Genomic DNA, 230686 nt, shown 5'->3' on the forward strand with positions numbered 1-230686 from the left:
TCCATTCCTGCCTGATCAAACCCCCAGCCATTCCTGTAGGCCTGAGGCGTCTGGGTCTGTGCGTGGCCAGCTGCCCCTGCGGCAAGCCCGGCCCCGATCACCATGAGCATGCTGCACTGTTTCAGGACGGTACGGAATGATGGAATTTTCATGAAAACATCCATTGTTGAAAAAAGGGTATGAAACAGCTCAGGCCTGCTGAAGCTGACGGGCGAACGACCTCTGCTTCCAAGAGATCAGGGCATGCATCCCCTTCGCAAGCCACCGCTGCATGCGGGAATGGGGTGTCAGGCCCGATGTCTTCAAAATCATGGCCGTGACACGGTCCAGATGCTTCTGCTGGTAGAAGGACAGGGCCCGGGCCATGTAGGCAGCAATACAGTTCTTGTGATCATAAAAACGGAATTTCTCACTGTTCGTGATGTAAAAGGCTGTTGCAAGTTCGTCATCCTCACTTTCCATCACACGGCTCAGGGCAATCCGCAGACGGAACCAGCGCCCCAGCTTCTCACGTTCCAGATAACGATGCATGTTGTCATAAAACAGTTTGAAATGACGGTATTCATCAGCAGCGATCTGCTTGCAGACTGCCTTCAGAACGGGCTCATCCGTAGCGTCAGCCAGTGCCGTATAGAAAGAGGATGTTCCCGTTTCCACCATGCAGCGGGCAATCAGCTCCCCCGTACGAGACCCCCTGATGGATGAGGACACGTCCGTATCTATCCTGTAAGCGTCCCGATATCGCTCAAAAGCTTTGGCGTAATCCCAGTCCGGGTCTGCCAGCATGGCCCATTTCCCAAGGGCATCTCCATGCTGGACCTCTTCTTCCGCCCAGTTCTGTGCGGCATCCCGGAAACCGGAATCGTCATGGAAAACATTCCTGAGGTAACAGGTATAGTCCCGTGCATTCCGCTCCACCACAGAAGCTGCCTTCACGAGGGCAAGGATATCAGGGTTCACCTTCGTCGCGTCAAAGGCGGCCCAGTCCATCTGATCAATCTGCCAATGTTTCATAAAGACACCCTGCATTTTCCGAAATGACGTTAACCCTTCATGCATCTATCATACTTTTCGGATGGCATAGCGTCCATCTTTTGGGTAGGTGTATGCAGCCAACTCTGGAGACAAAAGCTAGATGACTGAACAGACCTGCCCCTCGCCTCAGAAGGTCACGCTCCGGCACGACTGGGCTCGCGAAGAAGCAGAAGCCCTTCTTGCGCTGCCCTTCCCGGAGCTGATCTTTCAGGCACAGCTGGCACACCGGCAATTTTTTGACCCCACAAAGGTACAGATATCAACCCTGCTCTCCATAAAGAGCGGCGGTTGCCCGGAAGACTGCTCCTACTGTCCGCAGAGCGCCCACCACGACAAGCGCATGGCCGCTGAAAAGCTCATGCCGCTGGAGCGTGTCATCGCCGATGCCAGACGCTCGAAGGAAGCCGGTGCCGGGCGGTTCTGCATGGGCGCTGCATGGCGTGCCCCGAAGGACCGTGACCTGGATGCTGTCTGCCGCATGGTTGAGGAGGTCAAGGCTCTCGGACTGGAGACCTGCCTGACCATAGGGATGCTCACGCCCAGCCAGTCTGCCCGCCTGAAAGAGGCCGGTCTGGACTATTACAATCATAATCTTGATACGTCAGAAGATTTCTACGGCAAGATCATCACCACACGGACCTATCAGGAACGTCTGGATACTCTGGCCAATGTGCGTGATGCCGGCATCAAGGTCTGCTGCGGCGGGATCATCGGCATGGGTGAAGACACGCAGGACCGTGCCGGCCTGCTGACGACACTGGCCAATCTGCCGACCCACCCGGAAAGTGTTCCCATCAACCTGCTCGTCCGCGTGGAGGGCACTCCGCTGGCTGATGAAGAGGCCGTGGATCCGATCACCTTCGCCCGCGTGATCGCAACAGCCCGCATCATGATGCCAGCCAGTCACGTCCGTCTGGCAGCGGGACGTGAAAACATGTCTGAATCAACACATGCACTCTGTTTTCTGGCAGGAGCCAACTCCATTTTCTGGGGGGAAAAGCTGCTCACGACGCCCAATCCGGCACAGAACAGGGACACAGAGCTTCTGGCCATGCTGGGCATGAGCCCCATGATGCAGAAAACGGCAACAGCCTGATCTGACCCCACCATGGATGCGCTCCAGAACGGTTTCTGGCGCGCATCCACCTGACCAGACAGGCAGCGAGCTTACAGGCTGCTCTGCTGCTTCCGGGCACTATCCCTGAAACGCTGCATGACACGCCCAGCAGCCTGCTCCTTCCCCATGGCACGAAGAGCTTTGGCCTCCAGCAGCAGAGCCCGACGCATGGCTTCGTAATCCATGTCTTCCCTGCGTATTTTCACCAGCCCCTCGGCAGACTCTGCCGCTGGCTGCCAATCCCTGTTCAGGATCAGACGCAGGGTAAGAAGTTCTTTCAGGTTGGCCTGGTCCTTGTCATTCCTGCTGGGAGCAAGAGCGGTGATGGCCTCCTCCAGCCCAGCCCGATCAAACTGCGCAGCTGCTGCCAGACCACCCAACGCATAAGCGCTGAAACGTATCCGATCATCCGGACTGGTCCTGGCCAGCTTCGCCTCATCACCCGCATGCTGCCAATATGTCTGGGCATAAAAGACAGATGCCCGTACGAGATGCAGATCAGCCTGCCGTCCGCCAGTCCAGCCCCTCACCATCAATGCTTCAGACACCCGGCGTAATGTCTCCAGACTCGCCTGATAGTCTTTCAGACGCAGCTCGCTGGTAGCCAGGTTGAAACCGGCATCATGGATGGCCTGAACATCATCAATCAGAAACGCCCGCTCCAGAGCATCTGCGTAATGCTGCCTCGCCTGTTGGATATAGCCAAGACTGAACACACTGTCGGCAGCATCCATTCTTGTGGCGTAGTGCTGGTCTTCCCACTCACCGGGACCGCTGGAACAACCTGAGAGAAGCCCGGCGGAGAGGGAAAGAGAGATGATGACATTGCAAAATTTCATGGTCTCACCTCACGGGCCGGGAGCCTGCGGTCAGGCCGGTGCCTGTTTTTGCCGCCACCACCGCCCAGCAACCACAAACCCCGCAGCTGATCACTCAGCTTGCGCAGGCTGTCTGCCGTAGCCTCAGCTTCAGCCAGAACGGCGGGAAGCTGCTCCGTGGCATCAGCCACATTACGGACGCTCCGCTGCACTTCCGGGCCGGAATCTTTCAACCCCTTGGTCAGGCCGTGCACATTCTGCATCACGCCATTGGCTTCATTCAGCGTAATCTGCAACTTCTGTTCCAGTGGCTGCACAGCCTCAATGGCCTTGTTCAATGAAACCAGGATCGTATTTACACGCTGGGCCGTTTCCTCATTGGTCAGCAGGGCACCAGCTGTCCCCTTACCTGCATGAAGGTCCACCATGATGTCCTTGGCCTGCTTCGTGATCTCTTCCACATTATCCATGGCAGGAAGCAATCTGGCCCGCAGATCTATCAGGGTCTGGACAATCATGTCCGCAGGGTTGGGTTCCACGCTGGTATTCAACACGGCATAATCCCAGTTGAGCGGCTCTCCCTGCCCACGGGTGATTTCAATATACCCCGCACCCGCCACGACAAGGCGACGTTTGATGGTAGCAATGCTGTCACTGCGAATATAGCGCTCGAAATGGGGTTCGATCGTTCCTTCCGCATACATACGGCCTGATTCATTGAGGTCCAGCCGCCGGATTTCCCCTACACGGACCCCCATGACTTCAATGTCATTATTGACAGCCAACCCCGCCACACCACTTTCCGGCAGCACGAAATGGAGACGCCCTGCCGGTGTCAGCCACTGCTTGAGAAAACCGGCCTCGACCAGAACAGCTGTCAGGATGACAAGAGCCAGCAGAACAAGCAGCCCGACCCACTCATCCACGAAAGAGCTCCTGAACAGAGGAGCTGCCAGACCGGAACGCCGACGTAAACGTAAAGGACGCATCACATATCTCTCACTTTACGAGACCATTACTACCGAGGCGAAAACGCTGCATGCCGGGCCCGGCATAACCAGCCCAGGCGGAGCGCTCCGAACCGATCCACACGACCGCACAGCCCCGCTCCCGTGCAGCTGTCAGTTCTGTCAGAAAAGCATTGTACAGCTCGACCGGTCCCCCAAGACTGATAGGATTTTCCAACAGAAGCAAGGACGGCCTGTTCATGAAGGTTCGCACATATTCCGAGCGTTTCCTGTCCAGCGGGGAGAGTTTTTCAGGCAGCTGCGTTGGCAGGCCGGGCATGCCGAATGACTGGGCCAGCTGGACGGCCTCCACCACCAGTCTGTCATAAGAGGCACGACTGTGATGCAGGCTAGGCCAGAGAATGTTCATATGCATCTCGTACAGGTCAATCCAGCCACTGTCCTCGGTAATGCGACCGATACGCCCCCGCAGTGCCTGCGCCCGTCTTTCATCCAGCTCCGCCCAGTTCAGCCCCATGCAGCTGACCGTTCCCTGTCCCCTGCCTGTCCTCGCATCCTGCTTGACGGGCAGAAGCCCTGCGCAGAAATCCGTAAACTGCGACGCCCTGAAACTGTCACGACACTCCACGAACACACATTCACCGGGTGCCAGTGCCAGATTGTATTTTACTGAAGGCAACCCTGTGGAATCAGACACCGGAACAGCATCATCCAGCTTCAGGACAAAACCATAATCCCCTTCTGAAAGAGTTGTGCCTTCCACCGTCAGAAGCTCCCCAGAATGACGTCGATCACCACATTGATGACCAGAATGGACATGATGCCACGCGCAAAGCCCCGTGGCATGAAGGTTGTCAGATTGTCCTCTGCCGTCACATCCATGCCAGACAGACAGCAGCACAGACCGACACAGGCCCCGCTCAGAAGAAATTTCAGAGGAATCCCGATATAATCACCCGGCTGCATGCTGTTGATCACATCGAAAATGAAAGACCAGATGGATGACGTGACGATCCCTTTCATCCAGCAGGCCACATACCCCATGCCCAAAGCGATGACGCTGAAAAAGGTACCCAGCGTGACCCCGCCCACCGTCGTCGCAATGGTTCGTGGCACGACAAGTGCCAGAAACGGATCAATGCCCATGCCATTCAGGGTCTTGAGCCGCCCGCTGGTTGTCAGAGTGCCCATTTCCGTCAGCATCAACATGCCAGAACGTCCCAGAAGAATGACGCCGACGAGAATGGGCGCAATTTCCCGCAGCAGGACGCTGGAGAGAAGGCTTCCGGTCATCTGCGACATGCCAGCAAAACCTAGCCAGTAAACAGCCTGCGAAACCAGCCCCAACCCCGTGATGACGGCCACCACCACTACGCTGAAAAAACCGCTACCTACCAGCTGACGCAGATTGCGACGAAACTCGATGATGACCGTCCGACGCCATGAGCTGGGGTGCAGCATCTCATAGACGACCCCCCATGCAGCCCCGATCATGATGAGAAAGAACCGGGGCTGGGACCGGGCAAAACGGCCCAGCATGGCCAGGCCACTATTAATGACGGCAAAGCGCTCGGAGAAATTCATGATCCCCCTGCCGCCGTGTTCTCACTCCTGCCTGCCAGAATGTAGCTGTTGGAGATCCCATTGTTGGGCAGGAAAAACTCTCCCCTCAGACGGAACAGGAAAATGCCCTGCAGGGCCTGATAGGCTCGCTCTGAGACCTGTATCTGCCCCCCATCAGGAGCATTGTGGGCCAAGGCTTCTGCCATGGTGAGCCCCTCTCCCCACAGATTGAAGATGTCCCGTCTCTCCCCAAAATAGGCAACAAGGACAGGCCCGACGTCAATCCCGATACGGAACATGAGCTGCGTGTTCATCTGGGCAATGACCATCAGGCAGGCTTCCCTGATTCCGATGGCTGCCTCTGCAAGATGGACGGCCCCCTCCGCATCAACGTTCTGGGAACAACTGCCCAGGAAAATGAACCGATTCCCCGCCACTTGGGCCGAAAACAGACCACGCTCCCTGGCAATGCCTTCGATCTTCCCGCCAAGTTCGGCCACCAGTTCCAGCATGGCCTGGGCAGCATCGCGGTTGGAAGAATAAGCCTCGGAAAATTCCAGAACCATGATGGGCACCGTCGGATACAGGCCGGGCATGGGCGGTGTCCTGTCGGTTTCCTCTTCCGGATGAATGAGAAAGCCCTCGACAATACGCATCTGGGGTCTGGGGGACCGGCCAGCAGAATCGGCCATGGTGACAGGCCCGCCCTGAGCCTGCGCCGCCTTTTTCTCTTCCTCCTGAACATGACCGAAACGGACAGCCAGAATCGAAGCGATCAGACCAATAACACGGTCCGCCTCACCCAGCTGGTAGGGGTCCTCCAGCATGATGGCGCCCACCGGCCGGTGCTCTTCCATCACAGGCATGAAGAAGAGATGTCTGGCTCCGATCATCCGCATGACCACACGCTGAAGGCTCTGGAAACGCTGATCCTCCTCCGCATCTGGCAGATCAACGGCATGGCCGCTTTCCAGACATTCAAAGACGCCAGAGTGACCGTTTCTGGTCAGCTCCATGCCCGAACCGTGAGCATCCCTGCCACGGTCGAACATGTCCTCACACAGCAGCCTGTCCCCATCAGCCAGCAGCCGCCAGATGCTGGCCCGGCGTGCTACGGCACGTTCGGCCAGAGCCTCGCAGAAATAAGGCTGTTCCTGCTCTGGATCGAGCAGACCTTCCATGTTGGTGATCTTCAGAAGGACCGCATTGTCTTCCTTCTTTTTTTCATCAAGCACATTCAGGCCGGTCTGCAACCGTTCAACCCGCCGTCCCTGATAGATCAGCCCCATGGCGAGAATCAGCGCCAGCCCGACAATCACAACAGAAAAATAAACCGCCTGTTTCTGCACGGCATGTGTAAAACTGGCAAAGTCACTTTCAGGCGCATTCAGCAGCAGCACCCACGACCTCTTGGCCAGCGGCATGGCAGAGGCAATGGTAACATAGTTCTGTCCCCTGGCATGGACCATGCCCGTACCATCTCCCATGACACGAAACACATTGAGCGCCCGGACGAACACCGGCTGTGTCTTGGGGTCCAGATGGACATTCTCCGCATCGAAACCTGGCTTGCCGACATCCAGCATGTTATGGCCCGCAATCACATGACCACTCAGATCCACGATCACAGCCTGTCCGCTCTTGCCGACCTTGAGGCTGTTCACGAAGCGTGTCAGCTGATTCAATGAAATGCTGATGGCAAAAACGACGTGCCGTCCATCTAGTGTCCTGAAGGCCATGGAGGCCGTGACGATGAACTGATGCGTCGAGAGATAAGGATAAGGGTCGGTCCAGAACAGGCGCCGGTCCGGTGTCCTGTCCTCAAACCGGAGAGCCCCCTTGTACCAGGGACGCAGCCGTGGATCATACCCTTCGGCAGAAAGCCTGTCCGTAGAGATGAAGCGGCCATCCTTGTCGGTGACCCTATGGCGGTAATAAGGGGCCCCGTCTTCTTCCTGAAGAGTCGTTTCCTCGTACTGCCCTTCCCGCCGGGCAGACATCCAGAAATGCCCCTGATCATCAGCCAGATAGAAACTGTCCACATGCGGAATGCCCCGCAGGACAGAGCGCCCCAACGACATGAAGGCACTGGCATTCGCCTTCATGTCATCACTGGCCAGCATTCCACTGGCCATGAAGGAAATACCCGTCGCCGGAGAGAGATAATGGCTGACTTCTTCCGTAATATAACGCTGCTGGCTTTTGAGCAGATTCCGCGAAAGGGTGATCGCCCCCTCCCGCATGGTCCTGTACGTGTAGAGCGTGACAACTCCGATGGTCATGATGACCAGGATCACGCCAAGGATTGGCCCTATGAACTGAAAAAGCTGCCAGCGCCGCCCTGTCGTATCAATGGCGGGATCTATGATCTCATCTGTCGGCAAGGCTCTAGAATCCCCCTCGGTCATCCGGTATCCCGAAATGATACCTTTTATGCCATGCTGGAATAGGGCGAAGGTCCCTTTTCTTTTGCCACCACTATCATGCGGACACTGATGAAGCGCAACCATCTTTCACGCCGTTCTGTCATTTCACTCACAGGAAATGAACGGACCAGCTTTCTGAACGGCCTCATAACCAATGATGTACAGGCCCTTTCACAAAACGGGACCGCATGGGCCGCCATGCTCAATGCCCAGGGACGCATACAGACGCTCTTCTTCCTATGGAAAACTGAAGAGGCTCTCCTTCTCGACCTCCCGGAGACTGAAACGGACTCCCTCCTGAAAACCCTGCGTCGCTTCAGACTGAGAGCAGACGTACACATGGAACGGATGGACGCCACCATCCTGACAGGAGCGCCGGAAACCCCACGGCCGGACGGGGCACTCATCCATGCTGCAGACCCCCGGCATCCAGCACTGGGCTGGCGGGCCATCATTCCAGGCTCTCCCGCCAATGATGAAGCCGTCCAGCAGAGAGAAGCCGACGCCCTGCTTGCCCGGCGCCTTCAAACCGGTATTCCGGGAGATGAGGATATCGTCCCCGGCCAGACACTGGTGCTGGAGGCCAACATGGACCACCTCCATGGCGTATCATGGACCAAAGGCTGCTACCTGGGGCAGGAGGTCACCGCCCGGACCCATTATCGGGGGCTCATCAAGAAACGGCTGCTGCCGGTACGGTCTACCGATGGCCAGCCCCTACCCAATGAGGGCGCTGTGACACTGGACGGACAAGAGGTCGGTGAGCTCAGGTCACATGCCGGTCAGCACGGGCTCGCCCTGCTGCACCGTCGGGCCTGGAACACCAGCGGGCTACAGCTGGACGGTCACCCCATCACGCTGGACTGGCCTGACTGGCTCCCCAGAGATACGGAACAGACCCAAGAAAAGGACTCCTGACATGCCTTGGCAGCCTATCACCGATCCTACCCTGACAACCCTGCTGGATGAAGTTCATTTCAACAGCCGGGGCCTCATCAGCGCCATCGCACAGGATGAAAACGGCGAAGTTCTCATGCTGGCCTGGATGAACCGGGAAGCCCTGGCCGAAACATTGGCAACAGGGCGGGTCTGCTACTATTCCCGCAGCCGGAACACACTCTGGCGCAAAGGAGAAAGCTCCGGGCAGGAACAGCACCTTCTTGCCGCCGCTCTGGACTGTGATGCGGACTGTCTGCTCCTGACCGTCCAGCAGAAAGGCGTTGCCTGCCATACGGGTCGCCGCAGCTGCTTTTATCAGTCCCTCACCCCTGCCGGCTGTGTAGAGCTGACCAGCCCGGCCATTGCTCCTGAAGAACTTTACAGCACGAAAAAATCATCCTGATACAGAAAAGCCCTTTCCGACCCGAAGGTGGAAAGGGCTTCAGCCATGCCATAATCATGAATGATCAGAGCAGGCCTTCGGCATGATGTTTGAGATGGTCCTGTATGAAACTCTGCACGAACCAGTAAGAATGGTCATACCCCTCATGCCGCCGCAGTGTCAGGGACTGCCCAGCCGCCTTTGCCGCCTGTTCCAGCCGCTCCGGCTGCAAACGGGACAGGAATTCGTCATCCAGTCCCTGATCGACCAGCAGCGTGCCCGGATGGGTCATGCCGGCCTCCAGAAGAAGGCAAGGATCGTACTGCGCCCACTCGGCCTCGTGCCCGCCAAAATAGGCATCCGTCACCTTATGCCCCCAATCCACCTGCGAGGGTGAAGAAATGGGAGCAAAAGCTGACACAGTCTGCCACGCTCCAGCATCACCAAGCGCCACAGCCAGAGCCCCCATGCCTCCCATGGAATGACCCATGATTCCACGGCGTCCGGCCATGATGGGAAAATGCTCTTCCACCAGAGCAGGCAGCTCCCGGCGCACATAGGAGCCCATGCGATAATGGGCCGCCCATGGGTCTGTCGTGGCATCGACATAATAGCCGGCACCCGTGCCCAGATCATAGGCATCATCTTCCCCGGCCACGTCTGCACCCCGTGGGGATGTATCCGGCGCCACCAGGGCAAGGCCATGGTCCGCCGCATGACGGATGGCGTTGCTCTTGATGAGGAACGTCTCCTGCGTGCAGGTCAGGCCCGCCAGAACATGAATGGCAGGCACACGATCACCAGCAAGCGCCTTTGCCGGAAGGAAAATGCTGACACGGGCCGGTAACCCAAGTTCCTGCGACTGGTGGGAGAGGAAGTGTACCTCCCCTCCACAGCAGGGATGACGCTCAATCAGTGTGAATGGATTCCTGCCCATCATAGCCCGTAATTCACAATGTTGCGGATGCCTTCGCCACGCTCCATCATCTCGAAGCCCTGGTTGATGTCATCCAGTTTCATCTCATGGGTGATGAGATCATCAATGTTGATGCGCCCTTCCATGTACCAGTCCACGATCTTCGGAACGTCAGTCCGGCCACGGGCCCCCCCGAAGGCAGAGCCGATCCAGCGGCGACCTGTCACGAGCTGGAAAGGCCGCGTGCTGATTTCCTGCCCTGCACCGGCCACGCCAATCACGCAGGACACACCCCAGCCGCGATGGGCACTTTCCAGCGCCTGACGCATCAGGCTGACATTACCCACACACTCGAACGTATAGTCGGCGCCGCCCCCCGTCAGTTCGATGAGATGACCAACAAGATCACCATTCTCTCCCAGATCCTTGGGATTGACGAAATCCGTCATGCCGAATTTACGGGCAATGGCCTCACGCTCGGGGTTGATATCGATGCCGATGATGCGGTTTGCCCCGACCATTTTGGCTCCCTGAATGACATTCAGGCCGATTCCGCCCAGACCGAACACCGCCACGGTGGAGCCGGCCTCGACCTTGGCCGTGAACAGCACGGCACCAATGCCGGTCGTCACGCCGCAGCCGATGTAGCAGACCTTGTCGAACGGAGCATCAGAACGGATCTTTGCCAGGGCAATTTCCGGCATGACCGTGAAATTGGCGAATGTGGAACAGCCCATATAATGGTGGACCGGCTTTCCCTTGTAAGAGAACCGTGTCGTGCCATCCGGCATCAGGCCTCTGCCCTGCGTACTGCGGATGGACGTGCACAGGTTGGTCTTGCGGGAAAGGCATGACGGACACTCACGACATTCCGGGGTGTAAAGAGGAATGACATGATCACCAGGCTTGAGGTGCTTCACCCCGGCACCGACCTCACGGACAATCCCGGCTCCCTCATGCCCCAGAATGGACGGAAACAGACCTTCAGGATCCTTGCCGGAAAGCGTGTATTTATCCGTATGACACAGCCCCGTGGCCATGATCTCCACCAGCACTTCCCCATCCCGGGGCCCTTCCAGCTGGACGGTATCAACAACCAGCGGTTTGCCTGCTTCAAGAGCGATTGCGGCGCGAACGTCCATTTTCATTACCCCTTATTAATTCTGTCTGTCGCTGTTTCTGCAGCCCGAATTGTGCCACAGAATGAACGGGCTTCAAGCCCTGACATATTCACCACTCGCCATGTGAGGAATCTGCCACCTTGATCATCAAACGCCGCTACGGACTTTCCATACTCTTCCGGGAGATACTCCCCCCTCTGGTCATCCTCACAGGATGGGACTGCGTGGTGGTCATCCTGTTCCAGATATTCCATCAGGAATGGATGGAACAGCCCGCCCTTCCCTTTTCTCTCATGGGGTCAGCCCTGGCCATTTTTCTGGGAATCCGCAACAACGCCGCCTATGCCCGCTGGTGGGAAGCCCGCACCCTGTGGGGCGCCATCACCAACAACTGCCGCTCTTTCGGGCGAGAACTGGAGTCCCTGCTCGGAGGGCAGCCCAGCCTGGCCCGGGCCATGGCAGCCTATCCCTATATCCTGAAATCCTCACTGAGCGGCAACGAGCCGGACAGCACCATCCAGGGCCTGCTGGATGCGGACACCTACCGGTTTGTCTTCTCCTGCACAAATCCGGCCAATGCCCTGCTTTACAGAATCGGCCAGAAGGTCCGTACCCTGGTTGAGGAACGGCACATAGACGGAGCCGTACATGGTACGGTGGACCGTATCCTCTCCGACCTCGCCAATGCCCAGGGCGGACTGGAACGCATCCGCAACACGCCCCTGCCCGTGCAGTATTCACTTCTGCCAAAAGTCATCACGCATCTCTTCTGCATCCTGCTGCCCCTGTCCGCCGTGCAGACCCTGGGCTGGATCACCCCGCTGGGCTCCAGCATCATTGGCGTGCTCTTCCAGATGCTGGACCGGAGCGGGCAGAACCTTCAGGAGCCTTTCAAGGTCAGCCCCCATTCCCTGCCCATGCTGACAATGAGCCGCACGATCGAGCGGGACCTGCTCCAGCCACTGGGCATGGAATATCACCCATTGCCACAGCCCCGCTTCGGGCAGATGCCATGACAGACACCCATGGAAGACCAGTTTCAGGTTCTGCAAGACATATTCCCGTTTTTCTGCTATCCTCCCCGCCATGAACAACAGCTTCAGAATGTCCCAGAAGGGTGGTGTTACTGACGAGATGGCCCGCGCCGCCGCCGAGCACACTGCCCGTCAGAAAGACCCAGAGCAGGAAAAGAATCCTTTCCGCGAGGGTGATGCCATCGTTTACGCCGCCCACGGCGTAGGCCGGGTTGACCGTATCGGCGAAGAAGAGATCGCCGACACGAAGATCGAAATGATCCAGATTTCTTTCCCCGGCAACCAGATGACACTGCGTATCCCGCTTGCCAAGGCCCGCAAATCCGGCCTGCGCAAGATCGCCACGCGCGAGATCGTGGACAAGGCCATGTCCGTCATCAAGGGCAAGCCGCATGTCAGCCGTGGCATGTGGGCCCGCCGCGCCGTGGCCTACCAGGAAAAGATCAACTCCGGTGATCTTGTCCAGATTGCGGAGGTTCTGCGTGACCTGCGCCGCAATGTGGACAGCCTTGACGGCAGCTTTTCCGAACGTAAACTTTTCGAAGCCGCTCAGGAACGTTTCGTCGCCGAGCTGGCTGTACTTGAGAACAAGGATCCGGCCAAGGTTCTTGAAGATCTGACCCAGACCATGAAGAACGCCTGATCCCTCATCCCCTCCCTCAGACCTGTCTCTCCGGGAGGGGTGCTTCCTCCAGAACCCTGACGGGAAAGGTTAGAGGTTATGTCCACAACTTCATCAAAGCGTTTTGCAGGGCAGAAGGTCCTGATTACCGGCGCCTCCCAGGGAATCGGTGAGGCTGCTGCGCAGTATTTCGCCAGACACGGGGCACAGGTAGCCATTAACGGACGCAAGGAAGACAAGCTGCGGACCGTTCTGGAAACCCTCCCAAAAGTGGCTGGCGGCGAGCATGTCATCGCTGCCGGTGACATCTCCAGTGAAGAAGCTGTCGAAAGCGTTTTCCAAAAGAGCATTGAAGGCATGGGGGGCCTTGATATCCTCATCTGCAATGCAGGCTATCAGATTCCCTCTCCCTCCGAAGACGTAAAACTGGCCGATTTTGAAGGTGTCATGGCCGTGAACGTGACAGGCGTCATGCTCTGTTGCCGTGCGGCCCTGCGCTATTGGCTGAAAACCGGCGTGAAGGGGCGAACCGTTGTTAACTCCTCCGTCCACCAGCTGATCCCCAAGCCTCATTATCTGGGCTATTCAGCTTCCAAAGGTGCCGTGGGCAACATCGTCCGTACCCTGGCTCTGGAATATGCCTCCCGTGGAATACGGTTCAACATCGTCGCACCCGGCGCCATTGTTACGCCGATCAACGATGCCTGGGTGAACGATCCCAAGCAGTATGAAGCAGTTGCCAGCCACATCCCTATGAAACGTCCCGGCAACAGCGACGAAATCGCTACGGCCATGGGCTTCCTTGCCTCTGAGGAAAGCAGCTACATCACGGGCCAGACACTCTATGTCGATGGTGGCCTGACCCTTTATGGAGATTTTGAACACAACTGGTCATCATAAGACCAGAGACGGCTCCGGCGAAGATGTTCCGCCGGGGCCGTCTGCCTTTCACCTGTCATCCGATCCTGCTGGAACGGCCACGTCCTGCCGTTCAAAAGCGGCAGCGATCCTCAACTCAACTTCATCGCTGACATACGGAATGAACATCCTGACGCCAAAATCGCTGCGTCTGATGGTCGCTGTCGCATCAAAACCGACCGTATATTTCTTGTCGAGCATATTGACGCCCGCCCCAAGGAAATGAACACGCAGCGTCTCAGGATGCGTGATGCCGTGCAGTGTCAGGTTGCCCGATACGAGGGCGTCATTCGGTCCCGTCTGTTTGACACTGACAGAAACAAACTCAGCCTTGGGAAACTGGCCCGCCGCCAGCCATTCGCTCCCTTTCAGCTCCTCCATCAGTTTGCTGTTTGTCGTCAGGACAGAAGACACCGGCACGGAAACGGAAAGGCTGGAAGCTTCCGGCTGGCGGGGATCCAGCCGAAGCACACCAGAAGCCCCGGAGAAAAGCCCTTCAAACACGGAAAAACCGAAATGCAGCACGGTAAAGCTGACCTGCGTATGCTGGGGCTCGACCCTGTAATATCCCGGCTGGATCTGGGATGCATCCGTCACGACCTGTGCAGACGCCACTGCCGGAACCGAGCAGGAAAGAGCAATGGCCGTAAAAACAGACCGTAATGAGAAACGCATGGCAGGTCCTTCCCCTGTAAAAACGTGTGGCAGACTGAAGCCTCTGCCTCTTTTCTCTACAGGAGCAGGCTCTAATAATCTATCCCATAGGAGAGCCCGACGCTGGAGCCCGGATCATTCTCCGGAGTTGTAAAGCCTGTCACCTGTCCACCAGTGCCGACTGTCGTGTTCAGCTGCAACCGTTTCGTCAGATCAACCTTGACCTGCGCCTGCGCCCCCTTGCCGGACAGACCTTCCTTGGCACCGACATAGACACCCTTCATCACGTATTTGCCTGCCTCCACACTGGCAGCCCCCTTGCCCACGCTGTTGCCCCCACCAATGGCCAGATGGTCCAGCCCCAGCGTGCTGCGGACCTTGCCCATCGGGTCAAAAGCAGAGCCACCACCAATCTGCACGATCGCCAGCCCCAGAGATGCCAGCTGAGTTGAAGAAAGAGAGTTTCTGTCCGTCCCGAAAAGCAGGATGGAGAGGACCTCATCACGCGGACGGCTCGGATTGGAGACAAAATCAATCTTCGGATCACTCGCATAACCACGCACGAGCAGGCTTGCCAGAGTCCCATTGGCGTTGCGGTCCGCTCTGAAATCGATTGTCGGATCAAGCCGGTGGGCCGCACCACCGCCAGTAAAGCCAACCTGCCCATGTGTGAAATTGAGATTGATCCCCGCCAGGTTGAAATTGCCCCTCTTCAGATTGATCCCGCCTGTCAGCAGGGGTGCCGTACTCACACCACCTATGTGCAGCTTGCCCTGCATCTCGGCAAACAGGCCATGCCCCCTGACGAACAGTCTGCCAGGAGAGATGAAATCAATATTCAGCCCCACGACCAGTTTCGGCTCCGGTCGGGGAGCCTCCCTGGCCTCTTCCGGCGTGATGATCTCCAGTTGCGGCACCGAAGCCGGCATGGAATCAGGCAGGGTGATCGAAGCCTCCGGCACCGTGATGTCACCCTCGACATCAAGCCTGGTCGTAGCCTGACCATGAATATGCAGATGACTGTTGATAAGCTCCGTCAACATGTCACTCTGTATCGGCTGGGCCTTCTCCATGAGGAACTCCAGGTCAACCGGCAGACCAGGCCGCAGGACACCCACCTGCCCCTTCATCCCCAATGTTCCCCGCCCCGCCCGGGCCGTGACATGATCCAGAACCAGCGTATCCCCATGAGCCATGAGCACGGCATCAATGGCCTGAAGATGCACCCCCTGAGCATAATGGTCGAACGAACCGCCATGCAGCTGCACACTCCCATCGATGCTGGGCTGCTTCATGGGACCTCTGATGCCAAGGTCGAGGCTCATCTGCCCACCGGCCGCCATGCCATCCATCCCCAGAAACGCATTGGCAACCGACAGGACCAGCCGCCCTTTTGCAGCAAGGTCCATATCCCCTGCTGGCGACAGCGGCACACGGCCTGTCACCAGCAGGGCTATCGGCTCACCGGCACGCAGCTCCGTCCGCAGCTGGGCCTGTTTCCCATTCAGATCAGCCTGAACATGCAGTCGTCCCGCCGGGAAGGACGCCGTCGGCTCACTCATCAGGCGCAGGTCTGTCCCATCCAGCGTAATCCGGCCCGCTGGAGCTGCCAGACTGCCCTTCAATCTCGCTGAAGCAGCAAATTCACCTGCGGCATGAAGAGACGGAACAAATGGCTCTGCCAGGGCAGGTGTGACATGCTCCAGGCTGGCTTCAAGAGCCATCTCTGGCTTGAGACTACCATTCAGCATTAGCCGTGCGGCAACACCATGAGGAGGCTGGACTTCAAGAGTCAGGTGGTCAACCGCCATGGCTGGCCCGTAATGCACAGTCACCGGCCGCAGGAGACGAAGGGTTTCACCTTTCAGAACAGCAGACAGTCTGCCCAGCTTCACGGCCTGCCCCGGAATGTCAGCCTGCGCCAGAAGTCCAAAACGGGCCGGAGCTTGCATGACATGCTCAAAAAGACCATCAGCCTGAATCCCCAAGGCTGTCTGTGGTCCTTTCACCCGCATCTTCAGGCTACCCGTCATGTCATTGACCTGCAGACCAGAAAGCTGGAAAGACATGTCCGCCACCGGGTCTTCCTGAAGATGCTGAAGCTCACCCTTCAGGCTCGCCATTTTCACGGCATAGCCATTCGTATGAAACTGGCCATCCAGCGCCAGAGTCAGGCGGTCAGGCGCTGGAGCTCCCGCAAGCCCTTTCTCCACCCCCGGTACCGTATGCAGACCCAGCTGGAGATGCCCGGCCATTGGCCGCCCCAGAAGACGGCTGAAACCATCCAGCCGGGCGATCCTCAACTCCACATCACCCCACGGGATGCGCTGCCCGGTCGGCAGAGCCAGGGCGGCCCGCCCCTGAAGATCCTTCCACGCCAGAGTATCAAGGTCGGCCACGACCTCGCCATCATCCTTGCGGGCAAACGTCATGTGCAGCTTCAGGGGCGCACGGTCCAGCGTGCCCTGCATCTGCACTGTCCCCTGCGGCCGGGAGGGAAGATGGGCCAGGTCCAGATGGAGATCCACCGGCGCCATGGGCAGGGAAACACCAGGATGCACAACCCCCAGCATTCCTGCCAGATGGGCCTGTGTGGCAAGGTCCGTCACCGATCCTTCCACTCTGGTCTCCAGCGTGGCCTGCCCTCGCAGGGCCTCATGCAATGCGGACAGATCAGACAGGGCCAACCTGAGCGAGGCAGACACTACCTGCTGTGGGTCCAGCTGGCCTTTCCCTTCCAGCCGGAACGCTTTCCCCCCCAGAAAGAGCTGGTCCAGCTGAAGCAGACCCGCCCTGTCCCGCTTCGCCTGAAGGCGCAAGGCTCCCTGATCTCCGATCAGGGCCACTGCCTGTGCCGGGCCTTCCTTCAGGCCAAAATGCCCCTCCAGACGGGCCGTCATGTTGCCCGGTGCCCCCAGAGGAACGCTGAAGGCCCCACCAGCATGGAACGATCCGGTCATCTTCTGGCCGAGCAGAGCAGCAAGTTCCGGCAACCGACCCACATCCAGCTGCATGTGTCCGTCCAGAACCGAAGTCATCGTTCCCGTAACATTCAGCCGTACCGCATCATGTTCCAGATGCACCTCATAGGGCCTGTCCACCCGATAGGGCTGCACTGTTGCTGCAAGAACCAGCGGAGCCTCCGCCAGCATGGCCGGGGCTTTTCCAGGTACCCGGACACCATCAAAACGTGCGGACAGGGAAAGCCTGCTTTCCCTGTTCTGCCCTCTGATGACCTTCCTGAACGTCATGGCATCCCGTGCCAGAAGGGCCTGCAGGCCACCTCCCTGCCCATCAAGCTGGAGATGCAGATGCCCTGCCCCGGCCCCTGCTGCCATCAGATTCACGCCATCAAGCCGGATAGTGCCATGAGGGTCCAGCATGGCGCCATCCAGAGCGGCAGCCAGATCAAGCTTCTCCCACCCCATACCGGGCAGAACCGTCATGGGCGGCGCATGGACATCCAGTGTCAGGTCATTCTTCAGATGGACAAGGTCGAGACGACCTTTCAGCAGGGCCGTCAGGGGGCTGTCCTGCTGGGTAGCAGCCCGGACATCCAGCTTTACGGCCAGTGCCCTGTAAGGGCCATGCAGGGAGAGATCGACCGAAAGAGGATCAAACACGGCCAGCCCGCCCGGCGAGGCTGCAAATCCCTGAGCATCTTCATCATAATGCAGCTGGCCATGTGTCCTGTGCCGCCAGGTTTGCAGATCAACCAGAAGATGGGCCGGCCTGTCGAGACGCTCTGCCTTCACCCAGAGCCGTAGGGCCGGCATTTTCTTGAATGAGGGCATACGGGTCAGCGCACTGAGGCTTTCCAGCCGGGCCTTGCCTTCAATCTTCAGACTGGCCGCCTGCCCGAACACAGTCGGCCCGACTGTCAGCAGGGAAAGGCCCAGATGATCGACCCGCACCCCCCAGTCTGGCAGACCAGTTGAAGGTTTTTCCTGCGCCTTCGGGTCCGGTGGGAAAGCAGGATTGCGGACATAGGCCAGCTGCTCCGCAGAAAGGTGCCGCACATGGACCTGCTTGTGCAGCAGGGACAACAGGCCGAGCCGGAGGTCCGCATTCCGCCCTTCCAGCCATATGCCCTGCGGGTCCCGCAGAACCACATGAGACAGCGCCAGATGCCAGGGCAGAATCCCTTCCATCCCCTCGACCTGAACCATGCCGCCTGACCACTCTGGCAATTTCTGCTCCACGAACCGTTTTGCCGGTGGCAGATTGATACCCACCAGCAGCACGGCCACCAGCAGGCACACACATCCCAGAAAGACGACGGCGTAACGGAGAATCCTGCGTCCCAGCGCCAGCATCAGAAAGTCTCCCCAAGGCCCAGATAGAGTTCCCACTTGTCACCACGGTTCGGCCGGTTGATCGGCATGGCCACATCCACACGAACAGGGCCGATCGGCGTGAAGTACCGGACACCCCCGCCACAACCGACACGCAGTCTCCCATGACCAGGCATGGAATTGCCACTGACCTGGCCTGCATCCACAAAGGCCGCCAGACCGAAATTCTTTGGCAGACGCTGCCGGAACTCCACTGTCCCGGCATCCATGCTCGTCCCGCCTATGGCATATTTGGTCGTTCCATACTGAGGCCCGACCCCCTGATAGCGGAAACCACGGATGGACCCCGGCCCTCCAGCATACAGACGCTGATCCGGCGGAAGATTCCAGGTGGAAGCCCCCTGGATCGACCCTATCATGACACGCATGGCAATGACGCTGGAGCCGGGCCTGGTCAGCCCCAGACGGGCCAGATCGAAATAGGTGGAAGCCTGCATGTTCATGGGAATGAAGAACGAGGTCTTGTGCTCCAGGGAAACAGATGGCGTCACACCCAGCGAAACACGGAAACCATGCGTCGCCGGTTCAATGGGGCTTGAGCGATGCGTCCCGTCATAATCCAGCTTGATGGGAACAGAAGCAATGAAATACTCCGCCTTCCTACCAAACTGGCGGATATGTTCCTGCTCCAGCGTCATGCCCACACTGCCAGAAAAATCCTTCCACAAGGGGCGTTCCACACGCCCCTGAACCAGAAAAGCCGTCTGCCGGTAGGAATAAAGAAGCTGACGTATAGCTTCGATCCGGAGGTCAAGCGACTGGCTGCGCTGAAGGAAATCCGGCTTCATGAAATCCACATACCCGTCATAGCCAAGGCCCTGCTGGGCTGTTCCACCCAGCCCCGTGGCCATGGCAGCAACACGCAGCTGCTCACCACGGCCCAGCAGGTTCCTGTGCAGCCATGAAACGCCGGCACGCCCGCCAAGATCGGTCGAATAACCGACATCACCTGTCAGACGGTGTCGTTTGCCTTCGCTGAAATCAAAATCGATTGGCAGCGCCCCCTCCACTCCAGGAGGCAGAGGCTGTTCCGCCATTTTCTTCCCAGCCGACTTTTTCCCACCGGGGGCAGGTTTCTGACTGGGTAGGGGCAATACCTTGTCCCCATTCTTCTGTATGACCGAAGCAAACAGCCCCGTACTCCCCAGATCGAGACGTGCCTGCTCCAGCACGGACGGCTGATACAGCTGCCCCTCCCTGAGCAACATGCGGCGTCGGACATAATCCGGCTTCACACGCTCCAGCCCCTTCAGCGTCATGGGGCCAATGACCAGTTTGGGGCCCCGCTTCATCCTGATCTGCACATCGATCTGCTTCCGCTCCGGATGCAGGATGGCCTGAGGCGCCTGCACGTCGGAAAGCCCGTAGCCTTCTTCCTGAAGATATGTCAGCAGGCGGCCCTGTATGGCCAGCACATCCTCTGCAACAGCAGGGGCTCCCTCCTTCAGCCCCAGGCTGCTGCGCTCCCCCTCCGAGAGAGAAAGAACCTGCCGTACGGAAGGCTGGTCCGCCTTTTCCTGTTTCCCATCCACAGCCTTGCCAGCCGTCCCCTGGCCATCACCATCTTCCCCGACAATGATGATCCGCCCAACCGTGAACTGCTCCCCCAATACAGCTCCCAGATGGATCGTGACCGCCTCTCCCGGCTGCACGGACGCCAGAAAACCAGCCAGATCCGGCGCACGGCCATCCACGGTCCTGCCTCCTCCGGCCTCCACACTGATCCTCACATGCCCGCCATAATAACCACGCGACTGCAACGCCCCCTGCACCCGCTCATAATCAGCCCTTATCCGGCCAGCGAGAGCATATGGACCAACACTGCGTGTAGCCTGAAGACTGACCAGCTGGGACGCTGCCGCCATGCCATCCGTGACGGCCTTGTCATCAACCGGTTCAATCTTTGTCGTGTAAGGCAGGGCGTGCCGCACCAGTTCGTGCACGACAGGCAGGCTGTCCTCACCCCATACCGGCATGGTCTCCCATCCCAGCACCACCACACACAACAGTAGCGTTGCAATACGCTCCGACCGTTTCCCCATCCTGCCTGCCAAATGATGACTCGTCATTTTTCCCGCTGATTCAACCAGTTCCGGCATATATTCCAGAACACTGGCTGTTCCGGCCCCTTATGACAGACAGTTCTGTTCTAAAAAAGTTTCTGTTCTGTCATATGAAGCATTCTTCACTGTCACGACAGGAAGATCGCCCTATCCTGCTGATAAAGATTGTCTCTCTTCCATAAAATGCCTATCTAGACGACTATGTCTGTTGCAGAGCCTCACCCAACAAAAAAACGAAAGAGCCATCGGCCGGTTTTCGACCCGGACCGTCTTTTTGCCGAGCAGAACCGTGCCTTGCAGGATACATTCACGGACCGTCTGCGGGCCCGCCTGCGGGCTGGTGCCCTGCTGGCCTGGGCTGCTGCCGGGTGCGTCGGGCAGGGGTCGTGCCTGCTCATGCCCGGCAAAATGTTCCGCCGGTTCCCTCTCTTTTTCTGGAGCGTGGCCTGCCGCATCCTCAACCTGAAAGTCCGCACGATCGGAGAGCGGGCGGGGTCCCTCACGCCACGGGCTGATGGACGACGGGTCATCTACGTGGCCAACCACTGCTCATGGCTGGACGTGCTGGTGTTGGGGAAAGTTCTTCCGGCCTTCTTCATCGCCAAACAGGAAGTCCGCCACTGGCCCGTCATCGGCTACCTGACCTTCCTTGGCCGGACAATTTACATCAACCGCAACCGGCAGGAAGCCGGACAGGATGTCGAAAACGTCATCAACCAGCTGCGCAAAGGGTATGACATCGCCTTTTTCCCGGAGGGTACGACCTCCAAAGGCAATGGTCTGCTGCCTTTCATGTCGTCACTCTTTGCCATTGCGAAACCAGTCCGCCGCCCCAGTGACCCGGCCACTGACGATCACCCCTCCTGCATCATCCAGCCCGTCACGGTGGCTTATGACCAGCTGGAGGGCCTGCCCGTAGGGCGGCACAGACGGTCTTTCGTCTTTTCGTGGTTCGGAGACATGGATTTTGGCCCCCATCTGATGGGCCTTGGCAAGTGGCGCTCCATGCGGGCCACTGTCGTATTCCATCCTCCCATCAAGCCGGAGGATTACCCGTCCCGCAAGGCCCTCTCCAATGCTGCACGGGCCGCCATCGAACAGGGCAGCGAAGACCTGCGGCAGAACCGTCTGCAGGATATCACCCCTTCCACCCGCTCATGACCTGCTTCTTTCTTTCATAGCCCGCTGATTCACGGACAGACTGCGATCATCATGCAAGAACAGATTTCCACCTCCCCATCACGGGGCCTGCACATCATCACATGGGGCTGCCAGATGAACGTCTATGACAGCGCCCGTATGGCGGATGTTCTGCGTCCGTTGGGTTACAGCCCGGTGGACCTGCCCGACAATGCGGACATGATCATCCTCAATACCTGCCATATCCGTGAGCGGGCGGCCGAGAAGGTCTTCTCGGAACTGGGGCGGCTGCGCCAGATCCGTGAGGCCCGCAAGCTGGAGGGGAAAGAGACCCTCATCGCTGTCGCAGGATGCGTGGCACAGGCAGAAGGCAAGGAGCTTCTGGCCCGGGCCCCCTATGTGGACCTCGTGCTTGGCCCGCAGACATACCATCGCCTCCCGGAGATGGTCGCCCGCATCGCCCGTGCCGGTGGCAGCGTGATTGATACGGATTTCCCCGTTGAATCCAAATTCGACCTCCTTCCGGAGGAAGCCGCCCCGCAGAATGAAGGCAACCTGACCGCTTTTCTCACAATCCAGGAAGGCTGTGACAAATTCTGCTCCTTCTGCGTGGTCCCCTACACCCGCGGGGCCGAGACAAGCCGCCCTGTCGCCTCCATCCTGGCCGAAGCCGAACGGCTCGTCGCCAGTGGTGTCAAGGAAATCACCCTGCTGGGACAGAACGTGAATGCCTTCCATGGCGACTGGAACGGCGGCACGGCCTCCCTGCCGGAACTGGCCGCCCTCCTGCATGAAAAGATTCCAGCGCTCAAACGTCTGCGTTACATAACGTCCCATCCCAGGGATATGGAGCAGGCACTGATAGATGCCCACCGGAGCAATCCCATTTTCATGCCGTACCTCCACCTGCCAGTCCAGAGCGGGTCCGACAACGTGCTGAAAGCCATGAACCGTGGCCATACGGCTGATGAATACCGGGAGATCATCAGACGTCTGAGAGAGGCCCGTCCTGACATAGCCCTGACATCCGACTTCATCGTCGGTCACCCCGGCGAAACAGATGAGGATTTTGAAGCCACCATGCTGCTGGTGCGAGATGTACGATTCGCCAGTGCCTACAGCTTCAAATACTCCCAGCGCCCCGGCACGCCTGCTGCTGGACAGCCTTTCCAGGTAGCTGAAAATGTGAAGGAAAAACGGCTTGCAGCCCTTCAGGCTCTTCTGCGAGAACAGCAGGATGCATTCAATGCTTCCCTTGTCGGTACGGTTCAGGATGTTCTCGTCACAGGCCACGGTCGCAAGCCGGGGCAACTCAACGGACGATCACCCTATCTTCAGCCTGTCCATTTTGAGGGCTCCCCCTCCCTGATCGGCGAGATCGTCAAGGTTCGCATTACAACGCCCTTCACCAATTCCCTTGGTGGCCACCTTCATGAACAGGAAAGCACAGCCATTTGAGCCGCTCCGCCCCAGCGTCCTTTTCCTCCGGTCAGGAAGGACACCGCACGACGACACTCCGCTTCGAGGACAATCATCGCCTGCAGAAAGTCCTCGGGGACCATGACCGTCACCTCATCCGGCTGGAACAGGGAACCGGCACGAGACTGGTCTGCCGCGGCAACCGTGTGGCCATTTCCGGAGAGACGGATGCCGTCAATCGGGCGCAGGCCGTCCTCCAGGCGCTCTACCAGCAGGCTGGCAAAGGCGTGACACTGGATGGAGACCAGGTTGATGGCGTCATCAGACTGACAGCCCTGCCATCCCATCGCCGCAGCCCACGCCGCCCCACAGCTGAAGAAACTGCTCCACCCATGGATGCTTCCTCACTGGACAATCTCCCGCATATCCAGACAAAACGTGGAGCCATTGCTCCCCGCTCCCCCGGACAGAGCGCCTACATGAAGGCTCTGGCCAGCAAAGAGCTTGTCTTCGGCCTTGGGCCTGCGGGTACAGGCAAGACCTATCTGGCCGTGGCACAGGCCGTTGCCATGTTCCAGGCAGGACAGGTGGATCGCATCATCCTCTCCCGCCCTGCCGTTGAAGCCGGAGAAAGACTTGGGTTCCTGCCCGGCGACATGCGGGAAAAGATCGACCCCTATCTGCGCCCCCTTTACGATGCCCTCCACGACATGATGCCCGGTGACCAGGTCTCACGCCGCATGGCCAGTGGAGAAATCGAAGTGGCGCCACTGGCCTTCATGCGGGGACGGACACTGGCCCATGCCTATGTCATTCTTGACGAGGCCCAGAACACCACCCCTGCCCAGATGAAAATGTTCCTGACCCGCATGGGGGCTGGTACCCGCATGGCCATTACGGGCGACCTGAGCCAGATAGACCTGCCGCGTGGTGTGACATCCGGCCTGCGGGACGCCGTGGCCACGCTGGAAGGGGTCAAAGGCATTGCTGTCTGCCCGCTCACAGCAGCCGATGTTGTCCGCCACCCCCTTGTCGCCCGCATCGTCGAAGCCTACGATCAGAAGGGTGCCGATGCAGCGGCCAACCCCTACCACTCTTACCGGACAGATGATGAAACGCCCCGTTACTCCCCACGCTGAGGTTCTGGTTTCTGATCCACGCTGGCGGGCTGCATTGGGAGATGTGGAGCGGCTTGTCCGACAATCCTGCCAGATGGCCCAGCGCTATGGGAATGTCTTCCCTCAAGGCAGGCCGGGCCCTTCATTCGTCTTTACGGACGACCGCCACATCCAGCGGCTCAATGCGCAGTTCCGCAGCAAGAACAAGCCAACGAATGTCCTGACATTCGAGCCCCCTGCTCCCATGCTGGGTGGAGACATCATCCTTGCTTACCAGACCATGCACCGGGAGGCGTTACAGGCCCGCAAGAGCCTCCGGGCCCATACGGCACATCTGATCGTTCATGGCCTGCTCCATCTGGCCGGACATGACCATCATCATCCCGGTGAAGCCCGGCAGATGGAAGGACTGGAAACTTTCATTCTCTGCCGGATGGGGTTCGGCGACCCATGGAGGCCACGCCCTCACTCCCGCCGCTGATCCCTGAAAAACCGTCACATTTTTCTTCCGCCCGCAAACAGGAACGTTCCGCACCCGATGAAACTTTTCCACCGCAAGGCACGCACAAAGACCATAAGGCAGCATATTGCTGACCTCGTCCGGGAAGCCGCCAGTCTGGGGAAGACCAATCCTGACTCTCCCGAGCTGGACAGGCAGGAACGGGCGCTCATCATGAACGTACTACGCCTGCGTACCATCACCGCTGATGACGTCATGATCCCCCGGGCCGACATCATCGCCATGTCGGATGATCTCTCCTTTGATGAGGCTCTGGGGCTGATGCGGGAGGAAAACCACTCCCGAATGCCCGTCTACCATGATGAGCTGGATGACATCGTCGGGATGATCCACGTCAAGGACCTTGTCGCCCATATCGGTACGAAAGAACCTTTCAACCTGCGTTCCCTTCTCCGCCAGCCTCTACTCGTCGCACCCAGCATCCCGGTGCTGGACCTCCAGCTCCAGATGCGTCAGCGCCGTACCCACATGGCGCTTGTCATTGATGAATATGGCAGCATCGATGGCCTCGTGACTATTGAAGACCTCATCGAAACCATTGTTGGCGACATCTCTGATGAACATGACGAGCCGGTCACCACACCATGGTTCAACCGTCCCGATGGCACGATCGACCTTGATGCCCGGCTACCCGTCAAGGAGCTGGAAGAGCGCCTTGGCCCTGTTCTGACACGGGAGGAACGGGAGGCAGAAATCGAAACTGTCGGTGGTCTTGTCTTCCATCTGGCCGAGCATGTCCCGGCCCGTGATGAAGTGCTGGTTCATCCCAGCGGGCTGGAGTTCCGGGTGATCGATTCCGATGCCCGGCATATCCTGACCTTGCGGATGCGTGTCCCTGCCCACCTGCGGCGGCAGCCGGAAACGGCGGACGGGCAGACACCCTCCACCGGCCCATCCTCTTGACGGTACCACCTCTCTTGCCGTTCATGGCAGGATGAACCGTTGACCAATACCGCACCGTAGCCTTTCCCCCAGAACAAAGGAGCCGTCATGACCTCCCACCACCCATTTTCACGCCGTCATTTTCTGACCAGTGGTTCTGCCCTGCTGGCAACCGGGCTGACTGCCGGCACCCTCCTTGCCCAGAGTCCCGCTCTGGCACAGACACAGGCTGCCGCACCGAAAGACCCCCGCCTCTCTCCCCGCATCATCGGTGATGCCAAGGCTCCCGTGCTCGTTCAGGAATGGTTCTCCCTGACCTGCACCCACTGCGCCCATTTTGCGACGGACATCTTCCCCCAGGTCAAGGAACAGTTCATCGATACCGGGAAGATCCGTTATCAGTTCCACGATTTCCCACTGGATCAGGTTGCCATGATTGCTGCCATGGTGGCACGTTCCCTGCCTGAAGAACGTTACCTACCCTTCATCAGCTCCCTCTTCTCCCGCCAGATGCAGTGGGCCTTCTCTGGTGGAGACCCGGTTGCCCACCTCAAGCAGGAGGCTGCCCTGGCCGGAATTGCCCCGGATGAATTCGACAGGATCAGCAAGGACATGACCTTCGGGCAGGAACTGTATCAGCTGACCCAGCAGGACGGACAGACCTACGACATCAAGGGAACACCCTACTTCCGCTTCAACAGCACACCATTCGCTCAGGACCCTGAGACCGTGGAGAAATTTGCCGAGCTCGTCAGCAAGGCCTGATCCCCTCTTCCGCTTTCCTCCATCGCCACAGTCCACACGGGGTTCAATGACACAGCACAAGGCGATCACGACCCGCCTCGATATTGTCGGCTTCAAAAGCTTTGCTGATGAGGTCCATCTGGACATCCTGCCGGGCCTGACCGGCATTGTCGGCCCCAATGGCTGCGGCAAGTCCAACATTGTCGAGGCCCTGCGCTGGACGATGGGGGAAAGCTCCGCCCGTGCCCTACGTGGTGGAGAGAGCGATGACCTCATCTTTGCCGGGACAGGCAGCCGCCCGGCCCGCAATCTGGCCCGTGTCACCCTCCATCTTGGTGCGGCTGCCGGTCTTGCGCCGCCGCCCTTCCAGCAATCGGAAGAGCTGGAAGTCTCCCGTCAGGCAGAACGTGGTGCGGGCAGCACCTACCGCATCAACAATCGTGTCATGCGGGCCAAAGACGTACAGACCATCTTTGCGGACCTGTCCTCCGGTGCCCGCAGCTCATCCATCATCAGCCAGAACCGTGTCAGCCAGCTCATCGCTGCCAAACCGGAAGAGCGTCGCCTCCTGCTGGAGGAAGCCGCCGGGATCACCGGCCTGCATGTCCGCCGCCGGGACGCTGAGCTGAAACTGCGTCAGGCTGAAAGCAATCTGGAACGGGCCGAAGAGCATCGCAGAACGCTGGACCAGCAGCTCAGCAGCCTCTCCACCCAGTCCGAACAGGCCCGACGCTACCGGCAGGCATCAGAGGATATACGCCAGCATGAACGGTCCCTGCTCATCCTTCAACATGCCAGAGCCGAAGAACTCGTCCAGAGCCGCCGGACCGCTCTGGAAAAAGCCAAAGAAGCCCTGGCCAGAAATGAGCAGGCTCTTCTGGATGCCAAAAAGCATGTTGAACTACAGGCAGAAAAACGCCAGCAGGAAAGCGAAGCCCTGGCCACGCTCCGCCAGCGGCTGGAGCAGTACCGCATCCATGTCGGCGTAGCAGAAGCTGCCCTCCAGCACATGCAGCAGGCCTCGGCCGACCATGCCAGACAGCGGGCCCAGCTGGAAGATGATCTGGCCCGACAGAAAAAAGAGCTGAGCCAGCTGGAAGAACAGCAGGCTCAGACCCGGCTGGCACTGGAACAGATCATGGACCAGCAACGGGCCACCGCCACGAAGCTCCCTGCGCTGGAAGAGACGATCACGGCCCTGCAACAGACAGAAGCCACCCAGCGGGCCGACCATGCTGCGCTGTCATCCCGTTATCAGGATGGAACACTCCAGCATGAACGGCTCCAGAGCCGCCAGCAGGAGCTGGCACGTCAGATTGCTGATGACAGGGAAAACCTCAACCATCTGGAAATCGAACTTCAGGCCATCGAACAGGACTGCACCCGGGAAGCAATTGCTGATCAGCTGCGCCAGCAGGTCTCCGCCAGCATGGAGGAAGCCAGCAGCTGCGAACGCAACGCCCGGGAGGCCGAAGCTCATTTTCAGGAACAGAGACTTCTCACCGACCGCACACAGCGTGATCTGCATGAAGCCAGAACCCGGCTTGAACAGCTGCAACAGCGTGAAAAAGAACTGACCCAGGCAGTGACCAGGCAGCAGTCCCGTCTGGAAACGGAACGAACCCAGAAGCAGGAAATCAGACACGGCCTGCTTGACAAGACCGCAGAAGAGCGGTTTCAGGCAGCCTGTCAGACCACACGGACACTGGCAGAACAGACCGCCCTTGCTGAAAAAGGTCTGATACAGAAGCGTGAACAGGCAGAGCAGCTCTGGCTCAGCGAGCAGGCTGCGCTGGAAAAATGCCAGCAGCGCCGCGAATTTCTGCAACAGGACGTCAAACGCCTGACCGAACAGCTGGCAGACCAGCAGGCACGCTCCACAGCAGCGCAGGCCGCTCTGAAGGACGCCCTTGACCGTGCGATCAGCATCGAAGAGCTCGATGGCGCACGGACCCGTCTCAACATGCTGGCAAAGCAGATCAACTCCCGCCTCGAAGCCATCACCCAGACCGAAGAACAGCACAATGCTCTTCTGGAACAGGAAAAAGAGGCACGGCAGGCCCTGCAACAGATCGAAACGGACCGGCTGCGTTACCAGAGCGAGCATGAAGGGCTGCAAAGCACCCTGCAAGGCAGTCTCCTCGCCATCCCCCATCCCGTACTGGAACAGCTGGAAATCCCGGACGCCCTCATCAGGGCCGTTGCAAGCGCCCTGACAGATGGGCTGGAAGCGTCTCTCCCCCCTGAGGGAGAACCCCTGACTGATACGCCACGGCAATGGCGCTCTCTGCCCCCGCTTGGGAAACAGACACCCGCAGTCAAGGCACTGGCGGCCCTGCCCAGTCTGGCATCCCTTATCAATATACCGGCTCCACTTGAGCGGGCTTTCCGGGCCATTTTCCTGCTGGAAAAGACTGAAGACGGCCCTGCCCTCCACCACTATCTTCAGCCTGGTCAGGCCCTCGTCACAAAAGAAGGGGGCCTCTGGCGCTGGGATGGTTTCATCCGCCAGCCCAACACGCCCACGGCAGAAATGGTACGCCTCCAACAGGCACAGGCCCTCAAAAAGACCGCTGCCGCCATTCAGACACTCGACCAGCAGCACGCTGTCCAGAAAGCTGCCGCCGACACACTGCACACACAGTGTGAAACACTGGCACAGGCACTGGCAGAACAGCGCCAGTCTGCCCAAAACGAACGTGACGAACAGGCACGGCAGAAGCACCAGCTGGAAGGGCTTACGGAACGCCATGCCTTCCAGCAGGAGCAGATCTCCCTTCTCCAACAGGAAGCCTCCGTCCATGAGGCACAGCAGAACCGGACAAAGTCACAGCTTGCTGCGGTACAGTCAGAGCTGAAGGCCCTTCCCGTTTCAGACAAGGCCGTCTCCGACGCTGCGGCAGTACTCCAGACCATCCGGGATGAAGAACAGTCAGCCCGACTGGCCTCTGAAGAGGCCCGCTCCCAACACCAGAAAGCTGAAAACGAGCGACAACAGGCCCTGTTCAGGAACGATGCCCTGAAGAAACAGCTCGCTGAACGGACACAGACCATCGACCAGCTGGAGCAGGACATCAGGGAGCTGAGCGGACAGAAACAGACCGTACTGGACACACAGGCAAAGATCGACCTTCCAGCTCTTCAGTCGGCTCTGAAAACAGCAGAAGACGCACTCCATCATGCCCGACAGGCCGCAGCGGAGGCCATACAAAAGGCCGAAACAGTCCGCAAAGAGGCCACACGACAGGAACAGGCCCTTCAGGAGCGAAGCCGCCTTCTGGCTGGCCTGCAAGCCCGGCGGGAAAGCCTCCAGCAGCAGATCCAGACCCTGAAAACCACTCTAGAAAAACGCCTGACTGATGAGGCAGCCTGCCAGAAAAATCAGTCCGATCTGCCGGACATCGCCATTCTGAAAGAAGAACTCGACCGGACGAAGGCCGGGCTGACCAGCACCACGGATGCCCTTCAGCAGCACCGGGCAGACCATAACACCCTGTCGCAGACTCTTTCCCTGCTAAAAGAACGACACGGGCATCTGCTGACGGACAGCCAGAAACAGGCCGACCGGCATGCCCAGCTCCAGACCCTCATCAAGGACCTGACGGACCGCCACGCAGCCCTGATGACGGCCACCCCGGAGCAGGCGGAAGACTGCAGCCTTGCCCGCCATGAAGAGCAGCTCCAGCAGGATATGGAAACGCTCAGAACGCTGGAAGAAGAAGAGAAGGTCTTCACCAGCCACCTGGCCCAGACCGAAGCCACCCTGCATGACCAGCAGGCCCTGCTGGACCACCACAAGGATGGCAGCAGCCGCTACCGTGAAGACACCATCCGGCTTGGTGAACGGGCCGAACAGGCAGAAGAGGCTCTGGCTCTCCTGCGCCATGATTCCCCCCTGCCAGACAATGCCGAAGCCCCGGACACTGTTTCAGCCGATGCTGAACAGGCCCTGCGGCAGGCCCTGAAACGGGCCCTGAAGCGCCGTGATGATCTGGGCCCGGTCAATCTCTGTGCCGAAGACGAGTTCCAGACAGCCCAGAAAGAATCCGAACGAATCGCCCGGGAGCATCAGGACCTCTCAACCGCCATTGCCCGCCTGCGTGGCGGGGTCGGGGCGATCAACCGGGAAGGCCGACAGCGCCTCATGGCCGTCTTTGCGGACATCAATGAGCATTTCCAGAAGCTCTTCACCCGCATGTTTGGTGGAGGCAAGGCACATCTCCAGATGGTTGGCAGCGACGATCCGCTGGAGGCCGGGCTGGAAATATTTGCCCAGCCCCCCGGAAAGAAACTCTCAACCCTGTCTCTTCTCTCCGGCGGAGAACAGGCTCTCACAGCCCTCTCGCTCATTTTTGCAGCCTTTCACTGCACACCAGCTCCCATCTGCGTTCTGGATGAGGTTGATGCCCCCCTTGATGATGCCAATGTGGAGCGCTTCTGCACGCTCATCCGTGACATCACCAAAGAAACGGGCACCCGTTTTCTGGTCATCACCCATCACCAGCTGACCATGGCCCATATGGACCGTCTCTATGGGATCACCATGCAGGAACGGGGCGTGAGCCGCCTGCTCTCTGTCAATCTGGATGAAAGCATCCGCATGGTAAATGGTTGACCTTCTCCCATTATCATCAGACAATTAGTGCCCTTTAAGGCAACTGGAGGCTGAGTTTACAAAACCGTGAGCGATCGACCTATCTTTTCAGAACCACGGCTTGACGAATCGGTTTTATCCCGCATTCGTGAGCATGGTCTTCGCATTGTGGGAGACGTGCACGGTGATCTCAACGCTTTCCGCCATGCCATAGCCACAAAGCGCTTCATCATCCAGCTGGGAGATCTCGTCGATCACGGGCCGGACAGTGCTGGCGTGCTGGAAACCATGCTGGACCTGCTGGAGACGCACAGGGGCATGTTCGTTCTCGGCAATCACGACCGCAAGTTGGGCCGAGCGTTGGAGGGGCGGCGGCTGCGCCGTGACCTCCCGCTGGAAACCACCCTGAAACAGATTCAGACCTCCACAGCCGAAGACCTCGCTAACCGTTCCCTCAAAGCCGTCGCTCAGGCACCGGCATGGCAGAGGCTGGGCAACATGCTCTTCGTTCATGGTGGGTTCCACACGGCCATGCTCTCCGGCCCCCCGCCACAGACAGGGCTTGCCGACATGTCCGCCCCTCTTTCACGGGCACTCTTCGGAGAAACGACAAGCCGCCTCCAGCCGGACGGGTATCCAGAACGACGCCTGAGCTGGATCAACCGTATTCCAGAAGGTATAACCGTTTATGTCGGGCATGATAGACGGTCCCTTGATGGCCGCCCACTGCACCGGACTGGCCGGCTGGGAGGAAAAGCCATCTTCATGGATCTCGGCGCCGGCAAAGGCGGCCATCTCGCATGGATTGACCTCAATGACCTCTAAAAATGACACATTGCCTGATCCAACCCGTCAGCTGACCGCTCTCCGCCAGCGTATCGACAATATCGATGCTGCCCTCATCTATATGCTGGCAGAACGTTTCCGCTGCACAGCCGATGTGGGGGCTCTAAAAGCCTCCTCCCACCTCCCTGCCTGCGACCCGGCCCGGGAGAAAGAGCAGCTGACCCGCCTGCATGCTCTGGCCCAGGATGCCGGATTGGACATTGACTTCACAAAAAAGTTCTTTGCCTTTCTTGTTGGGGAGGTCATTGCCAATCATAAAGCTATTGCTGCACAGTTGCAGGATACGCCACAAAATCCCGTCCTGAATAAAGAATAGATTGATCCATTTTACCTATCATAAATATAAATTAACTTTATTTATCTATTTTTCTCCCATCCTAGATGGCCTCATAGTTACGACATGGTTTCTGCTATACTGGAGATAATGTCGTGTCACCATCATCGTCCTCCAGACCGAAGCAAGGATTGGCAAGCTTGGCGACTTACGCACTGGCGCTTCTGATCCTGCTTTTCGGCCTTTATTTTGTCATTTTCGGTTCATGGCTCATTCTGCTGGGTGGGTCCTGGTATTACACCCCCTGCGGACTCCTGCTCTGCATTTCCGGCATCTATCTCTTCCGCCAGAGCCCCACAGGAGCATGGAGTTATCTTCTCGCTTGGGCCCTGACAATTCCCTGGACGATCTATGAGGTCGGTTTCAATTTCTGGGGATGGTTGCCGCGCCTCTTCGGGCCCACCCTGCTGGCGGTTGCCGTTGTTGCCTGCCTGCCTCACCTTCTCCGCAACCAGAAGGAACACTACAATGCGTAACCAGGCTTACCTTCTCGGTATTCTTCTGGGTGGCACCATCCTTGGCACCTCGCTCCCGGTCCATGTGGCCCATGCCCAGATTCCTCCCTCGCTGGAAACCCCCGGCCCGGACAATGACAGCGAAGCGCAGACGAGCTCCAGCATCTACCACGACCCTGAGCCGGGTACCCCCCAGCCAACAGGCGTCAATGCCGCCAACCTGCCGGATATTGATGAGCTCCCCATCGACCAGCTCCCCCAGGCCGTCCCTCAGGAGAGTGCCAATCCCAAACCTGAGGACTGGCCTGCCTATGGGCGTGATGACCAGGCGACACGCTATTCTCCGCTGACACAGATCACGCCGGAAAATGTCAGCAGACTGCAACGGGCGTTCGTCTACCATACCGGCAGCCTCCCTCCCAAAGGGAAGGCCAACAAGTGGGCTGCAGAAACCACGCCGATCAAGGTGGGTGATTCCCTGTATCTCTGCTCCGCCACGAATGACATGATGCGTGTCGATGCCGCTACGGGGCAGGAGAAATGGCACTTCCATGCCCATGAAAGCTACGATGCCATTCCCTATACGGCGGCCTGCAAATCCGTCACCTACTACACGTCATCCACCGCAGCGGATGGGCAGCCCTGCCATCACCGCATCATTGAATCGACACTGGACAACAGGCTGATTGCTGTTGATGCCGAAGATGGCAAGCTCTGCGAGACTTTTGGCCATGGCGGGCAGGTCAATCTCATGCAGGGCATGGGCTGGTCCGTCCCCGGTTTCGTGGCCATGACAACAGCTCCGCCCATCGTCAATGGCGTGATCGTCGTCAATCATGAAGTGCTTGATGGCCAGCGCCGCTGGGCACCATCAGGCGTCATCCGGGGATATGATGCCGAAAGTGGGAAGTTCCTCTGGGCTTGGGATGTCAATAATCCGGACAACCACCACCAGCCGGACAAGGACCATTATTACAGCCGTGGAACACCCAATTCCTGGGCGGCCATGACGGGCGACAATGCCCTGGGGCTGGTCTATGTGCCCACAGGCAACTCTGCGGTTGACTATTACAGCGCCATGCGCAGCGATGCGGAAAACAAGGTGTCATCCGCCGTGGTGGCGCTTGATGTCCGCACGGGCGAACCCCGGTGGGTCTTCCAGACCGTCCACAAGGATGTCTGGGATTACGACATTGGTTCCCAGGCAACGCTGTTCGACTATCATGCCGATGACGGAAGCATCATCCCGGCCCTCATCATGCCTACAAAACGGGGCCAGACCTTCATCCTCGACCGTCGGACAGGCAAGCCGCTGCCAGACTTCCCCGTCGTGGAAAAACCGGCTCCCAGCCCGGGCTTCGTCCAGGGTGATCCACGGGCTCCAACGCAGCCGTGGTCTGTCGGGGTTCCCCGTCTTGGCTTCCCGGAGCTGACAGAAGCCGCCACATGGGGCATCTCGCCACTGGACCAGCTGGCCTGCCGCATCAAATTCCGTCGGGCCCATTATGTCGGCGAGTTCACACCGCCTACCATCAAGCAGCCGTGGCTGGAATACCCCGGCTATAATGGGGGCAGTGACTGGGGCAGCATCTCCTATAACCCGCAGACGGGCATCCTGCTGGCCAACTGGAGCAGCCTACCCATGTATGACCAGCTCGTCAGCCGCAAGAAAGCTGACAAAATGGGGCTGATTCCCATTGATTCACCCCAGTTCAAAGCTGGCGCTGGTGGGGCTGAAGGTAACGGGGCACAGGCGCAGACGCCCTATGGAATTGTCGTCACCCCGTACTGGAACAGCTTCACCCAGATGATGTGCAATGTGCCACCCTACGGGATGGTCACCGCCATTGACCTCAAAGCGCACAAGGTCCTGTGGCAGAAGCCACTTGGTTCGGCCCGTGCCAATGGCCCGTGGGGTATCGCCTCGCACCTGCCGCTGACAATCGGTACGCCCAACAATGGCGGTCCTGTCATGACCGCTGGCGGTGTCGCCTTCATCGGAGCATCGACCGATAACCAGATCCACGCCATTGACCTCAAGACAGGCAAGACGCTCTGGACTGACGTGCTGCCCGGTGGGGGACAGGCCAACGCCATGACCTATGCCGTCAATGGTCGGCAATATGTCGCCATCATGGCCGGGGGGCATCACTTCATGCGCAGCCCGGTGTCTGATGCGCTGGTTGTTTATGCTCTGCCAGAGGCAGACAGCAAGTAACCTTGGGATCGTGCCGGTTGCATGAAAAAATCATGTAACCGGCATGTGCAGTGTATCAACCTGAGTTCCCTGACCAAATATATGGGTTGATCTTGTCAATCCGTTTTTATCCGAAACGTGTATCCCCATGGTTTCCTGATATTTTCTGGTCAACTGGAGATGGAACTGTGTCTTTTCTCTCTTATCCCAATGAAAAACCCAAAGGCGCAGATATAGCCATCTGGGCATTTGCCCTGCTGATTCTGCTTTTCGGGCTTTATTTCGTCATTTTCGGCTCATGGCTCATTCTGCTGGGTGGGTCTTGGTATTACACCCTCTGCGGACTGCTCCTCTGCCTCTCAGGCATCTATCTTTTCCGCCAGAGCCCTGTGGGTGCCTGGACCTATCTTCTCGCCTGGGCCCTGACAATTCCCTGGACGATCTACGAGGTCGGTTTCAATTTCTGGGGATGGCTGCCGCGCCTCTTCGGGCCCACCCTGCTGGCCATCGTGGTCGCTGCTTTTCTTCCCCGTCTCCTCCGCAACCAGAAAGTCACTCCCGATGCGTAATCAAGTCCGTCTTCTTGGTCTCCTTCTGGGAGGTACCATCCTCGGCACATCACTATCCGCCGTAAAAGCCCAGGAGGCCGCCTCCCCCAGCACGTCTCACGAGACGGCACCTGCGGAGGAAACGGTTTCCACCATCTATCATCCCCCTGCTCCCAACACACCCCAGGCCACAGGCGTCAATGCCGCCAACCTGCCGGATATTGATGAGCTCCCCATCGACCAGCTCCCCCAGGCCGTCCCTCAGGAGAGTGCCAATCCCAAAGCTGAGGACTGGCCTGCCTATGGGCGGGACGACCGGGCCACACGCTATTCCCCGCTGACCCAGATCACACCGGAGAATGTCAGCAGGCTGCAACGGGCGTTCGTCTACCATACCGGAGTCCTGCAACCAAAAGGCAAACTGAATCGACTGGCGCCGGAAACGGCCCCCATCAAGGTGGGTGATTCCCTGTATCTCTGCTCCGCCACGAATGACATGATGCGTGTCGATGCCGCTACGGGGCAGGAAAAATGGCACTTCCATGCCCATGAAAGCTACGATGCCATTCCCTTCACCTCTGCCTGCAAATCCGTCACCTACTACACGTCATCCACCGCAGCGGATGGGCAGACCTGCCATAACCGCATCATTGAGGCCACGCTGGACAACCGGATGATCGCCGTTGATGCCGAAGATGGCAAACCGTGCGAGGCCTTTGGCCATGGCGGGCAGGTCAATCTCATGCAGGGCATGGGCTGGTCCGTGCCCCGTTTTGTTGGGGTGACCAGTCCGGTTCCCATCATCAATGGCGTGATCGTGGTCAATCATGAAGTGCTGGACGGTCAGCGCCGCTGGGCACCATCAGGCGTCATCCGGGGATATGATGCCGAAAGTGGGAAGTTCCTCTGGGCTTGGGATGTCAATAATCCGGACAACCACCACCAGCCGGACAAGGGCCATTATTACAGCCGTGGAACACCCAATTCATGGACGGCCATGACGGGCGACAATGCCCTAGGACTGGTCTATGTCCCCATGGGCAATTCCTCGGCTGACTATTACAGCGCCATGCGCAGCGATGCGGAAAACAAGGTGTCATCCGCCGTAGTGGCGCTTGATGTCCGCACGGGTGAACCCCGGTGGGTCTTCCAGACCGTCCACAAGGATGTCTGGGATTACGACATTGGTTCCCAGGCAACGCTGTTCGACTATCATGCCGATGACGGAAGCATCATCCCGGCCCTCATCATGCCTACAAAACGGGGCCAGACCTTCATCCTCGACCGTCGGACAGGCAAGCCGCTGCCAGACTTCCCCGTCGTGGAAAAACCGGCCCCCGCCGGTGTCATGAAGGATGATCCCCGTACGCCGACGCAGCCATGGTCTGTCGGGGTTCCCCGCCTCGGTTTTCCAGACCTGAAGGAATCGGACATGTGGGGCGTCTCGCCGCTGGACCAGCTGGCCTGCCGCATCAAGTTCCGTCGGGCCAGTTATGTTGGCGAGTTCACACCCCCTTCCCTCAAAAAGCCATGGATTGAATCCCCCGGCTATAATGGGGGCAGTGACTGGGGCAGCATCTCCTATAACCCGCAGACGGGCATCATGCTGGCCAACTGGAACAATGTTCCCATGTACAACCAGCTTGTGAACCGCAAAACGGCGGACCAGCTGCGACTGATCCCTGTGGATGTTCCCGAATACACGCCACGCCATGGCATGACAGCCGGCAATGCCGCCCAGGCTGAGACGCCGTATGGCACTCTGGTTGGTCCCTTCTGGAACGAATTCACGAGGGTAATGTGCAACGCACCTCCCTACGGCATGCTCACCGCCATTGATCTCAAGGCACACAAGGTTCTGTGGCAGCGGCCCTTCGGCTCGGCCCGTGCCAATGGTCCATGGGGGCTGCCGACAGGTCTGCCCATCGAAATCGGCACGCCAAACAATGGCGGGTCTGTCATGACGGCTGGCGGTGTGGCCTTCATCGGGGCGTCAACCGACAACCAGATTCACGCCGTCGACCTCAAGACAGGCAGGACACTCTGGACGGACGTGCTGCCCGGTGGAGGACAGGCCAACGCCATGACCTATGCCGTCAATGGTCGGCAATATGTCGCCATCATGGCCGGGGGGCACCACCTCATGGGGACACCTGTTTCCGATCAGCTGGTTGTCTATACCCTGCCAGAGCAGGCAACAAAATGATCTGCTCCCTCTGGCTGTCTGCTTCTCCGGACAGCCAGAGGGCCTGAGAGATTTGATCAAAACTGAAAATATCAAAAAAGCGGAGAGCCATCCGGCACCCCGCTTCATCATGTGTCTCTGGCCCAAAGAGCGAAGGACAGCATCAGGCCATGTTGTGGCTTCAATGTGGCCTGGTTGGAGGGCAGTTACAACCACGCGTAGGCGCAGCCGAACGCCGGACGATGTGATGATCTATCCACTCCGAGACGAGCAGCCGGGCTTCTGGCAGGGACGATTCTGGATGATGGATGCGATACAGGGTTGTGCAGGCAGCAAAAATACTCATCTCGCTTTGCCCCATATCATGCAGCTCCTGATAAGCTGTAATTACGGCGCGTTCGCATTTGCGACCAATGTGCCCGGTGTCGATTTTCATATCCCATAACCCCTACGATACCCTGTTTTCCCCAGGAAAAACCTCCATCAGGAAAGGCGGGCCACTATCATCAGCCCTACCAATAACAGAATAAAGCGTCACCAATAAGAGAATGGGCAAAAAAGACATCTTTGCCCTACCCCTCCTTCCTTCTAACGGGTAGATGTCTCCAAAGGAACCATTTTTCGAGATTACGGAGAGAATAATGCCTGCATCTGGCACAGCATCAAATCTGGGCATCCGCCCCACACAGTGGGACCGTGATGCTGCGCTGACAACGGCGCGCATTCTTCTGGAAATCAAAGCCATCAACTTCCGGCCCAGCGAGCCTTACACGCTGACATCCGGCTGGAAATCCCCCGTCTATATCGACTGCCGCAAGATCATCTTCTTCCCCCGCGCCCGCAAGAAACTGATGGAACTGGCCGTTGAAAAAATTGGCCGCCACATCGGCTATGAAAGCATTGATGCTGTCGTGGGCGGTGAGACGGCAGGTATTCCCTTCTCCGCCTGGATTGCTGACCGGCTGATGACACCAATGGCCTATGTGCGCAAGAAGCCTAAAGGCTTTGGCCGCAATGCACAGATTGAAGGTGACGTGCCAGAGGGCATGCGCACCCTGCTGGTAGAGGACCTGACAACAGACGGCGCCTCCAAGATCCGTTTTGCCAATGCCCTGCGTGAAGCAGGTGCCATCGTGGATCACACCTTTGTCGTCTTCTTCTACGGCGTCTTCCCCGGCGCCCAGAAAACCCTTCAGGACATGGGCATCAGCCTGCATGCACTCTGCACCTGGTGGGATGTACTGGAAGCCTGCGCCGATGGCCAATATTTCTCTGCCGAAGACAGCGCAGAAGTTCGCCGCTTCCTTGAGGACCCATGCAGCTGGTCCAAAGCCCATGGCGGTGTCGGCAGCGCAGAAGAAGCACTTGCCTTCAAACGGGGCTGACCGTTTCACACCCAGCCTGAAAAGGACGATGAACGGAGGGCAACCTTTCTCTCCTTTTCAGGCCCCACCATCACGTCTCAGCGGATACGCCCATGCCTGCACCATCCTCTCCCCGCATTCTGGTCTTTGATTCAGGCATCGGCGGGCTGGGTGTTGTTCAGGCGCTGCGCAGTCTGGCCCCTTCCCTGACAATAGACTACCTCGCCGATACGGCCCTGTTTCCCTATGGGGAACAGCCGGATGATATCCTGCGGGAGCGCATTGCCGACCTCGTCTGCAAGGCTTGCGATACACTGGAACCGGCTCTGGCCATCATTGCCTGCAACACGGCCAGCACCCTGGCACTGCCCATATTACGGGAGCGGCTCGATCTGCCTGTCGTAGGCTGTGTCCCGCCCATCCGCTGGGCCGGACGGGTCTCTGCCAGCCGCACCATCGGTCTGCTGGCTACAAGCGCCACGGCACGACGCCCCTATCTCAAACAGCTTCATGACGAATTTGCTGCCGATTGCCGACTGCTCATACATGGCTCCCGCCATCTGGCCAATCTGGCCGAGCGGGCTTTTCGGGGCGAGCAGCTGGATCCGGCTGAAGTGCAGCAGGAACTCGCATGCCTCTTTCAGCAGCCCGGTGGAAATGACATTGACGCTGTTGGGCTGGGCTGCACGCACTATACGTTTCTGCTACCCTACTTCCAGCGCCTCGGCCCTGCGGGCATCATGTGGCTGGACCCCGCCCCCGCCGTCGCCCAGCAGGCCCTCCGGCGGTTATGTGATGTAACGGAAGCCTCGCTTCCCGCCAGCCCGTCCAGCCCGGCGGACCGCTTCTTCCTGACAGCTCATCCACAGAACGGAGAGGAGCTTGCCAGAAACATCGCCTGGCTGGGATTCGCCAATGGCTGGGACGTTTTTTCTTAACGGGCCCGCTCGACCGTATAAAGCACCGTCTCACGCAGCAGATTTTTCAACCCGCTCTCCGGGAAACAGGACAACGCCTCCACGGCCTGCGCCGCATAATCCCGGGCCTTTTCAATCGTCTTACGGATGGCATCCCTCCGGGCAATGATCTCCAGAGCATGAGGCAGATCAGCCTCTGTCTGCTCATTATCCTCGATCACACGTTTCCAGAACTGGCGTTCTTCCTCCGTACCCTGCTCATATGCAGCCAGCACCGGGAGCGTGATCTTCCCTTCACGGAAATCATCCCCGACCGTCTTCCCCAGCACCTGCTGATCCGCTGCATAATCCAGCGCATCATCCACAAGCTGGAAGGCCATACCCAGGCTGGTTCCGTACTGCTCCAGCGCCAGCTCAGCCTCACGACCATGCCCGGCCACGACGGCGCCTACCCGACAGGCCGCCGCAAACAGGGCCGCCGTCTTGCCATGGATGACCTCCAGATAACGCTCTATCGGGGTAGAAAGATCATTCTGGGTGGACATCTGGAGAACTTCACCTTCAGCAATCGTTGCCGAAGCAGCTGAAAGAATGGCCATGACCTCCAGCGATCCATCCGCCGTCATGAGCTGAAACGAGCGGGCAAACAGGAAGTCCCCCACCAGCACGGAAGCCTTGTTGCCAAAAAGGGCATTAGCAGAGGCCATGCCACGCCGCAGCGTGCTTTCATCCACCACATCATCATGCAGCAGCGTTGCTGTATGGATGAACTCCACACAGGCCGCCAGGCCGATATGGCGTGTTTCCCCCTCCTTCTCCCCATAACCACAAAGACGGGCAGAAGCGAGCGTCAGCAATGGACGCAGCCTCTTTCCACCAGCCGCCACGAGATGCGCTCCCAGCTGGGGAATCAACGGAACAGAGCTCTGCATCCTGTCAATGATGGCCTGATTGCAGGCTGTCATGTCATCGGCCAGATAGGCGGAAAGGGCCTTCAGGGCATCTTCCCCTTTGACCTCTCTACCCGCAGCCTCACCGCCAGATACAGTGTTGGGCTCTGATGAGGAAGAAACCAAAACGCACAACTCCAGTTCTCCCTGCTCCAGCACGCTGGAGCAGACAGTCTCGGGCGGCTGCCTTTCCTCCGGGATACGTCTTCTCAGAACGTATGGCCGGGCAGAACGCAGCCCATACCCCTATTAGAAAATACTTCCGTCCATATGAGCAGCAAAGCAGGCCCGGTCAAGACAGCCCTGTCATAAACCATTCAGATAACGGGTAATTTCCCTGCTTTCCTCTCAGGAGAACACACCACTTTCGAAGGCATCTTCCCATGTCCCCTGCGTGGAAGCACGGGAATATTCAGTCGCACGATTCTCGAAGAAATTCGTATGTTCCACCGCATTGAGCATGTCATCCACCCATGGCAGCGGATTTTCCTCGATGCCATAGATCGGGTCCAGACCAAGCTGGATCAGCCGGCGATCAGCAATGAAGCGGATGTAGCGCTCCACCTGCCCGGCAGACAGGCCCTCCACAGGCCCCATTTCGAAGGCCAGTTCGATGAAGGCATCCTCGTGGGCGACTGTCTGACGGCAGATTTCCACCAGTTCAGCCCGGAATTCTTCCGTCCAGAGTTCCGGATTTTCCCGGATGAAGGTGCGGAAAAGCCGGATCATGGAGAGGCAGTGCAGCGTTTCATCACGCACGGACCATGAAACGATCTGTCCCATCCCCTTCAGCTTGTTGAAGCGGGGGAAATTCAGCAGGATGGCAAAAGACGCAAACAGCTGGAGACCCTCCATGAAGGCTCCGAAGGCTGCCATCGTCTTGGCAACATCCCGCTTGCTGTTGATGTTGAAGGACTGCATGAAATCATACTTGTCCTTCATTTCCTTGTATTTCAGGAAGGCGGAATACTCCGTCTCCGGCATCCCGATCGTATCCAGCAGGTGGGAATAGGCCGCAATATGGATGGTCTCGATGTTCGAGAAACAGGAGAGCATCATCAGGACCTCGGTCGGCTTGAAGACCTGACTGTAATACTTCATGTAGGCGGAGTTCACTTCCACGTCCGCCTGCGTGAAAAAGCGGAAAATCTGCGTGACGAGATTCTGCTCGGCCTCTGAAAGTTTACGGTGCCAGTCCTTCACATCCTCGGCCAGCGGAACTTCCTCCGGCAGCCAGTGCAGACGCTGCTGGGTCAACCAGGCATCATAGGCCCAAGGGTAGCGGAATGGCTTGTAAACCGGGTTTTCAACCAGAAGATTGGCCTGCTCGGCCGCTTCCGGGGCCGGCGGCAATGGAGTGCCATCTGTCATCTCGCGAAACCTTTTTCCCTTGAGACACAGCCCTTCCAGGCTGAATCCCTCCAATATCCAGAGATGAGGCCATGCCGGGCAGGCCCCACCTCACACCCTCCGCCTTACTGGCAGGAGAGACATTCCTCATAACTCCCGGCACCACTCTCCGCATGGCGTGGCGTAGCCTGCGGAAGATGATCGTCATCCCCCTCCATGATGTCACGCTTCACGGCAACATTGGACACCGTATCGGCCCTCTGGATGGAAAGGGAACGGCAATAATACAGCGATTTGACGCCCTTCTTCCATGCCTCGTAATGGATGCGGACAAGGTCACGCTTGTGCACATCCGCCGGCAGGAACAGATTGACCGACTGCGACTGGCAGATGAACGGAGCACGGTCGGCAGCATGCTCAATCACCCAGCGCTGGTCAATCTCGAAGGCCGTTCTGAAAACATCTTTCTCATCCTGTGTCAGGAAATCGAGATGCTGTACGGACCCCTTGCTCAATGTGATGGAAGACCAGACCTCATCCGTATCCCGCCCATACTTCTGGAGCAGCTTCGCCAGATGGCGGTTCCGCACCGTGAAGGAGCCGGACAGTGTCTTCTGGAGAAACACGTTGGCACTGATGGGATCAATCCCCGGGCTGGCATTGCCCGCAATGATGGAAATGGACGCTGTCGGCGCCACGGCCATCCTGTTGGAGAACCGTTCCTGAAAACCATATTCTTCAGCATCCGGACACGGGCCCCGTGTCTTTGCCAGCTCGCGGGATGCCTCAGCCGTCTGCTTCGAGATATGCTCAAAGAACTTCTTGTTCCACACCTTCGCCATGACACTACCAAAGGGCACCATCCTGGACTGAAGGAAGGAATGGAAACCCATCACACCCAACCCGACCGACCGCTCCCGCATGGCGGCATAACGGGCATGGGCCATGTCATCCGGCGCATTGTCGATGAAGTCCTGCAGCACATTGTCGAGGAACAGCATCACATCCTTGATGAAGTGCGGGTCATCTTTCCATTCATCCCAATATTCCAGATTCAGGGATGAAAGACAGCAGACAGCCGTACGGGTCTTGCCATGATGGTCAATCCCCGTCGGCAGGGTGATCTCGGCACAGAGGTTGGAGGTCTTCACCTCCAGTCCTGCCAGCCTGTGATGTTCCGGCCGGGCACGGTTCACCGTGTCCGAAAACACGATGTAGGGCTCGCCCTGTTCCATGCGTGCTGTCAGAAGGCGTATCCACAGGCCACGGGCCGACACCTTGCGAATGACGCTATGATCCTTGGGGGAAACGAGTGGCCATTCCTCATCACCCGCCACGGCCCGCATGAAATCGTCCGTCAGCAGCACACCATGATGCAGATTGAGGGCCTTGCGGTTGGGATCACCACCAGTGGGACGGCGCATCTCGATGAATTCTTCAATCTCGGGATGCCAGATAGGCAGATAAACTGCAGCGGAACCACGCCGCAGGCTGCCCTGGCTGATGGCGAGCGTCAGGCTGTCCATCACCCGAATGAAGGGAATCACACCGGATGTTTTACCATTCCGGCCGATATTCTCCCCGATAGACCGCAGATTGCCCCAATAGGAACCAATCCCCCCTCCTTTGGCAGCCAGCCAGACATTCTCATTCCAGAGCCCGACAATCCCCTCGAGACTGTCCTCCGATTCATTGAGAAAACAGGAAATCGGAAGACCACGATTCGTCCCGCCGTTGGAAAGAACAGGTGTGGCTGGCATAAACCAGTGCTGGGACATGTAATCGTAAATACGCTGTGCATGCCCCTCATCAGCTCCATACCGGGATGCCACGCGCGCAAACAGCCCCTGATATGTCTCACCTTCCAGCAGGTAGCGGTCATCCAGAGTGGCACGACCGAAGTCTGTCAGGCGCTCGTCACGTTCCGGCGTCGTCCGCACAGGCGGATGCCCCGGCAGCTGAACAACATTGGGGAAGAGCTCGGGTTCTTCTGTCCCACCCAACGGGTGAGCGAACGTCTGCGCATCATGCATGGTCATGAATCGAGCCCCTCATTTCGGCATCATTTTCGGCTTAAACAGTCCTCCCATCTCCCATGGATGAAGGGCATATTTCAAGGCTTGTTTTTCGTCAGGTTTTATGCATTTTCGCATATATAGGGTTAACCCGTTCACAATGAACACTATATATTGTAACGAGCTCTCACCCTTCCTGCTGAATAACAACAGTTTTCAGAGCCACCCACACTGGGCATGGTTACGCAGCAACTGGTCCGCCAGGATGCAGGCCATCATGGCCTCGGCCACCGGTACGGCCCGGATGCCGATGCAGGGGTCATGCCGCCCCTTTGTCCGGACATCCACCGCCTCACCATCCCGCGTGATACTCGGTACGGGCAGCAATATGGAGCTGGTTGGTTTGATCGCCATGCGGGCCACGATAGGCTGCCCCGTGGAGATACCCCCTAGAATACCCCCGGCGTGATTGCTGAGAAATACAGGCTCCATCGGATTATCGGAGGGACGGATGGGATCCGCATTTTCCTCGCCATGGAGGGCGGCAACCCCCATGCCATCACCAATCTCGACCGCTTTCACACCGTTGATACCCATGAGGCCGCCAGCCAGTTCGGAGTCCAGCTTGCCATAAACAGGCGCCCCCAGCCCGGCAGGAACGCCTTCCGCCACGACCTCCAGCGTCGCACCGATGGAGGATCCGGACTTTCTCACCTCTTCCAGCTGCTCGCTCCACGCCGGAACGATTCCCGCATCTGGAGAGAAGAACGGATTCCGTTCCACCTCATCCCAATCCCAGCGTTCCCTGTCCACGGACTGCCCACCAATACCCGTAAGGGCGCCACGGATGAGCAGCTGCGGCCCGACAAGCTCCCGCAGGATGACCCGTGCCACGGCTCCCGCTGCGACACGCATGGCCGTCTCCCGTGCGGAAGACCGCCCGCCACCACGATAGTCACGGATGCCGTACTTCAGATCATAGGCAATATCTGCATGGCCAGGCCGATACTGCCGGGCAATCTCCCCATAATCCCGGGACCGCTGATCCGTATTCTCAATCATCAGGGAAATGGGGGTGCCCGTCGTCTGCCCCTCAAACACCCCGGAGAGAATCCGCACCTCATCCGGTTCACGCCGCTGCGTCGTGTAACGGGACTGGCCCGGCCGCCTTTTCTCCAGCCAGGGCTGAATGTCATCCTCCGACAGTTTCAGGCGTGGCGGACAGCCATCAATCACGCAGCCAATCGCTGGACCGTGGCTCTCTCCCCATGTCGTAACACGTAGCAGACGCCCAAAACTGTTTTCAGACATTATTCTTATTCCCCAGAGGAGAGGCTCATGTCGGGAGCTTCCGGGTTCTTCATGCCAATGATGTTGTAACCGCAATCCACGTGATGCACCTCACCCGTCACACCGCTGGAAAGATCTGACAGCAGATACAGGCCGGAACCACCGACATCCTTCAGGGACACATTGCGCTCCATCGGAGCATTGACCTGATTCCAGCGCAGAATGTAGCGGAAGTCCCCGATGCCATTGGCTGCCAGTGTCATGATCGGTCCGGCAGAAATGCCGTTCACACGGATATCATCACGACCCAGATCCACCGCCATGTAACGGACGGAGGCTTCAAGTGCTGCCTTGGCAACACCCATCACATTATAATGCGGCATGACACGCTCTGCCCCCAGATAGGTCAGGGTCAGCAGGGAGCCACCGGCATTCATCATGGCCGCAGCCCGACGGGCCACTGCCGTGAAAGAGAAGCAGGAAATATCCAGCGCCTGGAGGAAAGCCTCACGGGGGGTATCCACATAGCGCCCGCGCAGATACTGCTTGTCAGCCCAGCCAATGGCATGAACGACAAAGTCGATCTTGCCCCAGGCCTTCTCGACCTCATCGAACGTGGCATTGATGGCAGCGTCATCACTCACATCACAGGGCAGGACCATGGTGGACCCCACACTTTCTGCCAGCGGACGTACACGCTTGCCCAGAGCCTCACCCTGATAGGTGAAGGCGATTTCAGCCCCCTGGTCCGCACAGGCCTTGGCAATGGCCCAGGCAATGGAGTTCTTGTTTGCCACACCCATGACAACACCACGCTTGCCAGCCATGAGTGTTCCCTTGGCTGTTTCCTGCTGCGTGTGCGCTTCCGTTTCTGACATGGTCAGCCCCCTTGAGGATAATCCTGGATATATAATAAGTGGGTCATCTCGTCGCACAAGGCTGGCCACTCGGCAAGGCCCTCCCGTCACGAGGAAAACGTTTTTACGCTTCCCTCTGCGTTGTGCTGGGGAGATGATGCGAAAATGCACCACCCGTGCCGCATGGAACACGCAATGGGCCGTTACCCTTCCTTCACGCCTCTGGCCGCCCCCCTTCTCACAATATGGTCGCTGATCGGCCATGCCGCCATGCCATGGCTCCGCCGTCATGCCCGCAAAAGGCTGCAGCAGGGCAGGGAAAACAGAACCCGCCTGCCAGAACGTTTCGCCCGGGCAGGAATGCCCCGCCCCTCCCATGACGGACCGCTCCTTTGGGTTCATGCTGCCAGTGTGGGAGAAAGCCGGTGCATCCTGCCTGTTGTCAGTCAGCTTCTGGCAGACAGCCCAAAGCTGACCATCCTCATGACAACAGCCACCCTGACCGGTGGAGAAACGGTCGCCGCCCATCCGGCCAGTCACACGGGGCGGCTGATCCATCAGCTCATCCCCTATGATGCCCCGCATCTCCTTGAGCGTTTCATGGCATACTGGCAACCGATCGGGCTGGTTCTTACGGAAAGTGAACTCTGGCCGGGCCTGCTCTGCCTGAGCCGACAAAAAAAACTGCCTGTCATGCTGCTCAATGCACGTCTCTCGCCCCGTTCTGCCGCACGCTGGCGGTGGGCATCACCCCTGCTGCGCCACCTCCTGGAAGCCTGCCACTGGATCATGCCCCGAAGCATGGATGATGCGCAGGCTTTTGCCCGATTCGGAATCGGGCCACTCCTGCCCCCGGCGGATCTGAAAGAAGATTCGCCCCCTCTGCCCTTTGATGCATCCGAGGCTGTCACCCTGCGCAGGCAACTTGGGGAACGCTCCATTTTTGTGGCGGCTTCCACGCATCCGGGCGAAGAAGAGATCATCATTGCAGCCGCCCGGCAGGCCAAAAAAGAACGCCCTGACCTGCTCACCGTCATCATCCCCCGTCATCCTGAAAGAGGCAAAGAACTGGCCCAGACCCATCAGGCTCCCTGCCGTTCCAAGGGACAGGTTCCTGGAGGTGGGGATGATGTATGGATCATCGACACGCTGGGAGAAGTCGGCCTCTTCTTTCAGCTTGCCGAGCGGGTCTTCATCGGCAATTCCCTTGTCCCACCCGGAGGAGGCCACAACCCTCTGGAATCCCTCCATTTCCGCCGCCCTACGGCCATCGGTCCATACATGCAGAACTGGACAGCACTCTGCGCCCGTCATGCAGGCTCACTCCATCCTGTTGAGCATCAGGAGGCACTCGCACGCTGGCTGAAAGCCCGCCATCTTCCCAGCCCCAGGCCCCCTCAGCAGAATCAGGCAGGCAGGCAGGCAATTCGCCTTATTAAGGACACAATTTTGACTAAAAAGGCATTTTGATGAAACTGACGGCCCCTTCTTTCTGGCAGACCCCTGCCCCGACCATGCTTTCCAATCTTCTTTTGCCTTTCAGTAAAGTGACGGGGTTCGTCGCCAGGCAACGTCAGACCCAGCCTTCACTCAGGCTGCCCGTTCCTGTTCTATGCTGTGGAAACATCACCGTAGGCGGAACTGGCAAAACGCCCATGAGCCTCCATCTGCTCCAAAAGCTGATCCAGAGAGGACGGACTCCCCATGCCCTAACCCGTGGTCACGGTGGCCGGTCCAAAAAGACAGGACTGATCTCCCCCACACTGGACAGGGCCGTTGATGTCGGCGATGAAACCATCCTGCTCGCCCGCCTTGCCCCCACATGGCGAGGACCGGACCGCAGAGCCAATGCCCTGCGGGCCATCGAAGCAGGGGCAGACTGCCTGGTCATGGATGACGGTCTACAGGACCCTTCCCTCCACAAAGACCTCTCCCTGCTGGTCATTGACGGTCCGGCGGGGCTGGGCAACCAGCGCCTGCTTCCTGCCGGGCCATTGCGGGAATCACTTCCTGATCTCCTGCCCCGGCTACACGCCACTGTCATCCTCGGTGACGACCGCCAGCATATCGCCGGGCAGCTGCCTCCGTCCCTTCCTGTCCTGAAAGGAACCCTCTCCCCTGGCACCGCCATCCAGAAGCTGCGGGGCTATCAGCTCATTGCCTTTGCCGGGATCGGTCGCCCCCAGAAATTCTTCTCCACCCTTCAGGATGCAGGCCTTACCCTGTTGCGGACTCTCACATTCCCTGACCATCACATCTACTCGGCCCGTGAACTGAAGAAACTGGCCCAGCTGGCCCATATGCCAGAGACCGTTCTGGTCACGACGGAAAAAGATTTTGTAAAACTGCCCCCACTCTTCCAGAATTTCGTGGTTAGCCTTGATGTTGAACCCCGATGGAGCAACCCTAGGCTGATGGATGAACTTCTTGACCACTTTCTGGCAGAGTAACTGCCCCTCTCATGTCCCGGCCCCGCACCCATGAAACATTATCTTGAGGCATGGGGCCTGAAGGGGCTTCTCTGGTTTGCCAGCAAGCTGCCTGCGGGTCTGTCTTCCCGTTTGGGAGGAACCGTGGCGGCTCTTGTCGGGCCGTGCCTTCCCTCATCCCGCATTGCCGACATCAACCTGCACCGTGCCTTTCCCACGATGGACCGAAAGACACGCCGGAGGCTCGTCAGAGGCTGCTGGTGGAACATTGGCAGCACATTGGGAGAACTCCCCCACCTTCCTGACCTGCCGGAAGGGGCTGCTACAGGTCCCGGCTGGCGTGTCCTGAATGATGAACTCCTGCACCAGGCCCGCAAAAGCGGGCGCCCTGTCATTTTCTTTTCAGGCCATCTCGGCAACTGGGAACTCATGCCCCTGATTGTTGCCCGTTATGACATGGCTTTTTCCCCTTTCTACCGTGCCCCCAACAACCCTCTGGTTGACCAGCTGCTCTGTCGGCTGCGACGCCACATTGTCGGCACACCCGTTTCATTCTTCCCAAAAGGGAAGCAGGGAGCACGGGATGCTGTCCGCCATCTCGCCAGAGGTGGATATCTTGGCGTGCTGGGGGACCAGAAAATGAACGATGGGATTGAGGTTTCCTTCTTCGGCCATCCTACCATGACAGCCCCGGCTGCTGCGGCCCTGGCCCTCAGATTCGATGCTCTGATCATTACAGGGCATGTCTGGCGGGAAGGCCCGGCCCGTCTGGTTCTGGAGGTGGGGTCCTGCCTTGACCCGAAAGATCATGCCAGCACAGCCCGTTCCCGCCATGACATGATTCGTCACCTGACCCAGCTCCTGAATGATGAGCTGGAACAATGGATTACGAAACGCCCGGAAAACTGGCTCTGGTTGCATCGGCGGTGGGCAAAATCCTGTTACCGGAATAAGAAAAAGTAAATTTTACCTAGCCATGCGTCCGAAACATGGTAGGATTGCAAAATGAGAACAAGATCATAGCAGCCAAGCCTTCCTGTTCAGTTTTCAGATAGCGCGCTTCGGCACCATGGGTTGTTCTGATTGTGATGCAGCAGGGGTTTCCCTGTTCCCATGAAGGAGATGCTGACATGGCTCAGAAAGCATTCCGCGTGGCAGAACGCGCCACGGCCCCCTCCTCCAGCGCCCGGGAACATGCGGGCGGTGTTGTCGTCCCGTTCCGCCAGAAGCTCCTTTCCCATCATCGCCACTACCTGGCCACATGGCTCATTGCCAGCGAGAAAATGGGCATTCTTGATGCCTCCATTGAATCATCTCCGGACCAGCAGACAGCCGATCCCAGCCTGGTGGTCATCTGGGTTCGGGAAAATGCCGACCCTGCCTACCTCATCAGCCTGCGTGGTCCCTACTGGGTTCTCACGGACTGCCTGAGAGACAACGAGCTTGGCCGTTACCGGACCTTCTCCGAAGCACTTCATACCATCCGTCCCGTTCTGCCCCTGCATGCATCAGCCTGACATGACGTCCTGCTGAAGCGATTTTTCGTCCTACAGAAAAACCCCGTCTGACATGCAGACGGGGTTTTTCCCATGGAAGCAGGCAAAAAGCCAAAACCTGTCAGGGTGTTGAGGACGTGCCGCTCCCAGCACCCGCATGACGGGATGGCGACCAGACCGCCACATCAGGAGCGGCCGGTTTCTTCCCAGCCTGAGCCTGTGCCGGTACTGCTCCAGCTGTCTGCTTTGCAGGTGACCATACGGCCATATCAGCCGATGCCGAGGCAGTCCCCCGCCCCGGCACGGCCGGCCCTATGGAAAGAGATGATGGCGATGTCAGATCACGGGAGGCTGGGACGATCAGCTGGCTGCCCCCACCCGGAGCAATCTGATAGATGCCCAGCGCCCGAATCATCCGGCCATCCGGACGCAGATGGAAGAGACCATTCACGCCCAGATAGCCTTCACGCTGGGTCAGTGTTGCCACATTCAGCTTGTTCTGGCGGATCAGGGCGCCAGCCAGGGCGGCCGCATCGTAGGCAAAATCTGCGACAGGAGAAGGCTTCTGCTGATAGGCATTCTGATAACTCTGCACATAGCCACTGCGCTGTTTCTCATCAAACGCCACATACCAGGCACCGCGCAGGTCCCCCAGTTTGGCGTCAAAGGAACGCCAGAGCATCGGACCAAGAATACGAACCTGAGGAACCAGAAGCTGGTTGTTCTTCAGCGCATCGATCACACGGGCCAGATCCAGCCCGGTATCACCCAGAAGCAGGGCATCAAATGGCGGCGGGCTGACCTCCGAAGGGGCCGAAGCGGTCTGATCCTTCTGGGCTGGCCGGGAGGAAGAAACCGTCATTTCATCACCCTCATTCAGAGGGTCAATGGCAGAAGGTCCGCTCTCCGCCGTGGCCGCCCCCTGTGCAGTACCGGCAGATGCAACCGGCCGACGGCTCAGCTGCGCCATTTTCTGCGTGATGTCATTGATGTCACTGCTGTGGAACGTAATCTGCGGGACATCCAGCCCAGCCTCCTGACAGGCCAGGGTCAGCCCTTCCCCCATGGCGTGCCCCAGCGCCGTATCTGGCAGAAACGCAGCAAAACGCTTCCGTCCTTCTACCCGGGCAGCGTCAACAAGACGACGAACCTGCTGCTCTGGCGTCAGTCCCATGACCCAGACACCCGGTCTGGCCTGAGCCACATCACTGGTGAAAGCCAGCTCCGGCACATTCGCTGGCTGCAGGACAGAGGACACGGCCTGCGTATCACCTGCCGTAAGCGGCCCCAGAACAATACTGTCTCCGGCCTCCAGAGCCTGCTGGGCGGCATGGGCAGGCCCTGCTGGCTGGGCACTGTCAAATACATCCATGGGAGGAGGCTGGTTGTCCGGCAGAGCCAGCCGGGCCGCATCCCTCAGGCGCAGGCCGATGGCAGCATGAGGGCCACTCAACGGTACGATCAGCCCGACACGGGCTGGTTTTTCCACTGGCTGCGGAGCGGCTGCCACCGGGGCCAGTTTCCTTTCATGACCATTTTCCCCGGAGCAGGCTCCCAGAAACATGAAAATACCAACGGCCAATGCTGCCTGGCCGTTTCCTCTCTTGCCGCGCCCCTGCCCACCACGGCTATAAAGGCCAGAGCGGCTCATTGAGGATAACGATGTCTGAGAAACCATATACTCCCCCCGATCACGGAACATTTCCTTCTTCTACCGGGCAGCTCGTGCTGGTGGCAACGCCTGTCGGCAACCTCGCCGACATAAGCCAGCGTGCCCTTGATGCTTTAAGGACCGCTGATGCCATCCTGTGTGAAGATACCCGCGTTACCACAAAACTGCTGCGGCATTATGGCATAAGCAACCAGCTCTTCCCTCTCCACGACCATAATGAACAGGACCGCATCCCCGCCCTCATTGAGCGCCTCCAGCAGGGAGAATGTCTGGCCCTGGTCTCTGATGCCGGTACACCCATTGTTTCGGACCCTGGATACCGCCTCGTCCGGGCCGCACAGGCAGAAAATATCGCCATCACGTCCCTGCCCGGTGCCAATGCTGCCGTCACGGCTCTGACACTCTCCGGCCTGCCCCCCATTCCCTTCATGTTTCTGGGCTTTCCTCCCCGGGGAGAGGCCCGCCGACACAGCTTTACCGCCCTGCGTGCTGCCGAACAGGCTGGTCTGGCTGCCACGCTCATCTGGTATGAATCACCGCACCGACTTCTGGAAACACTGAAAACACAGCAGCAGGTATTCGGCTCAGACCGCCCTGCGGCCGTAGGGCGTGAACTGACAAAACATTTTGAAGAAATGATCCGGGGCAGTCTTGCCGAACTCATTGCCCATTTTGAAGAAACAGCCCCACGGGGAGAGATCACCCTGCTTCTTGGTCCACCAGCCGCAGACGATACGGGAGCACAGGAGCTCGACCAGGCCTTGCAGGATGCCCTGAAAACCCACTCCGTCAAGGATGCCGCAGCGCTGATAGCAGGGATCGTCAACCTGCCCAAGCGCACCGTCTATAACCGGGCACTTGAGCTGGCCAGACAGAAAAAGGGCGGTTAGTCCTCATCCTTTGGCAGGACAAAACTTGAAGACGGAACGCTGATGCCGGTCTGCACGCTGGAAAAATGCACGACCGTCCTGTGCCCTTGGGCATCCAGCACTGTCCAGCCTTTCAGACTGAGCGGACGGGTGGAGAAAAAGAGCGTCATCTCGCCTTCACCCGGATTTTCCGTCCGTGTCACCCGCAACCGGATCTCGCTATTCTGCTGTTCGTACCCCAGAATGGATACATCCCCCGAGAAACGGGGATCCGGCCGCAGAAGAAGACCCAATGGCGTATGATCCAGAGGGATTGTCGTGATCTGACCGATGCTGCGATCCTGAAATACGACCTTGCCTTCATTGGCCACAAGCAGAAGCGGGCTGGGAGGATCGTAAGAAAACCGCATCTTTCCCGGCCGCTCCAGCAGAACTGTCCCGGTGGATGTCCCGTCATGCTCGGTCACCTGCTCAAACCGGGCCTGAAATGTCTTCGTCGCCGCAAGGCTGGACTCAATTCTGTGAACCCATCCCTGCTGGGCCTGGGTCAGGGGAACGCCTGCCGCCAGTGCCGGATTCCCCAGCAGACCCATCCCCCCCACAGCAAAAGCCACGCCGCAGGCCATGACAAGACGCCGCACCACCATCACCACGCTTCCTTTCCTCACAAGGAAATATCCGCTTCCCGGAAAATGTGCCGGACATCACCCTGCCAGACATCATGGTACCGCTCCAGCCACCGCTCCGCCTGTGTTTTGGCACCATCAGCAATCTCATAGAGCGGAGCAAGATAATACTCCTCCCCATGGCCCCGTTTCTGAAGTCCCTGCTCGGCCAGTGTCAGAATACGCTTTGCCAGATGACGCAGCCCGCCCGGGAAAGGAGCATCCATGGCCTGTTCGACAACAAGCTCCGCCAGAGACTGATAATGCAGCCAAGACTGCTCCTTCACCACCCGTTCGGCTTCAGCCAGCACGTCTTCGTCATATAGCAGCCCCACCCAGAACGCAGACTGGGCCACCATCATGTCTGGCCGTCCAGCATCGGCACCACGCATCTCAAGAAACTGCTTGAGCCGGACATCAGGGAACAGTGTCGTCAGATGGTCTTCAAAATCCCCGACCGTTGGGCGCAGGCCTGCCAACGGCTCCTGCTCGACACCATCGAGCCATTTACGGAACGAACAGCCTGCGGCATCAATATTCCGCCCTTCACGATTGACGAAATACATAGGGACATCCAGCGCCCAGTCCACGTAGCGCTCAAACCCGAAGCCTTCCTCAAAAAAGAACGTCGGCTGACCACTGCGCTGATTGTCCGTATCCAGCCAGATATAGGCCCGGTTGGACAGACGCCCCGTCGGCCTGCCATCAGCAAACGGCGAATTGGCCATCAGGGCCGTGATGAGAGGCTGGAGAGCGAGCGACACCCGCATTTTGCGGGCCATGTCTGCCTCGCTGGAAAAATCCAGATTCACCTGCACAGTGCAGGTCCGTGTCATCATGTCCAGCCCACGACGCCCGACCTCTGGCATGTAGCGGCGCATGATGGCATACCGGCTCTTGGGCATCCACGGCATGGCCTCCCGGGGCCAGAGAGGCTGAAAACCAAGAGGCGCAAAACCAAGGCCCAGCTCCTGCGCAGGCCCGGTGATCTGCCTGAAATGGGCAATCATCTCCTGTTCGGTTTCCTGCACCGTCCTGACAGGCGCACCGGAGAGCTCAAACTGTCCCGCAGGTTCCAGAGAGATGGACCGCCCCTTGTGCGGGCCCGCACCTTTCAGGCCTATCAAATGGCCATCATCACGGATGGCCTGCCAGTCCGGCCCTTCCAGAGCGCCAAGCAGGGCACCGATGCCATCCGGCTCATACGCTGGTGGCGCAAACGGCTTCAGCTCTCCTCTGGCCCGTTCTGGCAGACGGAACCCGAACTTTTCATGTTCTGTTCCAATACGCCATTCAGCCTTCGGCTTGCAGCCACGAGCCAGAACCTCGACAAGCTGCGCCCTGCTCTCGATCAGTGTCGTATTGCTTTCACCTGGATTGGACATGCACAAACCCTTATCGGCTAAAATTCACCACGCTATGCCGCAGGACGCTCAGACTGTCCGTAAGCCAGATACCCCCTATACTAGGGGGCATATTTACCTTCATTCAAGAGAACCGACACATATTCGAGCAGCCTCGGGCCGTTCATGCCTGCCGGTTGGCTGCTCCGATCTGGGCCAAGGCAGCACAGGCTGCCGTATCTGCCCGCAATATCCGGGGGCCGAGCGAAAAAGACTGTATGGCCTCATGCCGGGAAAGCCGTTGGACCTCTTCCTCCGCAAAGCCTCCTTCTGGCCCGATGAGCAATGCATCACAACCAGCGGGAGGCCCTCCCTGCCCATGGCGCTCCAGCGCCACGGCAAGCCTGCGCCGAACCGGCCAGCGGGCCAGAACAGCCGCCAGAGGCTCCAGCGGCATGAGGGTCGGGACATCCAGCCGCTCACACTGTTCGGCAGCTTCCTGTGCGATCAGCCCCAACCGCTCAAGATTCAGGCGATGTGTGTTTGTCCGGGCTGTCAGGACGGGGCGAAAGCGTGTCACACCCAGCTCTGTCCCCATGCGGATGAGCAGCTCCGTCGCATCCCTCTTGAGTGGCGCAAAAAGAAGCTCCACCCCTTCTGTATCCTGCTGGGGCCGCAGACAGGACGTAAGGCGCACCGTGCCCTGATTTTTTTTCAGCCCCTCGACAGTCGCCTGCCACTCGCCATCCCGGCCATTGAACAGCACCACACCATCGCCCGGCTGAAGACGCATGACCTTGCCCAGATAATGGGCCTGACCGGCAGACAGGGACACCGTCTCCCCTTCCTGCCAGGGAGACTCTGCATCAACAATAAAAAGGCGTGGATCAGTACGGCTCATGTTTCGGGCATACCGCTTTCCCCACTCACTTTCCAGCATCTGCGATAAAATATTGACCTCATCCTGTTTCTGGCCAATCACTCATCCCATGTCCCAGACCCATCTTCATACCGATATCCGCAGCAATGGCCTGATCGGCCGCCTGCCAGACCCTTGGCGATCCTATGCACTGCTTGCCCGGCTGGACCGTCCCGTTGGCACATGGCTGCTGCTGCTGCCCGGCGTGTTCGGCATCTTTCTTGCCCCACAAGGGCCCCCTCTGGAACGCCGGCTCTTCTATACGGCGCTCTTCGCCATCGGATCGCTGCTCATGCGTTCGGCGGGCTGTGTCATCAACGACATCTGGGATCGCAAAATTGATGCCCAGGTTTCACGCACGGCAGGCAGGCCCCTGGCCAGCGGCGCACTCAACCTGACACAGGGGCTGGCTCTGCTGGCAGTGTTGCTACTCGGAGGGCTGGCCGTATTGCTCGCCCTGCCGCCCATCTGCTGGATGCTGGCACCTCTGGCGCTGATCCTTGTCGCCTTCTACCCAGCCGCAAAAAGGCTGACATGGTGGCCCCAGCTTGTCATGGGATTCACCTTCGGCTTCGGCGCCCCCATGGGCTATGCGGCCAGCCAGAACACTCTGGACCTGCCGGGCCTGCTGCTCTACGGCGGCGTCATCATCTGGCAGCTGGGATTCGATACCATCTATGGTTTTCAGGATATGGAGGATGATGCCCGTATCGGGGTCAAATCCACCTCCCGCCTGATGCTGAACCATGCCCGCCTCTTCGTAGGCAGCTGTTACGCACTGGCCCTCTGCCTGTTTGCACTCTCGGCTCTACAGGCCGGGTTGCACCCACTCTTCTGGCTGCCTTTCCTGCTGGCCTGCCTCCTGCTGGGCCGTCAGACTGTCCAGCTTTCGCCCTATGATGCTCCTCTCTGTCTGCACTTCTTCCGGCAGAACGTCGCAATAGGCTTCGTCCTGGCAGCCGCCTTCATCCTGGGGGCCAGCCCGACATTCTGGCACTAAACCTGATCTGCTCCATGAGCGTGAGAGGGCCGACATGAAAAATCCCCGGGGCAGAACCAGCACCCCGGGGATTTTTCATACAACAGACTGACCTGTATCGAGCGACCTGCTCAGGTCGTACGCCTTCTGAAAAGCGTCCGCCCTGCACTCAATGCTGCTCCACAGAAAGCCACGGCAGCGGCGGCTCCGAGACAGATGAACGCAGGATGAGGAAACAGGGTGAACAGCCCGGCGACCAGCAATGCCCCTGTCGTCTGCCCTGAAAGACGGGCCACGGAAAGCATCCCGCTTGCACCGCCCTCCCGGCCGGGAGGGGCTGTCACCATGATGGCCCGGTTGTTCGGTGGCTGGAAAAAGCCAAACCCCATGCCAGCCAGAAGCGTCCGCCAGGCAATGGCCGTGTTATCGGCATCCAGCGGCAGGGTACAGAGAAGCACAAAGCCAAGACATGTCACCAGCAGCCCAATGGAAGACAGCAGAGCTGCCGGAAAACGGTCTGCAATCTTTCCGACAATAAAAGACATCACCGCCACGCCCACAGCCCACGGTGCAATCAACAGACCGACTGTGGCCGGATTTTTATGAAAAGCCACTGCCAGCGTGAAAGGCATGGCCACAATATACAGGTTCGAAGCCACAAACCCACAGAAACTGACCAGACAGGCCAGCAGAAAGGGCACACGCTTCAGCAGGTCCAGCGGCACAATAGGCTCCTGCCGCTTTTTCTGCCAGCGCAGGAGAAGCCACCAGCTGACAAGGCTCCAGCCCGTCAACCCGGCACCCCAGCCCAGATCACCATGCATGAGGCTGTCCAGCCCGATCCCCAGCAGCGCGAAAGAGGCCACTGTGAGCAAGGAACCAGGGATATCGACCTTCACGTCGCTCCGCGGCGTTTTGGGCAGAGCCTTGCTGGCTAGAAGGATGGCAATGCCACCCAGCGGCAGATTCACCCAGAAAATCCAGGGCCAGGAGGCAATGGAGAGGATGAAGGAGCCGATGGTCGGCCCCAGCGCCACACCCAAGCCGATGAACAGCCCGTTGAGCGCAATCCCCTTGCCTATGAGCTTGTGCGGATAAATGAAGCGCACAAGCGCAATATTCACACTCATGATGCAGGAGCTGCCAACACCCTGAAGAGCCCGGGCAAGCGTCAGCTCCAGCATGTTCTGCGACATGGCACAGGCCACAGACGCAATGAGAAACAGGACAATTCCCAGCTGGCTCATCCGCCCGAAACCAACCCTGGCCCCAATGGCGGCCAATGGCAGGAGACAGGCCAGATTGGCCAGCTGGTAGGCATTGATGACCCAGATCGCCTGCGAAGCAGAAGAGTGGAGATCCGTTGCGATGGTGGGCAGGGCCACATTCGCAACGGAATAATCCAGGATCGAAAGCATCAATGCCAGAATGACAGATGACATCGCCTTGAAGCGTTGCATCCCGTAAAGGCCTGCGTGCCTCTCCGGGTCGTATTCTCCCTCAAGGCTAGGATCTGCCATCTTACTGCCCATTACCCTCTGGTTCTCCCAATTTACGCAGGGGCACCCCTGCAAAAAGATTCGCTTCGATCCGCTCCAGCGAAGCACCCTTCGTCTCCGGGACAAAACCCAGAGTAATCAGCACGAACAGGCCATTGAACGCTGCAAACAGGATGAAGGTCCAAGACGCACCCATCGCCAGCATCATCAGCGGGAAAATGCTGGAAACAACCCAGTTGGCCACCCAGTTTGTCACCGTGGAACAGCCGATACCAAAGTCACGGCCACGTGTCGGCTGAACCTCGGAGCACAGGGCCCAGACAAGCGGTCCCTCACCAATGGCAAAACCGGCCACAAAGACAAGGATCAGAGCGCAGAGCAGGATGGAAGCGGCCAGGCTGCCACCACCAAAAGCCAGCACTGCACCGACACCAACCAGCGAAGCACCGACGATGACACAGCTCGTCAACAGCAGCGGACGACGGCCCCACCTGTCGGCGTATCGGATGGCCACACCTGTGAAAACCATGTTGGTCAGCCCGACCAGTGTCGTGGCCCACACGGCAGCATTGGTCCCGAAATGGGCAGCTTCGAACACGCGCGGTGCGTAGTAAAGCAGGGCGTTGATTCCGCTCAGCTGCTGCATGATCTGGAGGGTGATACCCAGAAACACGGAACGACGGAAGTTCGGATTGCTGCGAAACAGCCCATATCCGGCATCACTGCTCTTGGAGAGGCGGTCGTTGATATCGGCCAGCTCTGCTTCCGCCACTTCCTCGTCAGAACGCAGCATACGCAGCACCTTGCGGGCACGCTCCGTATCACCACGCATCATCAGCCAGCGAGGGCTGTGCGGCAGAATCAGCACTACACCGAGGAACAGGGCCGCCGGAACGCCCATGATCCCGAGCATCCAGCGCCAGTGCCCACCTTCGGACAGGATGCTATCGGACACGAATGCCAGAAAAATCCCGAGCGTGACCATCAGCTGATAGAAAGAAATCATGGCACCACGGGCCGATTCGACCGTGATCTCAGAAATGTAAAGCGGCGCTGCAAATGCTGCCACGCCAACAGCCAGACCAAGCAGGACACGCCCTGTGATGAGCAGGGCCACCCCGGGAGCAAACGCACAGAAAAGCGTACCAACCAGAAAAAGGATCCCAGCGCCCAGCATGGCACCCGGGCGACCAAAAGAAACGGAAATGCGACCAGCAAATGTAGCACCAACAGCAGCACCAGCCATCATGGACGACACGATCCACCCCTGCATGGCAGCACCAGCATGGAAATCAGTCGCAATGAACGGCAAAGCACCAGCGACAACGCCTGTATCCAACCCAAACATCAACCCGGAAAGGGCCGCAAGAATGCCAAGAAACGTAGCACGCCCTGTCGTCTTTTGAGACGAAGAGGCACCGCCCCCACTCCTGGCTGCCGGCGTTACTCCTACCATGATAACTCCTCATTCATAAAGGTCACACACCCCTCCGGCATCGGGGCGTGCGGCGATTATGGACGTTATTGCTCCAAATTCAATAAATTATCGCTCATCCTGCTTCACGAATGGATTACGGCTCCCCCGCAGCAGAAGCCGGATCGGCGTGCCGGGAAGATGGAAGGTCTCCCGCAACCCATTTATGAGGTATCTTTTGTAACTGTCCGGCAGCTGCTCCGCCCTTGTGCCAAACAGCACAAAGGTTGGCGGGCGGCTTTTGGCCTGTGTCATGTAGCGTAACTTCAGTCGGCGCCCATCCACCAGCGGCGGCTGATGACGTTCCACCGCCTCCTCAAACCAGCGGTTAAGATCGCTCGTGCCCACACGGGCGTTCCAGACCTCGCTGGCCCTTCGGACGGCCGGCAGAAGGCGGTGCAGCCCCTCGCCTGTCAGAGCCGAGAATGTCACAACCTCGATCCCACGCATCTGCGCCAGTGAAATTTCGATACGATCAGAAATCGCCTTGCGTGTTGCCTGACGCTCCTTGACGGCATCCCACTTGTTGAGAGCAAGAACACAGGCTCTCCCCTCCCGCTCAATCAGACGGGCAATCTGGAGGTCCTGCTCATCAACACCACGATCTGCATCCAGAACCAGTACAACCACTTCAGCCATTTTCATGGCCTCAATAGAGGCGGAAACAGAGACACGCTCCAGCCCTTCCTGAACACGGGCACGCTTCCGCATTCCAGCCGTGTCAACGATTTCGATCGGCCCGGCCTCGTCCTCGAGCATGACACTGACAGCATCACGTGTCAGGCCAGCTTCCGGCCCCGTGATCATCCTCTCCTCGCCCAGAAGGCTGTTCAGAAGCGTTGATTTTCCAGCATTCGGACGGCCAATGATGGCAAGGCGCAGCGGTTTTTCTCCATCCTGCTCGGCGAGTGTCTCCTCATCCGGCAGAAGGCTGACGATCTCGCTCATCAGGTCGGCCAGTCCCTCACCATGTTCAGCAGACATGGCAAGCGGGGTTCCCAGCCCAAGAGAGAAGGCCTCCATGGCTGCTTCTGCACCGGCCCGGCCTTCGGCCTTGTTGGCAACGAGGAGGACAGGCCGGTTCTGCCGCCGCAACCAGTTGGCAAAATGTGCATCAGCAGGTGTGATGCCAGACCGTGCATCCACGCAGAAAACAACCAGATCAGCCTGTGCGATCCCCTGCTCGGACGAAGCCCGCATACGGCCAAACAACGTCTCGGGAGCTGCTTCCTCCAACCCTGCCGTATCCACGAGCCGCACACGGCGACCACGCAGCATGGCCACGCCGTCCTTGCGATCCCGCGTCACACCGGGCTCGTCCGACACGATCGCCTGACGCCTCCCGACAAGCCGGTTGAAGATGGTGGACTTCCCCACATTGGGGCGCCCTGCGATAACGACGACAGGCAGCCTGCCTGTCCCAACGGGATCAACCATAAGCGCGCAGAACACCATCTTCGCTCAGAACGAGCAGCTGTCCATCACAGACAATCGGCTGTACCTGGCAGGATGACGGTGTTTCTATCTTTCCTTCTTCCTGGCCCGTCCTGGCATTCACGATCACCATGCCACCACGGTTCATGCTGGAAAGACAGACAAGCCTGTTGTTCAGCATGATCGGTCCCATCCACTGGATGGGACCCTTCTCATGCTCCGGTTTTTTGAAACGGGGCAACTGTTTGACCCACCGTACCTGTCCCGTCACACGGTCCAAGCAGGCCAGCTGCTGGTCCAGGGAGATGAGATACAGCCATTCGCCACAAACACAGAGCGGCGACTGACCACTGACCTCCCGCTCCCACAGACGACGCCCCGAGCGCATGTCGATGGCCACAAGCACACGAGACAAAGATATGGCATAGGCTGTCCCGCCAACAACAACAGGCCCCCCACGCACGCAGGCGAAATCCAACATGGCGCCCAGCCCGTTGCCTCCGCCAAGGCTGTCACTCCAGACAACCTCGCCAGAAGCTGCACGCAGGGCCACCAGATCACCACTGCCGAAACCAGCCACCACAATGTCATTGACAATGGCCGGAGCCCCAGCCCCGAAGAGGGTCGTGCTGACATCGGTCGCCTGATAGGTCCAGCGCTGCTGGCCCGTTGCCGCATCCAGAGCGTACAGGCGGGCATCAATGGTCGTGAAAACCATCAGACCACCGACAACAGTCGGGGCGGAGCGCCCCGGCGTCCCGATATCCACGGCCCATTTCTGTCGACCCGTGGCAGCATCCAGCGCCAGGGCCTGCGCCACACCATCAACGACATAAAGCGTATTCCCCACCAGGGCGAGGCCACCGCCAATATTGGTAGAACGGGTCTTGCGGGCTGGCTGGAGGTGCCAGAGCTGCCTGCGCTCCGGCCAGCTCCAGGCCCGGATGACGCCCTGGGCATCCACCGTGAACATGCGACCATCGCCAATCACGGGCGGGGACTGCAAGGCCCCTTTGCGATTGGGGACAAACGCCACCATGGAAAGCCAGCCAACCCGATTGACACCGGAGCCAACCGACTCACTCCATAGCTGTCGCGTACCATTCCAGACTGCATTGACCGCTTCATGCGACGCTGTCCGCCCTTCCTGCATCCATGCAGTGACGGGCTGTACGGCAGGCAGGGTGATGGGGGCTGTATCATGCGTGTCCACGGCCAGACCTGCCCCGGTTGACAGAACGTCAATCCGTCTGCCCGGCAGAACCGTTTTCTTCGGATCGTCCGAGAAGGCACCACAACCCGCCAGCCCCGTCATGGCAGCAAATGAACAGGCGCCCTTGAGAAGAGAACGACGGGAAGCCTTTACGCCCCCCATCCCCGGCAGTGAAGAAAAATGGCGGTTCATCCAGCCTCTCCCAAAGTCTGCAACAATAGTCCGGCCCGACGCCGTAAATCATCCGTGCTGTCCGCTGATGTCTGAACCTCCAGCAGCAGGCGGCGTGCCTCTGCCCGTTCCTCCGGTTTGGCATCGTCCCTCAGGTCCAGCACGGCCAACCCTTCCTTCGCCAGAGGGGCCCAGCTTCCCCCTGTCTGAACGAGCGCCTGATAACCACGCCTCAGCTCATCCCTGGGAGCGATACCCATCCGGGCATTCAGGAGGCGATACTGCGCCATCAACGCCAGAGACCTTTCGGAAGCTCGATCATCCACCACCTGCTGCCACAGCTTCAACGCTGTGGAACGGTCATGATCCTGCTCTTTCAGCTCGGCCAGATACATGGCGGCATAGCTGCGTACACCCTGCGGGGCGGACTGGGCCAGATCCGAGAAAATGCCTTCGGCCTTCTGTCGTGCATCACTTTCAGCAGACGGCAGAGCATTCAGATCACCAAGAAGCTTCATGGCCTCGAAATAGCGGTCCGACGCCACGGCCTGAGCCGTATGAAGCCGGTGCTGCTGCCATCCCCATACACCACCGGCAACACCAGCCAGCACCAGAAGAACCACCAGCACGCCGCCCACACGGAGGGCCATGGATCTGAGCCGCAGGAGACGCTGCTCTTCTTCCACTTCCTTAATCAAATCGTCTGACACGCCATATCCTTGCTGGACCAATCATGATAATTCTGACACTCCTATAGCATGACGGACCAGCGGCAAACATCCTCCCCGACAAAAATTACCGCTCCAGCCCGCCCCCCCATCGTCAAGGTCATGATGATGCAGAAGGATGAGGGGCCCCGCCTTGCCCGCTGGCTGACCCATTATGCCTGCCTCTTCGGCATGGAAAATCTTCTCATCTTTGATAACGGATCGGAAGAGGTCACCACTCTGGCCCTGCTGGATGAAGCCGAACGATGCGGCGCCCATGTCCGGCGGGATCTGGATACGGCGTTTGATTTCCAGAACAAGGGCGGGCATTTCACGAACGTCATACGCTCCCTGAATCAGGATGCAGAGTATGATTTCGCCCTGCCGGTAGATTGCGATGAACTGCTCTGCGTTTTTACGGAGACCGGGCTTTCTCTAGGAAAGGCAGACATTCTGGCCGAGTTTGCACGCCTGAAGCCTTGGGGCTGCCCCTTCCGCATCGAGCTGAGCCTGTTCAACCTGCCTGGGGACGGACATGAAGGCTGGTACGCCCCCAACCGTCATTTTCACAAAGGCTTCGTGCCCGCCTACCACGACGCCATCATCGACAATGGGCACCATGCCCCTGCTCTGGCCAACACCACGGATGTGAAAATGACACGTTTTGTCTATCTCCACAGCCACAACCGGCCCTATCAGGAAATGATCGACCTCTCCCGGGCGAAACTGATGCCCGAAATGGAGAGCCCTGACGATGTATTTGACCGGCAGAAGATTCTTGCTCACCTCTCCAGACCACACTGCCCGGGCAGTCATCTCTGCCACATGCTTCTCCGCTCCCATGACGAGTATGAGACTCTCTACCGGGATGAGGTTCACATCTATTTTCGTGAGGGCCTGCCCCTGATCCGTTCCCGGTCTGGCAGGCTTCATGTCTGGAACAGCCACGCCTATCTGGCCCGTCACCCTGATGTGGCAGGCTATGAATCAGGACCACTGGCCCATTATCTGATGTATGGCTTTCCCGAAGGACGCAGCCTCCACTAACCGGAAAGGGGCCCTCCCGCCGGAAGGGCCCCTCTTTTTCTCCCCTCAGGGCTGGAAGCTGATGGGACGCCCCACATTGCTGGTGACGATCTCATCATCCTGCATCACGACCTGCCCCCGGACGATGGTCCCCACGGGCCAGCCCGTGACGGTCTTTCCGTCATAAGGTGTCCAGCCTGCGGGAGAGGCGATCCAGTCATTGGTGATGGTCCGCTGCTTCTTCATGTCCACAAGGGTGATGTCACCATCGAACCCGACGGCCAGACGGCCCTTGTTCGGCAGCCCATAGACCCGGGCCGGACCAGCGGCCATAACGTCCACGAGCCGGGTCAGGCTCAGACGCCCTGCATTGACGTGATCCAGCATCAGCGGAACGATCGTCTGCACGCCCGTCAGGCCGGATGGACATTCCAGCCACGGCAGTTCCTTGGCCTCTTTGGGGTGCGGCGCATGGTCGGAAGACACCACATCCACCCGTCCATCCCGCAGGGCGGCCCAGCCTGCCTCAAAATGACGCCGCTCATTCCGCAGCGGAGGGTTCATCACGGCCTTGCCACCCAGACGCTCATAACAGCCCGGCCCTTCGTTGGTCAGATGATTGACCAGAACCTCCACCGTGGCATGACGGCGGTTTTCGCCCAGAAGAATGAACTCTTCTTCCGTTGAGACATGCAGGATATGGATGGGCCGCCCCGTCTTGCGGGACAGGGCCAGGATACGCTGCGTACCCCGAATGGCACATTCCGCATCCCGCCACTCGGCATGACAGTGGTAGGGCTGCCCCGGCTCGAAGAGCTTCCGCCGCTCCCGCAGGCGGTATTCATCCTCCGAGTGGAAGGACACACGGCGATGGCCGGAGCGCAGGACCGCCTCGATCCCCTCATCATCCTCGATCATGAGATCGCCGGTCGAAGACCCCGCAAAAACCTTGACGCCACAGACACCCTCTTCCTGCTCGAACTCGGCCAGAAGGGGCGTGTTCTCCCGGGTCGCACCAATATACATGGCGACGTCAATATTCGCCGTCTCCACGATATGCTGACGCTTCCAGTCCAGCATCTTCCTGTCCGTGATGGTCGGATTGGTGTTCGGCATGTCAAACACAGCCGTGATGCCACCCAGAGCCGCCGCCCGGGTGCCTGTCTCCAGCGTTTCAGCCTCCGGCTTGCCGGGATCACGCAGATGCACGTGAGAGTCGATCAGCCCGGGCAGGACATGCAGGCCCGTGGCATCAATGACACGGTCAGCCTCATCACTGGCGGAAACGGACAGGGAAGCGATCCGCTGATCACGGATGCCGATGTCGGCCTGTGCCTCACCCCATGGAAATACGCACCGTCCATTACGGATTATGAGATCAAAATGCATGATGTCTCCCTGAAAAATCTGTCATCGTTTCATCACAGTGATGACCGGTTCTTACCCCTCTCCGGACCATTCATAAAGGGAAAGGGCGGCCTGACAGACATCTTCAGCCTTCAGGCCCTCCATGTTTCCGGCACCGGGCGGGCCGGGAGCCTCAACCACAGCCGTCCAGCGGCCAGAAGGCGCATATTCTGCGGCACGGCTGGGACCGAACAGGCCCAGCGTTGGCACATCCAGAGCTGCTGACAGGTGCATCAGCCCTGAATCACTCCCGACAAACAGGCAGCAGCGGACCAGCAGGGCTGCAACCTGCGCCAGTGAATATCTCCCGCCAAGGTCCAGAGCCTCCGGCATGGCAGCCCGGGCCGGAGCGGCCAGCCTCGCCTCCCGCTCTCCCGGACCGTAGAACAGGACAGGACGCATCCCCTCTGCCCCCAGCCGGTCTGCAAGAGCCGCAAAAGATGAGGCAGGCCAGAGTTTCGTCTCCGTTCCTGCTGTCGGAGCCAGAGCCAGCCAGCGGATGTCACCGGGCAGGAGGCGGGCGGCCATGTCCTGCTCCTCCGGTCCCAGCCAGACATGCGGACGGAAGGGCTGCCTGAAGCCCAGCGACCGGGCCTGCTGCTCCAGCTTCAGCCCTGTCCGCCTGCCCCCCCTGACGACATGACGGGAACGGCTCCATACTCCATAGGCCAGAGGCGATGAACGGAGATCCACCACCACTTCCCAGCGATGGCGCACAACCTGCCACCACAGGGCCAGCCAGTGCCTGTTATGAGGCTTCTTCTCCACCACGATGATCCGCTCGCAACGGGGCATGTACCGGAACAGGTCCTGCACGGCCGGACCGCAGGCGATGGTGAATCGGGCCTGAGGATGACGCTCCATCATCCCGGCCAGCGCCCCCATGGCAATCACGGCATCACCAAGACGATGCGCCGTGATGAAGAGGATGCGTTTCACTCCTGCAACCAGATCGGGTCTGACAGGGTTGCGAGAAATTCGGCATGACGGGCCAGAGTGGCCTCATCCGGTGATGGCATGGGGCGGGCCTTGCGACCCGTCACGGCCCTGCGCTTTCCCGCCCCACCCGGGCCGGCAGCCTGCTGCCGGTCACTGCCCAGACCAAGGCCACGCTGCCGCCCCCCGATCAGCTCCACATACACGTCGGCCAGCAGGCGGCAGTCCAGCAGGGCATTGTGGGTGCCACGTTCGGAAAGGTCGATCCCGAAACGGCGGCAGAGGGCGTCCAGATTGGCAGGCATCCCGGGGAATTTCTTCCGGGCCATGATGACGGTATCAATGGCCCGACTGTCATAATCCAGCACGGGACGTCCGGCCCGCTTCAGCTCCGCATTGATGAACTTGAAGTCGAACGGTGCATTATGGGCGATCATCTTCCCGTCACCGATGAACTCCAGGAACTCATCAGCAATGTCAGCGAAAAGAGGTTTCCCTTCCAGGTCCGCCAGTGTGAAACCATGCACCTTCGTGGCCTCGGGGGGAATGTCCCGTTCGGGATTCACCAGCACATGGAAATAATTCCCCGTCCGCAGGTCATTCACCAGCTCCAGGGCGGCAATTTCGATCACCCTGTCCCCGGTATCCGGGTCCAGCCCTGTCGTCTCGGTATCAAAAAGAATGGAACGGGTCATGTCATCGTCTTTCACGCATCTGCCACAGGGAGGCCAGAATGGCACGGACCTGACGGGCCGCACAGGCACGGGAGAGGCCCGTCCTTATCACGATATCGGCCCGGCGTCGCCGCTCCCTGTCCGGCATCTGCCGGGCCAGCAGGGCTTTCGCATCCGCCTCGCTCATCTGCCCACCCCTCCTGTAACGCTGCCGGATGCGGGACAGACGGACAGACAGCGGGGCCGACACCACCATGACGAGCGTACAGTCCCGATCCGCCCCCGTTTCCCACAGAAGGGGAATGTCCAGAACACAGAACGGCACCTGACGGGACCGGCAACGCCTAAGAAAAGCCTGTCTCTCCTGCCGGACCATCGGATGGATGATGGCTTCCAGCCGGGGCAGGACGGTTGGATCGGCCACTATGAGACGGCGCAGGGCTGCCCTGTCCAGCACGCCATCATGCACGATGCCGGGAAACGCCTTCTGCAAGGCAGGAACCGCCCGCCCATGAGGGGCCTGAAGATGACGGACGCAGGCATCAGCATCAAAAACAGGCACACCCGCCCTGCGGAAGAGAGATGCCACCGTACTCTTCCCGGCGGCCATGCCACCCGTCAGCCCCAGAACCTTCACGAACAGGCCCCGACCATCACCATGTCAGGAAAGGCCATGCCGGGCGAGGTCCTGCGCCAGAATGTCAAAACTGGCTTCATCGGCTTCTGGCAGCACACCGAACCATTCCTGAAACCCGGCCCGTGCCTGACAGATCAGCATGCCCAGCCCGTCCACGGTGCAGAAGCCACGCTCCTGCGCTGCCTTCAGCAGAGGTGTCTGCCGAGGCGTATAGACGATGTCCGTCACACTCAGCCCCTCCTGCCCCTTCTGCAGCAGGCTGGACCATGCCGTGTCATCACGTCCTCCCATGCCCAGCGATGTCGCATTGACGAGCAGATTCATCTCTCCCAGCCTGCTGGGCCAGTCTGTCCAGTCCAGCACGGTTCCAGCCCCCAGGGCCTGCACCAGAGCCTCGGCCCGGGAAGCTGTACGGTTGGAAATGAAGACCTCACAGCCACGATCCTGCAACGCTGCCGCCACGGCCCGGGCGGCTCCCCCCGCCCCGAGGATGAGAGCACGCCCTTCCAGCCTCACGCCATGAGCCAGAAGATTGTCGCAGAAGCCGGTGCCATCAGTGCAGTCGCCAATAACCCGCCCCTCCACAAAACGCAGCGTATTGGCTGCCCCGGCCCGGCGGGCCGTTTCTGTCAGTTCGTCACAGAGGCGGAAAGCCTCCTCCTTGTGTGGAATCGTGACATTCACCCCACGGAACCCCGCTGCCGCCAGCCCCTTCAGGGCCGTTTCCAGCTGCCCCGGCTTGACCGGCAGCGGCACATAGGCCCCGTTGACCTGATGCACCCGGCACCAGTGATTATGCAGCATGGGAGACCGGGAATGATCGACCGGCCAGCCTATCACGCCGGCCAGTCTGGTCCTGCCATCAATCGTCACGCCATCTCCTTCCGTCTTTCCCAGAAGTGGGGCAGCAGACGGGCCAGACGCTCCGCCCATAGCTTCTGCCCCACTTCATCACTGATGAGGTCCTGCCTTATCTCAATCTCAAGGGCTGGCAGATTCCGCCGTCCGGCGTGATAGGGCACGCTGTATTCATTCTGGCTGTTCAGCACATAGGGCTGGTTGTCCCCCACATGGAGGCCGCCTTCCTCCTCCAGCAATGTCCGCATCAGGCGGGCTGAGTGAGGGTCATGATCGTGCAGCAGCCCGATGTCCCACGGGCGTCTCCGCCCATCCTGCATGGCAGGAGTGAAACTGTGCAGGGACACGAACAACGTCGTTTCCGGCTTCCGTCGGGCCAGATGGCGTTCTATCTCATCGTGATAGGCATGAAGAATGGCCTCTTCCCGCTGCCGTCTCTCCACAGCTGACAGGCCCTGATTCCCCGGCACGGGCGCACCGTCACTGACGGGAGGAATGGAGGTCGGATGCCCGGCGGCCCGGTTGCAGTCGATCACGAGGCGGGAATAGACCTGCTCCACAAGCAGGCAGCCGAGAGCCTGCTGGAGGTGCCTCCCCACTTCCCGGATGCCAATATCATAGGCGATGTGCCTGTCCCATTCATCCACGGGCAGGCCAAGATCACCCAGCCTTTCTGGCACGGCACGGCCCGCATGGTCGCTGATCATGACGAAAGGACTGTCCGTCACCGCTGCATGGACATGATAAGGGCGGGCCTCACTCTCCCCCAGAAGAGGCATGGCCTCAGTCTGCCTGTTCATCACGCCCAGCCTCACTCAACCTGATGAAGAAGGGAGCGGACCGTGCTGGCCGCAGCGGCGTCCTTCCACTCCACGCCGCCATCAGAAATGGCCCGCACCTGCCCCTGGGCATCAATCAGCAGCGTCATGGGCAGCCCGGGCTCCCGAAGACTCTTCAGGAACGGATCCACAGCCTGACGCTCCGCCGTCCAGACGGGCAGGCCCTCGGCATGAAGACGGGGCAGGGCTGCCTGAACACGCTCCGGTGAACCACTGTCCAGAGCAACGGGGATCACGGGCAGATCGGGATTTCTGTCCAGAAAAGCGGCCAGCTGGGGCAGCTCTTCCCGACAGGGTGTGCACCATGTGGCCCAGAGATGCAGCATGTACGGCTTCCCCGCCTTCATGGGCAGGCTTGCCTTCGTGCCGCCCAGCCCCGCAATGGCCAGCGTGACCGGGGCTGACAGGGCCGGTTCCGGCTCCAGCTCCTGCAAACTCTGCAACGCTTCAGCCCGCACACAATTGTGCCACAGGCCCGCAGCCGCTACACTCAGCCAGCCCGCCAGAACGGCGCATGTACGAATCTTTTTCCAGTTTCTGATCATATCGGTCCTCATGACGCACAATAATACCAGCAACGCCTCCCCTGCAAACAGACCCGCCAGCACGGACGCCGCCAATCCCCAGTGGGGTGGCCGTTTCGCCAGCGGTCCGGCAGCCATCATGGAGGAGATCAACGCCTCCATCGGGTTCGACAGAATTCTCTGGCGGCAGGATATCCGTGGCTCCCTCGCCCATGCTGCCATGCTCCGCAAGGTTGGCCTGCTGACAGAACAGGAAGAAGCCGAAATCCAGCAGGGTCTGGCCGATATTGCCACGGAAATCGAAGAAGGCCGCTTCGCTTTCTCCCCGGCACTGGAAGATATTCACATGAATATCGAGTCCCGCCTGTCCGAGCGGATCGGGGAAGCCGGAAAGCGGCTGCACACCGCCCGTTCCCGCAATGACCAGATTGCCACGGACTTCCGCCTCTGGGTCCGGGATTCCATCGACGGCATCGTGGAACAGACGGAAGCCCTGATGCGCACCCTCGCCCGCCGTGCACTGGAATATCATGACACCCCCATGCCGGGTTTCACCCATCTTCAGGTCGCCCAGCCCGTCACCTTCGGTCATCATCTGCTGGCTTATGTGGAAATGCTGGCCCGTGATGCCTCCCGCCTGCGTGATGCCCGCCGCCGGATGAATGAATGCCCGCTGGGGTCTGCCGCCCTGGCAGGCACGTCCTTCCCCATCGACCGGGACATGACGGCGCAGGCCCTCGGTTTCGACCGCCCGACGTCAAACTCGCTGGACGCCGTGTCCGACCGCGACTTTGCGCTGGAATATCTGTCTGTCCTCTCCATGGAGGCCATGCATCTCTCCCGCCTTTCGGAAGAGATCGTGCAGTGGGCCTCTGCGGCCTTCAATTTCGTCCATCTGTCCGACGCCTTCACCACCGGCTCCTCCATCATGCCACAGAAGCGCAACCCGGATGCTGCCGAGCTGGTCCGTGCCAAGGTGGGCCGCATCACCGGCGATCTGATCGGGCTGCTGACGGTCATGAAAGGTCTGCCACTGGCCTATGCGAAGGACACGCAGGAAGACAAGGAACCCGTCTTTGACGCCACGACGGCCATCACCCTGTCCTTGGCCGCCATGGAAGGGATGATCCGGGACCTCAAACCAAACAAGGAACGGATGCGGGAGCTGGCAGGTGCGGGCTTCTCCACCGCCACGGACCTTGCCGACTGGCTGGTGCGGGAGCTGCGTCTGCCCTTCCGCACGGCCCATCATGTCACAGGGCGTCTTGTCAGTCTGGCCGAGCAGAAAGGCTGCGATCTGGCCGACCTTTCACTCGAAGACATGCAGGCCGTGGAATCAGGCATCAACAGGTCCATCTATGACGTCCTGACCGTGGACTCCTCCCTCGCCTCCCGCACCAGCCACGGCGGCACGGCACCAGCCAATGTGCAGGCACAGGCCAAGGGGTGGCTGGAACGGCTTGGACAGGCCTGAACGGAGAGATGATCATGCATCGGCTTCATTCCTCTTTCATGACGCGGGCCGTTCTGGCCCTCATGGGTGGCATTTTCCTGCTGGGACTGAGCGCCTGCGGCCGACCGGGGGCTCCCAAGCCTCCCGGCCCGTCTGAGAAAGTGACGTATCCGCAGATATATCCGCCAGAATGAAATGACGTGATTCTTCAGAAATCATGCGAGAGATTATCAAGAAAGGTGAAAGTGGGAGTTCCTGCTTTCACCTTTTCTCATGATTACAGGGCATTGACCGCAAAAACTGGCTATTTACCAATAAGCATGACTGATAACAGATAAAAGATTTTCCTTTCTTCACGCTTTATCAAGATGACCTTCCTAGAGTGACCCGACAATCTGCCTTGTTCAGGATGGAGTGGTCATGATGGTAACGCTGACAGAAATCCTTCTGAAGGATCCAGCCCGTTATGAGTACATGCGGGCTGGCAACACGACTCCCTTCTGGGTCTCTCCTGCCATGAAAACAGAACTTCGCCTGCTCGGCCCGACAGGCAACGTCATACCCTGCCAACACCACCACAGGGGATGGTTCAACTTCCTTCTCCCCGCTGAAACACCTCATGTCTTCCTGGACATGACGGCCACTACCCTGCTGGATCAGACCATCAGAGACGTGATCCTGTTCATGGGGGCTCAGGAATGGTCTCTACCCGTTCCTTCTGCTCTCACCCGTTCTCCCAGACAGAGCAACCAGGCCAGAACTGCCTGGGTCGGCCTCCCACCCATGCCCCGCTGGGTACGGGGGCTCTTCTGCGTGCATCTTGAACCTGTGGTTCTTGAACGGGACAGATTAAACGCTGCCTGACAGGCAGTCTCCCCCAGTCAGAGGGTCAGGACCAGGCCATCCCGGGCTGGGCGGACGTCTTCGGGCAGGCTTTCGCAGAGCTGGCGGTAATCCATGTCCGGCCCCATGTGGGTCAGGACCGTATGCCGGGGCCGGAACTGCTGCCGCCATTCCATGACACGCCCCAACCAGCCATGAGATGGATGTGCCTCCCGCTGGAAGCACCCGACGACCCAGCAGGACAGGTCATGCAGAACGGCCTGTGATTCTGTGGGGAAACTCTCAACATCCGTACAATAGGCAAACGACCCGAGACGCAGGCCGAGACTTGTCGTCCAGCCATGCTTCTGCGGGAAGATGCAGCCTTCCAGCGGGCCGACCTTCAGCGGGCCATGGGTGGGAATTTCCTGCACGTCAAAAGCAGGACGATAGAAGGTGCCTCCCTCCCACGGCCGGAAAGCGTAGTCGAAACGCTGCCGCAGCTCGGCCAGAACCTCTGCCGTGGCCAGAAGCTGGATCGGCCGACCGATCACACGATTGACAGCCCTCAATTCATCCAGCCCACCGATATGGTCACTGTGAGCGTGCGTATAGAACACGGCATCAATATGGGTCAGCCCGTTTGCCAGCATCTGCTGCCGCAGGTCTGGCCCACTGTCGACCAGAAGACGGAACCCCTCATGCTCGATCACGATGGATGAACGCAGACGGCGATTCCGCCTGTCTGTCGGATCGCACGTACCCCAGAGGCCCGTTCCGGCCCCTTCCTCACCCCCGATCATGGGGACGCCAGCGGAGCCACCACAACCGAGAATCGTGATCTTCATACGGCTACCCGTGTGAAGAGACGCCGTGTGTTGGCTTGCGTAATCTCCACCAGCCGCTCACCCGTCAGACCACGTTCTTCGGCCAGACGAGCCGCCGTATGCACGACATAGCCCGGCGTGTTCGGCTTGCCCCGCTTGGGAACGGGGGCCAGAAAAGGACTGTCTGTTTCCACGAGGATACGGTCCTCCGGCGCATGACGGGCCACGTCCCGGATTTCTTCACACTTCTTGAAGGTCAGAAGCCCGGAAAAGCTCAGGTACCCCCCCAGCTCCAGAGCGGCTCCGGCCAGCTTCGGACCGGAGGCAAAGCAATGGATCAGAAAAGGGAAAGCCCCCTTCTCATGCTCATCCCGCAGAATGGCGATGGTGTCATCATCCGCCTGTCTCGTATGGATGACCAGCGGCAGACCCGTCACACGGGCTGCCTCGATATGACGGCGGAAGGATGCATGCTGGACTGGTTTCACCTCCTCCGTGCCATGAAAATAATCAAGGCCAGACTCTCCGATGGCCGCTACCTGCGGAGTCTCAAGCTCTGCCAGCATGTCATCAAGACTGGGAAGAACCTCCTCATGGGCATGATCGGGATGTGTGCCCAACGCACACCAGATACGCAGGTCCGGACTGTCATGCTCCGTCAGGGCCTTCTGCCTGGCCCGTTCTGACCAGCGTGTCCCGATCGTGACCATTCCCGCCAGACCAGCCTGCCGGGCAAAATCCAGACTGGCAGGGAGGTCTTCCAGACGGTCCAGATGGCAGTGCGTGTCAATCAGCCCCTTCATGCGTCCTTCTCTTCCTCCACGAAACGGGGGAACAGACCTTGTGGCTTGGGCAGGGTACGCCCACCGGGCAGTGGTGTTTCCAGCGCAGCGATATGACGCTCGCCCTTCTCCACACCCAGCTGGTCCAGCATCTTCTCCATCGTATCTGGCATATAGGGCTGGAGGAGCGTCGCCACGGTGCGGATCACATCCACCAGAACCCGCAGCACATCCGCCATGCGGGCCGGATTTTCCTTCTTCAGCACCCAGGGGGCCTGCCGGTCGATATAGGCATTGGCCTCCCGGATGAGCTTCCAGATATCTTCCAGCGCATCACTGATGGCCAGACGCTCGATATGCGTGCGTGTGAGAGACGGCAGCAGGGTGGCCTGGGCCAGAATCTTCTCATCATCCTCTGTCAGGGCACCACGTTCCGGCAGGACACCCTGAAGATTGCGGGCCACCTGACTGAGCGTCCGCTGGGCAAGATTGCCAAGGTCGTTGGCCAGTTCGACATTCATCCGTGTGATGAGGGAACGGCGGCTGAAATTGGAATCCCCACCAAAGGGCACTTCCCGCATCAGGAAGAAGCGCAGCTGGTCCAGCCCGAACTCATCGGCCAGAGCCTTGGGGTCCAGCACGTTGCCGAGAGACTTGCTCATCTTCTCACCCTCGACCGTCCACCAGCCATGAGCGAAAACCCGTTTCGGCAGCGGCAGACCAGCAGCCATAAGGAAGGCCGGCCAGTAGATGCAGTGGAAGCGGATGATCTCCTTGCCCACCACATGCACGTCGGCGGGCCAGTGAACATGCCGGGGATCCTTCATGTCCGGGTAACCAACGGCTGTCAGATAATTCGCCAGCGCATCGAACCAGACATACATGACATGGTCCGGGTCACCCGGCACCTCCACGCCCCAGCGGAAGCTGGTCCGGCTGATGGAGAGGTCCCGCAGCCCCTGCTTCACGAAGCTGACCACCTCCCGTTTCGGACCATGCGGGCCGATGAAATCGGGATTTTCTTCATACAGCTTCAGCAGCCTGTCCTGAAAATCGGAAAGGCGGAAAAAGTAGGATGGTTCCCGCACCCACTCCAGCGGCGCACCGGAAGGTGCCGTCCGGCTGCCATCGGGATGCCGGGTGATCTCATCCTCACCGACAAACATCTCATCCCGGGTGGAGTACCAGCCTTCATAGGCATCGAGATAGATATGACCATTTTCGGCAACCTTCTCCCAAAGGGTCTGGGCTGCCTTCTTGTGTCGGGCTTCTGTCGTGCGGATGAACTCATCCGTCTGGACCGCCATGTCCTTCTGCATCTGGCGGAAGCTCTGGGAGATGCGGTCCGCAAAATCCTGCGGAGGAACATTCTGCGCCTTTGCGCTCTGCTCCACCTTCTGTCCATGCTCGTCCGTCCCGCTGACGAACAGAACATCGTTGCCATCCAGCCGATGGAAACGGGCGATCACATCACAGGCGATGGAGGTATAAGCGTGGCCGATATGCGGCGCACCATTCACATAGAAAATGGGAGTCGTGATGGTGAAATGCCGCTTCATGATCTATCCGTCCTGTCGTCCAAATTTTACCAAAACCCACAACCGGGCCTGCTACCCTTGGCGGGCCAGAGCAAGGACTTCCCGGATGGCCTCGGCCCTGTCAAGGCTGAAGCGCTCACTCTGCATCCGCATCTGCCCCAACCGCCCGGCCCGATCCGCCATGAGAGCTGCCCGGGGCAGATCTCCCGCAAAAGCGGCATCCCGTGCCTGACCGGCCAGTGCCTCGCCTAGCAGATCGCACACTAACGCAAAACCCTCTGCTTCACGAGCGATCTGGCTGACGATCACCCAATTTTCATGATCCAGCTCTTCACCGGCCAATGCCCGCTCCACCAGCCCGGCACAGATGCCGTCCCGGTCCTGTGCCAGAAACAGGGCACGACCGGGAGACCCATGGGCACAATGCAGGACATCATCCGGCACGTCAGGCAGAACGGCCTTCATGTCAGCCTCATCCAGCCCGGCCAGGGCCAGCACACGGCAACGGCTCCGCAATGTCGGCAGCAATGTGCCCGGTGAAGAAGTCGTCAGGAAGAGAGCGGTCTTCGGCGGAGGTTCCTCAAGAATCTTCAGCAGCGCATTGGCGGCAAAACGGTTCAGACTTTCCAGCCCGTCCACGACCACGACCCGCCAGCCACCCTCCGTGGCCGTGTGATGCAGAAAATTCTGGATGGGCTGGACATCGGCAACCGTGATCTCCCCCTTCAGCTGTCCCTTGCGGGGGTCCATCTTCCGGGCAATCGTCAACAGATCTCCATGCGTCCCCGCAGAGATGCGCCGTCCAGCAGGACTTTCCAGATCGCTGCCCCCCAGCAGCCTGCGGGCCAGATGGAACGCCAATGTCACCTTGCCTACACCGGACGGGCCAGAAATCAGCCACGCATGATGCAGCCTGCCAGACGCAAAAGACTCTTCAAACTGCTGTATGGCTGCCTGATGCCCATACACATGGGCTGCCAGACGTGGTTCAGGCGGCGGCCCCCTCACGCAGCGCCCTCTCCAGCCATATGCTGCCGCACGAGAGCGTATAGGTGCGCCTGCACCTCTTCCAGCGACTGGCTGGCATCAACCCGCCGGATGCGGGCAGGATCCTTCTCGGCAATATCCTGAAAACCAGCCCGCACACGCTGATGAAACTGCATCTGCTGTCCCTCGTACCTGTCCAGCTTTCCACCCCGCCGGGAAATACGCTGACGGGCCACTTCGCAGGGCAGGTCCAGCCATAACGTTACATCAGGCTCTCCTCCCACGACCTGCCGCAGGGAGCGGATATACTCCAGAACCTCTGCCCGGCCCTCTCCGATTCCATACCCTTGATAGGCCCATGTGGAATCATGGAATCGATCACAGAGGACGATTTTCCCTTCTGCCAGAGCCGGTCGGATTGCCCTGGCGAGGTGATCCGACCGGGCCGCCATATGAAGCATGATCTCCGCCTGCCAGCAGAAACTCTCCTCCCCAAAAAGGAGCAGGTTCCGCAACGCTTCGGCTGCTGGCGTCCCACCGGGCTCTCTCGTCTGGAAAACCGGGAAACCTGCGCCTTCCAGCTGCTTGGAAAGGCGGGCCAGCTGCGTGCTTTTGCCCGCACCTTCCCCCCCTTCCAATGTAATGAACACTCCCCCGGTCTTACTGCGGAGCATGGCCGAACCGTGACAGGATCCGCCCTGCAAAGCCAAGCTCACCGACCGGAGACACCGTATAAAGTGGTGAATAGACCCTGGGCTGACCTGGCAGGCCAACGGAAACATGGCCAGACTTCTGCCCTGCTGCCACCGGTGCCGGAATGGGGGACGGATAATCCACGCTGATCTGCACTTTCGAGGACCAGCCGACAGGGATGGTCAGGCTGACATCCTCCGCAACAGCCAGACCAACCGTGCGATGCTCCCCATTCCACACGGCAGCGGCCGGCTCCACAACCTGCCCCTTGTGCAGCAGCTGAACCGTCTCAAAACTGGAGAATGCCCAGCTCATCAGCCGCTCACCCTCATGAGCACGCTCATTGGTAGAGACAGTCCCATTGATGACGACAATGACACGGTTGCCGTTCCGTTCTGAACTGGCACACAGGCCAAACCCCCCTGCATCGGTATGGCCAGTCTTCAGACCATCAGCCAGCCCCTTGTCGACCAGCACATTGCGGTTCCCCTGACGGATATGGTTGAAGGTGAATTCCTTCTCCCCGAAGAACCCGTAATAACGGGGGAAATCACGAATGAGATGCTGCGCCAGCATGGCCACATCCTGAGCGCACATGTAATGGCTGGCATCCGGCAGACCGGTCACGTTCATGAAATGAGAGTTGCGTAAGCCAATGCGCTGGGCTGCCTCGTTCATCAAGGCCACGAAACGCTCTTCAGACCCCGCAATCCCCTCCGCCAGCACGACACAGGCATCATTGCCGGACTGGATGAGCATGCCACGGATCAGATTCTCCACGCTGACAGAACTGCCAAGCGGGACAAACATGCGGGAACCTTCCATCTTCCAGGCCCTGGAGCTGACAGGGAATTCCTGCTCCAGCCGGATACGCCCGGAGGCCAGAAAAGCAAAAACGACATAGGCCGTCATCATCTTGGTAAGGGATGATGGCGGCATCCGCTCTTCCGCATTGCGACTCAGCAACACCGTCCCCGTCGTGCTGTCGAGAATATAGGCCCAACGGGCAGAGGTCGGCATGGGGCCCATTGGAGTCACGGCATCCCCCACGACCGAATCGGTGGCCGGACCTGCTTCCTTCACCTGCCCTGCCGGACGCCCCCGCCCCTGCCTGTGCAGCCCGGCGGCCTGCCCGGCCCGTGATGATGCCAGCAGGGAACATGCCGTAAAACCGGCAACTCCCCCCATGAGAGAACGTCTTGTCTGCACGTCAATCCCCGCACTGCATGCCCGCCATACCGGCGGGGCCTTCATGAAAAAACCTGCGATGCCCGCCATGCGGGCCACCCGGCACCATGCCGGACGGCGTGATTATCGGGTCATCCTATCGCCCAGAATCCCGACCGCCAATGCATAATAATCGGAAGGATTGTAGGCCCGTATCGCACGGAAATTATGATAAACGAGGAAGGCCTGTCCACCAGGTCCATCCGGCTGGAGCAGGCTGCCCGTGGCCTGCGGTGCCAGGAACCCGGAAGACTGGACCGGCCTCACCCCCATAGCCTGCCACGTGCTGACAGGATGCACGGGGGCATGGCGGGATTTCGTGGCAGCCAGAGCCGTGAACTGCCCATTGCTCCCCAGCGGGACCACAACCTCTTCTCCCCAGGGTTCACCACGCCGCCAGCCCGACCGTCCCAGGTAATTGGCAATGGAGGCAAAAACATCCGCTTCGGAACTCCAGATATTCGCCTTTCCATCACCATCACCATCCGCCGCAAAACGCAGATAGGCACTCGGCATGAACTGAGGCTGCCCCATGGCACCGGCATAGCTGCCAAGCATGCTGGCCGGACTGATGGCCCCCTGAGCCAATATCTGCATGGCCTTGATCAGCTCGCTACGGAAAAAGGCAGCCCGCCTGCCATCAAAGGCCAGAGTGGCCAAGGCCTCGATGACATTAAAACGGCCCTGATGCTCTCCAAACCCTGATTCCAGCCCCCATATGCCCATGATGGCGTTGTCATCACAGCCCAGCGTCTGCCCCAAAGGCGACAGTGTCCCCCGCACCCTCTGCCAGGCCTGCCGCCCTTTTTCTTCCCGGGCAGACGAGATCACACGTGCACGGTACTGCGCCCATGTCAGGGTAAATTCCGGCTGGTGCCGGTCCAGCCGCAAAACCTCCTGATTGGGGGCCTGAGCCAGCGCAAGGGACTGCTCCACAATAGCCGACGGCACACCAGCCGACAGGGCCTGCTGCCGCACACCTCCCAGGAACGCTGCATAATCGGCCGTCCCCCGAGAGGCCACCGCCCGACCACCTGCCCAGGCAGGCAGACCGCCCATCATCAACCCTCCTGCCGTGGCAGCCAGAAAATGACGCCTCTTCATCATTCCACTTCCCATCACGCCTGATCTCCCCTTCATCATCCAAAGGAACGCCCCGATATACCCGGCACTGCCGATTGCGGACAGACGCATTTCATGGCACAGTCCCGCCAACCACAGCCAGGACCGTTCTTTGTGATCCGTATCAGCGCTATCATGGCGTCCCAGCCTGTCTGGCTGAAAGCCTTTTCTGTCATCCTTGGTACCTTTATCCTGGAAGATGTTGCAACCGTCCTGGCGGCCATTGCGTCCAAAGGAAACCAGATTTCCATCCCTCTGGCACTTGGCAGCCTTTATGCCGGGGTGGCCCTGGGTGACATGGGCCTTTATGCCCTCGGTCTGGCAGGAAGCCGATGGACGTTCCTGCGCCGTTTCCTGACCCTCCCCAGCGAGGAGCAGGCAAAACGGTGGTTCTCCCGCAACATCATAGGGGTTGTGGCCATTTCCCGCTTTGTTCCAGGCAGCCGCCTGCCGCTCTATACGGCCTGCGGTTTCTTCCGTGCGCCCTTTCTGGCCTTCGCCCTGACGGCCATCGGCGCAACGCTGGTCTGGACAAGCCTGCTCTTCCTGCTGGCACTGCATGTTGGCGGGTGGCTTCTGGCGCATCAGGGTGGCTGGCGCTGGGCGGGAATCATCGGCTTCATCCTCTGCATTTTCCTGATGGGACGTTTCATCAGCCACCTGCAACGTAGGAACACATAGTCCATGACAGCACCTTCTTCCCATCACAAGACGCTGTCCCTCTTCGAGTTCTGGCCCGACAGCATTTTCTATACCCCCATCGTCATCTACTGGATTCTCATGGGGTTACGTCATGGAGACCTCAGCATCTCCACGGCTGCCAATCCCCGTATCGAAACAGGTGGCCTCTGTGGCGAGAGCAAAAGCTCCATTCTGGACATGGTCGGCCCCACGGCCCGAGAGGCCATTGCCCCGTATCGGATCATTCATAACGGAGCTGATGCAGCCCGGGATGTGCTGGCCGCCATGAAGGAAATGGGGATCGACTTCCCGGTCGTGCTCAAGCCTGACATCGGCTGTAACGGTACGGGAGTGAGGCTGATCACCTCCCTGGCCATGCTCCACGAGGTGCTGCCACTCTTCCCGGCGGGTGTGGCCCTGATGGTGCAGCAGCTCATCACCTACCCGATGGAAGCAGGCATCTTCTATATCCGTCATCCTGATGAGCCTGTCGGCCGCATCACCTCCCTCACTTACAAGGAAGCCCCTGTCCTGACTGGCAATGGTCGCTCCACACTCAAGGAGCTCATCATGGCCGACCCCCGGATGCGACAGGTGCCACAGCTCTATCTGCCCCGTATCAGTGGCCGTGAAACCGAGATTCTGCCCGCCGGAGAAACGCTGTCACTGGTTTTTGCCGGAAATCACTGCAAGGGGTCCATCTTCCGGAATGGGAGGCCGGACATCACTCCGGCACTCACGGAACGCATCAACGCCATCATGCTGGACATACCGGACTTCCATTTCGGCCGGATCGACCTCAAGATGGCTTCACCAGAAGCTCTGAAGCGTGGGGAAGATTTTCAGATCATCGAGATCAATGGGGTCGGGTCAGAGGCCATCCATATCTGGGACCGGCGCACGACTCTGACAGAGGCCTACCGCACCCAGATCTACCATTACCGGCAGGCCTTCCTCATCGGTGCTGCAAAAAAGAAAGAAGGCTGGAAAAGTTCCGGCATTCTGGGGATGCTCCGCTCCTGGCTGAAGCAGCGGCGCCTGCTGGCGTCCTACCCGACCAACGACTGAGGCAGGCAACAACCGGGACAGACCCCGCCGGTCCTTTGCCGCCCGGCGGGAAAACACAGCCTAAAGCCTGCCCGCACCAAATATGTAATTGCTGATCTGCTGCTCCAGAGACAGCAGGGGGTGGGCATCCAGAATGGTGGCACCAGCCGGCAATGTCTGCCCTGCCTTGCCGGGCAGCAGCTGAAGGGCATTGTCCCCGCCAATGGTCGGTGCCGCAATGGCCACAGCCGTATCCTGCGGGAGCTTCAGATCATCCCGTACGGCAAACTGCACGTCCACGATGGCGGTTTCCGGATTTAGCGTGATGGAACGCACACGCCCCACGGTTACACCGCCAAGGTCCACGTCAGCCCCCTCATCCAGACCATTCGCGGAACTGAATGTCGCATGATAGCCTGTCATGTGGCGATCCGGCCCCTCCAGCAGGCCCAGCCCATAGGCAACGAACCCGCCGGCTGCCAGAAGAACACAGCTGCTGGCAATGAATGCTCCGCCACGCCCTTTAAGGATCGCCCACATAGATACCTCGAAATTCACGCCCCAGTCTGCTAGCCTTGCGACCGGAGAAGCTGATTTCATGAAAAACAACAGAACGTTACCGCTACCATAGATGGGACTTTCCCACCAGCATCCGTCACGGCTTTTCCTCAATCTCCCCCACCTCCAGACAGACCATGGTTCCGCATGACAGATCTCCAGGCCTTCATCCTCGCCATCATCCAGGGCATCACGGAACCCTTCCCTGTCAGCAGCCTTGGCCATGCCGTCCTTCTGCCCGGAATCCTTCACTGGTCGCTGGATGAACACAGCCCGACCTTCCTGCCCTTTCTGACCATGCTGCATGTCGGCACGCTGGTGGCTCTGGCGCATGTCTTCTGGGGGGACTGGCGGGCTATCCTGCTCGGCCTCTTCTCCCCCCGCAGAACAGCCAGAACCCGCAACAAGGCGATCCACCTGTGCAGCCTGCTTGTCGTGGCCACAATACCAGCCGTCATCATGGGCGGACTGTTTGAGCATCACCTGCGGCTCGTTTTTGCCAATCCGCTCATGGTGGCAGGATTCCTGACCCTCAACGGCCTGCTGCTCATCCTGACGGAGATCATGCGCCGCCGGGCCCTCCGGCATGAACAGGACAATGCCTACCAGACACAGGAACTCTCCTGGAAAGATGCCCTCATCATCGGCCTCTGGCAATGTCTAGCCCTGTTCCCCGGGCTATCACGCTCCGGTGCCACCATTAATGGTGGGCTGATGCGGGGACTGGACCATCTGACAGCGACACGCTTTTCCCTGCTCATGGCCCAGCCGATCATTCTGGCAGCCACGGCCAAAGAGGCCTGGCAGCTCCGCCATGTCCATCTCTCCAGCAGCATGATCACGCAGTCCCTCATTGGCGCTGTCGTGGCTGGCGTAACGGCCCTCATCTGCTCCCGGCTCCTGCTGCGCTTCTTCCATGATGACAACCGGCACACCCTGACAGGATTCGGCATTTACTGCATCCTTGCCGGCCTTGGCAGCGTCTGCCTTCTCCATTTTCACCCCTGAGCACAGAAAAACTCCGCAAGCATAATTTACAAAGGCTTTCCAAGGAGTCATGAATAAAAACATTCCGGTATCATACCGTTCCAGCCCCGTTATGCAGGAATCGTGACACTCATGCCCCAGCTGACCACGCCATGAACAAGGCGCGCCGCAAGACCCTCTCCCAGATACAGTCCGCTGGTGAACAGCATAACTTCAAGCGCAGCCTTGGCGCCACGCAGCTCCTGCTCATGGGCGTGGGGACCGCCATTGGAGCGGGCGTGTACGTCATCACGGGGACGGCGGCAGCAGAGTATGCCGGGCCTTCCGTCCTTCTCTCTTTCCTGATTGCCGCTGCGGCGTGCCTGTTCACGGCACTCTGTTATGGGGAGCTGGCCTCCACCTTCCCTGTCTCCGGGTCAGCCTATGCTTATGCCTATCTCTCCATGGGCGAGAAAATGGCGTGGGTGACCGGCTGGCTGCTCATACTGGAATATGGCATTGCCGGTACCGCCGTGGCGGCCGGCTTTTCGGGCTACCTGACATCCCTGCTCAGTGGGTTCGGCATCCATCTCCCGGCTGTCATTTCCCAGACAACCTTTCAGTCCATCCCTCATTCAAGTACCGGCCTGCTGGCCTTTCATCCCAGCTTCAACCTGATCGGCTTGGTTGTCATGCTGTTCATCAGCCTGGTCCTGACCCGTGGGATTGAGGTCGCAGCACGGTTCAACACGGCCTTCGTCAGCATCAAGATCGGCGTGCTGGCACTGTTTGTCGGGGTTGGCCTGTTCTATCTCCATCCTGCCTACTGGCACCCATTCATCCCGCCTTCGGAAGGGAATTTCCATTTCGGCGTGGCTGGCATCTTCCGGGCTGCCTCGATCATCTTCTTTGCCTATGGTGGTTTCGAAACCGTCTCCACCGCAGCGGCAGAAGCCCGCAACCCCACCAGGGATGTGCCCATAGGCATCATCGGCAGTCTCATCATCTGTACGTTGGTTTATGTCACCGTGGCGGCCGTACTGCTGGGCATTGCGCCCTATCAGATGCTGGATGTGCCAGACCCTCTGGCCATCGCAACGGGCCTCATGAATCAGCCGTGGATGGCCTTTCTCATCAATGCAGGGGCCACGGTCGGGCTGTTCTCCGTTCTTATCGGTCTGCTTTATGCAATTTCCCGCATGGTCCACGCCATCAGCCATGACGGACTTCTACCGGGCATCTTCAGCGTCGTGCATCCACGCTTCAGGACACCATGGCTGGCCACGCTGCTGCTGGGCCTCATCCTGGGGCTGATGAGCGCCACCATGCCCATCGCACTGCTGGGGGATCTGCTCTGCATTGGCACCACACTGGCCTTCAGCATCGTCTGCTTCACTGTCATCTGGCAACGCAACAGGGCACCGGAGACACACCGGCCCTTCCAGGTGCCACTCGGAGGAATCCGCATCCGGGGGATCTGGCTGGGCATCACGCCCATGCTGGGCATTTTCTTCTGCCTCTGCATGATTGTTCCCCTGGGGCTGAACATACTGCACGTCACCCTGCAGGGTAACATCATCCCGCTGGCCTTCTTCATCCTCTATACAGGGCTGGGTTTTGCGACCTATCTGTTCTATGGACGGCATAACTCGACCATGAAGCAGCCTCCATCCTGAAGGGCGCAGGCTGCTGCATGGTTTCCATTTCCGATTACGAGGCGAGGATGGCCGCAGGGGCAACCTGCCCATCCATCAAGTCCGCTGTCTATTTCTGGATGATCCACCCTCTTTATGCGTAAACGTTCCTCCTCCTCCGCCAGGCGTCGTGATCCACGGCGCAAGACCATGAGCCAGATCACGGCAGAAAATGATTCCGTCACGCTCAAAAGAAGTCTGACAGCCACGCAGCTTCTGCTCATGGGGGTCGGAACGACCGTTGGGGCGGGCGTCTATGTCATGACGGGTACGGCGGCGGCTGAATATGCCGGACCTGCCGTGCTGCTCTCCTTCCTTGTAGCGGCGGCAGCCTGTCTCTTCACGGCTTTCTGTTATGGGGAGCTCTCTTCCACCTTCCCGGTATCCGGCTCCTCCTACTCCTATGCCTACATCTCCATGGGAGAACGGGCAGCATGGAATGTCAGCTGGCTGATGCTGCTTGAATACGGCATATCCTGCACCGCTGTAGCGGCTGGTCTTTCGGGCTACATGAACTCCCTGCTGGGCATTTTCAACATCCATCTGCCAGTCTGGCTGACACAGACAAGCCTTCAGCCGGTGCCCGGCTCCGAAGGAACAGCGCTGACAGCCGGATTCCGGCTGGACCTGATCGGCTTCATCTCCGTGTTGCTGGTAACCGCCCTGCTGGCCCGTGGTGTTGAAGAATCCGCCCGCTTCAACTCTCTCGTTGTCGCCCTGAAAATTGGTGTCCTGTTCCTCTTCCTCATCATCGGTGTCAGTTACATCACCCCGGCCAACTGGTTCCCCTTCATTCCACCGGCCCAGGCCCATTTCCACTTTGGTGTGGCTGGCATCTTCCGGGCAGCCTCCATCATATTCTTTGCCTATGGAGGGTTCGAAGCCGTTTCCACTGCTTCATCAGAGGCCCGCAATCCAACACGTGACATTCCCATCGGCATCATTGGCAGCCTGCTGATCTGCACGCTGATCTATGTTGCCGTAGCAGCCGTACTGCTGGGAATCGTGCCCTACAGCAAGCTGAATGTGGCTGACCCCCTGGCCGTTGCCACACAGGCCATGGGCAAACCGTGGCTGGCCCTGCTGGTGAATGGCGGCGCCACCATCGGCCTTTCTTCCGTCCTGCTGGGCCTGATGTATGGTCAGTCCCGCATCCTGCTGACCACCGGGCGGGACGGGCTCATCCCGTCCGTCTTTAGCAGGATCCACAAACGCTACCGCACACCAGCCCGTGGGACATTCATCATGGGGGCCATCATTGCCCTGATGACAGCCACCCTGCCCATCGACATCATCAGCGATCTCGTTTCCCTCGGGACGGCACTGGCCTTCGCCATGGTCTGCTTTACGGTCATCTGGCAGCGCAATTATGCTGCCGATACCCGGCGCCCCTTCAGCGTGCCACTGGGAGGAATCCGTATCCGGGGATTCTGGATTGGCCTTACGCCTGTTCTGGGGATCATTTTCTGCCTGATCATGATCCTGCCACTGATCTTCAACATGATCCACGCCCTGCTGGGCGGCAATCCTGTTCCCGTCATTCTGCTGGTCACCTACTTCCTGATCGGTGCGCTGACCTATCGCTTCTACGGGTATCACAACTCCCGCATGGCCAATCCGTCAGCCTCAGCAGAATAATACCGCCCCCATCAGTCCTGACTTGCCCGAGACTGATGGGGGACCCTCCTTCGCCACACTATCTACGCCCATCGGCCCTGCTACCGGGCCCCATGTAACTGCCCGGTGGCGGGCGATGTACTGGAGGAGACAAAAGGGTATCCGGGTCTGTCACATCCAGTTTTGCCCCTGTTTCCGGCGAAACGAACGCAACACGCCGCCGTGGCAGCGCCTGCGGGAACTCCGCCCGGATGCGGGCAATGGCTTTTTCCCGAATGTCACAACGCAGATCCCAGCTCTGCATGGCATTGCGGGCACTGGCAATGACACGGACCGACATGGCCTGATCTGTGCAATCCGACACCTGGGCATCGAACACCTTGCCATCCCAGAGCGGGCAGCTTCGCACGATCTCCCTCAGCATATCCCGGATTTCATCCATTGGGGCATCATAATCAAGCCAGAGAAACACGACGCCGGTTATGGCGGCCGAGTTGTGCGTCCAATTTTCAAAGCGATTTTCAAGAAAATAGGAAATGGGCACGATATGGCGTCGCCAGTCCCAGACACGCAGCACGACATACGTTGCCGTGATTTCCTCCACCCAACACCAGTCACCATTGATGACGACCAGATCCTCCATCCGGATGGGCTGGGTGATGGCGATCTGCACCCCCGCTATCAGGTTCGTCAGAAGTCCCCGCGCCGAGAGACCAACAATCAGCGAGGCCGCTCCGGCAGAAGCAAAAAGGGACACACCATACTGTTTGACAGACGGAAAAAGCATCAGGGCCGAAGCAACCGTCACAAGGCCAATGAGAATCTCTCCAAGCCGCCGCAGCACCTTGATCTGTGTCTGATGAGCACGGGCCATGATGTCATCCGCATAATCCAACCGTGCCAGACGATTCAGATATGCCTCTGACATCAGGCGGAACATGCTGATGAGAGAAAAGCCGAAAACCAGAATCAGCAGAAAGAAAAAGAACAGCCTGAGATTCTGCTCCTCCTCATATGAAAAGCCCGTGGCCGCTGGCAGCGCTGCCAGAAGGACCAGCAATGTAACCATGACCTGCATGGGCCGACGCAACACGCTGACGGTGTTGCGGATCATCGCCCCGCTGCGTGTACCAGGAATACGCAGGATCAGCGCACTCGCCCCATGTCCGGCATAAAACGCTGTCAGACCAACGATCACGAGCATCAGGATCGATACGATCGCAGGTGGCAACCAGGAAAGCGCATTGCTGAACGCAAAGAGGATGTTTGTGAAATGCTGGGACAAAAGGAAAAGCCCTCTGACTGAAGGTGTAACAGGCTGTCAGCGAAAAATGACAGCCTCGCCTCAGGAAGTGAATAGAAAAGAACAAAAAAACATGATGATAGCCCACCTCCCTGTTGACTTCCTCATCTGCCTGCCATAAAAGCACCTTCATCGGAAGGCAGATGCCTCCTGAAGGACATGATGGCGGCGTAGCTCAGCGGTAGAGCAGGGGAATCATAATCCCTTGGTCGGCGGTTCAAATCCGTCCGCCGCTACCATCTTCCCTTCTCCCATCCCCTGAAAATTTGCTGAATGAGCCGTTGCGGATGCCGTGCATCTGGTGCTGGCAGGTATCTTCCCCATAATTTCAGAACACTGACAGCCTCATAAAAAGAAAGCAGGTTGACCTGAGCCAACCCGCCCTCTCTTGGTGCCGTACGGTCGGGAAAGTGGCCTCAGTCCTCGCTGTCCTGCTCGGCCTCTTCATCACGCTTTTCAGCACGACGACGACGCTCGGACGGACGACGCTCACTCACCGGGGCCGGAGCTGCCGCCTCGTCCTCATGCTCCTGACGTTCCCGGCGCTCCTGACGTGTCTGCTCATAATTGCGCTGCCGTTCGGCACGCTCCTGCTGGGCCGCCTGAGCTGCCTGATTCATGGCATTGAGCATACGAAAATAATGCTCGGCATGCTGGAAATAGGCTTCCGCCTGCACCCGGTCCCCGGTACCGGTGGCATCACGACCCAGCTGAAGATATTTTTCGAACAGCTGCTGGGCAGTGCCACGAATGCGCAGATCAGGCCCGTTGCTCTCAAAAACATGGTTCCGGTTCAGAGGAATCTGACCATTATTGCCACGGGATGCTCCTCCACCGCCGCCTGAACGATGATGACGGTTCCTCATTCGCTTCATATTTTCAAACCTGCAATCTTGTCACAATGGCGCCTTCAGCAGCCAATCTGCCGTTTCTTCCCATATTGTCCGAAGAAACATCACTCCCAGAGGAAACGACACTTTACCGCCTGACCGACAGCCATCACCGTAACGCTGTCCATCCCCTGTATCTTCCTGCGGCAATCTATCAGGCATCAGCCCATAAGCCAACTGCTTTCCTAAGAAAAGGCAAGCACCAGGGCACGCTCCACACCTCCCAGGTCCTTCCGGCACTCCAGCACCGCAAGTCCTTCCGCCTCGGCCAGTTCTGTGACAGCATCTGCCTGTCCCATCCCCAGCTCCAGCACGGCACACCCGTTCGGCATAAGCAGATGTGGCAGGCTCCGGCACAGGATGCGATAGGCCACCAAGCCATCATCTCCCCCATCCAGAGCCCGATGCGGTTCATATGCCGCAACATCAGGCATCAGATGGGCCATGTCCGCATGTTCAATATAGGGAGGATTGGACAACACGACATCAAAACGCCCTCCCACCGCAGCAGCCCAGTCTCCCGCCATAAAAGCCACCCGGTCCGACAGGCCATTGCGGCCTGCATTCCGTCGGGCAAGGGCGGCGGCGGCGGGAGCAATATCCACACCCAACCCCCAGGCTCGTGGATATTCACTCAGAGCAGACAGAAGCAGGCAGCCTGTGCCCGTTCCAAGGTCCAGAATGGATCTGACAGACTGACGATCCGGCTTATGGTCCAGCAGCGCTTCCAGCAGGGTCTCACTATCGCCCCGGGGGATCAATGTCTCCGGCGAGACATGAAAATCCAGTGTCCAGAAGCCCTGCTCCCCGGTAATGAAGGCAACCGGCTCCCGCTGGCTGCGGCGCTGAATGGCACGCTGAAAGCGGTCCACACCCTCGGCCGGAATCTCGTCATGCTGCATCAGCTCCATCCGGGTCCACCCGCAGGCCCAGCAGAGCAGCAAGCGAGCCTCGAATGCTGCCTCTTCAATCCCGGCCTGAAAAAGCCTCTCCCCGGCCTGCTGCAAAAGGTCTATTTTACGCATGAATTTCATTCCCTGACCTGTCGCCTCCCATCATCCAGGAAAACCAGACGATGACCATAGCCCGTTTCCTGCGCTCCCTGCCTGTTTCACTCTGCCTCGGCATCCTGATGCTGCCAGCCGCAAAGGGTGAAACTGTCGGGCCCATGCCGGATGGACCAACGGGGGGCAGTTTCACCGTTCATGACGGACGTGCGCCCAATGAGGTGTCAGAGTCGACACGCCTCTATCTCAATGGTCATCTGGCAGCGATATTCCACCTTGACCTCGCCCATGCTGATGATAGTGCCGTGATCCCTCTGCCTATGGGCCGTGTTGATATTCCCTATACTCTTTGCGGCACCGTTACCGTCATGCATGATGGCAAGGCCGAAACACGGGACGTGAGTGGAGATGGTGTCCTCCATAATCCGGACGGCCATTATTTCGAAGCCGTGGGTAGCGAAAATTTCCGAGATTTCTTCCTGATGGATGAAAACGATCCGGCTGCTACCGATCACCACAACGGCAACTCCTCCCGCTGCCTCTCCTCCAACAGCTGATCACCCTGCCCAGGGGACTTGTCAGGAACTGCCGATTTCCGCCGCCAGCAGGGCCATCTGCTCATGGTGAGTCAGGGCGCTGACAATCTCGTCAAACTCGCCACCCATGACCTGATCAATCTTGTACAGAGTAAGATTGATGCGGTGATCTGTCACCCGCCCCTGGGGGAAGTTGTAGGTTCTTATCCGTTCAGACCGGTCTCCTGTACCAACCTGGGATCTACGGTCGGCTGCCCTGCTGTCATGCGCCTTCTGCCGTTCCGCCTCATACAGGCGGGCCCGCAGAATCTGCATGGCCTTGGCCTTGTTGCGGTGCTGACTTTTTTCTTCCTGCATGGCCACGACAACACCTGTCGGCAGATGCGTGATACGGACAGCACTCTCCGTCTTGTTCACATGCTGTCCCCCTGCACCGGAGGCCCGGAACACATCAATCCGCAAGTCTTCTTCATTCACCTGCACATCAACCTCTTCCGCTTCCGGCAGCACAGCAACGGTAACGGTAGATGTATGGATGCGTCCCTGGCTTTCTGTCGCCGGGACACGCTGGACACGATGCACGCCGGACTCATATTTGAAACGGGCAAACACGCCTCGCCCTGTAATGGTGGCCATGCCTTCCCGGATGCCAGAAAGCTCACTTTCCGTCAGGGACATGACCTCGAAACGCCAGCCATTGCTCTCGGCAAACCGACGATAGGCCTCGAAGAGTTCTGCCGCAAACAGCGCTGCTTCATCCCCACCGGCAGCGGGGCGGACCTCCAGAATGGCGCTCCGTTCATCAGCATCATCCCGAGGCAGAAGCGCCAGCTGCATGGCCTGCTCCAGAGCGGGCATCACGGCCTCGACCTCTTCCAGCTCAAGCTGGGCAAGCTCCTTCATCTCCGGGTCCTGCACCAGAGCCTGCGCCTCTTTCTGACGCTTCTGAGCAGCCTGCCACGCCCGGATGGCTGCCACAGGTTTTTCCATGGCAGCATAGTCCCGGGAAAGACGGACAAACTCGTCTCCACTGGCCTCACCAGAGGCCATCATTGCCTGCATTTCCTCAAAGCGGGCAATGATCTGCTCCAGCTTATGCTCCATAGCCGCACTCATGAGGCTCGGGCACGCTCCAGGATAACAAGGATGTCCGTCACGGGCACTTCTTCCTGTTCCCGTGATGCCAGATGACGCAGCTGCACGACATCCCGTGCCAGATCATCATCCCCCAGGAAGAGCGCATGTGTCGCCCCGGACTGCACAACACGGTCCATGCGTTTCTTCATGTTGCCCCGTGTCTCGATCGAGACAGCCAGACCACCATCCCGCAACGCCCGGGAAATGGAAGCGGCCTTGAGCAGGGCAGCTTCCCCCATCGGCAGGATGGCCACATCACTGACCTCCTCAGCCGGAGCATCAATCAGAGCGGCGAGACGTTCAACACCAGCGGCCCAGCCGATGCAGGGCACGGCAGGGCCGCCCATTTCTTCAACCAGCCCCTCATACCGGCCACCGGCCAGAACGGTCCCCTGCGCACCAAGCTTGTCCGTAACAAACTCGAATACGGTATGGCTGTAATAATCCAGCCCACGAACAATTCGGGGATTCTCCACGAAAGAGACGCCGAAAGCCTTCAGACCAGCCTTCAGCTCCTCCCAGAATGTACGGGATTCCTCATTGAGATAGTCATCAAAAGCTGGTGCATCGGCCAGAAGGGCCCTGTCCTGCTCTGCCTTGCTGTCCAGAATCCGCAGCGGGTTGATTTCAAGCCGTGACCGGCTGTCCTCGGAAAGGCGATCCTCATGCTGGCGGAAATAGGCCACCAGAGCCTCCCGCCATGCCATGCGGCTGGCCTTGTCACCCAGCGTGTTCAGCTCCAGACGCAGATCATCCGCCAGACCAAGCGAGACCAGAAAGTCCCGAGCCATGGCGATGATCTCGGCATCACGGAAGGCACTTTCCGCACCGATCAGCTCCGCACCGATCTGATGGAACTGACGGAAGCGCCCTTTCTGCGGCCGTTCATAGCGGAACATTGGGCCCGTATAGAAAATCTTCTGTGGCAGGGCCTGTGTCAGCGCATTGGAAACCAGCGCACGAGCCACACCCGCCGTTCCCTCCGGACGCAGGGTCAGGCTCTCCCCTCCCCGATCCTCGAACGTATACATTTCCTTGGAAACAACATCCGAGCTTTCCCCCAGAGAGCGGGCAAAAACATGGGTGTCCTCAAAAATGGGGGTGGCCCACTGGCTGAAACCATAACGGCGGAAGACCGTCCTGCCCGTACCAACAACATGCTGGTGGCGACGCATCTCCTCGCCCAGCAGATCCCTCGTCCCCCGTGGCGGCTGAAACCGTGCCATCAGTGCGCTGCCTTCTCGGCCGTTCCGGCCTCAATGGCAGCCACACGGGCTTCCACCAGCTCCACGATATGGTCGATCATGTTCTCAGCCGGCATGGTATGGTCCTGCTTGCCCGCTGCATAGACCATGTGCCGACCAGACCCGCCACCTGTCACACCGATGTCCGTCATCAGCGCCTCACCAGGCCCGTTAACCACACAGCCGATGATGGAAAGTGTCAGCGGTGTCTTGATGTGCTGAAGACGGTCCTCCAGCGTCTGGACCGTATCCACCACATTGAAACCCTGACGGGCACAGGACGGACAGGAAATGATCTTCACACCACGGTGACGCAGGCCGAGCGATTTGAGAATGTCCCAGCCCACCAGCACCTCTTCTTCTGGAGGAGCAGAGAGGGAAACGCGCATCGTGTCACCCACACCAGCCCAGAGCAGATTGCCCAGCCCGAGGGCAGACTTCACCGTCCCCGCCCGCTTGGAGCCAGCCTCCGTAATGCCGATATGCAGCGGATGGTCACAGCATTCTGCCAGCTGCTTGTAGGCCGCCACGGCCATGAAAACATCAGAAGCCTTCACGCTGATCTTGAATTCATGGAAGTCATGATCTTCCAGAATCTTCGCATGTTCCAGCGCACTTTCCACCAGTGCTTCCGGCTTCGGCTCGCCATATTTCTCCAGCAGATGCCGCTCCAGAGACCCAGCATTGACGCCAATACGGATGGAGCAGCCATGATCACGCGCTGCCTTGACGACCTCACGCACACGATCGGCACTGCCAATGTTACCCGGATTGATGCGCAGGCAGGCCGCACCGGCCGCCGCTGCCTCGATAGCCCGTTTGTAATGGAAGTGAATGTCCGCCACGATCGGCGCATTGACTTCTTCCACAATGGTTTTCAGGGCCTTCGTGCTGGCCTCATCGGGACAGGATACACGGACGATATCCACACCGGCCATTTCGGCCTTGCGGATCTGAGCAATCGTTCCTTCGATATCCGTTGTCAGCGTGTTGGTCATGGTCTGCACCGAAACAGGTGCATCGCCACCAACGGCAACATTACCAACATAGATCTTCCGTGATTTACGGCGTTCAATATGCTGATAGGGACGTAAACTGCTCATCAATAACCTCTCCGGGTCCTGACTGGACTGACCCATGATAAACGTGACCGCCTCATGGACGGTCACAGAATTTTATTGGCTGCGCTTGTCCGCCGGTCCCGGCACCTCACCGGCCCCGGTGGCCAGGGAACCGTAACCATAATGGCCCTGCTCCACAGATGCTGCATCGACCGTCACGTTACGGACAACCCTGCCACGCAGCCCTAGGGGAGCGCTTACAACATTCCCCGCCTGAAAAACAACACCCCCGGCATTGCCGCTCGTCACACGATAGGTTTCACCAGCAGTCCCCTGCCAGCTCTCTCCCTTCTTCAGCACACGAACCAGCAGAACCTTGCCAGAGGCATCCGTAACCTGCACCCAGCTGTCTTCCCGGGCCAGTATTGCAACTCTGTCAGCTGCTTCCTGACTCGGAGCAGGAGCCTGCTGCGCTGGCGTCGGCTGCGGGGACTGGGCCTTCGATGTCTCCATGGCAGACGGGGCATTCCCCGTCACACTGTCACCAGAAGACGAACCGGCCGGGTGATCACCCTCATTGTGAAGCACCTCATTACCCGCTGCATCAACAGTAGAAGGCATGGCCGTAGCAGAAGGAGAAACAGCCTCCGGCGCTGGCGGCAGATCAGGCGTATCTTTCGGAGTATCCCCTGCCCCCGTGGCCGCCCCCTGGGCACCAGAAGACAGAACCGGTGCTGTGGGCTGCGCCGTGGCAGACTGCCCGGCTGCTGGAGACGGAACAGTCGGCTGTGAGGCAACAGGCGGTACCGCAGCCGCTGGCGTTTCACCAGTCTCTGCCAGATGGGACGGCAGAACGGACGAAGCCAGCTGCCCATGGGAAGAGAAGTGATACCACCCGGCATATCCCCCGGCGATCACCACCAGACCAACAGCCAACAACACCCAGAGACCGGCTGAACGTCCTTCCTGAGGGCCGGGAAGAACCAGATGGACGCTCTGACGTGGCGGCGCAAGAGACGACAGCTCCTGCCTGGCCTGCTGCATGAACTCCTCGCTCTCCATCCCCAGGAGACGGGCATAGCTCTTGATGAAACCAAGGGCATAGACCTTGTCTGGCAGCTCGGCATAACGCCCGCCTTCAATAGCCTGAAGTGTTGCAAGTCTTACCTTCAGGTAAGCCTCGACATCCTCAAGCCTCCAGCCCAACTCTTTGCGTCGGGCCATCAGGCGAGCTCCCAGAGTGGCCGATGACTGACCGGCCATATTCTGCCCTGCTTTATCGTCCATCACGTCACCCCTCTTCCTCATCTGACCAGAGCTCCAGTCCGAACACAGCGCTGTCTGTCCAGTATCCTGCCGTTACCGTGCAACCGCCGCATGGAGGCGTTTCTCACGCTTCTGGAGGGCTTCTACAGCCTGATCCACCAGCGTGGTGATGATATCCGCTACCGGGCGGATCTCCTTGACCATGCCGACAGACTGCCCGGCCATCATGGATCCGTTTTCCACGTCACCTTCAATGACGGCCCGGCGCAGAGCCCCAGCCCAGAAATGTTCGATTTCCAGCTGGGCAGCTTCCCGCTCGATCTCTCCTTTGCGGAAACGCTCGATCACATCCGCCTGATGGGTCATGAAATGGCGCGTAGCTGCATTGGCCAAGCCACGCACGGGAATGACAGGAAAGCGCTCATCCAGCTGCACGGACATCACGGCATCACGGGCATTACCCCGACGGAAGGCCTCCTTGAAACGCTCATGGGCGATGCTTTCCCGGGAGGCTGCAAACACTGTCCCGAACTGGCCACCGGCTGCCCCCTGCTCCAGATAGGACAGGACGGCATCACCACGGCCAAGGCCACCCGCAACGAAAACGGGCACTTCCGTGATGTTGGGCAGGATTTCCTGCGCCAGAACATTCAGGGAAACCGGGCCGACATGACCGCCCGCCTCGGATCCCTCAATGACCAGAGCCTCAATCCCCAGCTTCACGAGCCGCTTGCCCAGAGCCAGCGCCGGAGCAAACCCCATGACCCTGGCGCCGCCATCCCGCACCCGGCGGATGGTCGCACCGGTCGGAACACCACCAGCCAGCACGACGTGGGTCACCTTGTGGGCCAGACAGACATCCACCAGCGCATCCAGCTTCGGATGCATGGTGATGAGATTGACGCCAAAAGGCTTGTCTGTCAGCGCCTGCGTGGCAACGATCTCTTCCTCAAGCCGCTCTGGCTCCATCGCACCGCAGGCAATCACACCAAAGCCGCCTGCGTTGGAAATGGCCGATACCAGATTCCGTTCACTGACCCAGGACATGGCCCCGCCCAGAATGGCATACCGACTGCCCAGGAAATCACATCCCGGTTTCCAGAGCTGGTCCAGCGTCTCGCGTGCGTTTGCTTCCCCGCTCATGCCTGTGCTCCCTCGGAGGCATCAAGCCCATAGGCGGTGTGCAGCGCCCGCATGGCCAGCTCCATATATTCTGCATCGATCAGAACGGAAATCTTGATCTCGCTGGTGGAAATGACCTGAATGTTGATCCCTTTCTCGGCGAGTGTCCGGAACATGGTGGTGGCCACGCCCGTATTGGACCGCATCCCCACGCCGACCACGCTGATCTTCACGACATTCTGGGATGTGCTCAACCCGCCAAAACCGATCTCGGCACGCATTGCCTCCAAAATCTGGCAGGCCCGGCTCTCATCCCCCTTGCTGACCGTGAAAGTCATGTTCGTGCTGCGATCCGCACCGATGCTCTGGACGATCATGTCCACATTCAGCCCTGCAGCGGAAAGAGGTTCGAAGATTCTTGCCGCAATGCCCGGCTCGTCAGGTACCTGTCGGATGGTGATCTTCGCATCATCCATGGAATACGCAATACCGGTCACCAGCTTCTTTTCCACGCTTTCGTCCTCATCCACTACAATGGTTCCGCTGCTGTCATCCGTCTCCACAAAAGAGGACAGGACACGCACATGCACCTTTTCCCGCATGGCCAGCCCCACGCTGCGGGTCTGGAGAACCTTGGCACCTACGGATGCCAGCTCCAGCATTTCCTCATAAGTGATCCGCTCGAGACGGCGGGCCTGCTTAACAATCCTTGGGTCGGTCGTGTAAATGCCATCCACATCCGTATAGATGTCACACTGGTCCGCCCTGATGGCAGCCGCCAGCGCAACGGCGGACGTATCGGAGCCACCACGGCCCAGTGTTGCAATACGGCCTCTGGCATCCACTCCCTGGAACCCGGCGATCACGGGCACGATACCTTCATCCATGCATTCCCGCAGGGCACGCCCATCTACATCCTCGATGGCGGCGCAGCCATGGGCTTCATCCGTCAGCAAGGGAATCTGCCACCCCTGGAAAGAACGGGCCGGCACACCCAGCGCCCCCAAAGCAATGGCAAGCAGACCGCTCGTCACCTGCTCGCCAGACGCCACAACAGCGTCATATTCCGCCGGATCAGCCTGTGCATCCAGCGAGCGGCAATAATCCACCATCTGGTTGGTCACGCCCGACATGGCAGAGACGACAACCGCAATGCGCTGTCCTCTGGCTCTCTCCTTCCGGACCTTCTCAGCCACGATGCGGATGCGCTCCAGATCCTTGACGGACGTCCCGCCAAATTTCATCACGACCGTGCGGGGCGCAGACCGTGTTACATCATCCGAACAGTCGTGTATGGACATCGGGGAGAAAGCTCCAACAATAAGGCTAGCATCACATAAATATCCGTTCCACATAGCTCTCCTGCCCTTTCGCGTCTAGCCACAACATGGCAGAAAAGCACCATGAAAGCCGGGAGGACCGCCAAGAATGTCTGTTTCATCACCATCATCATCCAACGGAGCAGGTAACGGAACATCATCTGTTATCAATGATGAAATAATTCAGTTCAGTGCACTGGCCAAAGACTGGTGGAACCCGAAAGGACCCATGGCCCCGCTCCATGCCATGAACCCTCTGCGCACCTCCTGGATTGTCCGGCATCTGCCTGCCTCGCTTTTCCATCTCCCCGAACTGCCAACCCTGCTGGATATTGGCTGCGGTGCCGGACTGGCGAGTGAGCGCTTCGCCACGCTTGGTTTTGATACTCTGGGCGTTGATGCCAGCGAAGACGGCATACAGGCCGCCCGGGCACACGTCGCCCTTCACCCCCTGCCGCCGCAGGCCGCCCCCCTGCACTATCTATGCAGCAGTGCCGAAACCCTTCTTGAGGAAGGTCGGCAATTTGACGTGATCTCTGCCCTGGAGATCATTGAACATGTACGGGACCCGCAAGTCTTTCTCTCCCTGCTATCAGGCCTGGCAAAGCCGGGCGGGTATGTCGCCATTTCCACCATGGACCGCAGTCTGCGCTCATTCCTCATGGCCAAGCTGGGGGCGGAATATGTGCTGCGCCTTCTCCCTGTCGGTACCCATGACTGGAAAAAATTCATCCGTCCGACAGAACTGGACAGCATGGCCCGGCAGGTCGGGCTACGCCTGCTGGACCTCAAGGGGCTGTCCTTCCGGCCGCCACACTGGCAGGAGAGCCACGATACCAGCATCAATTACATCGCCCTCTTCCAGAAAGACTGACACTACCAAAAGAAAAGGCGCCACAAACAGGCGCCTTTTCTACTTCACGAGGGAAGAGACCTCTCAGGAATCCGCCACCATGAAGGCAAACGTCGTCGGGCTGCCGACGGCGGTAAAGTGGTTCATGAAGACAGGCTTGCCGGTCTCACGATCCACACGGAAAGCCGTGACGGAGTCAGAGCGCTGGTTGGCACAGAACAGGAATGAGCCGCTCGGGTCGAACATCATGGCACGGCCATAGTCGGCATGCATCCAGACCTCATCCTCCAGCGTCAGCGTGCCATCCATGCCAACGGAGAAGACCGCCAGGGAGTCACCCAGACGGTTGGAAACATAGACAAACCGCCCGCTCTCAGCGATCAGGATTTCCGCAGCCAGCGTGGACCCGCGGAAGTGGGAGGTCACGGTGCTGACGGACTGAATCTGCGTGATGGCGCCTGTCTGCGGATCAAACTTGGACACCACGACCTTGGAGTTCTGCTCACAGAGGTTGTACAGCACACGGCCCGAATGATCGAACACGAAGTGACGGGGGGCAGAACCCGGTTCCATGTCGTAGAACGGCTTCTGTGCCGGGATGAGCTTGCCTGTGGCCAGGTCCAGCTTCCAGACATAGACACGGTCCAGCCCGGCATCATCCACCAGAACGAACGCACCGCTCGGATCGGTCGCAATCATGTGCGGATGGGCACTGGAATGATCGGAAATGGCAAAATTGCCTTCCGGATTGTCTGCCGCCCGTTCCGGCTGCTTCGGCCCGCTGTTGTGGACCACATCCGTAGCCTTGCCCAGTGACCCATCAGCATGGATGGGCAGGACAGCCACACTGCCACCCATGTAATTGGCAACGAGCAGATACTTCCCGGATGGATGGACACTCAGATGGGCCGGGACAGCACCACCGGAGCTGACAGTGTTGATCTTGGCCAGTGTCCCATTGCGGGTATCCACGGAGAATGCCGTCACAGAGCCACTGCCAGCCTTGTCGTAATCATTGATCTCGCTGAGAGCGTACAGGAACTTCCGGTTGCGGCTCAACGTAATGAAGGATGGGCTGGGAATGTCCATGAACGTGGCAACCGGTGTCAGAAACCCGGTATCACGGTCCATCTCGAAGACAGAGATTCCCTTGCCGTTACCAGCTCCCCCCGGAGGACCATGCTCCGTATAACCACCAACAAAGCACAGGATACGGGGCAACGGCCCCTTCTGGGCCTGGGCTGCCCGCAGAGGCGACAGGGCCGTGGCGGCCCCTAATCCAGCAAGCGCCAGAGTAAACCGGCGCCGGGAAAGACTCTGTGACATAACGTATTACTCTCCTTCAACTTTGCCCCTACGGGAAGAACGGGCCAACGCTACCAAAAAAGGCCTCTCTCCATAAGAGCCATTCATCATAGGAAGAAAAATGACTGGAAAATCAATCAGTTTATCTTCATGCGGCACTGCCTGCCGATCACCGGGGCCGCAATGCGGCTCCATGTCTGCGTTTCACCAAACAGACTCAGCCCTACATAGCCACGCAGCTTGAGAGTATCTCCCTTCCCCTGCCACATGATCGCCTGGTAGGTCCGCCCGCTCCTCGGGTCCAGAATCGTCCCATGCCACTGTCCATTCTTGCGGCGCTTCATGTTGCTGATGATCTCGAGCCCACATTCCGAACGTCCCCAGACATCCTTTTCCGGCTCGGCCTCCGTATAATCCATGCCCACCAGCCAGCCGCATAGACGGCTGGCATCCGACGGACAGGGCGCAATACTGAAAATGCCGTCTTTTTCCTCTACCAGCCATGTCCCGACCAGACTGGATGCCGCCTGAGCCTGCGCACGGGATACCGTGACCATCACACCCCCAGCAAGAACAAGAACAGCGGCGAACAACGCCCTAGCCGCGGCCCAGCAAGGCATCAAGCTGTCCATCCTGCTCCAGCTGCATGAGCTCACTGCACCCTCCTACCGCTTTGCCGCCAATGAAAATCTGCGGCACTGTCGTCCCTCCTCCTGAACGTTCCCGGGCTGTTTCCCGCTCCGCAGAACCACGAGGGGCATGGATTTCCTCAAAGGGAACATCCTTGGACTGAAGCAGGCTGATGGCCCGGACACAGTAAGGGCACCCTGGCTGCGTGTAGATTTCAACTTTTGGCATGTAACAATCCTTTCTGGTCTCAAAGCCGGATGTCATGCCAGTGTCACCCGGGCTGCCACAAGAATATCCACGGAAAGGCAGCCATGCTCAAGCAATGCTTTTACACAGACCTCTGCCGTAGCCCCTGTTGTCAGGATATCATCAACCAGCACGACCCGGCGCCCACGCAGCAAACTCCAGTAACGGGGCCGCAGCGTGACAGCTCCCGCCATCTGCCTCCGCCTCCCCTGCCGGGAGAGCCCTGCGAGAGATGCAGTCCTGAACCGCCGTTGCAGCGCATCTGGATAGCAGGCAAGCCCTCCCCGTCGGGCAAGGGCCATGGCCATCAGGGCCGCCTGATTATATCCACGCTGCCACAAACGCCCACGATGCACAGGAACAGGCACAAGCACCACATCCGGTCCTATCAGGTCCCCCCCTGCCCGAGCCATGAAATGGGCCAGAGCTGCAGCATGTTCTGTCCGGCTTCCATATTTCAGTCCCATGACAAGGCTGCGGGCCTGTCCTTCATACAGAAAAGCCGCCCGTGCCCTGTGCCATGGCGGTGGAGACCTTTCACAGTCTGCACAAAGCATCCCACGCTCGGCCATCTCCTCCTGCGTGATGGGCAGGGCACAGGCATCACAGAAGGGAGAATGGACAAACCGGAGCCCAGCAAAACAGCGCCCACACAGAAAGCCACCACCCGACGCCACTTCCTCCCCGCATGAAACGCAATTGGGCGGAATGAGCCAGTCCAGCACATTCCGCCCAAGCCATTTACTTCTGCAAAGCCAGTCCACCTTTTCTCAGAGCACCGCCATCCTCAGAAACGAGATGGCGGTGCTTCCCCCGAGGTCTCAGTGTCCGGCAGCGGCAGCGTCAAAATCCGGCGCCTGAAGCCCAGAGGCCTCCAGCTGACTGACAAACGCCTTCTTCAGGCGAGCCAGCCCCTCATGAGACTGCGCCTCAATACGCCCGACAAGAACCGCCTGCGTATTGGAAGCACGAAGCAGCCACCAGCCATCAGGCGTATTCACACGCACGCCATCCACGGAAGACACATCCGCCCCTTCCTTCTTCAGGCGCTCGGCCACTTCCTTGATGACATCAAACTTGCGGGTGTCATCACAAGGGAAGCGCAGCTCCGGCGTGTTGACCATCTGTGGCAGGGCCTCCCGCATGTCTGCCAGAGTACCGGGCAGACGGGCGACGATCCCAAGAACACGGATCGCCCCATAGAGGGCATCATCGAATCCATACCACTTATCGGCAAAAAAGATATGCCCGGACATCTCACCCGCCAGAGGGGACGACGTCTCGGCCATCTTGCTCTTGATGAGGGAGTGCCCGGTCCGCCACATCAGAGGCTCACCACCAGCCTTGCCAACTTCATCAAACAGCACCTGACTGGCCTTGACGTCTGCAATGATGGTCGCTCCCGGGTGTTTCTTCAGCACGTCACGGGCCAGCAGAACGAGAATCTGATCCCCCCAGAGAATCTCTCCCTTGCCATCCACGACGCCAACCCGGTCGGCATCGCCATCAAAGGCCACGCCAATATCCGCTTTTTTCTCACGGACGGTCCTGATCAGATCCTGCAGGTTCCCCTCGACGGTCGGGTCTGGATGATGATTTGGAAAGGTCCCATCAATTTCAGGGTACAGGACCGTATGCTCACCAGGCAGCTTCTTCACCAGGCGGGTCAGCACCTCACCAGCAGCGGAGTTGCCATTGTCCCACACGACCTTCAGCGGCCGCTCCCCGTCATAATCCTTGAGAAGACGCTCAATATAGGCTTCAGAAGGATCAATCGTCTCGACCTTCCCTTCTGCCTTGGGCACGACGTCACCCGCTGCGGCCAGACGGCCAACCTCACGGATTTGCTCGCCAAAAAACGGCTTGCCCTTCAACATCATCTTGAAGCCATTATGATCCGGTGGATTGTGGCTGCCCGTCACCATGATGGCACCGTCAGACTCCCCCGTGACAGCCGCATAATACAGCATCGGGGTCGGCCCACGCCCGACACGGCGCACCGTCACACCGGAATCCACGGCACCACGGACCAGTGCCTCCTCCAGTTCCGGCGATGACAGGCGGCCATCATAGCCCACCGTCACCACGCTCCCACCGTCCCGGCGGATCATGCTCGCAAAAACACGGCCCAGCGCATAGGCATCCTCGGCATGAAGGGTTTTCCCCACAATGCCGCGAATATCGTATTCCCGCAGGCTGGTCGGCTCAAAATGATGCTTGAATCCCGTCATGAGCTCACATCCTCTCAGGCATATTTCTTCAGGAAGGCACGCACGTCATCTTCCAGATCTTCACGCTGGAGCGCCAGAGCAACCTGCGCCTCGAGGAAGCCCAGCTTGCTGCCACAGTCAAACCGCGTGCCTTCATAACGCAGACCATGGAACGGCACCTTGCCGATCATCTCGGCCATGGCATCCGTCAGCTGCACTTCACCACCCACGCCGGTTTTCAGAGCGGACAGTGGCTTGAGCACGTCAGCTGTCAGGACATACCGGCCAATGATGGCAAGATTGGAAGGAGCATCTGCCGGAGCGGGCTTTTCAACCAGTCCCTTGACCTCCACCTTGCGCCCATCATCCTCGCCAATTTTCAGAATACCGTAGCGGTCCGTCCACTCCCGGGGGACCTCATCCACAGCAACCACATTTCCCCCTGTCTGATGGTAGACATCAGCCAGCTGGGCCACACAGCTGCGCCCACCCTGAACGATGTCATCCGGCAGAAGAATGGCGAACGGGTCATTCCCGATGAAGTTGCGGGCGCACCAGATGGCATGACCAAGCCCCAGAGGATTCTGCTGGCGCACAGCCACCAGTGAACCAGCCTCCACACTGCTGCTTTCCAGAGCCTTGATGGCGGACGTCTTTTTCCGCTCTTTCAGGGTACTTTCAAGCTCGTAGGCAATATCAAAATAATCAATCAGATTGTCCTTGCCACGGGCCGTAACCAGACAGAACTCCTCAATGCCGGCAGCACGGGCCTCATCAATAGCGTACTGGATAAGTGGCTTGTCCACGACGGGCAGCATTTCTTTTGGCATGGCCTTTGTTGCTGGCAGGAAGCGTGTCCCCAGACCTGCAACAGGCAGAACGGCTTTTTTCAATGGCTTGATCATCTCGGCTCTCTCTCGGTCTGTCTGCCCTGCCTTCCATCATCCGACAGAGCACTCATCCATCAATCTCGGCACAAGGCGGCTGCTCACAGGTAAACAGGCCGCCACGCAAGATGTAACCTAAAGTACATCTTCGATACAGGGGCCATCCCGATGCCAACAATCAGTTTTTCATGAAAAAGACGTAACACGGTGGAACCCATGTTACGGACCATATCCTCAAATTGCAGAAGAAATATGGTGCGGCCGAGAAGACTCGAACTTCCACGGGGTTTCCCCCACAAGCACCTCAAGCTTGCGCGTCTACCATTCCGCCACGGCCGCTCCGTGATCAGCAGTCCCGTTTTCCCTCGTATGAGGCGTGACCGCTTCGGTGAAATGGCCTATAGCCCATCAGAACAGGGAGGGCAATGGTCATGACACGGTTTTATAAAGAAATTATCTGGCAGGCGGATAAAAAAATCTGCCCATATCCCGAAGCCCTGTCCTTCATGCGCCAGCAGGTAGAGGCCATCCACCATCAGCAGGCCCCCCAACGTATCTGGCTGACAGAACACCCCCCCCTCTATACTGCCGGAACCTCTGCCAGGGCTGAAGACCTCATCAACTCTCAGGGCTATCCAACGTTCGAAGCCGGACGGGGTGGCCAGTGGACCTATCACGGTCCCGGACAACGCATCGCCTATGTCATGCTGGACCTCACGCAGCCGCACGGCCCCCTCCCCGCACGGGACATACGGGCCTTCGTCCAGCTGCTGGAACGCTGGCTCATCATGAGCCTTCAGGAGCTGGGAATTGACGCCTTCACCCGGGAAGGCCGTATCGGCGTCTGGTGTTTCGATAGGGAAAGCGGGCTGGAAACCAAGATCGCCGCTCTGGGAATCCGTGTCACACGCTGGGTCAGCTGGCACGGAATTTCACTGAATGTCTCGCCACGACTCAGTGACTTTGACGGGATCATCCCCTGCGGCATCCGGGACTATGGCGTGACCAGCCTGCAACGCTTCAACCCAGCCCTACAGATGGAAGATGCCGACAGAGCCCTGCTGAAAAGCTGGACGGCACTGTTCGGCCCTGTGATCCATCCAGCTGCTACTCTGGCAGACTGAAGCTGCTTTCGGAAACAGGCTGGTTCTCCTGCACGTCAAACAGGGAGAGACCAAAATGATGGTGACGGGCATCCACCCCCTGTATGCCAACAAGGGTCAGATGGCCACGCACGTCAGAAAACTGGAGGGTCAGCAGCCCTTGGGAAGGATTGTCAGCCTCTGCCACGGAAAGCTGGAGCGATTCTGTCCCACGGGAGACATTCGTCACCTGAACATCCCTGTCAAAACTGACAGGATGACGGAGCAGAAGTCCGAGCGGATTCCGCTTGAGAGAGAGGTGCGTCACGGCACCATTATCAGCATTCCGGAGGACAAACCGACCATCACGGGCCACGGCCCTCATGGCATGAGGAACCTCATACACCATCTCGAACCGTCCGGGCACATAGGTGAAATGTCCATCCCCCTGCTGCTGGGCCGGGCCATCCTGCACAAATGACGCCTGGAGGGACGACAACCCGTTGAGATAGGTCTCCACCCGACGGATATCGTGCCTGTCATTCGTGACAAGATGATCATAGCCTGATGTGGCACACCCCGTGAGACCAGAAACAGCCAACGGAGCCGCCACCATGCCGGCCCAGAACAGCAGGCTGCCTGCCATCATGCGCTTCATGGCTGGCTCTCCCCTTCCAGAGACAGGGAGAGGGCATGAAGGCCCGTCTGGAACTCCCCGGCCAGCAGGTCATTCACAAGCCTGTGTCGGGCCAGGGTCTTCATCCCGTCAAAGCGGCGGCTGACGACATGCAGATGATAATGCGTCTCGCCCACCTGCTCCGGCCCCCGGCTTTCCTGGGCCTGGGTACGCATGGCTGCATGATGCCGGTGGCGTGCACTGTCATCCCGTATCTCCAGTATGGACGGGCTCAGGGCCTCCTCCAGTACTGCCCTCATGCGGTCGACTCTTTTCATCGGTTTTCTTCCACGCTCATCCACGGAGTTACAGGTTCCATCTGTCCTGCCCATAACAGGAATCTTTCCCCACCAGGAAAAGGATGCTTGCATCCATGCCAGACCTCTCCCCATATCGTCCATCATGCAATGCAAACCATCCAGACACAAAGCCTTCGCACCGGACCCGGACGCCCCCCAGCAATGCTGCGACCACCCGGACTGTGACAGGCCGGCAGGGTACCGGGCCCCCCGGGGGCGGGACAACCTGCGCAGCTATTACTGGTTCTGCCTGGAGCATGTCCGCCAGTACAATGCCAGCTGGGACTATTACCGGGGCATGACGCCAGGGCAGATCGAACGCCACCTGCGGGAAGATACCTCCTGGCAGCGCCCTTCATGGAAGATGGGCACGCCAGGCAACGATTCGGCACGGGCTTCCTTCACACTGGATGATCTGCATGACCCTCTGGACATCCTGAACCGGCACCGTCGCCCTTCCCGGGCAACCGAAACGAGACGGCAGGCCCCGCCAGCCCTACGTGAGCCCCTGGCCCAGCTTGATCTTGAATGGCCGACCACGCTTGAAATCATCAAGACCCGCTACCGTGTCCTGGCCCGCCGTTATCACCCTGATGCCAACAGGGACGACCCAAGAGCGGAAGAACGCTTCAAGGTCATCGGAACGGCCTACGCCACATTGCGGGACCATTTTGCCAACAGCACTGAGCAGGCAACAGCCGGAGCCGGATAGCTGCCTTGCCTTCCCTGCATCTTTTCATGACCGGGTGATTGTGTAATCGTACCTGTAGAGTCCTTAATAGGATAGACACTCATTCGGTCTTCCATGTACCACCCTACTTAGTGACAGGAATCATGTCATGGCTCTCCCTTCAGCACAGTCCCTCTCCGAGACACTGCCCCAGACACCTGACAGCCTGAAATCTGCCCGGAAGCTGTTTGGGCTCGACCTTGATCTCGAAGTCCCTGTCTGGTCACAGAAGACGGACCATGTCCCCGAGATCGACTCCGCCTACCAGTTCGACCGGGATACGACCCGGGCCATTCTGGCCGGTTTCATGCATAACCGCCGTGTTCTGGTGCAGGGCTTTCACGGGACCGGAAAATCCTCCCATATCGACCAGATCGCCGCACGGCTGAACTGGCCCTGCGTCCGCATCAATCTCGACAGTCACATCTCCCGCATCGACCTCATCGGCAAGGACGCCATCACGCTGGAAGATGGCAAGCAGGTCACGGAATTCCGTGAAGGTCTGCTGCCATGGTGTCTCCAGAATCCATGCAGCCTGATCTTTGACGAATATGATGCCGGACGGCCCGATGTGATGTTCGTCATCCAGCGCGTGCTGGAAGCCAACGGGGCCCTGACCCTGCTGGACCAGAACCGCGTCATCCACCCACATCCGTCTTTCCGCCTCTTCGCCACGGCCAACACGGTCGGGCTGGGCGATACAACAGGGCTGTATCACGGCACCCAGCAGATCAACCAGGGCCAGATGGACCGCTGGAACATTGTCACCTCCCTGAATTACCTGCCCAAGGAACAGGAAATCCGCATCATCAAGGCCAAGATGGGCGATGCTCTGGAGGAGACCCTCATCGGCCAGATGGTGGAACTGGCCGACCTGAGCCGTGCCGGTTTCATGAACGGGGACATCTCCACCGTCATCTCCCCCCGGACGGTCCTCTCCTGGGCAGAAAACATCACGATCTTCAATGATGTTCCCTTCGCGTTCCGCCTGAGTTTCCTCAACAAATGTGATGAAGCCGAACGCAGCATCGTGGCTGAATATTATCAGCGCTGCTTCAACGCCTCGCCGCTGGGTTAAGTCTCATGTCCGATCCGCACGAACTCTTCCGCAAGGCAACTTTTGCCACGCAGCGCGCCCTGAGTGGTCATCAGGATGTTCCCATGACACCCGCTCTGGCTTCTCTGGAGCGTGCGGCTCTCACTCCCGAGGACAAGACCTATATCCGGGGGGCCACCGATGCCGTGGCCCTGCGCCAGCGTCACCACGACCCGGAAAAACGCATCACCATCCCCGATGCCCAGACCCAGACCATCACCGATGGCATGGAGCAGGCCCGTTGTGAGGTCTATGGGGCCCGCCACATGGCCGGGGTGCAGGCCAATCTGGAAGACTATCTGGGGCGGCGGCTTCATGCCCTCAACAGCGCAAAAATGATTGTGCAGGACGACATGCCCATGCCGCTCGCACTGGAACTGCTGACACGGGAGGCCCTCTCTGGCCGCAAACTGCCGGAAAGCATGACCGGGCCGGCATTGGCCGCATGGCGCCAGTCCCTTACCCCCAAGGCCCGTGAGGCTCTGGCCCGTCTGGCTGACGTGCAAAACGACCAGACACTCTTCAATGAAGCCTCCCAGCGTTTCGTGCATGTTCTTACCTTGAAGGAGACAGGCGAAACCGAAGAAGAGCCGGACCCTTCAAAATCCCGTGGGCAGAGCCAGGACGACCAGACAGAAAGTGGCGAATCCTCTGCCCCTGACCCGGACGGGCAGGAAGAAGAAGACAGCACGGCTGAAGATGCCCAGGCAGCCCTGAGCGACGATTCCGACGAATCAGCAAACCCGGAAGGTCTGTCCTCTGATGAGATGGAAACCATCCTGACAGAGGGTGAAAATGGATACGAACAGCCAGCAGGTCCTTCTGCCCAGCCGGAAGAGGAACGGCCCTGTCCCGTAAAGGGGCTTGGGGGCTATCAGGCCTATACGCAGGAATTTGACGAAGAGGTCCATGCGAGCGATCTCTGCGACCCGGCCGAGCTGGACCTGCTCCGTGAAAGACTGGATGAGCAGCTCCAGCAGACGCAAGGTTTTGTTTCCCGTCTGGCCCATCGACTGCAACGGAAGCTGCTGGCCCAGCAGCAGCGTCGCTGGCATTTCGATCAGGAAGACGGCATCCTTGATGCAGCCCGTCTGCCCCGCATCATCAGCAACCCCTCCCTGCCACTCTCCTACAAGCAGGAAGGCAAGATCGACTTCCGGGACACGACCGTCACACTGCTGATCGACAATTCAGGCTCCATGCGGGGCCGTCCCATCACGACAGCGGCCATCTGTGGGGACATTCTGGCCCGCACGCTGGAACGTTGCGGCATCAAGGTCGAGGTTCTCGGGTTCACCACACGGACATGGAAGGGCGGAGAAAGTCGTGTGAAATGGACACAGGACGGCAGGCCACCAAAACCGGGACGGTTGAATGATCTACGCCATATCATCTACAAATCGGCAGACACGCCATGGCGGCGGGCACGCCGCAACATCGGCCTCATGCTGCGGGAAGGCCTGCTGAAAGAGAACATCGATGGCGAGGCCCTTCTCTGGGCATGGAAACGCCTGAAACACCGTCCGGAACATCGTCGTATCCTCATGGTGATTTCCGATGGCGCACCAGTCGATGACAGTACCTCCTCCGCCAATGGGCCAGAATATCTGGACCTGCATCTGCACCGTGTCATCCATCAGCTGGAAAATGATCCATCCGGGGAACTGCTGGCCATTGGCATCGGTCATGACGTCACACGATATTACGCCAACAGCGTAACCATCAGTTCAGCCGAAGACCTGGGGGACACCATGGTAGCCCAGCTGACAGCCCTTTTTGCCCCACGCTCTGCCCGGCAGGGACGGAGAGGATAATTTTCCTCTCCCCCATTGTCAGGCGCCCCGGACTCCGCCACTCTCAAAAACATCATGCGACATCATCCTGCCCGTCCTTTCCGCACGCCGGCCGCAGCAGCCGGCCTCTCCCTGCTGGCATTGAGCAGCCAGTCCCTCCTGCCCACGGCAGCGGCCGATACGCTGCCGCACCTTTCGGCGGACTGTTTTACCTATTCTCCCGGCCAGGTCATCAGGACCGGCCATGGCGTAACCATCCAGGGCATGAAAGCCGAGCTGACAGGCACGCAGCACCGCATCTCGGTCGTCTCCGCCACGGCTGTTGACCATAAACAGAAAATGGATGAGGCCGCCCTGACCCGCCTCAATGCGGCGGTCGCCTATGCTGCCCTGACAGCCTATCACCGTGGCATGACGGATGTCTGCTCCACACAGCCTCTGCCCGAAGTGGAAGAGGTGAAAAACACCCTGCCGGAACTGCACTGGAGCGGCATCACCATGACCCGGCCAGACCGGGTCTCCACCGCCAGCTCGGCACATGTGAATGTCCTCAGCACCACACCGACCATTCATGTCGTGTTTGATGCCAGTGGTCTTCATTCCCCCGGCGCCATCCTGCTGCCACCGACCCTGTCTGGCGATGTCAGCTTCACACCAGCAGCCCAGCCCCCCTATCATCTGACCATCAACAGGTTCCAGACCGTCATCAACGGCAGCGATGTGACTGGAACGGGCACGGTCGTGGCAGGTGAAGGAACAAAAAACCTCAAGGCGGATGTTCACCTTTCCATTGGGCGGATCGGCGAAATGATCGATCGGGTCAACAGGGTAGCCCCGACAGAACTCAAAGCCGCCCTGCTCATTGCCCGCTTCATGAGCGCCAGAGAGCCCGACCACCATGTTGGCTGGCACATCGTCGTGAAGAATGGCACCGTCAAGGTCAATGGTGTCGAACTTCCCATCCCCTTCTGATGCCACAGCGCCCCGCCCTGACAGGCGGGGCTTTCTGTTTCAGGCCTGTTCCAGCTTTCTGATTCCTTCCAGTGTGTGCATCTGCTCCGCCAGACGGGGTGTGACACGATAGAAACCCGGCAGCCTGATCTCAATCGCCTGCGTCTCCTCAAGAGTAGGCAACAGCACGACACGCCCCCGCCCGCCCCTGACCTCTGCCAGCATGTCATGAAGGGGGGCCAGAGCTGCCTCATCATCAATCCAGATACGCAGCTCTCCCTGCTCATTGGCTGCGGCTGTTTCCAGGTCCTGCACGCTATTGGCCGTGATACGCAGGGCATCTCCATCCAATTTCAGCTCCGCCTGCACCAGGACAGCCTGCCCAGCCACAAGCATGTCCCGGCAACTCTGCAATGTTTCCGAAAATAACGTGACTTCGCAGCCACCGCTGGCATCCGTCAGGGTGACCCATGCCATCTTCTTGCCGGTCTTGGTGGGACGCTCCTTCTTGTCCACCACACAGCCCGCAATGGAAACACGTGATACACCCTGATGCGCCCTGCTCTCCAGCTGGAGAGCAGGCGTGATCCCCAGTCGGCGCAGCACCTGCCTGTAAGCATCCAGCGGATGGGCACTCATATGGAACCCGATTACCCCGGCCTCATGAGAGAGACGCTCAAAATCCGGCCAGGGACGGACCTTCTTCAACCGCAGGACCTCCCGCAGGCTGCTATCGACACCCCCACCGAACAGACCGGCCTGTCCCACTTCCTTCTCCTGCGCCCGGGACTGCGCCCGCCGCAGGATGATCTCCGCACTGGCAAACACGGTGTGACGGTCTGGCTCCAGACTATCGAACGCACCTGCCTTGGCCAGACTCTCCATCTGTATCTTGTTGATGTGCCGGGAATCACACCGTTCGGCAAAATCGGTGAGATCGCAGAACGGCTTTTCTCCACGGTCCTGCACCAGCCCTTCCATAGCCACGAAGCCAACCCGCTTGACCGCTGCCAGAGCGTAGCGGATGCCCAGCTGCCCGTCCTCCATCCTCTCGATGGAAAAATCGGCCTGGGATTTATTGATGTCCACCGGCAGGACAGGGATCCCCATGCGTCTGGCTTCCTGGCAGAGAGCCGCCAGCTTTTCCGTCTTTTCCCGTGCCAGAGACATGCAGCCTGCCAGGAAGGGAACAGGATGGTTCGCCTTCATCCAGGCCGTCTGATAGGACACGAAGGCATAAGCGGCAGCATGAGACTTGTTGAAGCCATAATTGGCGAATTTGGCCATGAGGTCGAACACCTCTTCGGCTTTCTCGGCAGGGATGCCCCTCTTCGTAGCCCCTTCGCAGAAAATGGCCCGCTGTTTCTCCATCTCCGAGGCGATCTTCTTGCCCATGGCCCGCCGCAGCAGGTCGGCCCCGCCAAGGCTGTAGCCCGCCATCTTCTGGGCAATCTGCATCACCTGTTCCTGATAGACCATGATGCCGTAGGTCTCTTCCAGAATCGGGCGGATTTCCTCGTGAGGCGGCTCCCACGGTGCCCCATGCTTGCGGCGGCAATATTCAGGAATGTTTTCCATCGGGCCGGGGCGGTAGAGCGACACGCCGGCAATCAGGTCTTCCAGACGGCTGGCAGCCATCTGCTTGAGCATGTCCCTCATGCCCGCCCCTTCGAACTGGAACACACCCGCCGTGTCTCCCCGGGCCATCATCTCGAAGGTTTTCTTGTCATCCAGCGGAATATGAGAGAGGTCCACCTCTTCCCCCAGCTCCCGCAGGAAATCGACCCCCCGCTTGAGAATGGTCAGGGTCGTCAGCCCCAGAAAGTCGAACTTGACCAGCCCGGCCTGCTCCACAAACTTCATGTTGTACTGGGTGACCAGCATCTCACTTCGTGGATCGCGGTAGAGAGGCACAAGCTCCACAAGATCACGGTCCCCGATCACCACACCGGCCGCATGGGTCGAGGCGTGGCGGTACAATCCCTCCAGCTGAAGGGCGATCTCCAGCAGGCGGCGGATCATCTCATCCGTGTCCCGCATCTCCTGAAGCCGGGGTTCTTCCTCAATGGCCTGGGCCAGTGGTGTCGGTTTGGCCGGATTGTTGGGGATCAGCTCCGCCACACGGTTGACCATGCCATAAGGTAGACCCAGCACACGCCCTACGTCCCGCACGGCCGCCTTGGCCTGGAGTTTCCCGAAGGTGATGATCTGCGCCACACGCTCGTGGCCATATTCATTCCGCACGTAGCGGATGACCTCATCCCGCCGGTCCTGACAGAAATCGATATCAAAGTCCGGCATGGATACACGTTCGGGATTCAGGAACCGCTCGAAAAGCAGCCCGAACGGAATGGGATCAATATCCGTGATGGTCAGCGCATAGGCTACCAGTGATCCAGCACCGGACCCACGCCCCGGACCCACCGGAATGTCATGCGCCTTGGCCCACTGGATGAAGTCCGCCACGATGAGGAAGTAACCGGGGAAGCCCATATCGGCTATGATTTTCAGCTCGGTCTCCAGCCGCTCCTCGTACTCGGCCCGACGGTTCTCCCCATCCTTCATGACAGCCAGACGTTTCTCCAGCCCTTCCTGCGCCATGGCCCGCAGGGTTTCCTCTTCCGTGCTGCCTTCACGAACTTTCGGACAGACAGGCAGGAGCGGCTTACGGGTATTCACCGCCACGGCACAGTGACGGGCGATCACCAGCGTATTGTCGCAGGCCTCCGGCAGGTCATGGAAGAGCTTCCGCATTTCATCCGGAGTCTTGAACCATGCCTGACGGGAAACACGCCAGCGGTCTTCCTCCGCCATGGTACGCCCCTGGGCGATGCAGAGCAGCGCATCGTGCGCCTCATGCAGTTCCGGTCGGGGAAAGAAACATTCATTGGTCGCCACAAGCGGGAGGTCCAGCTCATCGGCCAGAGCGATCAGCTGCGGCTCCGTGATCTCCTCACCAGCTTCATCCAGCCGGTTGATCTCGACGGCCACATACCCCCCAAAGGCCTCCCTGAGACGCTCGAGCATCTGCTTCGCCGCAGCCCTCTGCTCCCCCAGCAGGAGCCGGTTGATCGGCCCCCGGTTGCCACCCGTCAACAGGAACAGCCCACCGGCACGGCTGCACAGCACGTCCAGCGGCATGGACGGGTCTGCCGAATCCCCATTCAGGAAGCCCTGCGTGGAAAGATACTGAAGATTCTCCAGCCCTTCTTCCGTCCGGGCCAGAACGACCAGCGGTTCCGCCGGGACACCGGGCCTGCCCGAAGCTGACGGCAGGGCCAGCTGGCACCCGATGATGGGCTGCACACCGGCCTTGCGGCAGCTCTGGGAAAATTCCAGACCGCCAAACATGTTGCCGCTGTCCGTCAGGGCGACGGCGGGCATGGCATTCTTTTTGGCCAGCTCCACAAGCTCGGAGACACGAATCGCCCCCTGGCTGAGGGAATAGGCGGAGTGATTACGGAGATGGACAAAGCTGGCATAGGACATGCCGCCCATTTACCACGCCCCCGCGCCGGGGCGGAACAGAAAACGCCCTACCCCTGAAAAGGAACGATCCGCCCTTCATCCAGCGTGACGGTACGGTCCATCGCCGCCGCCAGAGCCTCATTATGGGTGGCGATCAAAGCCGCCACGCCCTCTTCCCGCACCACACGCATCAGCTCGGCGAAGACGAGATCGGCGGTTTTCGTATCCAGATTGCCCGTCGGCTCATCAGCCAGCAGCAGGCTGGGCCGGTTCGCCAGCGCACGGGCGATGGCCGTACGCTGCTGCTCCCCACCGGACATGCGTCCCGGCAGAGCCTCCAGCCGATGGGACAGCCCAAAACGGACCAGCAGGTCTTCTGCCCGCTTCCGGGCCTCGGCAGGTTTCACGCCTGCCGCAAGCTGGGGCAGCATGACATTCTCCACGGCCGTGAATTCCCGCAGCAGATGATGGAACTGATACACGAAGCCGATTTCATCCCGCCGCAAGGCCGTCCGTCCCGCCTCGCCCAGTCTGGATGTGGCCTTCTCCCTGATAAGAACCTCTCCCCTGTCGGGGCGTTCCAGAAGGCCAGCCAGATGCAGCAGCGTGGACTTGCCCGTGCCGCTCGGGGCCACGAGGGCAACCAGCTCACCACTTTTCAGAGAAAGATCAGCCTCCCGGAGAATGTGCAGTTCTTCATCCCCGGAACGGAAGGACCGCCCCAGCTTCTCAAGCGTCAGAACCGTGGTCTGTTTCGTGTCACTCATGACGCAGGGCCTCCACCGGGTCGGTCTTCGCCGCACGCCATGAGGGATACAGCGTGGCCAGCAGGGACAGGGCCAGCGACAGCACGGCGACTTCCACAACCTGCGACCAGACCAGACGGGCCGGCAGCCGGGCTAGGAAATAGACCTCAGGATTGAACAGGTCCGTGCCCGTCAGGGATTCCAGAACGTGACGGATCCGCTCGATGTTCAGGGCGAAGCAGATGCCCAGCCCCGTCCCCACCACGGTCCCCACGACGCCAACAGACGCTCCGCACATGAGGAAAATGCGCATCACGCTGCCCCGGCTGGCTCCGAAAGTCCGCAGGACGGCGATGTCCCGTGTCTTGTCCTTGACCATCATGATGAGCGAGGAGATCACGTTGAAGGCCGCCACCAGAATGATGAGCGTAAGGATGAGGAACATCACGTTCTGTTCTACCGTCACGGCATCCAGAAAACCGTTGGCACTCTGTGTCCAGTCCAGCACCTGAAGACGGGGATCATTCAAGGCCTCCGTGATCTGGCGGCTGACCGGCCTGACATTCAGCGGGTCGGAGGTGCTGACCTGCATCAGCGAGACCCCGTCTCCCATCATCAGGAATTTCTGGGAGGCTGCCAGCGGCATGAGAATGATGTTGCTGTTGTAGTCATTCCAGTTGGCATCGAAGATCAGGGCCACATGCAGCTTCCGCACCCGTGGCATCGTGCCGAATGGCGTGGCCTGCCCGTTGGGCGAGAGAATGGTCAGCGACGAACCGACATGCAGCCCGGCCCGCTCGGCCAGCGTGACCCCCACGGCAACGGCGGAATCCCCTTGGAAGTCATCCAGACTGCCTTCCATGATTCCATCGCTGAGAGCCTTCCAGTTCCGCAGGTCCTCCTGTGCCAGCCCTTCCAGCATCGCCCCGGTGGAATAACGCCCCGCCTCCGCAAGGACCGTGCCTTGCGTCATGGGCAGGACCTGCGTCACGCCGGGCACCCTGCGGATCAATGCGGCATCATCCTTGTAGTCCCGGATGACCTGCCCATAGGCATAGACATTCAGGTCTCCATGCAGGCCGAGAATCCGGCCCATGAGGTCGGCCTTGAAGCCGTTCATCACGGCCATGACGATGATGAGCGTCGCCACCCCCAGAGAGATGCCGACAAGGGAGAACAGCGCAATGACCGACGCAAAACGCTCCCCCTTGCGGGCCCTCAGATAACGCAGGGCAACCGTTCGCTCAAACCGCCCGAACATGCTCAGCCAAGCCCCAGTTTCGCCAGAGCTTCATCAAGAGGCAGTTCGCTGCGTTCGCCGGAGGCACGGTGCTTCAGCTCCACCATGCCCGCCTTGGCCCCACGGGGACCAACGATGATCTGCCACGGATGGCCCATCAGGTCGGCATCATTGAATTTCACCCCGGCACGGTCGGACCGGTCATCATAGAGCAGCCCTTCCGGGTCACGGCTGTAGATGGTTTCACAGAGCTGGTCGCACAGCTCATCACCAGGGCGGAGGTTGAGCAGAACCGCCCGATAGGGAGCCACCTCTTCCGGCCAGATGATCCCGGCTTCATCATGAGACGCCTCGATGATGGCTCCGACCAGACGGGACACCCCGATGCCATAGGACCCCATGTGCGGATGCAGGGGCGCACCATCGGCACCGCTCACTTCCACACCCATGGATTCGGTATATTTCGTGCCGAAATAGAAGATGTGGCCGACCTCGATGCCCCGGCCACCACGACGGCGGTCTTCCGGCACAGCCTCCCAGGCGGAAAGGTCATGTTTTTCATCCGTGGCGGAATAGGTCGTCTTCACGATCTCACGGAGTTTCTGAAGGTCTTCCTCCTTCTGCGGGTCCAGGCCGATGCTGTCCCAGTCAATCTCGTCCCAGCCAGCATCATAGAAGACCTCACTCTCCCCTGTCGGAGCAAGAACGAGGAACTCATGGCTCAGCTCGCCACCAATCGGCCCCGTATCGGCCGCCATCGGCACGGCCTGCACACCAAGACGGCGGAAAATCTTCAGGTAGGACAGCATGATGCGGTAATAGCTGCTCACCGCATCCTCATAGGACAGGTCGAAACTGTAACCGTCCTTCATGTAGAACTCACGGCCACGCATCACGCCGAAGCGGGGGCGGACCTCGTCCCTGAACTTCCACTGGATGTGGTAGAGCATCTTCGGCAGCTCACGGTAGGATTTCACCGTGCTGCCGAAAAGGTCCGTCACCATTTCCTCATTGGTCGGGCCGTAAAGCATCTCACGCCCGTGCCGGTCCTCAAGACGCAGCATCTCCGGTCCGTACGCATCATAACGGCCGGAACGCCGCCACAGATCGGCGGACTGAACGGTCGGCATCAGGATTTCCTGTCCGCCAATCCGGTCCTGCTCCTGCCGCACGATGGTGGCGATGTTCCGCAGGACACGCAGCCCGGCGGGCAGCCACGTATAGATGCCCGAGGATGTCTGCCGCACAAGCCCCGCCCGCAGCATCAGCCGGTGTGAGGCAATCTGCGCCTCGGCGGGGACTTCTTTCAGAGTAGGCTGGAATGCCTGACTTAACCGCATGTTCTTTTTCCCTCAGACGCGCAGGAGATGGACATCAACCAGCGGACGCTTCCGCAGCTTGCGGCCGAGTGCCCGCCGCAGGGCTGTGCGGGCCACATCCCGGAAGGCCTGATCGTCCTGACGGAATTCATCAGGAATCTCATCAATGGCATAGGCGAATTCTTCACGGATGCGGGTGCTTTCAGGGTCATCCCGCTCCAGAAGACCTGGTGCACTGATGCGTGGTTCGCCAATGACATAACCCTCATCATCCACGGCAAAGCTGGCCAGCACCACGCCATTGAAGAGCATCCGGCGACGGGCCGCCAGCACACCGCCCGTCATGGGCAGAAGGCGGTCACCATCCAGAGCCAGAAGGCCCGTCGGAGCCGTATCGACCACCTCGACCGGCCCCGGCCCCAGATTGAGGATGTCACCATCCTCCAGCAGCACGGCCTCAGCACCGGCCTCACGGGCCAAAGCCCCGTGGGCTGTCAGATGGCGCCATTCCCCATGGGTGGGAATGCTGTAACGGGGGCGAACAAGGCTGTAGAGATGACGGATATCCCCACCCGTTGCATGGCCGGATGTATGCACCATGCCATCCTTGTCCGTCAGCACGGTCACGCCACGGCGTGTCAGATTGTCCTGCACCGTCATGACGGCCTGCTCATTCCCCGGGATGACACGGGAGCTGTAAATCACCGTGTCCCCTTCCCCCAGGGAAATGGTGGAATGGGTATCACAGGCGATACGAGACAGGGCGGAGCGGGCCTCACCCTGGCTCCCCGTAATGATCATCAGCAGGTTTTCATCAGGAACATCCTTGATGTCATATTCCGTCAGGAAAGGCGGCAGATCGGCAAAGTAGCCACATTCCCGGGCGGCGGCCTCCAGATTGCGCAGGGAGCGTCCCACCACCATCACCTCACGGCCAGAAGCGAGCGCAGCCTTGGCAATGCTCTCCACACGGGCCACGTTGCTGGCGAAGCACGTCACGGCCACACGTCCTTCCAGCCCGGCGATCATTTCCGTCAGGCCGACACGGACATCCGCCTCAGACTGGGACCGCCCCTCCTTCATGACATTGGTGCTGTCACCCACCATGGCCAACACGCCTTCATCACCCAATGCACGGAAGGCATCCTCGTCCGTCACGGGGCCGACAAGCGGAGTCGGGTCCAGCTTCCAGTCCCCGGTATGAATGACAATGCCATACGGACTGCGAATGGCGACGGACTGGGCTTCCACAATGGAGTGGGTTACCGGGATGAACTGGAGATCGAACGGCCCGACCTCAAACCGGGAACCCGGCATGATGATGTGGATGACAACCTGGTTCTGAAGGTTCGCCTCGCTCAGCTTGCGCCGCAGCACGGCTGCCGTGAACGGCGTGGCGTAGACAGGACAGCGCATCTGCCGCCAGAGGTGGGCTACAGCCCCCACATGGTCCTCATGGGCGTGGGTAATGACCAGCCCGTGCAGACTGTCTTTCCGTTCTGCGATGAAGGTCGGATCGGACATCAGCACGTCGGCTTCCGGCGTATCATTGCCGGAGAAGCCGATGCCACAATCGATGGCCAGCCAGTGTTCCTCACCATTTTCGCGCAGGCGGTACAGGTTGAAATTCATGCCGATCTCGCCCGTCCCTCCCAAGGGAAGGAAGGCAAAATCACTCTTCTGGTCTGTCATAAACGCATCAGTTCCTGTTCAAGAATTATCAGGGTGCCCGAAGGCGGTATGGGCCTGTTGCCCGGAAAAATCGGTGATGAAACGGTCCCTGTTCTGCCCGGCCAGGAGGCGCAGTCCCTCCAGCGTCAGGTCGGGTGCCACTTCATCAAATAACGTTGTCCCCTCGGAGAAGAGAGGAGCCAGACCGCCCGTCGCCACAACCCGGGGACGTCCATCCATCTCACCGGCAATGCGGTGAACAATCCCTTCGACCAGACCTACATACCCCCAGAAGAGGCCTGATCGCATCGCAACACTTGTGCTGCGGCCTATTGCTTCCACCGGCCGGCCAACACTGACACGGGGCAGACGGGCCGCTGCCTGATGCAGGGCATCCATCGAGAGATTGACCCCCGGTGCAATCGCTCCACCGCAATAGCGGCCCTGAGCATCGACAACATCGAAGGTTGTCGCCGTACCAAAATCCACAACAACCAGCGGGCCCCCGCCGTAAAGCTGCCGGGCGGCAAGGCCGTTCAGCAGGCGGTCAGCCCCAAGCTCTGCCGGCGTATCCACCAGCACATCCATGTTCCAGTCCAGCTCATGATTGGCCACAAGAGGCTCCACATGCAGCCAGCTACGGCACAGGCGCCGCAGATCATACAACGCAGCCGGAACCACCGTCCCGATAATGGCCTGCGTTACACAATCCGGACCCAGACCTGCCCGTTCCATCAAGGCCAGCAGCCAGACGGCATATTCATCCGCCGTTCTGCGATCATCCGTCGAGATGCGCCAGCGTCCTACCCATGCTTCGCCATCATGAACGGCAAAAACCACATTTGTATTGCCAGCATCAATGACGAGCAGCACATCCCCTCCCTTACTCACAGATCACATCACCCGTCACGACCGAGGTCATGCCACCATCGTCCAGTGCGAGCAGAAGATGTCCCTGCGCATCAAGCCCGGCGAATTGTCCTGCTACTTCCCTACCATGTCTTCGAAGGATCAGTCGAGTACCCAGAGGATGAGCACGCTCCATCCAGCTCTCCCAGATCACACCGTTGCCCTCACGCTGCCAGCGTTCCATCCATCCATCGAACGCTCGCACGATGGCCTGGGCGCAGGCCTGGGCATCCGGCGGAGAGCAGACCTCGGAAAGGGCTGCGAGTGTCCGGCCTTCCACGACCGGACACTGCCGCAGATTGGCCCCCATGCCTATGACCGCCCAACAGGGCAGCCCCTTTCCCCCGGCTGCCAGAAAACCGGTTTCAATCAGAATACCTGCCATTTTCCGGCCTGAAAGCAGAAGATCGTTCGGCCATTTCAGCCATAGCGAGGCTGAAGCCTCCCCCGACAGATCCGCTGCGGCCACGAGCCCATCACGAAGGGCCAGAGCCACCATATAGGGCAGAACCGCCCGCATGGCCTGATTTTCGGAAAAACGGAAAAGAAAGGAAAATGCCAGATTTCCCTCGCCACTCTGCCAGCTACGCCCCCGGCTTCCCCGGGCTGCGCTCTGTCGCTCTGCCACAACGGCCAGCCTGTCTTCTTCGCCGGCTTCAGCCCGTTCCCGACAGAGATCGGAAGTGGATGCCAGCGTTTCATGATATTCGAAACGCCAGGTCATAAAAAAACTTGAATGTAAGATGGTGGGCAATGACGGGATCGAACCGCCGACCCTCTCGGTGTAAACGAGACGCTCTACCGCTGAGCTAATTGCCCGCCCCGGTTTATAGGCAAAAGCCTCACGGAGCGCAACGGGGAATTCTCATTTTTTTTCAGAAAATTATCTTCCCCGTTTCCACGATGCCAGCTTACTTGCTGACGGCATCCTTCAGGCCCTTGCCCGGCTTGAAACGCACGGACGTGGAAGCCGGAATGTCGATCTCTTCACCCGTACGCGGGTTGCGGCCCTTGGCAGCCTTGCGGGTGGCTGTCACGAAGCTGCCAAAGCCTACCAGGCGAACTTCCTGCCCCTTGGCCAAGGTCTTCTCGATGGTGCCGAACACGGCATCCACGACATCACCAGCCTTCGCCTTGGGAAGATCAGCGGCCTCGGCAACGGAAGCAATGAGTTCCTGCTTGTTCAGAGGTTTCTCCATGGTAAGCCTTTCAACGTTTGGTGAGACAGCCTCGCAAAGAGGCCAGAATCACATATTGCGATTTACACCTGCACTATGAAGCGGTTTTCGTCCGCGTCAACAGCCTGAAGCCAAGAATACCCTTACTTAATGTTGAATTGAGCGAGAAATTCCTTCCCCGTTCACTTTCTTGGCACTCCTGCCCGCCATCTGCCCCGCTACCAAAGCCTTCGGCGGCTCTGTCAAGGCAATATTCAGCACTTCATCCATATGCTGGACGGGAATGATCTGTAACCCTTCTTTCACATTTTCAGGAATCTCAGCCAGGTCTTTGACATTCATTTCCGGGATGAGAACCGTCTTGATGCCAGCCCGCAGAGCTGCGAGCAGCTTCTCCTTCAACCCACCAATCTCCAACACACGGCCACGCAGGGTCACCTCCCCCGTCATGGCAACATCATGCCGGACCGGGATACGTGTCAGCACACTGACGAGAGACGTGGTCAGCGCTGAACCCGCAGAAGGGCCATCCTTCGGCACGGCCCCCTCTGGCAGGTGCACGTGAATGTCCGTTTTCTCAAGCACGGCCGGGTCGATACCGAATGTCTCGGCACGGGACTTCACATAGGAGAAAGCCGCAGACACGCTCTCCTTCATCACATCACCAAGCTTGCCGGTATGACGGATCGTGCCCTTGCCCGGCATGGTCAGGCTCTCGATGGTCAGGATCTCTCCGCCAACCTGTGTCCAGGCCAGGCCCGTCACGATACCGATCTGATCCTCCTGATCAGCCTCACCATGACGGTAACGTGGGACACCGGCATAAACCTCCAGCGTCTCTGGCGTCACCTCGATCTTTTTCACCTTGCCAGACAGAATCTCACGCACGGCCTTACGCGCCAGACGGGCGATCATCCTCTCCAGACTGCGCACCCCGGCTTCCCGTGTATAAGACCGGATAAGCGCCAGAAGAGCCTCGTCTGTCACGTGCCATTCACCAGGCTTCAGATTATGCTCTTTCGCCTGCTTGGCCAGCAGATGCCTCTTGGCGATCTCCAGCTTCTCCTGTTCCGTATATCCAGAAAGGCGGATGATCTCCATGCGGTCCAGCAACGGCTGGGGCATGTCGAGAGAATTGGCCGTGGCGATGAACATGATGTCAGAAAGATCATATTCCACCTCGAGATAATGGTCCCCGAACGTGTTGTTCTGTTCCGGGTCCAGCACCTCCAGCAGGGCGGAAGACGGATCCCCCCGCCAGTCCGACCCCAGCTTGTCCACCTCATCCAGCAGGAAGAGTGGATTGCTCACCCCGGCCTTCTTGATACCCTGGACAATCTTGCCCGGCATGGCACCGATATAGGTCCGTCTGTGACCACGTATCTCGGATTCATCCTTCATCCCCCCAAGGGAAATGCGGACATATTTCCGCCCTGTCGCCCTGGCGATGGACCGTGCCAGAGAGGTCTTGCCAACACCCGGAGGGCCAACCAGACAGAGGATCGGCCCCTTCAGCTTCTTCGCACGGCTCTGGACGGCCAGATACTCGAGGACACGTTCCTTGATCTTCTCCAACCCATAGTGATCAGCCTCAAGAACGTCTTCCGCCTTCTGGAGGGATTTTGCCAGTTTGGAGCGTTTCTTCCATGGCAGGCTGACCAGCCAGTCCAGATAACTGCGGACCACTGTGCCCTCGGCAGACATGGGGCTCATGCTCCGCAGCTTTTTCAGCTCGCCACGGGCCTTCTCCCTGGCTTCCTGGCTTAGCCCCTGCGTTTCGATCTTCTCTTCGATCTCGGCAAGTTCGTCACGGCCATCCTCGCCTTCACCCAGTTCTTTCTGAATGGCCTTCATCTGCTCATTCAGATAATACTCCCGCTGGGTTTTCTCCATCTGCTTCTTCACACGGCTGCGGATACGCTTCTCCACCTGAAGAACGTCTATTTCCGCTTCCATCCCCGCAAAGACACGCTCCAGCCTCTCCTCCACGGAGAGGGTTTCCAGCAGCTCCTGCCGTTCCGGAATCCGCAGGTTGAGGTGGCTGGCAATCGTATCCGCCAGACGGGACGGATCCTCCAGATGGCTGACCGAGGCCAGTACCTCCGGCGCCACCTTCTTGTTCAGCCGGGCATAATCCTCAAACCGTTTTACGGCAGAACGGGCCAGAGCTTCACGTTCCCCACCACGGGCACCCAGCTCATCAGGAAGGTCTTCCACAGAGCTCTGAAAATAGCCATCCTGCTCCTTCAGGCCAACAAGACGGACACGGCGCAGCCCTTCCACCAGAACCTTCACCGTACCATCGGGCAATTTCAGAAGCTGGAGGACGCTGGCAACCGTCCCGATGCGGAACACATCATCAACAGTCGGCTCATCTTTGCCCACATCTTTCTGGGACACGAGAATGATCTCACGGACATCCTCCGGCATCTGCTCCAGAGCATGGATTGATTTCTCACGTCCCACAAAGAGTGGAACAATCATGTGTGGGAAGACGACAATATTCCGCAGGGGCAGCACCGGCATGACAGGCGCTTCCTTCCGGGGCGACTGAACGGCCACTGTAGCCTTGCCGCTTTCAGCCTTGGAGGACGCAGCCTTCCTGCGAGGAGCCGCAGAAGCCTTGGCCTCTCCATCTTTACGGGTAGCAGACGTGGAAGCCGTACGCCGCGTCCGGGCGACGCTACCCTTGTCGGCATCCTTGGCAGCAGTCTTGCGGCGGGCTGTCTTTGGTTTCTTTTCGTCACTCATGCTTCAGGATCTCCATAACGGACGATCAAACCCCCGCCGCCCTGAAAAAGTGGCACGGCAAGGGGCTCTTTCATTCTGTATCTCTATGTGGGGTATCAAGGCACAAGGGACAATACCCCTGGCGCTGCGAAGCGCTGGCAGATGATGGAAATCTGCCAGCATCCGCCTCTTTCAGTCCGCCTGTTTTTCTTCCTCAGCCTGCTGGCCATGAACATAGACAGGCTCTGCACGGCCTTCCGCCACATCCCGGGTGACGACAACCTTGTCGACATTCTTCCGGCCTGGAAGGTCAAACATCGTTTCCATCAGGATTTTTTCCATGATGGAACGCAGACCCCGGGCCCCGGTCTGCCGCTCGATGGCACGGGCAGCAATCCCCTTGATGGCCTCTTCCTCAAACTCCAGCTCCACCCCTTCCATCTGGAAGAGACGCTGATACTGCTTGACCAGAGCATTTTTCGGCTCTGTCAGAATCTGGACGAGAGCGGCCTCATCAAGGTCATTCAGCGTGGCGATGACCGGCAGACGGCCAATGAATTCCGGAATCAGGCCGTATTTCATGAGGTCTTCCGGCTCGATATCCTTGAGGATATCTCCCAGCTTGCGGTCATCCTCGGAGCGCACATCCGCCCCAAAACCAATGCCACTGCCCTTGCCACGGGCACTGATGACCTTGTCCAGCCCGGCAAAGGCCCCGCCACAGATGAAGAGCATGTTGGTCGTATCGACCTGCACGAACTCCTGCTGCGGATGCTTGCGCCCTCCCTGCGGAGGAACGGAGGCCACCGTGCCTTCCATCAGCTTCAGCAGAGCCTGCTGCACGCCTTCACCAGAGACATCCCGGGTGATGGACGGATTCTCCGCCTTGCGGGAAATCTTGTCGATCTCATCAATATAGACAATGCCACGCTGGGCACGTTCAACATTATAGTCACAGGCCTGAAGCAGCTTGAGGATGATGTTCTCGACATCCTCTCCCACATAGCCAGCTTCTGTCAGTGTCGTGGCATCGGCCATGGTGAAGGGAACGTCCAGAATGCGGGCCAGTGTCTGGGCCAGCAGGGTCTTCCCCGTTCCCGTCGGACCGATCAGCATGATGTTGGCCTTGCCGATCTCGACATCACCAGCCTTTTCGGACTGCTCCAGCCGCTTGTAATGATTATGCACAGCCACCGAAAGCACCTTCTTGGCTTCACTCTGGCCAATGACATAATCATTGAGTATCTGGCAGATTTCCCGTGGAGTTGGCACCCCTTCACCACTGGTCACAGGGCCTGTGTTCCGTTCCTCACGGATGATGTCCGTGCACAGTTCAACACATTCATTACAGATGAATACGGTTGGCCCGGCAATGAGTTTCTTCACCTCATGCTGGGATTTCCCACAGAATGAACAATAAAGCGTATTCTTTGAATCGCTATCTTTTCCGCTCATTACAGCTCCTCAAACCCGTATGGGAGACGGGTATGTTCAGACCCCTGAATGCCCTGTTCAACAATCAGATCAGGCCCTTTTCTTCTCCGCGGGATGACGTGTCACAACCTCATCCACCAGCCCGAACTCCTTGGCCTCCGCAGCAGAGAGATAACGGTCACGCTCCAGCGCCTCCTCGATTTCCTCCAGCGCACGCCCTGTATGCTCACGGTAGATCTCATTCAGCCGGCGACGGATATGCAGGATTTCACGGGCCTGAATTTCGATGTCCGAAGCCTGCCCCTGCGCTCCACCGGAAGGCTGGTGGACCATGACACGGGCATTGGGCAGGCAGAAACGGCGGCCCGCCTCACCGGCAGCCAACAGCAGTGACCCCATGGACGCAGCCTGACCGATACAGACCGTGCTGACCGGTGAACGGATATACTGCATGGTGTCGTACATCGCCAGACCGGCAGAAACGACCCCACCAGGGCTGTTGATATAGAAAGAGATTTCCTTGGTCGGGCTGACACTCTCAAGATAGAGCAGCTGCGCACAGATCAGAGACGAGACCTGGTCATAGACCGGGCCTGTCAGAAAAATGATACGCTCCTGCAAAAGCCGGGAATAGATGTCGAAAGAGCGCTCACCCCTTGAGGTCTGCTCCACCACCATTGGAACAAGAGTGTTATTGAACACGTCCAGAGGATTACGGTCTTCAATGCCCATAGGTATTTTCCTTTACAACTCCCCCTAGCCTAGCACACCCTCTTTGCCCGTGTCTTCGCACAGAATGGACTAATATCAGAGGAATCTTCCTGCCAAGAGCAAAAAAAAGGGGCAGCGGCTGCTGCCCCTTCCTTCCTCAGATGCAGCAATCAGTCAGCATCCGGAATGTTGGCCAGTTCCTCTGCCGTCACTTCCTTGTCGGTCACTTCAGCCAGCTCGATCAGATAATCGACGACCTTATCCTCAAGGATTGGCCCGCGCAGGGTATCGATGGCCTGAGGATTCTTCGTAAAGAACTCGAACACGGCCTGCTCCTGCCCCGGGTAACGGCGAGCCTCCTGCTGCATGGCAGAGAGCAGCTCTTCCTGCGAGACCTGGATGTCCTGCTTGCGGCCAAGCTCGGCCAGAAGCAGACCCAGCTTCACACGGCGCTCGGCAATCCTGCGATAGTCGGCCCGCAGGGTTTCCTCATCCTTGGCAGCATCCTTCTCATCAAGGCTGCCATTCTTGCGCTCAGCCTCGATACGGCTCCAGATCTGGCCAAACTCGGCATCCACCATGCTCTGCGGTGCCTCAAAGTCAACCTTCTCGGACAGGATGTCCAGCAGGTCCCGCTTGATGCGCATACGGGAAAGCTGCTTGTACTCGCCCTCTGCCTGCTCGGCAATCAGCTTGCGCATCTGCTCGACGCTCTCCAGCCCCAGAGACTTGGCAAACTCATCATCAATCGTCGGATCGACCGGCTTCTTCAGCGCATTAGCCTTGATCTCGAATGTAGCCTCCTGACCAGCGAGCTCCTTGGCCTGGTAATTCTCCGGGAAGGTCACCGTGATCGTGCGTTCCTCACCCGGCTTCATGCCTTCCATCTGCTCGGCAAAACCGGGGATGAAACCAGCACCGCCAATCTCGACATTGACATCCCCGGCCGTGCCACCATCAAACGGCACGCCATCCTTCTTGCCAACGAAATTGACGTTCAGCACATCACCCTTGCCAGCCGGACGGTTCTCATCCACCGTCTCGAACTTGCGGTTGCGCTGGGCAACCTCGGCCAGAGCCTTGTCCACAACCTCATCAGCAACCTTGGCACTGTAGCGGGTCAGCTTCGTGCCTGCCATGTCCGGGGTCGGGATTTCCGGCAGGATTTCCATCTCCAGCGTGAATTCGAAGGGCTTGCCCTCAGTTCCACCAGAAACGATCTCAACCTTCGGCTGCATGGCCGGGCGGATGTCACGCTCTTCCAGCAGGGACTTCACGCTCTCCTGCACCAGCTTTTCCGTCACTTCCGCCTGGACGGATTCACCAAAGCGCTGCTTGACGACGGAGGCCGGAACCTTGCCCGGGCGGAAGCCGGGAAGCTTCACATCACGAGCCACTTCAGCCAGACGGGCATCGCAACGGCCCTGCAGGTCAGCAGCGGGAATAACTACGGTGAAGGACCGCTTCAGGCCTTCGGTGAGTGTGGGCGTAACCTGCATGAAACCGCTATTCCTTCTCTATGACAAGGGGATCATCGACATTGTTGTACTCAGGAGGAGACTGCCTTGGTGCGGGCGGAGGGACTTGAACCCCCACAGCTTGCGCCACCAGAACCTAAATCTGGCGTGTCTACCAATTTCACCACGCCCGCATGAACCATACGACCTGTTCTCCAGCATCCGCACCCCCTGACAGGCAGGCACGGACCCTTCATCAGTCTGCGGATTTAGCGCATGAGACAGGCATCGGCAAGGGTTTCTCTTTGCAAAGATGTCATTTCTGCCATGGGCGATCCTGTTATTCTGCCCTCACGCACACACTGTCCCCTTCAGGCCTCTTGGAAGCCGCATGCCGGGCCGCCCCCAGCTCTCCAAAAAGGTCTTCCGGTACGATCCAGCCTGCTTTCCTGCGGGCAGCACGCCGTCCTGCCTCACCATGAACCCAGACAGCCGCAGCAGCAGCCTCCCAGGCAGGCAGCCCTGCGGCGAGAAAGGCCCCGACAAGCCCACTCAGTACATCCCCTGCCCCGGCAATGGCCAGAGCTGGCGTAGCGTGGACGTTGATGGACGAACGGCCATCCGGAGCCGCAATGACCGTATCGGCTCCCTTCAGAACAACCACGACACCCAACCGGGCTGCAGCCCGCCGTGCAACCTCCAGACGGCTCCCCTCCATCTGCCCGAAAAGGCGGGAAAACTCACCCATGTGCGGCGTCATGACGGAAACCCCCTTCAGTCGCTCGGGATGCCCGGCCGCCCATGACAGCGCACCGGCATCAGCCACGATTGTTCGGCCAGACTTCTGAAGGCATGGCAGTGTCCGCTCCACCTCCTCCGGACACAGGCCGGGGCCACAGACCCAGACGTGCCGACGCTCATCCTCCAGCGCCTGCTCCATGGGCTGTGCATCCACAATAGCAGCCGGTGAAGCGAGTCGGTACAGCGTGGCAGCCTCGGCTGGCACCGTAAGGCGGACAAGCCCGGCACCGACATGCCGGGCTGCCTCGAACGCAAACAAGGCGGCACCGTGCATGGCAGCACCACCACAGATGCTTACCACGCCCCGTCTGTATTTGTGGTCCCCAGGCCTCTGCGCCGGGAGCCGCCATAAACCCGGTGCATTCTCCCACAGCCGGACACTCTCCATCTGGATCATGGCAGCGGCAGGCGCCGCCAGATCGACGCAGACAACCTCACCACAGAGCGACCGCCCTGGTTCCAGCAGATGGCCCGGCCTTTTGCGGATCAGGGCAATGGTCATCCGGCAGGCTGCCACACGCCCCGAACACGCCCCTGTAGCGCCGTCCAGACCAGATGGAACGTCAATGGCAATGATCTGCCGTGCCGCAGCAAAGAAATCTTCGACACATTCCGGCAGGGACCGGTTCATGCCAGCACCGAATACGGCATCAATCACCAGATCAGCCCGTCGGGCCTCCTCCTGCGTGAAAGCCACCACCGGCCCATGCCAGCGCTTTGCCATCCTGTCAGCCAGACTGTCAGGCTCAGGCGGATGCAGCACCGCCACGGACACAGGCCAGCCACGCTCAGCCAGATGACGGGCCAGCACATGGCCATCGCCCCCATTGTTCCCTGGCCCACAGGCCACCAGAACCCGGCAGGGCCGGACATGCTGGCAGACAGCCCGGGCAGCCATCATGCCAGCTCTCTCCATGATTACAGGCAGAGTCGATGCCATGGCATGATCCATCCGCCGTGTATCCTCAGGAGCCAGAAGAGCCTGCGACAGGGCTGCCTGATACGGAAAACAGGACATAATGGAATCTTCCCTCTATAAGACGTGGCCAATCACTCAGTTACACGTTACGGATTGACCATGACCAGTTCCATTCTCTGGGGGCTCATCCTCGCCCTGCATCTCCTCTGCATCACCTACTGGGTCGGTGGCGCCATCTTCTGCCTCCAGTCCCGCCGCAGCGTCCGCCTGCTGGAAGCACAGCAGGCCAACACGGTTCTGCTTCAGACCTATGGCCGTTATCTCAAGGCGCTCTGCCACGTCGTCCCTGTGGCTGTCCTCAGCGGAATCGCCCTCATCATCCATGCAGGCGCCTATCTGCCTTGGCCGTTCCACCTCATGGCCTTCTGCGGGCTGGTGATGATCGTCATTTTCCTGAGCATGCTTTTCGGCCCACTGCGGGCAGCACGGCGTGCCATCCGCCCTCAGCCGCAGCTTTTCAGCTCCCTGCATCGGCGGGCAGCCCTCATGGCGCTGGCAGGCATCATCGCCATCATCGCCGGTGCTCTTGGTGGCGGCGCCTGACATCCAGCTCTCTTCACTGTGAGCGACCGCCTATTACCTTGCCAAAAACGGCATTTGACGATAACGGATATTAACGAACCGGAGAGGCTGATACCCTTCCTCTCCGGTTGCCTTTCATCTGCCCGACAGGCTGCCGGGCAGCCTGCCCTGTAACAGAAACATTCCGAGAGTCATTTGAGCAGTAAACCATCCTCTGGTCCGTCCAAGACCCGCAGCAGCACCAGCCGCGTGCGGAAAACGTCCACTCCCCGCACGAAGACACCCCGCACCGGGACAGAAACCGGGACGGAACAGCCAGCGGACGATACTGTGCAGGATGACACCACCACTGCCGCCCGCAAGCCAACCACGCGACGCCGCAGCACGACAGCCGGTACCAGGAAGAAAGCCACGACTCCAGCCGCCACGGCTGCTGATGAGACAGCCCCGGCTGCTGAAGCTGCGGAGCCTGCCGAGAAACCCAAGCGCACGACGCGCCGCCGCAGCGTGAAACCCACGCCAGAAGATGCTCCCTCCCCAGATGAGGCGACAGAAAGCAGCGCCTCCACTCCGGCAAAGAAAACAGTAAAGGGCACCCGCCGCAAGGCTGCCACTGCTGAGGAAGCATCTGCCCCGGCAGACCCCACAGCAGCTGCCGGGAGTGAGGAAGCTCCCCCCGCACGCAAACGCAGGGCGACTACCCGCACCAGAAAAACAGCCGAAACAGAAACTGCCAAAGCCGACGTCCCGGAAAAAAAACCGGCAACGCCTCGCACACGCCGCAAAAAGACGGCCGAAGCCACACCGGCCACGGGAACCGTGGACGACCACGAAGAGTCGGCTACCCCTCCAACACGCCGCCCTTCCACCCGTCGGAAAGCTGCTGAAGAAACGGTCGAAACCACGGCAGGCAGCGCCGCACCAGCCGGAACGGAAGACAAGGCATCCGCCACACCAGCCAAGCCTCGCCGGAAAAGAGCGAAGAAGGCTGAAGCAGAAACGGCTGAGCCGCAGGCAGAAAAACCAGCTGAGGAAACACCCACAGAGACCGGCTCGGAAAGCCGTATCCTCTTCAGCGATCTTGGTCTTTCCGAACCGATCCTCCGGGCCGTGGAGGAAATGGGCTATACTCATCCCACGCCCATCCAGGCGCAGGCCGTGCCAGAGATTCTGACCGGGCGTGACGTCCTTGGCGTGGCGCAGACTGGCACCGGCAAGACGGCCTCCTTCACCCTGCCGATGCTGGAGAAGCTCTCCAAATCCCGAGCCCGGGCCAGGATGCCCCGTTCGCTCATTCTGGAACCCACCCGTGAGCTTGCCCTCCAGGTTGCCGAGAACTTCAAGCAGTACGGGGCGCATCTGCGCCTCACCCACGCCCTGCTGATCGGTGGCGGCAAGATGAACGAGCAGAAGGAACTGCTCAACCGTGGCGTGGACGTCCTCATCGCCACCCCGGGGCGGCTGCTCGACATGTTCGAACGGGGCGGACTGCTGATGACGCAGACTGACCTTCTCGTCATTGATGAGGCCGACCGTATGCTGGACATGGGCTTCATTCCCGATATTGAGCGCATCGTGAGCCTGCTGCCCAGACGGCGCCAGACCCTTTTCTTCTCCGCCACCATGGCTCCGGAGATCCGCCGTCTGGCCGACAATTTCCTGAACAGTCCCAAGGAAATCACCGTCGCCCGCCAGTCCTCCGTTGCCAGCACCATTACCGAGGGCCTGCTGGTCGTGGAGAAGAAGGACAAGAGCCGTGCCCTCTGCGCCCTGCTGCGGCAGGATGACGTGCAGAACGCCATCATCTTCTGCAACCGCAAGCGTGACGTGGACACACTGGAACGCCATCTGACACGGCAGAAATTCTCTGTCGGCCACCTGCATGGCGACCTGACGCAGGACCTGCGTTTCGAAACCCTTGAGCGCTTCCGCACAGGTGATCTCCAGATTCTCGTCTGCTCCGACGTGGCGGCCCGTGGCATTGACATTGGCGGGCTGTCCCATGTCTTCAACTATGACCTGCCTTTCAATGCGGAAGATTACGTCCACCGTATTGGCCGCACGGGCCGTGCCGGCAAGGAAGGCAAGGCCTACAGTCTGGCCACACCTGATGAGCATAAGCTGCTCGAGGCCGTCGAGAGCCTGACGGGCAAGACGATCGAGCCGCTGACTGTAAAAGGCTTCCGCCATCTTGAATGGCGTGGAGAGGAGGATGCCTCCCCTGCCTCCGCCAAGGATGAGAGCAAGGGTCAGCAGCGGAATGGCAGAAACAGGAAAACTGCCGAACCGAAGCAGGAAGACCGTCCGGCCCGCAGGAAGCAGCCGGAGCGTGATCCTCTGCCGGAAGCCCGCAAGCATGACCACAAGCGGTCCGGCCGAGCCGAACTGCTGCCGCCCGTACCGGAAAAGAACGGGATGCAGGATGGCTTTGGCGAGAATGTACCTGCTTTCATGAAGGTCAGCTTCCTGCCGGAACCACGTGATCCGTCCGACTCATGATGGAAACGTCCACGCAGATTCACGCCACTGTCGAACAGCTCGGCCGTTCGGGAGACGGGATGGTGCGTCATGAGGGGCGGGCCTGGTACATTCCCGGAACCCTGCCGGGCGAGCAACTGCATCTGCGATTCCATGACGGCGAAGCGGAACTTCTGGAGCGGGAAAGCACATCCCCCCATCGGGTAGAAGCGCCCTGCTCCCTGTCCGACCTCTGCGGCGGCTGTGCCCTCCAGCACATGGACCAGACCGCCCTGCTGGAGTGGAAAAAGGATCAGGTCCAGCGTGCCCTGAACAGAAGCGGCTTTACGGACCTGCCAGAACCCGCCCTGTACCAGACGCCCCCTCACAGCCGCCAGCGGCTGGACGTGGCCCTGCAAAGGGTACCGGGCGGCATCATTCTCGGGCTTCATCAACGGGGTGGCGACCCGGTGGACATGACGGAATGTCCCCTCATCCGCCCGGAACTGCTGAAGCTGCTTCCTCCGCTCCGTGAGTGCCTCTCCTCCCTTGGTGCCCTGACAGGGCGTGGCAGTCTGGCCATCAACCTTCTGGACAGCGGCCCGGACCTGACACTGGAGACACCCGCTCCCCTGAGTGGTTCTGACAGGGAGAAACTGGCCGCTTTTGCACGGGAGCATGGAATTCCACGCATCACATGGCGTCCGGCTCCCGGCAGGGTGATGGAAACGGCTGCACAGACGGGGCCGGTCTTCCATCATTTTGGCGGTGTCAGGGTCTCGCCCCCGCCAGCCAGTTTTCTTCAGGCCAGCCAGGAAGGTGAGCAGGCCATCCGTGAGGCCGTTCTTGCCGGTCTGCCGCCACTGAACCGGAAGGACCGGATCATCGAGCTGTATGCTGGATGCGGAACCCTGACCTTCCCACTGGCACAGCACGGTTTCGTGCAGGCCTATGAGGGCGACAGGGCGGCCATCGCCTCCCTCCGTGCCGCCACCCACGGCAGCCGTGCGGAAGGCTCCGGGCGTGATCTGAATCGCCAGCCTCTCCTGCCGCCTGAACTGAATCAGGCCCGTGTTGTCGTGCTGGACCCGCCCTATGCTGGCTCAGGCAAACAGCTGGCCTCCCTGCTGCGCTCAAAAGTGCAGGATGTGGTCTATGTCAGCTGCAATCCGGCTGCGCTGGAAAAGGAACTCCCCGCCCTGAAACAGGCCGGTTTTGCCGTGCTGTCATGGACCGTGATTGACCAGTTTCTCTGGTCCACGGATGTCGAGACCGTGCTGGTTCTTTCCAGAGATCCGAAACGCATCCGCAAGGCCGAAAAAAAGCGGAAGGGATGATCTCCCCTCCGCTTCATCACGTTGCGCTCGCTTCCATCAGTCAGACGTGGAAACTCTCCCCGCAGCCACAGCGGCCCTTCTCATTGGGGTTGGTGAAGGTGAAGCCTGATTCCAGCTCCTTCACCTCATAGTCCATGACCGTGCCGATCAGGAAGAGCGTCGCCTTGCTGTCCACCAGCAGGGTCAGCCCATGATCCTCGATCCGCTCGTCCCCTTTCTGGACTTCCGACACGAAATTCATCTCGTAGGACATGCCGGAACAGCCACGCTTGCCCACGCTGATGCGCAGGAACTTTCCCTTCTCGGCTCCCTCATACAGGGTCTTCAGGCGGGCGGCGGCCCGATCCGTCATGGTCATCAGAGGTGGCAGGCTGCGTTTGGGGGCAGTATCTGTCATGAGGGTACCCTCCCGATCTTCAGTTTCCAGCGTGTTCATTCAGGCTCAGAACATGTTCAGGGCAAGACGGGCATTGTCGCTCATCCGGCTCATGTCCCACGGCGGATCCCAGACCACCTTGACGGTCACTTCCCGCACGGTCGGAACGGACAGCACGGCATAACGCACCATCTGGGGCAGCTCCTGCGCACTTGGGCAATTCGGGGCCGTGAGGGACATCTCAATATCCACACGCCCGTCATCATGCAGGTCGATGGCGTAAATCAGCCCCAGCTCGTAGACGTTGACCGGAATCTCCGGGTCAAAGACGGTCTCGATGGCGGCGATGACCTCATCCTGCTGTGGCGGCGCATCCACGGGGGGTGGAACAAGCTCCTCCTGCCCCGCATAGGCCTGCTCCCGTGTCGGAACAGACGGCCCGGCGGGAACGTTCTCTTCCACAGCGGAAGAAACCGCCTCATCTCTGCTCTTCAGCTCGTCTGTTTCTGTCATGACATCCTCACGCAAGTAAGGCACGCGCACGCTCAATGCCGTGGGCCAGAGCGTCTATCTCGTCACGTGTCGTATAAATGGCAAAACTGGCTCTGGCGGTTGCCTGCACGCCCAGCTCCTGCATCAGCGGTTCAGCACAATGCTGCCCGGCCCGGACGGCAATGCCCTGCTGATCCAGCAGCACGGCAAGATCATGCGGGTGTGCCCCCTCCACCTGAAGTGAGAAGACACCGCCCCGCTCCACCGGGTTTCCCATGATGCTCACACCATCCGTCTTTTCAAGCACCTTCTGGGCATAAGAGACCAGATCACGCTCATGTGCTTCAATCACGTCTGCCCCCAGCTCCTCCACGAAACGGATGGCGGCTCCCAGACCCAGCACTTCCAGAATGGCGGGCGTGCCAGCCTCGAATTTGTACGGCGCATCGGCCCAGCTTGCCTTCTCGAACGAGACGGAGCGGATCATGTCCCCTCCCCCCAGAAAAGGCGGCATCTCCTCCAGCAGGGGCAGCCTGCCCCAGAGGATGCCGACACCCGTAGGCCCATAAAGCTTGTGGCCGGTAAAGACGAAGAAATCCGCCCCCAGAGCCTGCACGTCCACCCTGCGATGGACGATGGACTGGGAGCCATCCACGATGACTTTCGCCCCGTGCCTGTGGGCCAGCTCCGCCAGCTTTTTCACGGGCGTGATGGTCCCCAGCACGTTGGACATGTGCGTGACGGAAACCAGCGCAACACGGCCATCACCCAGCAGCTCTTCATAAGCGGCAAGATCGATGTCCCCATCCGCATTGATGGGGGCCACACGCAGCTCGATGCCCAGCCTGTCCCGCAGCATGAGCCACGGCACGATGTTGGCATGGTGCTCCAGAGCGGAGATCAGCACGGCCTGCCCGGGCCTAAGCTGGCTGCCCAGCGAATGGGCCAGCAGATTGAGGCCCTCCGTGCTGTTCTTGGTAAACACGATCTCCCGCCGGTCCGCCGCATTGAGGAACCGGGCCACATCATCACGCACGGCTTCATAAGCCTGCGTGGTCCGCTCGCTCATGTCATACAGACCACGATGGATATTGGCGTAACAGTGCCGTGCCGCTTCGCTCATCGCCTCGATGACACAGTCCGGCTTCTGGGCAGAGGCTGCGCTGTCCAGAAAGACCAGCGGACGGCCATGAGCCGTTTCGGACAGAATGGGGAAGCGGGCACGCACGTTATCAGACATGGCCGGGCAACGCTTTCAGCAGATAGTCCCGCAGGCTTTCATGCTCCACCAGTTCCACCGTTTCCAGAAGGAAGGCCTGAACCAGCATGTCACGGGCCTGCTCCTCCTGGACCCCACGGGAACGGAGATAGAAAAGCTGGTCCTCATCCAGCGCACCGACGGTCGCACCGTGGCTGCACTTGACGTCATCAGCGTAAATCTCAAGCTCCGGCTTGCTGTTCATCTGTGCCTTTTCGGACAGGAGCAGGGCCTGGTTCATCTGGTAGCCATCAGTCTTCTGGGCGATCCGGTCCACCAGAATCTTCCCCTGGAAGACACCCTGTCCGTTTTCCGACAGCACGCTCCGCACCGTCTGGCGGGACGTGCAGTCCGGTGACGCATGATGGATCATGGAAGACAGGTCATTCAGCCGGGCACCATCGACAAGCTGGATCGCATTGACGTTCGTGTTGCTGAACGGGCCAGACAGCTGGGTGACGACTTCCTGACGGGCCAGCACGCCCCCCTGATTGAGCGTGAAGCTGTCATAATTGCCACGCTCACCCACACGGGCCCCGACAATGGCCAGACGGGCGGCCTCATGGCTTTCAGCCTGCTGCGTGATGTGGCTGAGATGCGCCTTGTCCGCACAATGGACATCCACCTGCGGATTGGTCAGATACTGCCCCGTGCCAAGCTGGACATCCAGCAGGGTCAGCTGCGCCCCCTCATCCAGCGTGACACTGTGATGAAGATGGGTGGACACGCCATCCCCTTCCGTCAGGCTGACCATGACGATCAGCCCGGCATCCGTCCCGGCCGGAACATGAAGCCGTGCCCCCGGCTGACGGAGGGCCGCATTCAGACCGGCAGAGAAACGCCCCGCCAGCAGCGGCTGCACGGCAGAACCGTCACCATATTCCTGCACGTCCATGCAGTCTGGCAGGTGGGACAGCTCCTTGCAGAACCGGCCATTGGCAAAGACCAGCAGGCCATCATGCTCTGGCAGGTTCAGGCCTTCCACACGCTGCTTCACGGTGGCGGCTTCAAGGGCTGGAGCCTCCTGCCAGGCAATCCCGTTCAGGGACTGGAGTGGCGTGTAATGCCATGCCTCCACCCGACGTGTTGGCAGCCCTTCCGCTCCCAGCAGGGCTGCACGCTCTCCGGCACGCCCCGTCAGGGCCTGCCAGGCTGCTGCACTGTTCTCACTCACGCTGCCGCCTCAAGAAACTGTTTGTAGCCCTGTTTTTCCAGCAGTGTTGCCACTTCCGGGCCGCCACTATGGATGATGCGTCCGTGCGCCATGACATGCACACGGTCCGGCACGATATATTCCAGCAGACGCTGGTGATGGGTAATCACCAGTGATGAGAAGTCCGGCCCACGCAGAGAGTTCACACCCTCCGCCACGATACGCAGCGCATCGATGTCCAGCCCGCTGTCCGTCTCGTCCAGAATGGCCAGAGAAGGCTTGAGCAGGCGCATCTGGAGCACCTCGTTGCGCTTCTTCTCACCACCGGAGAAGCCGACATTCACGGCCCGCTTGAGCATCTCGCCGGACATGGAAAGGCGGCTGGTTTCCTCCCGTGCCAGCTTGAGGAAGGACACGGCATCCAGCTCCTCCTCACCACGGGCCTTGCGCACGGCGTTTACTGCCGTCCGCAGGAAGTTGGCGTTGTTGACACCGGGCAGTTCCACCGGGGACTGAAAGGCCAGAAACACACCCAGTGCCGCACGTTCTTCCGGCTCCAGCTCCAGCAGGTCCTGCCCCTTGAAATGGGCGGAACCACCCGTCACCTCGTAATCCTCACGCCCCGCCAGAACATAGGAGAGCGTGGACTTGCCAGAACCGTTCGGCCCCATGATGGCGTGAACCTCTCCCTTGGGGATCGTGAGGTCCAGACCCTTCAGAATTTCCTTGGGGGTGCCGTCAGCATCGATCTGGGCCTTCAGCCCCTCAATCTTCAGAAAATCACTCATAGCTCAACCAACGCTCCCTTCCAGGCTGATCTGAAGCAGCTTCTGTGCTTCCACAGCAAATTCCATCGGAAGTTCCTTGAGGACTTCCCGGCAGAAACCGTTCACGATCAGGCCAACGGCTTCTTCTTCTGAAAAACCACGGGACCGGCAGTAGAAGAGCTGGTCCTCGGAAATCTTGGATGTCGTCGCCTCATGCTCGATGCGCGCACTCATGTTGCGGCTCTCGATGTAAGGCACCGTATGGGCACCGCACTGGTCACCGATCAGCAGGCTGTCACACTGCGTGAAGTTCCGACCGTTGCGAGCCTTGGGCTGCATCCGGACAAGCCCACGATAGGTGCTGTCCGACTGTCCGGCGGATATGGTCTTCGCCACGATGGTGGACCGTGTATCCGGGGCGAGATGGATCATCTTCGTACCCGTATCGGCCTGCTGATGTCCATTCGTCACCGCAACGGAATAGAACTCACCAACAGAACCCTTCCCCGCCAGAATGCAGGACGGATACTTCCACGTGATGGCAGAACCGGTTTCGACCTGTGTCCATGAGATGCGGGCACGATCACCTTTGCAGATGCCCCGCTTGGTCACGAAGTTGTAGATGCCGCCCTTGCCGTTCTCATCCCCCGGGTACCAGTTCTGCACCGTGGAATATTTGATGAAGGCATCTTCCATCGCCACCAGCTCGACCACGGCGGCATGAAGCTGGTTCTCATCACGCTGCGGGGCCGTGCAGCCTTCCAGATAGGAAACAGTGGCCTGGTCCTCGGCAATGATCAGCGTCCGCTCAAACTGCCCCGTATTGCGGGCATTGATGCGGAAATAGGTGGACAGCTCCATCGGGCAACGCACCCCCTTGGGCACGTACACGAAGGAACCATCGGTAAAGACGGCCGAGTTCAGGGCCGAGAAGAAATTGTCCGCCACTGGCACGACCGTGCCCAGGTATTTCTTCACCAGCTCGGGATGCTCGATGATGGCTTCGGAAATCGGGCAGAAAATCACCCCGGCCTCGGCCAGGGTCTTGCGGAAGGTCGTGGCCACGGACACGCTGTCAAACACCGCATCAACAGCAACGGGTGTCTTCTGCCCTGCCCCTTCCACGCCGGCCAGCATTTCCTGCTCATGCAGGGGGATGCCGAGCTTCTCATATGTCCTGAGCAGTTCGGGATCGACCTCATCAAGGCTCTTCGGGCCTGATTTCTTCTTCGGCTGGGCGAAGTAATGGGCGTCCTGATAGTCGATCGGCGGATGCTTGATCTTCGCCCAGTCCGGTTCGCTCATGTCCTGCCAGGCACGGAAGGCCTTCAGCCGCCAGTCCAGCATCCACTGCGGCTCTTTCTTGCGGGCAGAAATCAGCCGGACGATGTCCTCATTCAGCCCCTTCGGGGCGAGGTCCATCTCCACATTGGTCTCAAAGCCCCATTCGTAATTGGACTTTGCCAGTTTCTCGACCGCTTCACGGGTTTCTGACACAGCCGGCATGACATTCTCCCTGTTCCTCAGGCCTATGCATTGTCGCTTCCACCGATGTGGCAGAGGACGGATCGAATTTCAGATCGGGGTTGGCCATATCGGCCAGAGTGATGGTCTCCAAGGCCTGCCGGACCGCTGCATTGACCATATCCCACTGCCCAGACAGACCGCAGGTCTCACCATGTGCACATTCCTTGCCATCACAGCAGGCTGTCACGCAGATGGGACCATCCACCACGCTGATGACCCGGGCCACGGAGATGTCGGCCAGCTCCTCGGCCAAGCGATAGCCGCCCCGGGCACCACGGAAAGAGACAACCAGCCCACCTGCTGCCAGCCCTTTCAACAGTTTGGCAACTGTTGGCTCTGGCACCCCCGTCTCCTGCGCCAAAGACGCTGCCGTGGCCAGATCACCACGCACACCAAGACGCACGAGAACAACGGTCGCATAATCAGCCAGTTTGGACAGTCTCAGCACAATGAAAAACCTACATCCTATATCAATGATTCTCTATTTAAGACCCAACAGGTCCCCATTCAAGGGAGTGACCCATATTTTCCCGATGGTCAAGCCTTATGTGCCGCCAGGATAAAGCGTTTTTCATATTTTGTTAAAAAATACCCAATCACGGAACAAGACAGACAAGCAGCCCCTCCAGCACGGCACCTATCACAAAGCCGACGACAGTGCCATTGACACGAATATAGGCCAGATCTTTCCCGATACCAGCCTCCAGCCGGGCTGACAGGCTCCTGGCATCCCAGCGTCCGATAACACGGGCAATCATCCCCGCTACATTCTTCCGCATCTGCGGCAGGGATTTCACGATAGCCTGCCGGACCGCCCTGTCCAGCTGGCTGGCCAGGTCTGTCCTTTGCAGGAGCGTCCCCGTCAGCTGCTGGTAGGCAGTCCGCAGTGCCTGCGTACTCAACCCATCATCCCGCCGACTATCTTCCTCCACCATCAGGCAGAGCCGCCGCCACAAACCGCCACCCCATTCCTTCACACTCTCGTGTGCGAAAAAAGACGTGATGCTGCCCATGAGCTGACGGGCGCTCTCCGGGTCATCGTCCAGATCCTGGATTTTCCGTTTTACCCAGCGTGTAAACCCATGCCGGATATCGGAATCCATGGGGTCCACCCGGCCCAGCTCCGCCTTCAGGGCTGTCAGCACCTGCGTGGCCACCGAGGCTCCGATGGCCCAGCCAACCAGCCGCCCCCCCTGCTCACGCACCCGCCTCTCCACAAACCGGTGCAGGTCATCCTCCTTCGTGCTGACCAACTCCTTGAACTGCGCCAGAAAGAAAGAAAAGACTTCCTGATGGATATCCTCATCCACCATGGCTCTCAGGGCACGGATGACAAGTGCCGTAACGTCATCCCTTTTCATTAGGGTCGGAAAGAGGGTGACCAGAAAAGAGCCTCCCCGCCCATCCCCGATGCGCTCCAGCACCGCCGGGGCCAGACCACGAAGGTGACGCAGCAGAACCTCTTCCGTCTCCTTTTTCTGAAGAAGACGGGCCAAGGCCGCTGGCAGATCGGCACCTTCCAGCAGGCGCAGCATTTCTTCTTCTGTCAGGAAATGCTCAGCCATGAAACGGCCCAGCGCATCCCCCAGCTGGGCCTTTCTCTGTGGCAGGATGGCCGTATGCGGTATGGGAAGCCCAAGAGGATGCCGGAACAGGGCCGTAACGGCAAACCAGTCTGCAAGCCCCCCCACGACACCCGCCTGGCTGCCAGCCCGCAGCATTTCCAGCCAGAGTGAGGGGCCAAACAGCTTCTGCCAGACGCTCAGACGGCTGATGACAGCCAGCACGGACGTCCCCACCAGCAACAGGCCTGCCCAGAGAGAGGCCCCGTTTTTCCTCACCGGAAGAAACATGACGATGGACTGCCCTCCTGCATGACCGTTGGTTGCCGCCCTCCTGCCAACTTCAGGCAGGCCGAACAGAAAGCACTTCTTATTAACAAGACTTGGCGCTTTATCACAATTGAGCCTATACAGGAACGATCACGCCGGCGATGGAGCCACACCGTTCCCGGCCCATATGAGACCAAGACAAGCGAGACTGTTCCCCATGCCAGATTGCGCCTCCCAGACTGACGCATCGCCTGCTGAACTGATTGAATCCTGCACCACTGCGCTGACATACTCTCCGCATGATTTTTCCAACCTGATCATTTCCCTTGCGAAAAAGGCAGGTACGGAAAATGGTCTGGAAGCAATCGGTCAGACCGTACGTCTGTTACGGGACCGCAACTTCATGACCCGGGCCGACGCCCTGCGCCGGTATGTGGGGCTGGAGCATGACGGAGCCGAATGCCCGCCGGAGCCCCGGCTGCGCAAGGTCGCCGAGCAGCTTGTCGCACAGGCACGGACACCGGATGACCTCTCCGTCACCGGTTTTGCTGCTGTCTTCACCGCTCATCCCACCTTCGCTCTGGCCAATGATGTGTACGAACTTCTGGCCCGCCGGGCGGAGGATCCGTCCTGCCCTGTTCCCACCCTGCCGACGCATCGCCGCAGTGCGCCTCCAACACTGGATGAAGAACAGTCTCTTGCCTTGGCTGCCATCACCCGTGGGCGGGATGCGCTGGACAGCCTTACCATGGAGATCCTCCAGACAGCCCGTCGCCGCTGGCCTGAAGCCAACGAGCTGACCCCTGCCCCTGTCCGGCTGGCCAGCTGGGTCGGGTTCGATACGGATGGCCGCAATGACATTGGCTGGTGGGATACCATCCGCATCCGTCTTGGCCTCAAGATTGCCCAGCTGGAACGTCTGCTTGAAGGACTGGAACAGATCGGGCTGAAAGAAGGTGTGCTGAGCCGGCGTGTGGCCGAAGCCCTTGCCGCCACGCAAAAGCAGCGTGACATCTGCCCCCGCTCTGTCCCCGGCCAGACCATGAAACCGGAAGACATCGCCCGCTTCGCCCATGTCCTCATCGACCTGCGGGAAACGGCCCTGCTCAATGCTGATGAGCTACGCCCTCTCTTCCGTGAGGAGGCAGCCCGGCTGGATGGTGAAAAAGCCCATCGGCTGGATGTCATGCGCACGGGGTTCCTCAATCACGGGCTTGGACTGTCCCACATCCATACCCGCCTCAATGCAGCCCAGATTTACAACGTGGCCCGTACAAGGCTGGGCCTGACAGATGATCCGACCCTGCCTTTCCATCGTCGGGCGCTTCTCTCCCATATTGATGCCGCCATGGATGACCTCAAGCCGCTGGCCATCGATTTCGGGGCCCTGCTGGTAGAGCCCAGTGCCGCCTCACGCCTGATGATGACGATGGCGCAAATCCTCAAACATGTGGATTCCGGTTCCCCCATCCGCTTCCTGATTGCCGAGACGGAAAGCGGCTACACCCTGCTGGCCACGCTGTGGCTGGCCCGGCTCTTTGGCATCCGTGATGACCAGATCGAGATTTCCCCACTCTTCGAAACGGAAACGGCTCTGGAGAACGGTGCCGAGATTCTGGAGGAAGCCTTCCGCTCACCACACTGGCGGGCCTATCTCCGGGCCAATGGGCGCCTGTCCCTCCAGTTCGGTTATTCGGATTCCGGGCGTTATGTCGGCCAGCTGGCGGCCGGCCCCATGGTGGAACGCCTGCGCCTGCGGACACTGGAGCTGATGAAAGAACATGGGCTGGAAGACATCGCCCTGACCATGTTCGATACCCATGGTGAAAGCATTGGCCGCGGTGCCCATCCTTTCAGCCTGAAAGAGCGTCTGGAATATTTCTCTCCGGCCAACACAAGGCAGGCGCTGCACAAGGCGGGCATTACAAGCCGGGTTGAAGCTGCGTTTCAGGGAGGGGACGGCTACCTCGCCTTCGGTACGGACAGGCTGGCGGCCTCCACCATTGCAACACTGGCTGAATTCGTGGCAGCCCAGGGCGAGCCCATTGCGGCTGACAAGCTGAATGATCCACTTTTCAGCAAACCCGATTTCGCCATGGACTTCTTCTCCACCATCGCCCTGAAGATGGGTGACCTGGTGAACGACCCGGGCTATACCGCCCTCCTCAGCGCCTTCGGCCCTGCGCTGGTGGACAAGACCGGCTCCCGCCCCTCTGCACGTCAGTCCGATACAGCACGGGTAACACGCATAACCCATCCAAGCCAGATCCGGGCCATCCCCAACAATGCCATTCTCCAGCAGCTGGGCTGGTGGGCCAATGTCCTGCATGGTCTCGGCAGTGCTGCCCGCCGCCATACAGAGCAGTTTGAACGGTTGCGTCACAGCTCGCCCCGCTTCCGCCAGCTTATGGATTTTGCCTCCCAGGCTCTGAACCATTCAGACCTTGATGTCCTCCGGGCCACCATCCATCAGCTGGACCCCGGTACATGGCTGAACCGGGCTGCGGACTGCGACAATGCTGATGATCGGGTCCATTTCCTCAACATTGCCCGTGACCTTGAGGAGCTGGAATTCTGGAAGAGCGTCCCGGCCCTGTTCCGGCGCATCCAGAGGGAAGATATCGCCCTGCGCTCTGCATGGCCTGAAGCCCCTCGCATGGATGTGGATGAAAAGCTCCTGCACGTCATCCGCTTTGCTCTGATGGACCGCATCTGGACCCTGGGAACACACATCCCCTATTTCGGTCCCCGTGGTACTCTGACACGGGAAGCCATCACGACACTCATCCTGTGTCTTGATGTGCCACGGGCTCTCCGCCTGCTGGATGACCTCTTCCCCATCACGGCCCCCAGCATTGCCGATCTCGATTTCGGTGAACCGGGTGGCGCTGCTGTGGCACAGGGCTTTGCCCGTGAGCATCGGGAGATATTCCAGCCACTGCAAAACGCCTTCGACCTGCTCCGGGAGGTCGGCGTGGCCATCATGCACGCCAATCACTGCTTCGGCTGACATTCCTCCATCAGGCGAAACACGACCATGAAAAAGGGCCTCTTTCCCAGTGGAAAGAGGCCCTTTTTCTATCCTCACAGACTTGCAAAACGGAGATGATCCACACTCTTCCCACGTTCCTCTCCATCCATTCTGGAGACGTTCAGTCTTCTGTCCAGATACCTTCCCTCGTACGGCGCAGCGCTATACCAGGGACAAAATCAGGTCGCCATATTTTGGGCACCCCCACTTTCTGGGACAGGTAAATCCCCGTATGCCCTGAGCAGAGATAGGCGATGAAACAGCCCGTGGCGTAATAGACAATGTTCGTCCCACCAAACAGCTCCACCCCCATGACCGTACAGGCCAGAGGCGTATTGACGGCTCCACCGAACACGGCCACCATCCCCACACCGGCCAGAAGATCACCAGGCACACCGAGCACCGGTGCAAGGGCATTTCCCAGTCCAGCTCCTACAAAGAATAGAGGCGTAACCTCTCCTCCCTTGTAGCCTGTGGCAAGAGCCAGGACTGTGAAAACCAGCTTCAGCAGCCAGCTCCACTCATAATGGGTCGTGCTGAAAAAGTTGACGATGGACGCTCCGCCCGCCTCCGGTGCCACGACACCAAGGCCCAGATAATCCCGTGTTCCCAGCAGCCAGACCAGCAGAATGGTCACGACACCGCCAATGGCTGGCTGCAACCAGGGTGTCGGACAGATTTTCTTGATGACCGGACCAAGCCTGTACACACCCTCTGCAAAGGCACGGCTGGCAAACCCGAAAGCCACAGCCGCCACAGCAACCTTTACCCACAGCAGGGCATCAACATGGAAAGGCGTCTGCCCTGGGGCTGCCAATCCCCTGAATGTAACGGAATAGACCGCATGATGTATCCCCCATTGATGGCATGTCCAGTCCGCAATGATGGACGTAACAGCCACAGGCAGCAGGGCAGAATAATCCAACGTACCAAGGGTCAGGACTTCCAGGCCAAAGACCGCCCCCGTGATGGGCGTGCCATACACGGCGCCAAGGCCGGAGGCTACACCAGCTGTCAGCAGAATGCTCGTGTTGCGGCTGTCCAGCCGGAACAGTCGGGCAAAACTGCTGGCCAGACTTCCACCCATCTGCACGGCAGTGCCTTCACGCCCCACGGATGCCCCAAAAAGGTGACTGACCACTGTCCCGATGAACACAAGCGGGGCCATGCGCAGCGGTACCCCTTCCGAAGGTTTGTGGATTTCATCAAGGATGAGATTATTACCGCCTCCTGCACGACCGCCCCACCAGTAATAGGACAGGGCCACGGCCACACCGGCGACAGGCAATCCATAGAGAATGTCAGGATGGTCAAACCGGTATTGCGTCACCCATTCCAGCATCCAGAGGAAAAGAGCGCAAAAACTGCCCACCACAACTGCCAGCGGTACCAGTACACAGAACCACTGAAACAGACGGGACAAAAAAGAAACGCTTTTCTGGAAAAACAACATGACAAATTCCCCCTAACGCACCCTCACCGATCACTGCGAGGGATTCTGTTGGCAGGAATCATCAGCCTTCCCCGGCAACCGGGTGGCGGTTCGGCCCACAAGGAACCCGGTGGCAATCCATCACCGTTCCCTCTCAAAAACACGATCCCATAATACCTGTCAAGCAGACGCAAAAAGAAAACCCCCCGCCAGCACGCTGGCGGAGGGCCTCCCTCACAGAACAGTCAGCAGGGAACGTATCAGCTACGCTCTGCGATGATCTCATCCTGCACGTTACGAGGCACCGGCTCGTAGTGGTGGAACTGCATGGTGAAGGACGCACGGCCCTTCGTGGCAGAACGCAGATGGGAAATGTACCCGAACATTTCCTTCAGCGGCACCTGGGAGCGGATCAGAACCGTGGAACCCGAGGTCTCCTGGTTCTGGATGATACCACGACGACGGTTGAGGTCACCCACCACGTCACCGACGTGATCGTTCGGCGTGGTGATCTCCACATCCATGATCGGCTCCAGAATGACCGGACCGGCCTTCTTCATACCTTCACGGAAGCAGGCCTTGGCAGCGATTTCGAAGGCCAGGGCCGAAGAGTCAACGTCGTGGTACTTACCGTCTTCCAGAGTGAACTTGAAGCCCACCGTATCGAAGCCAGCCAGCACACCCGTCGTGGACTGCATGCGCACGCCCTTTTCGACAGCCGGGATATATTCCTTCGGCACGGCACCACCGACGATCTTGTTCTCGAACAGAATCTCCTCGGCACCCTTCTCCGTCAGCGGCTCGAAGGTGATCTTCACCTCAGCGAACTGACCGGAACCACCGGACTGCTTCTTGTGGGTGTAGGTCTCGGTGTGAGACTGGGTAATCGTCTCACGATAAGCAACCTGCGGGGCACCGATGTTGGCATCAACGCCATATTCACGGCGCAGACGGTCCACGATGATGTCCAGATGCAGCTCACCCATACCGGAAAGAATGGTCTGACCCGTTTCCTGGTCTGTCCGCAGATGCAGGGACGGATCTTCGGCTGTCAGCTTCTGGAGAGCCAGCGTCATCTTCTCGACGGCGTCCTTGGTCTTCGGCTCGACAGAAATGTCGATCACCGGAACCGGGAACTGCATGCGCTCCAGAATGACCGGATCAGCTGCATCGGCCAGCGTGTCACCTGTCACGGTGTCTTTCAGACCAACGAAGGCAGCAATATCACCAGCACCAACAGACTTCACTTCCTGACGCTTGTCAGCGTGCATCTGGAACATGCGGCCAACGCGTTCCTTCGTGCCCTTGGTGGTATTCAATACGGTGTCACCCGTGTTCAGCACGCCACGATAGACACGGACGAAGGTTAGTGTACCGTACTTGTCGGAGATGATCTTGAAGGCCAGACCAGCAAATTTACCTTCCGGGTCCACCGGGATGATCGGCAGGAAGCTCTCGTCAACTTCCTTGTCTTCCGGCGGAGCAATACGGATGCCCTCGACTTCGTCCGGTGCTGGCAGATAATCAACCACGGCATCCAGAAGCGGCTGCACACCCTTGTTCTTGAAGGCCGTACCGCACAGCACAGGACGGAACTCACCAGCGATGGTGCCCTTCTTGATGCAGCGTTTCAGGGTTGCGACATCCACCTCACCCTTCTCGAAATACTCTTCCATGGCGGCGGTATCGACGCTCAGGGCGGTATCGAGCAGGTTCTGGCGGGCTTCCTCGGCACGCTCCTTCATGTCGGCCGGAATCTCTTCATAGTGGAACTTGGCGCCCAGCTCACCGCCTTCCCAGACGATGGCACGCATTTCCACCAGGTCCACCACACCGACCATGTTCTCTTCAGAGCCGATCGGCAGCTGAAGCGGAATGGCCACGATGTCCAGCTTCTCCTTCAGTGTGCTGAAGGCGTAGTCGAAGTCGGCACCGGTACGGTCCAGCTTGTTGATGAAGATGATGCGGGGCACGTTGTAGCGGTCAGCCAGACGCCAGTTGGTCTCGGACTGCGGCTGCACGCCAGCCACACCTTCAATCACGAAGATGGCGCCATCGAGCACACGGAGGGAACGGTTCACCTCGATGTTGAAGTCGATATGGCCCGGGGTGTCGATGATGTTGATGCGGTGGCCGTCCCACTCGCAGGTCACGGCAGCAGACGTGATGGTGATGCCGCGCTCACGCTCCTGCTCCATGTAGTCGGTTGTGGTGTTCCCGTCATGCACTTCACCGATACGATGGGACATACCGGTGTAATAGAGCATACGCTCTGTTGTTGTCGTCTTACCGGCATCAATGTGAGCGGTAATACCGATGTTGCGAATCTTTGAGAGAGCGGACTTCGCGCCCTGAACGCTGTCGTCGGTCACGGGAAACCTCCAAAATGCAAGGAAAGGTGCCACCGCCTGCGCCGGGGCACCCTCATCAGGCCCTGTATGAATACCAGAAAAACAGACTACCCCGGCAGAGCCACCCCGGAACAGCCGCCCGTCCTGCGGAGAGAACGGGCTTCAGCTGCCTGATCAGGCAGCTGACTGGGCAGCCTTGCGCTCCTGCACACGCAGGATGCGACGCTTGATGACCAGAGCTTCTGGCGTCAGTTTCCGGTTCGGTGTGCCCAGCAGGAAGGAATCAAGCCCGCCATTATGCTCGACCGTACGGATCCCCTTGGCGGAAAGGCGCATACGCACCGGAGCCTCGAGAATATCGGACAGGAGCGTGGCTTCCTGAAGGTTCGGCAGGAAACGGCGACGGGACTTGTTGTTGGCGTGGCTGACGTTATTGCCCGTCAGTACCCCTTTGCCCGTGACATGGCAACGGCGAGACATAGAACTTCCTCGATACTGTGATACGCAGGGCCGCAAGGCAGACCTGCATGTTCCGTAAATAAGGCGGGCTTATGACTTACTGACGCTGATACGTCAAGTCTTTCCTGCCTTTCATACCGACAGAAGCAGCCCGCTACCCCTCTACATCCGAATGACTTTCAACGGAACCCCTTCTTGCCTGCAATCTCCACATTCCTGCATAAATGCCACCTTTTTCCAACAGCTGGCGATGGGTTCCCTCTTCCGCCACCTCTCCGTTCTCCATCACAAGGATATGGTCTGCCCTCTGTATCGTGGAGAGACGATGGGCGATCACGAGCGTTGTCCTGCCAGAGGAAAGGCTCTCCAGCTCTTTCTGGATGGCCTCTTCCGTCCGACTGTCCAGGGCACTGGTGGCTTCATCCAGCACAAGCAGACGGGGATTGCGCAGGATGACACGGGCAATCGCCATTCTCTGCCTCTCCCCGCCCGACAGCCGCACCCCCCGCTCACCGACCAGTGTATCGAACCCGTCCGGCAGACTGTCCACAAAAGGACCAAGCTGGGCCGCCTCGGCTGCCTGCCTGACCTCCACCATGCTGGCCCCTGCCCGCCCGTAAGCAATATTCTCGGCAATCGTGGCATTGAAGAGTGAGGTCTCCTGCGCCACCACGCCGATCTGCCCCCGCAGGGCATCAAGCGACAGTGCCGAAAGTGGCACACCTTCCATTCGCACGGTTCCTTCCAGCGGGTCATACAGCCGGCTGACGAGCTTCGCCACTGTGGACTTTCCGGACCCGCTCCGCCCGACAATGGCGAGCATTTTCCCTGCCGCCAGCGTGAAACTGACATGACGCAGGATCAGCCGCTCCGGGTCATATCCGAAAGAAACATGCTGCATGTCCAGCGTCACGCCATGTGCCTGTCCGGCAGGCAGGGGGACAGGCGCTGGCGGAGACTGTATCTCTGGTATCAGCCCCATCAGCTCCAGATAGGCTTCCATGTCGACACGGGCATTGCGCCAGCCTGCACCAACATAATTCAACGCCCCGACCGAGGCATAAACACTCCGGAGATACGTGCCCATCAACACGAATTGTGCAACACCGAGTCGATGCGCATGAATATCCCGTATGGCCATCCCCAGCAATACAGCCGTGGCGAGGGCAATCAGACTGTTGCGAATGGCCTGGGAACCTCCAACAAGCCCCTGCAAACGGGCCTCGGCCGTGCGCAGCGCCTGCCAGGCCCCCTCCTGCCGTCTGCATTCATGGGCGGCATTGCCGAACATGCGGACAATGTCCGCATTGAGCAGACTGTCCACCAGATGCCGATGTGCATGGTTGTTCGCCTGATTGCGCTCCCGTCTGGCCTGCATCCGCCAGCGGGTAAACAGGAAAGAAACAGCGGAATAGAGGATCAGCGTGGCACACAGCAGCACCAGGTACCAGCCATCAAAAACGCGCAAGACGACCAGAAAAGTCAGGGCCAGCCCCAGAAGGTTCGGCATGACGTTGGAGAAGGTCATGTCAACGATCATGCTGGCAGCATCAGCGCCACGATCGATGATACGGGTCAGCGCACCTGTCTGCCGCTGCTGATGGAACCGGGCCCCCAGCTGATGGACATGCTCCAGCCCCAGCAGGCTGATCCGCTCCCGCAGGGCCGTCCTCACCGGCACCATGAGCAGGCTGCGCAACGGCCCGGCCAGAGCACCTGCCATGCGCAGGACCGTATAGGACGCCAGCAGGGCCATGACCGCCGCCATGACCGCTTCCTTCCCCGAAAGCCGGGCCACCATGTCGCTGAACAGCCAGGGTGTGGCAACGGCCGTCACACTCTCTACGACCAGCAGAACACAGGAACAGAAGAAGCGCAGAAACCAGCTCCTCAGGGAAGCCGGGCGAACCAGCCGCCAGAAAGCCCGCAAAGGCAGGTGTCCGATCTTTGTTGATGTCATAAAAACCTGATAGATGATCTGCTGCCATGTCTGGCATTGTTGCCGGAGGAGCTTTTACACGGTCCTTCCCATCCTGCCAGCCTTTGCCAATTGAATGATGCCCCAGAGACAGGCAGGCTCTCCGCTGCTGTCCGTCCTCCGTGCCATCATGAATGAACATCAGAGAGAACCCATGCTGTCCTCCGCTGCCGCTCCCTTTCTCCGCCATATTGAGCGGTGCCGCAATGTCACCCTCCCGGCGGGGCGCATCCCCCTGCTGCATGACGGCCTGTCCATCGGTCTGGTCGACCCTGCCTGCCTTGGCTGGCTGGCCGCTCCTGCCGAGATGGGCCTGCTGGAAATAGGGGACGGGCACATCACCCTGCCCGATGGACAGGGGCTGTCCCAGATAAGCCACATGCTGGCCGAGCAGGAACGCTATGTGCCCTTCCATGAATGGTTTGATGTCCGCTCACCTGATGGAACAATCATCGGGCAGATTGACCGGGCTCTGATCCCGGTTTTTGGTGTAGAAGCTTCTGGTGTCCACATGAATGGCCTTGTCCAGAAAAAAACGGGGCTGCACCTCTGGGTTGCCCGCCGCAGCCCACAGAAACGGCTGGACCCAGGCAAACTCGACCATCTGGTTGCCGGCGGGATGAGCAGCGGCCTCACCCCAGAGGAAACACTCGTCAAGGAAGCCGGAGAAGAAGCCTCCATCCCCACCGCCCTTGCCCGCCACGCCCGCCACGCCAGCACGCTCCATTACGCCATGACACGTCCGGAGGGGCTGCGACGCGACCGGCTTTACTGTTACGATCTCATGCTCCCGGAAGATTTCGTTCCCCAGGCCAATGATGGTGAAGTGGAATCCTTCCATCTCATGCCTGTCGGAAACGTCTTCCAGCTGGTCCGGGACACAGACGATTTCAAATTTAACGTTAATCTTGTCCTTCTGGACCTTTTCCTTCGACTTGGGATGTTCGATAAGCAGGATAGTCTGATTCTGGCAGAAACTTTACACGGGTGACCCCACATGACCACCCTTTCCAGACCAGCCCACTGATGTGGCTGCTTCATTCCATTCTGGCACGCTGACCGAGACACCACGCACCATGACCCATCCACACCACAGAACCACCCAACCGCTGCGGCTCTCTCCGCCCTCCAAGACCCTACAGAAACGGGCCCGTGGTTTTCTGGCACTGTTTTTCGTGCTGGCAGCCCTCTGGACACTCAGACACATGCTGCCAGCTCTCCTCTGGGGCGGCATCTTCGCCATTGCCCTCTGGCCGCTATACAAACGCTCGACAAGGCGGTTCGGCCACACGATATGGCTTCCCCTGCTCTTTACCGGTGTACTGGCGCTGATCTTCCTCGTCCCTGTTTCCTTCATCAGCATCAAGACGGCTGACGAAATCCATTCGGCTTTCCTGTGGCTTGATACGATCCGCCATCAGGGGCTGCCGGCCCCCGCCTGGCTGGACCACCTGCCAGTGGCTTCCGGACCGGCCACCGCCCTCTGGACCGAGCATCTCAGCAATCCTGATGCCCTGAACGATTTGTTCCATTCCCTGAATCTGGGACATGGCATGGCCGTGGGCAAACAGTTCGGTTCGGAAGTCCTGCACCGGGGAATCCTGTTCGGCTTCTCCATGCTGACACTTTTCTTCCTGCTGAAAGATGGCGACAGCATCATCCGGAAATGCATGATCGGCTCGCAGCGTCTCTTCGGAGCGCAGGGAGAAAGCCTTGCACGACAGATTGTTGCTTCCATTCATGGCACGGTTTCCGGCCTGGTTCTGGTCGGGCTGGGTGAAGGGGCCATCATGGGCGTGTGCTACGTGGTTGCCGGGGCCCCACAGCCGCTCATCTTCGGGCTGGCGACAGCCATTGCGGCCATGGTCCCTCTGCTCGGCTGGATCGCCGTGACAGGCGTATGCCTGCTGATCGCCTTCAAGGGTAGCATGCTGGCTGCCGCCATCGTCTGGCTGATTGGTGCCGTCGTGCTGTTCGTGGCAGACCACTTCATTCGCCCTGTCTTGATAGGCGGCAGCACGAAAGTCCCATTCCTCTGGGTGTTGATGGGTATTCTGGGCGGTGCGGAAACATGGCAGCTGATGGGCCTGTTCATCGGACCAGCCATCATGGCAGCCCTGCACCTGCTCTGGACACTCTGGACCAGCAACAAGGTTTCTGGCCAGCGTACGGGACATATTGTGAGGGAGTGAACCGCAGGAGATGGTCGGGCAGGCGGGATTCGAACCCACGACCCCCAGTCCCCCAGACTGATGCGCTACCAGACTGCGCTACTGCCCGTCGTCCTGCGGTGAGGAAGCTCTAGCAGCCCCGGCCCATTCCTGCAATGGCCCGGGGCTTTTTTTTAATATTTTTTCAGAGGGTAAGGGTTTTTTTCATCTCGGCCAGCTCGCCGAGAAGATCATGCAGCAGCCTGTCCAGCTCATCCTTCCGCCGGACCTGGAGACGGTTTTCCATATCCTGGGCTGTCAGCTTCTGTTGCAGGACAACGCCTTCCCCCTCAAGGGTACGGATACGTTCCACTGCCTCGGCATGGCGTTCACGCTCACCGGCAAACCCGGCCTGCGCCTGCTTCAGCTCGCCATTTTCCGCTTCAAGATGCTCCACCCTGCCAACGATGACAGCCTGTGCTGCCAATTTTTCCTCACTCTCTTTCAGGGAACGCTTGAGACGGACATTTTCATCCTCAAGGGACTGCATGATCAGAACAGACTGTTCCAGCTTCCGCACAAGCTCCTGCCGCTCTGCCCCTACAGCCTCCAGACGACTGGCAAGCTGTTTCTGCTGGGCAGCGCCTTCCGACTGCAAGGTCTGCACCTGCTCATGCTCTGCCTGCAGGGTTTTCAACTGCCCCTGAAGAGCCTGCACCTCATTCCGTCTGGCTTCTTCTGCCAGCACCTGTTTTCTGGCGTCAGCTTTCAGCCGATCAACAGTTTCCCGCAGAGACACAGCCTGCTTTTCCAGTTCCTGCTGTCTGGCCTGACCCGCTGTCTGCTGCTCCATGGCAGCCCTGTGCAGTGTCTCGATTTCAGCTTCCAGCCCCCGGCACCGTTCTGCCTCAGCACGGGCTTCTTCCAGCTCCCTGCTCAGGGTCTGTATCCGCCCATGTTCGACCTGCATGTCGGCCAGCTTGACCCGCAGCCCTTCCAGCTGGCTCAAACGTTCCTTCCGGGATTCTGCCTCTTTCTGATGCTCTCTGGCTTCAGCCATCAGGCGATCAACAGTTTTCTGCAACTCGGCGTTACGCTCTTCCAGAACACGTCCCTGAGTGGCTTCCGTTTCACGCTGCTTCTGCCCAGCCGCACGCAGCGCCCCGTTCTCGGTTTCAAGACGCCTGATGTCCGCCCGTACGGCCTCAAGCTCCTCATGCAGGGCCGACGCCCTGTCACGCTCCGCCCGCAACCCGGCAAGCTCTGATCGCAGCGTCTCCAGCTGGAGCCGCTGCTCCTTCCCATCGGCAACCGCCTGCTGATACGTGCCCATCTCCGCCGTCAGACGCTCAACCGTTTCCTGCAAAGCCAGATTCTCTTCTTCCAGCTCTGCAACATAACCACCCTTTGCGTCCTTCTGAGGCTGCGGGGCAGACCGGGACTGCTCCAGCGCTTCCTTCAGGGAAGCATTCTCATCTTCCAGCGTCTTGAGGGACAGCGCAATCTGACCAAACTCCTCAAGACGATCGCTGAGCGTTCTGTTTTCCTTCTGCAACTCCTTCAGCTGGTCAGGTGAAGAGGTTTCGCCGTGACCAGCTGTCTCCGCCCCGCCCGAGACGGAAAGCGGCGTGCCATCACTGATGATCCCCTCACGCTTCAGCAATGGAACAATCTCATGGCTTCTGGCACCATCCTGATAAAGGAGCCGGGCGATATTGCGCACGACCGTGACAGCCTGCTCATCGTAATAACTCTGCCCGTCTTCACCCTGCTTTACCCTGAAAACAGGATAAAGACTTTCCCATGAATGCAGACGGTACAGAGGCAGCCCCAGCTCCCCTGCAACGCTGATGGCTGTCCTCAAGCCCCCATGCTGAGGCTGAGATGAATCAGTGGACATCATTGATGGGCATCCTGAGCTGATGGTCTGCCATTGACGCTGTCCCGCAGAAGACGGGATGGCCGGAAGAACGGCACACGCCGGGCCGAGATGATGGCCTCTTTCCCTGTCAGGGGATTCCGCCCCAGACGGGTTGCTTTATCCCGTACAGCGAACGTACCGAAGCCGCTGATCTTCAGCGACTTGCCCTGCTCAAGAGTCTGGATGAACAGCTCAAACATTTTCTCCAGAAACAGGGTAGCCTGCTGCCGGGAAAAGCCATGCTCCTCCTGGAGGAGCTCTATCAGATCAGCGCGTGCAATTGTCTCCATAATGGGAAAAGGTATCACGAGCCATCTGATTAGCACACTGAAAAAACGAACTCCCCTGCATATAAATCAGGGGAGTTTCAGAAGCGCTGATTCCGCCTGGAAAGGCCTTACATTCTCACCAGAGCAGACCCCCATGTAAGGCCACCACCAAGGGCCTCCATGAGGACCAGATCGCCCTGCCTGATCCGCCCATCCCGGACCGCTTCATCCAGAGCAAGAGGGATTGATGCCGCCGACGTGTTGGCGTGCCTGTCTACCGTCACCACGACGCGATCCGACGGCAGGGCAAGCTTCTTGGCCATGCCATCAATGATCCGCAGATTCGCCTGATGCGGCACCAGCCACTGGATGTCCGTGCCCTTGAGACCGTTTGTCTCCAGCGCTTCATCAACAGCAGCAGCAAGGTTGACGACAGCATGACGGAACACCTCCCGCCCATGCATTTTCAACGCCACCTTGCCAGACGCGCAGCCAACGGCACCATCAACATAGAGCAGATCACCAAGACGGCCATCTGCGTGAAGATGCGTGGACAGGATACCCTCTCCCTCACCTGCGCCTGCCTCGAGCAGGACCGCACCAGCGCCATCCCCGAACAGCACACAGGTGGAACGGTCTTCCCAGTCCAGAAGACGGGAAAATACCTCCACACCGATCACCATGGCACGCCTGACCTGACCGGAGCGGATCATAGAATCAGCCACTGTCAACGCATACACGAAACCAGAGCAGGCTGCGCTGACGTCAAACCCGAAACCACGTTCCATGCCCAGAGCCGCCTGAACACGTACGGCAACGGAAGGGAATACCTGATCCGGCGTTGATGTTGCCACGATGACGGCATCCACATCATCTGCTGTTCTGCCAGCATGTTCCAGCGCCCGCTGGGCTGCCAGATGCGCAAGGGATACGGCGGATTCATCGCCAGACACAATATGCCGCTGACGGATTCCGGTCCTGGTCCTGATCCACTCATCCGACGTATCAAGTCTGAATTCGGCAGCCAGCTCCTCATTGCTGAAAGCACGCTGCGGAAGGGCACTGCCGACACCTGTCAGACGGGCACCCGCTGCCGCTCCCCGGACCTGTTTATCCTGCGCCATGGAAGACGTCACTCCTGCTCTCTGCTTTCTCCAGACTGCCCCAACATGCCGAGCTGATCCAGACGATGGCGGATCTTGTCATTCAGCCTGTTTTCCACCGCATCCACGGCAACATCCACCGCAGAGGCGAAACCCTCGGCATCTGCCCCACCATGTGACTTCACCACGATGCCATTCAGCCCCACAAAAACGGCGCCATTATAGCGGCTGGGATCGATCCATTCCTTCATGCGGCGCAGACCGGGGCGGACCAGAAGGTAGCCGATCCGGGTCAACCAGCTACTCATGAACACGCTCCTGAGCAACCCGAAAGCCAGCTTCAGCGCCCCTTCACCAGTCTTCAGTGCCACATTGCCCGTAAAACCATCCGTCACGACAACATCGGTCACACCGGCGGTAATGTCATGCCCCTCCACAAAACCGTGGAAACGGTCAGACAACACACTGTCCCGAAGGCGCTCGGCAGCCTGCTTCAGGCGTTCATCGCCCTTCAGCTCTTCCGAACCAACATTGAGCAGCCCGATGCTGGGCGCCTTGAGGGACAGGGCCGCCTGTGCGAAGGCCTCCCCCATGATGGCGAATTCGACCAGATTGCGGGCATCGCATACGATATTCGCACCCAGATCGAGCATGACGACATCACCACGGGCGGATGGCTGGACAGCCGCCATGGCCGGGCGAGAAATACCGGGCAGGGCTTTTACGATGATCTTTGCCAATGCAAGCATCGCACCACTGTTCCCGGCGGACACGACGCCACGAGCCTCACCAGAGGCAACAGCCTCCATGGCGACCCGCATGGAGGATCCCCGCACGCGAAGCGCCGCAGTGGGTTTCATCTCCATGGGAATGCTTTCCGGCGCATGGCGCACGGTGCAGATTCCAGAAAGTTTGGGATAATTTGCGAGTGATGCGTTCAGGACCTTCTCATCACCTATGAGAAGAATCCGGATGTCCGGGTGACGGATGGCCGTCATCTCCAGTCCCGCAAGAACGATCTCGGGGGCGTTATCTCCCCCCATGGCATCAACGGCCAGAGTAAAAGGAGCCGGGGATTGTGCAGCCTGCTTTTCGACTCCACCCTCAGCTCTGACGCCAGACGCCTCCGTCATGAGTGCAGCCCCCAGAAATTCCTTGTTTTTCCTGCTCAGGCAGGATGCACGAAAATGCAACCCCGGACCGGAAGCCCGGGGCGGCAGTATCCCTCAGGATACGGGCAATCAGGCGCGAACGGCTGTCTTCAGCGCACGGCCCTCTGCACTGACAACCTCACGGCCATCATAATGGCCACAATGGCTGCACACATGATGCGGGCGCTTCATCTCGCCACAGTTGGCGCATTCAGCATGCGCCTCAACACGAAGAGCCTGATGGCTGCGACGCATGCCACGACGGGACGGCGTAGTCTTTCTCTTAGGGACGGCCATGGGTATCTGCCTCTCACTGGGTTGCGTATCCGGCTTCTGCTACCGCACGGCGCGGCCTCAAGCCAGAGAAATCTCATTAGGTCTTCACCACCGCCATAAGCCACGGTGCTCAGGCGTGGGGCTCTAGCAGAGAGAGCATCTCTCTGCAAGCATCAATGCCACTACGGCATCGCTCCTTACTCCCCGCCTTTACCAGAAAGGCGGAAAGATTACCACTCCTTCACGGCTCCTTCCTGAGTTTTTTCAGCACGTCAAAAGGATTTTCCCGGGCTGCGCCGGGCCGTGCATCCAGCTCATCATCAGACGGTGTGACCTCCACGAACTGCTCCAGCCCTGCTCCTGCCCGCCGCGGATAAGGAGTCAGGCAGAGGGCCAGCTGTTCTGCCGCAGCCTCGCCCAGATCAATCATGCGGCCATCATAAGGAACATCATCGGCATCTTCCTGAAGCAGAGCCTCAATATCGATATCCTCTTCATCAGGCATCTCGGAAACCGGGACGAAACGTAGACTGAACGGCTCGTCGATCACCTCTTTCACCGGTTCACCCGTGATGATGCAGGCCTGCTCCACCTCCGCCCGGATATGACCTTCCGCCAGTACGATATTCTCCGCCCCCCGCCTCAGCGCAAAAGTGCAGGACAGCTCCTTCAAAGACAGAAGACCAAAGCGCTTCCGCAGACCTTCCCTCTCCTCAGCATTGGCCTCCACATGCTCTTCAAGAGGGCGGCCCGTCTTTGCCAGTGGAATGCGGCGCGAGAACTCTGGCGCAATCCTTTCTTCTGGCTGTGTTCCGGCGTCTGCTCTGCCTCCAGATGACATCATGACCTCACGATAATTTACCAGGGTGCCTCTTTCAGAAGGGGCTGACGCCATGAAGTCAAGCCTAAACTGCTGCCGGACAGCCACAGCCCGACAATCCACGAAAAAGATTGACATGCTGCCCTCTCTGAGGCACCGGAAAGAGCACGTATGGCTTGCCCGCATATCATCAGGACAGTTTGCCCTTCATGACCAGCTTCTCTACTGCCTCCACCCCGGACAAGAGCTCCCCCTTCCCCCGTCTGGCCCGCTTCATGGCACTGCGACGCCGTTGCTGGACAGGCCTTCTGGCCGGTGGGGTGCTGATGCTCAGCGGCTGTGAGGCCATCAGCCCGCCGCCCATCCCGCGCGGGGCGCTGATCGAGAAACTGGATTATGACCAGCTGGTCCTCAACTCCAGCACCCAGAATGATGCCCTGAGCATACTGGGCTCTCCGACAGCCCATGCAACCTTCAATGACAATACATGGATCTACATTTCCATGACGAAGGACCTCGTGCCGCTGGCTCATCCGGTTGTGGACAAGCAGCAGGTCCTGGTCCTGAATTTCGACAATGCTGGCGTTCTCCGCAAGATGAACGTGCTGGACAGGCATGATGCCATCCGTGTCTCCATGGCAGGCGGAGCTACACCGACACCGGGCACGCATATTTCTGTTCTGCGGGAGCTGCTGGGCAATGTGGGCCGCTACAACCCGATGAGCAGCATGGGCAGCACCTTCGGCGGACTGGGAAATGGTGGCATGGGTGCCGGCCCGATGAGTGGCCAGGGCACCGGCAATGGGGGCGTCGGCAACTCGATGCCCTGATCCATCCGTCCAGCAGCCTGGTGACGGGCTAACGGGCTGAAAAATCCTTTCCATGAAGGGGAAGAGTCTTTGTTCGGCTCCTCCCCTTTTCTTATCCCCCCTCCGAGAACGGCCCGCCATATTCGGCAACATGCAAGACCCTGCGGAACCCATCAACAGCGGCTCCGTCAACCTGCCTGTATGCCCGTGTCAGGACAGTGCGAATGGCAGCAAAAAGTTCTGCCTCAAGCTGTCTGCCCTCATCTGTCAGAAAAACGGGCCGCTTCCTCCGGTCCCCTTCATCCTGTTTCTGCTCGACCAGTTTTTTCGCTTTCAGCTCGCCAAGAGCCCGACCCAGCGACTGTTTGGTAATGCCAAGCCGCCTGCACAGCTCACTGGGCAGCAATCCGCCATGGCTGCCCAGAAAAAACATGATCCGGTAATGGGCAGGCCCCAGACCGTGAGAGTCGAGCCCTCCTTCACAAGCAGCGGACAGGGACCGCCAGAGGGCCAGGAGCCCCTCAAAGGACTGCCTGATGGAATTTTCACGCAGATACAGGTGCGCATCCACCATGGTACGCCTGTCATTCTGTACCCCCATCCCGTCCTCCTCCTGTTCACCACACACTCATCCACATGCACCATACGCCCACCAGCCATGAGGAACCATCAGACAGGCGAAATAATCCACAGATAAAGAGGGCCTCCACCCTTTATGCCCATCAGAAACTATTGTCTGTCGTTTTGGAGTATGATAGGCCACTTCACACTGTAATCGGATCCGCGTCCTTCAATGGGTGATGCTACAGACACCGCTCGGGAAGGATCAGAACCCCAAAGGAGATGACGACACCGTGCAGGTTCTCGTTCGTGATAATAATGTTGACCAGGCGCTGAAAGCCCTCAAGAAGAAAATGCAGCGCGAAGGCGTCTTCCGTGAGATGAAGCTCCGTCGCCACTTTGAAAAGCCGTCCGAGCGCCGCGCCCGCGAGGTTGCCGAGGCCGTGCGTCGCGCCCGCAAGATGGAGCGCAAGCGCCTGGAGCGCGAGGGCTTCTGAAGTCAGCCTGTTCGTATTTGTACGAATGAGAAAGCCATCCATGTTCGGATGGCTTTTTTCATGTCTGCCTTCATGCCGCCCATCAAGGCCGCTGCACGATCCAGCCGGAAAGGTCGTGCCGTTTTTCCAGCAGATAGACCCTTACAGGCCGCTTCCTGTCCTTCCGCCATACGGCCCAGCCGCCTGCGGGCACCGGTCCATACCGGCCATCCTTCAGATACAGGACCGTCCTGACCGTCTCATGAGGAAGCCCTGCCACATAGCCCCATCGGGAATCCTTTCCCAGCACCGCAAGACCTTGCGGTTTCTGAAACGCCAGAATTGAGGCCAGGGCATAATCGTCCGTTGCCAGACATGAAATCCCTGCCTTTTCGGCCTCTTCTGCGACCGCTGCTGCCAGATCACTCCAACCTGCCCCCAACCTTGCGATGGGATCCATATGCGGGGGCAGTGGCAACCATCCCGTCAGACACTGAGCATAGACCAGAACCGTGCAGATGCCCCCCGTCATACAGGCTCCCCTGAGCCGACCCGCATAAGCGGCCCCGGCCAGGATAAGGGCTGGATACAGCACCCAGACCCAATTGGGCTGGACACGCTCTCCCGTCACATTCACCAGAAACAGCAGCAGCGCAGGAGCGGACAGCCACAACAGCACATGCTGCCCATGGCGGGCACGCCATAGCCCCATGAAACACAGGACAGCAACCCAAGGGGTCAACAGGGCCAGCTGCCCCGCCAGCAGTTCCCCCAGAAACTGCCCGGCCCGTTCAGGATGCCAGTACGAAGCCCGTCCGCCCTGTTTCAGCAGACCCGCCCAGCCATGCCTTTCATTCCAGACCAGGGTTGGCAGCACCATGAGGGCTGCTGCCCCTCCCCCCAACCAGGGGCCGGCCATACGCCAAGCCCCCCGGCCGCCAAACAGAACAAACCCCGCCAGACCGAGCCCCGGCAGAAGAGCCGTGTATTTGGAATCGGCTGCCAGACCAAGACCAATACCGCACAGCACCCACCAGCCACAGGCTGCCGCCCCATGGGACTGCAAGGCTCCAGACAAAGCCCATAACATCAGACAAAGGAAAACAAACAGAGGGACATCTGGCGTGGCCGGAACAAGCCCCACAGACGCCATCAGGGTCACATTCAACAGTAGAATCGCCCGAACTCCCACCCTGTCACGAGAAGGGAAAAAACGACGGGCGGCCAGAAAAAGCCATATGTTGGCACAGACAAAACCGACCAGACCACAGAACCGTACGCCAAACGGCGTATCCCCCCACAAGAGGGTTCCCAGCCGAATCCACAACGCCACCATGAAGGGATGGTCCAGATACCCTGCCTGCATATGGCGGGACCAGAGCCAGTAATAGGCCTCATCAGGTATGAGAGGTACTTCAGCAGCCAGAAAAAGCCGCACCATGAGCCCCAGAGCCGCACAGCAGAACAGGATATGCAATGGCATCCAGCGCCTGAAAAAGCGGACAGGTTTCAGCATGATCCGCTCCTAGAGCGGAACGCCGGCTCTCTCACAGCTTGTCCTGATGACCTGGAAAGTCTGTACCCGTACGACGTGCGTTACCTCGATCAGGTCCCGTGTCAGACGATTCTGATGTTCCGCATCCCGGGCCATGAGACGGAGGAGGAAATCCTCCCCTCCCCGGATCATGTGGCATTCCTGCGTTTCCGGCCATTCTGCGACCAGGGCCTCGAACTCTGCCAGCACGGCACCTTTCTGGCTGTCCAGCCCGACCAGAACAAAAAATGTGATGGACCAACCCAGCATCGCCGGAGCCAGCGTCGCATGATAGCCTTGGATGAGCCCCATCTCCTCCAGCCGCCTGACACGACGCAGACAGGGCGGCGCAGAAATTCCCACCCGTCGGGCCAGCTCCACATTGGTAACACGGCCATCCTGCTGGAGCTCCGCCAGGATACTGCGGTCAATCTCATCAAGGTCTGCAATGCTCATATGGTTTCCAGCAACTCTGCTCACAGAACCCCCATGCGGCCCGGATGGGGAACGGGCTCATCCGCAGGGGGTTATCCCCGCCTGTATAGACTGATCTTTCTTATGTGAAAACTCTTCCCATGGAAAAGAGAAATAATATTTCGTTTCTCCGCAAGATAATTATTTTTACCGAAATCTTTCATATACTATATCTGTTATCCTCCAGCCCGTAGCGGACCTAAGATCACCCCGCCCCTTCGAAACCATTCCTCTCATCCCCCTAGCCGGGAAGATGATCCCTTTACCACGGAGCTTTCAATGGCAGAGACACATCATACCGACATGCTGATCGTCGGGGCCGGACCGGCAGGCTATACAGCAGCCATCTATGCCGCCCGGGCTGGCATGCAGCCTCTTCTGGTTACCGGCATGCAGCCCGGTGGCCAGCTGACCATCACGGATGAAATCGAAAATTTTCCCGGTTTTGCACAACCTGTCCAGGGGCCATGGCTCATGGAACAGATGCGGGAACAGGCTGAACATGTCGGGACGAAGCTGCTCTATGACCTCATCACGAAAGCCTCCCTCAAGCAGGGCCCTGATGCAGAAGGCTATTTCCACCTGAAAGGGGATTCTGGCGACCTGTTCCTGGCACGTACGGTCGTCATTGCCACGGGCGCCCAGGCCAAGTGGCTTGGTCTCGACTCTGAAAAAAAATATCAAGGTGCTGGCGTGTCTGCCTGTGCAACCTGCGACGGCTTCTTCTACCGTGGCAAGGACGTTGCCGTCATAGGCGGGGGCAATACGGCCGTGGAAGAAGCCCTCTATCTGACCCACCACGCCTCTACCGTGCATCTCATCCACCGGCGTGACAGCCTGAAAGCCGAACGCATCCTCCAGAAGCGCCTGCATGACAATCCCAAGATCAAAGTTCACTGGAACCGGGCTGTCCGCGAAATCATCGGTGAAGGTTCACCCGCCGTCGTGACGGCCCTTGAACTGACAGACACGCAGGATAACACGAAAACGGAGCGTCTCGCCGTGGATGGCGTGTTTGTGGCCATCGGCCACAGCCCCAGCACAGGCCCCTTCCGGCATGAAGTCCTCTGTGATGAAGAAGGCTACATCACAACCCAGCCGGGAACTGCCTCAACGTCCATTCCCGGCATCTTCGCAGCCGGCGACATTCAGGACAAGACGTACCGTCAGGCTGTCACGGCTGCCGGTACGGGCTGCATGGCCGCTCTGGAAGCGGAACGTTACCTTGCCGAAAAAAAATATGGTGCCTGACAGACCTGCACAGGGGCAGACCATCTCTCATTTTCGCCTTGCTGAAAGATGATCTGCCCTCTATCAGTCAACACTAGCTAAAATGGACTAAACTCTATCCTTTTCATGGCCTTTCATCTTCATTTAACGAAAATATAACCAACTTTAGAGGCATTCTGCCCTTGACCGATCGTTTCTTTTCGGGAATTTTTCATGAAATAGATAGACGGTTAAGGTTACGATGCGGGGCGTTATGAGCAGAGCTGGCCATGATTATTGCGAAGGGGCGTACGGGAATCAGAAAATGGACTGGGACAAACTCCGTATCTTTCATACCGTGGCGGAAGCCGGCTCCTTCACTCATGCCGGTGATCGTCTCAACCTGAGCCAGTCTGCTGTCTCCCGGCAGATTTCTGCACTGGAAGACGTACTGGGCGTACCTCTCTTCCATCGCCACGCCCGTGGGCTTATCCTGACCGAACAGGGCGAGGTGCTCCACCGCACGGCCCGGGAGGTCTTCTCCAAACTAGCCCTGACCCAAGCTTTCCTGAGTGAAAACAGGGAGAAAGCGGCCGGGAAGATCAAGGTCACGACCACATCAGGCTTTGGCCTCTCTTGGCTGACACCCCGTCTCCATCACTTCATGGAACGTCATCCCCATGTGGAAGTCACGCTCCTGCTTGAGGATTCCGATCTTGACCTGAGCATGCGGGAAGCTGATGTCGCCATCCGTCTCCATCCTCCTACCCAGCCCGACCTCATCCAACGTCACCTGGCCAGTTTTCACATGCCCATCTATGCCAGCCGGGAGTATCTGGAAGAGCACGGCACCCCCACCACGCTGAAGGACCTAGCCGACCACAATCTGATCGGCTTTGCTGGCTGGCACCTTCCCCTGCCCCATGTAAACTGGCTGATTGAACGGCTCGTGAAGGACAAAATCATCCTCCACCCCAAGGTCCGCCTTGCCGTCAACAACATTGCGGCGGTCGGCATGGCCATTGCGCAGGGCAACGGCATCGGAACCCTGCCCTTCTACACGGCTTCCGCCCATCCTAACCTTGTCCGTATCCTCCCAGATGTGCACGGCCCGCTGGCAGAGGCGTTCTTTGTCTATCCGGAAGAGCTGAGAAGCTCCAAAAGGATTTCAGTCTTCCGGGACTTCCTGCTGGAAGAACTCAATACGGCCCGTACGGGGAAAGAAACCCCCTCACATAGCGCAGAGCCGTTCATTTCTTCGGCTGATTGACCCTCTCGCGCAGGTCTTTTCCAGCCCGGAAAAAAGGAACACGCTTCGCCCTGACAGCCACGGACTGACCCGTTCTCGGGTTCCGTCCCTGGTGGGCAGTGTGCTGGCGTGTTCCAAAACTGCCTATGCCACGCAGTTCGGCCCTGTTCCCTGCTGCAAGGCCAGAAGCGATACGGGAAAATATCCCATCAACAGCCTGATCAACCTTATCTCTGGAAATACCCTCCAGGCGGGAGGTCAGTAAAGCGACAAATTCCGAGCGTGTCATCCAAACTCTCCGTCACTGATCATTCTTCCGAAGAGTGACAATAGGACGCCAGAAACGTCAAGAAAAAATGCTCTACTATGAAAAAAGCCGGGTTTACGCCCGGCTTTTTTTCAGATTGATGTTAATAAACGGTTTCAGTTTTTACTGCCATTATCCCGTTTATTCTCGGCTGAGACACCAATATTACGCCCGAGCCCAATCGTTCTGGCCAGCTCGGACCGCCGTGCAGCATAGGCTGGCGCCACCATCGGGTAATCCGCAGGCAGACCCCACTTCTCCCGATACTGGTCCGGCGTCATGTCATACGTGCTCTTCAGGTGCCGCTTCAGCATCTTCAGCTTCTTTCCGTCTTCCAGACAGACGATATAATCAGGGTAGACGGACTTGCGCACGGGCACGGCCGGCTGCTGCCGGGTCTGCTCCGCCACGTCACCACTTTCTCCCCCCTGCCCGGCAAGTGCCTCATAAACCTGGCGGATCAGTCCCGGCAGGCTGTCAGCAGAGACATCGGAACCAGTCAACTTTGCGACGACAATATCAGTCGTCAGCTCCAGCAGCTTTCTGCGCTCTTCATTCGGGGCCGTCTGAGTTCCTTCAGCCTGAGTATTGTCCGTCATTGAATAACCTTTGCAGCTACAAGTCTTCAGCAGAATTTTCAGAAAAGTTTTACTATTTTTCCTTTAAACAAAAAAGAGAAATATTCCATGATAATGAAAAAAATATTCCCTCTGAAATCATTCCGATATTTTTGTTCAATTATAAGTGTGACCCCTCGCATCCATGCGTAAAGGGCAGTAATCTCCCGTCCTGAAAGCCACTGGATGCGCAATGATCACCCGTTTTCTGAACTTCAGGACCCCGTCCTTTTTCTACTGGATCTTCACCCCGTCTCTGGATGGATTTCTCTTCGCCCTGCGGACTACCATTGCAGCCTGTCTGTCTCTGGGGATCGCTCTTTGGCTGGAGCTGGACAGTCCCATCTGGGCCCCCATGACGGTCTGGTCCGTAGCGCAGCTGACACGAGGAGAAAGCCTCTCCAAAGCCCGTTGGCGCATCATAGGAACATTGGCTGGCGGTGTGGCGGCCCTGATCTTCGTCGGCATATATCCGCAGGCTCCCTGGCTGTTTTTCCCGATCATTGCCCTGTGGATTGGCCTCTGCAGCGGGCTGGCCACCTTTGTCAGCAACTTCCGCTCCTATGCGCTGGTTCTCTCCGGCTACACCTGCGCCATCATCTGCATGGATGTCGTCCCGCATACGGGCAGCATCTTCATGTTTGCCGTATCCCGTGCCAGTTACATCATCCTCGGCGTGCTGTGTGAGGCCTTCATCGGGCTTCTCTTCGCCTTCAACCAGGACCGTGTAGCCCATCTCAAGATACGGCAGAAACTGGAATCGGCCCTAACACTGGTGGCCGACACCCTCCACCATATTCTCCAGAGGGACACCGGCGCCCTGACAGAAGCCCGCAAGCTGTTCGGCACCATCCTCTCCATCAACGACCAGATCGAATTTGCGGAACTGGAAATGGGTGCGCATGGTCATGAAGGCGACCATGCCCGTGCCGCCCTGGCCGCCGTATCTGCCCTGCTCTCCCGCAGTTTCGGTATGGCTACACGGTTGGAGCTGCTCTCCTCCAACCATCAGGATTTTGACACGGTGGCACGGGCGTTCCGGCATTTTCTGAAGGACTTCTCCAGCCGCCTGCCCCAGGAAGCCGAAATCTCGGAACTTCTCGCCGAGCTCCAGCACCTCCGGGACATCTGCCGCCGTTATGCAACCCCGCACCGGCAAAAGATCATCTCCACCTCTGGCCCACTAACCCCTCTACGGGACAAGACCACCATCATTACTGATTCCGCACTGGATGAACGTATTCTGTTCTCATCCCTTGGGGATCTGATCGGTGATCTGGAAGAAGCCATCACGGAATATCACGCCAGCACGCACAGTGTGCGTGGTGACCATTTCCAGTTCCAGCGCCATACGCACCGGGACGGGCGACTTGCCTTCAATAACGGGTTCCGTGCGGCGCTGACCATTCTGGTCACATCCTTCATTTATGAAATCACGGCATGGTCCAATGGCAACACACTCATCAGCATCACGGCCCTGATCTGCGGCCTTTTCGCCACAAAGGAAGACCCCGTACTGGGAACAATCAAATTCCTCAAAGGGCTTGCGGTAGGCTGGTGCGTGGCCTGGCTGCTCTGCTTCATCTTCATTCCTATGGTCACGACATATGAACCTCTGGTGCTCATCCTGTCCTGCGTGATGATGATCGGAGGGTTAGCCCGGGCCAACCCCGCCACAGCCCCGGCAGCCTCGGCCTTCAACCTGCTGATGCCCCTGATGCTGGGCATCCAGAATCATCATGTCATTGACGAGACGAAATTCTACAACACCAACCTCGCCATCATCCTTGCAGGTGTAACGGCCGTGCTGATCTTCCGCAGCATCCTGCCTTTCAACCGCAAGGCCGAAGAATTCCGGCTGCGCCGTGCCACACTGCGGGAGCTGCGCAATCTTGCCAGCCTGAGCAGCACACCGCAGATCAGCGCATGGATTGGCCACAGTACGGACCGCTTCTCTCGCCTTCTCAGCCACGCCACCACCCTGTCCCCCCTTGTGGAGGCCGGTATTCAGGGTACGCTGGCTACCCTGACACTCGGGCTGAACATCATCCGCCTGCGAGGGTTGCTCAACCGTGAGTATCTGCCGGAAAGCGCCCGCCGCCCCATCACGCTGGTTCTCTATTACATTGAACACTCATCCCGCCGGCATGACCGGGCAGCCCGCCTGACCCGGGCCGCCATACGCCGCCTGCGTGAGCTGGACACACAGGACCATGAGGCCATCATCCGGCTGGAAATAACCCGTGCCCTGGCCCATCTTGTGGTGATCGAACACACCTTGCGGACAAACGAGAATTTTCTGGATGCCAGCAAGCCCTTCCGTGGTGAAGGCCCCATCCCCCTGCCCCATGATGAGGATTCATACGCAGGCCACCCGCAAAGGGCTTGATCTCCCGCCTGTGGGCAGCCAGACTTCTGCCTCCCTGCCCTTGTCCGAGGTTCTGCCGTCTCCATGAAGATCCATTATGTTGTCACAAGCCTGGAAACGGGTGGGGCTGAATTTGCCATCCCGGATATCGTAAAAACCCTCGAACAGTTCGGCCATCAGGTGGATGTCACCGCCTGCGAGCCTCGGGACATGGGGGCAGCTCCTCATCTGGAACAGGCCGGAATCCCCTACCATCTTCTGGACAGCCGGCGCCGCAGTTTCTTCCTCACGCTGATCCGTCTCCTGCGCCTGCTCCGCCGGAACCGGCCCGACATCATCTGGACCTCCCTGAGCCGGGCCACACTGCTGGGCCAGCTGGCCGGAGCACTCCTCAATATTCCCGTTGTCAGCTGGAAGAACAGTGCCAGCATCCGTTTCACCACCACGGCAGGCCGTCGCATTACCCGGCTATGGGTTGCAGATTCCGCTTATGTGGCCCGTTTCCTTCGGGAAAAAATGAACATTCCGCCGGAGAAAATCACGTCCTGGCCTCTTTACGTGGCCGCCCCCGAAAACCACCCGGCCCCGGACTGGAATGGCGGGACACCTCTGCACATCGGCAGCACGGGGCGACTGCATGAGGTGAAAAACTATCCCCTGCTCATCGAAGGTCTGGCCCTGTTCCGCGCACGTCATCCCCAGTGGGCAGACCTCGTGCACCTGTCCTTTGCAGGCGATGGCCCCCAGCGGGCGGAGCTTGAAACCCTCATCCGGCAGCACGGGCTGGAAAACCACGTCTCACTGAAAGGTTTCCAGACGGATGTTCCGGCCTTTCTCCGCACGCTCCAGCTTTACGCACAGCCCTCACGTTATGAGGGCATGTGTCTGGCTGCCCATGAGGCCATGAACATGAGCCTGCCTGTCATGGCGACACCGGTCGGGGAAATGCGCAACAGCGTCCAGCCCGGTCAGACAGGATTCCTGCTGCAACCTGACAGGATTCCTGAAACCTTCTGCGACACGCTGGCAGAAATTTTTCAGAACCCGGCCCTGCTGAACGACTACGGCAAAGCTGCAAAACGTTACATCGAACAGCATTACAGCCGGGAAGCCTTCACGCAACGATGCGGAAAAATCGTTGAAAAACTGGAGCGGATGACCACCCCGCACCCCTCAGGAAAAACCCCGTCATGACAAAACTCTGCCGCTATGGCCGCCCCGGCTCTGAAAAGCCCGGACTGATCGACAGTTCCGGTACACTGCGTGACCTTTCGGGACTCTGGAGTGACCTGACGCCGGAGCGCCTCTCCCCACAATCCCTTGCTCAGGTGGCAGCCATTGATGCAGCGACCCTGCCAGCCGTGGAAGGCTCTCCCCGGTTCGGCGTGCCCATCAGCCATGTCTCCAAATGCGTCTGCATTGGCCTGAACTATGCCGATCATGCCGAAGAAGCCGGTCTTCCCATCCCGCAGGAACCGATCGTCTTTCTGAAAGCTCCTTCCGCCCTTTGCGGTGCCCATGACGACATCCCCATCCCGCCCCATGCTTCACAAGTGGACTGGGAAGTCGAGCTCGGCATCGTCATCGGCAGCACAGCCCGCCATGTGACGGAAGCAAAGGCTCTGGAGCATGTGGCAGGCTACTGCATCGTCAATGATGTGTCAGAACGCAGTTTCCAGATGCAGTCCTCACAATGGGACAAGGGCAAGGGCTGCGACAATTTCGGACCTGTCGGCCCCTTCCTTGTCACGGCTGATGAGATCGCTGATCCGCAGAACCTGCGCCTCTGGCTGGACGTGAACGGAACCCGTCGCCAGGACGGCTCGACAGCCACCATGATCTTCTCTGTCCGTGAGATCATCGCCTATCTCAGCCGGTACATGACGCTCCTGCCCGGCGACATCATTGCCACCGGAACACCGCCCGGTGTCGGGATGGGACACAAGCCGCCCCTGTGGTTGCAGGAAGGTGACGAAATGCGGCTTGGCATTGAAGGGCTGGGGGAACAGAAGCAGACACTCGTGCGATGGACACGATGAAAAAACAGAACAACCTCATGAAAGACAGAATGACAGAAACATATACTTACAGAACTGTCCTCTGAATCCACCGCCTGCCCGCGCCATTTTCACCTGCCACCAGCTGGATGGCCATTATTCTCGTGGACATGGAGCACTGGTTTCACAATACCGGACCGGAAGAAACCCATGTCATCCTGACGGTCCTTGGCTCATGAAGTTGAGATGCACATATGCCATTTTCACGACATGTCGCCATGAAATCCATCTCATATAATTAAAACATTACTCATATTGCTCTATTATAAACAATCAGCTCTCAACATGATGAATCTTAATGGCGCTCTAATGTGACTTTCATAAAACAAGTGAAGAACCATTTTTCATTCAAAATTTAAGAAGCTTGTAAAATTTTCGTGTTTCCTTGCATCCGCCAGCAGATGTCCGTTGGTTCCGCTTAATGAACTGGGAGAAAGGGCCATGAGTCTTTCCATCAACACCAACCAGTCTTCCTTGGCTGCCCTGGAAACACTGAACACGACACAGACGGATCTGGCCCACACGGAAAACGCTGTTTCCACTGGCAAGAAAGTGGCCAATGCCTCCGACAATCCAGCCGCTTTCGGCATTGCCTCCCAGATTGGCGGGGACATTGCAGGACAAAGTGCTGTCAATGACGGGTTAAGCTATGCCTCCCAGGTTCTCAGCGCTACCAACTCTGCGGCCAACAGCATCATCAAGGTTCTTCAGAATGTCCAGAATGCCGTGACAACCGTTGGCAACAACATCGGCAATGAATCATCTCTCGGCCAGCTCAACAAAGAGCTGACAGGTTACATGAAAAGCATCGACACCATCGCCCGAAACGCCACGGTGAAAGGCGTCAATCTTCTTTCCGGCGGCACGCTGAGCGGCACGGGGGACGGAATGGGCATTACCTCCAACAGCCTGACCTTTGTCACCAGCCTCCAGGGAGACACGCAGACACTGAACAGCTACGGCTACATGATCGGCCTCACGACCGGTTACGGGATCGGCCACATCATGACGGAACTGTTCGGCATGACACCTGGCAGCGCAATGCCTGGGGAAGACCCCACCGTGAACAACTTCCTGACGGCCACTCCTGACGGTGCCCGCATCAGCGACGGTTTCAATGCGGCGGCCACGGCACAGCGTCTTCCCAGAATGATCCAGATCACGCAGAACGCCATCCAGGCGATGACCAACGTCACATCCGACCTTGGCGCCAACATGCAGCTCATCAACTCCATGAGTGCCTATGGGCAGAAATCGTCCGATTCCCTCACGGCAGCATCCGGTGCGCTGACGGATGCTGACATGTCTGCCGAGTCTGCCAAACTGACATCTCTCCAGACCAAACAGTCCCTCGGCATCAAGTCCCTTTCCATCTCCAATGGCCAGTCACAGAACATCCTGTCCCTCTTCCAGTAAGGGCGGCGTGTTCAGGGACCGGTCACTGGTACCGGCTGTCCGGTATCATCTTCCACTGGCTCCACGATCAGGCCCAGACGTTCCGTTTCAAAATCCATATGAGCCGCCTCCAGCCGGGGCAGGTTTTTGCTGACCTTGGCTGAAAGCTGCCTGAAACGGTCCACCCGGCCATACAGACCCTGCTGCCCGGCCAAGGCCCTGACGGCACCGTTATAATGGTTGCTTGCCGTGTTCAGGCTTCCGCCCAGCTTATTCAGCCTTTCGGCCACAAGGCATACCGAATTGTAGATGTCCCCTGCCTTCTCGCTGATCTCACGGGCTTCCCGGTTGCTCCGTTCGATCATCCACAGATTGGCGACCGTCCGCAGGATGGGAATGAGTGTCGTGTGGGACACCAGCACGATGCCCTTCCTGTACCCATAGTCAAACAGGTCCCGGTCCGCCTTCAGGGCACTGATGTAGGCCGGCTCGATCGGCATGAACATGAGGACAAAACCGGGACTGCGCATCCCGATCAGGTTCGTGTAATCCTTGGAGGCCAGATCATCCATGTGCCGGCGGACGGATTTCACATGCTCCCTGAGAGCGGCCTCGTGCTCCGTCTGGCTCTCCGCCGCCACGGCCCGGTCATAGGCATTCAGCGACACCTTGCTGTCGATGATGATGTGTTTGCCTTCGGGCAGCCGGATCAGATAGTCCGTCTGTTTCTGCCGCCCCTCCGCATCCCGGAAGGAACTCTGGACCTCATAATGGGCTTCTTCCACAAGACCGCTCATCTCCAGGGTCCGGCGAAGCTGCGCCTCCCCCCAGGCACCACGCTGCTGCGAATCCCCCTTCAGGGCTGATGTCAGGTTGGTGGCCTCCTGACTCATCTTCAGGCCGATCTCCAGAACCTTCCTGATCTCCGCCTTGAGGGTGCTGTTCCCCTGGAGGGACGCATCATGCACCTCATTGACCCGCTTCTGAAACCCTTCGATCTGCTCCCGGAACGGCTTCAGCATGGACGACAGACTGACCTGACTGGCATCAGCGAAGCTCTTACCTTTTTCCTCGAATATCCTGTTGGCCAGATTTTCGAACTCTTTCCCCAGCGACTGCCTGGCTTCGCCAAGCTGCTGCATCTGCTCCCGGAAATGTTCCTCTTTCCGCTCCAGCGTCGTCCTGATTTCCACATGCTCTTTTTCAAGCATGCCATATTTCTGGAGGAGGGCCTCATACTGTCCGCCCCGTTCCGTCAGGGCCGCATCCAGCCGCTGGACCGTCTCATGGGCATTGCGCAGCTGCGTGCGGGCCGTATTGTCCGCAAGCTCCGTGTCATGAAGCCTGTTCCTGAGCTGGACAAGCTCCGCTCCGTCCCTGTCATGCCGGTCACTGGCCTGCTGGAAAGCCACCTCCATCTGCCGGACCTGCATGGCAAGATCAGATATCTTCAACCCGGCCCGCCTCATGGCCAGCAAATACCCCAACCCGGCCGCCAGAAACGCCACGATAGCCATGGCGACGGTACCGATCATCAGTACGGATATCTGCATGTTGTTCTCTCCCAAAGGCCCCGGTTTGGGACCATGACCTCCGTAAACCAGTCTGAAGGAGGCAGTCCATATCTTACGGGGCATCAAACTAACGGGCTATCAGGCCACAGGCCAGCCTGCCGGTGAACAACGCCCGGCACCGAAAGTTTACATGCAAAGGGAACAATCATCATGGCGGAGAGAGAGGGATTCGAACCCTCGGAACGCTTGCACGCTCAACGGTTTTCGAGACCGCCCCAATCGACCACTCTGGCACCTCTCCGGGGAACTGGAATGGAACAGGGGCAGCGCCCACCATCACCAGCTGATGGCCGGTGTTATGGCGGGATTTTACAGGATTGGCAAGAGGCAGCCCTCTTCCATCCCGCCTTCCCGCCACAAATCCTGCTTTTTTATTGACGGTGCAGGAGAAAAGCAGTACAGAACCCCTCTGTTCCTACGGTTTTCCGCTGCTGGCGGGGCACCGTCTGAACCAATGACAAAAAGCGAGCAGGCCATCCTCCTTTTGCAGAAAGGAAGGAATACGGCCAGAGGCTTCGGTAACATAAAGAGAGTTTTGCATGTTTGCAGTCATCCGCACGGGCGGGAAACAGTACCGCGTCGCCAAGGACGCCATCCTGAAGGTTGAGAAGCTGGATGCCGAGGCTGGCAGCACAGTCACCTTCTCCGACGTTCTGATGGTCGGTGGTGAGGCTGGCACGAAGATCGGTGCCCCTCTGGTCGAGGGTGCCAGCGTGACCGCCGAGGTCATCGCACAGGACCGTCTGCCGACCGTCATCATCTTCAAGAAGCGCCGCCGTCAGAACAGCCGTCGCAAGAACGGCCATCGTCAGCCGGTCACCGTTCTGCGCATTACCGCAATCAACGCTGCGTAATTTCGCCCGTTCCTAAGGAGACACAGTCATGGCACAAAAAAAAGCAGGTGGTTCCAGCCGTAACGGACGCGACAGTGCGGGCCGCCGTCTTGGTGTGAAGAAGTTCGGTGGCCAGAGCGTCATCGCCGGCAACATCATCATCCGTCAGCGTGGCACCAAGGTGCACCCGGGTGAGAACGTTGGCATGGGGCGTGACCACACCCTCTTCTCACTGGTTGATGGCCGCGTGCGCTTCCAGCGTCGTGCTGGTGGCAAGGTGCACGTTTCCGTTGCCCTGGCAGAAGCTGCCGAATAACGCACTCTGCCTGCCCTGACGGGCACAGAGCATGAAGAAGGGTCGGCTCCATCAGTGGTGCCGGCCTTTTTTCTTCCTGTCCCTTTCCCCTCCCCCTTGCTGTGGCGGCCTTCCCATGAAGTTTCTTGACCAAGCCAAAATCTATGTCCGCTCCGGTGATGGAGGAGATGGCGTTGTCGCCTTCCGCCGGGAAAAGTACATCGAATTCGGTGGGCCGGATGGCGGTGACGGTGGCCGGGGTGGCCACATCTATTTCCGTGCCGTGCCGAGCCTCAACACGCTGATCGACTTCCGCTACACGCAGCACTTCCGTGCCCGCAAGGGTGGCAACGGGGCTGGCTCCAACAGGACCGGGGCGGGAGCGGATGATGTCATCATTGATGTTCCCATCGGCACGCAGATCTTCGATGAAGACCGTGAGACCCTGCTGGCGGACCTTGATGAGGAAAACAAGACCGTCCTGCTCTGTCAGGGTGGCGATGGTGGCCTGGGCAACGCCCATTACAAGAGCAGCACCAACCGTGCCCCACGCCGGGCCGACAAGGGCTTCCCCGGGGAGGAACGCTGGGTCTGGCTCCGGCTGAAGCTGATTGCCGATGTCGGGCTTGTCGGCCTGCCCAATGCGGGCAAGTCCACCCTGCTCTCGGTGGCCTCCCGTGCCCGCCCCAAGATTGCGGATTATCCCTTCACGACCCTGCATCCACAGCTTGGCGTCGTGCGCCTCAATGCCGTGGAAGAATTCGTCATTGCCGACATTCCCGGCCTCATTGAAGGTGCCAGCGAAGGAACGGGTCTGGGTGACCGCTTCCTCGGCCATGTGGAACGCTGTGCCGTCCTGATCCATCTGGTTGATGGGACGGATGAAAACTGCGTCCAAAACTGGAAGCTCATCCGTAAGGAACTGAAGGCCTATGATGAGGGGCTGGCAGCCAAGCCGGAGGTTCTCGTCCTGAACAAATGTGACGCCCTGCTGCCGGAAGAAATCGAGGAGCGAAAGGCTGCTCTAGAAGCTGCTTCTGGTGCAGAAGTTCACCTACTTTCAGGCGTCAGCCGGGACGGCCTGCCGGAACTGCTGCGCCATCTTCAGGACCGTGTAACGGCCTCCCGCAACGAAGGTCTCTAAGTCCCCCCAATAAAAAGGGCCGTACGACAAGGTATCGCACGGCCTTTGCTGTATCCTGTTCCCGGAAGCCGTCAGGCCCAGATGACGGACAGGCTCCTCACACCCTGCGCCCCACGGATCAGGACGCCCTGAATGTCAGCCGTGGCGGAAGGGCCACTCATCAGCACGCCATACCCTGCCGTCCGAAATTCGGAACGTTGCTGATAGGCATTGTGCATGTTGCCCACCAGCTCATCCTTCGAGAGCAGGACGATCAGATGCTGCGCCAGGTGGACATCGGCCAGATGGTCTTTCAGCTCCACCTCGCTCAGGAAGACGCCACCCGTTTCCGCCACACCAAAAGCAGCCCGCACGACCATGACATCAACCTTGTCGGCCTGTTCGTGCGTTTCCAGGTCTTCAATCCGCAGCGTCCCTTCCACCTCTGGTACGGCGGTGCAGAGATTGCGCATCTCCGGGAATGTGCGCCTGATGGCCTGCTCAATCCCTTCTCCATCCTGCAAAGGCAGCATCCTGCCGCCCATCAGGGCCAGACTGGCCTCGAACCGTTCCGGGCTGGCATCCTGATCCCCCAATGTCACGACTGGCGGCAACGGATAGGCCCCCTCCTGCGGAGACTTCTTTTCCTTCAGACGCTGCATGATGACATCACGGGCACTCATCGTCTCGTCACTCATGCCTGTGTCTCCTCATGCTGTGCCTTGGTCCTGTTCAGACGGTTTTTCTTATACCAGCTGTGGAATGTCTCCTTCACCGGATGAGGCAGCTCCCGATGTTTGCCCCACGGATTCAGATAATTGTACAGCACGAAACGAGGCATGGTCTTCAGGGCAACCTCCGTCCCGCTGATGGCCAGACGGTACATGGCCGGCTGGGCCAGCAGCCGCCCCGCTATCTTCATGATCTCCCGTTTGACGAACGGAATTTCATGCCGTTCTGCCAGAACACGCCGCCATTTGTAGAGTTGCTCGTGGATGTCGATCTTGACCGGACAGACATTGGTACAGCTTCCATTCATCGTGGAGGCGAAGGGCAGCGTGCTGAATTTTCTGGCGTTGAAGGTCGGGTCAATGATCGCCCCGATCGGCCCGGAATAGACGGACCCGTAAGACTGCCCACCAGACCGGCGATAGACCGGGCAGGTATTCATGCAGGCCCCACAGCGGATGCACTTCAGAGAGGTCCAGAAATCATCCATCCCCAGCCGTTCGGACCGGCCATTATCCACGAGGATGACATGCATCTCCCCGCCCTTCTTCGGCCTGCGGAAATGGGTCGTGTACTGGGTGATCGGTGAGCCGAGCGCACTGCGGGACAGAAGGCGGATGAACACGCCAAGGTCCGCCATGCGGGGGACCAGACGTTCAATCCCCAGCGTGGCAATATGCAGGTTGGGCAGATTGGCACTGAGGTCCGCATTCCCCTCATTGGTGCAGACGACAAAGCTGCCCGTCTCCGCCACAAGGAAGTTGCCCCCCGTCATGCCCGTATCGCCACTCAGCAGGACCGGACGAGCCGCATTGCGCTGCGCCTCCGCCAGAGCGTGCGGGTCATCAATGTTCGGGTCGGTATTGTAATATTTGGCGAAGGTCTTCGCCACATCCGTTGTCAGCTTCTGGACAGCCGGAACAACCACATGGCTGGGCAGCTGGTTGTCCAGCTGCTGGATGCGTTCGCCAAGGTCCGTCTCCGTCACGCTGACGCCCTTTGGCTCCAGATACTCCCGCATCTCGCACTCATCGGTAATCATCGACTTGCTCTTGATGATGGATGAGTGGCCGTGATCCTTGAGAATCTTCTCCACGATGCGGTTATGTTCCGCACCATCCCTGGCCCAGTGGACATGGATGCCATTGCGGCGGGCATTCTCCTCAAACTGCTCCAGATACTGGGGCAGATGGGCCAGCGTATGTTCCTTCAGCCGGGATGCCTGCTCCCGCAGCTCCTGCCATTCCGGCATGATGTGCATCTGCTCGTCACGCTTCTGGCGCATGTCCCACAAGCGTTCATCATGAAAATGACGATGCGGCTCATCCTCCAGAAACTCCGCCGCCAGTTTGGCGTGAGGGACCGGTCTGTTGCTCATGCCCTCGCTCCATTCAGAATTTCAGCAATATGGATGAAGCGGATGGGCACGCCATTGCGCTCGGCGCAGCCCTGCTGGTGCATCATGCAGGACGTGTCGGCAGAGACGATATACTCCGCACCGGCATCATGATGATCCGTCACCTTGTCCAACCCCATGCGGGCAGAGACGGCCTCTTCCGTCACGGAATAGGTGCCACCGAAGCCACAACATTCATCCGGGCGTCGTGGTGCAGCAAAGGAAATGCCCTTCACGGCGGAAAGAAGGGTCTTGGGTTTGGAGAAAAACGGCTCGCCCAGCTCGGACATGCTGGCCGTCCGCAGGGACCGCAATGTGGCGCAGCTGTTATGCAGCCCGACCTTGTGAGGGAACTCCGCCCACGGGAATTCACGCACCTTCAGAACATCATGAATGAACTCGACAAGCTCATATGTGTTCTTGCGCACATGCCGGACCTCATCCGTCTGCTCAATGGCATCAAAATTGTCCCGGATATGATGCACGCAACTCCCTGAGGGGGAGACAATCACATCATATTTCGAGAAATTGCGGATAAAGAGAGCTTCCGTCTCTTTGGCATCACGGTTGCACCCGGAATTCGCCATGGGCTGACCACAACAGGTCTGGTCCATGGGATACTCAACTTCCTGCCCCAGCTTTTCCAGCAATTCCAGCGTGGCAATACCCGTCTGGGGATAGAAGGCATCCATGTAACAGGGAATAAATAAACCTATCTTCATAATGGGCGCTTATAAAAAAATATCACCTACTCAACAATAAAACAAAACGTGACTGACAATCTCTACTGCAAAAAATCTCATTTAAATAGAAGAAATACAATTTTTTAAAATGATACTTATTATCAATTAATTGAATAACCCTCAGAAAAAAGGGGCGTCCATGACGCCCCTCTCCTCATCCACCCTTCTGCTTCAGCAGAAGTGCGAGCTATCTTATTTGCTCAGCTCCGGCAGAGGGTTCATCAGGGCCGGGTTGTCGGCATAATCAACCGGCACGGCGATGACCACCGGTCCCTGCGTTTCCATTCCTTCACGCAGGGCAGCCTTCAGGCTGTCCACACTATTGACGTTGATGCCCTTGGCGCCAAAAGAACGGGCAAAAGCAGCAAAATCGATCGGGCCAAAGGCCACGGCAGCATCACGCCCGTACTTCTTCTCTTCCTGAATACGGACCATGTTGAAGTGCTGGTCCACCCAGATGATGTGGATCAGGTTGCTCTTCAGGCGAACGGCGGTCTCAAGGTCCATGGAGGACATCATGAAGCTGCCGTCACCGGAGACGGAAATGACCTTCTGGGCCGGGTTCACGATGCTGGCAGACATGGCCCATGGGAGAGCCACGCCCATCGTCTGCTGGCCATTGCTGATCAGCATCTGGCGGGCACGGAAGACCTCAAGGAAACGGGCATGCCAGATGTGGAAGGACCCCATGTCCAGACAGATCGTGATGTCCTGCGCCACGAAATCTTCCATCACCTTGATGATCTCAAGCGGATGGAGCATCCCCTGCTGGGTGCTCTTGGCCTTGGCAAAGGCAGATTTCTGGGAGGCACGATAAACCTCCAGAATCTTGTCCAGCGCAGCGCCGGATGTCAGGGCGCCTGTCTCCCTGGTCAGGTGCTGCACGCTCAGGGCGATGGAGCCGATCAGCTCGATCTCGGGATTGAAAGCATTGTCCAGCTGGGCCGGAACAACATCGATATTGATGATCGGGCGGGCTGATTTCCTGTTCCACAGGCACGGATCATATTCGATCGGGTTGTAACCGATGGCCACGACCAGATCAGCCTCATCCAGCAGGTAATCACCATACTGGTTGTGGAAGAGACCGACACGGCCACCGAAACGGGAGACCAGATCCTTGGAAACAGCGCCAGCAGCCTGATAGGTACCAACAACCGGAAGGTTCGTCTGCTTGACGAAAGCACGGATGGCCTCGGCATTCTCCGGCTTGCTGGCCTTCATGCCCAGCAGGACGACCGGCTTCTTGGCCTTCTTCAGGGCAGCGGCAGCCTCCTTGATGACGTCTTCCGGTGCAGGACCGGCCTTGACGGCATTACGGTTGCCCATCACCGGATAATCTTCCGTGATCTCGGAATTCAGGACATCCATCGGTACGCTGACGAACACGCCACCCTGCCGGGGGCTCTCAGCCGCACGGAACGCATTGCCGATGACCTCCGACGTGGCCGCTGGAGCACCGATCTCGGCGCTGTACTTCGTCACCGGGCGCAGCATGCTGACCGTATCCATGCTCTGATGGGTCAGCTTCAGCAGGTCGGCACGACCGACAGCTCCACCGATCGTCAGTACCGGGTCACCTTCGGACGTTGCCGTGGCCAGACCCGTTGCCAGATTGGACACACCCGGGCCTGATGTGGCAATGGCCACACCAGCCCGCCCCGTGATGCGGCCGATACCTCCGGCCATGAAGACGGCATTCTGCTCATGCCGGGCAACGATCGTACGAATGGGAGAGTCTTCCAGCGCCTCGAAAAGACGGTCGATCTTGGCACCCGGGATGCCAACAATGTGATCAACGCCATGAGCCTCAAGATTGCGGACGATCAGATCGGCGGCTGTCTGTGCTGCCTTGTGAGATTTTTTCTGTGTCATGATGTTTTTTCCTGATCATGCCCGCCCTGAAAATACCAGACGGGCCGTGTAATCATAATGTGACCGAAGAGAGCGACCGGCCCCTCAGCCACCCTCTGCCGTGCGGATGGCCTCATGCAGGCCAGCGGGCTGAAGGTCTGCCTTGGCAAATTCTTCCGTCTTCGGCAGAGAAATCTCCAGATCGGACATGCGGGCAACTTCCAGCTTGCCGGATTTCACACGATAATTCGTCACATGGCCGCCATGCTTGCGGTCATCGCTGAGAACATGGAGGTGATACCCTGCCACATTGATCCCCTGCATGTAGGGCGGCGTACGGAAACCCAGCATCACCCCGCTAATCTCTCCCATGCTGAAGGTAGGCTGCTTGGCCACCACTTCCAGCATCCCCGGATAGGGCTTGTGCTGGCAGAAAACGGTCCGGGTATCGACCTTCTCGAACTCACCCGTAAAACGGACAGCCCCGAAAAGATTGGGATTGTCGATCAGCCCGTCGACAAGCTCCTCGAACTCCTCTTTACCCATCGGCCGGTCGATGGTGACCGTCTTTTCCGGCTCGAAATAGGTCACACAGGCGAAAGGCGTTTTCATATCCGCTGTCGTACCGGAGGCAATCCCCTCGGAGCGGAACTGGCGGACCTCACCTTCCGTCACAATCATTTCGCCATCCAGGGCATCAAACGTCCCCAGGCCGAAATCACCATGCTGGACCAGCTCACCCAACGTCATTTCACCATCGTAAACAGCGTCCAGCAGAGCTGCCATCGTGGATGTCTGGAAAAGACGGTTTGGCTTTACACCTGAAGGTCGAGTCATATTGCCCCCTGTGTTGTGAATGGTCCTTTCTGTAAGGCAGGAGATGAATTCAGACAAATATATAGTTCCCATTGTCTCCATACATTTTATATATGGGTCATGGATATCCGACATTTCCGCTATTTCGTCACCATCGCCGAAACCGGCAACATCACCAAAGCGGCTGAAAAACTGGGCATGGAACAGCCACCACTCAGCCAGCAGATCCGTCGCCTGGAGAGCTCTCTGGGCGTGTCACTCTTTCGCCGCCAGCCTCGTGGGGTAAGCCTGACAGAAGCCGGGCTGACCCTCCTGCCCCATGCACGGCTGATCCTCGACCTGCGCCGCCAGTTCATTGAAGATGCCCACGGGCTGGCCCAGGGCAAGAAAGGCCACCTCCGCATCGGGCTGGCCGGAGCCGTACCGCTGCTGCCCAGCATCCCCTTTGCCATCCGGCAGTTCAGCACAATTGCACCGGGCGTGACCCTGTCCCTGGAAGAAAGCAATACTCCCGCCCTCTGCGAAGCCCTGCTCTCCTACCGCATGGACATCACGATCCTGCGCCCTCCCGTGCCAGATCAGGCCAACGTGAAGGTCATCCCCCTGCTGGATGAGCCGACATTGATCGCCCTGCCCAAAGGCCACCCCTTCACCAGCCTGCCGGAAATACATCTCAGCCGCCTGGCGACGGAACCACTCATCATCTTCCCCCGTGAGCTGGGGCCAGGCTTCTTTGATGCCATCCTGGCGGCCTACCGGGACGCCGGTGTTACCCCATCCCTCGGGCAACAGGCCCCCCAGATTGCCGGGACCATCCCACTTGTGGCTGCCGGGCTGGGGGTCTCCATCGTTCCCCAGTCGCTCCACCAGCTCCATACAGGCGGCGTGACCTTCCACAGGATCGCCCGCCCCGCCCCTCATGCCACGCTGGCCATCGGCATACGGACGGGGGAGCAGCCGCCACTCATCCATCACTTCATCACCGTCCTCCAGCAGGCCTGCAAAACCCATCTGACGCTCCCCGACTGACCATCAGACACGCAAAAAAAGCCTTTCCCCTCTGGCCGCAGGAACCAGAAGGGAAAGGCTCTCTTTTCTCCATACGTCAGAGACGTGATCTGCTTACATGCCCAGCGCACGGCGGTAGATGTCCAGCAGGGTCTCCTGCTCCTCCACCTCGGCAGGCTCCTGCTTGCGCAGCTTGATCAGCTGTTTGATGACCTTGACATCAAACCCGGCCGATTTTGCCTCCGTGAACACATCGCGGATGTCAGACCCAAGTGCCTTGCGCTCTTCTTCCAGACGTTCGACACGGTCAATAATGGACCGCAGACGATCAACCGCAATGCCGCCTGTCACGGTACCTTCATCACCATTTCCCATATCCATACACCATACTCCTCAAATCTGCCCGGATGCCGGTTCTTCTGGGCGGCTTATCGCTCCCTCATGGCCGTGGTCAATACCATCCAGCGGAAAGGCACTTCCCCTTCCCGCCCATATGAATGACAGACAGCCCATATTCACTGCCAGAAAAGCCACAAAGACGGAAAAACGCAAATGTGAACATGCCATTACATAAGGCCCAATCCTCTGCCGTCACGTCCTTCCGCAGCATCCTGCCATCTGCCGCCCTGCCTGCATGACCTGAAGCACGCCCCCGCTCCCGGCCGCTCTTCCATCCATCCTGTTATGGCTTGAACGGGACATCGGACAGGCTCTAAAAGGAGGTCAGAAACAAGACCGGAGGCAGACTGATGCCTCACCCGAGTTTCCAGACAGAAAAGGTACGCCTCACCATGGCCCACTCTCAGCAGACCGCACCGTTTGACTACGTCATCTTCGGCGCCACGGGCGATCTGACGATGCGCAAACTGCTTCCAGCTCTCTACAACCAGCTCCGCATCGGACATGTTCCAGAAGAAGCCCGCATCATCGGGACTGCCCGCTCCTCACTGTCCCGCGAGGACTACATCACCCGTGCCCGTGAGGCTCTGGAAACCTTCCTCCCCGCCCAGCACAAGGATGAGGCGCTGATCGAGCGTTTCCTCAAGAAAATTCATTACGTCACGCTGGACGGCACGAAGAGCGACCATAACTGGGACGACCTGAAGGCTGTCCTGGACCAGTCACCGGCCGACCGCATCCGTGTCTTCTACTACTCCACGGCCCCCCAGCTCTTCGAGGCCATCAGCGAGAACCTCCACCGCTTCGGCTTCATCACCCCGCACTCCCGTGTCGTGCTGGAAAAACCAATCGGTACAGACAGTGCCTCCGCCAGAGCCATCAATGACGGTGTGAGCCGCTTCTTCGAAGAAGGGCAGATTTTCCGCATCGACCATTATCTGGGCAAGGAAACCGTGCAGGACATTATCGCCCTGCGCTTCGCCAACCCGCTCTTCAGCGCCGTCTGGTCTGCCGAGCACATCCAGAGCATCCAGATCACCGCCGCCGAGACCGTGGGCGTGGAAGGCCGTGCTGCCTATTACGACACATCCGGGGCCCTGCGGGACATGATCCAGAACCATCTGCTCCAGGTCCTCAGCCTCTGCGCCATGGAAGCCCCGGCTGACCTTGAGGCAGATACTGTCCGTGATGCCAAGGTGAACGTTCTGAAGGCCCTGCGTCCCATCCCGGAGGACAAGGTGGCCAGCGAGACGGTCCGTGCCCAGTACGTCAAAGGGGACATGAACGGCAAACCCGTTCCGGGCTATCTGGAAGAGCTGGGCGAAGACAGCCACACCGAGACCTACGCCGTCATGCGGGCCTATGTCGATACACCACGCTGGAAAGATGTTCCTTTCTACATCCGCACAGCCAAGCGTTCGACCAAAAAGGTGAGCGAAGTCGTGGTGACGTTCCGGAAGTCTGCTTCCGCCCTGTTTGGCACCTCTGCCGCCACCAACCGCCTGGTCATCCGCCTCCAGCCGGATGAAGGTTTCGGGCTGGCCCTGAACATCAAGAACCCTTCTGCCGCCGGGTTTGAGCTTCAGCACGGCACCATGTCCGGCAAATTCGCTCCAGCCGACGGCTCCCTCATTCCGGATTCCTACGAGCGCCTCATGCTGGATGCCGTCCGTGGCTATCCGGCCCTCTTCATCCGTCGTGATGAAGTGGAAGCCGCATGGGCATGGGTCGAACCGACACTGAAAACATGGGCCGCCAACAAGGTTCCGATGGCCCATTACGCCGCCGGGTCCTACGGGCCGGAAGAAGCACGCCGCTTCATCGCCACGACGGGCGATGCCTGGCACGAGGACATGGCAGACTGATCCTCCCCGGATCAGGACCGGCCTATCCGCATACAGCTTTACAGACCGCCCTGCCCCTGCCGGCAGGGCGGTTTTGCCTGTTCAGGCATCGCAGTCTCCACCATGACCACGGGGCAGACCCATCATGACCGAACCAACTACCCCTCCCCGTCTCGGCCGCCGCCGCCCGAGGCCACCCCGCTCCCTGAAGCAGCACATCATCCGACGGCTTGTCGTGCTGGTCCCGACCTTCCTGCTCATGTTCCTGTTCGTCAGGACTGGTGTGCTGGACAACCTCTATGACCAGTTCACCTTCAGCAAGCTGAGCTGGTTCGATAATACCGCCCTTGTCGAACATCTGCGGACCATCATCACCCGCAAGAGGCTGACCCCTCTGCCCCGGCGCTGCCTTGTCATGGTCGTCAATGGTGATGGCAGTGTGAACACCCCCACGATCGACGTCCTGGGACGGCATGGGAATGGCTGCCCCGGCGACACGCCGTCAGCAGAGCTTCTCTTCCATGTCCGGGTAGACCGTGCTGGCCAGAGCATCATGACCGACGCCGGTTCACCTGACATGTATCATCCCCTCACCCCCTGAACGGGCCTCCCTGCCACCGCCGCTTGACCCGCCACACGGCAAGCGGCATAACGCCCCCAGCCAGATGGTCGGGCGATCGCTGTGTCCCCTGCGGGACATGGAGGAAAGTCCGGGCTCCACAGGAAGACGGTGCCGGCTAACGGCCGGCGGGGGTGACCCCAGGGACAGTGCCACAGAAACAGTACCGTCCGCCGGTTTTCTCCCCGTCATGGTGGGAAAATGCGGACAAGGGTGAAACGGTGCGGTAAGAGCGCACCGCGCGGCTGGCAACAGCGGCGGTCATGGTAAACCCCACCGGGAGCAAGACCGAATAGGAATGACGGGCCACATCCGTGGCTGAGGGGTCCTGCCCTGTCATTCGGGTTGGTTGCGTGAGGTGTGTTGCAAAACACATCCCAGAGGAATGATCGCCCCGCCTCACCATGTATGAGGCAGGACAGAACCCGGCTTACAGACCATCTGGCTCCTTCATTACTGCAAGCCCCCCAGAAAACGGCATCTGGATACTGCAACCAGAGCCTTCATGACGCTCCGACACACAAGGCTGACGTACAGGGCCAGGCCTCTTCACTGCCATCCTCTTCCAGCCATTCTGCCCACCTGCCCCGCTTCCATGATGGTAATGAAGAATATACCAATTATTTACTTTATTAACAAAAAGACACCCCTGCCCATATCTACACAATAAAACCGCATCCCTGTGCCATTTTTTATAATAAAACTTTGACGTCCCATAAAATCCCATGATACCCCATGAAATCCCACTATGAAGGTGCGGACATGTGTCCACCATGGCAGGCAGGGAAGGAGGGACATTGCAGACCATGACCATGTTTCTCGGTACCCATGCCAGCCGTGTTGATGCCAAAGGACGCATTTCCATTCCCTCACCATTCCGGAATGCCCTGCGGGAACAGGCCCGCCCCGGAGAGGCCCTGATGATCATCAGGCCATCCCACCTTCATGACTGCCTGGAATGCTGGTCCGCCTCTGCCTTTTTCGCTTTTTCCGGCGCTCTTGATGAGTATGACCCCTTCTCGGCCGACCATGATGACCTGGCGACCAGCCTCTATGCCGATGCCTACCCGCTGGACTGCGACAGGGAAGGCCGTGTCAGCCTCCCCCGCTCCCTGAAAGACCATGCCGGACTGGAAGATGATGTCAGCTTCATGGGGCTGGGGCGTGTGTTCCAGATATGGAATCCCAGCCTTGCCGAAGAACGCCGCAGGCAGGCTCGCAGCCGCACACGGGAACTCGGCCAGCGTAAACGCTCCGAAAACAGGGAGAAGACCGCACCGTGACCCACGCCCATCAGATTGCTGAGGACATGCAGCGGGAGGGACACTTCCCTGTCATGCTGCCAGAAGTGCTGGACACACTGGCCCCGCAGGATGGAGGCGTGTATCTGGATGGCACCTTCGGCGGGGGTGGCTACAGCCGGGCCCTGCTCCGCTCGGCCTCCTGCACTGTCCATGCGATTGACCGTGACCCCGATGCCATAAAACGCGGGCAGCCTCTCATGGCAGCCTCGGAGGGGCGGCTGCATCTCCACCAGGGAACCTTCAGCGCCATGAAAGAGCTGGCCGGTCATCATGGTCCCTTCAATGGGATCGTGCTGGATCTCGGCGTGTCCTCCTTCCAGCTGGATCAGGAAGAGCGGGGATTTTCCTTCCGTCATGATGGCCCGCTGGACATGCGCATGAGCACCGATGGCCTGAGTGCGGCGGATATCGTCAATGGTGAGAAAGAGCAGGCTCTCGCCGACATCCTCTACCATTATGGAGAAGAACGCCGCTCCCGCCGTGTCGCCCGGGCCATCATCGAGGCCCGCCAGAGCGGCCCGATCCAGACGACGGGGCAACTGGCCGACATCATCCGCAAAGCCGTCCCGAAAGAACGTCCCAATTTCGACCCTGCTACCCGCAGTTTCCAGGCGATCCGCATTGCCGTGAATGATGAGCTGGGCGAACTGGAACGTACGCTGGAAACCGCACCGGGCCTCCTCGCACCGGGCGGGATCTTCTGCATCGTGACCTTCCATTCGCTGGAGGACCGCATGACGAAACGGGCCCTCGCCCGGCTGGCTGGCCGCATGGCTGGTCCATCCCGTCATACCCCTCTTGCCATGCAGCAGACAGAAGCCCCGTCTTTTGAACTCCTGCATACACGGCCCCGTACACCGTCCGATCAGGAACTGAATCTCAACCCCCGCTCCCGCAGCGCACGCCTGCGTGCCCTGCGACGCCTTCCCGCTCATGGAGCTTCCGCATGATCCGTTTTGTCACCCTGCTCTGTGCCGTCATGGCGGCTGGTTCCGGCCTCTTCCTCTACACGAAGAAGCATGAAACCCTCGTACTAAACCAGGATATCAGGAAAACCATTGAAGATACCCGCCGCATCCAGCAGCAGACAGCCATTCTGCGCACCCAGTGGGCTCTGCTGAACCAGCCGGACCGGCTCAGCGCCCTGGCGCAGCGGGTTCTGCCGGAGATGAGCCAGGTCGACCCCACTCAGTTCGTGCAGCTGGCAGACCTGCGGAAGCGTCTTCCCGCCATTGATCATCGCATCATCCCCATGGCCCCGGGGCGGGGACAGGCCCAGAGAGAGCTGGCATCCCTCACGGCCCCGGCACATCAGGCCACGGCGGCGCCTGCCACAACGCCCCGGCCAGTACGTGATGTCGTGGCCAGTACCGACCACGCAGAACGCAGACCCTCCCATCCTCGCATCCACAAGGATGACACGGGTGAAGCAGACCGCCAGCTTGAGCGAAGCCTGGCGCTCCTGAGCGGGTCGGATGGAGACGCCATGCCCCGGCATCGTCTCCATGCCCCGGCGGATAGTGCGACGGGCCAGACCCGCAGGAAGGCCCATGCCGTGCCCGACCATTCCCGCAGCGAACCCACGGAGGATGTGGCCTGGCACCCTGTCCACCAGTCTGCCAAGCACGGCCACATGAGCGGAATCCACACAGTCTCGGCCCCGGCAGACGAGCCTGCCCCTCTTCCGCCCCCTGTTCCTCTGACAGACTGACCCTTTGGCGGCTTCCGCCTGTGTTCCTTCCTTTCCTATGCCGAGCCCGCGCCCCATGGCCTCCAGACCGTCCCGCAAGACCAACCAGCCTGGATCAGACCATAAGGACGGGCCACCCGGAAAGCCGTCCCTGTTGAGACGTCTGTGGGCCCGGTGGGACGAACGCAGACGAAACCCCATGAGCTGGCTGGAAAAAAGCCGCAACAGGCTGGTCTATCTCGGCATGGGTTTCCTGTTCCTTTATGGTGGCGTGGCCGTAAAGGCGCTGTTTGCAACCATTCTGGCCCCCATGGCCCCTCTGCCCAACCAGGTCGGCAGCACCATACCGGACATCCCCCATCCGGACCCCAAAGCCATGGCAGGCAATGGGTTCGTCCTGCCCAACATCAGACGGGCCAGCATCGTGGACCGGAATGGGCAGCCTCTGGCACTGTCGCTGCCTGTCGTGCAGGTCTATGCCAATCCCATGGAAATCATCGAGCCTGAAGATGTTGCCCGAAGCCTCCATACGATCCTGCCCAACCTCAACATGGCAGAGACCATCCGCCGCCTGAAACAGAAAAAACAGTTCGTCTACCTCGCCCGCAACATCGCCCCGACAGACGAGCTGGCCATCAACAATCTTGGCATCCCCGGCATCTATTTCGAAAATGGCGAGCAGCGCCATTATCCTCTGGGGAACGTGGCAGCGCAGATCCTTGGTAGCGTTGACATTGACAATCATGGCATTGCCGGGGTGGAGAAATTCTTCAACCAGCGCCTTCTGGGAGACCATGCACCGCTCCGTCTTTCCATCGATGCCCGCGTGCAGGCTGCCGTGCGGGATGAGCTGAATGACGCCAAGCTGCGTTTCCGGGCCATAGGGGCTTCCGCCATCCTGATGGACGTCCATACCGGGGAAATCCTGGCCATGGTCAGTCTCCCCGATTATGACGCCAACGATTTTGCCCATGCGGCAGACGATGCCCGATTCAACCGGGCCGTTACCGGCATGTATGAACCAGGGTCCACCTTCAAACTTCAGACAGCCGCCATGGCGTTGGAGCTTGGCGTGGCCCACCCCTGGGACCAGTTCTCCACCATTCCCATCCACGTCGGCCGCTTCAAGATTTCCGACCTCAAGACGGACCACTTCGCCCCGTGGCTGGCGCTGCCCTCTGTCATGGCCTATTCCTCCAACCCGGCCTCAGCTCATATCGCCCTGGATGTCGGGCGGGACCGCCAGCATGAATGGCTGAAAAACATGGGATTTCTGGACCGTGTTCCCGTTGAGCTGCCCGAGGCAGGACGCCCGCTGGTCCCGTCCCTCAAGAATTGGGGCGAAACCACGGTCATGACGGTCGGCTTTGGCCATGGCGTGGCAGAATCGCCGCTGGCCATTGTCCGCGGGACCGCCTGTACCGGCAACGGGGGGTATCTTGTCACACCCACCCTGCTGGCCCGTGAGCATCTCAATGATGATGTCGTCATGGCGGAAGAGCAGAAGGGGCCGCATCTGATCTCCACCAAGAATTCAGAGCTGCTCCGCCGAATCCTGCGCCTCGTCGTTACCAAGGGCATCGGGAAAAAAGCGGAAAGCCCCGGCTACATCGTTGGTGGAAAGACCGGGACAGCAGAAAAGATCGGCGCCCACGGGGGGTATCTGAAACATGTCAACATCACGGCCTTTACAGGCATGTTCCCTATGAATGATCCCAAATATGCCCTTTATGTCATGCTGGATGCCCCACAAGGGACGGCAGAAACACATGGCTGGACGACTGCTGGCTGGATTGCTGCTCCGACATTTTCCAGAATCGTGACACGCACCGCCCCCATGCTGGGCCTCTTCCCGCTGGAGCCGACCAAAGCCCAGCAGGTTGACGACCAGCTCGCCCTGTCTCTCTCTCCGCCCGTCCCCCCCGGTGTCCGCCATCCACTCGGCCCGGGCAATGACCCCGGGGCTGTCACCGTCAACCGACTGGCCACCAAACACGGGGCCCATCACAGCCACTGAACCCTCACCGCCCCTTCTCAAAGGTCTCCGTCATGAAACTGTCCTCCCTGCTCCGCCATCATGGTCTTGCCAGAGACCTCACCAGAGACCCGGACATTTCCAGCATCACCGCCGATAGCCGGGAAGCTCGCCCCGGCTGCCTCTTCGTGGCGCTGAAGGGCACGAAACAGGACGGACGGACCTTCATTCCTCTGGCCATCGCAGAAGGGGCCGCCGCAATCGTCCTCGCCGCTTCCCCAGGCCAGCATCATCTGCCAGAGCAGACGGAAAACGGCCACACGGCCCTCATCATCACCCTGCCCGACCCGGCCCGTTTCCTGGCCCGGTCTGCTGCACTGCTGGCAGGGGCCCAGCCTGACCATATTGCCGCCATCACGGGAACAAACGGCAAAAGCAGCACGGCAGATTTCTTCCGCCAGCTCTGCCAGCTGCGTCACCAGAAGGCTGCAAGCCTCGGTACTCTGGGGCTCATCAGTGACGTGGCATTGCCATCACTCCCCCCCCTGACCACACCGGATGCCGTCACCCTTGCCAACACTCTGGCAGCCCTGCAGGTGCATGGCATCACCCATGTAGCGCTGGAGGCCTCATCCCATGGCCTCCAGCAGCACCGGCTGGACGGCGTTGCCATCACGGCCGCCGCTTTTTCCAACCTGACCCGAGACCATCTGGACTATCACCACACGCTGGAAGCCTACCGGCAGGCCAAGCTGCATCTCTTTGAAACGCTGCTGCCCGAAGGGGGCCGGGCCGTCATCAACAGCGACATGGATGCCGAAAGCAGAGAGGCCCTCCGTGACATTGCCACCCGCCGGAAACTGGACCTCCGCACGATTGGCACAACAGGCGAGACCATCCGAATTCTTGAGGCCACACCCACCCCGCAGGGCATGGACCTGACACTCCAGCTGCATGGCCGTACCCTGCCAGCACTCCACTTTCCACTCCCGGGACGTTTTCAGGCAGAAAATGCCCTGCTGGCTGCCGCCCTCTGCTGGGAACGGGATGAAGAAGCTGAATCCATCATTGCCCTCCTGCCGCACCTGAAGGGCGTGCCCGGCCGTTGTGAGCCGGTCGCCCACCTGCCAAATGGAGCCTGCGCCTACGTGGATTATGCTCACACGCCGGATGCGCTGGAGCACGTCCTGCTCAGCCTGCGTCCCCACACCAGCGGGCGGCTGGTCGTGGTCTTCGGTGCGGGCGGGGACCGTGACAGGGGCAAGCGCCCTCTCATGGGACAGATCGCCGCCCATCTGGCCGATGAAGTCATCATTACGGATGACAACCCCCGCAGCGAGGACCCGGCCACCATCCGGGCCGAAATTCTCGCCACAGCCCCGCAGGCACAAGAAATTGGCGACCGTCGGCAGGCCATCCGTACCGCTCTGGAAGGTCTGAAGAAAGGCGATGTCCTGCTCATCGCCGGGAAAGGGCATGAAACAGGCCAGATCATCAAGGGGGAAATACATCCGTTCGATGACCGTACCATCACGGCCGCACTCGCCAGGGAGCTTGCCTGATGCCCGATACAACCATCCTCTGGACCCGCAAGGACCTTCAGGCCGCCACGGGAGGGCAGCTTGCCGGTGACGTGAAGGTCCACGGCGTCTGCATCGATACCCGCACCCTGAAACACGGTGACCTCTTCATCGCCCTGATCGGCCATAATTCAGACGGACACCGCTATATGAGGCAGGCCCTGGAGGCTGGAGCCAGCTGCGTGATGGCCCATGATGAGGCCGCCATCAGCACGGCCGGTCTGACGGATGATCCCCGCCTGTTGAAGGTCGATGACACCATGCAAGGGCTGGAAGCTCTGGGCCGCTACAGGCGGGCACAGTTCAGCGGCAGGGTCATCGCCGTTACAGGCAGCGTGGGAAAAACAACCACCAAGAACATGCTGGCCACGGCTCTTGCACCTTACGGGCAGGTCCATGCTTCCGTGGCGTCCTTCAACAACCACTGGGGCGTGCCTCTGACACTCGCCCGCCTGCCAGAAGAAGCCGCCTTCTGCATCAGCGAGGTGGGCATGAACCACCCCGGCGAGATCGCCCCGCTCGCCGCCCAGATACGCCCGGATATTGGCCTCATAACCACCATTGGCAGCGCCCATCTGGGGCATATGGGCAGCATCGACGCCATTGCGGACGAAAAGGCGGCCCTCTTTGCCGCCCTTCCGTCATCCGGCACGGCCCTCTGCCCGGAGGCCTCACAGGGGCTTGCCCGCCTGAAGCAGGCCCTGCCGACAGGTGTTTCGCTCTGGCAGGCAGGCGTGACACCCAGCGCCACCATCCGGATAACAGACCTCACCTGCACGGCAGACGGCAGCCAGTTCCATCTGACCACACCACGGGGCGACACCGACGTGAGGCTGGCGGCCCCCGGCCCCCATCTGGCCCGCAATGCCGCATTGGCTCTTGGGGCCATCGCTGCGCTGGGGCTGGACCCGAAAGCCGGAGCCGAGGCCCTGCGCCATTTCCAGCCGGAAGCCGGACGGGGCCAGCAGCGCCTGTTGCCCGGCGGCATCACCCTGCTGGATGAGAGCTACAATGCTTCCGGCCCCAGTGTCCGTGCAGCCCTGGACACGCTCGCCCTCATGCCCGCCAGACGCCATCTGGCCGCCCTGGGCGACATCAGGGAGCTGGGCCAGTTTGCCGAAGCCGAACACCGGGCTCTGGCTGAACCATTAATGAAGCATGACATTCTGACATTCTGTTGCGGCCCGCACATGAAATCCCTTTACGAGGCCCTTCCTCCTTCCCTACAGGGAGGATATGCTGAAAATTCAGTCCAGCTTGCCTCCCTGCTGCACCCTGCCCTGCAAAAAGGGGATGTGCTGCTCGTGAAGGGAAGCCTGGGCAGTAACATGCGTGCCCTCATTGCGCTGCTGGAGCAGCCCATGTCCACCACCACACACGCCCCAGAGTCCGCCTGATGCTCTTCAACCTTCTTGCTGCACCTTCTTCCTCCCATGGCGGCCTTCTCAACCTGCTGCATTACATGACCTTCCGGGCCGGATGCGCCTGCCTGACGGCACTGGTGATCTCCCTGCTGCTCGGCAAGCCCTTCATTGCCCAGCTCAAACGCATCCAGCGGCAAGGGCAGCCCATACGGACCCTCGGGCCGGAACGGCATATACTGGAGAAAGCCGGTACCCCCACCATGGGCGGTGGTCTCATCCTGTTTTCCCTGACCTGCTCCACCCTGCTCTGGGCGGACCTGTTTGACGGGTTTGTATGGGCTGTTCTCCTCACGACCCTGGGGTTTGGCGCCATAGGCTTTGCGGATGACTATCTCAAACTGGCCAAGGGCAACAGCAAAGGGGTCTCCAAAAAAATACGGCTGGGCGGGGAATTCCTGATCTCATGCCTTGCCGGGATTGCCATGGAAGCCCTGACACCACCGGACCTGCGCAATGCCGTGGCCTTTCCTTTCGCCAAGACCTTCGTGCTGCATCTGGGCTACATTTTCCCGCTCTTCGCCATGGTGACGATCACGGGTTTCGGCAATGCCGTGAACCTGACGGACGGGCTGGACGGGCTGGCCACGGTGCCCTCCATCATCGCCGCCCTCGTCTTCGCCCTGATCGCCTATCTGGTCGGCAACCATGTCTTTGCCGACTATCTCCAGCTCCATCATGTTCCCGGCACGGGGGAGCTGAGCATCTTCTGCGCCGCCCTGATCGGAGCCGGACTGGGTTTTCTCTGGTTCAATGCTCCACCGGCAGAGGTCTTCATGGGAGATACCGGGTCTCTGGCACTGGGCGGTGCCCTGGGGGCCGTGGCCGTGGCTGTAAAGCATGAGCTGGTGCTCTGCCTCGTGGGGGGCCTGTTCGTGGTGGAAACGATCTCCGTCATCATCCAGGTCTTCTGGTTCCGCCGCACGGGGAAGCGCATCTTCCTCATGGCACCGCTGCACCATCATTTTGAAAAGAAAGGCTGGCAGGAGCCGAAAATTGTCGTCCGTTTCTGGATCATTGCCATCATTCTGGGGCTGTGTGGTCTGGCCACACTGAAGCTGCGCTGATGACTGTCCTGCCCTTTCCTCCCCCCCAGAAATGGCCTGCAACACTCCTGACCGGGCAGCATCATGCTGTCTGCGGGCTGGGCCGCAACGGTGCTGCCGTCGTGCAGGCCCTGCTGGATATGGGAGCAACCGTACAGGCCTGGGATGACAGCAGGCCGGAGCTCCCAGCTCCCCTGTCCTCACATCCCCGCCTGACACTGGCGCCCCTGACTGACCTCACCGGCATGGATGCCCTGATCCTCTCGCCGGGCATCCCGCACCATCTGCCCCGGCCACACCCTGCTGCCCTGCTGGCACGGGAGCAGCATGTGCCGATCCTCTCCGATGCAGAACTGCTCTGGCAGGTGGCTCGCAAGGCAGGATCACGCGCGCGGTTCGTCTCCATCACGGGTACAAATGGCAAATCCACGACCACGGCCCTGCTGACCCACATTCTCACACAGGCCGGCATCCCGGCCTGCTGTGGCGGCAATTTTGGCACGGCCTCTCTCGCCCTGCCCGCTCTGGGGGATGACGGCGTCTATGTCATTGAAATGTCGTCCTACATGCTGGAACGGCTGAAGGACTATCACGCCTGTGCCGCTGCCCTGCTCAACCTGACACCGGACCATCTGGACAGGCACGGCTCCATGCAGGGCTATCTGGATGCCAAGGCGCATGTCTTTGACAACATGACCGCAGGCGACCTTGCCATTCTGGGCGAAAAGGCCTCCTGGGCGGACGGACTGCACCAGCGGCTTGAGCGGCAGGGCGTGACGGTACGGACACTCTCGATCACCCAGCCTGTTCCAGAAACAGACGCCCCCTTTCTGCCTGGACAGCACAATGCCCAGAACATAGAGACCTGCCGGGCCATCGCCCGCCATCTTGGCCTCTCCGAGGAACAGATTGCCGAGGGCATCAGAAGCTTCACCGGGCTGGACCACCGCCTCCAGCTCGTGGCGCAGGCTGATGGAATCAGCTTCATCAACGACAGCAAGGCCACAAATGCGGAAGCCAGCTACCATGCACTAAAAGCCTTCCCCAAAAGCCTCTGGATTGCCGGAGGCATGGCCAAAGAAGGAGGAATCGAGAGTCTGGCACCACTGTTCGGCCATGTGCGCCGTGCCTTCCTCATCGGGCAGGATGCCCCATTGCTGGCCAGAACCCTGACAGCCCATGATGTTCCTTTCGAGATCAGCGGAACGCTGGAGCAGGCAACACGGGCCGCCTGGGACCATGCCCGGACACACGAGGCCATGCCCATACTCCTGTCCCCGGCCTGTGCCAGTTTTGACCAGTTCCGCAATTTCGAGGAACGGGGAACGGCCTTTGCCACACTGGCCCGCAGCCTCTGCGGGGAGGACTGAAACATCATGGCACTCTCCGACAGGTCAGACAGCTCCCGGAAGGCCCAGTGGTGGCGTAGCCTTGATCATGTCAGCCTGAGCTGCGTCGGAATACTGGTCGCCCTGGGGTACATCCTCATGCTGGCTGCCAGCCCCGCCGTGGCTCACCGCATCGGGGCCTCCCGGAACATGTTCATCCTCAAGCAGGTGGTCTTTCTGGCCCTTGCCAGTGCCGTCGTCGTCGTGACATCCCGGCTGACCCCCCGCACGATCGGGCGGATTGCCGTCATGGGGGGGATCGTGGCACTGGGCGCCACATTCATGACGCTTGTTCACGGCATGGAGATCAAGGGGGCCAGACGCTGGATCGCCCTGCCCCTCATGTCCGTCCAGCCTTCTGAATTCCTGAAACCCTGCTTTGCCGTCGTGACCGGCCTGCTGCTGAGCCTCCGTCATACGCTGAGACTTTCCAATGGCTGGCGGTTCCCGGGGCGACTGGTGGCATGCGGGGTCTATCTCGTCATTGCAGCCCTGCTTCAGGCCCAGCCGGATATCGGGATGCTCTCGGTCATCAGCATGGTCTTCATCACCCAGCTCTTCATCGACGGCCTGCCCATCATCGTATTCGGCATACTGGTCTCGGCAGCGCTTGGAGCGTTCGGGATAGCCTATATGGTGTTCGAGCACGTCCATTCCCGCGTGCAGCGCTTCCTGCATCCTGATGTGGGGGACCATTACCAGATCGATACCTCCATGCGGGCTTTTGGCAATGGGGGACTGCTGGGCCGGGGACCGGGTGAAGGCCGGGTAAAGGACCTGCTGCCCGATGCCCATGCCGACTTCGTCTTCTCCGTTGCCGGAGAGGAATATGGCTTCGTGATGTGCCTGTTCATCATTGCCGTTTTCACCATGCTGGTTTTCTCCACTCTCAACCGCCTGCTGGAAGAAAAGAAACCCTACATCATTCTCTCTGCCAGCGGCCTGATCACCGGCTTCGGCCTTCAGGCCTTTGTCAACATGGGCTCCTCCCTGCATCTGATCCCCACAAAGGGCATGACACTGCCTTTCATCTCCTACGGGGGCAGCTCGGCCCTTTCCGTTGCCCTGACCATCGGCATGGCCCTGGCACTGACCCGCCACCGTGTAGAGGAAGGCCCCTTTACGCCGCCGCCATCCCCTGCTGAAACAGCCCCACGTCTGACCATGTCATCCCGGAAGGATCACATCTGATGAAACAAGCACCAATTCTCATTGCCGCCGGCGGTACCGGGGGGCACTTCTTCCCGGCTGAGGCACTGGGGGCAGAACTCCAGCGCCGTGGTCACCAGACCATCCTCGTAACGGATGCCCGCAACAGCAGGGCCGGACTGAGCGTATTTGCGGACAGCCCCCGCTATGTCCTCAAAAGCAGTGGCGTGGCTGGTAAAAAGCCCATCGACAAACTCAAGGGGATCGGCCAGCTTCTCTGGAGCTGCCTTGGCGGGCGCCAGATTGTTGCCAGATACCGGCCCGCCGCCGTAGTCGGCTTTGGCGGCTATCCTTCCATTCCTCCCCTTCTCGGCAGTCGCCTGCGTCTGGGTAAACGCCCTGCCCTCATCATCCATGAAGGCAATGCCATCCTCGGGCAGGCCAATGCCCTCCTCGCCCGGTTCAGCGATGCCATTGCCACATCCTACCCCCGGGTGGCCCGTCTGCCCGCAGGCCGGAAGGTCATGCAGACAGGGATGCCAGTCCGCCCTGCCATCGAAGCTCTGGCCGATGAACCCTATGTCAGCCCGAGCCTGTTCAGCGAGGAGCCGATCCATCTGCTTGTCTGGGGTGGATCACTGGGGGCACAGATTTTCAGCTCCATCGTGCCGCAGGCCCTGTGCAACCTGCCCCCTGGGCTGCGGACCCGGCTGCATGTAACCCAGCAGGCCCATGAGGAGATGGTCCCTGCCCTGTCCGGCATCTATGCGCAGGTCGGCATAAAGGCCACGGTCACGCCTTTCATCGAGGATGTGGCAGCTGAACTGAAGAAAGCCCATCTCGTCATCGGGCGGGCCGGTGGTTCATCCATTGCGGAGCTGGCCATGGCAGGCCGCCCTTCCATCCTTGTCCCGCTGCCCATTGCCGCCTCTGATGAGCAGGGTGTCAACGCACAGGCAATGGAACGGGCCGGTGGTGGCTGGATGGTCCGGCAGCGTGACTTCTCCTCATCAGCACTCTGCACGCACCTGACCCACCTCTTCAGCCATCCTGACGAGCTGGCACGGGCTGCGGAAGGCGCCCGCAATCTCCAGCAGCGCCGTGCTGCCGAAAAACTGGCTGATCTGGTTGAAACGACCATCAAAGCCTGATTATCTGCCCTCCCTTCATCCCACCCCCGCCGGAGTTCCCCTGATGCGTGCATTACCTCTCAACCTTGGTCTGATCCACTTCGTTGGCATTGGCGGCATCGGCATGTCCGGCATTGCCGAGGTGCTGCACATGCTCGGCTACAAGGTTCAGGGGTCCGACATTGCCGAGAATGCCAACGTGAAGCGTCTGCGGAAATCAGGCATCCACGTTCATATCGGCCATGATGAGGCCAATCTGGGGGAAGCACGGGTCGTCGTCATCTCCACCGCCGTAAAACGGGACAATCCGGAGGTCATGGCCGCCCGTGCCCGGCTCATCCCCGTCGTCCGGCGGGCGGAGATGCTGGCAGAGCTGATGCGCCTGCGCTGGGCCGTGGCCATCGGGGGGACACACGGCAAGACCACCACGACCAGCCTCGTGGCCTGCGTGCTGGAACAGGCCAAGCTGGACCCGACCGTCATCAATGGTGGCATCATCGAGGCCTACGGCACGAATACCCGCATGGGGTCCGGCGACTGGATGGTCGTGGAAGCGGATGAGAGCGATGGCTCCTTCCTCCGTCTCCCTGCCATCATTGCTGTTGTCACCAACATGGACCCCGAGCATCTGGATCACTGGGGCTCCGATGAGGCGATGGAGGCCGGATACCGGCAGTTCGTCTCCAACATCCCCTTCTACGGCTTCGCCGTCCTTTGCGTGGATCATCCCCGGGTGCAGCAGATGATCCCCCAGCTCTCCGATCACCGCGTCGTCACCTATGGTTTCAGCCCGCAGGCGGATGTCCGGGCGGAAATCACCGGCACGGACAGCCAGGGCGTGACCTTCAACGTCACCATCACGGACAGGACGACCAGCAGCCAGCGTCTGGCCGGACCGTTCCATCTGCCCATGTTCGGGCACCACAATGTCCTCAATGCCGTGGCGGCCATCGCCGTGGCGCAGGAAATGGAAATCCCCGATCATGTCATCGCCGATGCGCTTGGCGGCTTCCGGGGCGTGCAGCGTCGCTTCACCCTGACCGGCACATGGAATGACGTGAAGATCATTGATGATTACGGCCATCATCCCGTTGAAATTGCCGCCGTGCTGAAAGCGGCCCGGCAGGCCGGTGCCGGGCATGTCATTGCCGTCATCCAGCCGCACCGCTATTCCCGCCTCAGTGCACTGTTCAATGATTTCTGCACCTGCATGAATGATGCGGACACCGTCATCGTGGCGGACGTTTATGCCGCCGGAGAAAACCCGATCGAGGGCATCGGACGGGATCAGCTCGTCGAAGGGCTGCGGGACCGTGGGCACCGCCATGTCCTGTCCCTCGCCTCGCCGGATGATCTGGCCAGCGTCATCGCCGACGTGGCCGTGCCGGGTGACTATGTCCTCTGTCTGGGGGCAGGGTCCATCACCCACTGGGCACAGGCCCTCCCCGAGCAGCTGGACAGCCTCAGAAAGGACGCACCATGACCACGGCTGCACCTTTCCAGCAGGCACGGGGACGGCTGAAGGAACAGGCCCCGCTGGCCGCCCGCAGCTGGTTCCGCACGGGCGGGGCCGCCGACTGGCTCTTCGTGCCGCAGGATGCCGAAGACCTCGCCACGGCCCTGCGCCAGTGCCCGTCCGACCTGCCCGTGACGGTCCTTGGAGCCTGCTCAAACGTCATCATCCGTGATGGAGGGCTGCCCGGGCTGACCATCCGTCTGGCCGGTGGTTTTGCCAACATTGAAACGGATGGAGACGGGCTGATCGCCGGAGCCGCCGCACTGGACAGCAGCGTGGCAGAAACGGCGGCGCAGGCAGGCATGGCCGGTTTCGCCTTCCTCTCCACCATTCCCGGCTCCATTGGTGGAGCCGTCTGCATGAATGCCGGAGCCTATGGGGGTGACCTCTCCACCCTGCTCGACTGGGTGGAAATCCTCACCCGTGAGGGCACCATCCAGCGTCTGCCCGCCCCGGCACTGGAGATGCGGTACCGTCACAGCTCCCTGCCGGAAGGCAGCATCGTGCTGCGTGCCCGCCTGAAAGCCCACGGTGCGGAAGACCCCGCCACCATCCAGCAGACAATGCAGGAAATGCGGGCCAGCCGTGAGGCCAGCCAGCCCCTGCGGGCCCGGACAGGCGGCTCCACCTTCCGCAACCCCGAAGGACACAGGGCCTGGGAGCTGATCGATGCCGCCGGATGCCGGGGGCTGCGGCACGGTGGCGCACAGATCAGCGAGAAGCACTGCAATTTCATGCTCAATACGGGCGACGCCACCAGCACGGAGCTGGAAGAGCTGGGCGAGATGGTCCGTGCCCGTGTGCTGGACAGCAGCGGCATCACCCTGCACTGGGAGATCAGACGGCTGGGCCGTTCCCTTTCTCCCGCCTCCCCTTCCTGACAAGGAAACATCCGGGCATGACAGACAAGACCATTCTTCCCACACCCACACCTCTTTCCATCGCCGTTCTGATGGGAGGAACCTCCAGCGAGCGCAGCGTCAGCCTGTCCAGCGGCAGGGCCGTCATGGAGGCCCTGAAACAGGCCGGGCACCATGTCCATGCCATTGATGCCGGGCCGGACATCACCGCCACCATCGAGGCCCTGAAAGCCTGCAAACCGGATGCCGTCTTCAATGCCCTGCACGGTCCTGGCGGGGAAGACGGGGCCATTCAGGGCGTTCTGGAATGGCTGGGCCTGCCCTATACCCATTCCGGGATTCTGGCTTCTGCCATCGCCATGAACAAGGCCAGCACCCGCATGGCCCTTCAGGCCGCCGGTCTCCCCGTTGCAGAAGGCTGCCTCATCACGCCAGACGAACTGAAGGAACGGGCCCCCCTGCCGGCCCCCTACGTTCTGAAGCCCGTGGCGGAAGGCTCATCCGTCGGTGTCCATATTCTCCATGAAGATGATGCCGCAAAACGCCATGCCATTGCCGGGTCATGGACCTTCGGCCCCCAGATTCTGGCCGAGCGTTTCATCCCCGGGCGTGAGCTGACCGTTGCGGTACTGGGCGACGAGGCCCTCGCCGTTACGGAAATCCTCACGCCAGAGAGCGGTGGTTTCTACGATTTTGCGGCCAAATATCAGGCCAATGGCTCCCGCCATGTCATCCCCGCTCCCCTGCCAGCAGACATCACGGACCAGGCCCTCACACTGGCCCGGAGGGCCCATCAGGCACTGGGATGCCGGGGCGCCAGCCGGACCGACTACCGCTATGATGGTGATAAGGGCGAACTCGTCATTCTGGAGGTCAACACCCAGCCGGGCATGACGGCCACATCCCTGCTGCCAGAACAGGCCGCCGCCCGTGGGGTGAGCTATCCCCTGCTCTGCCACTGGCTGGTGATGGATGCCCTGGGGCGGGCGGAGCCCCTCTCCCTCCATCCGGTGCCCCAGCCTGAGCCCGCTGACGGCCCATGATGTCCTTCTTCAGGAAACGCCCCCAGGCCCCCGTGGACCCTTACGGGGACCGCCCCTCCAGCATGTCCCTCTTCTGGCAGCGGCAGAAGGCCATCCTGCGGCGGCTCAGCATTCTGGGGCTCGTCTGTTTCCTGATGGCTGGAGCTGGCTGGCTGGCCTGGAGCAGCCAGGGGGGACACAGGCTGGCAGACAGCCTGCGCACCCGCCTGTCTGCGCTGGACCCGCTGAAGATCCAGCACATCGTCATCACGGGGCGGCGCCTGACGGATGAGAGCGACATCATGGAGGCGCTGGGGACAGGCCTGAACCACTCGCTTTTCAGCTTCTCCGTGGAGGCGGCACGCCAGCGCATTGATGAGCTGCCTTTCATCGAGCATTCCACGGTCGAGCGCCACCTGCCGGACACGATCAACATCACCGTGGAGGAAAAGAATCCCATCGCCATCTGGCAGATGGAAGGCCATTTCGTCCTTATCAACCAGAAAGGAGACACTGTCTCACGTCAGGAACTGACAGCCAAAAACAGTTCGGTCTTCCGCAAGCTTCCCCTTGTTGTCGGCGCAGGTGCCAACCTGGAGGCAAATGCCATCATCACCCTGCTCGACCAGTTTCCCGATATCAACAGCCATACGCTGGCCCTCATCCGCATCGGGCAGCGGCGCTGGAACATCCTCATGCAGAACGGTACGACCCTCATGCTCCCGGAGGGAGCAGAAAGCGCCGCTCTCTCCCGTCTGCATGATTACCAGAACGATTACCAGCTCCTGGACCGCCCCCTGAAAACCATTGACATGCGGCTATCCGACCGTATGGTCATTCACCCTGCCACGCCTCAGGGAGCCGATCAGGAGGCTCCGCCTGCAACGCCGCCATCTGAAAACTGATCCCTATGTCCCGTTCCGTTTCACCGTCCCGGCATTATCCGCCCGCTCCCCAGCAGAAGCGGGCCGTTCTTCCCATTCTCCCGTCAGAAGAACAGCAGGGCTTTGTCTGGACGCCGGGGCTCAAGGCCGTTCTGGACATTGGCTCCACCAAAACCACCTGCCTGATTGGCCAGGGACTGAAAAATGGTGGTCTGCGTGTCCTGAGCTGGGGCTGGCGACGCTCCGAAGGAGTGAATTCCGGGGCCATCGTGGACACCATCCAGCTGGAGCGTGTCATCCGGGCGACAGTGGGCGATGCCGAACGGAAAATCAGCCGCCGCATCAGGGATGTGACCGTCAATCTCGCCTGCGGAACCCCCCGCAGCTATCACGTGGATACCTTTCTGGCCTCCAACGGGCGTGAGGTGACCGAGGACGACATTCTCCACCTCTATGGGCAGGCCCGCCACGAGGCAACCGAGCATGACCGCAGGATCGTCCAGGCCATGCCGCTGGGTTTCAATATCGATGAGACCCTCACGGTCCTCAACCCCTGCGGGCAACGCTGCGAGAGACTGGTGGGCAAGTTCCACATCGTGGATGCCCAGACGAGTGCCCTCCACACGCTGGATGCTGTCCTGCGCAAGGCCGAGCTGCGGGCCGTGGACCTGCTGTCCAACCCCATTGCCTCCGGCCTTGCTGTGCTGGACCATGATGAGCGTGACCTCGGGGTGACCGTCGTTGACATGGGAGCGGGCACGACAACCCTTGCCGTCTTCGCCCGTGGGCGGGTGCTCTATACACGGCATATCAGGGTTGGCGGCGATCACATCACCCGGGACATTGCTCAATCCCTGTCCATCCAGCTTGAAACAGCAGAACGGCTCAAAACCCTTTACGGGGTCGCCTATGCCTCGGCTGATGACACATCCATTCCCATCGCCCTGCCTGTCTCACATCGCAACATTGTCCGGCAGATCACCCGGGCCGATCTGGTCCGGGCCATCGCCCCCCGTGTCGAGGAAACGCTGGAAATGCTCCGCTACGAGCTGGACGGTGCCGGCCTCGGGCGCCCGGCGGAAGGACGTGTCATCCTGACGGGCGGAGGCGCCCTGCTGAACGGCATTGATGCCGTGGCTGCCGAGATCCTGAACCGGCCTGTGCAGGTCCGGTCTCCAGCCACCATACGGGGACTGCCGGAATCGGATCATCCCTCCATATGGGCGGGATTCTCCACCGCCGCCGGTCTTCTCGCCTGGGCAGCCGGGGCCAGAGACCGCTTCTGCCTTGCGGAACATGAAGCAGCCCCACGAGGCATTGCCTGGCGCTTTGCCAATTTCCTGCGCCGGAAGTCATAAACAGGCACAATACCCGATATTTAGCATTACATATTTCTCTCCAGATGCTACCCTGCCCGTAAATCTGTCTTCCAAAGACCAATCTATAATGTCCACCCTGGCCGAAGCGAGACCGTTATGTCACTGAACCTGACCCCAACGACCCCTGGTGTTAGTGCTGTCAGTCCCCCGCGCATCACTGTCATCGGGGTTGGTGGTGGCGGGGTCAACGCCGTCAACAACATGATCGACGGCAAGCTGCGTGGAGTGACTTTCATCGCCGCCAACACCGATGCCCAGCAGCTGGCTCTCTCCAAGGCTGAAACGCGCCTCCAGCTCGGCCCGACCCTCACGCGTGGCCTGGGGGCCGGAGCCAAGCCGGAAGTCGGCCGCCAGTCAGCCGAGGAAGTAGAAGATGAAATCCGCCAGCATCTGGAAGGGGTTGATCTCGTATTCGTCACGGCCGGAATGGGTGGCGGCACCGGCACGGGAGCAGCCCCCGTCGTGGCACGGATCGCCCATGAAGTCGGTGCCCTGACAATCGGCGTCGTCTCCAAACCCTTCGATTTTGAAGGCTCCCGCCGTAGCCGGGCTGCCGCAGCCGGTATTGCCGAGCTGGAAAAATACGTGGACACGCTGCTGGTCATCCCCAACCAGAACCTCTTCGGCAGCGCCTCGCTGACAACCTCGCTGGTCGAAGCCTTCGCCATGGCGGATGACGTCCTGTACAGTGGTGTCCGCAGCGTGACGGACCTAATGGTGGAAGCCGGGTATCAGAATCTTGACTTTGCCGATGTCCGTACCGTCATGAGTGGCATGGGCAAGGCCATGATGGGCATTGGCATGGCATCGGCCGAGGAAGATGGTGAAGACTGGGCCATCACCGCCGCCGAGCGGGCCATTTCCAACCCGCTGCTGGAGGAAACCACCATTGCCGGGGCACGGGCACTTCTTGTCAACGTCACGCTCGGTCCGGACATGAGCCTGCTGGCCTATAACCAGATCATGAATCTCATCCGTGAGACGGCAAACTGCGAAGACGAAGAAATCAACAGCGGTTTCGTCGTCAATGAGAACATGAAAGGCAAGGTGCAGGTTTCCGTGATCGCCACGGGGCTGAATGGCCGGAGACGCCATGAAGCCTCCGAGGAGGAACCGGTCGAAGTCCAGCCTCATGCCCCCGCTGAAACCGTGGCCCACACACCGGACACGGACCAGGCAGCGGAGCATCCAACTGCCTCCGCAGGAGACACCGGGCAGAACGAAGAAGCCCCGGAACACGACCCTGCCCCCGAAGGAGCAGGCCAGCCAGCCGGGGAGGCATCGCCTCTTCCCAATTACGACCCTCATCTCGGCCCGAACCAGCAGGCTTCTGCCCCCACGGTATCGGAGCCGATCCGCCCACGGGAGGAGACCGGGCAAACGGGCGGTGGGCTGTTCAGCCGCTTCTTCCGTACCCGTCCTTCGCCAGAACAGGAGCGCCGGGATACACACGCTGCGACTGATGAGCGGAAACCGCAGCATGACAGCGTCACCCCACCTGCCGAGGATGACGAGCTGAGCATTCCCACCTATCTGCGCCGTGGCCCGAAGTAACCGGGTCTGATTAAAGCCCCGGTTCCCCTGCGGGCAGGGGGCTTCATCCACCTCCCCCATGGGGGAAAGCGTCCTGCCTCACCGGGTAAGGTCGCCCATGCCCGAGCACCTGCCCTCATGCCAGAGACCACATGCTGTCGGCCTCATCAGCCGCCCCTCCAGAATACAGCCCACCTACAGCAGGCACAGACCACACTGGAGCAGGCCGTCCATTGCCAGGGGTGGGGCCTCCACAGTGGCAGGCCTGCCACGGTCCGCCTTGTCCCGGCAGCGCCGGATACAGGCATCAGGCTCCAGCGGCTGGATATGGCAGACACCCCCGCCTTCCGCCTGACGCATGACTGCATCATTTCCAGCCCTCTGGCCACGGTGGCCGCTTCTCCCCTTACACCGGGGCTGACAGTCGCTACCATAGAGCATCTCATGGCTGCTCTTCATGCCTGCGAAGTGGACAACCTTCTGATCCAGCTGGATGGGCCGGAACTACCCATTCTGGATGGATGCTCCAGAAGATTCATGTCTCTTCTTGAGGAAGCTGGCCGCAGCGGCCAGGCGGCCCCCCGCCGCAGCATTGAAGTGCTTCGCCCAGTTCATGTGGAAGGGCGGCACGGTGCTCATGCCAGCCTTCTCCCCGCCCATCAGCCCGACACACTCGACCTCTCCGTCAACATCGACTTCCCCGCCCCTGCCATCGGGCAGCAGTCGTTCCAGATGGTCTTGTCCCAAGAGACATTCGCCCAAGAAATCGCTCCCTGCCGGACCTTCGTAAACCATCAGGATATTGACGCCCTCCAGGCGCAGGGACTGGCATTAGGCGGATCACTCGACAATGCGCTGGTCATCCAGCATGATCGTGTCCTGAACCCCGGCGGACTACGGTTCGATAATGAATGTGTCCGCCACAAGATGCTGGATACGGTAGGCGACCTGTACTGTACCGGGTTCCGGCTTTCAGCCCGTTTTGAGGGACACAGGACAGGCCATGCGCTGAACAGCCAGCTTCTGCATGCTCTTTTTGCGTCCACCGAAAACTGGCGGTTCTCCGATGGCAGCCCGCCTGTCATGCCCTCTCCCGGCTGAGAATATCAGGCCAGAGAGCAAGAACCCCCTTTCCCCTGAACACTCCCATGCTATAAGAAAATCATGGTCAGCAGCATCCTGAAATTCCACATGATCCCATCCCGTTTCCGTCTCCCTGCCCTTGGGGCCCCGGCATTGCTCGGACTTGCCCTTCTTTCGGGCTGCTCCAGCTCCGACGCCGACATACAGGCAAAGCTGCCACGCACGGCGGATGCCGAGACCCTCTACAACTACGGGATCGACGCTCTTCATGGCGGGCATTACAAGCTGGCCAGCAGTGAATTCGAGCTTCTCCAGCAGAATTTCCCCTATTCCGGCTATACGGGCAGTGCCGAACTGATGGAAGGCTACGCTTACTACCTTCAGGGTGAGTATGCGCTGTCCGTCCAGCAGCTGGAGCGCTATCTCCAGCTCCACCCTACAAGCCCGGATGCTGCCTACGCCTACTATCTGCGGGGCCTGTGCTATTATGAGCAGATCGGTGATGTGTCCCGTGACCAGCTCGGCACGCTGGAAGCCATGGATGCTCTTCAGGAAGTCATCACCCGCTTCCCCCAGACCTCTTACGCCCGGGATGCCCAGCTGAAGATCGACCTCTGCCGTGACCATCTGGCCGGCAAGGAGATGTATGTGGGCCGTTACTATCAGCGGGAAAAAGACTATCAGGCAGCTTATGGCCGTTACCAGCGGGTCATCCAGGACTTCCAGACCACCAACCATGTGCCGGAAGCGCTGGAACGTCTGGTTGAGGTCAATCTGGCCCTGGGATTGCCTGATGAAGCCCGTCAGGCAGCAGCTGTCCTCGGCTATAATGCGCCTGACAGCCGCTGGTACCGCCTCGCCTACAACAAGCTGAAATACAACCATCAGCTCACGCCGCAGCTGCCCAAGCCGTCCCATGCCCAGAAAAAGCATGAGAGGCGCTCAAGAAAACACCGTGACGGTGCGGCACCGCCTGTGCAGGCCAAGGCACCTGTTTCCCCGGATTCCGTCATCGTGCAGCCTGTGTCCACAACACAGTCGGCGCCGGTGGCCTCCGTCGAGATTCCCCCGGTACCATCAACGGCAGCCCCAGGCGCCAACCAGCAGGCTGGCGGAAAGAAAACACGGTAACCCCCTCTGGGATATTGTGACCTGCATGCCGTAACCATTACTGAAAAGCAGCATGTGGAGCCGGAATCTTCCGACTTCACATCGTTTGCCCTTGTCCGGCCCGTGCAGCCTCTTGCACTGGGCCTGTTTCTTTCTGACTATCGGACACCGCATTTTCTGCAAACCACAACAGAAGCCCAATCCGACTGCTTCTGCCGGTTCTGGAGGCTGCACCCATGCTGACACATCTCTCCATCCGTGATGTCGTTCTGATAGAAAAACTGGACCTCCCCTTCCATGGTGGTCTGACAGCCCTGACGGGAGAAACCGGGGCTGGCAAGTCCATCCTGCTGGACAGTCTCGGCCTCGCCCTGGGGGAGCGGACCAGCAGCCGCATCATCCGTGCTGGAGCGACCCAGAGCAGCGTGACGGCCGTTTTCGAGCTGCACAAGGGGCATCCCGTCTATGGCCTGCTTCACAACAAGGACATCGCCTCCATCGAAGAAGGCGAACCTCTGGTATTGCGACGGATCGTCACGAAAGAGGGGCGCTCCCGTGCCTATATCTGCGACCAGCCCATCGGCATCAGTGTCCTGCGGGAAGTGGCCTCGCTGCTCGTGGAGATACAGGGCCAGCATGAGCAGATGGGACTGGCAAACCAGAGTGCCCACCAGACCCTTCTGGATGCTTTTGGTGTGCCACAGCAGCTCCGCCAGCAGGTCGCCCGCTGCTGGGATGACTGGCAGAACGCCCTGCGCAGCCTGAACAAGGCCCGGAAGGATGTTGAAGAGGCCAGCAAGGAAGAAGACTGGCTGCGGCAGATCACGGAAGACCTTACTGCCCTTGCTCCCCGAGAAGGCGAGGAGGACGAGCTTGCCGCCCTGCGGGTCCGGCTCCAGCAGGATGAACGCCGGGGCGAGGCCGTTGCTGCCGCCCTTGCCGAACTGACCCCCCGGGACCGCCGGACGTCCACACCGGCCAATGCCCTCCGTTCGGCCAACCGTGCCCTTTCCCGGCTGCTTCCCTCCCCACTGGACCGGGCACAGAGCGAGGAGCAGGAAACACCCTCCGCCCAGCAGGAACAGGCACAGGAAGCCCTTACGGCCCTGGAAAAGGCCGAGGAATATCTGGCCGAGGCCGAAACCCTGCTCTCCCGTCTGGCCGTCGATACCACGGTAGATTTCCGCCTGCTGGAAGAGACGGAAGAACGGCTTTTCACCCTGAGGGCCGAAGCCCGCAAGCACAAGATCAGCGTCAGTGAACTGCCCTCCTTCCTCGAGACGCTGAACCAGCGGCTGGCCAGCATTGATTCCAGCGCAGAGGCCCTGGCCCGGCTGGAAGATCAGGTCCGTGAGAGCCGGGCCGCCTATGAAGCCGCTGCGCAGGAGCTGGGTGCGGCCCGCAGCAAGGCCGCCCGTCAGATCGAGAAACGGGTCATGGCCGAGCTGGTCCCCCTCAAGCTGGAGCGGGCACGTTTCATCGTCGAGCTGGCCCCTCTGCCTGCCGAGCAGTGGAACCGCCATGGCATGGAACAGGTGGCCTTCCTCATCGCCGCCAATCCCGGCCAGCCACCGGGACCGCTCGGCAAGGTGGCATCCGGCGGGGAACTCTCCCGCCTCATGCTGGCCCTCAAGGTCGTGCTGGCGGGCCGCTCCTCCCTCACGACGCTGGTCTTCGACGAAGTGGATTCCGGTGTCGGCGGAGCCACGGCCTCGGCCATTGGCGAACGCCTGAACCGTGTGGCACGGGATGTCCAGGTGCTGGCCATCACCCACAGCCCGCAGGTGGCGGCCTATGGAGACCATCAGCTCCGCATTGCCAAGCAGGTCGTCAACAACCAGACACAGACCAGTGCCACCCCGCTGACAGATGAGGAACGCCGTGAGGAGCTGGCCCGCATGCTCGCTGGCGACACCGTAACCGATGCCGCCCGTGCTGCGGCAGACAGCCTTCTTGGACCTGCAGAAAAATGACCGGAACCCCCACCCCCGCCCAGCGTCATGCCGAACTGGAAGAAAAGATCGCCCGCTGGAACGAAGCCTATCATGGACAGGACAACCCCGAAGTCTCCGATGCCGAGTATGACAATGCCCGGCTGGAGCTGGTCATGCTGGAGGCCCGCCATCCGGAACTGAAGCGCAGGGATGGTGTCTCCTCACAGGTCGGAGCTGCTCCCAATCCGGCCTTTGGCAAAGTGAAGCACCGTGCCCCCATGCTCTCGCTGGACAACGTCTTCAGCGAGGAGGAGTTCACCCAGTTCGTCAGCCGGATCGGCCGGTTTCTCGGGCTTGACGAGGCCCAGACGGACGGGCTGAAATTTGTGGCCGAACCCAAGATTGACGGCCTTTCCATCAGCCTGACCTACGAAAAAGGCCAGCTGACGGTTGCCACGACCCGGGGCGATGGCACGACGGGTGAGGATGTCACCGCCAACGTGCGGACCATCAGCTCCATTCCCCAGACCCTGCCCGCTCCTTTTCCTGACCTGCTGGAAATCCGGGGCGAAATCTTCATGAGCCGGGCCGACTTCCTGGCTCTCAACAGACAGCAGGAAGAGCGGGGCGAAAAGCCCTTTGCCAATCCACGCAATGCCGCAGCCGGGTCGCTCCGCCAGCTGGACGCCTCTGTCACAGCCCGCCGCCCTCTGGGGCTGTTCGCCTACGGGCTGGGTTACAATACCGGCATAACCGTCAAGACCCATTCGGACTGGCTGGACCAGCTGAAAACATGGGGATTCACTGTCAATCCACTCTCCCGGGCCATAAACCATGCCAGTGACGTGCCTGCCTATGTGGAGACCCTGGCCAGGGAACGGCCTGACCTTGATTATGACATTGATGGCATCGTCTTCAAGATTGACGCCATAGACCTTCAGACACGCCTTGGTTTTGTAGGCCGTGCCCCTCGTTGGGCCATTGCATGGAAGTTCCCGGCGGAACAGGCCATCACCCGACTGAATGAGATTGAAATTCAGGTGGGGCGGACTGGTGCCCTCACCCCCGTGGCGCATCTGGAACCCATCAATGTCGGCGGTGTCATCGTATCCCGGGCCACCCTGCATAATGAAGATGAAATCCGCCGTCTGGATGTCCGCCCCGGCGACCTCGTGCGCATCCAGCGAGCCGGGGATGTCATCCCGCAGGTACTGGGCGTCGTGGATGCAGACCGGCAGGACCGGGCCGCCCCCTTCCATTTTCCCGATCACTGCCCCGTCTGCCACGCCCATGCCGAACGCATCGGCAATGAAGCGGTCCGCCGCTGCTCCGGGGGCCTGACCTGCCCGGCCCAGACGGTCGAAAGGCTCATCCATTTCGTCTCCCGCAAAGCGTTTGACATTGACGGGCTGGGAGAGCGCAGCATCCGCAGTTTTCATGACCTCGGGCTTGTCCAGCGGCCGGGAGACATTTTCCGCCTGCACGAGCATCGGGACCGCCTCCAGAAACTGGAAGGCTGGGGGGCACAGTCGGTCGACAACCTGCTTCAGGCCATTGAAGACCGCCGGACCATCAGCCTCCCCCGCTTCATCTACGCGCTCGGCATCCGGCGCATTGGCGAGCGCAATGCCCAGCTTCTGGCCCGCCACTACCAGAGCTTTCCCGTCTGGCATACGGCGATGCTGGCAGCCATCAGGCCCGAAAGCGAAGAACGGACCGCCCTGAGTGCCATCATGGGCATCGGCCCTGCCATTGCTGAAGAAGTTGCCGCCTTCTTCGATGAGGAACATAACCGGGCTGCGCTGGATGATCTCACCCCCTCCCTGACCATCAGCGAGGAGACCGGTCCTGATGCTGATGATGAGGGTCCAGCGCCTCTGGCTGGTCAGGTCATGGTGTTCACGGGGTCTCTCACCACCATGTCCCGAGCCGAAGCCAAGGCCATTGCCGAACGTCTGGGCGCACAGGTGACAGACAGCGTCTCCCGTCGCACGACACTGGTCGTACTGGGAGAAAAAGCTGGCTCCAAAGCCAAAAAAGCCCACGAGCTGAACATTCGCACGCTTGATGAAATGGAGTGGCGCGGCATGGTCGGGCTGGCCGAGACAGACTGAAGCAGACATCAAGGGGCAGGCTTGCAAAGTACAATAAAAATAAAGCCTGCCACAACGGTGAAATATGAAGTGAAAAAAGTTAAAATTTTGATTAAACTATTAATTATTTTATTATAAATCTATTTCATTTTTATCAAATTGAGAAAAATGCCTTACATGGCAATTTCTTGTATTTTATTTACTCAAGAAAAAGTTATTTTCTTATTTATGATTTATGCCTAATACTTATTTAAAATAGCATCAAATGGATAGACTTTCCTACAGGTCCCTTCTATATGGAATTTCGCCAAGAGTTTCCGGAGGTTAACACAGTGGGTGAAAAAAGGTATTTTCTAACATGGGATTTCCAGATCGTTCGACAGGATGCCACAAGTAAAGCCCTTTATTGCTCCAAACTGGAGGACCACTTCCCTACCGACGCTTTCGCTCTTGAACTTCACGAAGATGATGTCGGCGCAAATTATACATTCATCCCACAGGGCGAAGAGATTGCCCCCTATCATGTCGACGATATCGAAATAACCTTCAATTCTGACGTCCGTGTCTGGAACCTGCGGGACAAGAACGGGCTTTTCCTGTGCTTTGACTGTCATACACTTTCTTTTTCCAGGGAACATCCCTCCTTCTGGGAAGGCTTCCTGCTGCTTTCGCAGAGAGAAATTGACATACTGAGGCACCTCCTCACCAACAGGTGGGTCATTCCCAAAACACAGACAATCATTGATGGGAAAGACATCGAGGCCGTTGACGTCTTCAAACTGAAGATCAACCATTTTGATGTCGACATGCGATATCAGCTTTTCAGATACTGGAACAAATACAACATCACGCTCTATTTTGACGGATGGAAGCGTGAAACGCTCTATTTCTACAATCCTGCCGTCTATATCACGGCTTACAATAAAGAATCCGTCATGCAGCAATGCAAGATGTGCGTTGTATCACTGCGGAAAATGGGGAAATTCACCGGGCCGATCATCCTCATGACAGACAAGGACCAAGCCTACATAGACAATCTTTTTGAAGGGAAAAAAGAATATACGGATAACCTCATCATTCACAACCTGTACCCACAGGACTTCCTTTCCTTTGTCTGCTCCAAATACGAAATAACGGACAAGGAAACTTTTGCAGGTTATCAGCCGCTCCTGTATCTGGACCCGGACATCATCATAGACAATCCTCTGGAACCCCTGCTGATCCGTGGTCTTTCAAGCGGCAAGATATGTTCGCCGGCTGAAGAGTTCCATCCGATACAATCCCACATTCCAGTGGGATCCTCCCTGTTCTCGATGGATGATATTCCGGGGCGCTTCACACCAGGCATCAACGGGGGAACAATCCTTTTCCCCAATACGGAAAGTGATACAATCCGCCGTTTCATCAATGAGATCCGCCATCTGGTTACCAATCTGGTCTTCAAATTCGGGCGCTCATTCAATGGCTGGGCCGACCAAGAGGCCTATAACTATCTGGCCATCAAGACGAACGGGGTCAATTCCAATGCCCTGACGTCATTCACCGCCTATCAGGGCCCCACGCATGACAGGCGCCTTGGCCTCATTCATTTCTGGGGCTTCTCTTCAGAAGAGAAAGTAGAACGGATGAAAGAATACATGAATACGCTGGGCTGCCAGCCCTGAATAAAACCGTGTCCCGCCACCCCTGAGGGGCGGGACACTGACAGATACCTGCGGACCGGACCGCCCCAATTTTCCCCTTCACATAAGCCCCGGATTCATCCGTCAGGCTCTGTCAACCCTGTTCCACATGACGCCACAGATGGTCCTGGGCAAGATATTCCTGATTTCATCCTTCACCGCCGCCACCAGGGCACGATATTCCAGCCTGTATTTATCAGTCGTGTCAGGAGCCGGATGATCCCAGGGCTTGGTATCAGCGACATAATGGATAATTGACGCATCCTCCTGCGCCTTCTTCACCTGCTCCTGCATACTATATTCAAACTCAAGATAATTTGTATGAAGATATTCTGCATACAGGTTCCAGCTCTGGCTGAAATGATGAAGAGAATCTTTAAAGACATGATTGAGTATTGACTCATCATAAAAAAGCCATTTCTTCTTGATGCACTCTATGCAGTAAGCTGCATCTGCATCTGTTATGGCGTCCATATTGAAAAGAATGAGACCGCTATTTACATAAAAATAAGGGTTGTTTATTCCCAGCATGTTACGGCTGAATTTATTGAAATCTCCAAAATCTTCATATTTTCTATGATTACGGATCAGACAGCGAACCCCTCCCAATTTTTTATTCTGAGGGATCTCGTTGATGATTTTCAACACATCATCCCGCACCAGCATGTCAACATCAATGCTCAGAACCTTCTCATATCCCTTGAAAATCGTCGGGATGAATAAAGGAACATAAGTCTCCAGTGGCCGATTTTCATTATTGGCAAAATTCAGGCTTTCCATGAAAGACGAACAGTCAATGAATGATATGACGCTTCCAAAAGAGGCAACAACCTGTTCTGTGAGCCGTATGAGTGTCGTATCGAGATTCCGATATAAAACAAAAAACTCGATCCTGCTGGTATCTGAGCAATGGTCAAGTATGGACTTGATTGTGACAAGAGCCGGTATCAAATATTTTTTGTCAAATGAAACAACTATTGGAAAGGTACTCATCACAACCTCATTGAATCAAACCTTCGATCTTATAAAGGGTTTCGTAATAATTTCCAAGATGCTTCCTCAAAATGGTCTGCCCCCTGCAGAAGAGACAGGATTTTTGAACGTTACTACCCCGGCATGATAAATTTATTTTCCATCCTCCTCACACAAAGCAATTGAAACCTGCCCCAACTGCATTATCATACCGCCGATAATTGCCGCCTTGGCCCTGGCGGGGTGGCCATAGAGAGAACGCATGCCCACCACATCATCCAGTCATCATCCCTTCATCATGCTGATTGTCGGCCTCCTCGTTACGGTCGTACTCATCGGTGTCTCCATTCTCATCTCCCTGTCTGAAATCTCATTCGCCGCAGCACGGGAAACCCGCATGCGTGCCCTGGCTGAAGAAGGCGACAAAAGGGCCCGTGCTTTTCTGCGCCTCCGACGCAATAGCGGGCAGGTCATGACAGCCATACAGATCTGCCTCAATGCCGTCGGTATTCTGGGCGGTGTGGTGGGAGATGCCCTGCTGAGTGAACCTTTCGCCGAGGGCCTGCACCATCTGGGCCTGTCGGCACCTCTGGCAGACAAGGTCGGCTCTTTCAGCTCCTTCATCCTTGTCACCGGGCTGTTCGTTCTCTTTGCTGACCTTCTGCCAAAGCGCACGGCCATGAACGCACCGGACAGGATTGCTCTGGCCGTAGGCTGGTTCCCTGCCCTCATCCTCAAGCTCCTCTATCCAGCCGTATGGCTTTTCTCCCATATTGCCGACCTGATACTGAGGTTGCTGCGCATCCCGGCCACGGCCACGGTAGAGGCCGTCACGCCAGAAGATCTCCGGGCCATTCTTGCCGCAGGCACGGCCTCCGGCGTTCTTCTGGAGCAGGAACATCAGATGATCCAGAATGTCATGGCCCTGCAAAACCGTTCCGTGACATCTGCAATGACACCTCGGGACGAAATCGTTTATCTGGATGTCAATGAAAGTCTGGAGAGCCAGCGCGACAAGGTGCGGGTCCGCCCCTATTCCCGTTACCCGTTCTGCGATGGATCGCTGGACAGGGTTGTCGGCTCCATCCGTGCGGAAGATGTGTTGGTCGCTGTTGTTGATGAACCCACCACACTGACCGACCCGCAGAAGGCCCCTCCCAAACAGATATTCAACATGCGCCGGGATGTCCTCTCCCTGCCCGATACGCTGAACCTGTGGGAGACACTGGCCCAATTTGATACGCATGGCGCCGGTTTCGCGCTCATCTTCAATGAATATGGGCTGGTTGTCGGACTGATCACGTACAAGGACATCATGGGTGCCCTGATGGATGGACTGGCCAATCCTTTTGAAGAGCAGGCCATCGTCCGCCGTGATGCTGATTCATGGCTCATCGACGGAGCCGCTCCCATTCTGGATGTTATCCGGGAGCTGGATATCCCCCTCTTCCATGACAATTCCGAGTTTGACACCATTGCCGGTTTCATCACCCATCGTCTGCGCCGTATGGCCCGCAAGGCAGACCGTGTCGAGGTGGCCGGTTTCCGTTTTGAGGTGGTGGATGTCGAACGTTTCCGCATCAACCAGCTTCTGGTCACCCGTATGAAACCCTCTGGCAAAGCATGAACAGCCACATCCTGCTGCCTCATGGCATAAGCGCCCAAGATGCACTGCTGATCATCGACATGCAGAATGACTTCATGCCCGGCGGCGCCCTCCCCGTTCCCGGCGGGCATGACCTTCTGCACGCCATCAATGGCCTCAGCCATCTGAATTTCAGGGCCGTCGTCGCTTCCCAGGATTGGCACCCCATGGGCCATTGTTCCTTCAAAGAGCAGAACGGCCCATGGCCTGCCCATTGCATTGCCGGGACAGACGGCGCTGCAATGGTAGAGGGGTTGGACCAGCGACGCATTACCCATATCATCCGCAAAGGAACAGCAACCGATGCGGACTCAAACTCTGCTTTTCATGACGATAGCGGACGCAGCACTGGCCTGACAGACCTGCTGAACGGCCTTGGCGTCACACGGGTTTTTCTGTGCGGCGTGGCGCTGGATGTCTGCGTTCTGGCCTCAGCCCGTCATGCTGTACGGGCTGGATTTGAAACCTTCATCATACAGCAGGCCTCAGCAGGGATCAGGCCACTATCAGCCTCCTCCCTGCTGGAAGAGTCCATAAAACTCGTCTGACAGGGCGGACTAACGTTTTTCAAATCCTGCCTGCTGAAGTCCCCTTTGCAGGAACGGGTTCTTCTTCATGACATTCCAGACCAGCCCGCTACGAAGGTTTTCGGTCATCAGCAGGATGGGCCCCTGGTCAATCCCGAGCTGCTGACCATCAACCCAGAAACCGTCCTTCCCATCAGAAAAACTGGGATTGAATGCATCAAGAAAACCGTACTGGTTATAAACCCGACTGCCGTATCGGGCCTTCATGGCCTGAAGTGCCGGCAAGGCAATTTCTGGCGCAAAAGCTACAGACCCACCTGCTGCCGTAGGCGCAATCGTGCCGTCATCCAACACATAATCCCGTCCGGCCCCACGGGCGCTGTACGCCAGAAAATGACGCCGCTGACCATCAACATCCCTGTAGGCATCCCCCGGTCCATCCGAAGCCGTCAACCCCCAGATGTCTGAACCATAATCCTTCCAATGTCCCGGATTCTGGCGGGCATACTCCCGCTGTGCGTAGACCGCTCTCTGGCTGTTCTGGAAGTAGTTATAACCACGCTGCCGACTTGCCTTATCCAGAATATCGCGGAAATCTACCCAACATTCACTATACTGATGCCCGAACAGGGGAGCAAAATTGAGCAGGTCACGCCCATAAAAACTCCCCTGCTGCCCCTTGTGAGTTTCCGTCCAGCGGTCCCACGTTTCAGCAGGCAGGGCATGTGTCGGAGACCCAAGAGCCAGCAGGTACAGCATCAGCCCTTCATTATATCCTGTCCACTGTGAAGACAGGAAATGACCCGGCGGCATCCACCCCATGCTCAGCCAAGGGCTTTTGCCACCGGTCATCCACTGCCAGTCCACCCGACCGTATAATGTCTCGGCCAGTGTCCGGATTTCAGCTTCCTGCCTGTCGGACCTGTCATAATAGGACTGTGCAAACAGAACACCGCCCATCAGCAGTGCCGTATCTATGCTGGATAGCTCCGACCAGTCTGCCACCCGCAGCCCCGTCTCCGGGTCCAGAAAATGATAGAAGAAGCCGTGGGTTCCTGCCGTACCGCTGGCCTCATCACCCTGTGGCAACGCCGCCAGAAACCGCAAGGTCAGGAGGGTCCGCTCCACGGCCTGCTGCCGTGTGATATAACCCCGCTCCACCCCGATACCATAAGCTGTCAGACCAAATCCTACACTGGCAATACTGGCAGCCCCATGTGGCAGGGGAGCACGGTCCGGCACCAGACCATTCCTGGGATTGGCCGTCTCCCAGAACCAGTTGAAGGTTCGATGCTCCAGATCACTCAAGAAAATGCTGTCCTGAGATGACAGGGAGTAATCATCGGCTCTGGCGCCCGTCACGCCACCGCAAAATGAAAGAGAAAGGCCAATCCCGGCCAGCAGCATCCGCAGGCCTCTGGAAATACGGCGCACAGGTTGAATCATCGTCACGGGCACCATCTCCTCTACATCACATCGTCACACAAGGATCAGATCAGCATCTCGGAGTTGATGATGTTCGACTCCCTCCGGCTGTAATGCGTATCCTTCCCCACATGTTCATGATGGGCCATGTTATCATCAAAGATGGTATATTCGATCCCGTTGGAGAAACTGTGAATCTGCCTCACAATATCTTCATACCGGTCACGGTATTCATGCACGATCATTGAATAAAGCAGAGGCCCTGTAACCCGCAGGATGCCATAAGCCCCTGTCCCATGAATGGGACGTTTGTAGAGGGCAATACTGCACAGGACCTGCTGTATGATACGGCGCATCAGCGGATGACCCGCGGCACAGATGATGTAATACTGTTCGTACTCGCCATACGGGATGTGCTCGATTTCCGTATGCGGACGGGCACCATGGCACCAGAATGACAGCAGAAACCGGTCTTCCGGCCTCACGACCAAGTCCAAAGGATATGACATGGCGGTTTTTAGATCGAGATACACGCCACCGATGGCGTACAGGCACAGGTAGCGGAAAAAGTCAGCTCTGGCAGCCAGATAATCAGGACTTATAGCCCTGTAATATTTCAGTATTTCCTCACCATAGTGCTTCTGTATGAATTCCTCGATGTCATAATAGCCACCTTCCGACCAGAAATAGAATGTATAATTCTGATTCAGGGCGACAATGTTATTTCTGTTCTCTATGAATGCTTCCGGATAGACGCCCGGTTCTTTGGGGAAAATGCCAATCTGGTGGATTTTGTGAGCAATGTGGGCTTCTTCTGGCATTTCCGGCACAGGAGGTGGTAGGATTGAAGGATCAATCAGGCGAAACGTCTCACGATCCTGCATGACATTGCTGTACCCGTTGGACAGATCCGGTCTGGCAGAAAGGTAGCCCTGCCCCTTCCTGTAAAATCCAACGCGCGTAACAACCTGCCGATGAACCTCAAACCCCGCAGTCTCAATATCGTCTTCTGTTGCAGCCGGTGGGGCATCATCCTCGTAATAGGTGCATAAAAATTTCTGTACGATCTCACGATCGATAACGGCCAGATAAGTATTGTAGCGGGAAACAAACATGATGCCCCTCAGAACGCTATCTCTTTAAGGCGCGTGATGCGCATGGTGTACTCTTTCCCGGATATAAATCCCCTGAAAAGGAACTTTGCAGTCTCTCCCTTTTTCAGGCGACCTATTCTCGCAAATGTAGAAAGGTTCTCCAGAAAACCAATGCGTTTTCTATCAAAACTGGCAACAAACGGCTTATTGTCACCCGGCCCCAGAAAATAAAGCCCCGAAACCTCCCGTTCGTCATTTTCACAGAAAATCTCGGCCATGCCGGGGTCCGTAACAACGAGCAGCCCCACATAAACATCGTACTGAAGAGGGCAGAACAGCTCCCAGTCGGCGATAACCGGAGAAAAAGCAGTCTTGTTGTTCGACGGATTTATGCTGAGGTAATGACCTGTCTTTTCATTATGTAAGGCTACCAGCCCCCCATCCTGTGGGCATATCCTGAACGGAGGCAACTCAACCAGGCTGTTAAAAATATTACGCCACTGCGGTATGAAATTATTAGGAAAAGGACAGGGACCTGACACGAACCCACTCAGAAAAGAACCCTGTAACGGAACCCGCGCCAGCACCTTACGATACGGCGCATAGCACAAAACGTGCCCGAAACAGTCCATGAACCAGACTTTATCAAATGAGTAAGGCAAAACGTCCCCGGACATCACTCATTTCCCCAAAAACAGCATCAAATCCACTTGAGACTTCTTCGCCTGAAACTCTCTGCTCGCAAATGACAGTTCTGTCTAACGTAAAAAATCCCATCCCTCGCAGGAGGGATGGGACGAAATTTCTTACAGTTCTTTCTCTGAACGAACAATGGACAGCTTGGCAATATCACCATGCGGGCTGACCAGGGTCACATCCACAGATTTACCCGGCGCAGTCGCACCAATCTTGGCCAGATTCTCCAGATTGCGCGTGATGGAGAATGCAAACCCACCCAGCCAGGCGAAATTGCCGATATTCTCAGCAACGGAAGGCCATACCAGAGCAGGAACCGGATGCCCGCTCATCTGCACCTCACCATAAGAACGATCCTGGAGGACGGCAAAGCCATCCAGCATCTCCTTGGTCAGAAGGATGAAGCGCTCCCAGTCATAAACAGCCGGAGAATTCCAGTGTGTATCGTTATTGCGCGGATTGATCGAGAAGAACGTGCCGGAATCCTGGTCTTCAAGAGCGACCAGATTCTCACCTGCAGCCACAAACTGGGCATCCGGCAGGTTCTGGGCAACGCTCGACGTATGGCGGAACATGACACGGGCCGGCGTTTTCAGCGGCCAGGAAGACAATACAAACGTGTCCGGATAAGCCCCCGGAGAAAGATAATCGCGGATCAGTGGACCACCCTCTGAAGGCTGATCGATCACATGACCGAACCAGTCCATGACCCAAAGACGCTGCAAACGATTCTCACTCATGGTAACACCTCATTACATCAGGTTATGAAGCAAATTATAACAGGGCAGAAAAAATGTAAACATCCCCTTTCATGAAAGAAATTTGTTAACAAAAAAACAGTAAAGAATAATGTACTAAATAAAAAAAACATAATGATAATAGACCACCACGTCCCTGCTTCAACCTTCCCTCGCACCTCCATCTCTTCTCCAGATAACAATATGCTTACGCGCCATCACGTCCCGCTTCCTCTTCAGGGCAGCCAGAAGCACATTATGGACAGATTTTACTATGTAACGCACATCCACCACCCGCACCTGCATGCAGGCGACAGGCCAGAACTACATGAGCCCAACGGATATTTTATAGGGAGACTACTCTGCAACGGAGCGACACTACAAGGCGGCATAATGGTGCGCCCTGCTGGATTCGAACCAGCGACCCACAGCTTAGAAGGCTGTTGCTCTATCCAGCTGAGCTAAGGGCGCTCCTGCCTTGCTGCATGACGTGGTCGGGGCGCCCGGACTCGAACCGGGGGCCTCCTGTACCCAAAACAGGCGCGCTACCAGGCTGCGCCACGCCCCGACGACGTGATGCCTTCTTAAAGGGACTTCACCGTACAGGCAAGGGACTTTCTTGCATGAAAAAAGTGTTTTTTCAAAAAATTACGCCTTGTGACTGCGGTTCAGTGGCGCAACAAACTGCGGCGCCATGTCCCATGGGAAGAGAACCCACGTATCCTGCGGCACTTCTGTCACGAAATGATCGGTACAGGGCCGCCCATCCGGCTTGGCATACAAACAGGCAAAAACAGCTTTGGGCAGCATCTCCCGCACATAACGGGCCGTCACCCCCGAATCCACAAGATCATCCACGATCAGGAACCCTTCCCCATCACCTGCGGCTTCCGGGGCTTTCAGCAGCTTTGGTTCCTGCTGGGTTCCTGCCTCACCTGCATAACTGACGACAGACACGCTCTCGATCAGACGGCATCCCAGCTCCCGCCCCAGAATGGCCGCTGGAATCAGCCCTCCCCTCGTGATGGCCACAATGCCACGAAACGGACGATATTTGCGCATCAGCTCCGTGGCCAGAAGGCGGGCATCCCGATGCAGCTGGTCCCATGTCACCGTCGCATAATTGATGCTCTGCGAACCCTGCGTCTGTACGGTGCCTGTCATGCTCTGTTCGTGCCCTTCAATCATGCATTATTCCACGCCCCTATCATACGATAAGACAGAAACTGGCAGAACCACAACATGCTGTTTTATTTTATGGGAAGCATGAAAAAGGCCCGCAGCCATACGGCCCGGACCTGAATGAAAGGCTGGCTCCCGAAGTAGGACTCGAACCTACGACCCAGCGATTAACAGTCGCTTGCTCTACCAACTGAGCTATTCGGGATCAGCTGGAGCCTATCTAGCCAATCTCCTCCGGCAGGTAAAGCCCCTTTTTTCAGCAAATTAGAAAATAATTTCACCCGTATCCGCTCCGGATACAGAAAAGGCCCGCAGCCATATGGCCCGGACCTGAATGAAAGGCTGGCTCCCGAAGTAGGACTCGAACCTACGACCCAGCGATTAACAGTCGCTTGCTCTACCAACTGAGCTATTCGGGATCAGCTGGAGCCTGTCTAGCCAATCTCCCCCGGCAGGTAAAGCCCCAGAAAAGATTTCTCGGCAAGAATCTTCCGAATACCGTCAATCCCCGGCAGCAGAACCGGCTTCCAGCTCTTCCCGCCCTTCAGTCGCCAGCTGATCGACCAGATCATTTTCTGCATGCCCGGAATGACCTTTTACCCAGTGCCAGTCCACCTGATGCCGCTTGGCTGCCTCCAGGATACGCCGCCACAAATCCATGTTGGCCACAGGGTCTCCCGATGCATTGCGCCAGTTGCGCCGTACCCAGCCCGTATGCCACCGGGTGATGCCATTCCGCAGATACTCACTGTCCGTGTAAAGATTGACCACACAGGGGCGTGTCAGCGTTTCCAGAGCAACGGCAGCCGCCGTAAGCTCCATGCGGTTGTTGGTCGTTTCCGCCGCCCCGCCTTTCATGGTGCGCTCATGACCCTGACAACGGAACAGGATACCCCAGCCACCTGGCCCAGGATTGGGCTTGCAGCCTCCATCCGTCCAGATATCCACCTGCGTGCTGGGAGCTGCGTCCCCTTTCTCCGCCCTGTCAGACATGGTCTGCCTTCCGGAAATGATGCAGCCGTCTCTGATAGGCCCAAGGGTCTTTTTTGGTTACCAAAGCCCCCTCTGGCGTATGCACCCAATCATACAGACGTGTAAGCAGAAACCGCATGGCCGCTCCCTGGCACAGAATCGGCAGGGCCTGATGTTCGGCAGCATTCAGCGGGCGAACCTGTTCATACCCGCGCAAAAGTGCCTCAGCCCTGTCCTCCCGGTAATGACGTTCGTCCTCAAAACACCAGGCATTCAGACAGATGGCCAGGTCATAAGCAAGAAAGTCCGTACAGGCGAAATAGAAATCAATGATGCCAGAGAGATGACCATTCTGGAAAAAGACATTATCCATGAACAGGTCAGCATGAATCTGCCCACGAGGCAGGGACCCGGCCTCCGGCCACGCTGCCACAAGCGCTGAAAGAGCTGTGCGGACCTCCGCCATCAGGGCTTTCACCGCCTCATCACCACCATCCGTACACCGGGAGAACAGCTCAACCCAACCTTCCGGTGCCAGAGCATTGGCCCTCTCGGCCCTGTAACCCAGCCCGGCTTCATGCAGACGTGCCAGACTCCGCCCGACCTGCTCACAGGCCTGCGGGGTTACCACCTCCAGAGACTGCCCCTCCAGAAAACTGACCAGAATGGCAGGCCGACCTGCCAGCTGGCGCAGAGCCACCCCGTCTTTCGCCACGACAGGCTGCGGACAGGCTATCCCCTCTCCCGCCAGGTGCGCCATCAGCCCAAGAAACCACGGGAGCTCCTCCGGTTTCATGCGTTTTTCAAACAGCGTCAGGATGAAGCGCCCCTGAGTGGTTTTCACCAGAAAATTGCTGTTCTCTATTCCTTCCGCAATCCCGGTGAAAGAGCGAAGCTCCCCTATGTCATAAAGTGACAGGAAGCCCCGCAAGTCCCCTTCCTGGAGGTCCGTATAAACCGCCATGAACGATCAGACCGCATCCGAAAGCGGATGGGGAAGGCGGAAATTGATGTTTTCCTCCTTCACGATACGCTCCTCGATTGTCACGTCATAACGGGCAGAAAGCTGCTCTATCATTTCCTGCACAAGGCTCTCCGGAGCGGACGCACCGGCACTCATGCCAAGCGTCCTGACACCCTCCAGCTCATTCCAGTCCATGTCGGAAACCTTTGGCACCAGCAGGGCCCGCTTGGCCAGAGACCGCTCGGCCACCTCCCGCAGACGCTGCGAGTTGGAAGAATTCGGTGAGCCGATGACGATGACCAGATCACACTCCGCAGCCAGTTCCTTCACGGCCATCTGACGGTTTGTCGTGGCGTAGCAGATGTCCTCCCGGCGGGGCCCCACGATGTTGGGAAAACGGGACCGCAGGATGTCCACGATTTCTGCCGTGTCATCGACGGACAGGGTCGTCTGCGTGATGAAGGCCAGACGGTCCACGTCCTTCGGCTGGACCTCGGCCGCTTCTTTCGCATCATTGATCAGCGTAACAGCCCCTGGCGGCAGCTGCCCCATGGTGCCGACCACCTCAGGATGCCCGGCATGACCGATCATCAGGATATGGCGCTGCTCCGGGCCACCCCCGGCGAAATGACGCTCAGCCTCACGATGCACTTTGGAGACAAGCGGGCATGTCGCATCCAGGTACAGCAGATTGCGGCGCTGCGCCTCTGCCGGAACGGATTTGGGCACGCCGTGGGCTGAAAACACGACGTGACCATCCTCTGGCACCTCATCCAGCTCCTCGACAAAGATGGCACCTTTGGCTTCCAGCCCTTCCACGACAGTGCGATTATGCACGATCTCATGGCGGACATAGACGGGTGCCCCATAACGGCGCAGAGCCTCCTCGACCACCCGAATGGCACGATCCACCCCGGCACAGAAACCGCGTGGTCCAGCCAGCAGAATCTTCAGTGGCGGCTTGCCAGTGGCCGAATCTGCTCCGGGGACGGCAGAGTTGGAGGTTACAGGCGTCGTCTGTTCTGACATAATCTTCCCCAGGCAGGCGATGAACGATACGATATTGAACGGTCCGGTGGTGCTCCATGCAAGGTCATGGGCTATCCTGCACCACCATTCTGGGCCTCTATATCGTCCGTATTGCCGTCTGCTGCAATGTCCTGCGCCATTTTCTTGTGGAGTTTTCTGAGTCCGATGCCTGCATTCTCCCCCTCATCCCGCATCTTTCCCCGCCTTGCAGCGGGCCTCGGCTCCCTCATGCTGGCTGGTTTTCTCAGCGGGTGCGAGGAGGCGGATACCACCCATACCTTCGCTCCGGCCTGCCCCAAGTTCGATGTTCCCGGCCAGGTGGCGGACCGCATCACTTATGATGGAAAAGGGCTTGATGCCGCCCACCGCCTGACCTCCACCCACATTCTGGGTGTTCAGGGAGACTGCCGTACTGGCCCGCAGGATGCACAGAAACGGCCCATGACCCGTGTTCGTGTCAGCCTGAACCTCCAGCTGGAGCGTGGCCCTGCCACCAGCAGCGACAGTGTGACGGTTCCCTATTTCGTGGCCATCCTTCAGGATGGGGCCATCGTGGACAAAAAAGTCTTTACCGAAACAGTGAAGCTGCCTCCAACCGTCTCTGTCAGCCACAGCAGCACGCCACTGCGGTTCATTGATGTGCCGACAGGCAACAATCCGCAGATCAGCCCCTACTCCATGGAGATCGGCCTTCAGCTGAATCACAGCGAACTGGACTATAACCGCAGCCACCTGCGTGCAGCGCAATTCCACGAGCATGTGCAGTAACTGGCGCCAGACAGGCAGCCCCCTGCACGCCCCATGAACAAAGGGCCCTCCAAGTCCTGGAGGGCCCTTCCCTGTTACACCTGATGCAGCGGAATGCTGCCGAGCCGCTCCTCCGCCAGAGGATCAAGGACATAACGCCACTCCTCCTTCAGGCGGGAGGCCACGTCAGCTTCCTCCACCATGTCCAGCAGGGCCAGGAGCCGCTCCTGCCAGGTTTCGCGCACGATGTTCTCGGCCTGTGCGATGGCGGTGATGCTCCGCAGCTTCACCATTTCTTCCAGCAGTCCATCAGCACGGTTCAGGACATTTTCATTCTGCCCCTCATGCGGGTCATTCATCTGGCAAATGAAGGCATTGGCCCAATAGTCGGCGTACCGCTCCACACCGAAGGACATGGCACCGTCCAGCCCGCTGTTCCGGGCATATTTCCAGACCCATTCAATGATCGACTTGTAGTAGTAATGGGAGATGTAAATATCTTCATAATGACCGCCGTCAGCAAAAGCAGGGTCCGCCCCGATGCCGGGTGGTGGATTGCGGTAACTGTGAATGGACCCATCTGACAGCCTGTATGTGAATCTGTCTGCCTGCAGCCAGACCGGATGATGCGGCCGGGACTGTATGGCCCGACCGGGCCGCACGGCAGATTTGACCAGCCGCCAGCCCTCACCGATCCCACCACGGGAGACAATGTCACGATTCCGCTGTGTCAACGGCCGGACCAGGTCCGCCAGCCCATCCCGGTTGACCTCGGAAGCCACGAACTTCCAGTTCAGGGCGATGGCATCACTCTCCCAGCGGGAGAAGCCCTGAAGATACTCACCCACCGTCCGGTAGGATGGTGCCAGCGTGATGAACTCATCTCCATCCAGAATGAAGCACCACTCATAATCCAGAATGTTCGGCAGCACGTTCAACCCGTGCCCGTAAGCCTTCGTCTGGGCGGACATCCCTGGCTGGACGGGATTCTCGATGAAGGTGATGACCCCCTCATCATGCAGGGCCTTCAGAAGCAGGTCCGAGCGATCATTGTTGTCGTTGCTGTAAATGAAGAAATGCTCGACCCCTATGCTCCGATGATAGGCGATCCATTCCAGAACATAGATACCTTCATTACGGATCGTGGACATCATGCAGACCCGCTTGCGTGGCTTCACGCTGGCCCGGGCCGCATGCAGGGTTGCATGGATGAAGCCAGCCGGTGCGTCCGCCTGCCCCCATGTCAGCACGTCATCCCCCAGCGGGCAGCCCCGTTCGGCTGCAGGATAGCTCTCCCTGTCCTCAAGCCAACGGGCAAGACACTGCCAACCATCCCTCCACGGACTGCTCCCCGCCTGACGGAGCAGGGCCTCACGCAGGGAAGGCCGCTCCAGCAGCCTCTGCCCCACCTCACGGACAGCAGACCAGGCCGCCACCGGCATCATGGCATCCAGCAGCCAGACCAGATGGCTCCCCTCATATGTGTCTATCAGCTGCTCCAGATCATCCGCTGAAGGGAACATCCTGAAATGGGCAGCCATGTCCTCGCCCAGGCGTTGCAGTTCCTCTGTTGCCGCAACCTCATGCAGCTGGAACTGCTCCCAGCCCATCAGATGGCTGCAGTCCCCAAGAAACTCATTGACACCTCCCTGACTGTTCCAGGGCTGGGCTGTACAGCACAGGCTGGACCGCAGGAGGTTCCGCAGTCCTATGCGCCCCTCATGCCCCACGATATCGACACGGCGGAAGGGCAGCACGGCCCCCCTGTAAGAGAAATGCCTGATCCAGAGGAGCGGAGGCTCCCCACCTTCCGGGCCCATGACAAGAAAGACGTAATCTGGCTGGTCGGAAAGCGTCATCGCCAGCAGGGGAACATAAAGAGGTTCACCATCCTCATCCCGGCGTGTCATCTCGTCGGAACGGACATGGCAGATTCCATGATCCTTGCGCCGGACAGCCAGCCAACCCTGATGTGCTGTCTCCAGATAATGAAAAGCCACCTTTACCACCCCATGCCCTTCCAGCATCATGTTGCCTACCCTTCAGGATGCTCCTATTATCTACAGGAGTCTGTTAAATAATCTGGCCTGTTTATGCAAACCGTTCTTCCACCACCTGCAGAATTCATTCCTGTCGCTTTGCCTCTGACAGAGCACAGTGCACCCAATGCGTATGCTACCATCCTCTCCGGGATCAACAACCTTCTGCCAGGAGTGAGGCTTGCCCTCTACATGCTGCATGAGGGCCTGCCGGAGGAAACCATGACAGCAGGCCGGCGTCTTTTTGATGGCAGACGCTCCCAGATCCACTTCGTGGATGTCTCCGAATGGATGCAGACATACAACCCGGCCTATCTCGACACGACAGACCGCACGACATTCTACAGCCTTGCTGTGCCAACCCTGTTCGCCAATTTTTCCCGCATTGTCTATCTGAGCGATGACATACTGCTGCGGGCCTGCCCCAGCCTGCTTTATTACAGCATCCCCGCCACGGCGCAGATCGGTGCAACGCGGGACCTGCTCCTCATCCCGGCCCAGACCAACGGTTTCCGCCTGCCGCAGGCCATTGCTGGGGGCCCCCCGCTGGTAGACTATCACTGCGGGGCCCTTGGTGTGCTGGACTCGAACAATTACTTCCAGAATGGCGTTCTTGTCTTCAACATTGCCGAGATCAGCCAGGCGCAGGCGGAAGAATGTGGCCACCTGTGCAGCACTCTGTTCTGGATGAGCGACCAGGACATCCTCAACCGCATCTTCTATGGCAAGGTCCATTTCATCCACCAGAACTGGAATGTCTGCTGGGGGCCGGGCTGTGTCGAGGCCAGTGAGACCCTCCCGGCAGAGTGGAAGAAAATTTACGATGACGGGCTGGCCAATCCCTTTGCCGTGCATTTCTCCGGCTTCCCCAAACCATGGACAGGATGGGATGGCCCATACGCAGAAGATTTCCGGCGGCTGCTCGGGGATGTGCTGAGGGCCTTTCCCTAGGGCCCCGGTACCCGGTACAGCAGGTTTCATCTTCCCTTTCACTCAATGACAGACTGGCGAGGCATTTCATGGCCGGGAAACTGGGCATCGGCATCATTACCTATAACCGCAAGGCCATCCTGAAGGAGGTCATCGCCAGCATCCGCCGTCATACCCGCACGACATTCGAATTTGTCGTTGCGGATGATGGCTCCACCGATGGTACGCCCGACATGCTGAAGGAGCTGAATGTTCCCTGTGTCACCGGGCGCAACAAGGGCATCTCGTGGAACCGCAACCGTGTCCTCTGGTACCTCAAGGAAGAAAAACGGTGCGACTGGATCCTTATCCTGGAGGATGACTGCTTCCCTACCGTCTTCGGCTGGGAGCTGCCCTGGATTGAGGCCATTGAACGCTATGGCCACATCAATTTCATGCCGGAAATCACCATAGAGATCGACAATGACATTTCCTCCGGCAGCGGCACGCCAGAGGATCCTTTCATTGCCCCCATGCATCAGGCCTTCTGCGTTGGCTATCACGCAAAGGCCCTGTCCCACGTTGGGTATCTGGATGTCCGGTTCGAGAAATACGGGGAAGAGCATGTTGAACACACCCAGCGTTTTCTCCGGGCAGGCTATGGCGGCCTGGCACAGCACCTCAGCCCGGAACGTGGCCAGCTCTTCTATCTGAGAGGCGGGTTGAACACCCTTCCCTCCCACAGCCACGGCAATCATGAGCTGGCCATGAGGAACCAGGCCATCCATGATGCCATCCGCCATGAACCGCTCTACCGCCACCCTTGGCGGACCGACGAGCAGATGTTCGAGTTCCGTGAAGAAATCGCCGCAGCCCTTTCACGCCCCTCTCCCGAACCGGGCGGAGAAAGCCTGCAGTTTGACAGCATCATCTCTCTGGGTGGGGATGAGACAGTCAATCAGGCCCTCAACAGATACTTCGGCCGCCCTGGCCCTGGTCTTTTCGACCAGTTTCTTGTGCCATTCCACACTCTGGTCTCACTCTTCCAGAATAGTTTTGCCGGGCTGCTTTCCACCAACTGCCTCTATGGCCATCACAAGGCCCTGCGCTGCCGGGACACGCTGATCACCTACCACAACTGTTTGGACAAGCCGGAAGAAGAACCGGCCAGCGTAGAAAAATTCCATGAGCAGCTGCCTCTTTTACGGCACCGTTTCCATGGCATGATCCAGGAAATTGACACGCTCTGCCGGCAGTCCCGGCGTGTGCTGTTCATCCGCAGCTGGCGGGATGGTCATCTTTATGGCGGGCAGCATCGTCCTGCCCATACAGCCACTGCCAATTTCACAGCTCTGGTAGAGGCCTTGGCTGCCCGCTATCCTGCGCTGGACTTCAAGGTCATGTTCGTCAATTTCGGTGATGCTACCACCGCCGATCAGCGCATGATCTTCGCCAACACAAAAACACCGGACACCTGCTCAAAAGAAGAAGAGCTGGCCGGATGGACAACCCTGTTCTCCGATTTCAGGATCACACAAAGTTCCTGAAACCGGAATCCTCTCCCTCACAGGTTGGTCAAATGACGCCACGCATGGGCTTCTTCCGGCAGAGTGCCCAGCGTCTGGCCGATGATATAATCGGCCACGGCGCACTCATTGAAAAGAGCATGATAGCGCTGCCATCCCGCCCGGGCGGCATCCTTACGAAGGGTCGGCGCCTTGTGGTACTGGCTGACAAGCTCCACCAGTTCATCAAGACTGCTGAAGAAGGCCATCTCCTGATCAGAGAAGATACGGTCGAAACCTGTCTGCCGCTCCATGAAGACAAGCTGGCCGTTGCCGATCATCTGTGCAAGACGGTCTGAACTGTAGAGATAATAATCTGCCCTGCGGCTGATATTCAGCCCCATCGCTGTCTGCTCCAGCAAAAGGGAATAAGCAGCTCCACTGGCATAAGGCTGCCGACGGACCCCCGCATAAGCAAAACGCACCGACGGGGGCAAGCGCTCCTCCAGCGTCTCGCAAAATTCCTCCATATTCCAGTCCCGTCCACAAATGGTCCGCAACCGAGCTGGATTCCCGCAGGAATAGAAAACATCCGCTTCCGGATATGACAGCGCAAAAGCCTGTCCCCGTTCGACACTGCGATCCACCGGGTTGGGAAGATACCCAACATGCCCCTTCTCCCCTACCACCTGCCGGACAACCGGCCCTGCCGTGGAGATGAAACTGGCATCCACCACCTGATGCCGGGCCGCAAAGTCTTTGGCATTGCTCTCCACGAACAGGGCATCAACATTCCACTGCACCACTGTCATGCCGGGCTGCTGCTGACGCAGCTCCTCAATGACGAAAGGGGGAATCATGTACCCATGCCCCAGCAGAAGAATGTCAGGCGCACTGAACGCCACGAATTCCTTCAGCGCCCGGAAAAGATGATGGCGGCCCATCTTGCGGCTGCCAAACCAGCCACCGGAGCGTGCAACATCCCTGTAAGGAAAATTGATGACGTGATGGCCATTCCGTATCAGGCCATTGGAGAGTTTCCCCCCCACACTGAACTGGGTCGGCGCCTTTTTCTTCAGGCTGAAAAAAAAGTCCCCAACATGAACGATCTTGAGGGGATGTGCCGTCTGCCATTCCCCCCCGTGCCATATCCTGTCGACCATCGCTGCCCCCATTCCGGCTGCCGGAAACCCAGCCATGGCAGAAGAACGTGCAGTCATCATGGCATGGTTGATCAGTCCACCCACCATTGCACAGGTTTCTGGCCCTCGTCATCCACCTCCGCAGGGGCGGCTGGCTTTGCCCTGGTCGGGCTGGCAGCACGACGTGCCTGATGCTCCCGGGCCTGATGCAGCTCGGCCCGCAGGCGCAGGATGCTCTCATCACGCTGCTGGAGAGCCTTCCTGCCTTCCTCCACCTGGAGGCGCAGATGTGTCATCTGGGTATTCACGGCCTGAATCCGCTTGTTCAACGTAGCAAGCTCAGCCTCTACATCATGAACCCGACGCCTTTCCCTTTGCAGGCTCTGCTTCAGCCTTTCCTGCTCCTGCCCGGCCTCTGAGGCAGCCATCACACGATTCGCAGCCCTCTTCTGCGTAGGGCGCCCCAGTGACTGATGCTCCACAACAACCGTATCATCCCCGGAAAAGCGACGGCGGCGCCCCACCTGCTGAGCAGATCGGCCACGGGGCGCAGAATGGCCCCTGTAACCATGGCCCGGTGCCCCATCTCCGGCCTCTACGGCAGCTGGCCCGCCCCCCATTTTTTCCAGAGCCTTGCGAAGAGAATTCTCAGTCAAAGGCGAATCGTTCTGCATGTCCTGGTTCGTCGATCCTGATGATATGTCACAACAGAAAAACCTCTTCCTTTTTCCTGTACATCAGGAGCATCACCTGCTCTCAGGAAGACAAGAACCGGTACGGCATTTGTACAGAAAGGTATCAGGATAGGTCTTTTACTCTCAATACTAGCCCTTTAACACACCATCAATAAAACGTCAAAAATATGACAAATTTCTGCCATATTACAGGAGGGCGCATCAGCCCCCATGACGCCAAAGTGCGTCACCGGCGAATCAGACCCAGGCCCTGTTCCTGGCTGCGGTTTAGAAGGTCCAGCGCTGTTCCTGCCAGACTTTTCATGTCTGCCGTGCTGCCACTTTTTTTAGCCTGTGCCAGCGCAGCCCTCTCCCGTGCCGTGGAAGCATGGGTCAACGCATAAAGCAGAGCCCTGTCAAAAGGCCGCCCGTATGACCGGCCCAGCGTGGCCAGACGCTTCTGCTGTATGCCAGACTGCGTCTCGACCAATAAAAGCGTATGGGCTGTTGCCACCTTCTGGGCATCAGCATGCAGTTTGTCGTAATCCTTGGACTGTTGGGCCGCAAACCCCTTGATGAGCTCATCACCACTATGCAACGCAGCCAGATCGGTCGCAGCCTTCATATAGGCAGCACGCAGGTTGATCTGCTGCAACAGCACGGCATCATCGGCAGCCAGCTTCGGTACGGGCGTGACAGGGCCCTTTGGCAAAGGCGGAACCCGCGGAGCTGAAGGCGGCGTGAGACCACACCCCCCCAGAGACAGCAGCCCTGCACAAACCACAAAACGAAATTTCATACGACGTTCCCCCTTCTCATCCTCTCGGGCAGCTGAGACAATGCCCGCATCTCCTTTTCAGCCGGGTTATAATCAATATGCAGAATCATGACAGGGCAATTTCTTCCCGAACTGCCTTCCTGCTGAGAGGCCTGTTCAGTCTCGGAGCCCTCTATGCCAGTCTGGCCGTTG

At 59.0% G+C, this 230686-nt stretch carries 204 protein-coding genes, 10 tRNA genes, 1 other RNA gene and 1 riboswitch (2 of these 216 cut by a window edge); of the genes, 91 read left to right on the plus strand and 124 right to left on the minus strand.

From position 1 onward, the window contains the following. Together DTJ15_RS04280 and DTJ15_RS04285 are read right to left on the minus strand one after the other, a co-directional pair. Positions 1-152 carry the start of a M13 family metallopeptidase gene (locus DTJ15_RS04280; protein WP_249109500.1) on the minus strand. 1942 nt of this gene lie to the left of the window's left edge, so 152 of the gene's 2094 nt are visible here — the first part of the coding sequence; the start codon lies at positions 150-152; its stop codon lies beyond the left edge, outside the window. A 37-nt stretch (positions 153-189) separates the two neighbouring features. Beyond that, positions 190-1014 (minus strand): acyl-ACP desaturase, encoded by an 825-nt coding sequence (locus DTJ15_RS04285; protein WP_043561201.1) that lies wholly within the window; start codon positions 1012-1014, stop codon positions 190-192. Positions 1015-1135: 121 nt separating this feature from the next. On the opposite strand from DTJ15_RS04285, the gene bioB reads away from it, so the two are divergent. Then, entirely contained in the window at positions 1136-2131 is a 996-nt protein-coding gene (gene bioB, locus DTJ15_RS04290; protein WP_043560069.1) for a biotin synthase BioB, read from the plus strand. Positions 2132-2202: 71 nt separating this feature from the next. Here the strand turns inward: bioB and DTJ15_RS04295 are convergent, their stop codons facing one another. The 5 genes from DTJ15_RS04295 to DTJ15_RS04315 are packed head-to-tail and all read right to left on the minus strand — an operon-like array spanning position 2203 to position 7909. Beyond that, positions 2203-2991, minus strand: coding sequence for a hypothetical protein (locus DTJ15_RS04295; RefSeq protein WP_249109501.1), 789 nt, complete (start codon positions 2989-2991; stop codon positions 2203-2205). After that, positions 2988-3959, minus strand: coding sequence for an MlaD family protein (locus DTJ15_RS04300; RefSeq protein ID WP_043560066.1), 972 nt, complete (start codon positions 3957-3959; stop codon positions 2988-2990). The genes DTJ15_RS04295 and DTJ15_RS04300 overlap by 4 nt, the downstream gene beginning before the upstream one ends. Positions 3960-3969: 10 nt before the next feature. Continuing rightward, positions 3970-4701, minus strand: a complete 732-nt coding sequence (locus DTJ15_RS04305) for an ABC transporter ATP-binding protein (protein ID WP_052349054.1) — start codon at positions 4699-4701, stop codon at positions 3970-3972. A 2-nt stretch (positions 4702-4703) separates the two neighbouring features. After that, a complete protein-coding gene (locus DTJ15_RS04310; protein WP_154981426.1) occupies positions 4704-5522 on the minus strand; it encodes an ABC transporter permease in 819 nt (272 codons plus the stop codon). Then, positions 5519-7909: a cache domain-containing protein gene (locus DTJ15_RS04315; protein ID WP_227449700.1), complete on the minus strand. Its 2391-nt coding sequence runs from the start codon at positions 7907-7909 to the stop codon at positions 5519-5521. The genes DTJ15_RS04310 and DTJ15_RS04315 overlap by 4 nt, the downstream gene beginning before the upstream one ends. An 87-nt stretch (positions 7910-7996) precedes the next feature. Here DTJ15_RS04315 and DTJ15_RS04320 point away from each other — a divergent pair, with 87 nt between their 5' ends. Both DTJ15_RS04320 and hisI read left to right on the plus strand, forming a co-directional pair. Further along, positions 7997-8845 (plus strand): folate-binding protein YgfZ, encoded by an 849-nt coding sequence (locus DTJ15_RS04320; protein WP_249109503.1) that lies wholly within the window; start codon positions 7997-7999, stop codon positions 8843-8845. A gap of 1 nt (position 8846) precedes the next feature. Next, a complete protein-coding gene (gene hisI, locus DTJ15_RS04325; RefSeq protein WP_081563179.1) occupies positions 8847-9269 on the plus strand; it encodes a phosphoribosyl-AMP cyclohydrolase in 423 nt (140 codons plus the stop codon). Positions 9270-9333: 64 nt separating this feature from the next. Here the strand turns inward: hisI and fghA are convergent, their stop codons facing one another. Both fghA and DTJ15_RS04335 read right to left on the minus strand, forming a co-directional pair. Further along, positions 9334-10185: an S-formylglutathione hydrolase gene (gene fghA, locus DTJ15_RS04330; protein ID WP_373364567.1), complete on the minus strand. Its 852-nt coding sequence runs from the start codon at positions 10183-10185 to the stop codon at positions 9334-9336. Next, positions 10185-11306 carry an S-(hydroxymethyl)glutathione dehydrogenase/class III alcohol dehydrogenase gene (locus DTJ15_RS04335; RefSeq protein WP_043561195.1) on the minus strand — a complete coding sequence of 374 codons (1122 nt, stop codon included), beginning with the start codon at positions 11304-11306 and terminating at the stop codon, positions 10185-10187. Before DTJ15_RS04335 ends, fghA begins: the two co-directional genes overlap by 1 nt. A 119-nt stretch (positions 11307-11425) precedes the next feature. On the opposite strand from DTJ15_RS04335, the gene DTJ15_RS04340 reads away from it, so the two are divergent. The 3 genes from DTJ15_RS04340 (at position 11426) to DTJ15_RS04350 (ending at position 13841) form a co-directional block, all read left to right on the plus strand. Continuing rightward, positions 11426-12301, plus strand: a complete 876-nt coding sequence (locus DTJ15_RS04340; RefSeq protein ID WP_249109505.1) for a bestrophin family protein — start codon at positions 11426-11428, stop codon at positions 12299-12301. An 88-nt stretch (positions 12302-12389) separates the two neighbouring features. Then, the gene (locus DTJ15_RS04345) at positions 12390-12962 is read left to right on the plus strand and encodes a CarD family transcriptional regulator (protein WP_227431438.1); all 573 of its coding nucleotides are present in this window, start codon (positions 12390-12392) and stop codon (positions 12960-12962) included. Between the two features lie 78 nt (positions 12963-13040). Further along, positions 13041-13841, plus strand: a complete 801-nt coding sequence (locus DTJ15_RS04350; RefSeq protein ID WP_081563181.1) for an SDR family NAD(P)-dependent oxidoreductase — start codon at positions 13041-13043, stop codon at positions 13839-13841. A gap of 48 nt (positions 13842-13889) precedes the next feature. Here the strand turns inward: DTJ15_RS04350 and DTJ15_RS04355 are convergent, their stop codons facing one another. The 3 genes from DTJ15_RS04355 to DTJ15_RS04365 form a co-directional block, all read right to left on the minus strand. Next, positions 13890-14534, minus strand: a complete 645-nt coding sequence (locus DTJ15_RS04355) for a YceI family protein (RefSeq protein WP_043560048.1) — start codon at positions 14532-14534, stop codon at positions 13890-13892. A 71-nt stretch (positions 14535-14605) separates the two neighbouring features. Then, positions 14606-18829, minus strand: a complete 4224-nt coding sequence (locus tag DTJ15_RS04360; RefSeq protein ID WP_249109507.1) for a translocation/assembly module TamB domain-containing protein — start codon at positions 18827-18829, stop codon at positions 14606-14608. After that, a complete protein-coding gene (locus tag DTJ15_RS04365; protein WP_249109508.1) occupies positions 18829-20937 on the minus strand; it encodes an autotransporter assembly complex family protein in 2109 nt (702 codons plus the stop codon). Before DTJ15_RS04365 ends, DTJ15_RS04360 begins: the two co-directional genes overlap by 1 nt. 195 nt (positions 20938-21132) lie before the next feature. On the opposite strand from DTJ15_RS04365, the gene DTJ15_RS04370 reads away from it, so the two are divergent. The 13 genes from DTJ15_RS04370 to DTJ15_RS04430 all read left to right on the plus strand — a co-directional run bounded on the left by DTJ15_RS04370 (position 21133) and on the right by DTJ15_RS04430 (position 37934). Continuing rightward, the gene (locus DTJ15_RS04370; protein WP_043560044.1) at positions 21133-22092 is read left to right on the plus strand and encodes a 1-acyl-sn-glycerol-3-phosphate acyltransferase; all 960 of its coding nucleotides are present in this window, start codon (positions 21133-21135) and stop codon (positions 22090-22092) included. Positions 22093-22143: 51 nt separating this feature from the next. Next, on the plus strand, positions 22144-23529 hold the full coding sequence (gene miaB, locus DTJ15_RS04375; protein ID WP_249109509.1) for a tRNA (N6-isopentenyl adenosine(37)-C2)-methylthiotransferase MiaB: 1386 nt from the start codon (positions 22144-22146) through the stop codon (positions 23527-23529). Continuing rightward, positions 23526-24629: a PhoH family protein gene (locus DTJ15_RS04380; protein WP_154981420.1), complete on the plus strand. Its 1104-nt coding sequence runs from the start codon at positions 23526-23528 to the stop codon at positions 24627-24629. Before miaB ends, DTJ15_RS04380 begins: the two co-directional genes overlap by 4 nt. Beyond that, a complete protein-coding gene (ybeY, locus tag DTJ15_RS04385; protein WP_081563186.1) occupies positions 24598-25089 on the plus strand; it encodes an rRNA maturation RNase YbeY in 492 nt (163 codons plus the stop codon). Before DTJ15_RS04380 ends, ybeY begins: the two co-directional genes overlap by 32 nt. A 57-nt stretch (positions 25090-25146) precedes the next feature. After that, complete coding sequence (locus tag DTJ15_RS04390) at positions 25147-26031, plus strand: hemolysin family protein (RefSeq protein WP_081563187.1); 885 nt, start codon at positions 25147-25149, stop codon at positions 26029-26031. An 87-nt stretch (positions 26032-26118) separates the two neighbouring features. After that, positions 26119-26775: a thioredoxin domain-containing protein gene (locus DTJ15_RS04395; protein ID WP_043560036.1), complete on the plus strand. Its 657-nt coding sequence runs from the start codon at positions 26119-26121 to the stop codon at positions 26773-26775. A gap of 46 nt (positions 26776-26821) precedes the next feature. After that, positions 26822-31369 (plus strand): AAA family ATPase, encoded by a 4548-nt coding sequence (locus DTJ15_RS04400; RefSeq protein ID WP_249109510.1) that lies wholly within the window; start codon positions 26822-26824, stop codon positions 31367-31369. Positions 31370-31516: 147 nt separating this feature from the next. Continuing rightward, a complete protein-coding gene (locus tag DTJ15_RS04405) occupies positions 31517-32173 on the plus strand; it encodes a metallophosphoesterase (RefSeq protein ID WP_081563190.1) in 657 nt (218 codons plus the stop codon). Further along, positions 32163-32510 (plus strand): chorismate mutase, encoded by a 348-nt coding sequence (locus tag DTJ15_RS04410; protein ID WP_249109511.1) that lies wholly within the window; start codon positions 32163-32165, stop codon positions 32508-32510. The genes DTJ15_RS04405 and DTJ15_RS04410 overlap by 11 nt, the downstream gene beginning before the upstream one ends. A gap of 158 nt (positions 32511-32668) precedes the next feature. Then, positions 32669-33004: a glycerol dehydrogenase gene (locus DTJ15_RS04415; RefSeq protein WP_152332664.1), complete on the plus strand. Its 336-nt coding sequence runs from the start codon at positions 32669-32671 to the stop codon at positions 33002-33004. Beyond that, positions 32997-35201: a pyrroloquinoline quinone-dependent dehydrogenase gene (locus DTJ15_RS04420; RefSeq protein WP_249109512.1), complete on the plus strand. Its 2205-nt coding sequence runs from the start codon at positions 32997-32999 to the stop codon at positions 35199-35201. The genes DTJ15_RS04415 and DTJ15_RS04420 overlap by 8 nt, the downstream gene beginning before the upstream one ends. Before the next feature lie 167 nt (positions 35202-35368). Then, positions 35369-35749, plus strand: coding sequence for a glycerol dehydrogenase (locus DTJ15_RS04425; RefSeq protein WP_227431441.1), 381 nt, complete (start codon positions 35369-35371; stop codon positions 35747-35749). Then, positions 35742-37934, plus strand: coding sequence for a pyrroloquinoline quinone-dependent dehydrogenase (locus DTJ15_RS04430; RefSeq protein WP_249109513.1), 2193 nt, complete (start codon positions 35742-35744; stop codon positions 37932-37934). Before DTJ15_RS04425 ends, DTJ15_RS04430 begins: the two co-directional genes overlap by 8 nt. A 160-nt stretch (positions 37935-38094) precedes the next feature. On the opposite strand, the gene DTJ15_RS04435 is transcribed toward DTJ15_RS04430, so the two are convergent. Beyond that, the gene (locus tag DTJ15_RS04435; RefSeq protein WP_081563192.1) at positions 38095-38349 is read right to left on the minus strand and encodes a hypothetical protein; all 255 of its coding nucleotides are present in this window, start codon (positions 38347-38349) and stop codon (positions 38095-38097) included. A gap of 205 nt (positions 38350-38554) precedes the next feature. Between DTJ15_RS04435 and DTJ15_RS04440 the strand changes: the two genes are divergently transcribed. Beyond that, entirely contained in the window at positions 38555-39298 is a 744-nt protein-coding gene (locus tag DTJ15_RS04440) for an orotate phosphoribosyltransferase (protein WP_052349051.1), read from the plus strand. 92 nt (positions 39299-39390) lie between these two features. Beyond that, a complete protein-coding gene (gene murI / locus DTJ15_RS04445) occupies positions 39391-40215 on the plus strand; it encodes a glutamate racemase (RefSeq protein ID WP_081563193.1) in 825 nt (274 codons plus the stop codon). On the opposite strand, the gene DTJ15_RS04450 is transcribed toward murI, so the two are convergent. The 5 genes from DTJ15_RS04450 to fabI all read right to left on the minus strand — a co-directional run bounded on the left by DTJ15_RS04450 (position 40212) and on the right by fabI (position 46677). Then, positions 40212-41279: a polyprenyl synthetase family protein gene (locus DTJ15_RS04450; RefSeq protein WP_373364575.1), complete on the minus strand. Its 1068-nt coding sequence runs from the start codon at positions 41277-41279 to the stop codon at positions 40212-40214. The genes murI and DTJ15_RS04450 overlap by 4 nt on opposite strands. Positions 41280-41492: 213 nt before the next feature. Further along, entirely contained in the window at positions 41493-42515 is a 1023-nt protein-coding gene (locus DTJ15_RS04455) for a ribonucleotide-diphosphate reductase subunit beta (protein ID WP_043560023.1), read from the minus strand. A 104-nt stretch (positions 42516-42619) separates the two neighbouring features. Then, on the minus strand, positions 42620-44527 hold the full coding sequence (locus DTJ15_RS04460; protein WP_373364576.1) for a ribonucleoside-diphosphate reductase subunit alpha: 1908 nt from the start codon (positions 44525-44527) through the stop codon (positions 42620-42622). A 198-nt stretch (positions 44528-44725) separates the two neighbouring features. Further along, positions 44726-45820 carry a chorismate synthase gene (gene aroC / locus DTJ15_RS04465; RefSeq protein WP_103765565.1) on the minus strand — a complete coding sequence of 365 codons (1095 nt, stop codon included), beginning with the start codon at positions 45818-45820 and terminating at the stop codon, positions 44726-44728. 5 nt (positions 45821-45825) lie between these two features. Continuing rightward, on the minus strand, positions 45826-46677 hold the full coding sequence (fabI, locus tag DTJ15_RS04470) for an enoyl-ACP reductase FabI (protein ID WP_043560018.1): 852 nt from the start codon (positions 46675-46677) through the stop codon (positions 45826-45828). Between the two features lie 174 nt (positions 46678-46851). Between fabI and DTJ15_RS04475 the strand changes: the two genes are divergently transcribed. The 4 genes from DTJ15_RS04475 (at position 46852) to DTJ15_RS04490 (ending at position 50602) form a co-directional block, all read left to right on the plus strand. Next, complete coding sequence (locus tag DTJ15_RS04475; protein ID WP_249109514.1) at positions 46852-48126, plus strand: 3-deoxy-D-manno-octulosonic acid transferase; 1275 nt, start codon at positions 46852-46854, stop codon at positions 48124-48126. Positions 48127-48170: 44 nt separating this feature from the next. Beyond that, complete coding sequence (gene lpxK, locus DTJ15_RS04480; protein ID WP_232086360.1) at positions 48171-49106, plus strand: tetraacyldisaccharide 4'-kinase; 936 nt, start codon at positions 48171-48173, stop codon at positions 49104-49106. 30 nt (positions 49107-49136) lie between these two features. Beyond that, positions 49137-50048 carry a lysophospholipid acyltransferase family protein gene (locus DTJ15_RS04485; protein ID WP_249089866.1) on the plus strand — a complete coding sequence of 304 codons (912 nt, stop codon included), beginning with the start codon at positions 49137-49139 and terminating at the stop codon, positions 50046-50048. Between the two features lie 167 nt (positions 50049-50215). Further along, the gene (locus DTJ15_RS04490) at positions 50216-50602 is read left to right on the plus strand and encodes a hypothetical protein (RefSeq protein WP_249109516.1); all 387 of its coding nucleotides are present in this window, start codon (positions 50216-50218) and stop codon (positions 50600-50602) included. A gap of 100 nt (positions 50603-50702) precedes the next feature. Here the strand turns inward: DTJ15_RS04490 and DTJ15_RS04495 are convergent, their stop codons facing one another. Then, the gene (locus DTJ15_RS04495; RefSeq protein WP_249109517.1) at positions 50703-52232 is read right to left on the minus strand and encodes a penicillin-binding protein activator; all 1530 of its coding nucleotides are present in this window, start codon (positions 52230-52232) and stop codon (positions 50703-50705) included. Between the two features lie 11 nt (positions 52233-52243). On the opposite strand from DTJ15_RS04495, the gene rsmI reads away from it, so the two are divergent. After that, positions 52244-53143, plus strand: a complete 900-nt coding sequence (gene rsmI / locus DTJ15_RS04500) for a 16S rRNA (cytidine(1402)-2'-O)-methyltransferase (protein ID WP_193699524.1) — start codon at positions 52244-52246, stop codon at positions 53141-53143. Here the strand turns inward: rsmI and DTJ15_RS04505 are convergent. The 3 genes from DTJ15_RS04505 to DTJ15_RS04515 all read right to left on the minus strand — a co-directional run bounded on the left by DTJ15_RS04505 (position 53140) and on the right by DTJ15_RS04515 (position 56031). Next, on the minus strand, positions 53140-53769 hold the full coding sequence (locus tag DTJ15_RS04505) for an outer membrane lipoprotein carrier protein LolA (RefSeq protein WP_249109518.1): 630 nt from the start codon (positions 53767-53769) through the stop codon (positions 53140-53142). The genes rsmI and DTJ15_RS04505 overlap by 4 nt on opposite strands. 17 nt (positions 53770-53786) lie before the next feature. Next, positions 53787-55172 (minus strand): glutamate--cysteine ligase, encoded by a 1386-nt coding sequence (locus tag DTJ15_RS04510; RefSeq protein ID WP_103765569.1) that lies wholly within the window; start codon positions 55170-55172, stop codon positions 53787-53789. A 142-nt stretch (positions 55173-55314) separates the two neighbouring features. Next, positions 55315-56031, minus strand: a complete 717-nt coding sequence (locus DTJ15_RS04515; protein WP_154981411.1) for a 16S rRNA (uracil(1498)-N(3))-methyltransferase — start codon at positions 56029-56031, stop codon at positions 55315-55317. Positions 56032-56119: 88 nt separating this feature from the next. On the opposite strand from DTJ15_RS04515, the gene ubiA reads away from it, so the two are divergent. After that, the gene (gene ubiA, locus DTJ15_RS04520) at positions 56120-57049 is read left to right on the plus strand and encodes a 4-hydroxybenzoate octaprenyltransferase (protein WP_043560008.1); all 930 of its coding nucleotides are present in this window, start codon (positions 56120-56122) and stop codon (positions 57047-57049) included. A 110-nt stretch (positions 57050-57159) separates the two neighbouring features. Here the strand turns inward: ubiA and DTJ15_RS04525 are convergent, their stop codons facing one another. From DTJ15_RS04525 to DTJ15_RS04545, 5 genes are all read right to left on the minus strand, one after another. After that, positions 57160-58548, minus strand: coding sequence for an MFS transporter (locus tag DTJ15_RS04525; protein ID WP_043561164.1), 1389 nt, complete (start codon positions 58546-58548; stop codon positions 57160-57162). 1 nt (position 58549) lies between these two features. Next, positions 58550-59983 carry a sugar porter family MFS transporter gene (locus DTJ15_RS04530; RefSeq protein WP_043560006.1) on the minus strand — a complete coding sequence of 478 codons (1434 nt, stop codon included), beginning with the start codon at positions 59981-59983 and terminating at the stop codon, positions 58550-58552. Positions 59984-60070: 87 nt separating this feature from the next. Next, positions 60071-61438 (minus strand): ribosome biogenesis GTPase Der, encoded by a 1368-nt coding sequence (gene der, locus DTJ15_RS04535; protein ID WP_249109519.1) that lies wholly within the window; start codon positions 61436-61438, stop codon positions 60071-60073. Further along, positions 61431-62840, minus strand: a complete 1410-nt coding sequence (locus tag DTJ15_RS04540; protein ID WP_227449706.1) for a PQQ-binding-like beta-propeller repeat protein — start codon at positions 62838-62840, stop codon at positions 61431-61433. The genes der and DTJ15_RS04540 overlap by 8 nt, the downstream gene beginning before the upstream one ends. Further along, entirely contained in the window at positions 62837-63529 is a 693-nt protein-coding gene (locus DTJ15_RS04545; RefSeq protein WP_249109520.1) for a tetratricopeptide repeat protein, read from the minus strand. The genes DTJ15_RS04540 and DTJ15_RS04545 overlap by 4 nt, the downstream gene beginning before the upstream one ends. Before the next feature lie 120 nt (positions 63530-63649). Between DTJ15_RS04545 and DTJ15_RS04550 the strand changes: the two genes are divergently transcribed. Further along, positions 63650-64573, plus strand: a complete 924-nt coding sequence (locus DTJ15_RS04550) for a glycosyltransferase family 2 protein (protein WP_227449707.1) — start codon at positions 63650-63652, stop codon at positions 64571-64573. A gap of 45 nt (positions 64574-64618) precedes the next feature. Here DTJ15_RS04550 and DTJ15_RS04555 read toward each other — a convergent pair whose 3' ends face one another. Genes DTJ15_RS04555 through DTJ15_RS04585 form a run of 7 tightly spaced genes read right to left on the minus strand, consistent with a single transcriptional unit; the run spans position 64619 to position 70448 of the window. Next, on the minus strand, positions 64619-65941 hold the full coding sequence (locus DTJ15_RS04555) for a dihydroorotase (RefSeq protein WP_081563482.1): 1323 nt from the start codon (positions 65939-65941) through the stop codon (positions 64619-64621). A gap of 51 nt (positions 65942-65992) precedes the next feature. Then, positions 65993-66898 (minus strand): glycosyltransferase family 9 protein, encoded by a 906-nt coding sequence (locus DTJ15_RS04560; RefSeq protein WP_248460718.1) that lies wholly within the window; start codon positions 66896-66898, stop codon positions 65993-65995. Beyond that, the gene (gene dnaQ, locus DTJ15_RS04565; RefSeq protein WP_043559997.1) at positions 66895-67590 is read right to left on the minus strand and encodes a DNA polymerase III subunit epsilon; all 696 of its coding nucleotides are present in this window, start codon (positions 67588-67590) and stop codon (positions 66895-66897) included. Before dnaQ ends, DTJ15_RS04560 begins: the two co-directional genes overlap by 4 nt. A gap of 1 nt (position 67591) precedes the next feature. After that, on the minus strand, positions 67592-68206 hold the full coding sequence (gene coaE / locus DTJ15_RS04570) for a dephospho-CoA kinase (RefSeq protein ID WP_249109521.1): 615 nt from the start codon (positions 68204-68206) through the stop codon (positions 67592-67594). 24 nt (positions 68207-68230) lie between these two features. Continuing rightward, positions 68231-69139: a shikimate dehydrogenase gene (locus tag DTJ15_RS04575; RefSeq protein ID WP_249109522.1), complete on the minus strand. Its 909-nt coding sequence runs from the start codon at positions 69137-69139 to the stop codon at positions 68231-68233. Next, positions 69076-69864 (minus strand): N-formylglutamate amidohydrolase, encoded by a 789-nt coding sequence (locus tag DTJ15_RS04580; protein ID WP_249109523.1) that lies wholly within the window; start codon positions 69862-69864, stop codon positions 69076-69078. Before DTJ15_RS04580 ends, DTJ15_RS04575 begins: the two co-directional genes overlap by 64 nt. Positions 69865-69875: 11 nt before the next feature. Then, on the minus strand, positions 69876-70448 hold the full coding sequence (locus tag DTJ15_RS04585) for a TlpA disulfide reductase family protein (protein WP_181005608.1): 573 nt from the start codon (positions 70446-70448) through the stop codon (positions 69876-69878). 10 nt (positions 70449-70458) lie between these two features. Here DTJ15_RS04585 and argH point away from each other — a divergent pair, with 10 nt between their 5' ends. Both argH and DTJ15_RS04595 read left to right on the plus strand, forming a co-directional pair. After that, positions 70459-71901, plus strand: coding sequence for an argininosuccinate lyase (gene argH / locus DTJ15_RS04590; protein ID WP_081563486.1), 1443 nt, complete (start codon positions 70459-70461; stop codon positions 71899-71901). Positions 71902-72300: 399 nt separating this feature from the next. Beyond that, a complete protein-coding gene (locus DTJ15_RS04595; protein ID WP_249109524.1) occupies positions 72301-72744 on the plus strand; it encodes a hypothetical protein in 444 nt (147 codons plus the stop codon). 17 nt (positions 72745-72761) lie between these two features. Here the strand turns inward: DTJ15_RS04595 and DTJ15_RS04600 are convergent, their stop codons facing one another. From DTJ15_RS04600 to DTJ15_RS04630, 7 genes are read right to left on the minus strand one after another with little or no spacing between them, the layout of a single operon-like run. Then, on the minus strand, positions 72762-73550 hold the full coding sequence (locus tag DTJ15_RS04600; protein ID WP_249109526.1) for an MBL fold metallo-hydrolase: 789 nt from the start codon (positions 73548-73550) through the stop codon (positions 72762-72764). Then, entirely contained in the window at positions 73547-74332 is a 786-nt protein-coding gene (locus DTJ15_RS04605) for a TatD family hydrolase (protein WP_103765573.1), read from the minus strand. Before DTJ15_RS04605 ends, DTJ15_RS04600 begins: the two co-directional genes overlap by 4 nt. Beyond that, positions 74329-75870 carry a methionine--tRNA ligase gene (gene metG, locus DTJ15_RS04610; protein WP_043559982.1) on the minus strand — a complete coding sequence of 514 codons (1542 nt, stop codon included), beginning with the start codon at positions 75868-75870 and terminating at the stop codon, positions 74329-74331. The genes DTJ15_RS04605 and metG overlap by 4 nt, the downstream gene beginning before the upstream one ends. Positions 75871-75921: 51 nt before the next feature. Beyond that, positions 75922-76857, minus strand: a complete 936-nt coding sequence (locus DTJ15_RS04615; protein WP_249109527.1) for a DNA polymerase III subunit delta' — start codon at positions 76855-76857, stop codon at positions 75922-75924. Then, entirely contained in the window at positions 76854-77510 is a 657-nt protein-coding gene (gene tmk / locus DTJ15_RS04620; RefSeq protein ID WP_249109528.1) for a dTMP kinase, read from the minus strand. The genes DTJ15_RS04615 and tmk overlap by 4 nt, the downstream gene beginning before the upstream one ends. Then, positions 77497-78783 carry a D-alanyl-D-alanine carboxypeptidase family protein gene (locus DTJ15_RS04625; protein ID WP_408902170.1) on the minus strand — a complete coding sequence of 429 codons (1287 nt, stop codon included), beginning with the start codon at positions 78781-78783 and terminating at the stop codon, positions 77497-77499. The genes tmk and DTJ15_RS04625 overlap by 14 nt, the downstream gene beginning before the upstream one ends. 57 nt (positions 78784-78840) lie before the next feature. Then, positions 78841-79863, minus strand: coding sequence for a lytic transglycosylase domain-containing protein (locus tag DTJ15_RS04630; RefSeq protein ID WP_408902171.1), 1023 nt, complete (start codon positions 79861-79863; stop codon positions 78841-78843). Positions 79864-80013: 150 nt separating this feature from the next. Here DTJ15_RS04630 and DTJ15_RS04635 point away from each other — a divergent pair, with 150 nt between their 5' ends. Then, positions 80014-80559, plus strand: coding sequence for a DedA family protein (locus DTJ15_RS04635; protein WP_086431524.1), 546 nt, complete (start codon positions 80014-80016; stop codon positions 80557-80559). A 3-nt stretch (positions 80560-80562) separates the two neighbouring features. Continuing rightward, the gene (locus tag DTJ15_RS04640) at positions 80563-81627 is read left to right on the plus strand and encodes a D-alanine--D-alanine ligase (RefSeq protein ID WP_081563207.1); all 1065 of its coding nucleotides are present in this window, start codon (positions 80563-80565) and stop codon (positions 81625-81627) included. 60 nt (positions 81628-81687) lie between these two features. Here DTJ15_RS04640 and DTJ15_RS04645 read toward each other — a convergent pair whose 3' ends face one another. After that, positions 81688-82146, minus strand: a complete 459-nt coding sequence (locus tag DTJ15_RS04645; protein WP_043559972.1) for an MlaD family protein — start codon at positions 82144-82146, stop codon at positions 81688-81690. A 165-nt stretch (positions 82147-82311) separates the two neighbouring features. Between DTJ15_RS04645 and DTJ15_RS04650 the strand changes: the two genes are divergently transcribed. The 3 genes from DTJ15_RS04650 (at position 82312) to DTJ15_RS04660 (ending at position 86462) form a co-directional block, all read left to right on the plus strand. After that, positions 82312-83172, plus strand: coding sequence for an undecaprenyl-diphosphate phosphatase (locus DTJ15_RS04650; RefSeq protein ID WP_249109530.1), 861 nt, complete (start codon positions 82312-82314; stop codon positions 83170-83172). A 131-nt stretch (positions 83173-83303) separates the two neighbouring features. After that, positions 83304-84806 (plus strand): APC family permease, encoded by a 1503-nt coding sequence (locus tag DTJ15_RS04655; protein ID WP_081563208.1) that lies wholly within the window; start codon positions 83304-83306, stop codon positions 84804-84806. 114 nt (positions 84807-84920) lie between these two features. Further along, positions 84921-86462 (plus strand): APC family permease, encoded by a 1542-nt coding sequence (locus DTJ15_RS04660; RefSeq protein WP_043559966.1) that lies wholly within the window; start codon positions 84921-84923, stop codon positions 86460-86462. Positions 86463-86520: 58 nt separating this feature from the next. On the opposite strand, the gene DTJ15_RS04665 is transcribed toward DTJ15_RS04660, so the two are convergent. Next, on the minus strand, positions 86521-87726 hold the full coding sequence (locus DTJ15_RS04665) for a mechanosensitive ion channel family protein (protein ID WP_081563210.1): 1206 nt from the start codon (positions 87724-87726) through the stop codon (positions 86521-86523). Between the two features lie 182 nt (positions 87727-87908). Between DTJ15_RS04665 and DTJ15_RS04670 the strand changes: the two genes are divergently transcribed. After that, positions 87909-87983: transfer RNA gene (locus tag DTJ15_RS04670), tRNA-Met, on the plus strand. A gap of 177 nt (positions 87984-88160) precedes the next feature. On the opposite strand, the gene DTJ15_RS04675 is transcribed toward DTJ15_RS04670, so the two are convergent. Further along, positions 88161-88619 carry a DUF4167 domain-containing protein gene (locus tag DTJ15_RS04675; protein WP_081563211.1) on the minus strand — a complete coding sequence of 153 codons (459 nt, stop codon included), beginning with the start codon at positions 88617-88619 and terminating at the stop codon, positions 88161-88163. A 200-nt stretch (positions 88620-88819) separates the two neighbouring features. Continuing rightward, positions 88820-89659 (minus strand): peptide chain release factor N(5)-glutamine methyltransferase, encoded by an 840-nt coding sequence (gene prmC / locus DTJ15_RS04680; protein ID WP_154981401.1) that lies wholly within the window; start codon positions 89657-89659, stop codon positions 88820-88822. A gap of 50 nt (positions 89660-89709) precedes the next feature. Here prmC and DTJ15_RS04685 point away from each other — a divergent pair, with 50 nt between their 5' ends. Then, the gene (locus DTJ15_RS04685; protein WP_249109531.1) at positions 89710-90198 is read left to right on the plus strand and encodes a hypothetical protein; all 489 of its coding nucleotides are present in this window, start codon (positions 89710-89712) and stop codon (positions 90196-90198) included. Between the two features lie 21 nt (positions 90199-90219). Here the strand turns inward: DTJ15_RS04685 and prfA are convergent, their stop codons facing one another. The 6 genes from prfA to DTJ15_RS04715 form a co-directional block, all read right to left on the minus strand. Then, complete coding sequence (gene prfA / locus DTJ15_RS04690) at positions 90220-91293, minus strand: peptide chain release factor 1 (RefSeq protein ID WP_249109532.1); 1074 nt, start codon at positions 91291-91293, stop codon at positions 90220-90222. Further along, positions 91290-92540 (minus strand): histidine--tRNA ligase, encoded by a 1251-nt coding sequence (hisS, locus tag DTJ15_RS04695; protein ID WP_086441698.1) that lies wholly within the window; start codon positions 92538-92540, stop codon positions 91290-91292. The genes prfA and hisS overlap by 4 nt, the downstream gene beginning before the upstream one ends. Next, positions 92540-93661: a flavodoxin-dependent (E)-4-hydroxy-3-methylbut-2-enyl-diphosphate synthase gene (ispG, locus tag DTJ15_RS04700; protein WP_043559955.1), complete on the minus strand. Its 1122-nt coding sequence runs from the start codon at positions 93659-93661 to the stop codon at positions 92540-92542. Before ispG ends, hisS begins: the two co-directional genes overlap by 1 nt. Before the next feature lie 72 nt (positions 93662-93733). After that, positions 93734-94906, minus strand: coding sequence for a RodZ domain-containing protein (locus tag DTJ15_RS04705; RefSeq protein ID WP_249085705.1), 1173 nt, complete (start codon positions 94904-94906; stop codon positions 93734-93736). A gap of 72 nt (positions 94907-94978) precedes the next feature. Further along, entirely contained in the window at positions 94979-96028 is a 1050-nt protein-coding gene (locus DTJ15_RS04710) for a nitronate monooxygenase family protein (RefSeq protein WP_043559951.1), read from the minus strand. Then, complete coding sequence (locus DTJ15_RS04715) at positions 96025-97308, minus strand: aspartate kinase (RefSeq protein WP_043559949.1); 1284 nt, start codon at positions 97306-97308, stop codon at positions 96025-96027. The genes DTJ15_RS04710 and DTJ15_RS04715 overlap by 4 nt, the downstream gene beginning before the upstream one ends. Before the next feature lie 127 nt (positions 97309-97435). On the opposite strand from DTJ15_RS04715, the gene ubiG reads away from it, so the two are divergent. Beyond that, positions 97436-98200: a bifunctional 2-polyprenyl-6-hydroxyphenol methylase/3-demethylubiquinol 3-O-methyltransferase UbiG gene (gene ubiG / locus DTJ15_RS04720; protein ID WP_043559948.1), complete on the plus strand. Its 765-nt coding sequence runs from the start codon at positions 97436-97438 to the stop codon at positions 98198-98200. Between the two features lie 63 nt (positions 98201-98263). Here ubiG and DTJ15_RS04725 read toward each other — a convergent pair whose 3' ends face one another. From DTJ15_RS04725 to DTJ15_RS04755, 7 genes are all read right to left on the minus strand, one after another. Next, the gene (locus tag DTJ15_RS04725; RefSeq protein ID WP_043559946.1) at positions 98264-99505 is read right to left on the minus strand and encodes a lactonase family protein; all 1242 of its coding nucleotides are present in this window, start codon (positions 99503-99505) and stop codon (positions 98264-98266) included. A 116-nt stretch (positions 99506-99621) separates the two neighbouring features. Continuing rightward, entirely contained in the window at positions 99622-100104 is a 483-nt protein-coding gene (locus DTJ15_RS04730) for a DUF2147 domain-containing protein (RefSeq protein WP_166651602.1), read from the minus strand. Further along, positions 100082-100342: a glutaredoxin 3 gene (grxC, locus tag DTJ15_RS04735; RefSeq protein ID WP_081563490.1), complete on the minus strand. Its 261-nt coding sequence runs from the start codon at positions 100340-100342 to the stop codon at positions 100082-100084. Before grxC ends, DTJ15_RS04730 begins: the two co-directional genes overlap by 23 nt. A gap of 32 nt (positions 100343-100374) precedes the next feature. Continuing rightward, entirely contained in the window at positions 100375-101124 is a 750-nt protein-coding gene (locus DTJ15_RS04740; RefSeq protein ID WP_249079654.1) for a ComF family protein, read from the minus strand. 57 nt (positions 101125-101181) lie between these two features. Beyond that, on the minus strand, positions 101182-102591 hold the full coding sequence (pgmG, locus tag DTJ15_RS04745) for a phosphoglucomutase/phosphomannomutase PgmG (protein ID WP_043559940.1): 1410 nt from the start codon (positions 102589-102591) through the stop codon (positions 101182-101184). Positions 102592-102605: 14 nt separating this feature from the next. Then, a complete protein-coding gene (gene galU / locus DTJ15_RS04750; RefSeq protein WP_043559938.1) occupies positions 102606-103475 on the minus strand; it encodes a UTP--glucose-1-phosphate uridylyltransferase GalU in 870 nt (289 codons plus the stop codon). Positions 103476-103710: 235 nt separating this feature from the next. Beyond that, positions 103711-103796: transfer RNA gene (locus DTJ15_RS04755), tRNA-Leu, on the minus strand. A gap of 92 nt (positions 103797-103888) precedes the next feature. Here DTJ15_RS04755 and lipB point away from each other — a divergent pair. Further along, on the plus strand, positions 103889-104581 hold the full coding sequence (lipB, locus tag DTJ15_RS04760) for a lipoyl(octanoyl) transferase LipB (RefSeq protein WP_249109533.1): 693 nt from the start codon (positions 103889-103891) through the stop codon (positions 104579-104581). Here lipB and DTJ15_RS04765 read toward each other — a convergent pair. Then, the gene (locus DTJ15_RS04765) at positions 104565-105197 is read right to left on the minus strand and encodes an outer membrane lipoprotein carrier protein LolA (RefSeq protein ID WP_227449710.1); all 633 of its coding nucleotides are present in this window, start codon (positions 105195-105197) and stop codon (positions 104565-104567) included. The genes lipB and DTJ15_RS04765 overlap by 17 nt on opposite strands. After that, the gene (locus tag DTJ15_RS04770; protein WP_227431452.1) at positions 105194-105475 is read right to left on the minus strand and encodes a BolA family transcriptional regulator; all 282 of its coding nucleotides are present in this window, start codon (positions 105473-105475) and stop codon (positions 105194-105196) included. The genes DTJ15_RS04765 and DTJ15_RS04770 overlap by 4 nt, the downstream gene beginning before the upstream one ends. 142 nt (positions 105476-105617) lie before the next feature. On the opposite strand from DTJ15_RS04770, the gene DTJ15_RS04775 reads away from it, so the two are divergent. The 4 genes from DTJ15_RS04775 (at position 105618) to DTJ15_RS04790 (ending at position 110105) form a co-directional block, all read left to right on the plus strand. Further along, positions 105618-106226, plus strand: coding sequence for a J domain-containing protein (locus DTJ15_RS04775; protein ID WP_043561138.1), 609 nt, complete (start codon positions 105618-105620; stop codon positions 106224-106226). 127 nt (positions 106227-106353) lie between these two features. Beyond that, positions 106354-107322, plus strand: a complete 969-nt coding sequence (locus DTJ15_RS04780) for an AAA family ATPase (RefSeq protein ID WP_249109534.1) — start codon at positions 106354-106356, stop codon at positions 107320-107322. A 5-nt stretch (positions 107323-107327) separates the two neighbouring features. Then, positions 107328-109154: a cobaltochelatase CobT-related protein gene (locus tag DTJ15_RS04785; RefSeq protein WP_249109536.1), complete on the plus strand. Its 1827-nt coding sequence runs from the start codon at positions 107328-107330 to the stop codon at positions 109152-109154. 54 nt (positions 109155-109208) lie between these two features. Next, on the plus strand, positions 109209-110105 hold the full coding sequence (locus tag DTJ15_RS04790; RefSeq protein WP_081563221.1) for a hypothetical protein: 897 nt from the start codon (positions 109209-109211) through the stop codon (positions 110103-110105). A 39-nt stretch (positions 110106-110144) separates the two neighbouring features. On the opposite strand, the gene dnaE is transcribed toward DTJ15_RS04790, so the two are convergent. The 15 genes from dnaE to DTJ15_RS04865 form a co-directional block, all read right to left on the minus strand. Continuing rightward, positions 110145-113573, minus strand: a complete 3429-nt coding sequence (gene dnaE / locus DTJ15_RS04795) for a DNA polymerase III subunit alpha (protein ID WP_086431448.1) — start codon at positions 113571-113573, stop codon at positions 110145-110147. Positions 113574-113620: 47 nt separating this feature from the next. After that, a complete protein-coding gene (locus DTJ15_RS04800; RefSeq protein ID WP_043559924.1) occupies positions 113621-114319 on the minus strand; it encodes an ABC transporter ATP-binding protein in 699 nt (232 codons plus the stop codon). After that, on the minus strand, positions 114312-115559 hold the full coding sequence (locus DTJ15_RS04805) for a lipoprotein-releasing ABC transporter permease subunit (protein ID WP_086441708.1): 1248 nt from the start codon (positions 115557-115559) through the stop codon (positions 114312-114314). The genes DTJ15_RS04800 and DTJ15_RS04805 overlap by 8 nt, the downstream gene beginning before the upstream one ends. Positions 115560-115561: 2 nt before the next feature. Beyond that, positions 115562-116878 carry a proline--tRNA ligase gene (gene proS / locus DTJ15_RS04810; RefSeq protein ID WP_192848252.1) on the minus strand — a complete coding sequence of 439 codons (1317 nt, stop codon included), beginning with the start codon at positions 116876-116878 and terminating at the stop codon, positions 115562-115564. Positions 116879-116890: 12 nt separating this feature from the next. Then, complete coding sequence (locus tag DTJ15_RS04815; RefSeq protein ID WP_043559916.1) at positions 116891-118549, minus strand: ribonuclease J; 1659 nt, start codon at positions 118547-118549, stop codon at positions 116891-116893. 18 nt (positions 118550-118567) lie between these two features. Beyond that, positions 118568-119401 (minus strand): type III pantothenate kinase, encoded by an 834-nt coding sequence (locus DTJ15_RS04820; protein WP_086431450.1) that lies wholly within the window; start codon positions 119399-119401, stop codon positions 118568-118570. Positions 119402-119411: 10 nt separating this feature from the next. Next, positions 119412-120161 carry a biotin--[acetyl-CoA-carboxylase] ligase gene (locus tag DTJ15_RS04825; protein ID WP_249109538.1) on the minus strand — a complete coding sequence of 250 codons (750 nt, stop codon included), beginning with the start codon at positions 120159-120161 and terminating at the stop codon, positions 119412-119414. 20 nt (positions 120162-120181) lie between these two features. Then, positions 120182-120256 (minus strand) — tRNA-Val (locus DTJ15_RS04830). A gap of 92 nt (positions 120257-120348) precedes the next feature. Next, on the minus strand, positions 120349-120636 hold the full coding sequence (locus tag DTJ15_RS04835; RefSeq protein WP_043559910.1) for an HU family DNA-binding protein: 288 nt from the start codon (positions 120634-120636) through the stop codon (positions 120349-120351). A 126-nt stretch (positions 120637-120762) separates the two neighbouring features. Beyond that, a complete protein-coding gene (lon, locus tag DTJ15_RS04840) occupies positions 120763-123366 on the minus strand; it encodes an endopeptidase La (protein ID WP_081847697.1) in 2604 nt (867 codons plus the stop codon). Between the two features lie 171 nt (positions 123367-123537). Further along, positions 123538-124800, minus strand: coding sequence for an ATP-dependent Clp protease ATP-binding subunit ClpX (clpX, locus tag DTJ15_RS04845; RefSeq protein ID WP_043559908.1), 1263 nt, complete (start codon positions 124798-124800; stop codon positions 123538-123540). 69 nt (positions 124801-124869) lie between these two features. Further along, positions 124870-125511 (minus strand): ATP-dependent Clp protease proteolytic subunit, encoded by a 642-nt coding sequence (locus DTJ15_RS04850; protein WP_043559905.1) that lies wholly within the window; start codon positions 125509-125511, stop codon positions 124870-124872. 149 nt (positions 125512-125660) lie between these two features. After that, positions 125661-126989: a trigger factor gene (gene tig / locus DTJ15_RS04855; RefSeq protein WP_249109539.1), complete on the minus strand. Its 1329-nt coding sequence runs from the start codon at positions 126987-126989 to the stop codon at positions 125661-125663. Positions 126990-127056: 67 nt separating this feature from the next. Beyond that, positions 127057-127141: transfer RNA gene (locus tag DTJ15_RS04860), tRNA-Leu, on the minus strand. A gap of 146 nt (positions 127142-127287) precedes the next feature. Next, on the minus strand, positions 127288-128766 hold the full coding sequence (locus tag DTJ15_RS04865; protein WP_249109540.1) for an NAD(P)H-hydrate dehydratase: 1479 nt from the start codon (positions 128764-128766) through the stop codon (positions 127288-127290). A 60-nt stretch (positions 128767-128826) separates the two neighbouring features. Between DTJ15_RS04865 and DTJ15_RS04870 the strand changes: the two genes are divergently transcribed. The 3 genes from DTJ15_RS04870 to DTJ15_RS04880 all read left to right on the plus strand — a co-directional run bounded on the left by DTJ15_RS04870 (position 128827) and on the right by DTJ15_RS04880 (position 133043). After that, positions 128827-129270: a hypothetical protein gene (locus DTJ15_RS04870; protein ID WP_043559900.1), complete on the plus strand. Its 444-nt coding sequence runs from the start codon at positions 128827-128829 to the stop codon at positions 129268-129270. 486 nt (positions 129271-129756) lie between these two features. Beyond that, positions 129757-131748 (plus strand): DEAD/DEAH box helicase, encoded by a 1992-nt coding sequence (locus DTJ15_RS04875; RefSeq protein WP_249109620.1) that lies wholly within the window; start codon positions 129757-129759, stop codon positions 131746-131748. Further along, a complete protein-coding gene (locus DTJ15_RS04880) occupies positions 131745-133043 on the plus strand; it encodes a class I SAM-dependent RNA methyltransferase (RefSeq protein ID WP_249109541.1) in 1299 nt (432 codons plus the stop codon). Before DTJ15_RS04875 ends, DTJ15_RS04880 begins: the two co-directional genes overlap by 4 nt. Positions 133044-133083: 40 nt before the next feature. On the opposite strand, the gene DTJ15_RS04885 is transcribed toward DTJ15_RS04880, so the two are convergent. From DTJ15_RS04885 to DTJ15_RS04920, 8 genes are all read right to left on the minus strand, one after another. Further along, positions 133084-133440 carry an iron-sulfur cluster assembly accessory protein gene (locus tag DTJ15_RS04885; protein WP_249109542.1) on the minus strand — a complete coding sequence of 119 codons (357 nt, stop codon included), beginning with the start codon at positions 133438-133440 and terminating at the stop codon, positions 133084-133086. A 45-nt stretch (positions 133441-133485) separates the two neighbouring features. Beyond that, positions 133486-133932, minus strand: coding sequence for an SUF system Fe-S cluster assembly protein (locus DTJ15_RS04890; RefSeq protein ID WP_081563230.1), 447 nt, complete (start codon positions 133930-133932; stop codon positions 133486-133488). A 7-nt stretch (positions 133933-133939) separates the two neighbouring features. Continuing rightward, positions 133940-135151 (minus strand): aminotransferase class V-fold PLP-dependent enzyme, encoded by a 1212-nt coding sequence (locus DTJ15_RS04895; protein ID WP_249109543.1) that lies wholly within the window; start codon positions 135149-135151, stop codon positions 133940-133942. After that, positions 135144-136343 carry a Fe-S cluster assembly protein SufD gene (gene sufD / locus DTJ15_RS04900; RefSeq protein ID WP_086431456.1) on the minus strand — a complete coding sequence of 400 codons (1200 nt, stop codon included), beginning with the start codon at positions 136341-136343 and terminating at the stop codon, positions 135144-135146. Before sufD ends, DTJ15_RS04895 begins: the two co-directional genes overlap by 8 nt. Beyond that, complete coding sequence (gene sufC, locus DTJ15_RS04905) at positions 136340-137110, minus strand: Fe-S cluster assembly ATPase SufC (RefSeq protein WP_043559896.1); 771 nt, start codon at positions 137108-137110, stop codon at positions 136340-136342. The genes sufD and sufC overlap by 4 nt, the downstream gene beginning before the upstream one ends. A gap of 3 nt (positions 137111-137113) precedes the next feature. Continuing rightward, a complete protein-coding gene (gene sufB, locus DTJ15_RS04910) occupies positions 137114-138595 on the minus strand; it encodes a Fe-S cluster assembly protein SufB (RefSeq protein ID WP_086441718.1) in 1482 nt (493 codons plus the stop codon). After that, positions 138570-139064: an SUF system Fe-S cluster assembly regulator gene (locus tag DTJ15_RS04915; protein WP_081563234.1), complete on the minus strand. Its 495-nt coding sequence runs from the start codon at positions 139062-139064 to the stop codon at positions 138570-138572. Before DTJ15_RS04915 ends, sufB begins: the two co-directional genes overlap by 26 nt. A gap of 148 nt (positions 139065-139212) precedes the next feature. After that, the gene (locus DTJ15_RS04920; protein WP_249109544.1) at positions 139213-140469 is read right to left on the minus strand and encodes a DUF445 domain-containing protein; all 1257 of its coding nucleotides are present in this window, start codon (positions 140467-140469) and stop codon (positions 139213-139215) included. Between the two features lie 196 nt (positions 140470-140665). Here DTJ15_RS04920 and DTJ15_RS04925 point away from each other — a divergent pair, with 196 nt between their 5' ends. Beyond that, the gene (locus DTJ15_RS04925) at positions 140666-143458 is read left to right on the plus strand and encodes a phosphoenolpyruvate carboxylase (RefSeq protein WP_249109545.1); all 2793 of its coding nucleotides are present in this window, start codon (positions 140666-140668) and stop codon (positions 143456-143458) included. 142 nt (positions 143459-143600) lie between these two features. On the opposite strand, the gene DTJ15_RS04930 is transcribed toward DTJ15_RS04925, so the two are convergent. From DTJ15_RS04930 to DTJ15_RS04945, 4 genes are all read right to left on the minus strand, one after another. Next, positions 143601-144932 (minus strand): voltage-gated chloride channel family protein, encoded by a 1332-nt coding sequence (locus tag DTJ15_RS04930; RefSeq protein WP_408902168.1) that lies wholly within the window; start codon positions 144930-144932, stop codon positions 143601-143603. Positions 144933-144977: 45 nt separating this feature from the next. After that, a riboswitch (Fluoride riboswitch) is annotated at positions 144978-145066 on the minus strand. A 105-nt stretch (positions 145067-145171) separates the two neighbouring features. Further along, on the minus strand, positions 145172-147283 hold the full coding sequence (fusA, locus tag DTJ15_RS04935; RefSeq protein WP_043559890.1) for an elongation factor G: 2112 nt from the start codon (positions 147281-147283) through the stop codon (positions 145172-145174). A gap of 153 nt (positions 147284-147436) precedes the next feature. Continuing rightward, positions 147437-147742: a 50S ribosomal protein L28 gene (gene rpmB, locus DTJ15_RS04940; protein ID WP_043559888.1), complete on the minus strand. Its 306-nt coding sequence runs from the start codon at positions 147740-147742 to the stop codon at positions 147437-147439. Between the two features lie 133 nt (positions 147743-147875). After that, positions 147876-149681, minus strand: a complete 1806-nt coding sequence (locus DTJ15_RS04945) for an ABC transporter ATP-binding protein/permease (RefSeq protein ID WP_249109547.1) — start codon at positions 149679-149681, stop codon at positions 147876-147878. Positions 149682-149853: 172 nt separating this feature from the next. Here DTJ15_RS04945 and DTJ15_RS04950 point away from each other — a divergent pair, with 172 nt between their 5' ends. Both DTJ15_RS04950 and DTJ15_RS04955 read left to right on the plus strand, forming a co-directional pair. After that, positions 149854-150690 carry an NUDIX domain-containing protein gene (locus DTJ15_RS04950; RefSeq protein WP_249109548.1) on the plus strand — a complete coding sequence of 279 codons (837 nt, stop codon included), beginning with the start codon at positions 149854-149856 and terminating at the stop codon, positions 150688-150690. 85 nt (positions 150691-150775) lie between these two features. Continuing rightward, entirely contained in the window at positions 150776-151891 is a 1116-nt protein-coding gene (locus tag DTJ15_RS04955) for an AI-2E family transporter (RefSeq protein WP_283162674.1), read from the plus strand. An 11-nt stretch (positions 151892-151902) separates the two neighbouring features. On the opposite strand, the gene DTJ15_RS04960 is transcribed toward DTJ15_RS04955, so the two are convergent. The 7 genes from DTJ15_RS04960 to DTJ15_RS04990 all read right to left on the minus strand — a co-directional run bounded on the left by DTJ15_RS04960 (position 151903) and on the right by DTJ15_RS04990 (position 157527). After that, a tRNA-Pro gene (locus tag DTJ15_RS04960) sits at positions 151903-151979 on the minus strand. A gap of 75 nt (positions 151980-152054) precedes the next feature. Beyond that, complete coding sequence (locus DTJ15_RS04965; RefSeq protein ID WP_249109550.1) at positions 152055-153752, minus strand: MerR family transcriptional regulator; 1698 nt, start codon at positions 153750-153752, stop codon at positions 152055-152057. After that, positions 153749-154060: an integration host factor subunit alpha gene (locus tag DTJ15_RS04970; protein WP_043561110.1), complete on the minus strand. Its 312-nt coding sequence runs from the start codon at positions 154058-154060 to the stop codon at positions 153749-153751. Before DTJ15_RS04970 ends, DTJ15_RS04965 begins: the two co-directional genes overlap by 4 nt. 107 nt (positions 154061-154167) lie before the next feature. After that, a complete protein-coding gene (locus DTJ15_RS04975; protein ID WP_086431530.1) occupies positions 154168-155163 on the minus strand; it encodes a beta-ketoacyl-ACP synthase III in 996 nt (331 codons plus the stop codon). 8 nt (positions 155164-155171) lie between these two features. Further along, the gene (gene plsX, locus DTJ15_RS04980) at positions 155172-156275 is read right to left on the minus strand and encodes a phosphate acyltransferase PlsX (protein ID WP_081563495.1); all 1104 of its coding nucleotides are present in this window, start codon (positions 156273-156275) and stop codon (positions 155172-155174) included. Positions 156276-156383: 108 nt separating this feature from the next. After that, a complete protein-coding gene (gene rpmF, locus DTJ15_RS04985) occupies positions 156384-156590 on the minus strand; it encodes a 50S ribosomal protein L32 (protein ID WP_043559883.1) in 207 nt (68 codons plus the stop codon). A 220-nt stretch (positions 156591-156810) separates the two neighbouring features. Further along, positions 156811-157527, minus strand: coding sequence for a DUF177 domain-containing protein (locus DTJ15_RS04990; protein ID WP_249109551.1), 717 nt, complete (start codon positions 157525-157527; stop codon positions 156811-156813). 71 nt (positions 157528-157598) lie between these two features. On the opposite strand from DTJ15_RS04990, the gene DTJ15_RS04995 reads away from it, so the two are divergent. After that, a complete protein-coding gene (locus DTJ15_RS04995; RefSeq protein ID WP_373364574.1) occupies positions 157599-158219 on the plus strand; it encodes an outer membrane protein assembly factor BamE in 621 nt (206 codons plus the stop codon). Between the two features lie 91 nt (positions 158220-158310). Here the strand turns inward: DTJ15_RS04995 and DTJ15_RS05000 are convergent, their stop codons facing one another. Next, positions 158311-158799, minus strand: coding sequence for a MarR family winged helix-turn-helix transcriptional regulator (locus DTJ15_RS05000; RefSeq protein ID WP_249109552.1), 489 nt, complete (start codon positions 158797-158799; stop codon positions 158311-158313). Between the two features lie 253 nt (positions 158800-159052). Here DTJ15_RS05000 and rpsU point away from each other — a divergent pair, with 253 nt between their 5' ends. Then, complete coding sequence (gene rpsU / locus DTJ15_RS05005) at positions 159053-159256, plus strand: 30S ribosomal protein S21 (protein WP_026294133.1); 204 nt, start codon at positions 159053-159055, stop codon at positions 159254-159256. A gap of 82 nt (positions 159257-159338) precedes the next feature. Here rpsU and DTJ15_RS05010 read toward each other — a convergent pair whose 3' ends face one another. Next, positions 159339-160751: a glycosyltransferase family 39 protein gene (locus DTJ15_RS05010; RefSeq protein ID WP_249109554.1), complete on the minus strand. Its 1413-nt coding sequence runs from the start codon at positions 160749-160751 to the stop codon at positions 159339-159341. Positions 160752-160760: 9 nt separating this feature from the next. Continuing rightward, a complete protein-coding gene (locus DTJ15_RS05015) occupies positions 160761-161225 on the minus strand; it encodes an Lrp/AsnC family transcriptional regulator (protein ID WP_043559880.1) in 465 nt (154 codons plus the stop codon). A gap of 297 nt (positions 161226-161522) precedes the next feature. On the opposite strand from DTJ15_RS05015, the gene trxB reads away from it, so the two are divergent. Both trxB and DTJ15_RS05025 read left to right on the plus strand, forming a co-directional pair. Then, a complete protein-coding gene (gene trxB, locus DTJ15_RS05020) occupies positions 161523-162494 on the plus strand; it encodes a thioredoxin-disulfide reductase (RefSeq protein WP_249109555.1) in 972 nt (323 codons plus the stop codon). A gap of 283 nt (positions 162495-162777) precedes the next feature. Beyond that, complete coding sequence (locus DTJ15_RS05025; RefSeq protein ID WP_052349033.1) at positions 162778-163722, plus strand: LysR family transcriptional regulator; 945 nt, start codon at positions 162778-162780, stop codon at positions 163720-163722. Here the strand turns inward: DTJ15_RS05025 and DTJ15_RS05030 are convergent. Together DTJ15_RS05030 and DTJ15_RS05035 are read right to left on the minus strand one after the other, a co-directional pair. Further along, positions 163703-163990 (minus strand): HU family DNA-binding protein, encoded by a 288-nt coding sequence (locus DTJ15_RS05030; RefSeq protein WP_043559877.1) that lies wholly within the window; start codon positions 163988-163990, stop codon positions 163703-163705. The genes DTJ15_RS05025 and DTJ15_RS05030 overlap by 20 nt on opposite strands. A 134-nt stretch (positions 163991-164124) precedes the next feature. Further along, entirely contained in the window at positions 164125-164607 is a 483-nt protein-coding gene (locus DTJ15_RS05035; RefSeq protein ID WP_081563239.1) for a MucR family transcriptional regulator, read from the minus strand. A gap of 211 nt (positions 164608-164818) precedes the next feature. Between DTJ15_RS05035 and DTJ15_RS05040 the strand changes: the two genes are divergently transcribed. The 4 genes from DTJ15_RS05040 (at position 164819) to DTJ15_RS05055 (ending at position 170466) form a co-directional block, all read left to right on the plus strand. After that, positions 164819-167014: an FUSC family protein gene (locus DTJ15_RS05040; RefSeq protein ID WP_081847696.1), complete on the plus strand. Its 2196-nt coding sequence runs from the start codon at positions 164819-164821 to the stop codon at positions 167012-167014. Between the two features lie 63 nt (positions 167015-167077). Continuing rightward, the gene (locus DTJ15_RS05045; RefSeq protein ID WP_249085554.1) at positions 167078-168187 is read left to right on the plus strand and encodes a glycosyltransferase family 4 protein; all 1110 of its coding nucleotides are present in this window, start codon (positions 167078-167080) and stop codon (positions 168185-168187) included. Continuing rightward, entirely contained in the window at positions 168184-169032 is an 849-nt protein-coding gene (locus DTJ15_RS05050) for a fumarylacetoacetate hydrolase family protein (RefSeq protein WP_043559873.1), read from the plus strand. Before DTJ15_RS05045 ends, DTJ15_RS05050 begins: the two co-directional genes overlap by 4 nt. Before the next feature lie 459 nt (positions 169033-169491). Then, positions 169492-170466, plus strand: a complete 975-nt coding sequence (locus DTJ15_RS05055; RefSeq protein ID WP_249109557.1) for a flagellin — start codon at positions 169492-169494, stop codon at positions 170464-170466. An 11-nt stretch (positions 170467-170477) separates the two neighbouring features. Here the strand turns inward: DTJ15_RS05055 and rmuC are convergent, their stop codons facing one another. Together rmuC and DTJ15_RS05065 are read right to left on the minus strand one after the other, a co-directional pair. Beyond that, the gene (gene rmuC, locus DTJ15_RS05060) at positions 170478-171998 is read right to left on the minus strand and encodes a DNA recombination protein RmuC (protein WP_249109559.1); all 1521 of its coding nucleotides are present in this window, start codon (positions 171996-171998) and stop codon (positions 170478-170480) included. A gap of 172 nt (positions 171999-172170) precedes the next feature. After that, positions 172171-172260: transfer RNA gene (locus DTJ15_RS05065), tRNA-Ser, on the minus strand. A 298-nt stretch (positions 172261-172558) separates the two neighbouring features. Here DTJ15_RS05065 and rplU point away from each other — a divergent pair. The 3 genes from rplU (at position 172559) to obgE (ending at position 174291) form a co-directional block, all read left to right on the plus strand. Then, positions 172559-172873 (plus strand): 50S ribosomal protein L21, encoded by a 315-nt coding sequence (gene rplU, locus DTJ15_RS05070; protein ID WP_249109560.1) that lies wholly within the window; start codon positions 172559-172561, stop codon positions 172871-172873. A gap of 28 nt (positions 172874-172901) precedes the next feature. After that, positions 172902-173168 carry a 50S ribosomal protein L27 gene (gene rpmA, locus DTJ15_RS05075; protein WP_043559867.1) on the plus strand — a complete coding sequence of 89 codons (267 nt, stop codon included), beginning with the start codon at positions 172902-172904 and terminating at the stop codon, positions 173166-173168. A gap of 115 nt (positions 173169-173283) precedes the next feature. Further along, the gene (obgE, locus tag DTJ15_RS05080; RefSeq protein WP_154981379.1) at positions 173284-174291 is read left to right on the plus strand and encodes a GTPase ObgE; all 1008 of its coding nucleotides are present in this window, start codon (positions 173284-173286) and stop codon (positions 174289-174291) included. Between the two features lie 71 nt (positions 174292-174362). On the opposite strand, the gene DTJ15_RS05085 is transcribed toward obgE, so the two are convergent. The 5 genes from DTJ15_RS05085 to budA form a co-directional block, all read right to left on the minus strand. Continuing rightward, positions 174363-174953 (minus strand): LUD domain-containing protein, encoded by a 591-nt coding sequence (locus DTJ15_RS05085; RefSeq protein ID WP_249109621.1) that lies wholly within the window; start codon positions 174951-174953, stop codon positions 174363-174365. Positions 174954-174964: 11 nt separating this feature from the next. Next, complete coding sequence (locus DTJ15_RS05090) at positions 174965-176377, minus strand: lactate utilization protein B (RefSeq protein ID WP_249109562.1); 1413 nt, start codon at positions 176375-176377, stop codon at positions 174965-174967. After that, positions 176374-177117, minus strand: coding sequence for a (Fe-S)-binding protein (locus DTJ15_RS05095; RefSeq protein ID WP_043559860.1), 744 nt, complete (start codon positions 177115-177117; stop codon positions 176374-176376). The genes DTJ15_RS05090 and DTJ15_RS05095 overlap by 4 nt, the downstream gene beginning before the upstream one ends. Before the next feature lie 213 nt (positions 177118-177330). Next, the gene (gene alsS / locus DTJ15_RS05100; RefSeq protein ID WP_043559859.1) at positions 177331-179013 is read right to left on the minus strand and encodes an acetolactate synthase AlsS; all 1683 of its coding nucleotides are present in this window, start codon (positions 179011-179013) and stop codon (positions 177331-177333) included. A gap of 84 nt (positions 179014-179097) precedes the next feature. After that, the gene (gene budA, locus DTJ15_RS05105; protein ID WP_043559857.1) at positions 179098-179829 is read right to left on the minus strand and encodes an acetolactate decarboxylase; all 732 of its coding nucleotides are present in this window, start codon (positions 179827-179829) and stop codon (positions 179098-179100) included. Between the two features lie 99 nt (positions 179830-179928). Here budA and DTJ15_RS05110 point away from each other — a divergent pair, with 99 nt between their 5' ends. Then, complete coding sequence (locus tag DTJ15_RS05110) at positions 179929-180837, plus strand: LysR family transcriptional regulator (protein WP_154981377.1); 909 nt, start codon at positions 179929-179931, stop codon at positions 180835-180837. A gap of 93 nt (positions 180838-180930) precedes the next feature. On the opposite strand, the gene DTJ15_RS05115 is transcribed toward DTJ15_RS05110, so the two are convergent. Continuing rightward, the gene (locus tag DTJ15_RS05115) at positions 180931-181197 is read right to left on the minus strand and encodes a DUF2312 domain-containing protein (RefSeq protein WP_249109564.1); all 267 of its coding nucleotides are present in this window, start codon (positions 181195-181197) and stop codon (positions 180931-180933) included. 410 nt (positions 181198-181607) lie between these two features. On the opposite strand from DTJ15_RS05115, the gene zwf reads away from it, so the two are divergent. The 24 genes from zwf (at position 181608) to DTJ15_RS05235 (ending at position 211439) form a co-directional block, all read left to right on the plus strand. Beyond that, positions 181608-183080 (plus strand): glucose-6-phosphate dehydrogenase, encoded by a 1473-nt coding sequence (zwf, locus tag DTJ15_RS05120; RefSeq protein WP_249109566.1) that lies wholly within the window; start codon positions 181608-181610, stop codon positions 183078-183080. Between the two features lie 124 nt (positions 183081-183204). Continuing rightward, positions 183205-183660 (plus strand): hypothetical protein, encoded by a 456-nt coding sequence (locus tag DTJ15_RS05125; protein ID WP_227449713.1) that lies wholly within the window; start codon positions 183205-183207, stop codon positions 183658-183660. Between the two features lie 60 nt (positions 183661-183720). Continuing rightward, positions 183721-184127, plus strand: an RNA gene (gene rnpB / locus DTJ15_RS05130) — RNase P RNA component class A. A gap of 357 nt (positions 184128-184484) precedes the next feature. Further along, complete coding sequence (mraZ, locus tag DTJ15_RS05135) at positions 184485-184961, plus strand: division/cell wall cluster transcriptional repressor MraZ (RefSeq protein WP_043561075.1); 477 nt, start codon at positions 184485-184487, stop codon at positions 184959-184961. Positions 184962-184987: 26 nt separating this feature from the next. Continuing rightward, positions 184988-185932, plus strand: a complete 945-nt coding sequence (gene rsmH / locus DTJ15_RS05140) for a 16S rRNA (cytosine(1402)-N(4))-methyltransferase RsmH (RefSeq protein WP_249109622.1) — start codon at positions 184988-184990, stop codon at positions 185930-185932. Beyond that, complete coding sequence (locus DTJ15_RS05145) at positions 185929-186693, plus strand: hypothetical protein (protein ID WP_086431470.1); 765 nt, start codon at positions 185929-185931, stop codon at positions 186691-186693. Before rsmH ends, DTJ15_RS05145 begins: the two co-directional genes overlap by 4 nt. Before the next feature lie 55 nt (positions 186694-186748). Then, positions 186749-188689, plus strand: coding sequence for a penicillin-binding protein 2 (locus DTJ15_RS05150; protein ID WP_081847748.1), 1941 nt, complete (start codon positions 186749-186751; stop codon positions 188687-188689). 32 nt (positions 188690-188721) lie between these two features. Beyond that, a complete protein-coding gene (locus DTJ15_RS05155; RefSeq protein WP_043559846.1) occupies positions 188722-190209 on the plus strand; it encodes a UDP-N-acetylmuramoyl-L-alanyl-D-glutamate--2,6-diaminopimelate ligase in 1488 nt (495 codons plus the stop codon). Next, complete coding sequence (murF, locus tag DTJ15_RS05160; protein ID WP_249109567.1) at positions 190209-191624, plus strand: UDP-N-acetylmuramoyl-tripeptide--D-alanyl-D-alanine ligase; 1416 nt, start codon at positions 190209-190211, stop codon at positions 191622-191624. The genes DTJ15_RS05155 and murF overlap by 1 nt, the downstream gene beginning before the upstream one ends. Next, positions 191624-192715 carry a phospho-N-acetylmuramoyl-pentapeptide-transferase gene (mraY, locus tag DTJ15_RS05165; protein ID WP_043559842.1) on the plus strand — a complete coding sequence of 364 codons (1092 nt, stop codon included), beginning with the start codon at positions 191624-191626 and terminating at the stop codon, positions 192713-192715. The genes murF and mraY overlap by 1 nt, the downstream gene beginning before the upstream one ends. Continuing rightward, on the plus strand, positions 192715-194064 hold the full coding sequence (gene murD, locus DTJ15_RS05170; RefSeq protein WP_249109568.1) for a UDP-N-acetylmuramoyl-L-alanine--D-glutamate ligase: 1350 nt from the start codon (positions 192715-192717) through the stop codon (positions 194062-194064). Before mraY ends, murD begins: the two co-directional genes overlap by 1 nt. 6 nt (positions 194065-194070) lie before the next feature. Next, positions 194071-195273, plus strand: coding sequence for an FtsW/RodA/SpoVE family cell cycle protein (locus tag DTJ15_RS05175; protein ID WP_249085562.1), 1203 nt, complete (start codon positions 194071-194073; stop codon positions 195271-195273). Then, the gene (gene murG / locus DTJ15_RS05180) at positions 195273-196382 is read left to right on the plus strand and encodes an undecaprenyldiphospho-muramoylpentapeptide beta-N-acetylglucosaminyltransferase (RefSeq protein WP_249109569.1); all 1110 of its coding nucleotides are present in this window, start codon (positions 195273-195275) and stop codon (positions 196380-196382) included. Before DTJ15_RS05175 ends, murG begins: the two co-directional genes overlap by 1 nt. Positions 196383-196425: 43 nt before the next feature. After that, positions 196426-197844 (plus strand): UDP-N-acetylmuramate--L-alanine ligase, encoded by a 1419-nt coding sequence (murC, locus tag DTJ15_RS05185; RefSeq protein WP_043559835.1) that lies wholly within the window; start codon positions 196426-196428, stop codon positions 197842-197844. Beyond that, a complete protein-coding gene (gene murB, locus DTJ15_RS05190) occupies positions 197841-198758 on the plus strand; it encodes a UDP-N-acetylmuramate dehydrogenase (RefSeq protein WP_249079691.1) in 918 nt (305 codons plus the stop codon). Before murC ends, murB begins: the two co-directional genes overlap by 4 nt. Positions 198759-198775: 17 nt before the next feature. Continuing rightward, positions 198776-199780 (plus strand): D-alanine--D-alanine ligase, encoded by a 1005-nt coding sequence (locus DTJ15_RS05195; protein ID WP_052349031.1) that lies wholly within the window; start codon positions 198776-198778, stop codon positions 199778-199780. Continuing rightward, the gene (locus DTJ15_RS05200) at positions 199777-200664 is read left to right on the plus strand and encodes a cell division protein FtsQ/DivIB (protein ID WP_052349030.1); all 888 of its coding nucleotides are present in this window, start codon (positions 199777-199779) and stop codon (positions 200662-200664) included. The genes DTJ15_RS05195 and DTJ15_RS05200 overlap by 4 nt, the downstream gene beginning before the upstream one ends. A gap of 5 nt (positions 200665-200669) precedes the next feature. Beyond that, positions 200670-202001, plus strand: coding sequence for a cell division protein FtsA (ftsA, locus tag DTJ15_RS05205; protein WP_052349029.1), 1332 nt, complete (start codon positions 200670-200672; stop codon positions 201999-202001). 117 nt (positions 202002-202118) lie between these two features. Further along, positions 202119-203576 (plus strand): cell division protein FtsZ, encoded by a 1458-nt coding sequence (ftsZ, locus tag DTJ15_RS05210; RefSeq protein WP_249109570.1) that lies wholly within the window; start codon positions 202119-202121, stop codon positions 203574-203576. A 117-nt stretch (positions 203577-203693) separates the two neighbouring features. Then, positions 203694-204656, plus strand: coding sequence for a UDP-3-O-acyl-N-acetylglucosamine deacetylase (gene lpxC, locus DTJ15_RS05215; protein ID WP_249109571.1), 963 nt, complete (start codon positions 203694-203696; stop codon positions 204654-204656). Positions 204657-204746: 90 nt separating this feature from the next. Further along, positions 204747-205769, plus strand: coding sequence for an outer membrane protein assembly factor BamD (locus DTJ15_RS05220; protein WP_227656569.1), 1023 nt, complete (start codon positions 204747-204749; stop codon positions 205767-205769). Between the two features lie 215 nt (positions 205770-205984). Next, on the plus strand, positions 205985-207721 hold the full coding sequence (gene recN / locus DTJ15_RS05225) for a DNA repair protein RecN (RefSeq protein ID WP_043559825.1): 1737 nt from the start codon (positions 205985-205987) through the stop codon (positions 207719-207721). After that, positions 207718-209796, plus strand: a complete 2079-nt coding sequence (gene ligA, locus DTJ15_RS05230; RefSeq protein WP_249109573.1) for an NAD-dependent DNA ligase LigA — start codon at positions 207718-207720, stop codon at positions 209794-209796. The genes recN and ligA overlap by 4 nt, the downstream gene beginning before the upstream one ends. A gap of 311 nt (positions 209797-210107) precedes the next feature. After that, entirely contained in the window at positions 210108-211439 is a 1332-nt protein-coding gene (locus DTJ15_RS05235; RefSeq protein WP_249109574.1) for a hypothetical protein, read from the plus strand. 102 nt (positions 211440-211541) lie between these two features. Here the strand turns inward: DTJ15_RS05235 and DTJ15_RS05240 are convergent, their stop codons facing one another. Further along, positions 211542-212450, minus strand: a complete 909-nt coding sequence (locus DTJ15_RS05240; protein ID WP_086431481.1) for a glycosyltransferase — start codon at positions 212448-212450, stop codon at positions 211542-211544. A 241-nt stretch (positions 212451-212691) separates the two neighbouring features. Here DTJ15_RS05240 and DTJ15_RS05245 point away from each other — a divergent pair, with 241 nt between their 5' ends. Further along, positions 212692-214056, plus strand: a complete 1365-nt coding sequence (locus DTJ15_RS05245) for a hemolysin family protein (protein WP_043559816.1) — start codon at positions 212692-212694, stop codon at positions 214054-214056. Next, a complete protein-coding gene (locus DTJ15_RS05250; protein ID WP_249109575.1) occupies positions 214053-214622 on the plus strand; it encodes an isochorismatase family protein in 570 nt (189 codons plus the stop codon). Before DTJ15_RS05245 ends, DTJ15_RS05250 begins: the two co-directional genes overlap by 4 nt. Before the next feature lie 9 nt (positions 214623-214631). Here DTJ15_RS05250 and DTJ15_RS05255 read toward each other — a convergent pair whose 3' ends face one another. The 12 genes from DTJ15_RS05255 to ispH all read right to left on the minus strand — a co-directional run bounded on the left by DTJ15_RS05255 (position 214632) and on the right by ispH (position 222700). Then, a complete protein-coding gene (locus DTJ15_RS05255) occupies positions 214632-216047 on the minus strand; it encodes a glucoamylase family protein (protein ID WP_232086365.1) in 1416 nt (471 codons plus the stop codon). Between the two features lie 44 nt (positions 216048-216091). Continuing rightward, the gene (locus tag DTJ15_RS05260; RefSeq protein WP_249109576.1) at positions 216092-217141 is read right to left on the minus strand and encodes a glycosyltransferase family 32 protein; all 1050 of its coding nucleotides are present in this window, start codon (positions 217139-217141) and stop codon (positions 216092-216094) included. A gap of 8 nt (positions 217142-217149) precedes the next feature. Continuing rightward, positions 217150-217797, minus strand: coding sequence for a hypothetical protein (locus tag DTJ15_RS05265; protein WP_154981365.1), 648 nt, complete (start codon positions 217795-217797; stop codon positions 217150-217152). A 129-nt stretch (positions 217798-217926) separates the two neighbouring features. After that, entirely contained in the window at positions 217927-218556 is a 630-nt protein-coding gene (locus DTJ15_RS05270) for a hypothetical protein (protein WP_043559812.1), read from the minus strand. 391 nt (positions 218557-218947) lie between these two features. Next, a tRNA-Arg gene (locus DTJ15_RS05275) sits at positions 218948-219024 on the minus strand. A 20-nt stretch (positions 219025-219044) separates the two neighbouring features. Further along, a tRNA-Pro gene (locus DTJ15_RS05280) sits at positions 219045-219121 on the minus strand. Positions 219122-219201: 80 nt separating this feature from the next. Next, entirely contained in the window at positions 219202-219717 is a 516-nt protein-coding gene (gpt, locus tag DTJ15_RS05285; protein WP_081563261.1) for a xanthine phosphoribosyltransferase, read from the minus strand. 147 nt (positions 219718-219864) lie between these two features. After that, positions 219865-219940, minus strand: a tRNA-Asn gene (locus tag DTJ15_RS05290). A gap of 138 nt (positions 219941-220078) precedes the next feature. Beyond that, positions 220079-220154 (minus strand) — tRNA-Asn (locus DTJ15_RS05295). 82 nt (positions 220155-220236) lie between these two features. Continuing rightward, positions 220237-220728 (minus strand): ribonuclease HI, encoded by a 492-nt coding sequence (gene rnhA / locus DTJ15_RS05300; RefSeq protein ID WP_081563262.1) that lies wholly within the window; start codon positions 220726-220728, stop codon positions 220237-220239. Continuing rightward, the gene (locus DTJ15_RS05305; RefSeq protein ID WP_103765157.1) at positions 220721-221671 is read right to left on the minus strand and encodes a homoserine kinase; all 951 of its coding nucleotides are present in this window, start codon (positions 221669-221671) and stop codon (positions 220721-220723) included. Before DTJ15_RS05305 ends, rnhA begins: the two co-directional genes overlap by 8 nt. 6 nt (positions 221672-221677) lie before the next feature. Then, positions 221678-222700 (minus strand): 4-hydroxy-3-methylbut-2-enyl diphosphate reductase, encoded by a 1023-nt coding sequence (gene ispH / locus DTJ15_RS05310; RefSeq protein ID WP_043559807.1) that lies wholly within the window; start codon positions 222698-222700, stop codon positions 221678-221680. 165 nt (positions 222701-222865) lie between these two features. Between ispH and DTJ15_RS05315 the strand changes: the two genes are divergently transcribed. Next, the gene (locus DTJ15_RS05315) at positions 222866-223468 is read left to right on the plus strand and encodes a hypothetical protein (RefSeq protein WP_249109577.1); all 603 of its coding nucleotides are present in this window, start codon (positions 222866-222868) and stop codon (positions 223466-223468) included. A gap of 74 nt (positions 223469-223542) precedes the next feature. Here the strand turns inward: DTJ15_RS05315 and DTJ15_RS05320 are convergent, their stop codons facing one another. After that, positions 223543-225477, minus strand: a complete 1935-nt coding sequence (locus tag DTJ15_RS05320; protein WP_081563265.1) for a glycosyltransferase family 2 protein — start codon at positions 225475-225477, stop codon at positions 223543-223545. A 63-nt stretch (positions 225478-225540) separates the two neighbouring features. On the opposite strand from DTJ15_RS05320, the gene DTJ15_RS05325 reads away from it, so the two are divergent. After that, positions 225541-226437, plus strand: a complete 897-nt coding sequence (locus DTJ15_RS05325; protein WP_043559804.1) for a glycosyltransferase — start codon at positions 225541-225543, stop codon at positions 226435-226437. Positions 226438-226505: 68 nt separating this feature from the next. After that, positions 226506-227942 (plus strand): glycosyltransferase family 2 protein, encoded by a 1437-nt coding sequence (locus tag DTJ15_RS05330; RefSeq protein WP_249109578.1) that lies wholly within the window; start codon positions 226506-226508, stop codon positions 227940-227942. A gap of 17 nt (positions 227943-227959) precedes the next feature. Here the strand turns inward: DTJ15_RS05330 and DTJ15_RS05335 are convergent, their stop codons facing one another. From DTJ15_RS05335 to DTJ15_RS05345, 3 genes are all read right to left on the minus strand, one after another. Further along, positions 227960-229123 carry a glycosyltransferase gene (locus tag DTJ15_RS05335; RefSeq protein WP_249109579.1) on the minus strand — a complete coding sequence of 388 codons (1164 nt, stop codon included), beginning with the start codon at positions 229121-229123 and terminating at the stop codon, positions 227960-227962. A gap of 11 nt (positions 229124-229134) precedes the next feature. Continuing rightward, positions 229135-229716, minus strand: a complete 582-nt coding sequence (locus DTJ15_RS05340; RefSeq protein WP_192848310.1) for a hypothetical protein — start codon at positions 229714-229716, stop codon at positions 229135-229137. 247 nt (positions 229717-229963) lie between these two features. After that, positions 229964-230515 (minus strand): DUF4142 domain-containing protein, encoded by a 552-nt coding sequence (locus DTJ15_RS05345; protein ID WP_043559799.1) that lies wholly within the window; start codon positions 230513-230515, stop codon positions 229964-229966. A gap of 77 nt (positions 230516-230592) precedes the next feature. On the opposite strand from DTJ15_RS05345, the gene DTJ15_RS05350 reads away from it, so the two are divergent. Next, positions 230593-230686, plus strand: the start of a protein-coding gene (locus DTJ15_RS05350) for a DUF423 domain-containing protein (RefSeq protein WP_043559796.1). 335 nt of this gene lie beyond the right edge of the window; only the first 94 of its 429 coding nucleotides appear in the window; it begins with the start codon at positions 230593-230595; the stop codon falls past the right edge of the window.

This window comes from Parasaccharibacter sp. TMW 2.1891, assembly GCF_023337675.1.
In the GTDB taxonomy this organism is placed as follows: domain Bacteria; phylum Pseudomonadota; class Alphaproteobacteria; order Acetobacterales; family Acetobacteraceae; genus Bombella; species Bombella apis.

Bases quoted from the DNA above. Each gene is read 5' to 3' on its own strand.
- DTJ15_RS04285 (WP_043561201.1), bottom strand. From the start codon at position 1,014: ATGAAACATTGGCAGATTGATCAGATGGACTGGGCCGCCTTTGACGCG.
- bioB (WP_043560069.1), top strand. From the start codon at position 1,136: ATGACTGAACAGACCTGCCCCTCGCCTCAGAAGGTCACGCTCCGGCAC.
- DTJ15_RS04295 (WP_249109501.1), bottom strand. From the start codon at position 2,991: ATGAAATTTTGCAATGTCATCATCTCTCTTTCCCTCTCCGCCGGGCTT.
- DTJ15_RS04300 (WP_043560066.1), bottom strand. From the start codon at position 3,959: ATGCGTCCTTTACGTTTACGTCGGCGTTCCGGTCTGGCAGCTCCTCTG.
- DTJ15_RS04310 (WP_154981426.1), bottom strand. From the start codon at position 5,522: ATGAATTTCTCCGAGCGCTTTGCCGTCATTAATAGTGGCCTGGCCATG.
- DTJ15_RS04315 (WP_227449700.1), bottom strand. From the start codon at position 7,909: ATGACCGAGGGGGATTCTAGAGCCTTGCCGACAGATGAGATCATAGAT.
- DTJ15_RS04320 (WP_249109503.1), top strand. From the start codon at position 7,997: ATGAAGCGCAACCATCTTTCACGCCGTTCTGTCATTTCACTCACAGGA.
- hisI (WP_081563179.1), top strand. From the start codon at position 8,847: ATGCCTTGGCAGCCTATCACCGATCCTACCCTGACAACCCTGCTGGAT.
- fghA (WP_373364567.1), bottom strand. From the start codon at position 10,185: ATGGGCAGGAATCCATTCACACTGATTGAGCGTCATCCCTGCTGTGGA.
- DTJ15_RS04335 (WP_043561195.1), bottom strand. From the start codon at position 11,306: ATGGACGTTCGCGCCGCAATCGCTCTTGAAGCAGGCAAACCGCTGGTT.
- DTJ15_RS04345 (WP_227431438.1), top strand. From the start codon at position 12,390: ATGTCCCAGAAGGGTGGTGTTACTGACGAGATGGCCCGCGCCGCCGCC.
- DTJ15_RS04350 (WP_081563181.1), top strand. From the start codon at position 13,041: ATGTCCACAACTTCATCAAAGCGTTTTGCAGGGCAGAAGGTCCTGATT.
- DTJ15_RS04355 (WP_043560048.1), bottom strand. From the start codon at position 14,534: ATGCGTTTCTCATTACGGTCTGTTTTTACGGCCATTGCTCTTTCCTGC.
- DTJ15_RS04360 (WP_249109507.1), bottom strand. From the start codon at position 18,829: ATGCTGGCGCTGGGACGCAGGATTCTCCGTTACGCCGTCGTCTTTCTG.
- DTJ15_RS04365 (WP_249109508.1), bottom strand. From the start codon at position 20,937: ATGACGAGTCATCATTTGGCAGGCAGGATGGGGAAACGGTCGGAGCGT.
- DTJ15_RS04370 (WP_043560044.1), top strand. From the start codon at position 21,133: ATGTCTGTTGCAGAGCCTCACCCAACAAAAAAACGAAAGAGCCATCGG.
- miaB (WP_249109509.1), top strand. From the start codon at position 22,144: ATGCAAGAACAGATTTCCACCTCCCCATCACGGGGCCTGCACATCATC.
- ybeY (WP_081563186.1), top strand. From the start codon at position 24,598: ATGATGAAACGCCCCGTTACTCCCCACGCTGAGGTTCTGGTTTCTGAT.
- DTJ15_RS04390 (WP_081563187.1), top strand. From the start codon at position 25,147: ATGAAACTTTTCCACCGCAAGGCACGCACAAAGACCATAAGGCAGCAT.
- DTJ15_RS04395 (WP_043560036.1), top strand. From the start codon at position 26,119: ATGACCTCCCACCACCCATTTTCACGCCGTCATTTTCTGACCAGTGGT.
- DTJ15_RS04400 (WP_249109510.1), top strand. From the start codon at position 26,822: ATGACACAGCACAAGGCGATCACGACCCGCCTCGATATTGTCGGCTTC.
- DTJ15_RS04410 (WP_249109511.1), top strand. From the start codon at position 32,163: ATGACCTCTAAAAATGACACATTGCCTGATCCAACCCGTCAGCTGACC.
- DTJ15_RS04420 (WP_249109512.1), top strand. From the start codon at position 32,997: ATGCGTAACCAGGCTTACCTTCTCGGTATTCTTCTGGGTGGCACCATC.
- DTJ15_RS04430 (WP_249109513.1), top strand. From the start codon at position 35,742: ATGCGTAATCAAGTCCGTCTTCTTGGTCTCCTTCTGGGAGGTACCATC.
- DTJ15_RS04435 (WP_081563192.1), bottom strand. From the start codon at position 38,349: ATGAAAATCGACACCGGGCACATTGGTCGCAAATGCGAACGCGCCGTA.
- DTJ15_RS04440 (WP_052349051.1), top strand. From the start codon at position 38,555: ATGCCTGCATCTGGCACAGCATCAAATCTGGGCATCCGCCCCACACAG.
- murI (WP_081563193.1), top strand. From the start codon at position 39,391: ATGCCTGCACCATCCTCTCCCCGCATTCTGGTCTTTGATTCAGGCATC.
- DTJ15_RS04455 (WP_043560023.1), bottom strand. From the start codon at position 42,515: ATGACAGATGGCACTCCATTGCCGCCGGCCCCGGAAGCGGCCGAGCAG.
- DTJ15_RS04460 (WP_373364576.1), bottom strand. From the start codon at position 44,527: ATGCATGATGCGCAGACGTTCGCTCACCCGTTGGGTGGGACAGAAGAA.
- aroC (WP_103765565.1), bottom strand. From the start codon at position 45,820: ATGTCTGAAAACAGTTTTGGGCGTCTGCTACGTGTTACGACATGGGGA.
- fabI (WP_043560018.1), bottom strand. From the start codon at position 46,677: ATGTCAGAAACGGAAGCGCACACGCAGCAGGAAACAGCCAAGGGAACA.
- DTJ15_RS04475 (WP_249109514.1), top strand. From the start codon at position 46,852: ATGGGCCGTTACCCTTCCTTCACGCCTCTGGCCGCCCCCCTTCTCACA.
- lpxK (WP_232086360.1), top strand. From the start codon at position 48,171: ATGCTTTCCAATCTTCTTTTGCCTTTCAGTAAAGTGACGGGGTTCGTC.
- DTJ15_RS04485 (WP_249089866.1), top strand. From the start codon at position 49,137: ATGAAACATTATCTTGAGGCATGGGGCCTGAAGGGGCTTCTCTGGTTT.
- DTJ15_RS04490 (WP_249109516.1), top strand. From the start codon at position 50,216: ATGGCTCAGAAAGCATTCCGCGTGGCAGAACGCGCCACGGCCCCCTCC.
- DTJ15_RS04495 (WP_249109517.1), bottom strand. From the start codon at position 52,232: ATGAGCCGCTCTGGCCTTTATAGCCGTGGTGGGCAGGGGCGCGGCAAG.
- rsmI (WP_193699524.1), top strand. From the start codon at position 52,244: ATGTCTGAGAAACCATATACTCCCCCCGATCACGGAACATTTCCTTCT.
- DTJ15_RS04505 (WP_249109518.1), bottom strand. From the start codon at position 53,769: ATGGTGGTGCGGCGTCTTGTCATGGCCTGCGGCGTGGCTTTTGCTGTG.
- DTJ15_RS04510 (WP_103765569.1), bottom strand. From the start codon at position 55,172: ATGTCCAATCCAGGTGAAAGCAATACGACACTGATCGAGAGCAGGGCG.
- DTJ15_RS04515 (WP_154981411.1), bottom strand. From the start codon at position 56,031: ATGAGCCGTACTGATCCACGCCTTTTTATTGTTGATGCAGAGTCTCCC.
- ubiA (WP_043560008.1), top strand. From the start codon at position 56,120: ATGTCCCAGACCCATCTTCATACCGATATCCGCAGCAATGGCCTGATC.
- DTJ15_RS04525 (WP_043561164.1), bottom strand. From the start codon at position 58,548: ATGGCAGATCCTAGCCTTGAGGGAGAATACGACCCGGAGAGGCACGCA.
- DTJ15_RS04530 (WP_043560006.1), bottom strand. From the start codon at position 59,983: ATGGTAGGAGTAACGCCGGCAGCCAGGAGTGGGGGCGGTGCCTCTTCG.
- der (WP_249109519.1), bottom strand. From the start codon at position 61,438: ATGGTTGATCCCGTTGGGACAGGCAGGCTGCCTGTCGTCGTTATCGCA.
- DTJ15_RS04540 (WP_227449706.1), bottom strand. From the start codon at position 62,840: ATGAACCGCCATTTTTCTTCACTGCCGGGGATGGGGGGCGTAAAGGCT.
- DTJ15_RS04550 (WP_227449707.1), top strand. From the start codon at position 63,650: ATGATGATGCAGAAGGATGAGGGGCCCCGCCTTGCCCGCTGGCTGACC.
- DTJ15_RS04555 (WP_081563482.1), bottom strand. From the start codon at position 65,941: ATGCATTTTGATCTCATAATCCGTAATGGACGGTGCGTATTTCCATGG.
- dnaQ (WP_043559997.1), bottom strand. From the start codon at position 67,590: ATGACCCGTTCCATTCTTTTTGATACCGAGACGACAGGGCTGGACCCG.
- DTJ15_RS04575 (WP_249109522.1), bottom strand. From the start codon at position 69,139: ATGGGCGGAGCGTCTGGCCCGTCTGCTGCCCCACTTCTGGGAAAGACG.
- DTJ15_RS04580 (WP_249109523.1), bottom strand. From the start codon at position 69,864: ATGAACAGGCAGACTGAGGCCATGCCTCTTCTGGGGGAGAGTGAGGCC.
- DTJ15_RS04585 (WP_181005608.1), bottom strand. From the start codon at position 70,448: ATGATCAGAAACTGGAAAAAGATTCGTACATGCGCCGTTCTGGCGGGC.
- argH (WP_081563486.1), top strand. From the start codon at position 70,459: ATGACGCACAATAATACCAGCAACGCCTCCCCTGCAAACAGACCCGCC.
- DTJ15_RS04595 (WP_249109524.1), top strand. From the start codon at position 72,301: ATGATGGTAACGCTGACAGAAATCCTTCTGAAGGATCCAGCCCGTTAT.
- DTJ15_RS04600 (WP_249109526.1), bottom strand. From the start codon at position 73,550: ATGAAGATCACGATTCTCGGTTGTGGTGGCTCCGCTGGCGTCCCCATG.
- DTJ15_RS04605 (WP_103765573.1), bottom strand. From the start codon at position 74,332: ATGAAGGGGCTGATTGACACGCACTGCCATCTGGACCGTCTGGAAGAC.
- metG (WP_043559982.1), bottom strand. From the start codon at position 75,870: ATGAAGCGGCATTTCACCATCACGACTCCCATTTTCTATGTGAATGGT.
- tmk (WP_249109528.1), bottom strand. From the start codon at position 77,510: ATGCTCCGCAGTAAGACCGGGGGAGTGTTCATTACATTGGAAGGGGGG.
- DTJ15_RS04625 (WP_408902170.1), bottom strand. From the start codon at position 78,783: ATGAAGGCCCCGCCGGTATGGCGGGCATGCAGTGCGGGGATTGACGTG.
- DTJ15_RS04630 (WP_408902171.1), bottom strand. From the start codon at position 79,863: ATGATGAAGAGGCGTCATTTTCTGGCTGCCACGGCAGGAGGGTTGATG.
- DTJ15_RS04635 (WP_086431524.1), top strand. From the start codon at position 80,014: ATGGCGTCCCAGCCTGTCTGGCTGAAAGCCTTTTCTGTCATCCTTGGT.
- DTJ15_RS04640 (WP_081563207.1), top strand. From the start codon at position 80,563: ATGACAGCACCTTCTTCCCATCACAAGACGCTGTCCCTCTTCGAGTTC.
- DTJ15_RS04645 (WP_043559972.1), bottom strand. From the start codon at position 82,146: ATGTGGGCGATCCTTAAAGGGCGTGGCGGAGCATTCATTGCCAGCAGC.
- DTJ15_RS04650 (WP_249109530.1), top strand. From the start codon at position 82,312: ATGACAGATCTCCAGGCCTTCATCCTCGCCATCATCCAGGGCATCACG.
- DTJ15_RS04655 (WP_081563208.1), top strand. From the start codon at position 83,304: ATGAACAAGGCGCGCCGCAAGACCCTCTCCCAGATACAGTCCGCTGGT.
- DTJ15_RS04660 (WP_043559966.1), top strand. From the start codon at position 84,921: ATGCGTAAACGTTCCTCCTCCTCCGCCAGGCGTCGTGATCCACGGCGC.
- DTJ15_RS04675 (WP_081563211.1), bottom strand. From the start codon at position 88,619: ATGAAGCGAATGAGGAACCGTCATCATCGTTCAGGCGGCGGTGGAGGA.
- prmC (WP_154981401.1), bottom strand. From the start codon at position 89,659: ATGCGTAAAATAGACCTTTTGCAGCAGGCCGGGGAGAGGCTTTTTCAG.
- DTJ15_RS04685 (WP_249109531.1), top strand. From the start codon at position 89,710: ATGACCATAGCCCGTTTCCTGCGCTCCCTGCCTGTTTCACTCTGCCTC.
- prfA (WP_249109532.1), bottom strand. From the start codon at position 91,293: ATGAGTGCGGCTATGGAGCATAAGCTGGAGCAGATCATTGCCCGCTTT.
- hisS (WP_086441698.1), bottom strand. From the start codon at position 92,540: ATGGCACGGTTTCAGCCGCCACGGGGGACGAGGGATCTGCTGGGCGAG.
- ispG (WP_043559955.1), bottom strand. From the start codon at position 93,661: ATGAGCAGTTTACGTCCCTATCAGCATATTGAACGCCGTAAATCACGG.
- DTJ15_RS04705 (WP_249085705.1), bottom strand. From the start codon at position 94,906: ATGGACGATAAAGCAGGGCAGAATATGGCCGGTCAGTCATCGGCCACT.
- DTJ15_RS04710 (WP_043559951.1), bottom strand. From the start codon at position 96,028: ATGAGCGGGGAAGCAAACGCACGCGAGACGCTGGACCAGCTCTGGAAA.
- DTJ15_RS04715 (WP_043559949.1), bottom strand. From the start codon at position 97,308: ATGTCCATACACGACTGTTCGGATGATGTAACACGGTCTGCGCCCCGC.
- ubiG (WP_043559948.1), top strand. From the start codon at position 97,436: ATGTCTGTTTCATCACCATCATCATCCAACGGAGCAGGTAACGGAACA.
- DTJ15_RS04725 (WP_043559946.1), bottom strand. From the start codon at position 99,505: ATGTCACAGAGTCTTTCCCGGCGCCGGTTTACTCTGGCGCTTGCTGGA.
- DTJ15_RS04730 (WP_166651602.1), bottom strand. From the start codon at position 100,104: ATGCCTTGCTGGGCCGCGGCTAGGGCGTTGTTCGCCGCTGTTCTTGTT.
- grxC (WP_081563490.1), bottom strand. From the start codon at position 100,342: ATGCCAAAAGTTGAAATCTACACGCAGCCAGGGTGCCCTTACTGTGTC.
- pgmG (WP_043559940.1), bottom strand. From the start codon at position 102,591: ATGACGGGATTCAAGCATCATTTTGAGCCGACCAGCCTGCGGGAATAC.
- galU (WP_043559938.1), bottom strand. From the start codon at position 103,475: ATGATCAAGCCATTGAAAAAAGCCGTTCTGCCTGTTGCAGGTCTGGGG.
- lipB (WP_249109533.1), top strand. From the start codon at position 103,889: ATGACACGGTTTTATAAAGAAATTATCTGGCAGGCGGATAAAAAAATC.
- DTJ15_RS04765 (WP_227449710.1), bottom strand. From the start codon at position 105,197: ATGAAGCGCATGATGGCAGGCAGCCTGCTGTTCTGGGCCGGCATGGTG.
- DTJ15_RS04770 (WP_227431452.1), bottom strand. From the start codon at position 105,475: ATGAGGGCAGTACTGGAGGAGGCCCTGAGCCCGTCCATACTGGAGATA.
- DTJ15_RS04775 (WP_043561138.1), top strand. From the start codon at position 105,618: ATGCAATGCAAACCATCCAGACACAAAGCCTTCGCACCGGACCCGGAC.
- DTJ15_RS04780 (WP_249109534.1), top strand. From the start codon at position 106,354: ATGGCTCTCCCTTCAGCACAGTCCCTCTCCGAGACACTGCCCCAGACA.
- DTJ15_RS04785 (WP_249109536.1), top strand. From the start codon at position 107,328: ATGTCCGATCCGCACGAACTCTTCCGCAAGGCAACTTTTGCCACGCAG.
- DTJ15_RS04790 (WP_081563221.1), top strand. From the start codon at position 109,209: ATGCGACATCATCCTGCCCGTCCTTTCCGCACGCCGGCCGCAGCAGCC.
- dnaE (WP_086431448.1), bottom strand. From the start codon at position 113,573: ATGTCCTATGCCAGCTTTGTCCATCTCCGTAATCACTCCGCCTATTCC.
- DTJ15_RS04800 (WP_043559924.1), bottom strand. From the start codon at position 114,319: ATGAGTGACACGAAACAGACCACGGTTCTGACGCTTGAGAAGCTGGGG.
- DTJ15_RS04805 (WP_086441708.1), bottom strand. From the start codon at position 115,559: ATGTTCGGGCGGTTTGAGCGAACGGTTGCCCTGCGTTATCTGAGGGCC.
- proS (WP_192848252.1), bottom strand. From the start codon at position 116,878: ATGCGGTTAAGTCAGGCATTCCAGCCTACTCTGAAAGAAGTCCCCGCC.
- DTJ15_RS04815 (WP_043559916.1), bottom strand. From the start codon at position 118,549: ATGACAGACCAGAAGAGTGATTTTGCCTTCCTTCCCTTGGGAGGGACG.
- DTJ15_RS04825 (WP_249109538.1), bottom strand. From the start codon at position 120,161: ATGACCTGGCGTTTCGAATATCATGAAACGCTGGCATCCACTTCCGAT.
- DTJ15_RS04835 (WP_043559910.1), bottom strand. From the start codon at position 120,636: ATGGAGAAACCTCTGAACAAGCAGGAACTCATTGCTTCCGTTGCCGAG.
- lon (WP_081847697.1), bottom strand. From the start codon at position 123,366: ATGAGTGACGAAAAGAAACCAAAGACAGCCCGCCGCAAGACTGCTGCC.
- clpX (WP_043559908.1), bottom strand. From the start codon at position 124,800: ATGAGCGGAAAAGATAGCGATTCAAAGAATACGCTTTATTGTTCATTC.
- DTJ15_RS04850 (WP_043559905.1), bottom strand. From the start codon at position 125,511: ATGGGCATTGAAGACCGTAATCCTCTGGACGTGTTCAATAACACTCTT.
- tig (WP_249109539.1), bottom strand. From the start codon at position 126,989: ATGCAGGTTACGCCCACACTCACCGAAGGCCTGAAGCGGTCCTTCACC.
- DTJ15_RS04865 (WP_249109540.1), bottom strand. From the start codon at position 128,766: ATGTCCTGTTTTCCGTATCAGGCAGCCCTGTCGCAGGCTCTTCTGGCT.
- DTJ15_RS04870 (WP_043559900.1), top strand. From the start codon at position 128,827: ATGACCAGTTCCATTCTCTGGGGGCTCATCCTCGCCCTGCATCTCCTC.
- DTJ15_RS04880 (WP_249109541.1), top strand. From the start codon at position 131,745: ATGATGGAAACGTCCACGCAGATTCACGCCACTGTCGAACAGCTCGGC.
- DTJ15_RS04885 (WP_249109542.1), bottom strand. From the start codon at position 133,440: ATGACAGATACTGCCCCCAAACGCAGCCTGCCACCTCTGATGACCATG.
- DTJ15_RS04890 (WP_081563230.1), bottom strand. From the start codon at position 133,932: ATGACAGAAACAGACGAGCTGAAGAGCAGAGATGAGGCGGTTTCTTCC.
- DTJ15_RS04895 (WP_249109543.1), bottom strand. From the start codon at position 135,151: ATGTCTGATAACGTGCGTGCCCGCTTCCCCATTCTGTCCGAAACGGCT.
- sufC (WP_043559896.1), bottom strand. From the start codon at position 137,110: ATGAGTGATTTTCTGAAGATTGAGGGGCTGAAGGCCCAGATCGATGCT.
- sufB (WP_086441718.1), bottom strand. From the start codon at position 138,595: ATGCCGGCTGTGTCAGAAACCCGTGAAGCGGTCGAGAAACTGGCAAAG.
- DTJ15_RS04920 (WP_249109544.1), bottom strand. From the start codon at position 140,469: ATGTTTCTTCCGGTGAGGAAAAACGGGGCCTCTCTCTGGGCAGGCCTG.
- DTJ15_RS04925 (WP_249109545.1), top strand. From the start codon at position 140,666: ATGCCAGATTGCGCCTCCCAGACTGACGCATCGCCTGCTGAACTGATT.
- DTJ15_RS04930 (WP_408902168.1), bottom strand. From the start codon at position 144,932: ATGTTGTTTTTCCAGAAAAGCGTTTCTTTTTTGTCCCGTCTGTTTCAG.
- rpmB (WP_043559888.1), bottom strand. From the start codon at position 147,742: ATGTCTCGCCGTTGCCATGTCACGGGCAAAGGGGTACTGACGGGCAAT.
- DTJ15_RS04945 (WP_249109547.1), bottom strand. From the start codon at position 149,681: ATGACATCAACAAAGATCGGACACCTGCCTTTGCGGGCTTTCTGGCGG.
- DTJ15_RS04950 (WP_249109548.1), top strand. From the start codon at position 149,854: ATGCTGTCCTCCGCTGCCGCTCCCTTTCTCCGCCATATTGAGCGGTGC.
- DTJ15_RS04955 (WP_283162674.1), top strand. From the start codon at position 150,776: ATGACCCATCCACACCACAGAACCACCCAACCGCTGCGGCTCTCTCCG.
- DTJ15_RS04965 (WP_249109550.1), bottom strand. From the start codon at position 153,752: ATGATGTCCACTGATTCATCTCAGCCTCAGCATGGGGGCTTGAGGACA.
- DTJ15_RS04970 (WP_043561110.1), bottom strand. From the start codon at position 154,060: ATGGAGACAATTGCACGCGCTGATCTGATAGAGCTCCTCCAGGAGGAG.
- DTJ15_RS04975 (WP_086431530.1), bottom strand. From the start codon at position 155,163: ATGGCGCAGGATAAACAGGTCCGGGGAGCGGCAGCGGGTGCCCGTCTG.
- plsX (WP_081563495.1), bottom strand. From the start codon at position 156,275: ATGACGGAGGCGTCTGGCGTCAGAGCTGAGGGTGGAGTCGAAAAGCAG.
- rpmF (WP_043559883.1), bottom strand. From the start codon at position 156,590: ATGGCCGTCCCTAAGAGAAAGACTACGCCGTCCCGTCGTGGCATGCGT.
- DTJ15_RS04990 (WP_249109551.1), bottom strand. From the start codon at position 157,527: ATGTCAATCTTTTTCGTGGATTGTCGGGCTGTGGCTGTCCGGCAGCAG.
- DTJ15_RS04995 (WP_373364574.1), top strand. From the start codon at position 157,599: ATGACCAGCTTCTCTACTGCCTCCACCCCGGACAAGAGCTCCCCCTTC.
- DTJ15_RS05000 (WP_249109552.1), bottom strand. From the start codon at position 158,799: ATGGGGGTACAGAATGACAGGCGTACCATGGTGGATGCGCACCTGTAT.
- DTJ15_RS05010 (WP_249109554.1), bottom strand. From the start codon at position 160,751: ATGCTGAAACCTGTCCGCTTTTTCAGGCGCTGGATGCCATTGCATATC.
- DTJ15_RS05015 (WP_043559880.1), bottom strand. From the start codon at position 161,225: ATGAGCATTGCAGACCTTGATGAGATTGACCGCAGTATCCTGGCGGAG.
- trxB (WP_249109555.1), top strand. From the start codon at position 161,523: ATGGCAGAGACACATCATACCGACATGCTGATCGTCGGGGCCGGACCG.
- DTJ15_RS05025 (WP_052349033.1), top strand. From the start codon at position 162,778: ATGGACTGGGACAAACTCCGTATCTTTCATACCGTGGCGGAAGCCGGC.
- DTJ15_RS05030 (WP_043559877.1), bottom strand. From the start codon at position 163,990: ATGACACGCTCGGAATTTGTCGCTTTACTGACCTCCCGCCTGGAGGGT.
- DTJ15_RS05035 (WP_081563239.1), bottom strand. From the start codon at position 164,607: ATGACGGACAATACTCAGGCTGAAGGAACTCAGACGGCCCCGAATGAA.
- DTJ15_RS05040 (WP_081847696.1), top strand. From the start codon at position 164,819: ATGATCACCCGTTTTCTGAACTTCAGGACCCCGTCCTTTTTCTACTGG.
- DTJ15_RS05045 (WP_249085554.1), top strand. From the start codon at position 167,078: ATGAAGATCCATTATGTTGTCACAAGCCTGGAAACGGGTGGGGCTGAA.
- DTJ15_RS05050 (WP_043559873.1), top strand. From the start codon at position 168,184: ATGACAAAACTCTGCCGCTATGGCCGCCCCGGCTCTGAAAAGCCCGGA.
- DTJ15_RS05055 (WP_249109557.1), top strand. From the start codon at position 169,492: ATGAGTCTTTCCATCAACACCAACCAGTCTTCCTTGGCTGCCCTGGAA.
- rmuC (WP_249109559.1), bottom strand. From the start codon at position 171,998: ATGCAGATATCCGTACTGATGATCGGTACCGTCGCCATGGCTATCGTG.
- rplU (WP_249109560.1), top strand. From the start codon at position 172,559: ATGTTTGCAGTCATCCGCACGGGCGGGAAACAGTACCGCGTCGCCAAG.
- rpmA (WP_043559867.1), top strand. From the start codon at position 172,902: ATGGCACAAAAAAAAGCAGGTGGTTCCAGCCGTAACGGACGCGACAGT.
- obgE (WP_154981379.1), top strand. From the start codon at position 173,284: ATGAAGTTTCTTGACCAAGCCAAAATCTATGTCCGCTCCGGTGATGGA.
- DTJ15_RS05085 (WP_249109621.1), bottom strand. From the start codon at position 174,953: ATGAGTGCCCGTGATGTCATCATGCAGCGTCTGAAGGAAAAGAAGTCT.
- DTJ15_RS05090 (WP_249109562.1), bottom strand. From the start codon at position 176,377: ATGAGCAACAGACCGGTCCCTCACGCCAAACTGGCGGCGGAGTTTCTG.
- DTJ15_RS05095 (WP_043559860.1), bottom strand. From the start codon at position 177,117: ATGAAGATAGGTTTATTTATTCCCTGTTACATGGATGCCTTCTATCCC.
- alsS (WP_043559859.1), bottom strand. From the start codon at position 179,013: ATGACACAGAAAAAATCTCACAAGGCAGCACAGACAGCCGCCGATCTG.
- budA (WP_043559857.1), bottom strand. From the start codon at position 179,829: ATGACTCGACCTTCAGGTGTAAAGCCAAACCGTCTTTTCCAGACATCC.
- DTJ15_RS05110 (WP_154981377.1), top strand. From the start codon at position 179,929: ATGGATATCCGACATTTCCGCTATTTCGTCACCATCGCCGAAACCGGC.
- DTJ15_RS05115 (WP_249109564.1), bottom strand. From the start codon at position 181,197: ATGGATATGGGAAATGGTGATGAAGGTACCGTGACAGGCGGCATTGCG.
- zwf (WP_249109566.1), top strand. From the start codon at position 181,608: ATGGCCCACTCTCAGCAGACCGCACCGTTTGACTACGTCATCTTCGGC.
- DTJ15_RS05125 (WP_227449713.1), top strand. From the start codon at position 183,205: ATGACCGAACCAACTACCCCTCCCCGTCTCGGCCGCCGCCGCCCGAGG.
- mraZ (WP_043561075.1), top strand. From the start codon at position 184,485: ATGACCATGTTTCTCGGTACCCATGCCAGCCGTGTTGATGCCAAAGGA.
- rsmH (WP_249109622.1), top strand. From the start codon at position 184,988: ATGCAGCGGGAGGGACACTTCCCTGTCATGCTGCCAGAAGTGCTGGAC.
- DTJ15_RS05145 (WP_086431470.1), top strand. From the start codon at position 185,929: ATGATCCGTTTTGTCACCCTGCTCTGTGCCGTCATGGCGGCTGGTTCC.
- DTJ15_RS05150 (WP_081847748.1), top strand. From the start codon at position 186,749: ATGGCCTCCAGACCGTCCCGCAAGACCAACCAGCCTGGATCAGACCAT.
- DTJ15_RS05155 (WP_043559846.1), top strand. From the start codon at position 188,722: ATGAAACTGTCCTCCCTGCTCCGCCATCATGGTCTTGCCAGAGACCTC.
- murF (WP_249109567.1), top strand. From the start codon at position 190,209: ATGCCCGATACAACCATCCTCTGGACCCGCAAGGACCTTCAGGCCGCC.
- mraY (WP_043559842.1), top strand. From the start codon at position 191,624: ATGCTCTTCAACCTTCTTGCTGCACCTTCTTCCTCCCATGGCGGCCTT.
- murD (WP_249109568.1), top strand. From the start codon at position 192,715: ATGACTGTCCTGCCCTTTCCTCCCCCCCAGAAATGGCCTGCAACACTC.
- DTJ15_RS05175 (WP_249085562.1), top strand. From the start codon at position 194,071: ATGGCACTCTCCGACAGGTCAGACAGCTCCCGGAAGGCCCAGTGGTGG.
- murG (WP_249109569.1), top strand. From the start codon at position 195,273: ATGAAACAAGCACCAATTCTCATTGCCGCCGGCGGTACCGGGGGGCAC.
- murC (WP_043559835.1), top strand. From the start codon at position 196,426: ATGCGTGCATTACCTCTCAACCTTGGTCTGATCCACTTCGTTGGCATT.
- murB (WP_249079691.1), top strand. From the start codon at position 197,841: ATGACCACGGCTGCACCTTTCCAGCAGGCACGGGGACGGCTGAAGGAA.
- DTJ15_RS05195 (WP_052349031.1), top strand. From the start codon at position 198,776: ATGACAGACAAGACCATTCTTCCCACACCCACACCTCTTTCCATCGCC.
- DTJ15_RS05200 (WP_052349030.1), top strand. From the start codon at position 199,777: ATGATGTCCTTCTTCAGGAAACGCCCCCAGGCCCCCGTGGACCCTTAC.
- ftsA (WP_052349029.1), top strand. From the start codon at position 200,670: ATGTCCCGTTCCGTTTCACCGTCCCGGCATTATCCGCCCGCTCCCCAG.
- ftsZ (WP_249109570.1), top strand. From the start codon at position 202,119: ATGTCACTGAACCTGACCCCAACGACCCCTGGTGTTAGTGCTGTCAGT.
- lpxC (WP_249109571.1), top strand. From the start codon at position 203,694: ATGCCAGAGACCACATGCTGTCGGCCTCATCAGCCGCCCCTCCAGAAT.
- DTJ15_RS05220 (WP_227656569.1), top strand. From the start codon at position 204,747: ATGATCCCATCCCGTTTCCGTCTCCCTGCCCTTGGGGCCCCGGCATTG.
- recN (WP_043559825.1), top strand. From the start codon at position 205,985: ATGCTGACACATCTCTCCATCCGTGATGTCGTTCTGATAGAAAAACTG.
- ligA (WP_249109573.1), top strand. From the start codon at position 207,718: ATGACCGGAACCCCCACCCCCGCCCAGCGTCATGCCGAACTGGAAGAA.
- DTJ15_RS05240 (WP_086431481.1), bottom strand. From the start codon at position 212,450: ATGAGTACCTTTCCAATAGTTGTTTCATTTGACAAAAAATATTTGATA.
- DTJ15_RS05245 (WP_043559816.1), top strand. From the start codon at position 212,692: ATGCCCACCACATCATCCAGTCATCATCCCTTCATCATGCTGATTGTC.
- DTJ15_RS05250 (WP_249109575.1), top strand. From the start codon at position 214,053: ATGAACAGCCACATCCTGCTGCCTCATGGCATAAGCGCCCAAGATGCA.
- DTJ15_RS05255 (WP_232086365.1), bottom strand. From the start codon at position 216,047: ATGATTCAACCTGTGCGCCGTATTTCCAGAGGCCTGCGGATGCTGCTG.
- DTJ15_RS05260 (WP_249109576.1), bottom strand. From the start codon at position 217,141: ATGTTTGTTTCCCGCTACAATACTTATCTGGCCGTTATCGATCGTGAG.
- DTJ15_RS05265 (WP_154981365.1), bottom strand. From the start codon at position 217,797: ATGTCCGGGGACGTTTTGCCTTACTCATTTGATAAAGTCTGGTTCATG.
- DTJ15_RS05270 (WP_043559812.1), bottom strand. From the start codon at position 218,556: ATGAGTGAGAATCGTTTGCAGCGTCTTTGGGTCATGGACTGGTTCGGT.
- gpt (WP_081563261.1), bottom strand. From the start codon at position 219,717: ATGACAGGCACCGTACAGACGCAGGGTTCGCAGAGCATCAATTATGCG.
- rnhA (WP_081563262.1), bottom strand. From the start codon at position 220,728: ATGTCTGACAGGGCGGAGAAAGGGGACGCAGCTCCCAGCACGCAGGTG.
- DTJ15_RS05305 (WP_103765157.1), bottom strand. From the start codon at position 221,671: ATGGCGGTTTATACGGACCTCCAGGAAGGGGACTTGCGGGGCTTCCTG.
- ispH (WP_043559807.1), bottom strand. From the start codon at position 222,700: ATGTCAGAACAGACGACGCCTGTAACCTCCAACTCTGCCGTCCCCGGA.
- DTJ15_RS05315 (WP_249109577.1), top strand. From the start codon at position 222,866: ATGCCTGCATTCTCCCCCTCATCCCGCATCTTTCCCCGCCTTGCAGCG.
- DTJ15_RS05320 (WP_081563265.1), bottom strand. From the start codon at position 225,477: ATGATGCTGGAAGGGCATGGGGTGGTAAAGGTGGCTTTTCATTATCTG.
- DTJ15_RS05325 (WP_043559804.1), top strand. From the start codon at position 225,541: ATGCAAACCGTTCTTCCACCACCTGCAGAATTCATTCCTGTCGCTTTG.
- DTJ15_RS05330 (WP_249109578.1), top strand. From the start codon at position 226,506: ATGGCCGGGAAACTGGGCATCGGCATCATTACCTATAACCGCAAGGCC.
- DTJ15_RS05335 (WP_249109579.1), bottom strand. From the start codon at position 229,123: ATGATGACTGCACGTTCTTCTGCCATGGCTGGGTTTCCGGCAGCCGGA.
- DTJ15_RS05340 (WP_192848310.1), bottom strand. From the start codon at position 229,716: ATGCAGAACGATTCGCCTTTGACTGAGAATTCTCTTCGCAAGGCTCTG.
- DTJ15_RS05345 (WP_043559799.1), bottom strand. From the start codon at position 230,515: ATGAAATTTCGTTTTGTGGTTTGTGCAGGGCTGCTGTCTCTGGGGGGG.